This window comes from Roseateles sp. (assembly GCF_965262435.1).
In the GTDB taxonomy this organism is placed as follows: domain Bacteria; phylum Pseudomonadota; class Gammaproteobacteria; order Burkholderiales; family Burkholderiaceae_C; genus Paucibacter_A.
On the sequence record NZ_OZ253537.1, the window covers coordinates 3880944 to 4107985 of the forward strand.

Annotated in this window: 191 protein-coding genes, 5 tRNA genes and 1 pseudogene (1 of these 197 only partly in view); 84 read left to right on the forward strand and 113 right to left on the reverse strand. The window is 65.6% G+C overall.

The features are described 5' to 3' along the window. The 3 genes from ACQY39_RS16720 to ACQY39_RS16730 all read left to right on the forward strand — a co-directional run. Positions 1-2546 carry the final stretch of a heme utilization protein gene (locus tag ACQY39_RS16720; RefSeq protein WP_428508096.1) on the forward strand. The gene continues 5509 nt to the left of window position 1, outside the view, so only the last 2546 of its 8055 coding nucleotides appear in the window; the start codon falls outside the window, past its left edge; its stop codon occupies positions 2544-2546. Positions 2547-2970: 424 nt separating this feature from the next. Then, entirely contained in the window at positions 2971-12048 is a 9078-nt protein-coding gene (locus ACQY39_RS16725; RefSeq protein ID WP_428508098.1) for a hypothetical protein, read from the forward strand. A 132-nt stretch (positions 12049-12180) separates the two neighbouring features. Continuing rightward, on the forward strand, positions 12181-12678 hold the full coding sequence (locus ACQY39_RS16730) for an acyltransferase (protein WP_428508100.1): 498 nt from the start codon (positions 12181-12183) through the stop codon (positions 12676-12678). Positions 12679-12687: 9 nt separating this feature from the next. Here ACQY39_RS16730 and ACQY39_RS16735 read toward each other — a convergent pair whose 3' ends face one another. Genes ACQY39_RS16735 through ACQY39_RS16745 form a run of 3 tightly spaced genes read right to left on the reverse strand, consistent with a single transcriptional unit; the run spans position 12688 to position 15553 of the window. Next, the gene (locus ACQY39_RS16735; RefSeq protein ID WP_428508102.1) at positions 12688-13440 is read right to left on the reverse strand and encodes an acyltransferase; all 753 of its coding nucleotides are present in this window, start codon (positions 13438-13440) and stop codon (positions 12688-12690) included. After that, on the reverse strand, positions 13437-14549 hold the full coding sequence (locus ACQY39_RS16740) for a DegT/DnrJ/EryC1/StrS family aminotransferase (RefSeq protein WP_428508104.1): 1113 nt from the start codon (positions 14547-14549) through the stop codon (positions 13437-13439). Before ACQY39_RS16740 ends, ACQY39_RS16735 begins: the two co-directional genes overlap by 4 nt. After that, a complete protein-coding gene (locus tag ACQY39_RS16745; RefSeq protein ID WP_428508106.1) occupies positions 14546-15553 on the reverse strand; it encodes a WxcM-like domain-containing protein in 1008 nt (335 codons plus the stop codon). The genes ACQY39_RS16740 and ACQY39_RS16745 overlap by 4 nt, the downstream gene beginning before the upstream one ends. A gap of 245 nt (positions 15554-15798) precedes the next feature. On the opposite strand from ACQY39_RS16745, the gene gmd reads away from it, so the two are divergent. After that, on the forward strand, positions 15799-16932 hold the full coding sequence (gene gmd, locus ACQY39_RS16750) for a GDP-mannose 4,6-dehydratase (RefSeq protein ID WP_428508108.1): 1134 nt from the start codon (positions 15799-15801) through the stop codon (positions 16930-16932). A 65-nt stretch (positions 16933-16997) separates the two neighbouring features. Here the strand turns inward: gmd and ACQY39_RS16755 are convergent, their stop codons facing one another. The 9 genes from ACQY39_RS16755 to ACQY39_RS16795 form a co-directional block, all read right to left on the reverse strand. Then, positions 16998-17813 carry a class I SAM-dependent methyltransferase gene (locus ACQY39_RS16755; RefSeq protein ID WP_428508110.1) on the reverse strand — a complete coding sequence of 272 codons (816 nt, stop codon included), beginning with the start codon at positions 17811-17813 and terminating at the stop codon, positions 16998-17000. Beyond that, complete coding sequence (locus ACQY39_RS16760) at positions 17797-18951, reverse strand: DegT/DnrJ/EryC1/StrS family aminotransferase (RefSeq protein ID WP_428508112.1); 1155 nt, start codon at positions 18949-18951, stop codon at positions 17797-17799. Before ACQY39_RS16760 ends, ACQY39_RS16755 begins: the two co-directional genes overlap by 17 nt. Continuing rightward, on the reverse strand, positions 18948-19436 hold the full coding sequence (locus ACQY39_RS16765; protein ID WP_428508114.1) for a hypothetical protein: 489 nt from the start codon (positions 19434-19436) through the stop codon (positions 18948-18950). Before ACQY39_RS16765 ends, ACQY39_RS16760 begins: the two co-directional genes overlap by 4 nt. Positions 19437-19467: 31 nt before the next feature. Further along, positions 19468-20388 carry a hypothetical protein gene (locus ACQY39_RS16770; protein WP_428508116.1) on the reverse strand — a complete coding sequence of 307 codons (921 nt, stop codon included), beginning with the start codon at positions 20386-20388 and terminating at the stop codon, positions 19468-19470. 137 nt (positions 20389-20525) lie between these two features. Then, on the reverse strand, positions 20526-21974 hold the full coding sequence (locus ACQY39_RS16775) for a glycosyltransferase domain-containing protein (protein ID WP_428508118.1): 1449 nt from the start codon (positions 21972-21974) through the stop codon (positions 20526-20528). A 49-nt stretch (positions 21975-22023) separates the two neighbouring features. Then, the gene (locus ACQY39_RS16780) at positions 22024-23511 is read right to left on the reverse strand and encodes a TolC family protein (RefSeq protein WP_428508120.1); all 1488 of its coding nucleotides are present in this window, start codon (positions 23509-23511) and stop codon (positions 22024-22026) included. 78 nt (positions 23512-23589) lie between these two features. Continuing rightward, positions 23590-24786 carry an HlyD family efflux transporter periplasmic adaptor subunit gene (locus ACQY39_RS16785; protein WP_428508122.1) on the reverse strand — a complete coding sequence of 399 codons (1197 nt, stop codon included), beginning with the start codon at positions 24784-24786 and terminating at the stop codon, positions 23590-23592. A gap of 72 nt (positions 24787-24858) precedes the next feature. Further along, positions 24859-27210, reverse strand: a complete 2352-nt coding sequence (locus tag ACQY39_RS16790; RefSeq protein WP_428508124.1) for a type I secretion system permease/ATPase — start codon at positions 27208-27210, stop codon at positions 24859-24861. 33 nt (positions 27211-27243) lie between these two features. Next, positions 27244-29121, reverse strand: coding sequence for a tetratricopeptide repeat protein (locus tag ACQY39_RS16795; RefSeq protein ID WP_428508126.1), 1878 nt, complete (start codon positions 29119-29121; stop codon positions 27244-27246). Positions 29122-29521: 400 nt separating this feature from the next. Between ACQY39_RS16795 and ACQY39_RS16800 the strand changes: the two genes are divergently transcribed. The 5 genes from ACQY39_RS16800 to ACQY39_RS16820 are packed head-to-tail and all read left to right on the forward strand — an operon-like array spanning position 29522 to position 32486. Continuing rightward, on the forward strand, positions 29522-29989 hold the full coding sequence (locus ACQY39_RS16800; protein WP_428508128.1) for a hypothetical protein: 468 nt from the start codon (positions 29522-29524) through the stop codon (positions 29987-29989). A 13-nt stretch (positions 29990-30002) separates the two neighbouring features. Next, positions 30003-30287, forward strand: coding sequence for a hypothetical protein (locus ACQY39_RS16805; RefSeq protein WP_428508130.1), 285 nt, complete (start codon positions 30003-30005; stop codon positions 30285-30287). A 53-nt stretch (positions 30288-30340) separates the two neighbouring features. Next, complete coding sequence (locus ACQY39_RS16810; RefSeq protein ID WP_428508132.1) at positions 30341-31348, forward strand: D-2-hydroxyacid dehydrogenase family protein; 1008 nt, start codon at positions 30341-30343, stop codon at positions 31346-31348. After that, the gene (locus ACQY39_RS16815; RefSeq protein WP_428508134.1) at positions 31345-31938 is read left to right on the forward strand and encodes a chromate transporter; all 594 of its coding nucleotides are present in this window, start codon (positions 31345-31347) and stop codon (positions 31936-31938) included. Before ACQY39_RS16810 ends, ACQY39_RS16815 begins: the two co-directional genes overlap by 4 nt. Continuing rightward, a complete protein-coding gene (locus ACQY39_RS16820; protein WP_428508136.1) occupies positions 31935-32486 on the forward strand; it encodes a chromate transporter in 552 nt (183 codons plus the stop codon). The genes ACQY39_RS16815 and ACQY39_RS16820 overlap by 4 nt, the downstream gene beginning before the upstream one ends. 133 nt (positions 32487-32619) lie before the next feature. Here ACQY39_RS16820 and ACQY39_RS16825 read toward each other — a convergent pair whose 3' ends face one another. From ACQY39_RS16825 to ACQY39_RS16840, 4 genes are all read right to left on the reverse strand, one after another. After that, positions 32620-35217 (reverse strand): hypothetical protein, encoded by a 2598-nt coding sequence (locus tag ACQY39_RS16825; RefSeq protein WP_428508138.1) that lies wholly within the window; start codon positions 35215-35217, stop codon positions 32620-32622. Positions 35218-35913: 696 nt separating this feature from the next. Beyond that, positions 35914-36546 carry a uracil phosphoribosyltransferase gene (gene upp, locus ACQY39_RS16830; RefSeq protein ID WP_428508140.1) on the reverse strand — a complete coding sequence of 211 codons (633 nt, stop codon included), beginning with the start codon at positions 36544-36546 and terminating at the stop codon, positions 35914-35916. A gap of 42 nt (positions 36547-36588) precedes the next feature. Continuing rightward, positions 36589-37347, reverse strand: a complete 759-nt coding sequence (gene rlmB, locus ACQY39_RS16835; protein ID WP_428508142.1) for a 23S rRNA (guanosine(2251)-2'-O)-methyltransferase RlmB — start codon at positions 37345-37347, stop codon at positions 36589-36591. Then, positions 37344-38096, reverse strand: coding sequence for a DUF1624 domain-containing protein (locus ACQY39_RS16840; protein ID WP_428508144.1), 753 nt, complete (start codon positions 38094-38096; stop codon positions 37344-37346). The genes rlmB and ACQY39_RS16840 overlap by 4 nt, the downstream gene beginning before the upstream one ends. 188 nt (positions 38097-38284) lie before the next feature. Between ACQY39_RS16840 and ACQY39_RS16845 the strand changes: the two genes are divergently transcribed. The 3 genes from ACQY39_RS16845 to ACQY39_RS16855 all read left to right on the forward strand — a co-directional run bounded on the left by ACQY39_RS16845 (position 38285) and on the right by ACQY39_RS16855 (position 43245). Continuing rightward, positions 38285-39400: a S1C family serine protease gene (locus tag ACQY39_RS16845; protein ID WP_428508146.1), complete on the forward strand. Its 1116-nt coding sequence runs from the start codon at positions 38285-38287 to the stop codon at positions 39398-39400. 117 nt (positions 39401-39517) lie between these two features. After that, positions 39518-42211 (forward strand): PAS domain S-box protein, encoded by a 2694-nt coding sequence (locus tag ACQY39_RS16850; RefSeq protein WP_428508148.1) that lies wholly within the window; start codon positions 39518-39520, stop codon positions 42209-42211. A 29-nt stretch (positions 42212-42240) separates the two neighbouring features. Continuing rightward, a complete protein-coding gene (locus ACQY39_RS16855) occupies positions 42241-43245 on the forward strand; it encodes an LLM class flavin-dependent oxidoreductase (protein WP_428508150.1) in 1005 nt (334 codons plus the stop codon). 209 nt (positions 43246-43454) lie between these two features. Here ACQY39_RS16855 and purL read toward each other — a convergent pair whose 3' ends face one another. The 12 genes from purL to ACQY39_RS16915 all read right to left on the reverse strand — a co-directional run bounded on the left by purL (position 43455) and on the right by ACQY39_RS16915 (position 58383). After that, positions 43455-47450, reverse strand: a complete 3996-nt coding sequence (gene purL / locus ACQY39_RS16860) for a phosphoribosylformylglycinamidine synthase (protein WP_428508152.1) — start codon at positions 47448-47450, stop codon at positions 43455-43457. A 143-nt stretch (positions 47451-47593) separates the two neighbouring features. Further along, positions 47594-48910, reverse strand: a complete 1317-nt coding sequence (locus tag ACQY39_RS16865; RefSeq protein WP_428508154.1) for a TRZ/ATZ family hydrolase — start codon at positions 48908-48910, stop codon at positions 47594-47596. Between the two features lie 43 nt (positions 48911-48953). Further along, positions 48954-49970, reverse strand: a complete 1017-nt coding sequence (locus tag ACQY39_RS16870; RefSeq protein WP_428508156.1) for a nucleoside hydrolase — start codon at positions 49968-49970, stop codon at positions 48954-48956. Positions 49971-50030: 60 nt separating this feature from the next. Continuing rightward, positions 50031-50954 (reverse strand): ribokinase, encoded by a 924-nt coding sequence (locus tag ACQY39_RS16875; RefSeq protein ID WP_428508158.1) that lies wholly within the window; start codon positions 50952-50954, stop codon positions 50031-50033. Positions 50955-50977: 23 nt separating this feature from the next. Next, complete coding sequence (locus ACQY39_RS16880) at positions 50978-52021, reverse strand: LacI family DNA-binding transcriptional regulator (protein WP_428508160.1); 1044 nt, start codon at positions 52019-52021, stop codon at positions 50978-50980. A 371-nt stretch (positions 52022-52392) separates the two neighbouring features. After that, positions 52393-53703 (reverse strand): citrate synthase, encoded by a 1311-nt coding sequence (gene gltA / locus ACQY39_RS16885; RefSeq protein ID WP_428508162.1) that lies wholly within the window; start codon positions 53701-53703, stop codon positions 52393-52395. Between the two features lie 31 nt (positions 53704-53734). Then, a complete protein-coding gene (locus tag ACQY39_RS16890; protein ID WP_428508164.1) occupies positions 53735-54031 on the reverse strand; it encodes a succinate dehydrogenase assembly factor 2 in 297 nt (98 codons plus the stop codon). A 22-nt stretch (positions 54032-54053) separates the two neighbouring features. After that, positions 54054-54758: a succinate dehydrogenase iron-sulfur subunit gene (locus ACQY39_RS16895; RefSeq protein ID WP_263520031.1), complete on the reverse strand. Its 705-nt coding sequence runs from the start codon at positions 54756-54758 to the stop codon at positions 54054-54056. 46 nt (positions 54759-54804) lie between these two features. Continuing rightward, positions 54805-56607, reverse strand: coding sequence for a succinate dehydrogenase flavoprotein subunit (gene sdhA, locus ACQY39_RS16900; RefSeq protein ID WP_428508166.1), 1803 nt, complete (start codon positions 56605-56607; stop codon positions 54805-54807). Continuing rightward, entirely contained in the window at positions 56607-56966 is a 360-nt protein-coding gene (sdhD, locus tag ACQY39_RS16905; protein ID WP_428508168.1) for a succinate dehydrogenase, hydrophobic membrane anchor protein, read from the reverse strand. Before sdhD ends, sdhA begins: the two co-directional genes overlap by 1 nt. Positions 56967-56998: 32 nt before the next feature. Then, complete coding sequence (gene sdhC, locus ACQY39_RS16910; RefSeq protein WP_263520027.1) at positions 56999-57439, reverse strand: succinate dehydrogenase, cytochrome b556 subunit; 441 nt, start codon at positions 57437-57439, stop codon at positions 56999-57001. A gap of 116 nt (positions 57440-57555) precedes the next feature. Then, on the reverse strand, positions 57556-58383 hold the full coding sequence (locus tag ACQY39_RS16915; protein ID WP_411970006.1) for a GntR family transcriptional regulator: 828 nt from the start codon (positions 58381-58383) through the stop codon (positions 57556-57558). Between the two features lie 309 nt (positions 58384-58692). Here ACQY39_RS16915 and ACQY39_RS16920 point away from each other — a divergent pair, with 309 nt between their 5' ends. The 3 genes from ACQY39_RS16920 to ACQY39_RS16930 all read left to right on the forward strand — a co-directional run bounded on the left by ACQY39_RS16920 (position 58693) and on the right by ACQY39_RS16930 (position 61508). After that, positions 58693-59679: a malate dehydrogenase gene (locus tag ACQY39_RS16920; protein WP_263565106.1), complete on the forward strand. Its 987-nt coding sequence runs from the start codon at positions 58693-58695 to the stop codon at positions 59677-59679. Positions 59680-59794: 115 nt separating this feature from the next. Continuing rightward, entirely contained in the window at positions 59795-60808 is a 1014-nt protein-coding gene (locus ACQY39_RS16925; protein WP_428508171.1) for an HpcH/HpaI aldolase/citrate lyase family protein, read from the forward strand. Between the two features lie 121 nt (positions 60809-60929). After that, on the forward strand, positions 60930-61508 hold the full coding sequence (locus tag ACQY39_RS16930; protein ID WP_428508173.1) for a hypothetical protein: 579 nt from the start codon (positions 60930-60932) through the stop codon (positions 61506-61508). Between the two features lie 92 nt (positions 61509-61600). Here the strand turns inward: ACQY39_RS16930 and ACQY39_RS16935 are convergent, their stop codons facing one another. The 8 genes from ACQY39_RS16935 to ACQY39_RS16970 form a co-directional block, all read right to left on the reverse strand. Next, positions 61601-62320: an ABC transporter ATP-binding protein gene (locus ACQY39_RS16935; protein ID WP_428507915.1), complete on the reverse strand. Its 720-nt coding sequence runs from the start codon at positions 62318-62320 to the stop codon at positions 61601-61603. A gap of 96 nt (positions 62321-62416) precedes the next feature. Next, a complete protein-coding gene (locus tag ACQY39_RS16940) occupies positions 62417-63223 on the reverse strand; it encodes an ABC transporter ATP-binding protein (RefSeq protein ID WP_428508175.1) in 807 nt (268 codons plus the stop codon). Positions 63224-63251: 28 nt separating this feature from the next. Next, positions 63252-64334, reverse strand: a complete 1083-nt coding sequence (locus tag ACQY39_RS16945; protein WP_263521065.1) for an ABC transporter permease subunit — start codon at positions 64332-64334, stop codon at positions 63252-63254. A 31-nt stretch (positions 64335-64365) separates the two neighbouring features. After that, on the reverse strand, positions 64366-65289 hold the full coding sequence (locus ACQY39_RS16950; protein WP_428507919.1) for a branched-chain amino acid ABC transporter permease: 924 nt from the start codon (positions 65287-65289) through the stop codon (positions 64366-64368). A gap of 212 nt (positions 65290-65501) precedes the next feature. Beyond that, a complete protein-coding gene (locus ACQY39_RS16955; protein ID WP_428508177.1) occupies positions 65502-66863 on the reverse strand; it encodes a replication-associated recombination protein A in 1362 nt (453 codons plus the stop codon). 46 nt (positions 66864-66909) lie between these two features. Continuing rightward, positions 66910-67524 carry an outer membrane lipoprotein chaperone LolA gene (lolA, locus tag ACQY39_RS16960; RefSeq protein ID WP_428508179.1) on the reverse strand — a complete coding sequence of 205 codons (615 nt, stop codon included), beginning with the start codon at positions 67522-67524 and terminating at the stop codon, positions 66910-66912. A 15-nt stretch (positions 67525-67539) separates the two neighbouring features. Further along, complete coding sequence (locus ACQY39_RS16965; RefSeq protein ID WP_428508181.1) at positions 67540-69903, reverse strand: DNA translocase FtsK; 2364 nt, start codon at positions 69901-69903, stop codon at positions 67540-67542. Between the two features lie 73 nt (positions 69904-69976). Next, positions 69977-70642, reverse strand: a complete 666-nt coding sequence (locus ACQY39_RS16970) for a Crp/Fnr family transcriptional regulator (RefSeq protein WP_263520497.1) — start codon at positions 70640-70642, stop codon at positions 69977-69979. Between the two features lie 248 nt (positions 70643-70890). Here ACQY39_RS16970 and trxB point away from each other — a divergent pair, with 248 nt between their 5' ends. From trxB to rpmG, 3 genes are all read left to right on the forward strand, one after another. Next, the gene (gene trxB, locus ACQY39_RS16975; RefSeq protein WP_263520496.1) at positions 70891-71853 is read left to right on the forward strand and encodes a thioredoxin-disulfide reductase; all 963 of its coding nucleotides are present in this window, start codon (positions 70891-70893) and stop codon (positions 71851-71853) included. 249 nt (positions 71854-72102) lie between these two features. Beyond that, positions 72103-72336: a 50S ribosomal protein L28 gene (gene rpmB, locus ACQY39_RS16980; protein WP_102766965.1), complete on the forward strand. Its 234-nt coding sequence runs from the start codon at positions 72103-72105 to the stop codon at positions 72334-72336. Between the two features lie 29 nt (positions 72337-72365). After that, positions 72366-72533, forward strand: a complete 168-nt coding sequence (gene rpmG / locus ACQY39_RS16985) for a 50S ribosomal protein L33 (protein ID WP_263520495.1) — start codon at positions 72366-72368, stop codon at positions 72531-72533. A gap of 90 nt (positions 72534-72623) precedes the next feature. On the opposite strand, the gene ACQY39_RS16990 is transcribed toward rpmG, so the two are convergent. From ACQY39_RS16990 to ACQY39_RS17000, 3 genes are all read right to left on the reverse strand, one after another. Further along, a complete protein-coding gene (locus ACQY39_RS16990) occupies positions 72624-73136 on the reverse strand; it encodes a DUF3016 domain-containing protein (RefSeq protein WP_428508185.1) in 513 nt (170 codons plus the stop codon). A gap of 150 nt (positions 73137-73286) precedes the next feature. Continuing rightward, positions 73287-74507, reverse strand: a complete 1221-nt coding sequence (locus ACQY39_RS16995) for a DesA family fatty acid desaturase (protein ID WP_428508187.1) — start codon at positions 74505-74507, stop codon at positions 73287-73289. A gap of 154 nt (positions 74508-74661) precedes the next feature. Further along, a complete protein-coding gene (locus tag ACQY39_RS17000; protein WP_428508189.1) occupies positions 74662-75927 on the reverse strand; it encodes an RsmB/NOP family class I SAM-dependent RNA methyltransferase in 1266 nt (421 codons plus the stop codon). Between the two features lie 69 nt (positions 75928-75996). Between ACQY39_RS17000 and ACQY39_RS17005 the strand changes: the two genes are divergently transcribed. Then, a complete protein-coding gene (locus tag ACQY39_RS17005; RefSeq protein WP_428508191.1) occupies positions 75997-76248 on the forward strand; it encodes a DUF1653 domain-containing protein in 252 nt (83 codons plus the stop codon). Then, the gene (locus ACQY39_RS17010) at positions 76248-76907 is read left to right on the forward strand and encodes a DUF1345 domain-containing protein (RefSeq protein ID WP_428508193.1); all 660 of its coding nucleotides are present in this window, start codon (positions 76248-76250) and stop codon (positions 76905-76907) included. The genes ACQY39_RS17005 and ACQY39_RS17010 overlap by 1 nt, the downstream gene beginning before the upstream one ends. A 4-nt stretch (positions 76908-76911) precedes the next feature. On the opposite strand, the gene purN is transcribed toward ACQY39_RS17010, so the two are convergent. After that, positions 76912-77562: a phosphoribosylglycinamide formyltransferase gene (purN, locus tag ACQY39_RS17015; protein WP_428508195.1), complete on the reverse strand. Its 651-nt coding sequence runs from the start codon at positions 77560-77562 to the stop codon at positions 76912-76914. A gap of 119 nt (positions 77563-77681) precedes the next feature. Between purN and trpS the strand changes: the two genes are divergently transcribed. Genes trpS through ACQY39_RS17030 form a run of 3 tightly spaced genes read left to right on the forward strand, consistent with a single transcriptional unit; the run spans position 77682 to position 80536 of the window. Then, a complete protein-coding gene (gene trpS, locus ACQY39_RS17020; protein WP_428510868.1) occupies positions 77682-78674 on the forward strand; it encodes a tryptophan--tRNA ligase in 993 nt (330 codons plus the stop codon). 6 nt (positions 78675-78680) lie between these two features. Continuing rightward, positions 78681-79124, forward strand: coding sequence for a DUF3717 domain-containing protein (locus tag ACQY39_RS17025; protein ID WP_428508197.1), 444 nt, complete (start codon positions 78681-78683; stop codon positions 79122-79124). Further along, positions 79121-80536 carry an MATE family efflux transporter gene (locus ACQY39_RS17030; RefSeq protein ID WP_428508199.1) on the forward strand — a complete coding sequence of 472 codons (1416 nt, stop codon included), beginning with the start codon at positions 79121-79123 and terminating at the stop codon, positions 80534-80536. The genes ACQY39_RS17025 and ACQY39_RS17030 overlap by 4 nt, the downstream gene beginning before the upstream one ends. On the opposite strand, the gene ACQY39_RS17035 is transcribed toward ACQY39_RS17030, so the two are convergent. From ACQY39_RS17035 to ettA, 5 genes are all read right to left on the reverse strand, one after another. Next, complete coding sequence (locus tag ACQY39_RS17035; RefSeq protein ID WP_428508201.1) at positions 80511-81569, reverse strand: HAMP domain-containing sensor histidine kinase; 1059 nt, start codon at positions 81567-81569, stop codon at positions 80511-80513. The two genes, ACQY39_RS17030 and ACQY39_RS17035, sit on opposite strands and share 26 nt — an antisense overlap. After that, complete coding sequence (locus ACQY39_RS17040) at positions 81530-81895, reverse strand: hypothetical protein (RefSeq protein WP_428508203.1); 366 nt, start codon at positions 81893-81895, stop codon at positions 81530-81532. Before ACQY39_RS17040 ends, ACQY39_RS17035 begins: the two co-directional genes overlap by 40 nt. Before the next feature lie 26 nt (positions 81896-81921). Then, a complete protein-coding gene (locus ACQY39_RS17045) occupies positions 81922-82635 on the reverse strand; it encodes a response regulator (RefSeq protein WP_263520485.1) in 714 nt (237 codons plus the stop codon). Between the two features lie 100 nt (positions 82636-82735). Then, entirely contained in the window at positions 82736-83224 is a 489-nt protein-coding gene (locus ACQY39_RS17050; RefSeq protein ID WP_428508205.1) for a Spy/CpxP family protein refolding chaperone, read from the reverse strand. 174 nt (positions 83225-83398) lie between these two features. After that, on the reverse strand, positions 83399-85063 hold the full coding sequence (gene ettA / locus ACQY39_RS17055; protein WP_428508207.1) for an energy-dependent translational throttle protein EttA: 1665 nt from the start codon (positions 85061-85063) through the stop codon (positions 83399-83401). Positions 85064-85429: 366 nt separating this feature from the next. Here ettA and ACQY39_RS17060 point away from each other — a divergent pair, with 366 nt between their 5' ends. From ACQY39_RS17060 to ACQY39_RS17085, 6 genes are all read left to right on the forward strand, one after another. Further along, positions 85430-86926: a DEAD/DEAH box helicase gene (locus ACQY39_RS17060; protein ID WP_428508209.1), complete on the forward strand. Its 1497-nt coding sequence runs from the start codon at positions 85430-85432 to the stop codon at positions 86924-86926. A gap of 114 nt (positions 86927-87040) precedes the next feature. Continuing rightward, entirely contained in the window at positions 87041-87712 is a 672-nt protein-coding gene (locus ACQY39_RS17065) for an NAD(P)H-binding protein (RefSeq protein WP_428508211.1), read from the forward strand. Beyond that, positions 87709-89082 (forward strand): MBL fold metallo-hydrolase RNA specificity domain-containing protein, encoded by a 1374-nt coding sequence (locus tag ACQY39_RS17070; protein WP_428508213.1) that lies wholly within the window; start codon positions 87709-87711, stop codon positions 89080-89082. Before ACQY39_RS17065 ends, ACQY39_RS17070 begins: the two co-directional genes overlap by 4 nt. After that, the gene (locus ACQY39_RS17075) at positions 89079-90380 is read left to right on the forward strand and encodes an MgtC/SapB family protein (protein WP_428508215.1); all 1302 of its coding nucleotides are present in this window, start codon (positions 89079-89081) and stop codon (positions 90378-90380) included. Before ACQY39_RS17070 ends, ACQY39_RS17075 begins: the two co-directional genes overlap by 4 nt. A 2-nt stretch (positions 90381-90382) precedes the next feature. Beyond that, positions 90383-92314, forward strand: coding sequence for an FAD-dependent 5-carboxymethylaminomethyl-2-thiouridine(34) oxidoreductase MnmC (mnmC, locus tag ACQY39_RS17080; protein WP_428508217.1), 1932 nt, complete (start codon positions 90383-90385; stop codon positions 92312-92314). A gap of 168 nt (positions 92315-92482) precedes the next feature. Then, positions 92483-94069, forward strand: a complete 1587-nt coding sequence (locus ACQY39_RS17085) for a methyl-accepting chemotaxis protein (RefSeq protein WP_428508219.1) — start codon at positions 92483-92485, stop codon at positions 94067-94069. 130 nt (positions 94070-94199) lie between these two features. Here the strand turns inward: ACQY39_RS17085 and rpiA are convergent, their stop codons facing one another. Then, complete coding sequence (rpiA, locus tag ACQY39_RS17090; RefSeq protein ID WP_428508221.1) at positions 94200-94859, reverse strand: ribose-5-phosphate isomerase RpiA; 660 nt, start codon at positions 94857-94859, stop codon at positions 94200-94202. Positions 94860-95128: 269 nt separating this feature from the next. On the opposite strand from rpiA, the gene ACQY39_RS17095 reads away from it, so the two are divergent. Then, the gene (locus tag ACQY39_RS17095) at positions 95129-95512 is read left to right on the forward strand and encodes a hypothetical protein (RefSeq protein ID WP_428508223.1); all 384 of its coding nucleotides are present in this window, start codon (positions 95129-95131) and stop codon (positions 95510-95512) included. 113 nt (positions 95513-95625) lie between these two features. Here ACQY39_RS17095 and ACQY39_RS17100 read toward each other — a convergent pair whose 3' ends face one another. The 4 genes from ACQY39_RS17100 to ACQY39_RS17115 form a co-directional block, all read right to left on the reverse strand. Beyond that, positions 95626-97215, reverse strand: coding sequence for a carotenoid oxygenase family protein (locus tag ACQY39_RS17100; protein WP_428508225.1), 1590 nt, complete (start codon positions 97213-97215; stop codon positions 95626-95628). 32 nt (positions 97216-97247) lie between these two features. Beyond that, a complete protein-coding gene (locus ACQY39_RS17105) occupies positions 97248-97757 on the reverse strand; it encodes a DUF2141 domain-containing protein (protein WP_428508227.1) in 510 nt (169 codons plus the stop codon). A gap of 358 nt (positions 97758-98115) precedes the next feature. Further along, positions 98116-99252, reverse strand: a complete 1137-nt coding sequence (locus ACQY39_RS17110; RefSeq protein WP_428508229.1) for a 3-deoxy-7-phosphoheptulonate synthase — start codon at positions 99250-99252, stop codon at positions 98116-98118. A 44-nt stretch (positions 99253-99296) separates the two neighbouring features. After that, positions 99297-100166 carry a DMT family transporter gene (locus ACQY39_RS17115; protein ID WP_428508231.1) on the reverse strand — a complete coding sequence of 290 codons (870 nt, stop codon included), beginning with the start codon at positions 100164-100166 and terminating at the stop codon, positions 99297-99299. A gap of 232 nt (positions 100167-100398) precedes the next feature. On the opposite strand from ACQY39_RS17115, the gene ACQY39_RS17120 reads away from it, so the two are divergent. The 3 genes from ACQY39_RS17120 to ACQY39_RS17130 are packed head-to-tail and all read left to right on the forward strand — an operon-like array spanning position 100399 to position 102939. Then, positions 100399-101364, forward strand: a complete 966-nt coding sequence (locus ACQY39_RS17120) for a LysR family transcriptional regulator (protein WP_428508233.1) — start codon at positions 100399-100401, stop codon at positions 101362-101364. A gap of 59 nt (positions 101365-101423) precedes the next feature. Further along, entirely contained in the window at positions 101424-102464 is a 1041-nt protein-coding gene (locus ACQY39_RS17125) for a quinone-dependent dihydroorotate dehydrogenase (RefSeq protein WP_428508235.1), read from the forward strand. A gap of 13 nt (positions 102465-102477) precedes the next feature. Then, on the forward strand, positions 102478-102939 hold the full coding sequence (locus ACQY39_RS17130; RefSeq protein ID WP_428508237.1) for a CYTH domain-containing protein: 462 nt from the start codon (positions 102478-102480) through the stop codon (positions 102937-102939). Here ACQY39_RS17130 and bla read toward each other — a convergent pair. Genes bla through ACQY39_RS17160 form a run of 6 tightly spaced genes read right to left on the reverse strand, consistent with a single transcriptional unit; the run spans position 102926 to position 110525 of the window. Next, positions 102926-103855 carry a class A beta-lactamase gene (gene bla, locus ACQY39_RS17135; RefSeq protein ID WP_428508239.1) on the reverse strand — a complete coding sequence of 310 codons (930 nt, stop codon included), beginning with the start codon at positions 103853-103855 and terminating at the stop codon, positions 102926-102928. The genes ACQY39_RS17130 and bla overlap by 14 nt on opposite strands. 3 nt (positions 103856-103858) lie before the next feature. Continuing rightward, the gene (gene parC / locus ACQY39_RS17140; protein WP_428508241.1) at positions 103859-106216 is read right to left on the reverse strand and encodes a DNA topoisomerase IV subunit A; all 2358 of its coding nucleotides are present in this window, start codon (positions 106214-106216) and stop codon (positions 103859-103861) included. Positions 106217-106227: 11 nt separating this feature from the next. After that, positions 106228-106932 (reverse strand): lytic transglycosylase domain-containing protein, encoded by a 705-nt coding sequence (locus ACQY39_RS17145; protein ID WP_428508243.1) that lies wholly within the window; start codon positions 106930-106932, stop codon positions 106228-106230. Next, positions 106929-107468 (reverse strand): GNAT family N-acetyltransferase, encoded by a 540-nt coding sequence (locus ACQY39_RS17150; protein ID WP_428508245.1) that lies wholly within the window; start codon positions 107466-107468, stop codon positions 106929-106931. The genes ACQY39_RS17145 and ACQY39_RS17150 overlap by 4 nt, the downstream gene beginning before the upstream one ends. After that, the gene (locus ACQY39_RS17155; protein WP_428508247.1) at positions 107465-108499 is read right to left on the reverse strand and encodes a histone deacetylase family protein; all 1035 of its coding nucleotides are present in this window, start codon (positions 108497-108499) and stop codon (positions 107465-107467) included. Before ACQY39_RS17155 ends, ACQY39_RS17150 begins: the two co-directional genes overlap by 4 nt. A gap of 22 nt (positions 108500-108521) precedes the next feature. After that, positions 108522-110525 carry a DNA topoisomerase IV subunit B gene (locus tag ACQY39_RS17160; RefSeq protein WP_428508249.1) on the reverse strand — a complete coding sequence of 668 codons (2004 nt, stop codon included), beginning with the start codon at positions 110523-110525 and terminating at the stop codon, positions 108522-108524. 87 nt (positions 110526-110612) lie between these two features. Here ACQY39_RS17160 and ACQY39_RS17165 point away from each other — a divergent pair, with 87 nt between their 5' ends. The 7 genes from ACQY39_RS17165 to ACQY39_RS17195 all read left to right on the forward strand — a co-directional run bounded on the left by ACQY39_RS17165 (position 110613) and on the right by ACQY39_RS17195 (position 117049). Continuing rightward, positions 110613-111938 (forward strand): amidohydrolase family protein, encoded by a 1326-nt coding sequence (locus ACQY39_RS17165; protein ID WP_428508251.1) that lies wholly within the window; start codon positions 110613-110615, stop codon positions 111936-111938. Positions 111939-111960: 22 nt separating this feature from the next. Next, a complete protein-coding gene (locus tag ACQY39_RS17170) occupies positions 111961-113196 on the forward strand; it encodes an MFS transporter (protein ID WP_428508253.1) in 1236 nt (411 codons plus the stop codon). Then, a complete protein-coding gene (locus tag ACQY39_RS17175) occupies positions 113193-113336 on the forward strand; it encodes a hypothetical protein (protein ID WP_428508255.1) in 144 nt (47 codons plus the stop codon). Before ACQY39_RS17170 ends, ACQY39_RS17175 begins: the two co-directional genes overlap by 4 nt. Before the next feature lie 2 nt (positions 113337-113338). After that, complete coding sequence (locus ACQY39_RS17180; protein ID WP_428508257.1) at positions 113339-113899, forward strand: class I SAM-dependent methyltransferase; 561 nt, start codon at positions 113339-113341, stop codon at positions 113897-113899. Positions 113900-113966: 67 nt separating this feature from the next. Beyond that, complete coding sequence (gene dapA / locus ACQY39_RS17185; protein ID WP_428508259.1) at positions 113967-114848, forward strand: 4-hydroxy-tetrahydrodipicolinate synthase; 882 nt, start codon at positions 113967-113969, stop codon at positions 114846-114848. Between the two features lie 127 nt (positions 114849-114975). After that, positions 114976-116172 carry an outer membrane protein assembly factor BamC gene (gene bamC / locus ACQY39_RS17190; protein ID WP_428508261.1) on the forward strand — a complete coding sequence of 399 codons (1197 nt, stop codon included), beginning with the start codon at positions 114976-114978 and terminating at the stop codon, positions 116170-116172. Positions 116173-116251: 79 nt separating this feature from the next. Next, a complete protein-coding gene (locus ACQY39_RS17195; RefSeq protein WP_428508263.1) occupies positions 116252-117049 on the forward strand; it encodes an MBL fold metallo-hydrolase in 798 nt (265 codons plus the stop codon). A gap of 85 nt (positions 117050-117134) precedes the next feature. On the opposite strand, the gene ACQY39_RS17200 is transcribed toward ACQY39_RS17195, so the two are convergent. From ACQY39_RS17200 to ACQY39_RS17210, 3 genes are all read right to left on the reverse strand, one after another. Next, positions 117135-117338 carry a hypothetical protein gene (locus ACQY39_RS17200; protein ID WP_263520452.1) on the reverse strand — a complete coding sequence of 68 codons (204 nt, stop codon included), beginning with the start codon at positions 117336-117338 and terminating at the stop codon, positions 117135-117137. Between the two features lie 179 nt (positions 117339-117517). Then, positions 117518-118051 (reverse strand): hypothetical protein, encoded by a 534-nt coding sequence (locus tag ACQY39_RS17205; protein WP_428508265.1) that lies wholly within the window; start codon positions 118049-118051, stop codon positions 117518-117520. Beyond that, complete coding sequence (locus tag ACQY39_RS17210; protein ID WP_428508267.1) at positions 118052-119191, reverse strand: JmjC domain-containing protein; 1140 nt, start codon at positions 119189-119191, stop codon at positions 118052-118054. It abuts the gene before it with no gap. Positions 119192-119313: 122 nt separating this feature from the next. Between ACQY39_RS17210 and ACQY39_RS17215 the strand changes: the two genes are divergently transcribed. Continuing rightward, the gene (locus ACQY39_RS17215; protein WP_428508269.1) at positions 119314-119838 is read left to right on the forward strand and encodes an FKBP-type peptidyl-prolyl cis-trans isomerase; all 525 of its coding nucleotides are present in this window, start codon (positions 119314-119316) and stop codon (positions 119836-119838) included. 166 nt (positions 119839-120004) lie between these two features. Here ACQY39_RS17215 and ACQY39_RS17220 read toward each other — a convergent pair whose 3' ends face one another. Next, positions 120005-120226: a SlyX family protein gene (locus ACQY39_RS17220; RefSeq protein WP_428508271.1), complete on the reverse strand. Its 222-nt coding sequence runs from the start codon at positions 120224-120226 to the stop codon at positions 120005-120007. Between the two features lie 54 nt (positions 120227-120280). On the opposite strand from ACQY39_RS17220, the gene ACQY39_RS17225 reads away from it, so the two are divergent. The 7 genes from ACQY39_RS17225 to ACQY39_RS17255 all read left to right on the forward strand — a co-directional run bounded on the left by ACQY39_RS17225 (position 120281) and on the right by ACQY39_RS17255 (position 126321). Further along, the gene (locus ACQY39_RS17225; RefSeq protein ID WP_428508273.1) at positions 120281-121084 is read left to right on the forward strand and encodes a sulfurtransferase; all 804 of its coding nucleotides are present in this window, start codon (positions 120281-120283) and stop codon (positions 121082-121084) included. Beyond that, positions 121081-122085 carry an alpha/beta fold hydrolase gene (locus ACQY39_RS17230; protein ID WP_428508275.1) on the forward strand — a complete coding sequence of 335 codons (1005 nt, stop codon included), beginning with the start codon at positions 121081-121083 and terminating at the stop codon, positions 122083-122085. Before ACQY39_RS17225 ends, ACQY39_RS17230 begins: the two co-directional genes overlap by 4 nt. Positions 122086-122148: 63 nt before the next feature. Beyond that, the gene (locus ACQY39_RS17235; RefSeq protein WP_428508277.1) at positions 122149-122943 is read left to right on the forward strand and encodes an ABC transporter substrate-binding protein; all 795 of its coding nucleotides are present in this window, start codon (positions 122149-122151) and stop codon (positions 122941-122943) included. Positions 122944-122968: 25 nt separating this feature from the next. Beyond that, entirely contained in the window at positions 122969-123661 is a 693-nt protein-coding gene (locus ACQY39_RS17240; protein WP_263563090.1) for an ABC transporter permease, read from the forward strand. After that, positions 123658-124344, forward strand: coding sequence for an ABC transporter permease (locus ACQY39_RS17245; RefSeq protein ID WP_263520439.1), 687 nt, complete (start codon positions 123658-123660; stop codon positions 124342-124344). The genes ACQY39_RS17240 and ACQY39_RS17245 overlap by 4 nt, the downstream gene beginning before the upstream one ends. Before the next feature lie 25 nt (positions 124345-124369). Continuing rightward, positions 124370-125497 carry a succinylglutamate desuccinylase/aspartoacylase family protein gene (locus ACQY39_RS17250; protein ID WP_428508280.1) on the forward strand — a complete coding sequence of 376 codons (1128 nt, stop codon included), beginning with the start codon at positions 124370-124372 and terminating at the stop codon, positions 125495-125497. A gap of 35 nt (positions 125498-125532) precedes the next feature. Continuing rightward, complete coding sequence (locus ACQY39_RS17255) at positions 125533-126321, forward strand: ABC transporter ATP-binding protein (RefSeq protein ID WP_428508282.1); 789 nt, start codon at positions 125533-125535, stop codon at positions 126319-126321. Between the two features lie 30 nt (positions 126322-126351). Here the strand turns inward: ACQY39_RS17255 and ACQY39_RS17260 are convergent, their stop codons facing one another. Beyond that, positions 126352-127062, reverse strand: a complete 711-nt coding sequence (locus ACQY39_RS17260) for a DUF599 domain-containing protein (protein WP_428508284.1) — start codon at positions 127060-127062, stop codon at positions 126352-126354. Positions 127063-127108: 46 nt separating this feature from the next. Next, positions 127109-127834 (reverse strand): pirin family protein, encoded by a 726-nt coding sequence (locus ACQY39_RS17265; protein WP_428508286.1) that lies wholly within the window; start codon positions 127832-127834, stop codon positions 127109-127111. Positions 127835-127945: 111 nt separating this feature from the next. Between ACQY39_RS17265 and ACQY39_RS17270 the strand changes: the two genes are divergently transcribed. The 5 genes and pseudogenes from ACQY39_RS17270 (at position 127946) to ACQY39_RS17290 (ending at position 131502) form a co-directional block, all read left to right on the forward strand. Then, positions 127946-128914: a LysR family transcriptional regulator gene (locus tag ACQY39_RS17270; RefSeq protein WP_428508288.1), complete on the forward strand. Its 969-nt coding sequence runs from the start codon at positions 127946-127948 to the stop codon at positions 128912-128914. Further along, positions 128914-129828 (forward strand): tRNA glutamyl-Q(34) synthetase GluQRS, encoded by a 915-nt coding sequence (gluQRS, locus tag ACQY39_RS17275; RefSeq protein ID WP_428508290.1) that lies wholly within the window; start codon positions 128914-128916, stop codon positions 129826-129828. The genes ACQY39_RS17270 and gluQRS overlap by 1 nt, the downstream gene beginning before the upstream one ends. Before the next feature lie 53 nt (positions 129829-129881). Further along, positions 129882-130241, forward strand: a pseudogene (locus ACQY39_RS17280) (FKBP-type peptidyl-prolyl cis-trans isomerase); the annotation flags it as partial. Positions 130242-130271: 30 nt separating this feature from the next. Beyond that, a complete protein-coding gene (locus ACQY39_RS17285; protein ID WP_263563148.1) occupies positions 130272-130619 on the forward strand; it encodes an FKBP-type peptidyl-prolyl cis-trans isomerase in 348 nt (115 codons plus the stop codon). 124 nt (positions 130620-130743) lie between these two features. Continuing rightward, positions 130744-131502: an MgtC/SapB family protein gene (locus tag ACQY39_RS17290; protein WP_428508292.1), complete on the forward strand. Its 759-nt coding sequence runs from the start codon at positions 130744-130746 to the stop codon at positions 131500-131502. A 29-nt stretch (positions 131503-131531) separates the two neighbouring features. Here ACQY39_RS17290 and ACQY39_RS17295 read toward each other — a convergent pair whose 3' ends face one another. The 3 genes from ACQY39_RS17295 to cysM all read right to left on the reverse strand — a co-directional run bounded on the left by ACQY39_RS17295 (position 131532) and on the right by cysM (position 133314). Beyond that, positions 131532-131759 carry a sulfurtransferase TusA family protein gene (locus ACQY39_RS17295; RefSeq protein ID WP_102767028.1) on the reverse strand — a complete coding sequence of 76 codons (228 nt, stop codon included), beginning with the start codon at positions 131757-131759 and terminating at the stop codon, positions 131532-131534. 89 nt (positions 131760-131848) lie between these two features. Continuing rightward, positions 131849-132385: an NUDIX domain-containing protein gene (locus ACQY39_RS17300; protein WP_428508295.1), complete on the reverse strand. Its 537-nt coding sequence runs from the start codon at positions 132383-132385 to the stop codon at positions 131849-131851. Then, positions 132382-133314, reverse strand: coding sequence for a cysteine synthase CysM (cysM, locus tag ACQY39_RS17305; protein WP_428508297.1), 933 nt, complete (start codon positions 133312-133314; stop codon positions 132382-132384). The genes ACQY39_RS17300 and cysM overlap by 4 nt, the downstream gene beginning before the upstream one ends. Positions 133315-133411: 97 nt before the next feature. Here cysM and ACQY39_RS17310 point away from each other — a divergent pair. Both ACQY39_RS17310 and ACQY39_RS17315 read left to right on the forward strand, forming a co-directional pair. Beyond that, positions 133412-133496, forward strand: a tRNA-Leu gene (locus tag ACQY39_RS17310). 309 nt (positions 133497-133805) lie between these two features. Continuing rightward, positions 133806-134384: a rhomboid family intramembrane serine protease gene (locus ACQY39_RS17315; protein WP_428508299.1), complete on the forward strand. Its 579-nt coding sequence runs from the start codon at positions 133806-133808 to the stop codon at positions 134382-134384. Positions 134385-134395: 11 nt separating this feature from the next. Here the strand turns inward: ACQY39_RS17315 and ACQY39_RS17320 are convergent, their stop codons facing one another. After that, positions 134396-135325 (reverse strand): SDR family oxidoreductase, encoded by a 930-nt coding sequence (locus tag ACQY39_RS17320; protein WP_428508301.1) that lies wholly within the window; start codon positions 135323-135325, stop codon positions 134396-134398. Between the two features lie 119 nt (positions 135326-135444). On the opposite strand from ACQY39_RS17320, the gene ACQY39_RS17325 reads away from it, so the two are divergent. From ACQY39_RS17325 to acnB, 6 genes are all read left to right on the forward strand, one after another. After that, positions 135445-136479, forward strand: coding sequence for a CDP-6-deoxy-delta-3,4-glucoseen reductase (locus ACQY39_RS17325; protein WP_428508303.1), 1035 nt, complete (start codon positions 135445-135447; stop codon positions 136477-136479). A 29-nt stretch (positions 136480-136508) separates the two neighbouring features. Beyond that, entirely contained in the window at positions 136509-137237 is a 729-nt protein-coding gene (locus ACQY39_RS17330; protein ID WP_428508305.1) for a 2OG-Fe dioxygenase family protein, read from the forward strand. A 338-nt stretch (positions 137238-137575) separates the two neighbouring features. Continuing rightward, the gene (locus ACQY39_RS17335) at positions 137576-138673 is read left to right on the forward strand and encodes a Leu/Phe/Val dehydrogenase (RefSeq protein ID WP_428508307.1); all 1098 of its coding nucleotides are present in this window, start codon (positions 137576-137578) and stop codon (positions 138671-138673) included. Between the two features lie 196 nt (positions 138674-138869). After that, positions 138870-139115, forward strand: coding sequence for an AbrB/MazE/SpoVT family DNA-binding domain-containing protein (locus ACQY39_RS17340; RefSeq protein WP_428508309.1), 246 nt, complete (start codon positions 138870-138872; stop codon positions 139113-139115). Between the two features lie 26 nt (positions 139116-139141). Continuing rightward, the gene (locus ACQY39_RS17345; protein WP_428508311.1) at positions 139142-139546 is read left to right on the forward strand and encodes a type II toxin-antitoxin system VapC family toxin; all 405 of its coding nucleotides are present in this window, start codon (positions 139142-139144) and stop codon (positions 139544-139546) included. A gap of 45 nt (positions 139547-139591) precedes the next feature. Further along, on the forward strand, positions 139592-142195 hold the full coding sequence (gene acnB, locus ACQY39_RS17350; RefSeq protein ID WP_428508313.1) for a bifunctional aconitate hydratase 2/2-methylisocitrate dehydratase: 2604 nt from the start codon (positions 139592-139594) through the stop codon (positions 142193-142195). 73 nt (positions 142196-142268) lie between these two features. On the opposite strand, the gene ACQY39_RS17355 is transcribed toward acnB, so the two are convergent. Beyond that, positions 142269-143852 carry a PLP-dependent aminotransferase family protein gene (locus ACQY39_RS17355; RefSeq protein ID WP_428508315.1) on the reverse strand — a complete coding sequence of 528 codons (1584 nt, stop codon included), beginning with the start codon at positions 143850-143852 and terminating at the stop codon, positions 142269-142271. A 146-nt stretch (positions 143853-143998) separates the two neighbouring features. On the opposite strand from ACQY39_RS17355, the gene ACQY39_RS17360 reads away from it, so the two are divergent. Beyond that, complete coding sequence (locus tag ACQY39_RS17360; RefSeq protein WP_428508317.1) at positions 143999-144676, forward strand: pyridoxamine 5'-phosphate oxidase family protein; 678 nt, start codon at positions 143999-144001, stop codon at positions 144674-144676. 87 nt (positions 144677-144763) lie between these two features. On the opposite strand, the gene ACQY39_RS17365 is transcribed toward ACQY39_RS17360, so the two are convergent. Genes ACQY39_RS17365 through ACQY39_RS17375 form a run of 3 tightly spaced genes read right to left on the reverse strand, consistent with a single transcriptional unit; the run spans position 144764 to position 148544 of the window. Then, positions 144764-146134, reverse strand: a complete 1371-nt coding sequence (locus ACQY39_RS17365; RefSeq protein WP_428508319.1) for a dihydrolipoamide acetyltransferase family protein — start codon at positions 146132-146134, stop codon at positions 144764-144766. Between the two features lie 2 nt (positions 146135-146136). Beyond that, positions 146137-147201, reverse strand: a complete 1065-nt coding sequence (locus ACQY39_RS17370) for an alpha-ketoacid dehydrogenase subunit beta (protein WP_428510871.1) — start codon at positions 147199-147201, stop codon at positions 146137-146139. 20 nt (positions 147202-147221) lie between these two features. Further along, on the reverse strand, positions 147222-148544 hold the full coding sequence (locus tag ACQY39_RS17375; RefSeq protein WP_428508321.1) for a 3-methyl-2-oxobutanoate dehydrogenase (2-methylpropanoyl-transferring) subunit alpha: 1323 nt from the start codon (positions 148542-148544) through the stop codon (positions 147222-147224). 246 nt (positions 148545-148790) lie between these two features. Here ACQY39_RS17375 and ACQY39_RS17380 point away from each other — a divergent pair, with 246 nt between their 5' ends. Further along, on the forward strand, positions 148791-150776 hold the full coding sequence (locus ACQY39_RS17380; protein ID WP_428508323.1) for a bifunctional 2',3'-cyclic-nucleotide 2'-phosphodiesterase/3'-nucleotidase: 1986 nt from the start codon (positions 148791-148793) through the stop codon (positions 150774-150776). Positions 150777-150986: 210 nt separating this feature from the next. Beyond that, the gene (locus tag ACQY39_RS17385) at positions 150987-152996 is read left to right on the forward strand and encodes an ATP-binding protein (protein ID WP_428508325.1); all 2010 of its coding nucleotides are present in this window, start codon (positions 150987-150989) and stop codon (positions 152994-152996) included. A 9-nt stretch (positions 152997-153005) separates the two neighbouring features. Here ACQY39_RS17385 and ACQY39_RS17390 read toward each other — a convergent pair whose 3' ends face one another. The 4 genes from ACQY39_RS17390 to coaBC all read right to left on the reverse strand — a co-directional run bounded on the left by ACQY39_RS17390 (position 153006) and on the right by coaBC (position 156338). Beyond that, positions 153006-153299 (reverse strand): flagellar basal body rod protein, encoded by a 294-nt coding sequence (locus ACQY39_RS17390; protein ID WP_428508327.1) that lies wholly within the window; start codon positions 153297-153299, stop codon positions 153006-153008. 193 nt (positions 153300-153492) lie between these two features. Further along, positions 153493-154434: a diguanylate cyclase domain-containing protein gene (locus ACQY39_RS17395; RefSeq protein WP_428508329.1), complete on the reverse strand. Its 942-nt coding sequence runs from the start codon at positions 154432-154434 to the stop codon at positions 153493-153495. 203 nt (positions 154435-154637) lie between these two features. Then, positions 154638-155093 carry a dUTP diphosphatase gene (dut, locus tag ACQY39_RS17400; RefSeq protein ID WP_428508331.1) on the reverse strand — a complete coding sequence of 152 codons (456 nt, stop codon included), beginning with the start codon at positions 155091-155093 and terminating at the stop codon, positions 154638-154640. Between the two features lie 24 nt (positions 155094-155117). Then, complete coding sequence (coaBC, locus tag ACQY39_RS17405; RefSeq protein WP_428508333.1) at positions 155118-156338, reverse strand: bifunctional phosphopantothenoylcysteine decarboxylase/phosphopantothenate--cysteine ligase CoaBC; 1221 nt, start codon at positions 156336-156338, stop codon at positions 155118-155120. A 60-nt stretch (positions 156339-156398) separates the two neighbouring features. Between coaBC and ACQY39_RS17410 the strand changes: the two genes are divergently transcribed. After that, on the forward strand, positions 156399-157175 hold the full coding sequence (locus ACQY39_RS17410; RefSeq protein WP_428508335.1) for a YoaK family protein: 777 nt from the start codon (positions 156399-156401) through the stop codon (positions 157173-157175). On the opposite strand, the gene trmB is transcribed toward ACQY39_RS17410, so the two are convergent. The 9 genes from trmB to ACQY39_RS17455 are packed head-to-tail and all read right to left on the reverse strand — an operon-like array spanning position 157120 to position 166121. Further along, positions 157120-157860 carry a tRNA (guanosine(46)-N7)-methyltransferase TrmB gene (gene trmB, locus ACQY39_RS17415; RefSeq protein ID WP_428508337.1) on the reverse strand — a complete coding sequence of 247 codons (741 nt, stop codon included), beginning with the start codon at positions 157858-157860 and terminating at the stop codon, positions 157120-157122. The two genes, ACQY39_RS17410 and trmB, sit on opposite strands and share 56 nt — an antisense overlap. A 55-nt stretch (positions 157861-157915) precedes the next feature. Then, a complete protein-coding gene (gene deoA, locus ACQY39_RS17420) occupies positions 157916-159232 on the reverse strand; it encodes a thymidine phosphorylase (protein ID WP_428508339.1) in 1317 nt (438 codons plus the stop codon). Positions 159233-159243: 11 nt separating this feature from the next. Continuing rightward, positions 159244-160014 carry a deoxyribose-phosphate aldolase gene (gene deoC / locus ACQY39_RS17425; protein WP_428508341.1) on the reverse strand — a complete coding sequence of 257 codons (771 nt, stop codon included), beginning with the start codon at positions 160012-160014 and terminating at the stop codon, positions 159244-159246. A 10-nt stretch (positions 160015-160024) separates the two neighbouring features. Then, the gene (locus ACQY39_RS17430; protein ID WP_428508343.1) at positions 160025-160870 is read right to left on the reverse strand and encodes a purine-nucleoside phosphorylase; all 846 of its coding nucleotides are present in this window, start codon (positions 160868-160870) and stop codon (positions 160025-160027) included. Positions 160871-160903: 33 nt separating this feature from the next. Then, positions 160904-161332 (reverse strand): cytidine deaminase, encoded by a 429-nt coding sequence (gene cdd / locus ACQY39_RS17435; protein ID WP_428508345.1) that lies wholly within the window; start codon positions 161330-161332, stop codon positions 160904-160906. Positions 161333-161340: 8 nt separating this feature from the next. Then, on the reverse strand, positions 161341-162321 hold the full coding sequence (locus tag ACQY39_RS17440; protein ID WP_428508347.1) for an ABC transporter permease: 981 nt from the start codon (positions 162319-162321) through the stop codon (positions 161341-161343). Continuing rightward, entirely contained in the window at positions 162314-163462 is a 1149-nt protein-coding gene (locus tag ACQY39_RS17445; protein ID WP_428508349.1) for an ABC transporter permease, read from the reverse strand. The genes ACQY39_RS17440 and ACQY39_RS17445 overlap by 8 nt, the downstream gene beginning before the upstream one ends. Before the next feature lie 2 nt (positions 163463-163464). Continuing rightward, positions 163465-165072, reverse strand: a complete 1608-nt coding sequence (locus tag ACQY39_RS17450; protein WP_428508351.1) for an ABC transporter ATP-binding protein — start codon at positions 165070-165072, stop codon at positions 163465-163467. A gap of 56 nt (positions 165073-165128) precedes the next feature. Then, a complete protein-coding gene (locus ACQY39_RS17455; protein WP_428508353.1) occupies positions 165129-166121 on the reverse strand; it encodes a BMP family lipoprotein in 993 nt (330 codons plus the stop codon). 482 nt (positions 166122-166603) lie between these two features. Here ACQY39_RS17455 and ACQY39_RS17460 point away from each other — a divergent pair, with 482 nt between their 5' ends. From ACQY39_RS17460 to ACQY39_RS17485, 6 genes are all read left to right on the forward strand, one after another. Further along, positions 166604-166960, forward strand: coding sequence for a FeoA family protein (locus tag ACQY39_RS17460; RefSeq protein ID WP_428508355.1), 357 nt, complete (start codon positions 166604-166606; stop codon positions 166958-166960). Then, positions 166953-168821 carry a ferrous iron transporter B gene (feoB, locus tag ACQY39_RS17465; RefSeq protein ID WP_428508357.1) on the forward strand — a complete coding sequence of 623 codons (1869 nt, stop codon included), beginning with the start codon at positions 166953-166955 and terminating at the stop codon, positions 168819-168821. The genes ACQY39_RS17460 and feoB overlap by 8 nt, the downstream gene beginning before the upstream one ends. 159 nt (positions 168822-168980) lie before the next feature. Further along, complete coding sequence (locus ACQY39_RS17470) at positions 168981-169406, forward strand: hypothetical protein (RefSeq protein WP_428508359.1); 426 nt, start codon at positions 168981-168983, stop codon at positions 169404-169406. 130 nt (positions 169407-169536) lie between these two features. After that, a complete protein-coding gene (locus ACQY39_RS17475; RefSeq protein ID WP_428508361.1) occupies positions 169537-171432 on the forward strand; it encodes a patatin-like phospholipase family protein in 1896 nt (631 codons plus the stop codon). 44 nt (positions 171433-171476) lie between these two features. Beyond that, the gene (locus ACQY39_RS17480) at positions 171477-175490 is read left to right on the forward strand and encodes a non-ribosomal peptide synthetase (protein WP_428508363.1); all 4014 of its coding nucleotides are present in this window, start codon (positions 171477-171479) and stop codon (positions 175488-175490) included. Then, positions 175487-176194 (forward strand): TVP38/TMEM64 family protein, encoded by a 708-nt coding sequence (locus ACQY39_RS17485; RefSeq protein ID WP_428508365.1) that lies wholly within the window; start codon positions 175487-175489, stop codon positions 176192-176194. The genes ACQY39_RS17480 and ACQY39_RS17485 overlap by 4 nt, the downstream gene beginning before the upstream one ends. Before the next feature lie 20 nt (positions 176195-176214). On the opposite strand, the gene ACQY39_RS17490 is transcribed toward ACQY39_RS17485, so the two are convergent. From ACQY39_RS17490 to uvrC, 8 genes are all read right to left on the reverse strand, one after another. Beyond that, complete coding sequence (locus tag ACQY39_RS17490) at positions 176215-176625, reverse strand: low affinity iron permease family protein (RefSeq protein ID WP_428508367.1); 411 nt, start codon at positions 176623-176625, stop codon at positions 176215-176217. A gap of 174 nt (positions 176626-176799) precedes the next feature. Further along, a tRNA-His gene (locus ACQY39_RS17495) sits at positions 176800-176875 on the reverse strand. 135 nt (positions 176876-177010) lie between these two features. Further along, the gene (locus ACQY39_RS17500; protein WP_428508369.1) at positions 177011-178927 is read right to left on the reverse strand and encodes a SurA N-terminal domain-containing protein; all 1917 of its coding nucleotides are present in this window, start codon (positions 178925-178927) and stop codon (positions 177011-177013) included. 114 nt (positions 178928-179041) lie between these two features. Next, positions 179042-179117 (reverse strand) — tRNA-Val (locus ACQY39_RS17505). 44 nt (positions 179118-179161) lie between these two features. After that, positions 179162-179503 (reverse strand): HU family DNA-binding protein, encoded by a 342-nt coding sequence (locus ACQY39_RS17510; protein WP_428508371.1) that lies wholly within the window; start codon positions 179501-179503, stop codon positions 179162-179164. Between the two features lie 171 nt (positions 179504-179674). Further along, positions 179675-180241 (reverse strand): CDP-diacylglycerol--glycerol-3-phosphate 3-phosphatidyltransferase, encoded by a 567-nt coding sequence (gene pgsA / locus ACQY39_RS17515; RefSeq protein WP_428508373.1) that lies wholly within the window; start codon positions 180239-180241, stop codon positions 179675-179677. A 122-nt stretch (positions 180242-180363) separates the two neighbouring features. After that, on the reverse strand, positions 180364-180891 hold the full coding sequence (locus ACQY39_RS17520) for a hypothetical protein (RefSeq protein WP_428508375.1): 528 nt from the start codon (positions 180889-180891) through the stop codon (positions 180364-180366). A gap of 40 nt (positions 180892-180931) precedes the next feature. Continuing rightward, the gene (gene uvrC, locus ACQY39_RS17525) at positions 180932-182992 is read right to left on the reverse strand and encodes an excinuclease ABC subunit UvrC (RefSeq protein ID WP_428508377.1); all 2061 of its coding nucleotides are present in this window, start codon (positions 182990-182992) and stop codon (positions 180932-180934) included. 33 nt (positions 182993-183025) lie between these two features. Between uvrC and earP the strand changes: the two genes are divergently transcribed. Further along, positions 183026-184105: an elongation factor P maturation arginine rhamnosyltransferase EarP gene (gene earP / locus ACQY39_RS17530; protein ID WP_428508379.1), complete on the forward strand. Its 1080-nt coding sequence runs from the start codon at positions 183026-183028 to the stop codon at positions 184103-184105. 241 nt (positions 184106-184346) lie between these two features. Beyond that, positions 184347-184901 carry an elongation factor P gene (gene efp, locus ACQY39_RS17535; protein ID WP_263520386.1) on the forward strand — a complete coding sequence of 185 codons (555 nt, stop codon included), beginning with the start codon at positions 184347-184349 and terminating at the stop codon, positions 184899-184901. Between the two features lie 81 nt (positions 184902-184982). Here efp and ACQY39_RS17540 read toward each other — a convergent pair whose 3' ends face one another. Both ACQY39_RS17540 and ilvB read right to left on the reverse strand, forming a co-directional pair. Beyond that, positions 184983-186674, reverse strand: coding sequence for a diguanylate cyclase domain-containing protein (locus tag ACQY39_RS17540; RefSeq protein ID WP_428508381.1), 1692 nt, complete (start codon positions 186672-186674; stop codon positions 184983-184985). A gap of 167 nt (positions 186675-186841) precedes the next feature. Beyond that, positions 186842-188656 (reverse strand): biosynthetic-type acetolactate synthase large subunit, encoded by a 1815-nt coding sequence (gene ilvB, locus ACQY39_RS17545; protein ID WP_428508384.1) that lies wholly within the window; start codon positions 188654-188656, stop codon positions 186842-186844. Between the two features lie 100 nt (positions 188657-188756). Between ilvB and ACQY39_RS17550 the strand changes: the two genes are divergently transcribed. Beyond that, positions 188757-189218 carry an Lrp/AsnC family transcriptional regulator gene (locus ACQY39_RS17550; RefSeq protein WP_263520383.1) on the forward strand — a complete coding sequence of 154 codons (462 nt, stop codon included), beginning with the start codon at positions 188757-188759 and terminating at the stop codon, positions 189216-189218. 71 nt (positions 189219-189289) lie between these two features. Here ACQY39_RS17550 and ACQY39_RS17555 read toward each other — a convergent pair whose 3' ends face one another. The 8 genes from ACQY39_RS17555 to ACQY39_RS17590 form a co-directional block, all read right to left on the reverse strand. Continuing rightward, positions 189290-189718, reverse strand: a complete 429-nt coding sequence (locus ACQY39_RS17555) for a hypothetical protein (protein ID WP_428508386.1) — start codon at positions 189716-189718, stop codon at positions 189290-189292. Between the two features lie 34 nt (positions 189719-189752). Further along, the gene (locus tag ACQY39_RS17560) at positions 189753-190625 is read right to left on the reverse strand and encodes a 2OG-Fe(II) oxygenase (RefSeq protein ID WP_428508388.1); all 873 of its coding nucleotides are present in this window, start codon (positions 190623-190625) and stop codon (positions 189753-189755) included. 37 nt (positions 190626-190662) lie between these two features. Further along, complete coding sequence (yaaA, locus tag ACQY39_RS17565; RefSeq protein ID WP_428508390.1) at positions 190663-191448, reverse strand: peroxide stress protein YaaA; 786 nt, start codon at positions 191446-191448, stop codon at positions 190663-190665. A 106-nt stretch (positions 191449-191554) separates the two neighbouring features. Beyond that, positions 191555-192913: a TolC family outer membrane protein gene (locus ACQY39_RS17570; protein WP_428508392.1), complete on the reverse strand. Its 1359-nt coding sequence runs from the start codon at positions 192911-192913 to the stop codon at positions 191555-191557. 78 nt (positions 192914-192991) lie between these two features. Then, positions 192992-193345 (reverse strand): rhodanese-like domain-containing protein, encoded by a 354-nt coding sequence (locus tag ACQY39_RS17575; protein WP_428508394.1) that lies wholly within the window; start codon positions 193343-193345, stop codon positions 192992-192994. 1 nt (position 193346) lies between these two features. Further along, the gene (locus tag ACQY39_RS17580) at positions 193347-194000 is read right to left on the reverse strand and encodes a protein-L-isoaspartate O-methyltransferase family protein (protein WP_428508396.1); all 654 of its coding nucleotides are present in this window, start codon (positions 193998-194000) and stop codon (positions 193347-193349) included. Between the two features lie 31 nt (positions 194001-194031). Further along, positions 194032-197220, reverse strand: coding sequence for an efflux RND transporter permease subunit (locus ACQY39_RS17585; RefSeq protein WP_428508398.1), 3189 nt, complete (start codon positions 197218-197220; stop codon positions 194032-194034). Positions 197221-197233: 13 nt separating this feature from the next. After that, complete coding sequence (locus tag ACQY39_RS17590; protein ID WP_428508400.1) at positions 197234-198412, reverse strand: efflux RND transporter periplasmic adaptor subunit; 1179 nt, start codon at positions 198410-198412, stop codon at positions 197234-197236. A gap of 263 nt (positions 198413-198675) precedes the next feature. On the opposite strand from ACQY39_RS17590, the gene ACQY39_RS17595 reads away from it, so the two are divergent. The 6 genes from ACQY39_RS17595 (at position 198676) to ACQY39_RS17620 (ending at position 204762) form a co-directional block, all read left to right on the forward strand. Then, positions 198676-199500 carry an undecaprenyl-diphosphate phosphatase gene (locus tag ACQY39_RS17595; protein ID WP_428508402.1) on the forward strand — a complete coding sequence of 275 codons (825 nt, stop codon included), beginning with the start codon at positions 198676-198678 and terminating at the stop codon, positions 199498-199500. A gap of 70 nt (positions 199501-199570) precedes the next feature. Then, positions 199571-200383, forward strand: a complete 813-nt coding sequence (gene map, locus ACQY39_RS17600) for a type I methionyl aminopeptidase (protein WP_428508404.1) — start codon at positions 199571-199573, stop codon at positions 200381-200383. Positions 200384-200394: 11 nt separating this feature from the next. Then, positions 200395-202989, forward strand: a complete 2595-nt coding sequence (locus ACQY39_RS17605; RefSeq protein WP_428508406.1) for a [protein-PII] uridylyltransferase — start codon at positions 200395-200397, stop codon at positions 202987-202989. 108 nt (positions 202990-203097) lie between these two features. Next, positions 203098-203880, forward strand: coding sequence for a DUF2189 domain-containing protein (locus ACQY39_RS17610; protein ID WP_428508408.1), 783 nt, complete (start codon positions 203098-203100; stop codon positions 203878-203880). Positions 203881-203923: 43 nt separating this feature from the next. Next, the gene (locus ACQY39_RS17615) at positions 203924-204139 is read left to right on the forward strand and encodes a DUF2788 domain-containing protein (RefSeq protein WP_428508410.1); all 216 of its coding nucleotides are present in this window, start codon (positions 203924-203926) and stop codon (positions 204137-204139) included. Next, a complete protein-coding gene (locus tag ACQY39_RS17620) occupies positions 204139-204762 on the forward strand; it encodes a YitT family protein (RefSeq protein WP_428508412.1) in 624 nt (207 codons plus the stop codon). The genes ACQY39_RS17615 and ACQY39_RS17620 overlap by 1 nt, the downstream gene beginning before the upstream one ends. Here the strand turns inward: ACQY39_RS17620 and ACQY39_RS17625 are convergent. The 6 genes from ACQY39_RS17625 to lgt all read right to left on the reverse strand — a co-directional run bounded on the left by ACQY39_RS17625 (position 204744) and on the right by lgt (position 208560). Next, positions 204744-205346 (reverse strand): DUF3501 family protein, encoded by a 603-nt coding sequence (locus ACQY39_RS17625; RefSeq protein ID WP_428508414.1) that lies wholly within the window; start codon positions 205344-205346, stop codon positions 204744-204746. The two genes, ACQY39_RS17620 and ACQY39_RS17625, sit on opposite strands and share 19 nt — an antisense overlap. A 101-nt stretch (positions 205347-205447) precedes the next feature. After that, on the reverse strand, positions 205448-206317 hold the full coding sequence (locus ACQY39_RS17630) for an alpha/beta hydrolase (protein WP_428508416.1): 870 nt from the start codon (positions 206315-206317) through the stop codon (positions 205448-205450). A gap of 300 nt (positions 206318-206617) precedes the next feature. Next, positions 206618-206692, reverse strand: a tRNA-Val gene (locus ACQY39_RS17635). A 101-nt stretch (positions 206693-206793) separates the two neighbouring features. Continuing rightward, a tRNA-Val gene (locus tag ACQY39_RS17640) sits at positions 206794-206868 on the reverse strand. A 140-nt stretch (positions 206869-207008) separates the two neighbouring features. After that, positions 207009-207719: a DNA polymerase III subunit epsilon gene (gene dnaQ / locus ACQY39_RS17645; protein WP_428508418.1), complete on the reverse strand. Its 711-nt coding sequence runs from the start codon at positions 207717-207719 to the stop codon at positions 207009-207011. 40 nt (positions 207720-207759) lie between these two features. After that, entirely contained in the window at positions 207760-208560 is an 801-nt protein-coding gene (gene lgt / locus ACQY39_RS17650; protein WP_428508420.1) for a prolipoprotein diacylglyceryl transferase, read from the reverse strand. Between the two features lie 171 nt (positions 208561-208731). Here lgt and ACQY39_RS17655 point away from each other — a divergent pair, with 171 nt between their 5' ends. Then, complete coding sequence (locus tag ACQY39_RS17655; protein WP_428508422.1) at positions 208732-210393, forward strand: hypothetical protein; 1662 nt, start codon at positions 208732-208734, stop codon at positions 210391-210393. A 12-nt stretch (positions 210394-210405) separates the two neighbouring features. Here the strand turns inward: ACQY39_RS17655 and ACQY39_RS17660 are convergent, their stop codons facing one another. Both ACQY39_RS17660 and ACQY39_RS17665 read right to left on the reverse strand, forming a co-directional pair. Beyond that, positions 210406-211410, reverse strand: coding sequence for a tetratricopeptide repeat protein (locus tag ACQY39_RS17660; protein WP_428508424.1), 1005 nt, complete (start codon positions 211408-211410; stop codon positions 210406-210408). Between the two features lie 65 nt (positions 211411-211475). Next, positions 211476-212432, reverse strand: a complete 957-nt coding sequence (locus ACQY39_RS17665) for a LysR family transcriptional regulator (protein WP_428508426.1) — start codon at positions 212430-212432, stop codon at positions 211476-211478. Positions 212433-212530: 98 nt separating this feature from the next. On the opposite strand from ACQY39_RS17665, the gene ilvD reads away from it, so the two are divergent. Continuing rightward, positions 212531-214231 (forward strand): dihydroxy-acid dehydratase, encoded by a 1701-nt coding sequence (ilvD, locus tag ACQY39_RS17670; protein WP_428508428.1) that lies wholly within the window; start codon positions 212531-212533, stop codon positions 214229-214231. 40 nt (positions 214232-214271) lie between these two features. Here ilvD and ACQY39_RS17675 read toward each other — a convergent pair whose 3' ends face one another. The 3 genes from ACQY39_RS17675 to ACQY39_RS17685 all read right to left on the reverse strand — a co-directional run bounded on the left by ACQY39_RS17675 (position 214272) and on the right by ACQY39_RS17685 (position 218450). Beyond that, the gene (locus ACQY39_RS17675; RefSeq protein ID WP_428508430.1) at positions 214272-215258 is read right to left on the reverse strand and encodes a hypothetical protein; all 987 of its coding nucleotides are present in this window, start codon (positions 215256-215258) and stop codon (positions 214272-214274) included. 254 nt (positions 215259-215512) lie between these two features. Continuing rightward, complete coding sequence (locus ACQY39_RS17680; RefSeq protein WP_428508432.1) at positions 215513-216832, reverse strand: DUF1501 domain-containing protein; 1320 nt, start codon at positions 216830-216832, stop codon at positions 215513-215515. 43 nt (positions 216833-216875) lie between these two features. Then, positions 216876-218450: a DUF1800 domain-containing protein gene (locus tag ACQY39_RS17685; RefSeq protein WP_428508434.1), complete on the reverse strand. Its 1575-nt coding sequence runs from the start codon at positions 218448-218450 to the stop codon at positions 216876-216878. 152 nt (positions 218451-218602) lie between these two features. On the opposite strand from ACQY39_RS17685, the gene ACQY39_RS17690 reads away from it, so the two are divergent. Both ACQY39_RS17690 and ACQY39_RS17695 read left to right on the forward strand, forming a co-directional pair. Continuing rightward, positions 218603-220348 (forward strand): DUF885 domain-containing protein, encoded by a 1746-nt coding sequence (locus tag ACQY39_RS17690; RefSeq protein ID WP_428508436.1) that lies wholly within the window; start codon positions 218603-218605, stop codon positions 220346-220348. A gap of 119 nt (positions 220349-220467) precedes the next feature. Then, positions 220468-225297 (forward strand): NAD-glutamate dehydrogenase, encoded by a 4830-nt coding sequence (locus ACQY39_RS17695; RefSeq protein ID WP_428508438.1) that lies wholly within the window; start codon positions 220468-220470, stop codon positions 225295-225297. Positions 225298-226012: 715 nt separating this feature from the next. Here ACQY39_RS17695 and ACQY39_RS17700 read toward each other — a convergent pair. Next, a complete protein-coding gene (locus ACQY39_RS17700) occupies positions 226013-227026 on the reverse strand; it encodes a sulfate ABC transporter substrate-binding protein (RefSeq protein ID WP_428508440.1) in 1014 nt (337 codons plus the stop codon). Positions 227027-227042 lie beyond the last annotated feature (16 nt).

Here is a 227042-nt window from a genome sequence, read left to right on the forward strand (position 1 = left end):
AGCTGACCCAGCTCGGCACCGCCCAGATCAACGCCTTGACCAGCACCCAGTTCATGGGCCTGACCAGCGAAGACTTGCGCGCGCTGACGACCACGCAATACCAGGCCCTGGCATCCAGCCAGGTCGCCACGCTGAGCAGCGATCAGCTCAAGCTGCTGGCCACGGACGACTTCGCCGCCATCGGCACCGCCGGTCTGCGCGGTCTGAGCTCGCTGCAGATCAGCCAGCTGGGCAGCGAACAGATCAAGGCCCTGAGCACCACGCAGAGCGCATCCCTGAACAGCAGCCAGATTGCAGGCCTGAGCACCGAGCAACTGGCCTTCCTGCAAACCGAAGACCTGCGCGCTCTCAACAGCAGCGCCCTGCGCGCGCTGAGCAGCAGCCAGTTGGCGGCACTGGGCTCAGACCAGATTCAGGCGCTCAGCAGCAACCAGGTGAATTCGCTGACCACGACCCAGATCCAGGGCCTGGGCAGCGATGACCTCAATGCCTTGAGCAGCAGCCAGTTCAATGCCCTGGGCTCGGCCCAGATCGCAGCGCTGAGCACCGAACAGATCCGCACGCTGACGACGGAAGACTTTGCAGCCATCAGCACCGCTGCCTGGCGCGGCTTGAGTTCGACCCAGATCCGCTCCTTGGGTAGCGACCAGATCATTGCCATGAGCAGTGACCAATCGGCGGCCATGACCTCGGCCCAGGTCCAGGGCATCGGCACCGACCAGCTCGCCCGCCTGCAGACCGAAGACCTGCGCCAGCTCTCGACCGCTGCCGTCCAGGCGCTCAGCACCGAGCAGTTCCGGGCCCTGACCTCGGAGCAATTGAAGATCCTGACCAACAGCCAGTTCGCCGCCATGACCTCGGCCCAGGTGGCCACCATCAGCAGCGACGAGCTCAATGCCTTCAGCACCGAGCAGATTCGTGGCTTCACCTCCGTGCAGCTGCAAGGCTTCAGCACCGATATGGTGGCCCAGCTGAGCACCGAGAACGTCGCGGCCCTGAGCATCTTTGCCCTGCGCGGCTTCAACAGCCAGCAGCTCAATGCCTTCGACACCGAGCAGGTGGGCGCCTTGAGCCGCGTGCAGGTCAGCGCTCTGACAAGCAGCCAGATGCAGAGCTGGGCAACCGACGACGTCAGGGCCCTGGACAGCGAACAGATCAGTGGCCTGAGCTCCAGCCAGGTGGCGGCTTTCGGCACACAGCAGCTCGCGACCTTTGCCAGCGACGAGATTTCGGCGCTGGGCAGCAGTGCCGTGCGCGGCCTGGCCTCGGAGGACCTCGCAGCCTTCAGCTCCGAGCAGATCGGTGCTTTGAACAGCGCTCAGTTCGCAGTGCTGAACTCGGTGCAGATGCAGGGGATCGAGGCGGCCGACATTGCGGCCATCCAGACCGAGGACATCCGCGCGCTGGGCAGCCAAGCCTTGATGGGCTGGAGCACCGACCAGTTCGCAGCACTGAGCAGTGAGCAGATCTCAGTGCTCAGCACCGCCAACGTTCGGGCCATGAGCACCGACCAATTGGCGACCTTGGGCAGCGACGACATTGAGGCCCTGGGCACCCAGCAGATCGCGGCCCTGAGCTCCAGCCAGCTTGGCAGCTTGTCGACCGAGCAGCTCAATCATTTCCACAGCGACGACATCCAGGCCTTCACCACCGCACAGATGGCCGGGCTGAGCACCGAGCAGATCCACAGCTTGACCACCGACCAGGTGATCGGCTTTGACCCGGAAGACTTGGCGCAGCTGAACATGGGGCAGATCCTGTCCTTCTCCGATGCGGCGCTGGCCAGCTTCTCGGCCGAACAGCTCGACGCCCTGCAATCCGCCACCCCCATCGTGCTGGACCTGAACGGCGACGGCGTGCACACCCTGGCCGCGGCCGATGGGGTGCAGTTCGACCTGTTCGGCACCGGCAAGAGCGCGCAATGGGCCTGGGCCGCCCCACAGGATGGCTTGCTGGTCATGGACCGCAATGGCGACGGACAGATCAACAGCGGCCGCGAGCTGTTCGGCTCCGGCACCCTGCTGGCCGACGGCAGCCGTGCTGCCAACGGCTTCCTCGCCATGCGCGATCTGGACTTGAATTTTGACCAGCGCCTGGACCAGGGGGACGCCGCCTTCAAGGACCTGCGCATCTGGGTCGACGGCAACAGCGACGGACGCAGCGACGCCGGCGAACTCAAAACCCTGGATGAGCTGGGCATCACGGCCCTGAATCTGCAAGCACAGAGGGGCACGGTCATGGACCAGGGCAATTTGCTGGGCCTGGTGTCCAGCTATGAAAGCGCCGATGGCCGCAGCCACGACATGGCCGATGTCTGGTTTGCCAAGGCCAGCGACAGCGCCGGCGGCGCGAACTCAGTCCAAGCACTGCCCCAGCTGGTCGACTTGCTGAGCAGCCCGAGCGATCGCTTGTTGAGCGGGAGCGGCGCCGGCGAACCGCCGCCTCCCACTGCAGCTCTGGCGAAATCAGAAGGCCTGAGCCTTCATTTGCAAGCTTTGAGACGCGAGCTTGACGACGACGATAGGTCCTTGACGGGCCTGATCTGAGGTGAACCCCATGAGCGACGCTTTCAACCCTTTCACCGCCCATGCCCTGCCTCGGCGACACCGGCGCCAAAGCGAGGTACCCGCATGAAGCTGCTGCCCGTTTGTGAAAGTGACGGGCCGCCTCGCCCTGGGCGCGGCGGCCTTGCGTTCTCAAGTTTGTCCTCAGAGCGTCGAAATCCAACCGAAGCCGGAAGGGGTTCGGAGCGTTCCAAGCGTTTTGACAGCCACCCTTCCCACCGAGTCCGAAATGCCCTGTGTTCTCGCAACTTGGAAGCGCGACCACGACAGCCCGCCAGCGCTTCGCAGTCTCTGCGAGGCAGGCAACCCGCCAGCTAGAACGGTCGCCGTTCGAGAGATACGACATACAAAGCAGCAGTGAGCCCGCAAGGTTCTCTGCTTCTGGAACAAACCAAGTGAGCTCACCATGACGACACTCATCCCCGGCTACTCGACAGAACAGATCGCTGGCCTGTCTACACGTACCCTGTCGCGCTTCACGTCCGAGGACTGGGCGGCCTTCAGCAGCGACCAGATCATGGCGCTGACCACCAAGCAGTTTGCCTCGCTGGGTACTTTCGCCATCAGCTCACTGAGTAGCGACCAGGTCGTATTCATCCAGACCGAGGACCTGCGCGCCCTGAGCAGCGCGGCGATCCGCTCGCTGGATGACGCCAAGCTGGGCAACCTGAGCTCGGATCAGCTGGGCTCGCTGACCACGGCGCAGGTCAATTTCCTGACCAGCTCGCAGATCCGCAATCTGAGCACCGAGGACTTGAACGCCTTCACGACGGCGCAGTTCAAAGCCATCAGCTCGGCCCAGATGAATGCGCTGTCAACCGACCAGGTCGCGGCCCTCAATACCGATGACTTCGCGGCCATCGGCACAGCCGGCATACGGGGCCTGGCCTCGAGCCAACTCGGCGTGCTGACCACCGACCAAGTCGTGGCGCTGACCACGGCCCAAACGGCCTCGCTGACCAGCGCTCAGGTGGCCGGCCTGAGCAGCGACCAGCTCGCCACGCTCGCCACCGACGACCTCAAGGCCCTCAACACGGCCGCCCTGCGCGCGCTGAACTCCGAGCAACTCGGCTCCTTGACCTCGGACCAGATCGCCACGCTGACCACGGCCCAAGTCAACGCACTGACCAGCAGCCAGGTCCAGACTCTCAGCACCGAGGATCTGAATGCCTTGAGCTCCGACCAGTTCAAGGCCATCAGCTCAGGCCAGATCGCGGCCATAACCACCGACCAGGTGGCGGCCTTGACCACGGATGATTTCGCCTCCATCGGCACCGGTGGCTTGCGCGGTCTGACATCGGCACAGGTGGCCGTGCTGACCACGGACCAGATCGTGGCCCTGACGACGGCGCAAGCCGCCTCACTGAACAGTGCCCAAGTCGCCGGACTGACCAGCGACCAGATGGCCGTTCTGGCCACCGATGACCTCAAGGTCATCAATTCCGGTGCTTTGCGCGCCTTGAACTCCGAACAGCTGGGCTCGCTGAGCTCTGACCAGCTCGCCGCCTTGACCACCGCTCAGGTCAACGCGCTGACCAGCACGCAAATTCAGAACCTGAGCACCGAGGACTTGAATGCGCTGACCACGACACAGTTCAAGGCCATCAGCTCGGCCCAGGTGGGCGCCATGACGAGCGACCAAATCGCTGCGCTGAGCACCGAAGACCTGTCCTCGATCGGCACAGCCGGCCTGCGCGGCCTGACTTCGAGCCAAGTCGCCGTCTTGACCACCGACCAGATCGTCGCCCTGAGCACCGCCCAAGCGGCGTCCTTGAACAGCGCCCAGGTGGCTGGCCTGACCAGCGAGCAGATCGCGAATCTGGCCACCGATGACCTGAAGGCCATCAACACCGGTGCCCTGCGTGCGCTCAATTCCGAACAGCTGGGCTCGCTGACCTCGGATCAGATCCCCAACCTGACGACCGCCCAGGTCAATGCACTGACCAGCACGCAAATCCAGAACCTGAGCACCGAAGACATCGATGCGCTGAGCTCCGACCAGTTCAAAGCCATCGGCTCCGGCCAGATTGCTGCCCTGACGACCGACCAGGTTCAGGCACTCAGCACCGACGACTTCGCAGCCATCGGCACGGGCGGCTTGCGCGGCCTGACATCGACACAAGTTGCGGTGCTGGGCACGGACCAGATCGTGGCCTTGACAACGGCCCAGACCGCGGCGCTGAACAGCGCCCAGGTCGCCGGCCTGACCAGCGACCAGATGGCCGTCATCGCCACCGATGACCTCAAGGCCATCAACACCGGCGCCCTCCGGGCCCTGAACTCCGAGCAACTGGGCTCTTTGACCTCGGACCAGCTCGCTGCGCTGACGACGGCCCAAGTGAACGCCCTGACCAGCGTGCAGATCCAAAGCCTCAGCACCGAGGATCTGAATGCCCTGACCAGCAGCCAGTTCAAGGCCATGAGTTCGGCCCAGATCGCCGCCCTGACCACTGACCAAGTCGCGGCCCTGACCACAGAAGACTTCGCGGCCATCGGCACGGGCGGCTTGCGTGGCCTGAGCTCGACCCAGATTGGCGTTTTGACAAGCGACCAGATCGTCGCGCTGACCACGGCCCAGACCGCCTCCTTGAACAGCGCCCAAGTGGCCGGCCTCAGCAGTGACCAGATCGCGGTCCTGGCGACCGATGACCTCAAGGCCATCAACACCGGCGCCCTGCGCGCTTTGAATTCCGAACAGCTGGGCTCGCTGACTTCGGATCAGATTGCTGCGTTGACGACCACTCAGGTCAACGCCTTGACCAGCAGCCAGATCCAGACGCTCAGCACCGAAGACCTCAATGCCCTGAGCTCGGATCAGTTCAAGGCCATCAGTTCGGCCCAAGTGGCGGCCCTGACCACCGACCAGGTGGCGGCCCTCACGACCGACGACTTTGCCTCCATCGGCACCGGCGGTATCCGCGGCCTCAGCTCGGCACAGATTGCGGTCCTGACCACGGACCAGATCGTGGCCCTGACCACCGCCCAAACGGCTGCGCTGAACAGCGCCCAGGTGGCCGGCCTGAGCAGTGAACAGGCACCGACCCTGATGACCGACGACCTCAAGGCCCTGAGTACAGCGGCCTTGCGGGCACTGAACTCCGAGCAACTCGGCTCGCTGACCTCAGACCAGTTCGCCGAGCTGACCACGGCCCAGGTCAATGCCCTGACCAGCAGCCAGATCCAGACCCTCAGCACTGAGGATTTGAATTCACTGACCAGCACCCAGTTCAAGGCCATCAGCTCGGCCCAGGTCGCGGCCTTCACGACCGATCAGGTCGCCGCCCTGACCACGGAAGACTTCGCCGCGATCGGCACCTCCGGTCTGCGCGGCTTGAGCTCCACCCAGGTGGCCGTGCTCACCACCGATCAAGTGGTGGCCATGACGACGGCCCAGACCGCTTCCTTGAACAGCGCCCAAGTGGCCGGCTTGAGCAGCGACCAGATCGCCATCCTGGCGACCGATGACCTCAAGGCCATCAACACCGGCGCCCTGCGTGCACTGAACTCCGAACAACTCGCTTCCTTGACCTCGGACCAGATCGCCGCCCTGACAACGGCTCAGGTCAACGCCCTGACCAGCACCCAGATCCAGAGCTGGAGCACCGAAGACCTCAATGCACTGACTTCGGATCAGTTCAAGGCCATCAGCTCGGCCCAAGTGGCGGCCATGACCACGGACCAAGTCGCGGCCCTGACCACGGATGACTTCGCATCGATCGGCACCGGCGGCCTGCGTGGCCTGACGTCGTCCCAGGTCGGCGTGCTGACCACCGACCAGGTCGTGGCCCTGACGACCGCGCAAACGGCCTCGCTCAACAGCGCCCAGGTGGCTGGCTTGACCAGCGAACAGATGGCCATCATCGCCACCGATGACCTGAAGGCGATCAACACCGGCGCCCTGCGCGCACTCAACTCGGAGCAGCTGGGCGCCTTGACATCGGACCAGATCGCCGCACTGAGCACGGCGCAGGTCAATGCCCTGACCAGCACCCAGATCCAGACCCTGAGCACCGAAGACCTGAACGCACTGACCAGCACCCAGTTCAAGGCCATCAGCTCCGGCCAGGTGGCCGCCATCACCACCGACCAGATCGCCGCCTTGACCACGGATGACTTCGCGGCCATCGGCACCGGCGGCCTGCGCGGGCTCAGCTCCGTCCAAGTGGGCGTGCTGACCACCGACCAGATCGTGGCCCTGACCACGGCCCAGACCGCCTCCTTGAACAGCGCCCAGGTTCTTGGCCTGACCAGCGAGCAGGTGGCGGTGATCGCCACCGATGATCTGAAGGCGATCAACACCGGAGCCTTGCGCGCCCTGAACTCCGAGCAACTGGGTGCACTGACCTCGGACCAGCTCGCCGAGCTGACCACCGCCCAGGTCAATGCCCTGACCAGCACCCAGATCCAAGGTCTGAGCACCGAGGACCTGAATGCACTGACCAGCACCCAGTTCAAGGCCATCAGCTCGGCCCAGGTCGCCGCCTTCACCACCGACCAGGTCGCGGCCCTGACCACCGACGACTTCGCTGCCATCGGCACCGGCGGCCTGCGCGGCCTGAGTTCGGCTCAAGTCAGCGTGCTGACGACCGATCAGGTCGTGGCCCTGACGACCGCTCAAGCCGCTTCGTTGAACAGCGCACAAGTCGCCGGCCTGAGCAGCGATCAAATCGCCATCCTGGCCACCGATGATCTGAAAGCCATCAACACCGGTGCCCTGCGTGCCCTGAACTCCGAGCAGCTGGGTGCCTTGACCTCGGACCAGATCGCCGCCCTGACGACGGCTCAGGTCAACGCCCTGACCAGCACCCAGATCCAGAACCTCAGCACCGAGGACCTCAACGCCCTGAGCTCGGACCAGTTCAAGGCCATCAGCTCCGGCCAGATTGCCGCGCTCACGACCGACCAGGTCGCGGCTCTGACCACCGATGATTTCGCAGCCATCGGCACCAGCGGCCTGCGCGGCCTGAGCTCGAGCCAGGTTGGCGTCTTGACCACCGACCAGGTCGTGGCCCTGACGACCGCACAGGCGGCATCGCTCAACAGCGCCCAGGTCGCCGGTCTGACCAGCGACCAGATGGCAGTCATTGCCACGGATGACCTCAAGGCCATCAACACCGGTGCCCTGCGTGCCCTGAGCTCCGAACAGCTCGGTTCACTGAGCTCGGATCAACTGGCCGAACTGACCACGGCCCAGATCAACGCCTTGACCAGCAGCCAGATCCAGACGCTCAGCACCGAGGACTTGAATGCGCTGACCAGCACCCAGTTCAAGGCCATCAGCTCGGCCCAGATCGCCGCCATCACGACCGACCAGATCGCGGCCCTGACCACGGACGACTTTGCCGCCATCGGTACGGCCGGCCTGCGTGGCCTGAGCTCTAGCCAAGTCGCGGTGCTGACCACCGACCAGATCGTCGCTCTGACCACGGCCCAAACCGCTTCCCTGAACAGCGCACAGGTGGCGGGCCTGACGAGCGAGCAGATGGCCATCATCGCCACCGATGACCTGAAGGCGATCAACACCGGCGCGCTGCGTGCACTGAACTCGGAGCAACTCGGCTCCCTGACCTCCGACCAGCTCGCCACCCTGACAACCGCCCAGGTCAACGCACTGACCAGCGTGCAGATCCAGACCCTCAGCACCGAGGACCTGAACGCCCTGAGCTCCGATCAGTTCAAGGCCATCAGCTCCGGCCAGGTGGCGGCCTTCACCACCGACCAGGTGGCAGCCCTGACCACGGACGACTTTGCAGCCATCGGCACCGGTGGCCTGCGCGGACTGAGCTCGGCCCAGATTGCCGTGTTGACCACCGACCAGGTGGTGGCCTTGACGACGGCGCAAGCGGCGTCGCTGAACAGCGCCCAAGTGGCAGGCTTGACCAGCGACCAAATGGCCGTGATCGCCACCGATGACCTCAAGGCCATCAACACCGGTGCCCTGAGAGCGCTGAACTCCGAGCAACTCGGCTCGCTGACTTCGGACCAGCTGGCCGAACTGACCACGGCCCAGGTCAACGCCCTGACCAGCGGCCAGATTCAGACCCTCAGCACCGAGGATCTGAACGCCCTGACCAGCAGCCAGTTCAAGGCCATCAGCTCAGGCCAGGTGGCAGCCTTCACGACCGACCAGGTCGCGGCTTTGACGACCGAAGATTTCGCAGCCATCGGCACATCCGGTCTGCGCGGTCTGAGCTCGAGCCAGGTCGCAGTGCTGACCACGGATCAGATCGTGGCCCTGACCACGGCACAAGCCGCTTCGCTCAACAGTGCCCAAGTCGCCGGTCTGACCAGCGAGCAGATTGCAATTCTGGCCACCGACGACCTCAAGGCCATCAACACCGGTGCCTTGCGAGCCCTGAACTCCGAGCAGCTTGGCTCGCTGACCTCGGACCAGATCGCCACCCTCAGCACCGCCCAGGTCAATGCCCTGACCAGCGTGCAAATTCAGACCCTGAGTACCGAAGACCTCAACGCCTTGACCTCGGATCAGTTCAAGGCCATCAGCTCCGGCCAAGTGGCTGCGTTCACGACCGACCAGGTCGCGGCCCTGACCACGGATGACTTCGCTTCCATTGGCACCGGCGGTCTGCGCGGACTGAGCTCGGCCCAGATTGCTGTGCTGACGACCGATCAGGTGGTGGCCTTGACGACGGCGCAATCGGCGTCGCTGAACAGCGCCCAAGTCGCCGGCTTGACCAGCGAGCAGATGGCGGTGATCGCCACCGATGACCTGAAGGCGATCAACACCGGTGCCCTGCGAGCCTTGAGCTCCGAGCAACTGGGGTCCTTGACCTCGGAACAGCTCGCTGCGCTGACCACCGCGCAAGTCTCCGCACTGAGCAGTGTCCAGATCCAAACGCTCAGCACCGAAGACCTGAACGCCCTGACCAGCACTCAGTTCAAGGCCATGAGCTCGGGCCAAGTGGCGGCCATGACCAGCGACCAGGTCGCGGCCTTGACCACAGACGACTTCGCGGCCCTCAGCACGGCCGGCCTGCGAGGTCTGACCTCGACCCAGGTCAGCGTCCTGACGACCGACCAGGTGGTGGCCCTGACCACCACCCAGACGGCATCGCTGAACAGTGCCCAGGTGGCAGGGCTGACCACCGATCAGATCGCCCTGATCGCCACCGATGACCTGAAGGCCATCAACACGGGTGCCCTGCGAGCCCTGAACTCCGAGCAGCTGGGTTCTTTGACCTCGGATCAGTTCGCCGAACTGACCACGGCCCAGGTCAATGCCCTGAGCAGCAGCCAGATCCAGGCGCTCAGCACCGAAGACCTGAATGCCTTGACCAGCACGCAGTTCAAGGCCATCAGCTCCGGCCAGGTGGCGGCCTTCACCACCGACCAGGTGGCGGCCCTGACCACCGATGACTTCGCGGCCATCGGCACCAGTGGCCTGCGTGGTCTGAGCTCGGCCCAAGTGGCTGTGTTGACCACCGATCAGATCGTCGCCCTGACCACCTCGCAAGCAGCTTCGCTGAACAGCGCGCAAGTGGCCGGTCTGAGCACCGACCAGATCGCGGTCCTCGCAACCGATGATTTGAAGGCCCTCAACACCGGCGCGCTGCGCGCACTGAGCTCCGATCAGTTGGGGGCGCTGACCTCGGATCAGATCCCGAGCCTGAGCACCGCGCAGGTCAATGCCCTGACCAGCACGCAGATCCAGAACTGGAGCACCGAGGACCTCAATGCCTTGAGTTCCGACCAGTTCAAGGCCATCAGCTCCGGCCAAGTGGCGGCTCTCACGACCGATCAAGTGGCAGCCCTCACCACGGATGACTTTGCTGCGATCGGCACCAGTGGCATGCGCGGTCTGAGTTCGTCCCAAGTCGCGGTGTTGACCACCGACCAAGTGGTCGCCTTGACCACGGCTCAAGCGGCCGCCTTGAACAGCGCCCAGGTTGCAGGTTTGACGACCGAGCAGATCGCCATCCTGGCCACCGATGATCTCAAGACTTTGAACACCGGCGCCCTGCGAGCATTCAACTCCGAGCAACTGGGGGCCTTGACCTCGGACCAGATCGCCAGTCTGACCACATCCCAGGTCAATGCACTGACCAGCACGCAGATCCAGACCTGGAGCACCGAAGACCTGAACGCGCTGACCAGCAGCCAATTCAAGGCCATCAGCTCCAGCCAGGTTGCGGCGCTCACCACCGATCAGTTCGCGGCGCTGACCACCGATGACTTCGCGGCCATCGGTACCGCCGGCTTCCGCGGCATGAGCTCGGTGCAGTTGGCGGTGCTGACCACGGACCAGATCGTGGCGCTGACCACCGCTCAGGCCAACTCTCTGACCAGCGCTCAGATCGCAGGCTTCACCACCGAGCAGGTGCACAACCTGGCCACCGACGATCTCAAGGCGATGACGACGACGGCCTTGCGCAGCCTGTCCACCGATCAGTTCGATGCGCTGACGTCCGATCACATCATTGCGATGTCGACGACCCAGCTGCAGGCGATCACAACCGGCCACCTGGCCACCTTGGGCACCGAGGAAATCAACGCCCTGGGCACCACCCAGATCGCTGCCTTCACCTCGACCCAATTGGGCAGCCTGAGCACGGATCAGTTCCGGGCCCTCCAGACCGACGACATCAAGGCCTTCACGACCGGGCAGATGGCCGGCCTGACCACGGACCAGATCGCCAGCATCACCTCGGACCAGATCAAGGGCTTCGATGCCGAAGACCTGGCCAAGCTGAACATGACCCAGGTCTACGCCTTCCAGACCGAGGCCCTGGCATCCTTGTCGGCAGCCCAGCTCGACGGCCTCTACCTGGCCACACCGATCGTGCTGGACCTGGACGGCAACGGCATCAGCACCTTGTCTGCGGCCAACGGTGTCAACTTCGACACCTACGGCACCGGCACGGTCCAGAAGTGGGGCTGGGTCGGCGGCAACGACGGTCTGCTGGTCCGTGACGTCAACGGTGACGGCGTGATCAACAACGGCAAGGAACTGTTCGGCTCGGGCACCGTGCTGGCCGACGGCCACCGTGCGGCCGACGGCTACGCCGCGATGTCTGGCCTGGACGCCAACCACGACGGCAAGCTCAGCATCCTTGACAAGGAATGGGGCGAGCTCAAGGTCTGGGTCGATGCCAACCACGACGGCAAGACCGACGGCGGTGAGTTGAAGTCCCTGCAGGACTTGGGCATCACCGAGCTGAATCTGGCCTCGCAAGCCAACAGCACGATCGACAACGGCAATCTGGTGGGCCTGGTGTCCGACTACAAGACCAGCGACGGTCAGACCCACAACATGGCCGACGTCTGGTTCGCCAAGGACCTGCCGAAGGACGGCGCGGCGCCACCAAGCCTCGGCGATCTGCTGGCCGGACCGGCGGGCACCTTGCTCGGCGATGGCAGCGCGGTCCAGGGCAGCAAGCTGGAGCACGCAGCGCCGGAAGCCCACTTTGTCCACAAGACCAAGCTGGATGACGACGACCTTGATCGCATCACGCCCCTGATCTGAGCCTGAGCTCGGCAAGAACGGCCGGGCCTCTATGGCCCAGCCGAACGCGGCCCCGGCGGTGACTCTCCAGTCACCCCCGGGGCCGCGTTTCCTTTATGCTGCGCCACCTGGAAGTTCAGCCACGCCACAGCCATGACCGAGACATCGCCGCCCCCCCGCATCCATCCCCTGGCCGATGTACAGACGAGCCAGATCGGGGCCGGCACTCAGATCTGGCAATTCTGTGTGGTGCTTGCGGGCGCGCGCATCGGCCGCGATTGCAATATCAATGCCCAGGTCTTCATCGAGAACGATGTGCAGATCGGCGACCGGGTGACGGTCAAGTGCGGGGTGCAGCTCTGGGACGGCCTGAGCGTGGCCGACGGTGTCTTCATCGGCCCCAATGTCACCTTCACCAATGACCGGCTGCCGCGCTCCAAGCAGTACCCGGCGGCTTTTCAGCGCACGGTGATCGAGGCGGGCGCCTCGATTGGCGCCAACGCAACCATCCTGGGCGGCCTGCGCATCGGCGCGGGCGCCATGGTGGGTGCAGGCAGCGTGGTGACGCGTGATGTGCCCGCGGGCGAGCTCTGGGTCGGCAACCCGGCACGCTCACGCGGGCCGGTTCCGACGCCTGGCAACGCGGAATGAACTGAGGCGCTAGAGCGCGGCCAAGGGCGGCGCCATGGCCGCAGGATCATCACCAGTCAGCGGCTGCGGAAACAGCGCCGCCTGAGCGTGGTAGCTGGCGTGGTAGGCGCTGCCCGGCTGCAGCAGGCCTGGGTTGCGGATCCACTGCACATGCTCGCGCACAACCCGGGCCGGGTTGCCGGCCAAGGCCACATGAGTTTGACTGAAGCGCTTGGTCACCACGCTGCAGGCGCCGACCACGGTCTCGTCGGCGATGCTGACCGATTTGGTGATGTAGACGCCCTCACCCACCCAGACATGGTTGCCGACCTCGACGCCTTCGCTGATGTCCAGGTAGGCACCGCTCTCGCTGTCGAAGATCAGATGCGGTGATTCGCCGCAGCGCAAGGTGATGGAGCTGGAGAACATGCACTCGCGGCCTATCGTCAGGCGATTGCCGGAGTTGTAGAGAAAGAAGCGGCCGCCCGCCTCGATGGTGAACTCCGGGCCAATCTGGATCACGGTGTTGTGAGCCCGGATGTGGTTGCCGCAGCAAATGCCCAGTCCCTTGATCTCGGAATCGCGGTCGATGAAGACGCGGTTGTTGTCGCCATTGATGAAGAGATGCAGCTTGGAGGCACCGGCGGTGTCGCGAATCTCGATCTGATTGTTGTCACCGTTGACATAACCGAGCAGCTCGACATTGGCGCCGACGCTGACCCGGTTGCCGCTGCCGCGCTGCTGGAAGCCGGCGCTGTTGCCCACCCCAGTGCCGCCACTCATGCCGAGGCCCTCACGGCCGCAATCACCCGCTGCACCTGAGCCTCACTCATGCCCGGCCAGAGCGGCAGGCTGAGCACCTGGCTGTGGATGGCTTCGGCGACGGGGAAGTCACCGGGGCCATAGCCCAGCTCGGCATAGGCAGGCTGCAGATGCGGCGGCACCGGGTAGTGGATCAGGGTGCCGATGCCTTGGGCCTGCAAGTCGGCCTGAAGACGATCACGCGCCTCGTGGCGGACCACGAACAAATGCCAGGCCGATTCGAAGCCCTCGGGTTCGATCGGCAGCTGCAGTGGCAGGCCGGCCAGGCCATCGAGGAGCTGGGCGGCAATGCGGCGACGCGCCTCGGTGGCCGCCCGCAGATGAGGCAGCTTGGCGGCCAGCACGGCAGCCTGGATCTCGTCCAGGCGCGAGTTGATACCTTTGACCTCGTTGTGGTACTTGACTCGGGAGCCGTAGTTGCGCAACACCCGAACCTGGGCATCAAGCTCAGGGCTGCTGCAGGTGACGCCGCCGCCATCGCCCATGGCGCCGAGGTTCTTGCCTGGGTAATAGCTCCAGGCCGAGATGTCGGCCAAGCTGCCCACGGGCCGGCCGCGGTAGCGGGCTGCGTGGGCTTGCGCGCAGTCATCCAGCACCTTGAGCCCATGGCGCTGCGCCAGGGCTTGGATGGCGTCCATCTCGGCCGGAAGGCCGTAAAGATGGACGGGCAGGATGACCTTGCTGCGCGGCGTGATGGCTGCCTCGATGCGGGCCGGGTCCATGTTGTAGCTGCGCGGATCGGGCTCCACCGGCACCGGGCGGGCGCCGCACTGGCTGACGGCCAGCCAGGTCGCCACATAGGTGTTCGAGGGCACGATCACCTCATCGCCCTCGCCCACGCCAAGTGCGCGCAGGCTCAGGGTCAGCGCATCGAGGCCGTTGGCCACACCGGCGCAATGCGCGCTGCCGCAGAACTCCGCATAAGCACGCTCGAAGGTCTGCAACTCCTGGCCGAGCAGGAACCAGCCGCTGCCGGCCACGCGCAAGAGGGCCGCGTCGATATCGGCCTGGGCTTCACGGTAGGCCGGCTGCAGGTTCAAAAAGGGAACCGTGATTTCAGCGCCACTCATACCTGCCCTCCCGCGCCGGCCGCCACGGCAGCCAGGAATTCGTCGTAGTTGCGGATGTAGTCGTCCGCGGCATAGGTGTCCGAAGCCAGCACCAGCAGCACGGCATCGGCCGAAAACTGGTATTGGATGCCCCAGACCATGGGCGGGATGTGCAGGCCCAGGCGGGCGCTGTCGAGCAGGATTTCGTCGCGCTGCCCGGCGCCGTCGTCCACCACCAGCCCTACCGAGCCTTTGACGCAGACCAGGAACTGGTGGCAGGCCCGGTGCGCGTGCTCGCCCCGCACCTCGCGGCTGGGCACGTCGTAGACCATGAAGAAGCGCTGCGGCGTGAAGGGCAGATGGGCGCCGATCTCGCCAAAGGTCAAGGCGCCGCGCATGTCCACGATCTTGGGCAGGCGGTGCAAGGTGGCACGGGCCACGTTCAGGCGCGGCAGCTCGGCCGCCGCCGCGGCCGGCCCGGCCGCCACGGTCTGGCCCGGCAGGTCGAGATGCGGTGTGTTGGCGTAACCGGTGATGTGGGCGGGGTTGCCGGCGACGATGGCGTTCGGCGGCACATCGCGGGTGACCACCGCGCCGTCGCTGACCAAGGCATTGGCACCGATGGTCAGGCCGGGACGGATGGTGGCGTTGGAGCCAATGCTGGCGCCCTTGCGCACCAGGGTCTGCACGAAGCGCTCGGGCCGCTGCTTGCTGCGCGGGAAGGCGTCGTTGGAGAAGGTGACATTGGGGCCGATGAAGACATCGTCCTCGATGCGCACGCCGTCCCAGAGCTGCACACCGCATTTGACGGTGACCCGGTCGCCGACCACGACATCGTTCTCGATGAAGACATGGTCGCAGATATTGGCATCGCAACCGATGCGCGCACCGGGCAGGACATGGCTGAAGGCCCAGACCCGGCTGCCGGCGCCGATCTGTTGCGATTCGACCAGGGCCTGCGGATGCACATAGACATCGAGCAGTTTGCGGAAGTCCGCGGGCGGCGGGGCGCTGTGGCTGGGCATAGAGGGGGCTCGCTGCTGTTCCTGGAAAACCGGGTGCCGCACAAGCCGCACCCTCGACCGGAGCAAAGATAGCCGATCGCGGCCGGGCCAATGCACCGTTGAAGGCGAGAATTACGGCACAACTCGTGCGGCCGGCGGTATCGGCCAGCCTAGCGGGGAATTGAGGCCGCTGCCGGGGACTGTTCGCAGGATCTGGGCGACCGGACAGGCCCTATTCTTCAGCGCATGTACAGCAAGGGACATTCATGAGCAAAACCGCACTGATCACCGGCGTGACAGGCCAGGACGGCGCCTACCTGGCCGAGCTGCTGCTGGACAAGGGCTACAAGGTCCACGGCATCAAGCGCCGCTCCAGCATGTTCAACACCGACCGTGTCGACCATCTGTACCAGGATCCGCATGAACCCGACCCGCGTCTGCAACTGCACTACGGCGACCTGTCCGACAGCACCAATCTGATCCGCATCGTCCAACAGGTGCAGCCTGACGAGATCTACAACCTGGGCGCCATGAGCCATGTGGGCGTCAGCTTCGAGCAACCCGAGTACACGGCCGATGTCGATGGCATCGGCACCCTGCGTTTGCTGGAGGCCATCCGCATCCTAGGGCTGGAGAAAAAGACCCGTTTCTACCAGGCCAGCACCTCCGAGCTTTACGGCCTGGTGCAGGAGACCCCGCAGCGCGAAAGCACGCCCTTCTACCCGCGCAGCCCCTATGCCGTGGCCAAGCTCTACGCCTACTGGATCACGGTCAATTACCGCGAGGCCTACGGCATGTATGCCTGCAACGGCATCCTGTTCAACCACGAAAGCCCGGTGCGCGGCGAGACCTTCGTCACCCGCAAGATCAGCCGAGCCATCGCCCGCATCGCCATCGGCACGCAGAACTGTCTCTACCTGGGCAATTTGAGTGCCCTGCGCGACTGGGGCCATGCCAAGGACTATGTCCATATGCAATGGCTGATGCTGCAGCAAGAGGTGGCCGAGGACTTCGTCGTCGCCACCGGCGTGCAGCACAGCGTGCGCGATTTCGTCCAGCGCGCCGGCGCCGAACTGGGCCTGACGATTGAGTTCCAGGGCCAGGGCGTGGACGAGGTCGGCGTGGTGACGGCCGTGGCCAAGACCGAGCTGACCCGCAATCTGCCGCCGCGCTGCAAGCCCGGCGATGTGATCGTGCGTGTGGACCCCGGCTACTTCCGCCCCACCGAGGTGGAGACCCTGCTCGGCGACGCCAGCAAGGCGCGAGACAAGCTCGGCTGGCAGCCACAGATCACGTTTGCAGAGATGGTCAAGGAAATGGTGCAGAGCGACTACACGGCCGCCAAGCGGGACAGCCTGGTCAAGCTGGCCGGCTTCAACGCCTACGACCACCACGAATAGGCGGCCGCAGCGCCATCAAAGAAGCCGCCCTCGGGCGGCTTTCTTCATGGGGCGAGCCATGAACTTCAGGCCAGGCTCAGAACCCGCACCGCGGCCCAGTGGCGGGCGTCCGGCTGGCCTTGCTCCAGCCAAGCCAGGTGCTGCGCATCGCGCCAGCGCGCGCCTTCGATCATTTCCAACTCGGGCGCAAACAAATAGCGCATGGGGTGGGTTTCATGGAACTGCTGCATGGGGCTGCCGTCCGCGGGCTCGACCAGCATGGTGTAGTTGACGTCGCAGACATTGCGCGACCAGTGCATCACCGGCTCGGCCAGGCGGGTGACGCTCATCTGCGCATCGCCGAGACGGCGCACGCGCGTCTGCGGTTGCTGGCTGAGCACGGCCGGGCCGTACCAATGGTCGTGCACGAACACACCGCCGGGTGCCAGATGCCAGGCGGCGGTCTCATGCGCGGCTTGCAAGTCGGCATTGCTGGTCTGGTAGCTCATGACATGGAACAGGGTGATGACCGCGTCGAAATCGGCACCGCCGCCCTGCCCCACGCGCACCTCGCGGGCATCGCCGGGTCCGAAGCTCAGGCGTTCGGACAGCTCCTGGGGCAAAGCCGCTCGACGCGCCTCGGCGCGGGCCAGCATGCTGTCGCTGAGATCGGTGCCGTGCACCGTGAAACCCAGGCGAGCCAGATGCTCGGCATGGGCACCGGTGCCACAGCCCAACTCCAGAATCCGGCGGGCCTGTGGCCGGCGCTGGCGAATCAGACCGGCCACATAGGCGGCCTCGGCTGCATAGTCCTTGTCGGCGTAGAGCAGGTCGTAGTAGCGGGTGTAGAGCGCAAAACGCGCGTCGGCGGACACGGCCGCAGCCTCAGGCGTGCTGGACATGGGCATGCTCCTGGGTGGCACTCATGGCCTGTTCCATCACCTCACGCACCGCCTGCGCCGAGGCCACCATCTGCTCCTCGCTCAAGGCCAGGCCGCTGGGAATATAGAAGCCGCGCCGGGCGATGCGCTCGGACACCGGGTGCGACTCGCCGGCCATGAGCCCCATCTTGCGAAAGACCGGCTGTTCATGCATGGGCCAGAAGAAGGGCCGCGTGCCGATGCCCCGCTCACCCAAAGCCTTCATCATGGCCTTGGCATCGAGCGGCACCGCATCGTCGAGCACCAGGGGGTAGACCCAGTAGATGTTGTCGGCCTCGGCGGTCTGGGCCACGGGCAGCTGAAGGCCCGGCGTGCCGGCCAGCAGCTCGGTGTAGCGCTGACCCATGCGGCGTTTGCGCGCCACGAACTCGTCCAGGCGCTCAAGCTGGGCCAGGCCCAGGGCGGCTTGCAGATTGGTCATGCGCATATTCCAGCCCAGCTCCTCATGGACAAAGCGCTGTTCGGGTTTGAAGCAGAGGTTGCGCAGGCTGCGGCAATGGGCGGCCAGCTCAGGGCTGTTGCAGACGATCATGCCGCCCTCGCCCGTGGTGATGTGCTTGTTCGGGTAGAAGCTGAAGGTGGAGATGTCACCAAAGCTGCCACAGGGCCGGCCCTTGTAAGTCTGGCCATGCATTTCGGCAGCATCCTCGATCAGCTTGAGGCCGTGGCGCTGGACCAATTCCAGCAAGGGGTCCATATCGACGGGCAGGCCGTAGAGGTGGACCACCATCACCGCCTTGGTGCGAGGCGTGATGCAGGCGGCCACCGCCGCTGCGCTCATATTGAAGGTCAGCGGATCGCAGTCGACCACCACCGGCGTGGCACCGGCGCGCACGATGGCCGCAGCGCAGGAGATGATCGTGAAGCTGGGCAGAATCACCTCGTCGCCGGGGCCGATACCGAGCGCCACCACGGCCGCATCGAGTGCCACCGAACCATTGCTGACAGCGATCGCATGCTGGCGTTGTACACGCGCGGCAAACGCAGTTTCAAACTCGGTGATGAAGGGCCCTTCGGATGAGATCCAGCCGCTGTCGATGGCTTGCAGCAGGTATTTACGCTCGTTGCCGTCGAGCAGGGGTTCATTGACAGCGATCACAGATCGGCTCCTTGGGTCGTGGCCGCCGCAGCGGCGGCAGAGGGAATTTCGGCGATTCTTAGCTCAGAGGCGGAAACAGGAGAAAAGCGCAGCTTGTCGCGATCACCGGCATATGGGCCTTGCTTGACCTCGATGATCTCGGCCGCCTCCAGCATCTCAAAGCCATGCCCACCCTGGGCGAGCAAGACCACATCGCCGGCCTCCAGCACCGCCGATCGCAGGTACTGCTGCTCAGGGCTGTAGAAGTCCACACGCACCCGGCCGCTCTTGATGAACAGCACCTCTTGGGTGAACTGCACCTGGCGCGGCACCGGCAGGTGCACATGAGGCGCAATCACATAACCCTGAGGTCGATGCATATAGCCCAGCTGCTGGGTGCTGTCGTCGCCGGTGAAGAAGGTGATGCCGTCCTGGCGGTGGTGGTGTCGCAGGATCAAGGCCAGGTTCAGGCCTTGGTGCTCGATCGATTCCAGACTGGGAAGCATGGTGGGACTCGGCTTCATGGGAGGCCAGGGCTCAGGCGGCCGCAGGGACAGTCTGAACCGCAGCAGCCTGATCGACAGGGGCTGCCGGCGCAGCAAGCAAACCTTGCCACAGCTGCACATGGCGACGCGCGAAGCCGTCCCAATCGCTGAGGCGCTGACGGCGCGCGTGGATCTCGTCCAGCTCACGTTGCAGGCCGCGGGCAACCGTGAGCAACTGTTCGTGGGTGGCGTAGGTGATGATGTCGCCCTCTTGCTCCAAGTGGTAGCCCTGTGCGGTGACGATGGGCGTGACGCCGTAGAGCAAGGCATCCAGGGTGGAAAGCGCGCCCTCATCGTTGCCGGTGTAGAGGAGGTAGTCGCTGCTGCGCAGCCAGTCGATATAGCGGCCGCGCTCGAACTGCGGCTGGTGTTCGACCTGATAGCCCTCGGCGATCAGCTCGGCCAGCCGAGCCTCCCAGCCGGAGCCCATCACACGCAGCAGCAGATCGCCAGGTCGGAAGGCCCGGGCGAAATCAGACACCCAGGCCTCGTTCTTGCGGCCGTCTTCATACAGGCGGCCCGAGACCATCACGGTACGCCGGGTCCGCTCACCCGGCAGCATGGCCGGTGGTGCGAAGTTCGCAAATCGGGGCTCGCCGGTGAGGGTGCTGAGCCGTCGGCTGGTTTCCTCGGACATGCACAAACCCCAGATGCCAGCGCGCGCCTGAGCCTGCACCAGCCCAAACTTCTCCGGCGTGTCGATATGGGTCACCATGGTGCAGTGCAGGCCTGGCACCTGGACCTGGCGCAGACAGGCGTAATTGACATGCAGGGTGACATCAAAACCAGGCATCTGCGAAAAGCCGACCACCGCCTCCTGCACATGGGGCGCCAGCGCGGCGGCCAGGCGGGCGGCGTAGTCGTAAAGAATCCAGCCACCGGCCGGCTCATAACTGAGAACGTTGACGCGCATGCGGATCTAGCTGTGGTGGAAATCAGTGGAAGCGAGCAGCAAGGCACTCACTGGACGCAGGGCTCGAGGCGCCCTGCTGTCCGCACTGTAAGCCTTGGCGCCAAGGCTGGCGCCCGGAACAACAAAGGGAAAGACGCTCAGCTCTTCGCCAGGGCCGGGCCGGCCGCCGAGGGCGCCCAGGAAAAGGCCAGCAAGCCATTGGCCAGGGCCTCGGTGGCGCCGTCATGCTGCGTGCCATGGAGCTGGGCCCGGCAGCGGCCGGTGCCGCCCAGGCGCGCCGTCAGCGCCGCCTCCACGGCCGCCACCTCGGACAGTTCGCAGCTCTCGCTGCCCAGCAGGCACAGCAGGCCGATCGGCAAGAGCGCGCCGGCCACCAAGGTGTGGACGGCGTGCAGGGACGCACCCGGCGCGCCGATCACCAGAACCAGGTCAAAGCCACCGTCCTCGGGCCGGAAGGCCAGCTGGCCGCCGGCCAACTGGGCCTCGGTCAAGTCGATACGCGTGCCGCGATGGGCCGGCAGAAAAGCGCACAGCGCGGCTTCGGCACGGGCTCGCTCCTCGGCATCGAAGGCCAGCGGCCCGGCGGCCGCCACCTGGACCAGCAAGAGCCGACCGCCAGCCTGGCGGCGCGGCTGCAGCAGCTGCTGCAAAGCGCTGGCCATCTGCCGGCGCGGCGCGATTCGCGAACCGAGGCTGGAGCCATGGCGGTGGCACAGGAATTCCAGCAGCTCCAGAGGCGCGCTGAACTGCTTGCCCTCATGCCGACCATGATCGAGGTAATGCTGACGCGGATCCTTCTGCGCGGCCGCATCGCTGCGATGCTGCCAGGCATAGCGCACGGCATCGAAGTTGGCGTGAACTCGGTTGGGGCTGATATTGGCCGAGTTCTGAATCAAGTCGTTGTCATGCTTGAGGCCGGCAAAGTAGCGGATCTGCGCCCCGCTCCACTGGCGCGCGAAGTCGAAGGACATCTGGTCGCGCTTGCAGAAGTTGAGGATCTGCTCCCACCAGGTTTGGCCGAAGCGGATCAGGGTCGGGTGCATGTGCTGGCGCAGGATCACCGTGCAGGTGCTCAGCGGCGTGATCTCGGCCAGAGCTTTCTTGCCAGCGTAGAAATCAAGCTGACCACAGATGCGCTCAGCGCTCTCGTAGCCGAGCTGGATGATGGCCTCGGCCTCCTGCTGCGGGTTGCTGCGGGTGGTGTGCGGGAAGGTGCGAAAGACGGGGCTGCCGGCGGCGAACTCGGGCGCATCGAGGGCCAGATCGCGCTGCTGGGGCAGACGTTTGAAGACGACGATGTTGTCGACGTAGAGGCTGTAGTCCCAGTCCTGCAGATACTCATGCGGCAAGGCCTTGGGTCGACGCGAGAGCTTCTCGGCCGGCAAAGGGATGTCGTCGATGTAGCGGAACTGCCAGACCTCGGATCGCAAGGCACGGTTGTCGGTGAAGCAGACGAAGCCGATCTCCAGGTCGCTGTCCTGGCGCAGACCAGGCGGCATGCCGGCCAGCGGGTCACCCAGCGGCTCCTTGGAACCGGTCAGCACGGTGTAGATGACCAGGCGTGGGCGGGCAGCAGTCGTCGTCATGGTTCAGCAGTCAGCAAAGCCTAGGGGTAAGGAACGAGGGCAGCGCGGCTCAGCGGATCGGCGTGAGCACGCCACGCCCCATGGACCACATCATGGCAACCGCCTGCTGGCCGTCGAACAAGGCGTTGACATGGGCGACCCGCAAGGAGAAGTAGTCCGCCTCGCTGCCCATCACGTCGAACAGCGAGCGGCGGCCGAGCTGCTGCCACTGTTGCAAGGTGGAGGCGCGCAGGCGGTCGCTGTTGCGAAGGATGTCGACAATACGGCGCGCCCGGTCGAAGGACGAGACCGCGGATTCATGGATGTCGGCGATTCGGTAACGGCGCGCCTCGATGCCATCCTCGCGCTGCAGAACCGCCGCCTGCGCCCGCTTGCGCGCCGCACTGATGGCCGGCTCGGCCGTGGCGTTGTAGAGCGGCATCGACACGCTGAGCCCGGCCGACCAATCACCGCCCTTGCTCATCCCGACCATGGCCGTGCTGGTGCCGATGACGTTGATCTGCGGCTTGTAGCCCGCAGCGACCGACTCGGCATAGCTGGCCTGCGCCTTGGCCTGCGCGTCGAGCTGGCCCACTTCGGGAGACAAAGCCACATCGCGCTGCATCTCGGACAAATCGGGCACCTGAATCAGCAAGGCGGAATAGACCGCACTGCGCGGCAGCTGATCGCCGACGAAGCGACGCAGCTGCGTCTCCACCTGGGCCAGTGCCGAATCGGTCTGCTGCACGGCCAGCTCGGCCTGCTGCTTGTTCTTGGTCGCCTGCACCAATTCGCTGGCACGGCCTCGGTCCGCCTTGACGATGGTGTCCAGGGCCTCTACCAAGCAGCCCATCTTGCGCACGTATTGCGCATAGACCTGGGCTTGCAGCTGATAGCGGCTGCGGTCCATGGCCAAGGCAACGGTCTGCAAGGCCAGCTGCTGCTCGGCGCTGGCCAGCCCCAGCCGGGCCGATTCGGCCAGCTGGCTGCGCCAGTTGGCCAGCTGCGCCGTGCGGCCGAAGTCATAGAGGGGTGCACTGATGCTGAGGATAGCGCGGCCCTGCATGCCATGCTCCAAGGGCCGGTTGTCGGACTTCAGCCCGACGTGGTTGAGCGACCCTCCCAAGTTGATCTGGGGCAAGCGGGCCGCGCGCGCTTCCTGCCATTCGGCATGCGCGGCCTGAGCCAGCAAGGTGGCCGCGCCCAGTGATTGGCTGCGCTGCAAGGCCCGGTCCACCAGCTCCTGCAGCTGGCTGCGCGGATCGATGGCACTGGAATCGAGCATCTGGGTGTCGCGCCCCGAGCTGGACGGCAAGGCGTCTTCCTCGCCACATTGGCTCTGCGTGGGGCTGCGCTCGGCGGCGGGCGCCGGGGCGGCCTTGGCTGCGCCCTTGCTGGCGGCTGCAGCGGCGGTCGCCTTGGCGCGCGTCTGCGCCACGGCGCTAGCTGGAGGCATCAGGCAGAACAAGCCCAGCAGCAGGGGCAGGTGCTGCAGCATGGCGTGCAAAGGTGCTGCCTTGCGCGCCGTTTTTTCGCCCCGGAAGTTATCGGTCCACATGAACCGTACTTGACCAGTTTGAGCGCCGAGCGAAGCCCGGAACAACAGCCCTTAGCCTGGGCAAATCAAACGCCTAACTCAGCGTTCGCTCAGGGCTTCACGGGTCTTGAGCACCGGGCGCAGCAGGAAGCTGAGCACGGAGCGTTCGCCGGTCTTGATCTCGACCGTGGCGTTCATGCCGGGAATCACCGCCACGGTCTCGCCCTTGTAGCGAAGATTGTTGCGTTCGGAGCGGACCAGGGCCCGGTAGTAACGGCCGGCGCCGGTCTTGTCGGCCTCGCCCAGGGCGTCGGGGCTGATGTACTCGACCCTGCCTTCCAGGCCGCCATAGACGTTGTAGTCAAAGCCTTGCAGCTTGATCTTGGCTGGCATGCCCACGGCCAGATAGCCGACCTCGGCCGGCTTGATCTTGGTCTCGATCAGCACCGCATCGGTCAGGGGCACGATCTCCATGATGGGCGAACCGGTCGTGATGACGCCGCCGACGGTGTTGGCGCGGATGTTCTTGACCATGCCGCGCACCGGCGAGGTCAGCACGGTGCGCTTCAGGGCGTCGTCGCGCACCACCATCTGCTCGTCCTGCATGGCCAGCTCGTTCTGCAGGCGCACCAACTCGGAGCTGGCCTCCTGGCGGAAGCGGCTGATGCGCTCGCTGCGCTGCTGCTGCAGCTCATTGACCTGACGCGACAGGTGCATGACCTCGACATTGGACATCAGCCCCTTGGCCGCCATGTCTTGCGACACCTTGAGCTCGCGGCCCAACATGCCGATGCTGCGCTCGATGCTGGCCACGGCCTCATCGAGCAGACGCTGGCGGGCAGCATAGGCCGCGGCCTCAGCGGCGACGATGGCCGGCACAGCATTGAGCTCGGCGGCAAACTGCAGCGGCTTGCTGGTGGCCTCGGCCGTCAGGCGGGCCACGGTGGCGCGAGCGGCCAGGCGCTTGACCTGACCCTCGTTCTGCTGCGCCTCGACCCGGGTCGGGTCCAGCTTGGCCAAGACCTGGTCTTTCTCCACCCGGTCGCCTTCGCGCACCAGCAGTTCCCGCAGGATGCCGACTTCGGCGCTGGCGATCACCTGCTCGCGCCCATCGGGCACGATCACGCCGTCGCTGCGGCTGAGCTGATCGACCTCGGTGAAGGCCGCCCAGACCACGGCCGTGACCAGGGCCGCCAGCAACAGATAGAGCGCCCAAGTGACGCGCGGCAAGGGTTCATCGACCTGCGCGGCCGCCAAGCTGCTCAGAAATGCCTTGTCGCTTTGACCGACGCTCATGAATTCCGTCCCATCCCCATCATTTGCTTCTTGTTCATCGTGGCGCCGACTGCTGCCTGCACAGGCGCGGCCTCAAACTGAGGCGGAGCGCTGCACGGGCTGGGCCGCCGGATGCAGATGCAGATTCGACGCATCGCCCGCCGCCGGCTGGCTCGGGCGCACGCCGGACAGCGCCGCCAAGACCTGGTCGCGCGGGCCGTCCATGACCAGGCGGCCCGAGTCCATGACCATGATGCGGGTCACCAGCTCCAGCACGGCCGGACGGTGCGTGACCACCACCAAGGTGCAAGCACCGGCCGCATCACGGAGCTGGCGCAAAAAGGCCACCTCGGACTGGGCATCCATGGAGCTGGTCGGCTCGTCCATCAAGAGAATCTGCGGCTTGGTCACCAGGCTGCGCGCCAGGGCCACCAGCTGACGCTGGCCACCCGACAACAGATTGCCCATTTCGCCGACCGGCAAGTCCCAGCCCATGGGGTGGTTGGCGACGACACGGTCCAGGCCGGTCAGGCGTGCCACCTCGACCAAGCGGCTGGCGTCGATATGGGCGCGGCCCATCAGGACGTTGTCCCGAAGGCTGCCATGAAAGAGGCGCGGGTCCTGCGAAACAAAGCCGACGCGGGCGCGGAACTCGGCCGGGTCGACCTGGCGCAAGTCGATGCCGTCCACCTCGACCATGCCCTCGGTCGGCAGGTAGAGGCCGGCCAGCATGCGCAAGACCGTGGACTTGCCGCTGCCGATGCGGCCCAGCACCGCAACACGCTCGCCCGCGGCCAAACGCAGGCTGACCGCGCGCAAGACCTTGGGCGCACTGCCCTCGCCTTCCATGGGATAAGAAAAGCTGACATCGTGCAAGCCCATGCTGCCCGAGACGCGGGACAGCGGCACATAGTTGCGGCTGGCATCGCGCTCGGTCGGGCGGGCCATCAGTTGATTGAGGGCGATGAAGGCCGCTTGGGCGCTTTGATAGCGCGAGGCCAGGCTGACCACGCTGTTGAGCGGCGCCATAGCGCGGCTGGCAAACATGATGGCGCCCATCAAGGCACCGGCCGTGATGCTGCCGTCCTCGATCAGATAGACGCCCCAGACCAGCATCACCAGGGTGATGACCTGCTGCATGCTCATGGCGACATTGCTGCTCAAACTGTTCAGACCACGGCTGCGCATGGCGGCATCAGCGGCGATCGCTGTGCTGGTCTCGTAGCGCTGCACAAAGCGGCCTTCAGCGCCCGAGGTCTTGAGATCCTCCAGCCCCTCGATGGCCTCGACCAGAGTGCCTTGCAGATCGGCCGTTTCGTTCATGTGGCTGCGCACGGCATTGCGCATCTGGCTCTTGATCGCAAAGGTCAGGGCCAGGGTCAGGGGTATCGCGCCGACCAGAACCCAGCCCAGCGGCCCGCCGACCAGAAAAGCCATCAGCACGAACAAGGCGATGAAGGGCAGATCGGTCACCACGGTGACGCTGGCCGAAGCAAAGAACTCCCGCACCACCTCGATCTGCGAAATCGTGCTGGCATAGGAGCCGGCCGAGGCCGGCTTGTGCTCCATGCGCACGCCCAGGGTCTGGCGGAACAGCTTGGAACCGATGATGAGGTCGGCCTTGCGGCCGGCAATGTCGATGACATGGGTGCGCAGCTGGCGCGCGCAGAGGTCGAAGATCACGGCCAGGCCGGCACCCAGGGCCAGGGTCCACAAGGTGACGAAGGACTGGTTGGGAATGACCTTGTCGTAGATGACGGTGGTGACCAGGCCGGTCACCATCATCAGCACATTGCTGAGCAGAGCCGCCACCATGGCGGCGCGGTAGTAGGGAATGAAGCGCTTGAGCGTGCCCCAGAGCCAATGGCTGCCGTCGGTGCGCAGCAGCGGCTCGCCGCGGTTGCTCGCCTGCGAGGTTTCGGGCAGGGTCAGCAGCATCAGGAAGCCGCTGTACTCGGCCTCGAGTTCGCTGGCCGTGGCGGTGCAGACATTGGCGTCCGCGCCCGGGAACACGACCTCGTAGTGGACCTCGGCGCCTTCGCTGGCCGGCTCCAGACGTCGCACCAGCACGCAGGCGTCGCCGCCATTGAGCAGCATCACCGCGGGCAGCAGCAAGGGACTGACTTCCTCGATCTTCTTGCGCGCCAGGCCCGCGCTGTAGCCGGCCTCGCGCATCAGGCGCAGGGCCTGGTCGGGGCTCAGCGCGCCTTCAAAGTGGCTGCCGGCGCAGAGCGACTCGGCCGAGCGCGCGCGGCCAAAATGCTGGGTCATCCAGACCAAGGCATGGAGCAAGGGATTGCCGATGTCGGAGCCGGCCTCGGCCTGCCAGCCCTCATCCGCCACCTGGGCTTGCGCAGGCGCGGCCGTGCGATCGGCAGCCAGGTAGATGCCGGGCTGCGCCGCTGGCTTGCCGCCGTCAAAGAAGGGGTCGTGTCGCTGAGTCACGTGAGTCCTTCAGCGCGAACGGGGTCGCAGCGGTCAACGCACATCGCGTTCTCGCTGCGACAGGGCCATGGCTTCCAGCTTGCTTTCGAGATCCCGCACCAGGCCGGGAATGTCGAACAACTTGGACTGCCGCCCCTGCTCGCGCAAAAAGCGCTTGTAAGACTGCGCTCTCGCCGGATTTTGGCCGATTTGGACCGCCCGCTGCTCATATTCAGCCAGGGAATAGGTGACAAGGTCCGGTAGCCCGACATTGCTGAGCAGGCTGCCGGCCATGCGCGAGATGTAGGTGCGGCCGGAACGGGTCAGCATGGGCGTACCCATCCACAGGCAATCGCTGGCCGTGGTGCCGGCGTTGTAGGGGAAGGTATCCAGCACCAGATCGGCCAACACGAAGCGGGCCAGATACTCGGGCGGCGCCACCCGGGGCGCGAAGATCAGGCGCTCGGCCGCGACACCGTGGGCGGCGGCGACCTTGAGCATATTGTCATGGGCCCACTCGTTGTCGGCGAGCAGCCAGAACACGCTGTCCGGCACCTGCTGCAGGATGCGCATCCAGCAGCTGAACATTTCTTCGCTGAACTTGTGGTTGTTGTTGAAGCTGCAGAAGACGAACTTGTCCTCGGGCAACTGGTACTGGGCGCGGGTCGGCTCGGCGCCGACCTGACGTTGGCGGTCGCTGATCTGGTAGCAGTGGTCGAGGTAGATGGGCCGCTCGGTGCAGTAGGGCAGATAGTCCTCGGGCATGACGAAACGGTCGGCGATCATCCAGTCCACGCCCGGCAGGGCCGAGGTGGCGGGCAAGCCCATCCAGCAGGCCTGAATCGGCGCCGGACGGTAGGCCAGGATATTGGGCCGGGCGCCATTGGTGAGGCCTTGCAGGTCGATCAGCACATCGATGCCGGCTTCGGCAATCAGCCGGGCAGCCGTGTGGTCGTCGACGCCGGCCAGACGCACATGGTGATCAAAGCCCTGCAGGATGCGCGCGCGCAGCGCCGTCCCGTCGTCGCGGCTCCAGCAGAAGGCATGGGTCTCGAAGCGCTCACGGTCATGCAGGCCATAGAGCTCGGCCGTCATCAGGCCCACCGCATGCATGCAGAGGTCGCCCGAGAGATAGCCAATCTTGATGCGGCCGCTGCGCGGTTTGCGCTCGCTGGCCAGCTCATGCAGGGGCCGGCCCTTGTAGTTCAGCACCTTCTCGTGGACAAAGCGCTGCGCCACCATCAGCTGCAGCGCCGGGTCATCGCTGGCGCTGAGCATGGCCAGCAATGAGGTACCGACCAGCAACTGGTTCTGCGTCAGCTCGCCCACGGTCTGGTAGACCGGCCAGTCGCATTGCTTCTGGCGGATGTGCACATAGTGCTGAACCACCGAGCCCTGGCTGGGCTTGAGCTCCAGGCTGCGCCGCATCAGGGCCTGCGACTCGCCGTAGCGCTTGTGCGTTTCCAGCATGCGGGCGCTGTTGTTCAGGGCATGGAGCAGCAAGTCCAGCGATTCCGGGCCCTTGCTGAGCAAGCTGTCATCGGCGGCGACGCGCTGCCACTCGGCCAGCGCTTCGTCGATGCGGCCCAGGTGTTCGAGCTGATGACCCAGGTTCAAGCGGGCCTGCGTGAAGCCCTCGTTCTGACTCAGAGCCAGGCGGTAGGCGTTTTCGGCTGCCGCGTGCTGCTGCAGATTGCCCAGCAAGGTACCCCAGTTGTAGCAGGCGACATGGCGCATGGGCGAAGGCGTGCTGGCGATCCAGTTCTGGTAGACCAGAGCCGCCGCCTCCAGCTGGCCCGCCTGCTGCAAGGCGCCGGTGCGATCCATCAGTTCCGCCAGTTCCATCTGCCCGGAGCGGGCCCGGCTCAGCAATTGCTCGACATCATTCATGGCGGCCTTGGGGCGGGTGGCGGGCGGTGTGGAAAGGTCCATGGCAAGGGTGGCCGCGGTGACGGCGCAAAGGTGGTGCAAGCGGCGCTCGGTACCAAAGCCCTGGCGCTGAACCCCGAACGCAGACGCGGGCAGAAGCTCAGCCGGCCCCAGGGCCATCAGACCGGTCGCTGAGACTCGATGGTAGGAGCGCAAGGCCCTGAAAGGCGGGTCGATTAGGGCGGGAAAGCCTCGCCTATTCGAACCATGGCGGGGCCGCTGCGCCGGGGCGCAGCCCTTCTGGGCGCAGTGCGCCCGCCAAGAGCTCCGCGCAGGATTTGCTCGGTCTTGGCCGGCCATTTCCAGGCTTCATGCCGGTGGCCGACTGATCAGAATCACTTCACCCTGTAGGAGGGGGAGGCGGCCGAACCCGACCGTCGAATGAACAACAACACCACATCAAATGTTGAATGACATTCTGAGCCGTTGGGCCAGACGACGCGCCGCGTCCCTGCATCGCCTGCCAGCCAGCGGCGGTGACAGCAGCCAAATGGCCTCCGGGCGCAGCGGGCAAGCCGTGGACACGATCTGGCAAAGCATCCTGCGCTGGATGCCGGGCGAGGCCGACCCTTGGGGCGCGGCCGGCCCGCCACCGCACCAACGCAGCGACAACATGCCGGCAGCTCGGGCGGAATTCGAGGCCTGCTTGCGCGGGCTGGACAGCGAGCGCGTCGCCGAGCTGCAACGCAGCATCCGGCGCAGCCGCAGCCTGCGCGACCTCTGGCATCTGCGGACCTGGCTTTACACCGAAGTGGCGCGCAGCTTCTCGCAAGCCGAGGCCGAACTGCGCCTCCAAGCACTGCGGCCGGTCTTCCAAGGCCAGGCCGGCCTGCGCACCGATGCTGTCGCCACGGCACAGCCCCGCCACTAGAGCCCGCAACGCCATGAACGACACCCTCGCTTCGCCGGCCGTCAGCAGCCGCATCGCCGTGCGCCGCAACTTCGTCGAACTCAAGCTCTGCTTCATGCAAGCCGCGGCCACCGTGAGCGGGGTCACCGGCTTGCATCTGCAGACCCTGGTGCGACAGTCCAGCGAGCCGTCCGAACTCTGGCTGCTGCGCAGCAGCCTGCTCGCGGCGCTGTCCCGACAGGGTGACAACGGTCTGGCCCATTGCACACGCATACAACTGGCCTCCCAGCGGGTCTATCCCGAGCGCCGACGCCCCTGAACCGGCTGCCGGCACGGCAGCTCTTGCGGCAGAGTGCAAAATAGCCCTCACGCATGAACATCATCATCCTCGACGACTATCAGGACGCGGTGCGCAAGCTGCACTGCGCGGCCAAGCTGGAACACCTCAATGCCAAGGTCTTCACCAACACGGTGAAAGGCATCGGCCAGCTGTCGATACGGCTGCGTGACGCCGAGGTGCTGGTGCTGATCCGAGAACGCACCCAGTTCCCCCGCCAGCTGCTGGAAAAGCTGCCCAAGCTCAAGCTCATTGCCCAGACCGGTCGCGTCGGCAACCACATCGACATCGAGGCCTGCACCCGGCTGGGCATCGCCGTGGCAGAAGGCGTGGGCTCGCCGGTGGCGCCGGCCGAGTTGAGCTGGGCGCTCATCATGGCCGCCATGCGCCGCCTGCCGCAGTACATCGGCAACCTCAAGCATGGCGCCTGGCAGCAAGCCGGGCTCAAGGCCGCGTCCATGCCGCCCAATTTCGGCGTCGGCATGGTCTTGCGAGGCAAGACCTTAGGCATCTGGGGCTACGGCAAGATCGGCCAATTGTTGGCCGGCTACGGCCGCGCGTTTGGCATGCAGGTGCAGGTCTGGGGCAGCGAGGCATCGCGCCTGCGCGCCCAGAGCGACGGCCTGATCGCCGCCGAAAGCCGCGAGGCCTTTTTCGCCAGCAGCGATGTGCTGAGCCTGCATCTGCGCCTGTGCGAGGCCACGCGCGGCATGATCACGCCCGAAGACCTGGCCCGCATGAAGCCGACCGCCCTGCTGGTCAACACCTCACGAGCCGAGCTGTTGGCCGACGGCGCCCTGGTCTCGGCACTCAACCGCGGCCGCCCCGGCATGGCCGCCATCGATGTGTTCGAAAGCGAGCCCATCCTGCAAGGCCACCCGCTGTTGCGCCTGGAGAACGCCGTCTGCACGCCGCACATCGGCTATGTTGAGCAGGACAGCTACGAGCTGTATTTCAACGCGGCTTTCGACAACATCCTGAACTTCATCAAGAGCGAGCCGAGCAATATCGTCAACCCGGACGCGCTGAAAGTGCTGCGATGAGCGCACCCGAAGCGGCAAGCGCGCCGCAGCGCCCGGCCTCGCTCTGGGCCCTGTACCTGGCCTTCAACCGCCTGGCCCTGCAGGGTTTTGGCGGCGTGCTGGCGGTGGCGCAGCGCGAACTGGTGGAGCGCCTTGGCTGGCTGAGCCGGGAAGAGTTTGTCGAAACCCTGGCCATCGCCCAGGTGCTGCCCGGGCCCAATGTGGTCAATCTCTCGCTGATGATCGGCGACCGCTACTTCGGCCTGCGCGGTGCTTTTGCGGCACTGGCCGGCATGTTCGTTCTGCCCTCGCTGCTGGTGCTGAGCATGGCGGCGCTCTACGGCAGCGTGGCCCAGCATCCTGTGGTGGGCAATGCACTGCGTGGCATGGGCGCGGTCTCCGCCGGCCTGATCTTGGCCACCGGCTTCAAGCTGCTGCCGGCCGTGCGCCGCAACCCCATGGGCCGCGCGCTCGCGGCTGTGCTGGCCGTGGCCACGGTGGTGGCGGTGGTGTGGCTGCGCCTGCCCCTGCCCTGGCTGGTCCTGCTGCTCGGCGGCCTGGGCATGGCGGCCGCCTGGCGCGGCCTGAGACAGGCGCCCGCCAGCGCATGATGCAGGGCGCTGCGCATGCGGACCTGCTGGACCTGTTCCTGCACTTCCTGACCCTGTCCCTGCTCTCGATCGGCGGCGCCATCAGCACCGCCCCGGACATGCACCGTTACCTGGTCGGTGAGCGACACTGGCTCAGCGACACCGAGTTCACCTCCTCGATCGCCCTGGCACAGGCGGCACCCGGGCCCAACATCCTGTTTGTGGCCGTGCTGGGCTGGAATGTGGCCGGCCTGAGCGGCGCCTTTGCCGCCATGGCCGGCATCATGCTGCCCTCCACCACCCTGGTGCTGGCCGCCACGCGCTGGGCGCGTCGCAACAAGGACAGCCTGGGCGTGCGCGCCTTCTCGGCCGGCATGGCGCCGCTGACCCTGGGTCTGATGCTGGCCACTGGCTGGCTGCTGGCCGAGCCCTATCTGCGCCTGCCCGAACACCGGCTCGCCACCCTGGCCCTGATGGCCGGCACGGTGCTGCTGACGCTCAAGACCCGCATCAGCTTGGTTTGGCTGGTGTTGGCGGGCGGGGTGTTGGGGGCGCTGGACCTCGTCTGAACCCCAGCACGCCTCAGCGTCCGAAGCGCCGCGCTCCAGCCACACCGAGAACCACCGCCATGCCGAGCATGGCCGGGCTCACCGCCTCGCCCTGCAAGCCTGCAGCCATATTGGCGTTGCGATATCAGATCAATTACTTTGCGAAGCGAGGGCTCGCAATTCGTCTCACTACTCTGCCAATCTCTCCAAATGGATAGGCGCCCAGCGACTTAACTCTCGAAGTATTGGATTTTGAAGCGGCAAGATTGAATGAACGATATTCCGGGAGCTTAAAATTATTCCAATGAATGACGCCACGACAATTGATGTCAGGATACCCATCGAGATCAGCATCATCTACAAAACACGACTCTCTTGGACCGAAGTTATAGATGATGTCATCCCTAAAGACGTAGCCTTCATCATGACCGACTCTCTTCATGCCGACAATCATTCCATCTAAATTACAATCCAGCGCAAAGTCAATTGCCCCATCCTTATTAAAATCACCCCGCAGAAATCTATTCCTCCCAAACCGGAGGCCACATGAATTTGTTATTTGAACCGGCGTTGACCATGAAAAGTGCGAAGTGAATTTTATGTAATAGTAGTTTTCAGCCTCCAATGCCACAACCAATTCATCACGCCCATCGCCGTCAAAATCAAAGAAGCCGACCGGCTTGAATTTATCAAAATACCTATAATTACCCTCAGGCGTACTCAGATAGAGCGTACCATCAGCGTAGAAGTCAGGAATTCCGTCGCCATTAACATCCCTCACCTGGATGTTGGACCACGAGAAACTGATTGATTCAGGGACTGACGCAGCGGCAATACGAAGAATCTTGTGGTTTTCCAGAAAAATCGCCTTCGCATCCTTCTTGCCTTTATTGACAATAAAAGACCCTGCGTAGTAATTTCCAAGCTGATCAAATCCGGGCGCCGGATCAAATTCAATTAAATCCGGAATAGAGTCCCCGTCGTAATCAACTAAAAATCGCCCATTATAGCTGCGATAATTTGAAATCAATTCGGGGTGGTGAACGAGCGCATATTCATCGCGATCACTAAAAAGGGTAAAGCTCTTAGTGACAATGTCTGGCTTTCCATCTCCATTGAAGTCATAGGCACCAAGCAATGCCCCTGAATCGAAGAAGTCGGGAGAGTCCTTTATTTTGATTGCCTTGGCTTCTTGAAAAGTGCGATCGATATTGGCCAACTCGATATGCACCGCTCCAGGTGCAACGTTAACAAGGAGCCCATCAAGCAAACCGTCTTTATTGACATCAACCAATAAGTCAAATCGCTTATATTGCTCGGATGGTTTTTTGAACGGCCTGTCTACTGACTTTATATCCATAAAGAAGTCATAACTCGATGACTCCCCTGTTGGTGTCTTAAGGGCCCCCTTGATCGTCGCAAGATAAGTAGCATCATAGAAAACTGAATTTCCAAGAGAAAACTTCACCTTGGAACCCTCTATCTTGCCCTTTACCTGCTCCGTCGAAAGAATAGAACCACTCCTGAACCCCTTGAGTGTTAGATTGAGCTCACTGGCCGAGCTATCGATTGACTTATCAAACACCAATTCAAAATCAAATGGTGTGCTCACGAGCGGCGTATCGACGTCAAGATTTGTCTTGACTAGCAGCGGCGCGGTGCTTGCGCCCGCTTTGAACTCAATAACTGTCGGACTAACTCTGATCCCGAGCCTATCAACAATGCATGCCGGCATCTCTAGGCTATAGAGACCGGGGTAGTCTATGCGGACATCCAGGCGAACCGTATCCAGAATACCCGACTGCCCCAAATCGACCGAACGAGCTGGAAATGACGGCAGGAGCGTTTTAAATGACGGCGTACTGTACTTGACGGGGCTATTACCACTGCATACCTCGTCAATAAGGACTTGACGGTCAAAACTGATTCGCAAATCGTAAGTACCGTTGACTTCCGCTTTTACTTGCGTCACTTTTGGGGGTATGGCGGGCGAACTGGAAATACTTGTTTTATAAGCTTCCAGATCTTCACTAAAAATCGTGGGCTTGACACCTTCAACCGTGACTTCACTTCGGCGCTTGACCATTCCAATGCCCGGTGCATACCAGTCGATCATGGAGATATTCACCGGCAAGGTCTTGCCATTGCCAGAGAGATAGAACTTCATGGTGCCGAAAGTTTTCACCCGCCAAGCTTCAACAGCACCAAATGGCGTCTGCAGGGTTTCCTTGGCTTCGACGGCTACATCAATCTTGGCGTCGATCGTTTCGGGCTTGCCATCAAGGTCGAAGTCCACAGTAGAGGCGACACCGCTGCGATTGATGGAGTTGAAGGTTTCCCCTGTCTTGAGGGGCAGGCGGAGCATTTGGTAGGTGCCCATGGCCCGTGACAAGGCATCAGTGGATTTGTCGTTGACGGACCAAACTGCGTCGACCGTCTTTCTGTAGGTTTCGGTGACGCTTGGATTGGCTCCGCCGTCGTTACTGATGGTGATCAGTTCCGCACCATCTGCGGTCGTGGAGCTGCTGACTCTGCGAAGAAAGGTCGAGGCCTGAGGATAGTCGGTCCGAATCACCCAGCGGTTGTCATTTGCAGAGGGAAACAAATCGCCCGTCGAGACTACGGGGGGCACAGTGGGCGTAGGTGGGGTGGCACCACCACCGGCCGGAGCGTCGCTCCCGCCGCCGCCGCCGCAGGCGGCCAATAAGCAGCAGGCACTCCAAAGCGCCGCTCGCGAAAGCTCGTAGTTCATGCTCAGTCCTCCCTCGTGATTCAGCACATACACCCCTTGCGGTGAACACAAAGGGCGAATCGACAACAGTTTTGATCCCGGCCGAAGAAAGAGCTATGGATAGCTGTTGACCGGGACACCTTGCTTTGAGGTGCGGGCCGGATTGTCGCTTGTACGCATGATGAAAAGCACCTGCAGAGTGCTCCGAAAGCGAGGGACACGACAACTCACGAAGACGAGACTCTCAATGACTGCTTCAACAGCATGGCTTGCCCAGTGGCCAGCAAGCTCAACGACTTTCCGTGAAGCGCCAGCCCTGACGAGGGCGGCCATGTAAATCAGTTGCTGTGCAGCAGAAGGTGCGCCTCAGCGGATCACAGCGCGCCGAACAGTCAGGGAACTCGAGAATCTCTTCGCCAACAAGCCGGCCCAGCCACGTCCGAACCGTATCTGAGTTTTTCCAGGCACGAAGCAGATCCCTGTCACCGAGGTCTGCCAGGCGCAATCGACGCAAAAATCCGTGCGTCAACCTGATCTGTTAGTGCTGGAGCGAAAGGCTGGACGAAAAAATGGACCGCCCACTTTCAAAGATCAAAAGAAGGCTGCTAGCCTTCAAAGATCGAAAGAGGACTGCTAGCCTTCCAAGATCGAAAGAGGGCTACTAGCCGTCAAAGATCAAAAGAAGGCTACTAGCCTTCAAAGATCGAAAGAGGGCTACTAGCCCTCTTTCGTCCCGAAGATCTTGTCGCCGGCGTCGCCAAGGCCCGGAATGATGTAGCCCTGCTCGTTCAGATGGCTGTCGATCGCCGCCGTCCAGCAGCGCACCTCGGGATGGGCCTTGTTCAAGGCGGCCACGCCCTCGGGTGCAGCCACCAGCACCAGGGCGCGGATGTCCTTGCAACCACGGGCCTTGAGCAGGTCGACGGTGGCAATCATGGAGCCGGCCGTGGCCAGCATGGGGTCGATGATCAGCGCGGTGCGCTCGCCCAGATGGCCCACGAACTTGTCGAAGTAGTTGACCGGCTTCAGCGTCTCATGATCACGGGCCAGGCCCACGACCGAGATCTTGGCGTTGGGGATCATGTCCAGCACGCCGTCCATCATGCCCAGGCCAGCGCGCAGAATCGGCACCACCGTGACCTTGCGACCGGCGATCTGGTCGGTCTCCACCGGGCCGCACCAGCCCTCAATGGTGGTCTTTTCCAGCGGGAAGTCGGCCGTGGCCTCGTAGGCCAGCAGGCGCGCCACCTCGCCCGTCAACTCGCGGAACTTCTTGGTCGAGATGTCGGCCTCGCGCATCAGGCCGATCTTGTGTTTGACGAGGGGGTGCTGGACTTCAATGACGGCCATGGTTGTGCTCTTCTTGGAGGCGATGAATAGGGAAGGCCCCGATTATCCTTGGCTGGAGCGGCGCTGGCGCAGCGCCTCATAGAGGCACACACCGGCGGCGACCGAGACATTCAGGCTTTCCACCGCGCCCAGCATCGGAATGCTGACCAGCTCATCGCAGGTCTTGGCGGTGAGCTGGCGCAGGCCGTCACCCTCAGCACCCAGCACCAGAGCCACCGGGCGGTTCAGGTCGATGTCGTAGATCGATTTCGTCGCCTGGTCCGAGGTGCCGATGATCCAGATGTCGCGCTCTTTCAGTTCATTGAGCGAGCGAGCCAGATTGGTCACCATCAAATAAGGCACGGTCTCGGCCGCGCCGCTGGCGACCTTGGCCACAGTGGCGTTCAGGCCAACGGCATGGTCTTTGGGTGCGATCACGGCGTTGGCGCCGGCGCCATCGGCCACGCGCAGACAGGCGCCGAGGTTGTGCGGGTCGGTCACGCCGTCCAGCACCAGCAGCAAAGGCATCACCTCGGCCGCCTCCAGGTCTTCCATCACGGCATCGAGCGAGTGCTGCATGGCCAGGGGCTGTACCCGGGCGACCACGCCCTGGTGGCGGCTGCTGCCGGCCAGCTTGCCCAGACGATCGTCATCGCTGTCCACCAGCTTGGCGCCGGCTTCGGTGGCGCGCTCGACAAACTGGCGCATGCGCTGGTCGCGCCGGGTGGCGTCGACATAGATCTCGCTGATCGATTTGGGGTGCGTCTTCAGGCGCACGGTCACGGCATGGAAGCCGAAGAGAATTTTGTTGCTGCTGCTCATCCCCGCATCGTAGCGGCTGCGGTCAGCAAACCGATCAAAACCGGTTGATGCAGCATGTAGAAACTCAAGGACCAACGACCCAACGCCGCCAGTGGTTGCAGCGGCGCCGCCAACCCGCCTGCCAGCCAGGCCGGGCGCGCGGCCAGCAGCCAGCGGCCGCCGGCATAGCCCCAGAGCATCATGCCCAGCCAGGGCAAAACCGGCACGTAGTCCTCGGCAATCGGCAAGCGCGTGACCAGGCCGACCCAGTTGGTCCAGCGGCTGTCAAAGAAGGGATGAGTCCAAAACTGCGGCGCAATCCAAGCCAGCAGGCCCAAGCCCAGGCAAGCCCAGAGCGGCAAACGCGGCCCGAGCGCACGCAGGATCAAGAGCATCAAGGCCATGCCGTGCAAGACGCCAAAGCTGATGAAGCTGCGCGGGAACATCAGCGCCGAACCGGCACTGACCAGCAAGGCACAGCCTGCCACCTGGGCCCAGCGCCGCCAAAAGCGTGACCAGGGCTGGCCCTGGTGCAAAGCCAGGGCCTGGCCCAGACCGGCGCACAGCAGGAAGAGGCTGACGATGGCGGTGCGCTGGCCGGTCCAGAAAGGGTCGCGGTAGAAGTTCTGCTGGATCCAGCCGAAGTGGTTGAGGTCAAAGCAGAAATGGAACAGCGCCATCCAGACGATGGCCGCGCCGCGCAGGGCGTCCAGCCGCGGCACGCGTTGCAGCAGCGCTGGGGTGGAAATGAGGGGCGAATCGAGGGCCAAGACAGTGCCGCAAGAGGAGTCAGAATGGCGGCAGTCTACGGGCAAGGCAGGACCGCAGCCGCTCGCACATCCGCTGCGGGCTGCCCGGCATGCGCTGAGCATGACTTGCGACATGCCTTGAATCCCCGCAACTCAGACCGACCTGCAGCACTCGCCTGATCTTTCTCCCAACTGCCCTGCCACGCCCGATGAAACTGCCCACCGCCCCCGCCTCTCAAGCCGCCCTGCTCGCCCTGGCCTTGCTAGCCGGTGTGGGCTTGAGCGCCTGCTGGCCCAACACCGCGCAGAGCAAGCCTCAGGCCGAGCCGCGCGCCGTGCAGCCGCGCGGCCCGCTCGACGCCGCTGAACAGAACAACATCAACGTCTTCAAAAAGGTCTCGCCTTCGGTGGTCCACATCACCACCCTGGCCCTGAGCCGCGACCTGTTTTCCATGAACATCACCCAGCAGCCGCGTGGCACCGGCAGTGGTTTCATTTGGGACGATGCCGGTCATGTGGTGACCAATTTCCACGTGATCCAGGACGGCGACGCGGCCACCGTCACGCTGTCCGACCAGAGCAGCTACCCGGCCAAGCTGGTCGGCAGCTTCCCTGACCGCGACCTGGCCGTGCTGCGCATCGAAGCACCCAAGGAAAAGCTGGCGGCCATCGCCATCGGCAGCAGCCGCGAGCTGCAGGTGGGCCAGTCGGTCTATGCCATCGGCAACCCCTTCGGCCTGGACCAGTCGCTGACCCTGGGCATCGTCAGCGCCCTCAATCGCGAAATCGAATCCGTGACCCGCCGCACCATCCGCGGCGCCATCCAGACCGACGCGGCCATCAACCCCGGCAACTCGGGCGGCCCCCTGCTCGACTCGGCCGGCCGCTTGATCGGTGTCAACACCTCGATCTACAGCCCGAGCGGCGCCAGTGCCGGCATCGGTTTCGCCATTCCCGTAGACGAGGTCAACCGCATCGTGCCGCGCCTGATCCGCGATGGCCGCCTGATCCGACCGGCCTTGGGTATCACGGCCGCGCCGGAGAACGTCAACCAGGCGCTCAAGCTGCCCAAGGGCGTGGCCCTGCTGCGTGTCACCCCAGGCAGCCCGGCGGCACAAGCCGGCTTGCAGGTGTTCGTGCGTGGCCGCGACGGCAGCGTGATCCCAGGCGACGTCATCATCGCCGTCAATGAAGAGCCGGTGCGCGATCTGGACGAAATGCTGAGCCTGCTCGAGCGCCGCCAGGTCGGCGAGCGGGTGACCCTGAGCTTGTGGAACGCCGGCAAGACGCGCAAGCAGGCCGTGCAACTGGGCAGTGCCGACTGAGGGCTGACGCCTCCTCGCATCACAGCGGCCCTCCCTCGCTTCCCCCGGCTGGCAGGCCGCGGGGCCTGTGTTACCGTCAAAGTACCCATCTTTCTCTGTGACCGAGCCCCCCCGGCGATGAGCCCGCAACAACAGCCCCCGGCCACATCCACCCACGCCGCTGCGCCTGAAGCCCTCCCGCTGGCCCGCATCCTGCCGGCCTACTGGCCGGCCTTGTTGACGGCCTTGGTCAGCCTGACCCTGTGCATCGGCCTGGCCTGGGTGCGCCACGACCAGACCCTGGCGGCCGAAGAAGCCCAGGTGCAAAAGGAGCTCAGCGCCCTGCGCAGCCGCCTGGAAGCGGTGGCGCAAACCACCTTCGCGCCGACGCTGGGCCTGGAGGCGCTGATCCGCCTCGACGGCGGGATTTCGGAAGCCCGCTTTCAGGCCATGAGCAGCCAGGTGATCCGCCTGCTGCCCCATGTGCGCAGCATCGTCGCTGCGCCCAACGATGTCGCCGATTTCATCTACCCCCTGGCCGGCAACGAGGCGGTCTACCGCCTGGACTACCGCAGCATCCCGCGCCAGTACGAGCAGGTCCAGCTGGCGCGGCGACTCGCCCAGCCCTTGCTGGTGGGGCCAGTCCAGCTGGTCCAAGGTGGCCAGGGCCTGATCCAGCGTGTGCCAGTCTTCCTGCCCCGATCCGAAGGCGAGGCGCCGCGGTACTGGGGGGTGATTTCGGTGGTGGCCGACCTGCCCCGATTCGTGCAGAGCACCGGCCTGGAGGACCGTCAGGACCTGCGCCTGGGCCTCTACCAGCCGGGCCTGCAGGCCGACCGCCTGGGCGATCTGATTTGGGGTGACGGCAGCCTGGCGCAACGCCGACCGGTGTTGCAGACCGTCAACCTGCCGGGCGCCGTTTGGATGCTGGCTGCCGTGCCAGCCCAGGGCTGGAGCCAGGGGCCAAGCTGGCGTTCCATCGAAACCGCCCTGTCGGTCGGTGTGAGCTTGGTGCTGACCTGGCTGGCCGGGCTGCTGGTCTACCGGCGGCGCCTGCTGGTCAGCCACAACCGGGCCTTGTCGGAAGAGATTGCACATGGCCGCGAAGTGCAAACCGCCCTCGACGCGGAGCAGGCGCGCTTTCGCAGCTTGACCGAGCTGTCCACCGACTGGGTCTGGGAACAGGATCGCGAACTGCGCCTGAGCTATGTCTCGCGTCCTGCCGAAAAAGCCACGCAAGTGCCCTCGCAGTCTTTGCTGGGCTTGCGGCGCTGGGAGTCCCCAGCCCTGGTACCCGGCGTCGATTGGGCCGCCCACCAGGCCCGGCTGGAGCGCCGCGAGGCCTTCCGCGATTTCGAATACGCCCATTACGCCGGCGACGGCTCAATCCGCCACGTCAGCATCTCAGGCGCGCCCTATTTCGATGCCCAGGGCGAGTTCGCCGGCTACCGAGGCACCGGCCGCAACATCACATCGGACAAGCAGGCCAAGCAGGCCCTGCTCGAATCGCAGGCGGCGCTGACCGAAACGCTGAACCGCCTGCAGGCCATCCTCGACTCGGCCAGCGAGGTGGCCATCATCGCCACCGATCTGGAGGGCCACATCACCGTGTTCAACCGCGGCGCCGAGCGCATGCTGGGCTACAACGAGCGCGAAATGCTGGGCCGCTACCCCGACTTCCTGCACCGGCGTGAGGAAGTGCTTGAGCGCGCCGCCGAGCTCAGTGCCGAGCTCGGCGAGCCCATCCAGGGCTTCGACACCTTTGTGGCCTTGGCACGGGTGCATGGCAACGAGACCCGGGTCTGGACCTATCTGCGCAAGGACGGCAGCGCGCTCGATGTTTCGCTGACCGTGAGCCTGGTGCGCGACCGCGGTGGCCCGGCCATGGGCTATCTGGGCATTGCCCGCGACATCACCGAGCAACGTCAGGCCGAGCGGGCTCTGGTCAAGCTCAATGCCGAGCTGGAAGACCGGGTCAGCAGCCGCACGCTCGAGCTGACCGAGGCCATGCACACCCTGCGCCAGGCCCAGGACGAGCTGCTGCGCTCGGAAAAAATGGCGGCTCTGGGCTCCTTGGTGGCCGGTGTGGCCCATGAACTCAACACCCCGCTGGGCAACTGCCTGACCACGGCCTCCACCCTGGAAGAGCGTACGCGCGAAATCCAGGCCGAGTTCAACGGCCCGGGCATGCGCCGCCAGCACCTGGCCGACTACTTGCGCGACGCCGGCACGGCGGCCAGCATCCTGCTGCGCTCGCTGAGCACCTCGACCGAACTGGTGGCGCATTTCAAGCAGCTCTCGGTCGACCAAACCAGCTCGCAGCGCCGTGTCTTCGACCTGGCCAACGCCTTGGACGATGTGCTGAGCCTGCTGCGCCCGCGCCTGCGCACCACGCCGTTTGAGGTGGTCTGCGAGGTGCATACGCAGCGCCCGCTCGACAGCTACCCCGGCCCTCTCGGCCAGGTGATCAACAACCTGGTGCTGAACGCCCTGCTCCATGCCTTCGGCGGCCGCGACCATGGCCGCTTGTCCATCCAAGCGGACGAGCTCTCGCCCGACTGGCTGCTGCTGGTGGTCGAAGACGACGGTGTGGGCATGAGCGAAGCGGTGCGGCGGCGCGCCTTCGACCCCTTCTTCACCACCAAGATGGGCAGCGGCGGCACCGGCCTGGGCCTCAACATCGTCTACAACATCGTCACCGGCATCCTGGGCGGCCAGATCGAACTCAGCAGCGAGCTGGGCAAAGGCAGCCGCTTCACCTTCCGCCTGCCCTATGTCGCTCCGCAGCTCTCTGCCAAGGCCGAGGACCGGGCCATGACCCCAGGCCGGTAGCGGCGCAGCCAGACGCCTAGACTGGCGGCATGAGCCCACTCTCGATTCTCGACCTCGCCCCCATCGTCGAAGGCAGCGATGCCCGCAGCGCCTTGCTCAATAGCATCGCCCTGGCCCGCCATGCCGATGCCCTGGGCTACCAGCGCTTCTGGGTGGCCGAACATCACAATATGGACGGCGTAGCCAGCGCCGCCACTGCCGTGCTGATCGGCCAGCTGGCCGCCGCCACCACGCGCATCCGCGTCGGATCGGGTGGCATCATGCTGCCCAACCATGCGCCGCTGACCGTGGCCGAAGCCTTCGGAACCTTGGCCACGCTTTACCCCGGCCGCATCGATCTGGGCCTGGGCCGCGCACCGGGGACCGACGGCCCGACCATGCGGGCCCTGCGCCGCCACCTGAGCAGCGCTTCTGAGGACCGCTTCCCCGAAGATGTAATGGAGCTGCAGGCCTATCTGGCGCCGGCCCGCGAGGGGCAGCTCGTGCGCGCCATCCCCGGCCAGGGCACAGAGGTGCCGATATGGTTGCTAGGTTCCAGCCTCTACAGCGCGCAGCTGGCGGCCTATCTCGGCCTGCCCTTTGCGTTTGCCTCGCACTTCGCGCCCGAGCTACTGCAGCAGGCGCTCGATCTCTACCGCAGCCAGTACCGGCCCAGCGCTGCGCACCCGAAGCCGCACGCCATGGTGGCGCTCAATGTGATCGTGGCCGACAACGATGCCGAGGCGGGCCGCTTGTTCAGCTCCCTGCAGCAACGCTTTCTGGGCATGCAGCGCGGCCAGCGCGGACCGCTGCCGCGGCCGGTGGACAGCATGGCGCCGCTGTGGGCGGCCGCCTCGCCGGCCGAACGTCTGGGCGCGGAGCGCATGCTGGCCGAATCCATCGTCGGCTCGCCGGTGACGGTGCGCGCGGGCCTGCGCGCCACGCAGGAACGCACCGGCGCCGACGAGTTCATCGTCGCCGCGGCGGTGCATGATTTCCAGGCCCGGCTGCGCTCCTACGAGCTGCTGGCGCAGCTCGCGGAGCTCAAGAGCTGAGCTATTGCCCCTGAGCGTGAGGATTTTCGTAGCGAGCGGCTGTCAGGCTAGGCTGAGCCTGGACTGATCCAGTCCTGAGGACTGGATCAGCCTGGCGAAGGACTCGGCCTCTGGCCGAGGCGGACGGAGCACAGGAACCGGAGCGTACTTTGGTACGTGAGGATTCCGAGCACCGGACCAACGACGCCTGGCGGCCGCGCAGTAGAAAATCAGCCCAGGGCCTTGCGGGCGTTGCGGAACATGCGCATCCACGGGCTGAACGCGCTGACATCGCCCGAAGTCCAGCTCAGCTGCGCATTGCGGAACACGCGCTCCGGGTGCGGCATCAGCACGGTGAAGCGGCCATCGGCCGTGGTCACCGAGGTCAGGCCGTCCGGGCTGCCGTTGGGGTTGAGCGGATAGGTCTCGGTGGCCTGGCCCGAATGGTCGACATAGCGCATGGCGCGTGCGACCTGGGCCGCATCGCCGCGCTGCGAGAAGTCGGCAAAACCTTCACCATGCGCCACGGCGATGGGCAGGCGGCTGCCGGCCATGCCCTGGAAGAACAGACTGGAGGACTCCAGCACTTCCACCATGGCCAGGCGGGCTTCGAACTGCTCGCTCTTGTTGCGCGTGAACTTGGGCCAGTGCTGCGCACCCGGGATGATGGGCGACAGGGCGGCCATCATCTGGCAGCCATTGCACACGCCGAGGGCGAAGCTGTCGACGCGGGCGAAGAAGGCCTTGAACTGCTCGGCCAGCACCGGGTTGAACATCACCGAGCGGGCCCAGCCTTCGCCGGCACCCAGGGTGTCGCCGTAGCTGAAACCGCCGCAGGCCACAAAGCCCTTGAACTGCTCCAGCGTCACCGCGCCGGCCTGCAGATCGCTCATGTGCACGTCATAAGTGTCGAAGCCGGCCTGCGCCATGGCATAGCTCATCTCGACATGTGAGTTGACGCCCTGCTCGCGCAGGATGGCCAGCTTGGGGCGAGCGCCAGTGGCGATGAAGGGCGCGGCCACATCCTCGTTCGGATCGAAGCTCAGGTGCACATGGCGGCCGGGGTCGCTGGCCAGGCCCGCCTGGGCATGCTCGCTGTCGGCGCAGGCCGGGTTGTCGCGCAGTTGGTTGATGCGCCAGGACACCTCGTCCCAGCTCTTGTGCAGGTTCTCAAGCGATTCGCTGTAAACCTTTTTGGCATCGCGCCAGACCTCGACCTGGCCATTGCCATTGGGCTTGCCCACCACATGGCTGAGCTTGGACAGGCCGTGGCGGCGCAGCACCTGCAGCACCGCGTCGCGGTCGGCGGTGCGCACCTGCAGCAGCACGCCCAGCTCTTCGCTGAACAAGGCTTTGAGCGTCAGCTCTTCGCGGCGCGCGCCCACCTGGGTGGCCCAGTTCTTGGCGTCGCCGGTGTCGGCGCGGCTGTCGCTGACGCCGTCACCCTCGGTGACCAGCATGTCGACATTGAGGCTCACGCCCACATGGCCGGCAAAAGCCATTTCGCAGGCCGTGGCCCAGAGGCCGCCGTCGCCGCGGTCGTGGTAAGCCAGCAGCTGGCCGGCAGCGCGCAGCTCATTGACTGCGGCGACCAGGCTCTTGAGCAAGCCCGCGTCGTCCAGATCAGGCACGGCACCGCCAAACTGGTTCAGGGCCTGGGCCAGAATGGAGCCGCCCATGCGGTGCTGGCCGGCACCCAGGTCGACCAGGATCAGGCTGCTGTCGCCGGCATCGGTCTTGAGCTGGGGCGTCAGCGTGCCCCGCACATCGGCCACCGAGGCAAAGGCGGTGATGATCAGCGAGACGGGCGCCGTCACCTGCTGCTCGGCGCCTTGCGCATCGCTCCAGCGGGTGCGCATGGACAGTGAATCCTTGCCCACCGGGATGGACACGCCCAGGGCCGGGCACAGCTCCATGCCCACCGCCTTGACGGTGTCGAACAGGGCCGCATCTTCACCGGGCTCGCCGCAAGCGGCCATCCAGTTGGCGCTGAGCTTGACGCGGGGCAGCTCGATCGGTGCGGCCAGCAGGTTGGTGATGGACTCGGCCACCGCCATGCGGCCCGAGGCCGGGCCGTCCACGGCCGCCAGCGGCGTGCGCTCGCCCATGGCCATGGCTTCACCGGCGAAGCCCTTGTAATCGGCCAGGGTCACGGCGCAATCCGCCACCGGCACCTGCCAGGGGCCGACCATCTGGTCGCGGCTGTTCAGGCCGCCGACCGTGCGGTCACCGATGGTGATCAGGAAGCGCTTGGAGGCCACGGTCGGGTGGCGCAGCACGGTCTGGGCCACACTGGCTAAGCTGACGCCGTTCAGGTCCAGGGTGCCGGCATCGCGGGCGACGCGGCTGACCTCGCGGTGCATCTTGGGCGGCTTGCCCAGCAGCACATCCATGGGCATGTCCACAGCGCGCTGGCCGCCGGGGCCATCTTCCAAGATCAGCTCGCGCTGCTCGGTGGTCACGCCAACGACAGCGAAGGGGCAGCGCTCGCGCTCGCACATGCGCTGAAACAGGTCCAGGCTGTCGGCCGCAATCGCCAGCACATAGCGCTCCTGGCTCTCGTTGCACCAGATTTCCTTGGGCGCCATGCCGGACTCTTCCAGCGGCACCTTGCGCAGATCGAAGACCGCGCCGCGATGGGCATCGTTGACCAGCTCGGGGAAGGCATTGGAGATGCCACCGGCGCCCACATCGTGGATGGCCAGGATGGGGTTCTTCTCGCCCAGACCCCAGCAGTGGTTGATCACCTCCTGCACACGCCGCTCGATTTCGGGGTTACCACGCTGGACCGAGTCGAAGTCCAGATCGGCGGTGTTGGTGCCAGCTGCCATCGAGCTGGCAGCGCTGCCGCCCATGCCGATGCGCATGCCGGGGCCGCCCAGCTGCACCAGCAGTGAGCCGGCGGGAAACTCGATCTTCTGCGTCTGGTCGTCGCGGATGGCGCCCAGTCCACCGGCGATCATGATGGGCTTGTGATAGCCGCGCTGAATGCCGTCCACCTTCTGCTCGTAGACGCGGAAGTAGCCGTTCAGATTGGGGCGACCGAATTCGTTGTTGAAGGCCGCGCCACCGAGCGGGCCTTCGATCATGATCTGCAAGGCGCTGGCGATGTGGCTGGGCTTGCCGACCGGGTTCTGCTCCCAGGGCTCGCTCAGGCCCGGCAGGTGCAGGTTGGAGACCGAGAAGCCGGTCAGGCCGGCCTTGGGGCGGGAGCCGCGGCCGGTGGCGCCTTCGTCACGGATTTCACCGCCGGCGCCGGTCGAGGCACCGGGATAGGGCGAAATGGCGGTCGGGTGGTTGTGGGTCTCGACCTTCATCAGCACATGGGCCAGCTCTTCGCGGGCCTGGTACTGCGGCGCGCGCTGGTCGCCGGCCGGCATCCAGCGCTCGATGCGGTGGCCTTCCATGACCGAGGCATTGTCCGAATAGGCCTTGACCGTGTGCTGCGGGCTCAGCTTCTCGGTGTTGCGGATCATGCCGAACAGGCTCAGGTCCTGGTCGACGCCGTCCACCGTGAACTTGGCATTGAAGATCTTGTGGCGGCAATGCTCGGAATTGGCCTGCGCGAACATCATCAGCTCGACGTCGCTGGGGTTGCGCTTCAGGGTCTGGAAGGCGTTTTCGAGGTAGTCGATCTCGTCTTCGGACAGGGCCAGGCCGAAGGTCTTGTTGGCGGCCACCAAGGCCGCGCGGCCCTGACCCAGCACATCGACATGCTCCAGCGGCTGGGCGGTCTTCTCATCGAACAGGTGGGCGGCGTCCTCGCGGGCCAGCAGCACGCTCTCGGTCATGCGGTCGTGCAGCAGATCGGCACAGGCGATCAGCTCGGCCTGGCTCAGGGTCTTGGTGCCGCCCAGCAGGCCGCTCTTGAGGGTGATGCGGTACTCGGTGACGCGCTCGACGCGGTGGATGTTCAGGCCGCAGTTGTGGGCGATGTCGGTGGCCTTAGAAGCCCAGGGGCTGACCGTGCCCAGGCGCGGCGCCACCACCACCAGATGGCCGTCTTCGCCGCCCACATAGGCGTCGCCATAGTTCAGCAGCGCGGCCAGCTTGGCGCCAGCGTCTGCATCCAGGGCCGCATCGGCCCAGACCCAATGCACATGGCGCGCTTGCACACCGTTGATACGTTCGTTGATCGCCTGCAGCTGCGGCAGCATGGCCTGAGCCCGGAAGGCGGATAGAGCGTTGCCGCCCTCGAAAGAAAGCAAGTGCTTGGGTGTTGCCATGGTGTCCCGCGTGGATGGCACGGCCAAGATGCCGTGTGAAGGTGCGGGATTCTACCGAGAGCGCGGGACCTGGCCGGACAAAGCAGCGAAGGGGCCTGCCAAGAATTCCTGGCGGCCCCTCTTTGCTTCAGCTTTCCCGCGCTTCAGCGCTCGGTTTTCATGGCATGGACGATGGCGTCCACGCGGTCCAGCAGCGCGCCTTGATCCAGGGTGGTCAGCTCACGTCCCTTGAGCACGCGGCGGCCGCCAACCCAGACGTCGGAGACATGCTCGCGGCCGGCCACGTAGACCAGCTGCGCGTCGGCGTGGTAGACCGGGCGGCATTCCAGCGCATCGAGCGAGACGGCCACCACATCGGCCAGCTTGCCCACTTCCAGCGAGCCCAGATCGGCCTCGCGGCCCATGGCCTTGGCGGCGCGGATGGTGGCCATTTCCAACGCGGTGCGGGCCGAGACGGAGGTGCTGTTTTGCGTCGTGCCTTTGGCCAGCAAGGCTGCAGCGCGGATCTCGCCGAACATGTCCTGGCGGTTGTTGGAGGCCGCGCCATCGGTGCCGAGGATGGTGTTGACGCCGGCCGCCTCCAGCGCCGTGATCGGCGCCACGCCCGAGGCCAGCTTGAGGTTGGAGTTGGGGTTGTGCACCAGGTGCACGCCCTGGCGGGCCAGCATGGCGATCTCGTCCTCGTTCAGGTGCACCATGTGCACGGCCATCATTTTGCTGTTCAGTAGGCCAAGCTTGTTCAGGCGCTCCAGCGGGCGCATGCCGTACTGCTTCAGGCTGCCTTGCACCTCATCTTCGGTTTCGTGGATGTGGCAGTGCATCTGGATGTCCAGGCGCTCGGACAGCTCGCGCAACTTGACGAAGGTTTCGTCCGACACGGTGTAGGGTGCGTGCGGTGCGCTGGTCCAGTCCAGCAAGGCCTCGCCCTTGAACTGATCATAAGCAGCCACGCCCTTGGCGATGTAATCGTCCGGGCCGGAGGCATAGCCGGTGGGGAAGTCGATCACATTGATGGACACGCCGGCGCGGATGCCCGAATCCACCGCGGCGCGGGCCATGGCGGTCGGGAAGAAATACATGTCATTGAGGTAGGTGACGCCACCGCGCAAGGCCTCGGCGGCCGAGAGCAGGCTGCCCTGGTAGGTCCAGTCCTCGCTGACCCACTTCTTCTCCAGCGGCCAGATGTGGTTGTTGAGCCAGTCCATCAGCGGCACATCGTCGGCTACGCCGCGCAGCAAGGACATGGCCGAATGGGTGTGGCCGTTGATCAGGCCGGGGATCAGCACATGCTGGCCGAGTTCCACGCGCTCGGCATCGGGGAACTGTGCCTCGGCCTCGGCCCAGGGCAAGATGGCGGCGATGCGCTCGCCCTGCATGACCAGGGCGTGCTCGTTCAGCACCTCGCTGCCGGGGGTCATGGTCAGCAGCCAGCGGGCTTTCAGGATCGTCGTCGTGCTCATGGTCGGGAACTCCGGGGATGAAGGGGGTGGATGGGGCCAGACTTTAGGCGGCCGGGCGATCGAACGATGGGTCAAACACCTGCTCAAAAAGCGCCAGAAGTCGCGGGCCATCGACGGCCACGCAGACCTGCTGCGCAGGGCACTGGTCCCAGGGCGCCGTCAGGCTGGCCGCGGGCCGGGTGTTCTGGATGGTCTGGCCCACGGCCAGGCCCTCGGTCACCACCCGCACCGGGCCGGCGCGCAGGGTGAACAGGCTGGGGTCGATGGCATAGGCAATCGCGCTGGCGTCGTGGCCGTAGATGCCCTCGATGCCGGCCACGCTGTGATAAAAGTCCTGGTAGTGGCGGGTGGCCTGCCAGAGGAACTCGCCCACCGCAGCGCCCTGCCCGCCCCGGCCGCGCAGGCCATCGAGATAAGCCTCCTGCATCACCACCGCGTGGGTCACGTCCAGCCCGACCACCACCACCGGCCAGGGCGCGGCCAGCACCTGATCGGCCGCCTCGGGGTCGTTGATGATGTTGGCTTCAGCCACGGGCGTGACATTGCCGCTGTGGCCGTTCGTGCCAAAAGCGCCGCCCATGATGATGACCTGGGCCACCTTGGCGGCGATGCCGGGGTCATGCTGCAGGGCCAGTGCCAGATTGGTCATGGGGCCGACGGCGATCAAGGTGATCTCGCCCGGCTCGGCATTGACCATGTCGCAGATCAGCTCATGCGCGGGGCGCGGGTCCAGCGGGGCCAGGTCTTGCTCGGCCAAGGCCAGTTCGGCACGGCCGCCCAGGCCGTCTTCGCCATGGACATGGGTGGAATGCGGCCGCGCGGCATGCGCGAACAAAGGGCCAGCAGCGCCGGCGGCGACGGGCACCGGTTGGCCGTAAAAGGCGCAGAGCGCGCGCGCATTGCGCGTGGTCACCTCGATCGAGGCATTGCCGAACACCGAGGTCACGGCGCGCAGCTTCAAGGCCGGATGACGGGCCAGCAGGAACAGCGCCATGGCGTCGTCAATGCCGGGGTCAGTATCGAAAATCACCGAGCGAGGGCGGTGCGAGTGGTCAGTCATGGCGGTACTGCTTCCAAAAACTCGGGGGAACCGAAGACTCCCCGTCCATCGTTGATTCGTTCAGAGCGGCGCAAACGCGGCGCCCAATTCGGCTCGGCGCGGCATGGCATCTTGCACGCCGGGGCGGCTGACCGCCAGCGCGGCAGCGGCTTGCCCGAGGCGAACGGCCGCTTGCGCGCCCTGCCCTTCGGCCAAGGCTGCGGCCAAGCCGCCGACCAGGGTGTCACCGGCGCCGACGGTCTCCACCGCCTTGACCGCTTGGGCCGGCAGCAAGACCTGACCCTCAGCATTGCAAAGCAGAGCGCCCTTGGCGCCCAGGGACACCAGCACCTGAGCCGGGCCACGGCCACGCAGGCACTCAGCCGCGGCGGCGACATCGAGCGAGGCATCGCCTGCAGCCATCAGCAAAGCCTCCGTCTCATTGACCACCAGCCAGTCGCTGAGCGCCAGCAACTCGGCCGGCACGGTGAGGGCCGGCGCGGCATTGAGCACCGTGATGGCACCGGCCGCACGCGCAATCTCGAAGGCCGCCAGAATGGCCGGCACCGGCACCTCCAGTTGAGCCACCACCACGGCGCTGGCTTGCAACTGCGCCCGAGCTGCCTGCACATCGGTGGTGCTCAGCTGGGCATTGCTGCCCGGCACGTAAACGATGGCGTTCTCACCGTCGCGGCTGGCCACCATGATGACGGCGATGCCTGGCAAAGCTTCGGGGTCGCGGTGCACAGCGCGGCAATCGATGCCCTCACCTTCCAGCGCCTGCAGCAAATCGCCGCCGTATTGGCGCGTGCCCACGCGGGACAAGAAAGCCGTGCATGCGCCCAAGCGGGCGGCGGCCACGGCCTGGTTGGCGCCCTTGCCGCCCGGGGTCATCACAAAGCGCTCGCCCACCAAGGTTTCACCCGGCTCGGGCAGGCGCTCGGAATGCGCCAGCATGTCGATATTGAGGCTGCCGACCACGGTCACGCTGCGTGCTGCTGTCATCTTGTGTTCTACCGATTTCAAAATCAGGGGGCAACCAGCGCCGCGTCGGGGGCAGCCGTGCTCTCGCGCACGACCAGACGGGGGGTCAACAAAACATCTTTCAGGGCGGCGCCCGGATTTTCGATGCGCTCGATCAGCACGCGGCCGGCCTCATGACCCAGCTCTTTTATGGAGCAGCCCACCGTGGTCAGCGCCGGAAAGACATAGCGGCTGAGTTCGATGTCATCGAAACCGACCACCGAGAGCTGCTGCGGCACGCGCAGACCCAACTCGGCGGCGGCGCGCAAGGCACCGACGGCCATCATGTCGTTGCTGGCGAAGATGCCGGTGAAGGGCGCGTCTGCGCCAAGCGCTGGCTGGGCTTGAGCCATCAGCAGGCGCCGCGCAGCGTCGTAGCCGCCGGGGCTGCTGAAATCACTCTCGATCACCCAGCGCTCGTCCGGCGTGATGCCCGCTTCATGCAGGGCACGGCGCCAGCCCTCGATCCGCTCGCGCGCCACTTCAAACTCGGCCGGGCCGCTGATGCAGGCGATGCGGCGGTGGCCGAGCTCGATCAGATGACGCACGGCCTTGTAGGCGCCTTGTTGGTTGTGCACCGACACCCGGTCGGCACGGGCGCCTGGCACCAGACGGTCCACCGTCACCGAGGGCACGCTGGCCAGCTTGAAGATGCGCGCTAAGGCTTCGTCGTCACCGGCCGAGGACAGCAGCAGGCCGTCGACACGCTTCTCCAGCAGGGTGCGCATGTACTGCTGCTGGCGCTTGGGATCGTTGTCCGAGTTGCACAGAAACACCGAGTAGCCGGCCAGGCGGCAGCATTCCTCGACGCCGCAGACCAGCTCGGCGAAGAAGGGGTTCTGCACATTGGGCACCAGCACGCCGACGATCTTGGTTTCGCTCTTGCGCAAGGACCGCGCCACCGCGCTGGGCAGGTAGCCAATTTCCTCGACTGCGGCCAAGACACGCCGGCGCGCATCGGCACTGACCGGGCGGGTCTCGTTCAGCACATGGGACACGGTGGTGAAGGACACCCCGGCCAGGGCTGCGACATCTTTGATGGTGCTCACAGGATCAACACTCGCACGGTCTCGCTGACGGACGACTCTGACTTCAGCACCAAAATGCCAGAAACCGAGCCATCTCTCTTTTGATGTGACTTATTGGGGCTGGCAAACGTTTGCCAACCAGGCCGAAGCATAGCCGATGCAAGCGGCGTTCTGCGCACATGCAAATTGGGAATTTGCGCAAAGCAGGGTTTGAGCGCACAAACCGAGCCCGATCGACGATCGATCGGGGTCGACTTCCTTCCTCCGCCCGCACCTCAGGCGATACCGGCGCAAATGAATACAGCCCCTGCGACCGTCGGCCGGCAGGGGCTGCATTGTGGCCTGCATCAGCAGGCCAACGGACCGGGATCAACCCGGACCGCAGGCGGCAATCAACGCTCGCCGATTGGCTTGACGTTGCGCGAGTTGGCGCCGACGAAGAGCTGACGCGGACGGCCGATCTTGTACTCCGGATCGCCGATCATTTCGTTCAACTGGGCAATCCAGCCGACCGTACGAGCCAGGGCGAAGATGGCGGTGAACAGCGGCACGGGGATACCGATGGCACGCTGCACGATGCCGGAGTAGAAGTCGACGTTCGGGTAGAGCTTGCGAGCGACGAAGTACTCGTCTTCCAGCGCGATCTTTTCCAGCTTCATGGCCAGCTCGAACAGCGGGTCGTCTTGCAGACCCAGCTCGCCCAGAACTTCGTAGCAGGTTTCGCGCATCAGCTTGGCGCGCGGGTCGTAGTTCTTGTAGACACGGTGACCGAAGCCCATCAGCTTGACGCCGGAGTTCTTGTCCTTGACCTGCTTGATGAAGTCACCGATCTTGTCGACGCCACCTTGCTTTTGGATGTCACCCAGCATGTTCAGGCAGGCCTCGTTGGCGCCGCCGTGGGCTGGGCCCCACAAGCAGGCCACGCCGGCGGCGATGGCAGCAAACGGATTGGTACCCGACGAACCGCACAGACGCACGGTCGAGGTCGAGGCGTTTTGCTCGTGGTCGGCGTGCAGGGTGAAGATGCGGTCCATGGCACGCACCAGCACCTCATTGGGCTTGTACTCCTCGCAAGGCGTGGCGAACATCATGCGCATGAAGTTGCCGGCGTAGCTGAGGTCGTTCTTCGGGTAGATGTAGGGCTGACCGATGGTGTACTTGTAGGCCATGGCCACCAGGGTCGGCATCTTGGCGATCAGGCGAATGGCCGCGATCTCACGATGCTCGGGGTTGTTGATGTCGGTGCTGTCGTGATAGAAGGCCGACATCGCGCCCACCAAGCCAGTCATCACGGCCATCGGGTGCGCGTCGCGGCGGAAGCCGCGCAGGAAGAACTGCATCTGCTCATTCACCATGGTGTGGTGCATGACGCGGTTCTCGAAATCGCCCTTCTGCGTCTCGTTCGGCAGCTCTCCGTAGAGCAGCAGATAGCAGGTCTCGAGGTAATCGCAATTGACGGCCAGCTGCTCGATCGGGTAGCCGCGGTACAGCAGCTCGCCCTTGTCACCGTCGATATAGGTGATGGTGGAGTTGCACGAAGCCGTGGACAGGAAGCCCGGGTCGTAGGTGAACTTGCCCGTCTGCGCGTACAGCTTGCGGATGTCGATCACATCCGGGCCGACCGAACCCTTGTAAATGGGCAGGTCCATTTGCGGGCTGCCGTCGGAGAACGACAGAGTGGCTTTGACGTCAGACGGTGTCATGAGCAGGTCCTTTGACTTCTTGGGAAAACTTTTACGGGGCAGTCCTGATGAGACTCAGGACTTCTTCAACATCGGGGCGCAGCAAGTCGCCTTCGGGCTCCTTGCGGCGCAGCAGCAGATCCAACAGATCGTTATCGGACAAATCCATCAAATCCAGCAACCCTTGTGCTTGCGCTTCGGTCAGGCTGTCCGCGTAAGTGTTGAAGAAGCGTTCGATCAGGAGATCGTTCTCCAACAAACCGCGCCGGCAACGCCAGCGCAGCTTGGACAGAGCGCGTTCGTCGATCAGCGCGCTCGGCGCAGGGGTGATGGCAGCTGCTGTGCTCATGGCCAGGGCGGGTGCAGGCGCGTCAGACAGCGCGGCGCACCATCATTTCCTTGATCTTGCCAATGGCCTTGGTGGGGTTCAGACCCTTGGGGCAGACATCGACGCAGTTCATGATGGTGTGGCAACGGAAGAGGCGGTACGGATCTTCCAAGTTATCCAGACGCTCGGCCGTGGCCTGGTCGCGGCTGTCGGCGATGAAGCGGTAGGCCTGCAGCAGACCGGCAGGGCCGACGAACTTGTCGGGGTTCCACCAGAAGCTGGGGCAGCTGGTCGAGCAGCTGGCGCACAGGATGCACTCGTACAGGCCGTTCAGCTCGTCGCGCTCTTCCGGGAACTGCAGACGCTCTTTGTCGGGCAGCGGCGTGTCGTTGATCAGGAAGGGCTTGATCGAGTTGTACTGCTTGAAGAACTGCGTCATGTCGACGATCAGGTCTCGCACGACCGGCAGGCCCGGCAGCGGCTTGAGCACCACAACACCTGGCAAGGTGCGCATATTGGTCAGGCAAGCCAGACCATTCTTGCCGTTGATGTTCATGGCGTCAGAGCCGCACACGCCTTCGCGGCAGGAACGGCGGAAGCTCAGGGTCGGGTCGACCTGTTTGAGCTTCATCAGCGCGTCCAGCAGCATGCGCTCGGAGCCGTCCAGCTCGACCTCGAGGGTCTGCATATAGGGCTTGGCATCCTTGTCCGGGTCGTAGCGGTAGATCTGGAAGGTACGCTTGGTCATGGGGTGTCCTTGATATTCGGGTCGCAGGTGGTCGGTGCGGAGTCGATCAGAAGGTACGAACCTTCGGGGGGATCGACTCGACCGTCAGCGGCTTCAGATTGACCGGCTTGTAGTCCAGGCGGTTGCCGGCCGAATACCAGAGCGTGTGCTTCATCCACTGCGCGTCATTGCGGCCGTTCGGGTGCTCGGGCGTGTCGCCGTAGTCATTGACCGTGTGCGCGCCGCGGCTTTCGGTGCGGGCCGCTGCCGACACGATGGTGGCTTGCGCCGCCTCGATCAGGTTCTCGACTTCCAGCGCTTCGATACGGGCCGTGTTGAAGACCTTGGACTTGTCCTTCAGGGTGATGTTCTTCACCCGGGCGGCGATCTCGGCGATCTTGCCCACACCGGCGTTGAGCGACTCCTGGGTGCGGAACACACCGGCGTGCAGCTGCATGGCAGCGCGCAGGTCATTGGCCACATCCTGGGCATACTCGCCCGAGCTGCTGTTATCCAGGCGCTCCAGGCGAGCGACCGACTGCGCGCCAGCATCGGCCGGCAGCGCCTTGTGCAACTTCTGCTTCAGACCCGACTCGACGATGTGGTTGCCGGCCGCGCGACCGAAGACCAGCAGGTCCAGCAGCGAATTGGTGCCCAGGCGGTTGGCGCCGTGCACGCTGACGCAAGCGCACTCACCCACGGCGTACAGGCCGTTGACCACCGCATTCGGATTGCCGTCCTTGGGCGCCACGACCTGACCATAGATATTGGTCGGAATGCCACCCATCTGATAGTGGATGGTCGGCACCACCGGGATGGACTCCTTGGTGATGTCGACGTTGGCGAAGTTGTGGCCGATCTCGAACACCGAGGGCAGGCGCTTCATGATGGTCTCGGCGCCGAGATGGGTCATGTCCAGCTCGATGTAGTCCTTGTTCGGACCACAGCCACGGCCTTCCTTGATCTCCTGGTCCATGCAGCGAGACACGAAGTCACGCGGCGCCAGGTCCTTCAGCGTCGGCGCATAGCGCTCCATGAAGCGCTCGCCATTGCAGTTGCGCAGGATCGCGCCTTCGCCGCGGCAGCCTTCGGTCAGCAGCACGCCCGCGCCGGCCACGCCGGTCGGGTGGAACTGCCAGAACTCCATGTCTTCCAGCGGGATGCCGGCACGCGCCGCCATGCCCAAGCCGTCGCCGGTGTTGATGAAGGCATTGGTTGAGGCCGCGAAGATGCGGCCGGCACCACCGGTGGCCAGCAACACGGTTTTGGCCTCCATGATGTGCAGTTCGCCGGTTTCCATTTCCAGCGCGGTCACACCGACCACATCGCCGGCCTCGTCCTTGATCAGGTCCAGGGCCATCCACTCGACGAAGAACTGCGTCTTAGCCTTGACGTTCTGCTGGTACAGGGTATGCAGCATGGCGTGGCCGGTACGGTCGGCCGCAGCGCAGGCACGCTGCACCGGCTTTTCGCCGTAGTTGGCAGTGTGGCCGCCGAAGGGGCGCTGGTAGATGGTGCCGTCGGCGTTGCGGTCGAAGGGCATGCCGAAGTGCTCAAGCTCGTACACAACCTTGGGCGCTTCGCGACACATGAACTCGATCGCGTCCTGGTCACCCAGCCAATCCGAACCCTTGACGGTGTCGAAGAAGTGGTAATGCCAGTTGTCTTCGCTCATATTGCCCAGCGAAGCGCTGACGCCGCCTTGAGCGGCCACGGTGTGCGAGCGGGTCGGGAAGACCTTGGACAGCACAGCCACATTCAGGCCGGCCAGAGAGAGCTGCAAGGATGCGCGCATGCCCGAGCCACCGGCTCCGACGATCACCACATCAAACTTGCGCTTGGGAATTGTCTTGTTGTTCGCCACCGTCATCACAGTCTCCACAGCACTTGAATCGCCCAACCGGCGCAAGCCACCAACCACACCAGCGTGACCACTTGCAAAGTCAGGCGCACAGCGACCGACTTCACATAGTCCATCCAGATATCCCGAACACCGACCCACGCGTGGTAGGCCAGCGAAATGATGACCACAAAGGTCAGGGCCTTCATCCACTGCTGCGCGAAGATGCCCGCCCAGCGGTCATATCCGAGTTCGCCGGGCATCAGGAACTGCACCAGCAAGACCACCGTGAACAAAGCCATCAAAATGGCCGTGACACGTTGTGCCAGCCAGTCACGCAGACCGTAATGCGCACCGACGACGATGCGTTTGGAGCCAAAAGTACTCATTGCTTGTCTCTTCTTTCCTAGGTGGCCATCGATCAGTACAGGCCGAACAGCTTGGCGCCCAGCAACAGGGTCAGCAGCACGCTCAAAGCCAGTGTGATGACAGCCGAGTTGTGGCCCTGCTCCTTGCTGACGCTGTGGGTGGCATCCATCCACAGATGGCGCACGCCGGCGATGAAGTGGTGCAGATAGCCCCAGATCAGGCCCAGCACGGTCAGCTTGACGAACCAGGCAGGCACGAAGCCGATGCCGGCCACAAAAGCGTTGGTGAAGCTCTCGTAGGAGATTTCCGAAGTGACGCTGGCGTCAAACATCCAGATGATGAAGGGCAGAAGCAGGAACATCAGCAGGCCGCTGATGCGGTGCAGGATGGACACGATGCCGGCCGGCGGCAGACGGTACGAGATGATCTCGGTCACATGGATGTTGCGATAGACCGGTCGATTTTTTGCTTTTGAATTGCTGGCGTCTGTCATACCCAACCTTTGTAATCAACGTGAAACCACGGGAGTTTATTGCAATGCAGCACGAGGGCTGCCGAAACAAGTGCGCCAGACACAACGCAGAGAGTGGCAATTCACTGCTGCAAGACTCAGTTCAGCTCATTGCGGTAGAAGTGCGAGGCCGTGTTGTAGAGGCCGCGGCGCAACTCTACCGGTTTATCCCCATAGGTGAATGACAGGCGCTCCACGCTGAGCAAGGGCGTCCCAGGCGCGACCTGCAGCAAGGCCGCGCTTTCAGCGTCGGCGGGCACCGCCCGGATCTTCTCCTGAGCACGGATCATGTGGACACCGAACTCGGTCTCGAACAAGCCATAGAACGGACCGCGGTGCTGGTTCAAGAGTTCGCTGCTGAGGCCTTTGAACAGCTGCCCTGGCAACCAGATGTCATCCAGGACCACGGGCTCGCCCTTGCTATGCAGCAAGCGGCGCACTTCAAGCATGGGGTCGCCGGTGCGCAGCTGCAGCTGGCGCGCGATGGCCGCCGGCGCACGCAGGCGCTTGCAATCGAGCAATTGGCGCCCCAGTGATTCGCTTCCCTCATCGGGCATCAAACGCAAAAAACGGTACTGCTGCTTCTGTTCGGCATGGGTGCTGACAAACGTCCCCTTGCCCTGGCGCCGCACCAACAAATTCTCGGCTGCCATCTCGTCAATGGCCTTGCGCACGGTGCCTTGGCTGACGCCAAAACGCGCCGCCAACTCCAGCTCGCTCGGGATGGCCTCGCCGGCCTTCCACTCCCCGGCCTGCAAACGGCCGATCAGCAAGCCCTTGATCTGCCGGTAGAGCGGACTGAACGCAGCCGAACCGAGGCCGAGCGAGGCGCCGGCCGCGACATCCGAGCCGAGCTCTGCCACGCCGCCTTTGTCGGCGGGCGAACGCATTTTCGTGATGACGCTGGAAGGCGGGCTGACGGGCATGGCCGGCATTGCAGCACAGGCAAGGCGACCGAGTCCAGACGGATCATCATTTCCGAGCACTCAAGTCTTGTATAAGACACAAGACTGTCAGATTTTCACCATAAAGCCCGCTTTTGCAACGCCAATCTGCAACTCGACCGAGCCCCAGCATAGGGGAATGCCCGGAGTCTGTCCTACACTTGCCGCGCACTCGCTGCGCCCGGCTTGGTTCACCGCCGGCTCAGGCAAGCGGCTCGACCGCAGGGCAGCGTCCAGCGAATTTTTTGCAGTACCGATTCGTTTCTATATCCCAACCTTCGGAGTCACTCCATGAGCAAGAAACCCGTTCGCGTTGCCGTCACCGGCGCTGCCGGCCAAATTGGCTATGCCCTGCTGTTCCGCATCGCCTCCGGCGAAATGCTGGGCAAAGACCAGCCCGTGATCCTGCAATTGCTGGAAGTGCCGGTCGAAGGCCCGCAAAAAGCGCTCAAGGGCGTGATCATGGAGTTGGAAGACTGCGCGTTCCCGCTGCTGGTTGGCATTGAAGCCCACAGCGACCCGATGCAAGCCTTCAAGGACACCGACTACGCCCTGCTGGTCGGCTCGATGCCACGCAAGGCCGGCATGGAGCGTGCCGAGCTGCTGTCCATCAACGGCCAGATCTTCACGACCCAGGGCAAGGCGCTGAACGCCGTGGCTTCGCGCAATGTCAAGGTGCTGGTGGTCGGCAACCCCGCCAACACCAACGCTTACATCGCCATGAAGTCGGCCCCGGACCTGCCGGCCAAGAACTTCACCGCCATGCTGCGCCTGGACCACAACCGCGCCGCTTCGCAGATCGCCGCCAAGACCGGCAAGCCGGTGGCCGCGATCGAGAAGCTGGCCGTGTGGGGCAACCACTCGCCGACCATGTACGCCGACTACCGCTACGCCACCATCGACGGCGCCTCGGTCAAGGACATGATCAACGACCAGGTCTGGAACAAGGACACCTTCTTGCCCACCGTGGGCAAGCGCGGAGCCGCCATCATCGAAGCCCGCGGCCTGTCCTCGGCTGCCTCGGCCGCCAACGCCGCCATCGACCACATGCGCGACTGGGCCCTGGGCACCCAAGGCAAGTGGGTCACCATGGGCATCCCCTCGAACGGCGAATACGGCATCCCCAAGGAAGTCATGTTCGGCTATCCCGTCACCTGCGAAGGCGGCGAATACAAGATCGTCGAAGGTCTGGAGATCGATGCCTTCTCGCAAGAGTGCATCAAGAAGACTCTGGACGAACTGCTGGCCGAACAAGACGGCGTCAAGCACCTGCTGTGATGCCGCTGAAGCCCGCAGCGCGGGCTGTTTGAACTGAGAATCGGGCCGGCATGGCATTCATGCCGGCCCTTTTTTTCCACCAATTTGCCTGAACTGCACATCGAGTCCGACTGCCATGAGCGCCCTGCCCCTGCACCCCAAACTGGCCTTGTTCGAGGATGGAGATCGCGCCGTCAGCCTACCCGTGGTCGACCACTACTGCGGCGTCGAAGCACGCATGCGCAAAAGCCTGGAGCTGCAGGCTGAGATGGGCCCAGTGTTCGACATCACCCTGGACTGCGAGGACGGCGCGCCCATCGGCGGCGAGGCCGAGCATGTGCACTGCGTGAACGAACTGCTGAACAGCAGCCTGAACCGCCATGGCCGGGTCGGGGCACGCGTCCACCCTTTCGATCACCCGGCGTTTGAAGCCGATGTCGACGGCCTGCTGGCCGGCTCGGGCGAGTGCCTGGCCTATTTGATGATCCCCAAGCCTCGTAGCGCGGCCGATCTCCAACGCGCCTGTGACTTCATCGACGCGAGCTTGCTGCGCCACGGCATCGCCAAGCCCCTGCCCTTGCACACCCTGATCGAAACCCATGGGGCGCTGCGTGATGTCGCGCAGATCGCGGCCCACCCTCGGATCGAATCGCTGTCCTTCGGGCTCATGGACTTCGTTTCAGCCCACCGCGGTGCCATTCCCCGCCACGCACTGACGGCCGAAGGCCAATTCAGCCACCCGCTGGTGGCACGTGCCAAGTTGGAGATTGCCGCGGCAGCCCATGCCCATGCCAAGACCCCATCGCATTGCGTCGTGACCGAGTTCAAGGACAGCGCCGCCTTGCAGCAAGCCGCCAGCCGGGCGGCGCGTGAGTTCGGCTACACCCGCATGTGGAGCATCCACCCCGCCCAGATCCAACCCATCCTCGATGCTTTTGCGCCCAGCGCTGCCGAGCTCGACGAGGCACTGGAGATCATCCAGGCCGCTCAAGCCGCACAGTGGGCGCCCATCCAGCACCGCGACAGCTTGCATGACCGGGCCAGCTATCGCTATTTCTGGCACGTGCTCGAGCGCGCTCACAGCACCGGCCAGCCCTTGCCGATCGAGGCTCGCCAAGCCTACTTTGCCGGCGAGTACGGCGCCGCTTAGAGCTGGCGGCAGGCAGGCACCCCTGCTTGCATTTGCTGGCAAACGATTACCCCAGCCGCCTCGGTGCGGAGCGACAATAGAAGCATCCCGAATGCATCTGCCTCAAGAGGCCTCAACTGTCATGAACACCTCATTGAAATCGACTGTGATCGCCTGCGCACTGGTGGCCTTGAGCGCGAGCGCTTGGTCGGCAGCCGTGGAGAGCGCCAAGCCGCGCAACCGTCTGGCGGCCAAAATCAAGCCGACCGCCCCGGCGGCAGCGCCCGAGATCGCCCCCGAGGATCACAGCCCCTTGAGCGAAGAGCAACTGGCGGTAGCACCCCATGTGCACGCAGGCGAAGCCAACTGCGAATTCAAAAGCAAAGTGTCGGTGACACCTCACCCCGAGCAGCCGGGCCGTTTCCGCCTGCAGTTCGGCCGCACCATCTACAACATGGCACCGGAACCCACCACGACGGGCGCCGTCCGACTGGAGGACAAGCAGGCCGGCGTGGTCTGGCTGCAGATTCCGGCCAAGTCCATGCTGATGAACACCCGCATCGGGCAGCGATTGGTGGACGGCTGCCAGCACGCCGAACAGGTGGCCATGGCCCAGGTCAATGAGCCCCTCGTGGAAGGCGGCATCGGCATCACCCCGAGCGAACCGCAAACGCCACCACCGGCTCCTGTTGCGAAGGCCGCTGGCAAGAAGCGCAAGTAAATGTGAGAGGACCCAGGCCCTGCCAATAAAAAAAGAGACCCTAGGGTCTCTTTTGTTTTTGTACAGAACGCGGCGGCTGCGGCCGCCCCGCTTCACTCGCCCAGATAAGCCGCCCGCACCTTGGGGTCGTTGAGCAAGGCCAGCCCCTCGCCCGTCATGGTCACCAGACCCGACTCCATCACATAGCCCCGGTTGGCCAGCTGCAGCGCCCGGCTCGCGTTCTGCTCCACCAGCAGCACCGTCACGCCTTGCTTGTGGATGTCGTTCACCACTTCGAAGATCTTGTCCACCATGATGGGGGAGAGACCCATGCTGGGCTCGTCCAGCAGCAGCACCTTGGGCTTAGCCATCAGCGCCCGGCCCATGGCCAGCATCTGCTGCTCGCCGCCGCTCATGGTGCCGGCCAGCTGGGCGCGGCGCTCCTTCAGGCGCGGGAAGATGCCGAAGATGCGCTCGATGTCGGCCTCAATCCCGGCCTTGTCGCTGCGCAGGTAGGCGCCCATCTGCAGGTTCTCGGTGATGGTCATGCGGGTGAAGGTGCCCCGCCCTTCCGGCACCATCACCAGGCCTTGTTTGACCAGGTCCCAGGGACCTTGGCCCTTGATGCTCTGGCCCAGGTACTTCACGTCGCCGTCGGCCACCGGCTGCAGGCCGGTCACGGCCTTGAGCGTCGTGGTCTTGCCCGCTCCGTTAGCGCCGATCAGGCTGACCAGTTCGCCCTCGCGCACTTCAAAGTTCACGCCCTTGACGGCCTGGATGCCACCGTAGGCCACCTTGAGTCCGCTCACTTCGAGCAATATGTTTGTCGCCATGTCTTCAATTCCTTGATTGCACGCACCGAGTCACTGGAAGATTCACTGGCCTTTCGGCCTTGCGTTCTTTCTGTGACTCCGCGCTGGCCTCTGCCATTAGTGGTTGGTGTGGCCCGCGCCCAGATAGGCTTCGATCACCTTCTCGTTGCGCTGCACGTCATACGGCGTGCCTTCGGCGATTTGCCGGCCGTAGTCCAGCACCGTGACGCGGTCGCACAATCCCATCACCAGCTTCACATCGTGTTCGATCAAGAGGATGGTGCGGCCGTCCTTGCGGATGCGGTCGATCAGCTCGCGGAGCACCACCTTCTCGGTGGCGTTCATGCCGGCGGCCGGCTCGTCCAGCGCGATCAGCTTGGGGTCGGTGGCCAGGGCGCGCGCGATCTCCAAACGGCGTTGGTCGCCGTAGCTCAGCGTGCGGGCCTTGTACTCGGCGTACTTGCCGATGCCCACGTAATCAAGCAGTTCCTGGGCGCGCTTGGCGATCGCCGCTTCTTCGGCCTTGAAGCCGGGCGTGCGGAAGATGGCGCCGATCAGGCCGGAGCCGGAGCGCACATGCCGCCCCACCATCACGTTCTCCAGCGCCGTCATTTCAGCGAAGAGGCGGATGTTCTGGAAGGTGCGCGCGATGCCGGTCTTGGCCACCTCGTGCACCGCGGTCGGTGCGTACGGCGCGCCGCCCAGCTCGAACGTGCCGCCGTCCGGGGTGTAGAGCCCGGTGATGACGTTGAAGAAGGTGGTCTTGCCGGCGCCGTTGGGGCCGATCAGGCCGTAGACCTGGCCCTTGTTGATCTGGATGCCCACATCGGCCAGGGCTTGCAAGCCGCCGAAGCGCTTGGACACACCGGCGACCTTGAGCACCACGTCTGCGCTGTTGCTACTGCTGTTGTTGTTGCTTGTCATGGCTTGTTTTCCTTTGCAGACCCGGCGTTCACTTCTGCGGCACCGGCGCGGCGCGGCCGTGCTCGGGCGCCGGCCACAGGCCACGCGGACGCACCAGCATGATGCTGATCATGGCCAAGGCCACCAGCAGCTGGCGCAGGATGGAGGCGTCCAGGCGGCCGCCGGTCATCTCCTGCAGCGGGCCGGCCGCGTAGCGCAGCACCTCGGGCAGGGCCGACAGCAGCAGCGCGCCCAGGATGACACCGGGGATGTGGCCGATGCCGCCCAGCACCACCATGGCCACGATCATCACGCTCTCTTGCAGGCTGAAGGACTCGGGGCTCACAAAGCCCTGGAAGGCGCCGAACATGGAACCGGCCACGCCGCCGAAGGTGGCGCCCATGCCGAAGGCCAGCAGCTTGAGGTTGCGGGTGTTGATGCCCATGGCCTTGGCAGCGATTTCGTCTTCACGGATGGCCATCCAGGCGCGGCCGATGCGGCTGTTCTCCAGGCGATAGCAGATCAGCACGCTGAACACCACCAGCACCAGGAACAGGTAGTAGTACAGCGTCACCGAGGGGATGGCGAAGCCGAACAGCTCGGTGCCCTTGCCCAGGTCCAGGCCGAAGAAGTGCATGGAGTCGATCTGACCGATGCCGCGCGGGCCGTTGGTGATGTTGGCCGGGTGCTCCAGATTGTTCAGGAACACGCGGATGATTTCACCGAAGCCCAGGGTCACGATGGCCAGGTAGTCGCCCCGCAGCTTCAGCGTGGGCGCGCCCAGCATGACGCCGAAGAAGGCCGCCAAGCCCGCCGCCAGCGGGATCACGATCCACAGCGGCGAGTGCAGGCCATTGGGGAAGGCCATGCGGAAGGCCTCGAAGTTCTCGCTCAGGTGCGGGCTCGAGAGCAGCGCGAACATATAGGCGCCGACCGCGTAGAACGCGACATAGCCCAGGTCCAGCAGACCGGCGTAGCCCACCACGATGTTCAGGCCCAGGGCCAGCATCACGTAGAGCAGGGCCAGGTCGATGATGCGCACCGGCCCGTTGCCGAACTGCTGCGCGATCAGCGGCACCACCAGCAGGCCCAGGGCCGCCAGCAGGAAGACGAAGAGTTTGTTCTTTTGCATGATGTGGAGTCTCCTTGACGCTCAGGCCCGATCAGGCTCGGTCCGCGACACGCTCACCCAGCAAGCCCGAGGGCCGCAAGGTCAGCACCAGGATCAGCGCCACGAAGGCGAAGATGTCGGCGTAGTGGCTGCCCAGCACGCCACCGGTCAGGTCACCCAGATAACCCGCGCCGATGGCCTCGATCAGGCCCAGCAGCACGCCGCCCACCATGGCCCCGGCCAGGTTGCCGATGCCGCCCAGCACCGCGGCCGTGAAGGCCTTCAAGCCCGGCATGAAGCCCATGGTGTGCTGCACCGTGCCGTAGTTGGCCGCCCACATCAGGCCGGCCACCGCGGCCAGCGCGGCGCCGATCACAAAGGTGGTCGAGATGATGAAGTCGGGCTTCACGCCCATCAGGCCCGCCACCTTGGGGTTCTCGGCCGTGGCCCGCATCGCGCGGCCCAGTTTCGTGTGATTCACCAGCCACATCAGCGTGGCCAGAATCATCACCGTGGCCCCCAGGATCACGCATTGCGTGACCGTGATCACCGGCCCGCCCAGATCAATGGGCGTGGTCGGCAGCAGCAGCGGGAAGGGCTTGGGATTGGGCTTCCAGATGATCATGGCCAGCGTCTGCAGCAGCAGCGACATGCCCATGGCCGTGATCAGCGGCGCCAGGCGCGGCGCATTGCGCAGCGGCCGGTAGGCCACCTTCTCGACCACGAAATTCAGCGTCGTGCACACCAGCACCGCGCAGGCCAGGCCGATCAACATCAGCCCCCAGCCCGGCAGACCGGAATCACCCAGCGCGCTGATCACCGTCCAGCTCACCAGCGCCCCCACCATCAAAATCTCACCGTGCGCAAAATTGATCAGGTTGATGATGCCGTACACCATCGTGTACCCCAGCGCCACCAGCGCATACATGCTCCCGAGCACCAGCCCGTTGATGATTTGCTGGAAAAAAGTTTCCATGAAGCCTCTCCGGTTTGGGGATCCACGCCGCGCGCAGACCCACCCATTGGTTGTGCTGAAAGACGAGCAAAAAAAAGGCCCGCCACAAAGTCGGCGGGCCCACTTGGCCATCTAGTCCTGCAGCCTGCAAGTCATTGTAGGAGTCGCTTTCCGCCGGACTTCGCTGGTAAATACCCCTAGCGCGGGCCGCAAAAAACCTCGGCAAATGGGACTCATTCGTCGCCCCCGCGAGCTTCTTCATTGCGCCGCCGCAGCTCGGCCAGCCGTTCGCCGATGCGCAACTCCAAACCCCGGCCAACGGGCTCGTAAAAGCGTTGATCCTCCAACCCGTCCGGGAGGTAATGCACACCGGCCGCAAAGCCTTCGGGTTCGTCATGGGCATAACGGTATTCGCGCCCATAGCCTAGCTCGCTCATCAAGCGGGTCGGAGCGTTGCGCAGATGCAGCGGAACTGGTCGGCTGGCGTCGGTTTTCACGAACGCACGCACCGCCTTGTAAGCGCTGTAGACGGCATTGGACTTCGGTGCCACGGCCAGGAAGACCAAAGCTTGCGCCAGGGTGAGCTCGCCCTCGGGCGAACCCAGGCGCTCGTAGGTCTCTGCCGCATCGAGGCAGATGCGCAGCGCACGCGGGTCGGCCAGACCGATGTCTTCACTGGCCATGCGGATCAGGCGGCGAGCGATATAGCGCGCATCGACACCGCCATCGAGCATGCGGGCGAACCAGTACAGCGCGGCGTCGGGGTCTGAGCCGCGCACGGACTTGTGCAGGGCCGAAATGACGTCGTAGAACTGCTCGCCGCCCTTGTCATAACGGCGCAGTTGCTCGCCCAGGGCACGCTCAAGCACAACCTCATCGATCTCGGCAATGCCTGCGGGCGCGAGTGAAGCCACCGATTCCACGGCATTGAGCAGGCGCCGTGCGTCGCCGTCGGCATAGCCGGCCAAGCGCTTGGCGGCAGCCGGCGTGATCGGCGGACAGGCCAGCAGCTGCGTGCCGCGCTGCACCAGATCCAGCAGATCCTGCTCATCCAGCGCCTTGAGCACATGGACGGTGGCCCGCGACAGCAGCGCCGAGTTCACCTCGAAAGACGGGTTCTCGGTGGTCGCACCGATGAACGTGAACAGGCCCGACTCGACATGCGGTAAGAACGCGTCCTGCTGCGATTTATTGAAACGGTGGACTTCGTCAACAAACAAGACGGTGCGCCGCCCCTGTGCCGACACGCTGAGTGCCCGCTCGACCGCATCACGGATGTCCTTGACCCCACCCAAGACGGCCGAAATGCTGATGAACTGCGCCTCGAAGGACTGCGCCATCAGGCGCGCCAGCGTGGTCTTGCCGACCCCGGGCGGCCCCCAAAGAATCATGGAATGCAGGCGCCCCGATTCAAAGGCGGTTCGCAAGGGCATGCCGGGGCCGAGCAACTGGCGTTGGCCGATCACCTCGTCCAGATGCTGAGGTCGCAAACGTTCAGCAAGCGGAGGATGCAAAGAAGACTGCGCTTGCGAGGACCCAGCGGCAGGTGTCCGCGTCGGAACCGGCTCACTCTCAGGAAACAGGGAATCGTTCATCAACACTCAATCAAGCCAGCCTGCAGCGGCTGACGGGTCGCAGGCCTCATTGCTCGACCAGATCCGCGCCGGCTGGCAACACAAAACGAAAGCGCTCGGCCGGCAGGTTCGCATTTGTCGCCATGGCGCTGAAGTCCAGGCGCGACTGCTGCCCAAAGCCATCGACGATTTCCAGCGCGGCCAATTCGCGGCCCTTGAAGCCGATCTTGAGCGACTGGAAACCGCCATCGGCCTGCCGCGGCAAGGCCTGGACCCAGTCCAGTCCCCCCTCACTGGGCAAGGCCTTGAGGCTGAAATCGCGCTCAAGATTGCCGCCCGCCAGCAGGGCCGCCGGCGTGGCACCCAAGGCCTGCGACATACGGCGCGAGCTGGCCTGATTCAGGTCCGGATCGAAGATCCACACCTTCTGTCCATCACCGACGATCAGCTGTTCGAAAGGCTTGCTGTAGGCAAAGCGAAACTGGTTGGGGCGCTGGAACTCGAAGCTGCCCACGGACACTTTTTTGCGCTTGCCGTCGGGCGAATTGACGGTCTGCTTGAACTGGGCGCTGGCGCTCTTGACCTCACCGACAAAGGCTTTCAACGCCGCCACGGCGTCCGCCTGAGCCGTCAGGGATGTGCTCACCAGCAGGGCCGCGCACAGGCCGTTCTTCAGGGACATCAGTCGCTGTCTCATTCATTCATCTCGCTTGGGCACGATCAAATCGCGGTTGCCATTGGTGGCCATGCTGCTGACCAGGCCTGACTTCTCCATCTGCTCGAGCAGCCGGGCGGCACGGTTGTAGCCGATGCGCAGATGGCGCTGGACCAGTGAAATCGACGCCCTCCGGTGCTGCAGCACGATGGCCACGGCCTGGTCGTACATGGGGTCGGCCTCGCCTTCGCCGGCACCACCACCGGCCGCGCCCGCCTCACCGCCCTCACCTTCGAGCACGCCGCCTTCCAGAATGCCCTCGATGTAATTGGGTTCGCCCTGGCTCTTCAGGTACTCGACCACCCGGTGCACCTCTTCATCGCTGACAAAGGCGCCGTGGACACGAATTGGCAGTCCGGTGCCCGAGGGCATGTACAGCATGTCACCCATGCCGAGCAGGGCTTCGGCGCCCATCTGGTCGAGGATGGTGCGGCTGTCGATCTTGGAGCTGACCTGGAAGGACAGACGGGTCGGGATATTGGCCTTGATCAGGCCGGTGATCACATCAACCGAGGGCCGCTGCGTGGCCAGGATCAGGTGGATGCCGGCGGCCCGGGCCTTCTGAGCCAAGCGCGCAATCAGCTCTTCGATCTTCTTGCCGACCACCATCATCAGGTCGGCCAGTTCGTCAATCACGACGACGATGAAGGGCAAGCGCTCCAGCGGCTCCGGCTCCTCCGGCGTCAGACTGAAGGGGTTGCCGATCGACTCGCCGCGCTCCTTGGCCTCGTCGATCTTCTTGTTATAGCCGGCCAGATTGCGCACGCCCATCTTGCTCATCAGCTTGTAGCGGCGCTCCATTTCACCAACACACCAGTTCAGCGCATTGCTGGCCTGTTTCATGTCCGTCACCACGGGCGCCAGCAGATGCGGAATGCCCTCGTAGACGCTCATTTCCAGCATCTTGGGGTCGATCAGGATCAGGCGGACATCGCGCGCCTCGGCCTTGTAGAGCAAGGACAGGATCATGGCGTTGATGCCGACGGACTTGCCCGAGCCGGTGGTACCGGCCACCAGGCAGTGCGGCATCTTGGCCAGATCAGCCACCACCGGCAGGCCGACGATGTCCTTGCCCAGGCCCATGGTCAGTTGCGAGCTGGCATCGGCATAAACCTGGGAGCCCAGAATTTCCGAGAGGCGAATGGTCTGGCGGCGCGCATTGGGCAGCTCCAGGGCCATGAAGTTCTTGCCCGGAATGGTTTCCACCACACGGATGGACACCAAGCTCAGCGAACGCGCCAAGTCCTTGGCCAGGCCGACGATTTGCGAGCCCTTGACGCCGGTGGCCGGCTCGATCTCGTAGCGCGTGATCACTGGGCCTGGCGATGCCGCCACCACGCGCACTTCGACACCGAAGTCGCGCAGCTTCTTTTCGATCATGCGCGAGGTCATTTCCAGTGACTCGGGTGTGACCGACACCACCTGCACCGGCGCTGTGTCCAGCAGGTCGACTTGGGGCAGCTTGGTGTCGCTGGAGTCGACAAACAGCGTGGTCTGGCGCTCCTTGGCGACCCGCGTGGACTTTGGAACCTCCATCACCGGCGCTTCGATGACGATGGGAATGTGGTGTTCCTCCACCACCTGCCGCTCAACCTCCACCACCAGTTCGCGCTCTTGCGCGGCCTGCTCACCAAAGCGCTGGTCCTCGGCTTTCTCGCGTTTCTCGAGGCGCTGTTCGCGCCATTGATCCAGGCGCGCACCCAGTTGCTCGGCCAGATGTGCCCAGGAAAACTTCAGAGCCAGACCGGCGCCAAGCAGCAAAAGGCTGATCCAGACCACGCCAGAACCGGCAAAGCCGAGCACCCGCATGCTCCAGGGCCCGAGCGAGTAACCCAGCACACCGCCGGCATGGCCAGGCAGACGGGTTTCCCAGGAGTAGAGCCGGGTCCATTCGAGTGCCGAACTCGCGCACAGCAGCAGCAGCAAGCCCAGGAACCAGAAAATCAGCGGTCGCCGACTACCCGGCGCTGGCGAACTCTCAGCGCGCAGCAGGTCGGCGAGATGACTCAGCCAGACGCGCAGCCCGATCAGAAGCAGCCACCAGGCCGAAAAACCGAAGCTAAACAGCAGCAGATCCGCGATCCAGGCCCCGACGGCGCCCATGCGGTTGCCATACATGGCGTGTTGGCCGGAAATGGAGAAAGCCGCGTCGGCACGGTCATGACTGACAAGCGCCAGCACCACCAGGCACCAGACGGCGCCGCTCAGCAATAGCCAGACCGGCGTACGCAAGGGGTTGGTGCGCGGCGGCGGTGGCGCAGCCGCCTTCTTGGATTGGCGTTTGTAGATTTTGTCGGGCGCGCCGACCTCGTCGTCACGCAACAGGGAACCCAGCGGAAAACTCATGCCACCATTGTGGCGCAGGATTCACACGAACCAGTCCTGCCGGCTAAGCCGACGCCACCATCAGGCAACGGGATCAGCCTGGGAAACGTTCCTTGATGACCACCGAGCCGTTTTCCAGGGTCTCGATGACACCGCGCTCCTCCAGATCCTTCATCACCCGGCTGACCATCTCGCGCGAGGCGCCGACGACCTTGGCCATGTCCTGGCGGGACACCTTGCCGCGAATGATCTTGAGGCCCTTTTCTTCTTCGGACATGTCCAGCAAGGTGCGAGCGACCCGGCCATAGACATCCAACAAGGCCAGGGACTCGATCTGGCGGTCGGCATTGCGCAGGCGCGCCACCAGGCCGCGCAGGATGGCGTAAGACAGGCTGCTGCTCTCGGGCAGGCAACGGGCAAACTCATTGCGTCCCAGCACCAGCATGTCGGTCTGAACTTCAGCACGCACGGTGGCCGAATGCGGTTCGTGGTCGATCAGGCTCATTTCACCGACGTAGTCGCCGGGCTGCAGCACAGCCAGGATGACTTCGCGGCCACGCGTGTCGGCCGTCAGCACCCGGGCACGGCCGTTCAGCAAAATGAACAAGGCATTGGACTTGGTGCCCTGCTCGACGATCAACTCACCGCGCTTGAAGCGACGCTTGACCACGCTGTCGGCGATCGACTGCGCCTGGTCGGTGGTGAGCAGAGAAAACAAGGGCACCCTGCGGATCAGATCCAGATTGGACAACATCGCCATGAACAGCCTCCTTTGGTTTAAGCCTGAATTTGGCACGCCCTCAGAGCGTCCGTGACATGCCTAGAATGCACGGGATTGTGCCCACCCGTCTCGTATTTCAAACCATGTTTAGCCGGGAAAATCCGGCCATTACCGTCGACGCAACAGGACAGGCCGCAGGCACGAAAGATGCGCGATCCTGCTGCTGTCGACTTGGCCGTCAACTTCCCGTGCTTGCGAAACGATCCAACCGCCCCATCTGAGCCCCCATGAACGCAAACACCCAACACCATACGCTGCTGATCCTGGGTTCCGGCCCGGCCGGCTACACCGCCGCCATCTACGCCGCTCGCGCCAATCTGAAGCCGACATTGCTCACTGGCATGGCACAGGGCGGCCAACTGATGACGACCACCGAGGTGGACAACTGGCCGGCCGATGTGATGGGTGTGCAAGGCCCGGAACTGATGGAGCGATTCCAGAAGCACGCCGAGCGCTTCCAGACGCAGATGATCTTCGATCACATCAACGAGGTCGATTTTTCCCAGCGCCCCTTCAAGCTCAAAGGCGACAGCGCCAGCTACAGCTGTGACGCCCTGATCATCGCCACCGGCGCATCGGCCAAGTACCTGGGCCTGCCCTCGGAAGAGGCCTTCATGGGCCGCGGCGTCAGCGGCTGCGCCACCTGCGATGGATTTTTCTATCGCGGCCAGGAAGTCTGCGTGGTCGGCGGCGGCAACACTGCAGTCGAAGAAGCGCTCTACCTGAGCAATATCGCCAGCAAGGTGCACGTGATCCACCGTCGCGACAAGTTCCGTGCTGAGCCCATCTTGATCGACAAGCTGATGGCCAAGGCCGAGTCCGGCAATGTGGTTCTCCACCTCTGGAACACGCTGGACGAGGTGTTGGGTGACCAGAGCGGCGTGACCGGCGTTCGCATCAAGAGCACCCAAGGTGGCGGAACGCAAGACCTGACCCTGCAAGGCTGCTTCATTGCCATCGGCCACCAGCCGAACACCGACATCTTCAAGGGCCAGCTGGAAATGAAGGATGGCTACATCGTCACCAAGAGCGGCTTGAACGGCTTCGCCACCATGACCAGCGTGCCGGGCGTCTTTGCCGCCGGCGACGTCCAGGACCATGTCTATCGCCAGGCCATCACCAGCGCCGGCACCGGCTGCATGGCCGCCCTGGATGCTCAGCGCTTTCTGGAGCAGCAAGAGCAAGGCTGAGCGACAGCACAAGCCTGCCCCAAGGGCACGCCAGGGCAAGCGGCCTGGCGTGCCTTTTCATTTTCAGCTATACTCTTTGGCTTGCTTGCTGGATGGACCGCGCCCAGAAGACAGATACCAGGGCAACCTGCGTGATGTCAGATAGGTTTAGCTTGCATAAAGCGGTCATGAGGTCATCGCGGGTCTTGAGTGTGCGGAAAGCAGGCTCGACCGAGATGGCTGGTCATCAAATCAAACCGGAGAAGCGTCATGGCACGCGTCTGTCAAGTCACGGGCAAGAAGCCCATGGTGGGAAACAATGTTTCTCACGCCAATAACAAAACGAAGCGTCGCTTCCTGCCGAATCTGCAGTACCGCCGTTTCTTCCTGGAAACCGAGAACCGCTGGGTTCGTCTGCGTATCAGCAATGCTGCTCTGCGTTTGATTGACAAGGTCGGCATCGACCAAGTCGTCGCCGATCTGCGCGCCAAGGGCGAGCTCTGATCTAGTACTGAGAATCAAGGAGCATCATCATGGCAAAAGGCGCACGCGAAAAGATCAAGTTGGAGTCGACCGCTGGTACGGGTCACTTCTACACGACCGACAAGAACAAGAAGACCACGACCGGCAAGCTCGAATTCATGAAATTCGACCCCAAGGCTCGTAAGCATGTTCTGTACAAGGAAACCAAGCTGAAGTGATTCAGCTTGGCAGCTCACCGGCAACGGCGAGTTCCACAAAAAACCCCGCAAGGCGCAAGCCGGCGGGGTTTTTTCATGGGCAAGACTGACTCAAGGTTGCTGAATCTTCGCCTCGGCCAGAGCCGGCGATTTAAACTCTTCACGGAACCAGTTGTCGATCATGCGGCGCTCATAGCGAATCGGGTCGGAGTCGGGGTAGCGATTGAAACTGGACATGTAAGCCATGTCGTGCAGCCGGATCTTGCCGCTCTGCAGCGTCTTGCCCTTCTCGCTGAGTACATAACTCAATTCGATGGCGGGAGAACTGACGCCGCGCAGCACCCGAATCATCTCCATGCGAGGCCCGACAGGCTCCCAATCTCCAGCCAAATCGATATTGCTGATTTCAAACTTGAGATTCTTGCCGGGCAATTGGGCGCCGAGCTTCTGCAGATGCGCCTTGATCCCATCGAGGACCGGCTCACGCTCGCGGCGACTGAAATCAGCGCTGGCATCAATGAACTTATCTGGCTCGATGAAACGGACCTCGACATCGGCCAGAGCCAGCGAAGCCGAGGCAGTCAAAGCCAGAACCAGACCGGCGGTACGAAGCAGTTTGCTCATGGCGACTCTCCTTGTGTGTTCCGTTGCTGTGCCTTCAGTCTAATCCTCGGACGCAAAAAAGGCGCCCCTCAGGGCGCCCTTTTACCGCAGGATTACTTGCGGTCACAGACGGCAGACCAACCGTCACAAACTGTCAAATCAAGCGGCCACTCAAACCCTCGCCATGCGCAGATTCATGGAGAAGCTGCGCAACTCGGCAATGCCGCTCTCCTCGGCACGGCGGCACCAGGCCTGCAAATCAGCCACCAGCTGCTCGGCCGAAACATTGGTACGCGTCCAGAGCTGACGCAGCTCTTCGCGCATGGTCAGGAGCTTGTCCAGCGCCGGGCTGGCCGCACGTGCCTTGGCAATCTGCGGCAGAAGATTGTCAGGAATATTGACTTCGTCGCGATGCGACCAGCGCATGGCCAACTTGAACTCCGCCCATTGCGCGCTGTGCTCCTGGCCTTGCGCCTTGAGCTTGTCCAGTTCCAAAGCGCAGGTCGCCTTCAAGCCGCGCCCGTACTTGGCCATCACTTCATAGCGATTGGCGATGATGGCCTCCAGCGTGTCCTTGTCGGCAGGCTTGATGTCACCATGGCGCAGCTTGGGCGCGGTCTTGCGAACCTTGGCCCAGCCCAACATCTCGAAGGCACGGATGTAGCCCCAACCGATATCAAACTCGAAGGGCTTGACCGAGAATTTGGCCGAGGTCGGGTAGGTGTGGTGGTTGTTGTGCAGCTCTTCGCCGCCAATCAGGATGCCCCAGGGCGAGACATTGGTCGACGCATCGGGAGCCTCAAAATTGCGATAACCCCAGTAGTGGCCAATGCCATTGATCACGCCAGTCGCCCAGACCGGAATCCAGACCATCTGAATGGCCCAGACCGTGGCACCGATGGCGCCAAAAAGGGCCAGGTTGATGATCAGCATCAAGCCCACGCCTTGCCAGGAGAAGCGGGTGTAGAGATTGCGCTCGATCCAGTCATTCGGCGTGCCCAAGCCATATTTGGCGATGGTCTCGGGATTCTTGGCCTCGGCGCGATAGAGCTCCACGCCGGTCAGCAGCAAGGCCTTGAGGCCGCGGGTCTGCGGGCTGTGCGGGTCTTCCTCGGTCTCGCATTTGGCGTGGTGCTTGCGATGCACGGCCACGAATTCCTTGGTCACCATGCCCGTGGTCAACCACAGCACCGCACGGAAGAAATGCGAGGGAATGGGGCCCAGGTCCAGCGAACGGTGCGCTTGCGCACGGTGCAGGAAGATCGTCACGGCGAGGATGGTGAAGTGCGTGATGACCAGGGTGAAAGCCACCACCTGCCATGCACTGGCTTCGAGCAGGCCATGGGCCAGCATCTGGACCACCGCATCGTGTACCGACATCAAGAAGTTCATGGGTTCCTAATCCTGCCCAGGGCTGGGCATATCTGTGGATTCAAGTCGCTGAATTGTAGGTGCCGGACTCTAAGCACCTCAGTGCATAAGTCTGCTTCAAGTCAAGAACGGGCAACTTTCGACCGAGGCCTGGGCTGACAGGCCCCGCCGGCCATCAGCCGGGCTGTTTTTCCCACACCGCGGCAAAGAAGCCATCGGTCTGGTGCTGGTGCGGCCAGAGGCGCAAATAACCGTTCTCAACCAGACAGTCCGCCTGCTCGACATGGGCGCGGCTCAGCACCTCGGCGGCGTCGAGCTTCTTGAACTGGGGATGAGCGGCCGAGAAGGCTTCGGCGATCGCCTCGTTCTCGGCATCCAGCAGGCTGCAAGTGGCATAAACCAGGCGGCCGCCCGATTTCAGCAGGCGCGCGGCACTGGCCAGAATGGCCGTCTGCTTGGCCTGCAGCTCTTGTATCGCATGCAAAGACTGGCGCCATTTCAGATCCGGATTGCGGCGCAAGGTACCCAGGCCCGAGCACGGCGCATCGACCAGCACTCGGTCGATCTTGCCGGACAGGCGCTTGATGCGCTCATCACGCTCATGGGCGATCTGAGTCGGGTAGATATTCGACAGACCACTGCGCGCCAAACGAGGCTTCAAGGAAGCCAGGCGATGACCCGAGGTGTCGAAGGCATAGAGCCGGCCGGTGTTGCGCATGGACGCGCCCAAGGCCAAGGTCTTGCCGCCGGCGCCGGCGCAGAAGTCCACCACCATCTCACTGCGCTTGGCATCGAGCATCAGGGCCAGCAGCTGGCTGCCTTCGTCCTGGACCTCGACGCCGCCGCCGGTGAACAGCTCCAGCTTGTTCAAGGCCGGCTTGCCGTGAATGCGCAGGCCCACAGGCGAGAACGGCGTGAGTTCAGCCTCGATGCCCGCAGCCGCCAAAGTGGCCTGAGCCTCCTCGCGCTTGGCCTTCAAGGTGTTGACGCGCAGGTCCAGGGGAGCCTGCTCATTCATGCTGGCTGCCAAGGACCAGAACTGCTCCTCGCCGAGGCGAGCCATCAAAGGCTGGGCCAGCCACTCGGGCAGGTTGTGGCGCAGGCGCGGCGCGAGCTGGGTCTTGTCAATTTGACGGACCTGTTCCAGCCATTGCTGTTCTTGGGTGTTCAGGGCGCCGCGCAAGAAGGCATCGTTGCCCTGCCAGCCCAGAATGGCCAAGCGGCGCTCGATCGGGCCACTGCCCGACTGGGCCAGATGCTGCAGCAGCGGGCGCTGACGCAGCACGGTGTACGCGGTCTCGGCCAAAGCATGGCGTTCGCGCTGGCCCAAGGCCTTGTGTTTGCGGAAAAAGGCGGACACCACGCTGTCGGCGGGAGTGTCCAACTGGAGGACAGCGCGCAGGAGCTCGCTGCTCATTTCAAGAAGGGCATTAGGATGCATGGCGCGATTATCCCAGGCCTGCGGGCTTTCCCTGCCGTGCCGCCATTTTTATCCCTTGCCGCCCCTGACATGAGTGCCGACGATCTGCCCCCACTGCCCGCCACACCGCTGGGCCGCTACCGCCATTACAAGGGAGGCGAATACGAAGTGATTGGCACCGCCAGGCATAGCGAGACGCTGGAACCCTTGGTGGTCTACCGCCCGCTGTACAACGCCACCGGCCTGTGGGTGCGCCCACACGCCATGTTCTTCGGCAGCCTGGAAGTGGACGGGGTGGTGACGACGCGCTTCAGCGCCATCGACGACGCGCCGGCACCCTGATGATGCGCGCGCCCCGCTGGCTGCAACAGCTGCGCCTGCGCCCGCGCCTTTTGCTGGCCCTGGGTCTGGGCGTGCTGGTCGGCCTCGCCTGCCCTTCGCACTGGAGCTTGTCTGCGCGCCTGCTCTGCGGCTGGAATGCTGGTGTCTGGTTCTATTTGCTGGCGGTGCTGCACATGATGCTGGCCGCCGACCACGAGCATGTGCAGCGCAAAAGCGTGGCGCAGGCGGACGGCGTGGCCGCCGTGCTGCTGCTGGCGGCGGCCGGCGCGCTGGCCAGCCTGGCGGCTATCGCCCTGGAGCTGAGACAACCGGCCGGCCCGCCAGGCGCCACCTTGGCACTGGCCTTGTTGACGGTGGCGGGCAGCTGGCTGCTGCTGCCGGTCGAGTTCGCCCTGGCCTATGCCAGCCTCTACCACCGCAACACGGGGCAGGACAAAGGACCGCACGGCCTGGAGTTTCCTGGCCTGAAAGGTCTACCGGACTACACCGACTTCATGTACTTCGCGGTCACCCTAGCCGCAACCTCGCAGACCTCGGATGTGGCGGTCAGCGCCCGGCCCATGCGGCGCTTGGTCTTGCTGCACGCCCTGCTGTCCTTCATGTTCAACACCGGGGTGCTGGCGCTCTTGATCAATATCCTGGCCGGCATGATCCGCTGAAGGTTCAGCTGAACGACTGACTCGCCCCGCTGAGTTGCTCGACTCGGCCATCGACCCGGCGCAGCTGGCCTTCGACAAACCAGCGCACGGCCTGCGGGTACATGCGGTGCTCCAGCTTGAGCACGCGGGCCGACAGCGTGCCTTCATCATCACCCGGCAGCACCGGCGCCACAGCCTGGGCGACGATGGCGCCGTGGTCGAGCTCGGCGGTCACGAAATGCACGGTGGCGCCGACGAATTTGCAGCCCATCTCCAAGGCCCGTGCGTGCGTGTGCAGGCCGGTGAAGGCCGGCAGCAGCGAGGGGTGGATGTTGAGCATGCGTTCGGCAAAGTGGGCGGTGAAGGCCGGGGTCAAGATGCGCATGAAGCCCGCCAGCACCACCAGATCGGGCGCAAAACCATCGATCACGCGCTGCAGTTCGGCATCAAAAGCCTCGCGGGCCTGCTGTGCATCCATGCCGGGCTGGCGAAAAGCCTTGTGGTCAACCACGGCCGTGGCAATGCCGTGCTCGGCCGCAAAGTTCAGGCCGGCGGCATCAGGCTTGTTGCTGATCACGGCGGCGATCTGGGCTGGCCAGCCCTCGGCGGCACAGGCGCGCACGATGGCCTCCATATTGGAGCCACGGCCGGAGATCAGGATGACGATGCGTTTCATGGGGCGGCAGTGTAGCTGCCTACAATGCCCGACCTGATCTTTGCTGCGGCCCGCCGATGAGCTCCCTGCCTACTCCCGAACCGACTTCTGCCGCCGCACGCCCGCGCGTGCTCTCGGGCATGCGCCCGACCGGTGCCTTGCACCTGGGCCACTACCACGGCGCGCTGAAGAACTGGGTTCGCCTGCAGAGCACACACGATTGTTTCTTCTTCGTCGCCGACTGGCATGCCCTGACCACCCAGTACCAGGACCGTCAGAACCGCAACAGCATCGAACGCAACGTCTACGACATGGTGGTCGACTGGCTGGCCGCCGGCATCGACCCCGAGAAGGCCACGCTCTTCATCCAAAGCCGCATGCCCGAGCATGCGGAGCTCTTCACCCTGCTGGCCATGAGCACGCCCACCTCCTGGCTGGAGCGCATTCCCAGCTACAAGGACGCGGTCGAGAAGCAACGCGCAAGCAGCACCCCGGGTGAAGGCGCCACCTACGGCTTCCTCGGCTACCCGCTGCTGCAGGCCGCCGACATCCTGATCTACAAGGCTGGCTTTGTGCCGGTCGGCGAAGACCAGACAGCCCATGTGGAAGTCACTCGCGAGGTGGCCCGCCGCTTCAACCGCATCTACAGCCCGGATTCGCCCATCCTGCCCGAGCCGCAAGAGCTGCTGACCGAGACCGCACGCCTGCCCGGCCTGGACGGCCAGAAGATGAGCAAGAGCTACAACAACGCCGTGGCCATGCGCGATGCGCCCGAGGTGGTGGACGAGAAGATCCGCACCATGCCCACCGACCCGCAGCGCGTGCGCCGCAGCGACGCCGGCGAACCCAGCCGCTGCCCGGTCTGGCCCCTGCACCAGCTCTACTGCGACGAGTCCACTCGCGCTTGGGCGGCCGAGGGCTGCCGCTCGGCCAGCATCGGCTGCCTGGACTGCAAAAAGCCTTTGATCGAGGCCATCCAGAAAGAGCAAGCGCCTTGGCGCGAGCGGGCCAATGAATACCTGGCCAACCCCAAGCAGGTGCAATGGATTGTCGAGGTCGGCACCGAGCGTGCCCGCGCCGTCGCCCGCAAGACCTTGCGGGAAGTCCGCACCGCCATGGGCCTGGCCTACTGAACCTGCATGAGCGGCATCCACATCACCGACATCGAAGCCGCCATCAACTGGTGGCGCGAGCGTCACCCGTCGACCGACGGCCTGAGCGCCTGCCCCGAGGTGCAAGCCCTGGCCGAGGTCTACGGCCTGCTGGTCTACCACCGCGACCATGAATGTGACGAGGACAGCATGCCTGCAGTCGCCAAGGCCGCCTGGCTGCGCTGGTACGACAGCACACCCGACGCGCCCTGTATCGCCATCTGCTCCACCAGCCAGGGCGACGCCCTGTGCAAAGGCTGCGGCCGCACGTTTGACGAGGTGCAGCACTGGCCGGTGATGACGCCGGCCGAGAAGCGCATCACCTGGCGCCGCATCACCCAGGAAGGCACGGCTTGGCGCTTCAACCGCTATGCCGAGCGTGCGCGCGAGTTCAGCGGCACTGACCACCCGCAGAACAAACCAGCAGCATGAGCAGCAGCCATCTGGAAAGCCTGCGCCGCATCGCGCCGCTGGCCTGGCCGGTGCTGGTCGGGCAACTGGCTGTGCTGGCCTTCAGCACCATCGACACCGTGCTGGTGGCCCGTTACTCGGCCGTCGACCTGGCCGCGCTGGCCGTGGGCAGCGCGATCTTCATCACCGTCTTCGTGGGCTTGATGGGCGTGGTGCTGGCGATCTCACCCATCGTCGGCCGCCTGTTCGGCGCCGGCCAGATGCGGGAAGCTGGGGCGCAGTTGCATCAGACGCTGTGGCTCTGCCTCGGATTGATGGTCCTGGGCAGCCTGATCCTGCTGCTGCCCGAGCCCTTTCTGGCGGTGTCGCAGGCCAGCCCCGAGGTTGAGGCCAAGGTACGCCATTACTTGATAGCCCTGGCCGCCAGCCTGCCGGCCACGCTGTTCTTTACCGCCTTCCGCGGCTTCAATGTGGCGGTGTCTCGGCCCAAGGCGGTGATGGCCTTGCAGGTCGGCGGCCTGCTGCTCAAGCTGCCGCTGAGCCTCTTGCTCATTCAAGGCTTTGCGCTCGGACCCTGGCAGGTGCCGGCCTTGGGCGCCCTGGGTTGTGGCATTGCCACGGCGATCGCCATGTGGGCCCAGGCCGCCATCGCCTTCGCTTGGATGCGGCGCGACCCGTTTTACGAGCCCTTCGGCCTGCGCCGCGGCGGCCTGCAAGCGCCCCACTGGCCCGACATCCGCGCCCTGCTCAAGCTGGGCGTGCCCATGGGCGGTTCCATCCTGATCGAGGTGACCGGCTTCACCTTCATGGCCATCTTCATTGCCCGACTGGGCGCAACGCCCGTGGCCGGCCACCAGCTGGCCGTCAATCTGATCAGCCTGATGTTCATGCTGCCCCTGGCCCTGGCCAATGCGACCGGCACCCTGGTGGCGCAGTCGGTCGGCGCCCATGACCCGGCCGGCGCTCGGCGCTTGGGCTGGCATGGCCTGGAGATCGGCTTGGCCGCGTCCTTCCTGATCGGCGCCTTGGTGTTTTTTGCACGCGAGGCGGTGCTGGGTCTCTACACCAGCGACCCGGTGATCCTGGGCGCCGCCCTGCCCTTGCTGCTCTGGGTCTGGCTTTTTCACGTGGCTGATGCCGGGCAGACCCTGGCAGCATTCGTGCTTCGCGCCCACCACATCGCCACCGCGCCCATGATCATTTACGCGCTGGCGATCTGGGGTGTGGGCCTGGGTGGCGGCTATTGGCTGGCCTTCGGCCACAGCCCCTCAGTTCCGGCCGAGTTTCAAGGTGCGCGCGGCTTCTGGTCAGCCGCTACCGCGGGCCTGGTGCTGGCGGCCGTGGGATTGAGCACCTTCCTGGCCTGGGTGCACCGCCAGGAAGAACGCGAGCAGGCCGCCGCTGCCCTCAGTTCGCCGCGGTCGGCAGGCTGAAGACAAACACGCTGCCTCCGCCGGGCCGCGCTTCGCAACGCACCTGGCCTTGGTGGCGCAGCGCAATCTGCTTGACCAGGCTCAGGCCGAGCCCCACTCCTCCGGCCTGTTCGGCGTGGCCGGGGAGGCGGAAAAATGCTTCGAAGATCCTCTCCCGCATGGCCTCGGGCACGCCGGGGCCGCGGTCGCTGACGCGCAACTCGGCCTCGCCTTCGTTGCCTCGCGCGAGCTCCAGCAAAAGCTCCTGCCCGCCGTAGCGCTTGCCGTTTTCCAGCAGATTGCGCAGGGCACGACGCAACAGGCGCTCGTCTCCGGGCACGACCAGTTCGGTCAAGCCTGCAGCGGGCTGAAAGTCCGCCGCGCTGCGCGCCGCCTCTTCAGCCGCCAGCCCCATCAGGTCGACCTTGAACTCATGCTCCGCCGGCGTCGCCGCGCGGGCCGCCGCTTCCAGGCGGCTGGCCAGCAACACCTCTTCGACCAGGGCGTCCAGCTCTGAAATATTGGTATGGATCTCGGCTTGCAGGCGCACACGCTGCTCCGGGCCGGCGTTGTCCAGCATGGAAAAGGCCATCTTCAGCCGCGCCAGGGGCGAGCGCAGCTCATGGCTGGCATTGGCCAACAGCGACTGCTGAGAGCGCAGCAAGGTCTCGATCTGGGCCGCCGCGCGGTTGAAACTACCGGCCAACGCCGCGACCTCGTCGCTGCCGCTGTCGTCGACCCGCTGCGTCAGCTGGCCCGAACCGAACTGCTCGACACCGGCCTTCAGACTCTCCAGACGCCGGGTCAGTCGTCGCACCACCGGGTAGGCCCCGAGGGCGACGCCAAAGAACAGCAGCACCAACAAGACCAACAGGACCTGACCGTTGGGACGAGGCCCAAGGAAAGGCAGACCCCAGGGCAAGGGGGCGTTGTCTCCGCGTTTGAAGAAGGGCCGGTCTGGCCCCGGACCACCGCCCAAGCGTGCGCCTGGCCCCATGCGAAAGCCACCGCGCATCACCAGGAGACTGCGGCGATCTTCCAAAGGCACACGCACGCTGGGCGGCCCCCCATGGTTTCGCGCTCGATGAATTCTTCGGAGGCGGCAATACGTTCGCCTCGCTCATCAATCAGGGCGATGGCCATATGCAGGCGCTGCCCCCATTCCTGCAAAGCCTCGGCTTGCTCGGAGCGGGGTGCCGTAGCGGGCGGCAGGGAGCCATGAATCAGTTCGGCAATCGCCAACACGCGCTCGTTGGCGGAGGACTCAAAACTGCCACGCTCCTGCTCGAAATGGCGCTGGAACAACCAGGCCGAGCCGAAAGCAAAGGCCAGCAGCACGACCACCAAGGTCAGGTAGATGCGCAGGTACAGCGACTTCATCTCAGATGCCCCAGCGGCATCGCGCCTCAATGGCCATGGTCGGCGTCCTGCTTGCGGGCAAACACATAGCCGGCACCGCGCACGGTCAACACCCGGCGTGGGGTCTTGGGATCCTCTTCGATCAGCGCGCGGATGCGCGAGATGTGAACATCGATCGAGCGGTCAAAGGCATCGAGCGGATGGCCTTTGAGCGCGTCCATGATTTGGTCGCGCGAGAGCACGCGGCCTGGGCTTTGCGCCAGCACCACCAGCAAGTCGAACTGATGGCCGGTGAAATCAAGCGGCTTGCCGTCCAAGCGCGCCATGCGTGCGGCCAGATCAATCTCCAGGCGTCCAAAGCGCAGCACATCATCGGCCGGCGCCTCGGGTTCGGCGCGGCGCAGCAAAGCCTTGATGCGGGCTTGCAGCTCACGCGGTTCGAAAGGCTTGGCCAGGTAATCGTCGGCGCCCAGTTCCAGACCCAGGATGCGATCCATGGGTTCACCACGCGCCGAGAGCATGAGCACAGGCAGGCGGCGCGTGAGCGCATCGCTGCGCAATTCACGGCAGAAATCCAGGCCGTCACCGTCAGGCAGCATCAGGTCCAGCACCAGCAGGTCAAAGGCCTGCTCGGCCAAGGCGGCGCGGCCGGCGGCCAGGGAAGCCGCAAGGGTCACCTCGAAACCGGCCGCACTCAGGTAGTCGCACAACATGGCCGTGAGCCGGGTGTCGTCGTCAATCAGCAGCAGTCTGGAACTCATGGCGGATGCAAAAGGGAAAGTGGCCGAGACCGTTCGCCGGCCTCGTCGCGGCGCAGCTTCAATGTGCGCGACGCCACTGAGCATAAACGAGCGCGGCAACTCAGCTGCCATGCTTGCCGCCGCGCATCTCCTGGTGCTTGGCCATGCGGGCCTGCATCTTCTTCATGCGCTCGGCCATCTTGGCACGCTGCTCCGGGGTCAACACCCGGGCGGCGTCCACCATGGCCTGGCTCATGCGCTTGCTGATCACGTCATGGTGAGCGCTCATCTGCAGGCGCAGGGCCTCGATGGCAGCGGCATCGACATTTGGCGCGGCGAACAGGGTCTGCGCCTGATCGCGCAGCTTGCGGGCGGTCTCGTGCTCGGCCTTCATGTCCGCCCGGGCGGCATCCATGATCTGCTTGATCTGGCTGCGCTGCGCATCGCTCGCGTCCACCATGTCCAGCACATGACCGCCGCCCATGGCCATCATCTCGTGGCCACCACGGTGACCCATGGGACCCTGGGCCTGCGCCTGCAGGCCGGCGAGCGACAAGCTGGCTGCCACGGCGCCGAGGGCGAACAACTTCTTCAGATTCAGCTGGGACATGACAGATCTCCGTCGGGGTTGGGGTGAATGAATCTTCAGCCCCGCACGTAAGCCTGCTGTGCCCCGGCAGTAAAGATCTGTGAATGCCCGGCGCCAATGAAAAGAGCGCCCACAGGCGCTCTTTCGCTCATCCGAAAACACCCTCCTGCTTGCACAGAACGGTGGCTGGCGGCATCACTTGATCGGCTTGAAGCGCATGCGCTTGGGGCGCGCGCCTTCTTCGCCCAGGCGCTTCTTCTTATCGGCTTCGTACTCATGGAAGTTGCCGTCGAAGAAGAACCACTGCGAATTGCCTTCGCAGGCCAGGATGTGGGTGCAGATGCGGTCCAGGAACCAGCGATCATGGGAGATCACCATGGCCGAGCCGGCGAACTCCAGCAGCGCCTCTTCCAGTGCGCGCAGGGTTTCGACGTCCAGGTCGTTCGACGGTTCGTCAAGCATCAGCACGTTGCCGCCCTGGGCCAGGGTCTTGGCCAGGTGCAGGCGGCCGCGTTCACCGCCGGAGAGGCTGCCGACCAGCTTCTGCTGGTCATTGCCCTTGAAGTTGAAGCGGCCCAGATAGGCGCGGCTGGGCATCACGAACTTGCCGACCGTGATGTTGTCCAGGCCACCCGACACGTCTTGCCACACGGTCTTGTCGGCTTCCAGGCTGGCGCGGCTCTGGTCCACAAAAGCCATCTTGGCGGTCTTGCCGATCTTGACGGTGCCGCTGTCTGGGGTCTCGGTGCCTTGCAGCATGCGGAACAGCGTCGACTTACCGGCGCCGTTGGGGCCGATGATGCCGACGATGGCGCCGGCCGGCACCTTGAAGCTCAGGTTGTCGATCAGCACGCGGTCGCCAAAGCTCTTTGACACACCCTCGAACTCGATCACCTCATTGCCCAGGCGCTCGGCCACGGGGATGAAGATTTCGTTGGTGACATTGCGCTGCTGGTATTCGACGTCCGACAGCTCCTCGAAGCGGGCCAGACGCGCCTTGCTCTTGGCCTGACGGCCCTTGGCATTCGAGCGCACCCACTTCAACTCTTCCTTCATCGCCTTCATGCGGGCGTCTTCGGACTTCTGCTCACCTTCCAGGCGCTTTTCCTTCTGGTCCAGCCAGTCGGAGTAGTTGCCCTTCCAAGGAATGCCGTGGCCGCGGTCCAGTTCCAGAATCCACTCAGCGGCGTTGTCCAGGAAGTAGCGATCGTGGGTGATGGCCACCACGGTGCCGGGGAAACGCTGCAGGAACTGCTCCAGCCACTCGACCGATTCGGCGTCCAAGTGGTTGGTCGGCTCGTCGAGCAGCAGCATGTCGGGCTTGCTCAGCAGCAGGCGGCACAAGGCCACGCGGCGCTTCTCGCCACCGGACAGCACGCCGATCACGGCGTCCCATGGCGGCAGGTTCAGTGCGTCGGCGGCCAACTCCAGCTGCAGATCGGTGTTTTCGCTGCCGGCGGCGGCGATGATGGACTCCAACTCACCCTGCTCGGCAGCCAGCGCGTCGAAGTCAGCGTCTTCTTCGGCATAGGCGGCATAGACCTCGTCCAGGCGCTTCTTCGCGGCCAGCACGCCGCCGATGCCCTCTTCGACCGCTTCACGCACGGTCTGGGTTTCGTTCAGGCGCGGTTCCTGCTCCAGGTAACCGATCTTGATGCCGGGCATGGCGATGGCTTCGCCTTCGTACTCCTTGTCCACGCCAGCCATGATCTTCAAGATGGTGGACTTGCCCGAACCGTTCACACCCAGCACGCCGATCTTGGCGCCGGGGAAGAAGGACAGGGAAATGTCCTTGAGGATGTGGCGTTTCGGGGGAACCGTCTTGTTGACGCGGTTCATGGAAAAGACATATTGCGCCATGGCGTGATTCCTGGAGAGTGCGGGTTCGGTACGAAGTGCTGAGAGCGCGGGGCCAGCCCGTAAGTTGACCGGGCCGCAGGGACGCGGGCCGGGCGTGGCGCCAAACCGCACATTGTCGCAGCATCTGCGGCACGGTCGACGCGGGCCTGCGTCACAAGATCACGGCTCATGGCCCGCCCCACAGGGAGAAACCCGGCCGCGCCACCCTGGCCGGCTATACTGCGAGCTGTCGCCACGGCTACCAGTCTTGCCGTGGCGTTCATTTTTTTGAGCTCCAGCGCCCCTCCTTTTCGCAGGCTCGAAGACTGGCGATGCACCCCGTGCACGCGGCCCAGCACCCGATGAGTTGCGCTCAACAAGCAATCAATGACATTTGAATCTTTGGGCCTTGCCGCGCCCCTGCTGAAGGCCATCGCCGACGCCGGCTACACCACCCCCACCCCGATCCAAGCACAAGCGATCCCCGCCGTCATGCAAGGCGGCGACCTGATGGCCGGCGCCCAGACCGGCACCGGCAAGACCGCCGGCTTCACCCTGCCCCTGCTGCACCGCCTGAGCGAAGGCGCGCCAGTGCTGAACAAGCGCGGCAAGCCCGCCATCCGCGCCCTGGTGCTGACCCCCACCCGCGAACTTGCGGCCCAGGTCGAAGAAAGCGTCAAGACCTACGGCAAGTACCTGCCACTGAAGAGCATGGTCATGTTCGGCGGCGTGGGCATGCAGCCGCAGATCAACCGTCTGCGTGACGGCGTCGACATCCTGGTGGCCACCCCCGGCCGCCTGCTCGACCATGCGCAGCAAGGCACGCTGGACCTCTCGCAAGTGCAGATCCTGGTGCTGGACGAAGCCGACCGCATGCTGGACATGGGCTTTGTGCATGACATCAAGAAGGTGCTGGCACTGCTGCCCGCGAAGAAGCAGTCGCTGCTGTTCAGCGCCACCTTCAGCGATGACATCAAGAACCTGGCCGACCGCCTGCTGAACCAGCCCGCCCTGATCGAAGTGGCCCGTCGCAACCAGACCAATGAGTCGATTGCGCAAAAGGTCCACCCGGTCGGCCGCGAGCGCAAGAAGGAACTGCTGGTCCACCTGATCAAGGGCGGCCTGGACGGTGCGCCTTGGCACCAGGTGCTGGTCTTCACGCGCATGAAGCATGGCGCCAACCGCCTGACCGACTACCTGAATGACCAGGGCATCAGCGCCATGGCCATCCACGGCAACAAGAGCCAAGGTGCACGCACCAAGGCCCTGGCCGACTTCAAGAGTGGCGAGCTGACCTGCCTGGTGGCGACCGACATCGCCGCGCGCGGTATCGACATCGACCAGCTGCCCCACGTCGTCAACTACGAACTGCCCAATGTCCCCGAGGACTATGTGCACCGCATCGGCCGCACCGGCCGCGCCGGCGCCCAGGGCGAGGCGGTCAGCCTGGTCTGCGTGGACGAGAACGGCTTCCTGCGCGAGATCGAAAAGCTGATCAAGCGCGAGATCCCCAAGGAAATCGTGGCCGGCTTCGCACCCGACCCGAGCGAGCGCCCCGAGCCCATCGTGCTGGGCCGCATGATCCTGAACACCAACGGCAGCCGCTCCGGCGGCGGTGGCCGTGGCGGCAACTCGCGCGGCGGCGGTGGTGGCGGTGGCCGCCCCGGCGCACGCCCCGGTGGCGCACCGGGCCAGAGCCGTGACGGCGGCGCCCCGCGCTCGGCCGCGCCGCAAGGTCGCTCCGGCGGTGGCGGCGGCGGCGGTGGACGTCCTTCGGCAGGCCGCCCGGCCGGCGGTAGCGGCGGTGGCCGTCCCCAAGGCGGTGGCGGTGGTGGTGGCGCAGGCCGCGGCCAAGGCTCACGCCTGACCAGCCCCAAGCGCTGAACACGTTTCAGCCCCGACCCAAGCCCGGCCCACGCCGGGCTTTTTTCATGGCCGCGCGGACGTAGGATGCAGGCCACGCCTATCGCAGATTGGAGTCATCGTTTGAGCCCACACATGCCCAAGGTCTGGATCGCCGGCGCCACCGGCCTGGTCGGCCGCGCGCTGCTGGCCGAGCTTTTGGCCCGGCCGCTGGAAGTCCACGCCCTGCTGCGACGCGATGCGCCGGAACTGGGCCGCCACGCGAACCTGCATCCCCAGCGCGTCAACTTTGGCCGCCCCGATCTGGGCCCGGCCCATATTCCGGCACCGGACGAGCTCTACATCACCCTCGGCACCACCATTGCTGCGGCGGGCTCACAAGAAGCCTTCCGCGAGGTGGACTTCGACGCTGTGCTCCACGTCGCCCGGGTCGCCCGGGCCGGTGGTGCGCGCCGCTGCGCCGTCGTCTCGGCCATGGGGGCCGACCCGAGCTCGCGGGTGTTCTACAACCGGGTAAAAGGTGAGATGGAGCAGGCCTTGATGGGCTTGCACTTCAAGCGCCTGGTGATCGCCCGCCCCGCCCTGCTGCTCGGCGAACGTGGCGGCCTGGGCCAGCCACACCGTGCCGGCGAGGCTTGGGGCCAGCGCTTGCTGCGCCCTTTGAGCCCCCTGCTGCCAGCACGCTGGCGGCCGATTCAAGCGGACACCGTGGCGCGTGCACTCACCCTTGCCCTGCATCAAGACGGGCCGGCCGTGCAGGTGCTGGAATCCGAAGCCTTGCAACACCTGGGAGCCTTGCCCACATGAAGCTGACCTTTCTCGGCGCCGCCGACTGCGTCACCGGTTCGCGCCATCTGCTGGAACTCGGCAAGCAGCGCCTGTTGCTCGATTGCGGCCTGTTCCAGGGCTTCAAGACCCTGCGCGAACGCAACTGGGCACCGCTGGGCGTGGCGGCCGCGAGCATCGATGCGGTGCTGCTCAGCCATGCCCATCTCGACCACAGCGGCTACATCCCGGCGCTGCGCCGCCAGGGTTTCCGGGGTCAGGTCTTTTCCACCTCGGCCACCAGGGACCTCTGCGAAGTGCTGCTGCTGGACAGCGCCCATCTGCAGGAAGAAGACGCACGCCAGGCCAACCGCCACGGCACCTCCAAGCACGAGAAAGCCCTGCCGCTCTACACCGTCAGCGAAACCAAGAAGGTGATCGAGCATTTCGTCGGCGTCCACCGCGACGGTCGCCTCAAGCTCGGCCAGGCCGAGATCCGCTTCACGCCGGTCGGCCACCTGCTGGGTGCCTGCGCCATCACGGTGCGCCATGGCGGCAAGACCCTGGTCTACAGTGGCGATGTCGGCCGCAGCAATGATTTGCTGATGCCGGCGCCGCAGCGCCTGGAAGAGGCCGATGTGCTGCTGATCGAGTCGACCTACGGCAACCGCCAGCACCCGCCCGAGGACGTGCAGGCACGCCTGGCGCAAGTCCTGCGCCAGACCTTCCAGCGCGGTGGCAGCGTGCTGCTGCCCAGCTTCGCGGTCGGCCGGGCGCAAGCCTTGTTGCTGGTGCTGCAGCGTCTGCGCGAAGCGGGCGAGTTGAGCCAGGACGTGCCCATCTACCTGGACAGCCCCATGGCCATCGAGGCCACCGAGCTGACCCTCAAGCACAAGAAGCTGCTGCGCATCTCCCCTTCCGACGCCCAGGGCTTGTGCGACGGTGTGACCGTCATCAGCAAATCGGCCGAGTCCATGAAGCTGGCGCGCAGCATGAGCAGCCCGCGCACCCGGCCTTCCATCATCATCTCGGCCAGTGGCATGGCCACCGGCGGCCGCGTGCTGAACCACATCGAGACCATGGCGCCGCAGGCCCGCCACCACATCGCCTTCCCGGGCTTCCAGGTCGGCGGCAGCCGCGGCGCCAAGATGGTGGCCGGTGAACGCCAGATCAAGCTGCATGGCCAGTATGTGCCGGTCAATGCCGAGATCAGCCACCTCGAAGGCTTCTCCGGCCATGCCGACGCCGACGGCCTGATGGCCTGGTTGCGCGGCTTCAAGCGCGCACCCGAACAGGTCTTCGTGGTGCACGGCGAACCGGGCGCCAGCGACGCCTTGCGCAGCCGCATTCAAGACGAACTCGGTTGGCACGTGCGCGTGCCGCAACATGGGGAAACGGTCGAGCTCGGATGAATCTGCTGGAACAAGCATTTGGCGCCCAGGCCGGCCTGGCCATGGGCTTGATGGCCGCCCTGGGCAGCGGGCTCTTGATCGGACTGGAGCGCGAGCGCCACAAGGGCCGCGGCCATGCCGGCGGCCGCGAGGCCGAGCCGGCCGGCCTGCGCACCTTCACCATCGCCGCCCTGTCCGGCGCGCTTGCCCATGGCCTGGCCGTGCCGGGCCTGGTGGCGGTGGGCGCGCTGGCGGTCACCGTACTGGCGGCCATGGCCTATTTCCGCAGCAGCGAGCGCGACCCAGGCTTGACCACGGAGATGGCTCTGCTGGCCACTTATTTGATCGGCGTGCTGTGCGTGCAGGCGCCGCTTCTGGGCGCGCCGGCTGCCGTGACCCTGACCGCCTTGCTCAGCGCCCGCACCGCCCTGCACCGCTTCGCCACCCGCATGCTGCGCGAAGAGGAGTTGCACGACGGTTTGCTGCTGGCCGCCCTGGCTTTGGTCGTGCTGCCCCTGATGCCGACCGAGCCCCTGCCCTGGCTGGCCGGGATGAAGGCACACACCTTGATGGGCCTGATGCTCTTGCTGCTGGGCCTGCAGGCTTTCGGTTATGTGGCATTGCGCCTGCTGGGTGCGCAGACCGGCCTGGCGCTTTCGGGCCTGATGTCGGGTCTGGTGTCCAGCACCGCCACCATCGCCGCCATGGGCCAGCGCGCGCGCGCCGAGCCGCCTCTGTTCCTGGCCTGTGCGGCCGGGGCCGTCATGTCCAGCGCGGCCACCTGGCTGCAAGCCAGCTTGATGCTGCTGGCTCTGGCGCCGCAGGCTGCCATGAGCTTTTTGCCCCTGGGCCTGGCCGGCATGTCCGTGGCCGGCGGCGCCGGCCTGCTGCTGGCTCGCCAGGCTCGACAGCAGGGCTCAGCCCCTTCGAGCGGCCGGACCGAGCAGCGCGGTGGCCCGCTGCGCCTCAAGGAAGCGGCCCTGATCGCCCTGCTGCTCAGCGGCGTCACTGTGGCGGTCAGCTGGGCCGAGCAGCGATTTGGCAGTTCGGGACTGCTGGGCGCCGTCGGCCTGACCGGCCTGGCCGATGCCCACGCCCCGGTGGCCTCGCTGGCTGGCCTGGTGCATGCCGGCCAGATCGACGCGCGCCTGATGTGCCAGGGCGTGCTGGTCGCCATCACCAGCAACAGTCTGACGCGCAGCCTGACCGCCTGGCTGGCCGGGGGCCCGCGATTTGCGCTGATCGTCAGCAGCGTGCTGTTCTCTTCCCTGGCGGTGGCCGCGGCCCTGCTGTGGCTGCTGCTGCCCACGTTCTCCTGACGATGACGAAGCAAGCCCGCTCTGCCGCCCTGCGACCCGCCCACATCGATTTCTCTGACCCAGGCGCACCGCTGGCGCCGGACTTCGGCGATGTCTATCACAGCCGCGCCGGCGCCCTGGCCCAGGCCCGCCATGTCTTTCTCGGCGCCAATGGCCTGCCCGACCGCTGGGGCGGGCGCGAGGAGTTCGTGATCCTGGAGACCGGCTTCGGTCTGGGCAACAACTTCCTGGCCACCTGGGAGGCCTGGCGCCAGGACCCGCAGCGCTGCGAGCGCCTGGTCTTCATCAGCATCGAGAAGCACCCCGTGCTGCGCGCGGACCTGGCTCGCGCCCATGTACAGAGCGAGCTGCCCGAGCAGGCGGCGGCGCTGCTGGCCGCCTGGCCTCCGCTGACGCCCGATCTGCACCGCCTCAGCTTCGAGCAAGGCCAGGTGCAGCTGCTGCTGTGCTTCGGGGACGCCCAGCACTGGCTGCGCGAACTGGTGGCCGAGGTCGATGCCTTCTACCTGGACGGTTTCAACCCACAGCAGAACCCGGAGATGTGGGACCGCCACCTGCTCAAGGCCCTGGGCCGCCATGCAGCCCCTGGCGCCACAGCCGGCAGCTGGAGCGTGGCGCCGCAGGTGCGCGAGGGCCTGGCGGCAGCCGGCTTCGAGGTCGAACGCCAGCGCGGCTTTGCCAACAAAGGCGGCATGTGCGTGGCCCACTACCTGCCACGCCATCAGCTGCACAAGCCGGCCGCCAGAGCCGCCCTGGCGCCGGGCGCGCGCACGGCCCTGGTGCTGGGCGCCGGTCTGGCCGGCGCAGCCTGCGCCTGGGCCCTGGCGCAGCGCGGCATCGCGTGCACGGTGATTGATGAGCATGGCGGGCCGGCCCAGGCCAGCTCGGGCAACCCGGCCGGCTTGTTCCACGGCACACTCAACCCCGACGATGGCATCCACGCTCGCTTCAATCGCGCCGCTGCCTTGGAGACCGAGCGGGTGCTGCGCAGTCTGCCCGATTTGCCCTGGCTGCAGCATGGCCTGCTGCGTCTGGAGACCCAGCGCAGTGCGGAACAGATGCGCGGCTTGCTTGGCTCGCTGGGCCTGCCCGCTGACTATGTGCAAGTGCTGGAACCGAGCGAGGCACGAGCACTCAGTGGCCTGGATCTCGGGCATCCGGCCTGGCTCTATCCTGGAGGCGGCGCCCTAGCCCCGCCAGCCTACGTCAACGCACTTCTGACCCAAAGCCGGGCACGACTGCAACTCAACAGCCCCGTGCATCGAGTCAGCCCCAACGAGCAGGGCTGGCAAATCTGGGGCCAGGACGATGAGCTTCTGGGAGAGGCAGGGCTGCTGGTCCTGGCCGGCGGCCACCGAGCGCAGGCCTTGCTGCAAGCGTGGGCGCCCGACTTACCCTTGCTTCAACTGCGCGGCCAGCTCAGCCATCTGGGTGCGCTGAAGCCCAACTGTCCCAGGCCCAAGCTGCCCGTAGCGGGTATCGGCTATGCAATCGCAGACACGGCTCAGGGCCTGTGGTGCGGAGCGACCAGCCAGGACGCAGATCAGGACACCGTGCTCAGGGAGTCTGACCACCAGCGCAACCTCAGCCAGTTTGCGGAACTTGCCGGTTTAAGCCCGGAGGCCGCCGCCCAGCTGATGGCCAGTGGCGGCCGCGTGGGCTGGCGCTTGGCTGCTGCGGATCGAATGCCTTTGGTGGGTGGGCTGCCCATGCCGACTGACGGGCCGATGCCGGAACAGCTCCGCTTTATGCCGCGGCGCCCGGCTCTGGGCGTGTGCATGGCCCTGGGCTCCCGAGGCATCACTTGGGCAGCTCTGTGCGCGCAGGTCTTGGCCGCCCAGGTCTGCGGTGCGCCCGTACCGCTGGAAGCCAGCCTGATCGACGCCATCGATCCGGCCCGGTTTGGATTGCGCCGGCACCGAGCGAAGGGCTGAGCGCCCGCCTGCGCCTGCCCGTCGGCCTGCGCGAGCACGGCGCGCTTTGCGCACATCAGACCGGGTCAGGGCTCAGGTGATGAAGCAACTGGCCGATAAGAACCTTAGCCCTTCGTCCATTTCACGGACCGCAGCGGCCGTTTTTTCACACAACAAGCAGGTTCACCCATGAGTTCACACCCCACGGCCACATTGAAAGGTCGCTCCATCGGCCAACGTCTGGGCGCCGTTCTTGGCCTGGTCTTGCTGATCTCCTTTGGCGGCTCGGCACTGGGCTACTGGGCGCTTTACAAAGTGGCGGTCGAGTCGGAGGTGATCTACCAAGACTCCCTGGTGACCGAACGAGCGGCCTCGGATTGGTACCGAAACATCACCAACGGCGTGAACCGCACCAGTGCCATTGCCATCAGCGCGGACCCAAGCCTGGCAGACTTCTTCGCCGCCGGTGCGGCCGAGTCGACCAAGCAGTCCAGCGAGCTGCAAAAGCAGCTGGAACTCTTGATGACGTCCCCCGAAGAAAAGACCATGTTCGTGGCCCTGTCTGAGGCGCGGAAGGCCTACCTCGGTGCACGTGACGCCGTCACGGCGGCCAAGAAAAGTGGCGATGCCGACGGCGCTCGCCAGTTGTTTGACAGCAAGTTCCAGCCTGCTGCCCAGCAATTCCAAGAGCAGATCAAGGCCATCGTGTTGCTACAACGCAAGCAACTCGACGAGGCGGCCCAACGCATCGAATCCAACAACGGCACCGCGCGCGCGGGTCTGGTGATGTTCGCCCTGTGCGCTGCGGCGGTCGGTCTTGGCCTGGCCCTGTGGCTGACGCGCTCCATCACCCGCCCCTTGCAAGAGGCCGTGGGCGCGGCCGAAGCCATTGCCAACTTTGACCTCAGTCATCCGATCCCCACCGGCGGTGCCGATGAAACAGGCCAACTGCTCAATTCGCTGCGCATGATGCAGGCTGCCTTGCTCAAGTTGATCGGCGAGGTGCGCAGCTCCACCGACAGCATCAGCACCGCCAGCGCCGAAATTGCCACCGGCAACCACGACCTCTCGGCCCGTACCGAGCAGACCGCCTCCAACCTGCAACAGGCCGCTGCCTCCATGATGCAGCTGACCGGGACGGTCAAGCAGACAGCGGAGTCGGCCAGCACTGCCGACCAACTGGCGAGCAATGCGGCCGAGGTCGCGCAGCGCGGCGGCACCGTGGTCGGCCAGGTGGTCAGTACCATGGAAGAAATCAGCAGCAGCTCGCGCCGCATCGGCGACATCATCGGCACCATCGACGGCATCGCCTTCCAGACCAACATCCTGGCACTGAACGCTGCCGTGGAAGCTGCGCGAGCCGGCGAACAAGGCCGCGGATTCGCTGTCGTGGCGTCTGAAGTGCGCTCCTTGGCACAGCGCTCGGCCGAAGCTGCGCGCGAGATCAAGACCCTGATTGGTGCCAGCGTGGAGCGGGTGGAATCGGGCACACGCCTGGTGCAGGACGCCGGCAGCACCATGGGAGAAATCGTGGCAAGCGTGCAGCGCGTATCCCACATCATCGGCGAGATCAGCGCCTCATCGCGGGAGCAGAGTGACGGCATCCATCAGATCAATGCGGCCGTCACGCAGCTGGACCAGATGACCCAACAAAACGCGGCCTTGGTCGAGGAATCGGCAGCGGCAGCCGAAAGCCTGCGCGATCAATCCTCACGGCTGGCCGAGGCCATCGGTGTGTTCCGCCTGGAGCGCAGCGGCCAAACGCGGCGCCACTGAGGCTCAGCCTGGGCCCTGGATTCGGGGCCACAGCTCGGAAAGAGCTGGCCACAAAAAAGCCGGTCGCATTGCGCCGGCTTTTTTCTTTCCTGGGCCGACAGCTCGGTGGCTGACGGCAAGCCAGGCTGAATCAGAAGCTCAAGGTCTTCACACCTTCCGAGGTACCCAGCAAGCAGACGTTGGCACGGTTGCGGGCGAACACGCCCACGGTGACCACGCCCGGCCACTGGTTCACATCGGCCTCGAAGGCGACCGGGTCGGTGATCTGCAGGCCGGTGACATCGAGGATGTGGCAGCCGTTGTCGGTGACCACGCCAGCGCGCAGCGTGGCCACGCCGCCCAGCGCGGCAAAACGACGCGCCAGCTGCGCAGCAGCCATGGGAATCACCTCGACCGGCAGCGGGAACTTGCCCAGGGCCTGGACCAGCTTGGATTCGTCGGCAATGCAGACAAACTGCTGCGCCAGATCGGCCACGATCTTCTCGCGCGTCAGTGCTGCGCCGCCGCCCTTGATCATGTGGCCGCCATGGTCGATCTCATCGGCGCCGTCGATATAGACGCCCAGGCTTGGCACCTCGGCGGCATCGAGCACGGCAATGCCCAGGGCCTTCATGCGCTCGGTGGAGCGCACCGAGCTGGACACAGCACCCGCGACCTTGATGTCGCTGGCGGCCAGTGCATCGATGAACTTGTCCACCGTCGAGCCGGTACCGACGCCGACGATGCTGCCCGGCTTCACATAGTGCAGAGCGGCTTGGCCAACCAGGGTTTTGAGTTCGTCTTGGGTCATGGTGCGTCGAGGGCGAAAAAGTGATGAAAAGACAGCGCGCTTCGAGCACGCCGCAGCCAGGACATTATCGACGAGGCGTCAGGCCAACCCCGCTCGGACCGCGCCGCCCCCGTGAATGCGCTCCGCATACCCCCATGGCAAGACCCTCGAACAAATACTGTTTGCACATACAGCTGTTTATTTATACAGTTGCCTCAGCGCTGCGACGGGACACCCGGTCTTCCGCATCTGCAGCCCGCGCCCAAACCAAAGACTCTGGAGCACTGACGATGAACCTGGCACCCCACCCCACCCCCGCCGCACAAACCCACGAAGCGCAAGGCCAAGCGTCCCACCTGCCCGCCTGGGTGGCGCGCGTGGGTCAAGCGCCTCAACGCAGCTTCCAAGGTAGCTTTCAAGTAAGAAGCACGCCAGGCAGCCGCGCAAACGGCAAGGGCGGAGCAGGTATCGGCCGCAACCCCGTCACCCGTCTCTTGCGCCTGCTGCGCGACCCGCAATCCTGGATCACGGCCATCGCCGTGCTCACCGTGGTGGGCCTCAGCGGCGGTGCCTTTGAGGCGGAAGAGTCGCACAGCGAGCGCAGCGTCCTGCACCTGAACAGCGGCATGACCAACGATGCGGTGGTGGCCGAGCTGAGCAGCAGCCAGCGCTGAGGGTTCAAAGTGAACGAGTGAATGAGTGAACAGGTGACAGGCCCACCGGCTCGAATCACGAATCACGATTCACGATTCACGATTCACGATTCACGATTCACCTGTTCACCTGTTCACCTGTTCACACCCTCACCATAGAACTTCCCATGGAAGCCGTAAGTGACCCAGTACGGCAACCACACCCGTGCCAGCGGACCGGCGCTGAGCGCCTGGGCATCGAAGACGCTGGCAAAACTGCGCTGGCGGCGGGAGTCATAGCCCAGGCCCAACAACCAGCCTTGCCCCTCGCCGGCCGCCCCTTGCGGCGTGCCGGGCTTGGGCACCAGCACATGTTCTTCCAGCACCACGTCGGGGCCGAAGGCAAAACGCTCGCGGCGGCCGCTGTCCACGTCCAGATGCATCAGGCCGTTGAAGCCCCAGCGCGTGCCCAGGTCCACGGCGGTCGGGTAGTAGACATGGCGGTGGCGCTGGCCGACCACGCGCGGGTCCACCACCGGGAACTCGACTGATTCGCTGCGCGACTGCAGCGTGATGCGTCCGGGTGCGGAAGGGCTGAGGCCAGCTGAGCCGGCAGCCGCCGCCCCCATCTGCAAACGCATGAAGCGCGGCTGCGAACTCTGCGGCGCCGGCCGCTCGCCACGCATGACCTGCTGCAGCTCGGCATTGACCTGGGGCAGCGGGCGCGATTCCACATAGTCGAGGTGCAAAGTCTCGGCACCGGCCGGGCCTTCGTCCCAGGCATTGCCGAAGTGAAAGACCAGGCTGGCCGGCATTTCGAAAACCCGACGGCGGCTGAAATCGGCTTTGTCGACCACCAGCACCCGGGTCGCGTCTTGCGCCTGCCAACGCATCGAATCCAGCATGCTTTGGCCACCGCGCAAGGCAGCCATGTCCAGTTGAATCGGCGGCAGCAGAAACACCAGGAAGCGCTGCGAGACCGCGAAGTCGTGGACCATGGGCACGGGGACAGGTGAATCAAACACCTCGCTGCGCAAGACCTGACCCTGAGCCGAGATCTGGTAGACCGCCATGCGATCGCCGGCCGTGCCGAAGTTCCAGACCGTGCCGTCCGGCTCCACCTTGGGGTGGGCCGAGAACGGCATGCCGGCCAACTCGGGCGACCAGACCCGCGGGCCGCGGGTGGCCAAGGTCTGCGGGTCCAACTCGTAGGCACTGCCGCCTTCCCAGAGCGCATGGAGCCGGCCATTCAGCAGCAGCACGCTGGTGTTGGCCACATTGAGGCTGTCGGCATTCTGGATGGCCATGCGCGGCGGAATCGCCGTGCCAAAGGCAGGCAACAAGAAACGCCCGGCTTCCGCCTCGGCCTTGAACTTGCGCGTCTGCACAAAGCGCGCCTTGTGCGTCACCTGGGCCCGACCGGCGCTGCCGCCGAAGGTCCAGGCCTGGACCAGACCATCGCCATCGAACCAATGGCGGTAGCACTCCTCGCCGCGCGCCATCAGGCCGGGGCCGTTGCGGTAGTAGGTGCCGCGCAGGCCATCAGGCAGGCGGCCTTCGATCAGCAAGTCGCGTGCGTCCAGATCCTGGCCGCGCAAGCCCTGCAGCGGGGCCAATTCGGGCGCGGCGCTGGCGAAGGCCGGCGCCGCCAGGCCCTGAGCCAAGGCTTCTTGCACACCGCTCCACGCCAGGCCGCCGGCCACACCGAGCTTGAGCCAGTCGCGTCTTTGCATCTTCATGTCCATGGCATCCACTCCTTGTTGCGTCCGCTGCCCAGTCACTTCAGAGACACGCTCAAGCGCGCACCGGCCTTCACCTCGAACAGCGCAGCATCGAACTTCGGCGGACCGAACATCCCGGTGGCGTTGTTCGAAAAGGCAAAGGGTTCGGTGGGCATGCGCATGGCATTCATGTCCAAGCGGCCATTGCTATTGAGGTCATGGGCCACGTTCAAGGCCAAGCGGCCGGCCGGCAGAGCGCCGAGCTTGATCAGCAGGCGTCCGTCTTTTTGCGAGCTGGCCTCGGCGCGCACGACGGCCACCGGCTTCTTGAGCCAGTCCTCGGGCGAGGCAAACACGCTGATCAGGATCTGGCCTTCGCTGCTGGCGATGCCGGTCAGTTCCAACTCCATGTCGGCCGTCGCAGCGCCAGCGGCAGGCACAACATCGGCCGCCCAGGCCGGCGCAGCCGGCAGGCTCAAGGCCAGGGCCGCGCTCAGCGCGAGCCCGCAGGAAGCAAGAGACAAAAACATGCTCAGCGCATGCGGCTTGCGGTTCGACTTCTTCATGGCAGGACCTCTGGGGTTCAGTGACGATGGCTGAACTCTAGAAAGACCTGCGGCGCCGGCCCAGCGCGATGCGACCAAGCGAAGCGCTGCGGTGCCAGCGGCAGCCGGCGGGCGCGAAATGAAGGGCTGCGGTCCGATCCCTAGGGCCAAGCCCCGACCCGGAAAGAAAAAGGGCGACCGCACGCGGTCGCCCCAGATTCAATGCAGATCGGACTCAGAGGGTGAGAACTTTTGTAGCGAGCGGCAGTCAGACTAGGCGGGCGGAGCGCAGGAACCGGAACGTACTCTATGTACGAGAGGATTCCGAGCATTCGATCAACGACGTATGGCGGCCGCGCAGTAAAAAGTTCTCAGCCTCTCAGCCGCGCCGTGCGCGCACGGCTGCCGCCAGTTCGCGCAGCAGTGGCTCGGTCTGCGACCAGCCCAGGCAGGCGTCGGTGATGGACACACCGGGCAACAGGTCGTGCTTGGTCTGACCATCGGCCAGGTCTTGCCGGCCCGGCTGCAGATGCGACTCGATCATCACGCCGGTGATGCGTGCGTCGCCGCCGGCGATCTGCGCGGCCACATCGCGGCCGACATCGATCTGGCGCTCGAACTTCTTGCTCGAATTGGCATGCGAGAAGTCCACCATCACCTGCTCGCGCAGGCCGGCGCTGCGCATGGCCTCGCAGGCCGCGGCAACAGACGCCGCGTCGTAATTGGGCGCCTTGCCGCCGCGCAGGATGATGTGGCAATCGTCGTTGCCGCGGGTTTCAAAAATGGCGGCCGCGCCCATCTTGGTCATGCCCATGAAGGCATGGCTGGCCTGAGCCGCCTGAACCGCATCGCTGGCAACCTTGATGCCACCATCGGTGCCGTTCTTGAAGCCCACCGGGCAGGACAGGCCGGAAGCCAGCTGGCGGTGGCTCTGGCTCTCGGTCGTGCGCGCGCCGATGGCACCCCAAGACACCAGATCGCTGATGTACTGCGGCGACAGCAGGTCCAAGAACTCGGTGCCGGCCGGCAGGCCCAGGGCCGTCACATCCAGCAGCAGCTTGCGCGCCAGGCGCAGGCCTTCGTTCATGTGGAAGCTGCCGTCCAGGCGCGGGTCGTTGATGTAGCCCTTCCAGCCGACCGTGGTGCGCGGCTTCTCGAAGTACACGCGCATGACGATCAACAGGTCCTTCTGCAACTCGGCGCGCAGGTCCTTGAGCAGGCGGGCGTAGTCCATGGCCTGGTCGTGGTCATGGATGGAACACGGGCCCACCACCACCAGCAAGCGGTCATCGCGGCCATGCAGCACATCGCTGATGTCGCGGCGCGCCTGCTCGACCAGCTGCAGCGAGCTGTCCGGTGGCGGCAACTCATCCAGCAGCAGGGCCGGCGAGATCAGGGGGCGGACGGCGCCGATGCGGGTGTCGTCGGTGCGGGTGCTGTCCTGCGTGCTGGCATCACCAGCATCGCTGCGGCGGCCGATTTCGCGGTCCTTTGCGGGGTTGTCGAGAGACTGCATGACTCAAACTCCAAGAAACATTGCAGGCATTATCCGTGCAGGGCCTAAGCTGGTGTCCGCGCGGACAAGAAGACCGCAGCTGCCGACAACGCCAGGCCCAGCAAAGCCAAGACCGGCAAAGCCTCCCCAAGCAAGGCCCAGCCCATCAGCGTGGACATGGCCGGGATCAGGAAGAACAGCGCCGCCACCCGGCTGGCCGAGCCGCGACGCACCATGCTGAACATCAGGCTGAAAGCGCCAATCGAGTTGACCCCGGCCAGCCACAGCAGCACCCACCAAAGCTCCTCGCTGCGCCACTCGACCTGCACGCCGCCCTCGACCACCACAGCGAGCACAAGCATGGCCAGCGCCGCCACCGTCATCTGGATGGCGCTGCCGCTGCGCAAATCCATGCCGGCGCAGAAGCGCTTTTGGTACAGGGTGCCCAAGACCAGACCCGCCAGCCCAAGCAGACCTACGCCGTAGGCCAGGCCCGCCGTGCCTCCTCCTCCGCCAGCAGCCTGCTGCAAAGGCTTGGCCAGCACCACCAGGCCCACGCCAGCCAGACCCAGGGCGAGCCCCCAGGCCTGGCGCGGCTGGATCCGCTCAGCCAGCCAAAGGTACCCACCCATGGCCGTCAACAAGGGCATGAGCCCAATCAACAGAGCCGCCACGCCGCTGGGCAGGCCCCAGCGCATGGCCTGGTAGACCCCGGCGAAGTGCAGCACCTGAATCAAGAGCCCCACCACGCCCAGATGCAGCCAGCTCCGAGCCAAACGCGGCCAGGGCGCCCGGCTGATCATGGCCAGGGCCAAAAGCAGCACAGCCGCCAGACCAAAGCGCAGGCTGAGCAAGCTCAGCGGCGCCGCATGAGCCAAGCCCAGCTTGCCCACGGGATAGCCGCTGCTCCAGAACAGAACGAAGAGCCAAGGCAAGACGCGCGCTGGAACAACTGCGGCGGGATACGCGGAAGCAGGTGAGCCATGGGAGACCAAGACCGGTGCAGCAGGATTCATCAGGTGCCGGCGCAAGCGCCGCTCGCTTCAAACAAGAGGTGAAGCCACTGTAGAAACAAGCACTTCAAGCCACAATCCACCCACTTTTCATTTCAAAGTTTCCACAAAGGAAACAATAACGATGCCGAGAGCGGCCAAAGGACGGGTGACCATGGGGCGTTTGGAAGACTTACACAGCTTTGTCCGCATCGTCGAGACGCGCAGCTTCTCGGCCGGCGCGCGCCTGGTGGGAAGCAGCAAATCGGCGCTGAGCAAGCAGATCAGCCGCCTGGAGGCCGAGCTGGGCACGCGCCTACTCCATCGCAGCACCCGCAGCCTGAGCCCCACGCCCGAAGGCCGGGCCGTCTACGAGCGCGCCCTGCGCCTGCTGGAAGACGCGCAGGCCCTGGACGCCGAGCTCAGCGACCGCCGCGAACAGCCGCGCGGCACCTTGCGCCTGAGCACCTCCACCTCCTTCGGCAATCTGCAGCTGACCGCCTTGCTGGCCGGCTTTTGCCGCCAGCACCCGCAGCTGCAGGTGGTGCTGGGTTTGAATGACCGTTACGTTGACCTGGCCGAGGAAGGCTTTGATGTAGTGCTGCGCCTGACCGGCTCGCCCTCACCCGGCTTGGTGGCGCGGCGCCTGGCGACCATTCACTACCGGCTCTGCGCCTCGCCGGCCTATCTGGCCGAAGCGGGCCGGCCCGAGGCTGTGGCCGACTTGGCTTCGCACCGCTGCCTGCGATTCGGCTATCTGCAAGCGCCCGAACGCTGGCGCTTTCGACACGGCAGCAGCGGGCAGGAAGACGGCGTCGATGTGCAGGGCGCTCTGCGCTTCGAGAGTGGCTTGACCGTCAACAGCAGTGAATCGCTGCGGGTCGCCGCTCTGGCCGACTTGGGGATTGCCGTGCTGCCCAGCTATGCCGTGGGTGCCGATCTGCGCGAAGGCCGGCTGGTGCAACTCTTGCCCGAATGGCGCCCAATCAGCGGCATTGCCGAAGGCGACGCCCTGTACGCCGTTTACCTGCCCAACCGCCAACCCAGCACCAAGGTGCGGGCCTTGATCGACTTCCTGCTGGATCAACTGGGCGAGCTGCCGCCCTGGGACCGCGAGCCGGCCACCCAAGCTGCCCCCTAGGCTGCGCAGCTCAAAGCTGCGCACAGGGCGGAGTCGAGCCAATGCGACAATTCGCGGCTATGCCTCTGATCCCCTACGCCCTCACCCGCCCTTTTCTGTTCGGCCTGGACCCCGAACATGCCCACGAGCTGACGCTGGGCGCCATCGCCCGGCTGCAGAACACACCGGCGCAATGCCTGTGGTCGCAGCCCCGCATCGCCGATCCGATCGAGCTGGCTGGGCTGAAGTTCCCCAACCGCATCGGCCTGGCCGCCGGCCTGGACAAGAACGGCCGCTGCATCGACGGCCTGGGCGCCATGGGTTTCGGTTTCATTGAGGTGGGCACGGTCACACCCAAGGGCCAGCCCGGCAATGACAAGCCGCGCATGTTCCGCCTGCCCGAGGCCGGTGCCCTGATCAACCGCCTGGGCTTCAACAACGAAGGCCTGGCCAGCTTCCTGGCCAACGTCCAGCGCGCGCACAGCTTCCGCGCCGCAGGAGGTCTGCTGGGCCTGAACATCGGCAAGAACGCGGTCACGCCCATCGAAGAGGCGGCCAGCGACTACCTGCTGGGCCTGGACGGTGTGTTCCCGCACGCCGACTACATCACCGTCAACATCTCCAGCCCCAACACCAAGAACCTGCGCGCCCTGCAAAGCGACGAAGCCCTCGACGCCCTGCTCGGCCGCTTGCAAGAACGCAAGCTGCAGTTGGAAGCGAGCGCCAAGCGCCAGGTGCCCATGTTCGTCAAGATCGCGCCCGATCTGGACGAGGAGCAGGTGGCCGTGATCGCCCAAACCCTGCAAAAGAACGGCATTGACGGCGTGATCGCGACCAACACCACCATCTCGCGCGAGGCCGTCAAAGGCATGACGCACGCCGAGGAAATCGGTGGTCTCTCGGGCCGGCCGGTGTTCGAGGCCAGCAACCGCGTGATCCGCCTGCTGCGCTCGGCCCTGGGTGGCAACTACCCCATCATCGGCGTGGGCGGCGTGATGAGCGGCGAAGACGCCCGCGCCAAGCTGCAAGCCGGCGCCGACCTGGTGCAGATCTATACCGGCCTGATCTACCAAGGCCCAGGCCTCGTCCGCGACTGCGCTGCAGCCATGGCCCGCGTTTGATCGGCCGCTGTCCATGGCCATCGAAATCGAACGCAAGTTCCTGGTCCTCGGCGAGGCCTGGAAGGCCAGCAGCCCCGGTGAGTTCATCAGCCAGGGCTATCTGAACCGCGACCCGGCACGCACGGTGCGCGTGCGCATCAAAGGCGAACAGGCCTGGCTGACCATCAAGGGCCGCAGCGAAGGAGTGGCCCGGGCCGAATTTGAATACCCCGTGCCGGTGGCCGACGCGCGCGAGCTGCTGGCCCTGTGCGAAGGCCCGCGGGTCGAGAAGATCCGCCGCGAGATCCGCCACGCCGGCATGCTCTGGGAGGTGGACGAGTTCCTCGGCGACAACGCCGGCCTGGTGGTGGCCGAGATCGAACTCAGCGACGCCGACCAGGTCTTCGAGCGCCCCGACTGGCTGGGCGAGGAAGTCAGCCAGGACCCGCGCTACTTCAACTCGCAGCTGGCCCAGCGCCCCTTCAAGAGCTGGTGAGCGGGGCGGCGCTGCCGCTCTTGATCAACTCGGCCAAGGCCCGGGTCGCCAGCTCCGCATGTGCGGCTTCCAGTGCCGCCAGCGGCTGGGTCGAGCCGCTCATGAACACCGCCATCAAGACAGGCGCCTGATTGGGCGGAAAGAAGACCGCCACATCATTGACCGCCCCGCGCGCGCCGGTACCGGTCTTGTCCGCCGCCGGCCAGCCCTGCGGTGCTCCAGCGCGCAGGCGGCGCAGGCCGGTCTCCGAGGCGTTCATCCAGACCAGCAGCTGCTGGCGCAACTCCTCCGACAGCACCGTGCCAAGGATGCGGTCCATCAAGCCGACGAAGGCCGCTGGAGTGCTGCTGTCCCGCGGGTCCTCGGGCTCATTGCTGTTGAGCGCCGGCTCGATGCGGTCCAGCCGGGTGATCGGATCGCCCTGCTCACGCGCGAAGCGGGTCAGGCCCGGCGGGCCGCCGACCAAGGGCAGCAGCAAATTGGCGGCCGGGTTGTCGCTGTGAACCAGGATGGCCGCGCACAACTCGGCCACCGTCAGCGAGGCCGATTGCGAGCCACCCTGCAGCAGCGCACCGGTGACCGGCGCATGCGCCAGCAAATCGCGCGGCCCATAACGCAGGCGTTGATCGGGTCGCAACTGGCCGGCGTCGATGCGCGCCAGCACAGCGGCGGCCAGCAGCAGCTTGAAGGTCGAGCACATGGCAAAGCGCTGATCGGCACGGTAGTCGAGCTGCACCTGGTTCTCGGTGTTCAGCGCAAACACACCGATCTGGCCACCGAGCCTCGCTTCAAGCGCCTGGCAAGCAGCCTGGAAATCGAGGCTATCCAGGCTGACGGCCGTGGCCCAGGACGGCCTAGCCAGGCTCGCGCCCAGGCCTGCGGCTGCCAGGCCACGCCTCAGAAATTCGCGTCGCATCGATCAGGGCGCCAGCACGCGCAAGACCTTTTGGAAGGCCTCGACCGGCTTGCCCTTGCGGGCGCGCTTGCCTGCATAACTGGCCAGACCCACGCCCTTGAGGGTCTCCTCCTTGGGCTTGGCGCCGCGGCCGGTGCCGATCACCAGCAGGCCTTGCGTGAAGGCGGCCACGCTGAGCAGCGCATCCTTGTCCTCCAGGTCCACCAGGGTCAGGCCGCGGCCGCCCTTGGGTTGGTGCTTGAGCTCGTCCAGGCCATAGGTCAGCAGGCGGCCGTTCAGGCTCAGGCAGGCCAGCTGCACGCCCAGCACCTCGCCGGCGGGCACCACGGCCGGCGGCAGCGGCTGCTCCGTACCCTCCAGGCTCAGGAAGGTCTTGCCCGCTTTTTGCCGGCCAACCAGATCGCCCACCTGGGCGATCAGACCAAAGCCACCGGTGCCGGCCAGCACCAGTCGCTGCTGGGCATTGCCGGCGAAGTAATGCGCAATCTGGCTGCCACTTTCCAGCTCGATCAAGGTGGTGATGGGCTGGCCATCACCGCGCCCGCCCGGCAGCATGGCCACCGGCACCGAGTAGACCCGGCCGTTGTTGCCGAAGACGATCAGCGGGTCGACGCTGCGGCAGGGGAAGGTGCCGTAGAGCTGGTCGCCCGACTTGAAGGCCAGGGCCGCAGGCTCGACCTCGTGGCCCTTGAGTGCGCGCACCCAGCCCTTCAAGCTGACCACCACGGTGACGGGTTCATCCACCACCTTGACTTCGGCGGTGGCGCGCTTTTCTTCCTGGATCAGGGTGCGGCGATCGTCGCCGTACTGCTTGGCGTCGGCCTCGATTTCCTTGATGACGGTGCGCTTGAGCACGCTCGGGTTGGCCAAGATGTCGGCCAGCTTGGCCTCGTCCTCGCGCAGGCTCTTGAGCTCCTGCTCGATCTTGATCGCTTCCAGGCGCGCCAGCTGGCGCAGGCGGATTTCCAGGATGTCCTCGGCCTGACGGTCGGACAGGCGGAAACGCTCGATCAGGGCCGGCTTCGGCTCATCGGCGTTGCGGATGATGCGGATCACCTCATCGATATTCAGCAGCACCAGCTGCCGGCCTTCCAGCACATGGATGCGGTCACGCACCTTGTCCAGTCGATGCTGGGTGCGGCGCTGCACCGTGGTCTGGCGGAAGCCCAGCCATTCGCTCAGGATCTGGCGCAAGCCCTTTTGCGTCGGCCGGCCGTCGGCTCCGACCATGGTCAGGTTCAGCGAGGCCGAAGTCTCCAGGCTGGTGTGCGCCAGCAAGGTGCTGATCAAGTCCTGCTGCTCCACGGTGCGGCTCTTGGGCTCGAAGACCAGGCGCACGGCGGCGTCTTTGCTCGACTCATCGCGCACGCAGTCCAAGACGGCCAACACACTGGCTTTGAGCTGCACCTGCTCCTGGCTCAAGGCCTTCTTGCCGGCCTTGACTTTGGGGTTGGAGAGCTCCTCGATCTCCTCCAGCACCTTCTGCGAGCTGCAGCCATGTGGCAGCTCGGTGACGACCAGCTGCCACTGACCGCGCGCCAGATCTTCAATCTTCCAGCGCGCGCGCAGCTTCATGCTGCCGCGGCCGCTGAGGTAAGCCGCGCGGATGTCGTCGGCCGGGCTGATCAGCTGGCCGCCGCCGGGGTAGTCCGGGCCGGGCAGCAGGGTGAAGAGCTCGTCGTCGCTGAGGTTCTCGTTCTTGAGCAAGGCCACCGAAGCGGCCGCGACCTCGCGCAGATTGTGACTGGGCACCTCGGTGGCCATGCCCACGGCAATGCCGCTGGCGCCGTTGAGCAGCACAAAAGGCAGGCGCGCCGGCAGCTGGCGCGGCTCTTGGGTGGAGCCGTCGTAATTGGGCGTGAAGTCCACCGTGCCTTCGTCGATCTCGTCGAGCAGCAGGCGGGCGATCGGCGACAGCCGCGCCTCGGTGTAACGCATGGCGGCGGCGCCGTCGCCGTCGCGGCTGCCGAAATTACCCTGGCCATCGATCAGCGGGTAGCGCAGGGAAAAGTCCTGCGCCATGCGCACCAAGGCGTCGTAGACCGACTGGTCACCGTGCGGGTGCAGCTTGCCCATCACATCACCGACCACCCGCGCGCCCTTGACCGGCTTGGCGCCGGTGTTGCCGCTGTAGGACAGGCCCATGCGCTCCATGGTGTAGAGGATGCGGCGCTGCACCGGCTTCTGGCCGTCGCAGACATCGGGCAGAGCCCGGCCCTTGACCACGCTCAGCGCATATTCGAGGTAAGCACGCTCGGCGTAATGGCCCAGGGTCAGGTTGTCACCGTCGCCCGCGCCGCCGCTGCCACCGCCACCGGAGTTCGGCGGCGGGTTGTCAAAAATGGAAGTCTGCTGGGTCATGCGATTCGTCGTCAGGGTTCGTTCTTGTGAATCTTGAGTTGCTGGGCTTGGGCGGGCAGGCTGTGTTGCAGCAAGGCCCAGTACAGCTCCAGCACCAGGTGAACATGGGCTTGAGTTTCGGCAAAGGGCGGCATGCGCCCGCTGTGGCGGCGCACCGCGCCCTCGCCGGCATTCCAGGCGGCCAGGGCCGCATCGATACGGCCGAAGCGTTTGATCAAATCGGCCAGCATCTTGGCGCCGGTTAGGACATTGGTGCGCGGATCGAGTATTTGTTTCTTGCTGGGCTGGTCTCGGTTCACCGGGCCGTAACGCCGCGCCGCCTCGGGCATCAGCTGCATCAAGCCCAGCGCACCGCGCTTGGATTCAGCGTCATGCCTGTAGCCCGACTCGACCGCGATCACGGCCTTGAGCAGTTCCATATCGACACCATGCCGGGCCGCGGCCTCGCGCAAAAAAGGCTGGACCGCCTTGACCTCGGGCGCGAACTCCAGCCAGGTCAAGAGGCCCTGGCCGCCGTCGCTCTTGCCCGGCACCTGCGTTTGAGCCGCAGCCTCACGCCGTGCCTGTGCACCGCCCAGCACCAGGCTGTAGCGGCTGTCGACCTGGTGGCCGGCCAGGTGCGCCATGCCCTGGCCATCGACGTAACCCCAGAGTTCAGCGCGCGCGCCGCCAGCCAGGCTGAGCAGCAGCCCGAACAAAAGGAAAAGGCGACTCAAGCGCCCTCCTCGCCCAGGGCCAGGCGGGCCTGGTACTCGCGGTCCAACAGGGACATGACCACCAGGCTGTCGTAGCCATCGGCGCCTTCTGTGGTAACGCGCACGCTCTCACGCAAGCGGCCCTCTTCGACAAAACCCTCGCTGGCGTAGAGCTTGAGCGCGCGCGTGTTCAGAGCCTTGACGTCCAGCCAGAAGCGGTGCGCTTTGAGCTGGGAGAAGGCCAGGGCCTTGAGCAGGCGCACCGAGCGCCGGCCCAGGCCCGCGCCCTTGGGGCCCAGCACGATGCGCTTGAGCTCGACCGAGCCATGCGGGTTGCGGCAGCCCTGCAGGATGACAAAGCCGGCGCGCGTCGCCTCAGGCCCCGCCTCAATGATGAAGTGGCGCGAGTCAGGGAAGCGCAGCGCACCCTCGTGCTGCACCCGCTCCCACGGCGTGATGAAGGGGCGGTTGGCGCCGTCCTGCTCGATGGAGACGACATAGTCCAGGTCCGACAACATGGTCGGACGCAGATGCACGCGCGGCGCGGCGTTGCTCATGGCCGGGGTTCGAAACCTTGCAGAACGGCGACCACGTTGTGACCGATGGCCTCGGTGGCATAACCGCCTTCCTGCAGGAACAGGGTGCGGGCACCGAAGGCCGCCAGGCGCTGGCCCAAACGACTGAACTCGGGGCGGTCCAGCTTGAAATGCGAGATCGGGTCGCCGCCATAGGTGTCCACGCCCAGGGAGACGATCAGCAGCTCGGGCGCATAGGCCTGCAGCCGCTCCAGCGCCGCCTCCAGCGCCGCGAACCAGGCCTCGTTGCTGGCACCAGCCGGCAGCGGGAAGTTGGCATTGAAGCCCTGGCCGGCGCCGGCACCGGTCTCGTCGGCATGGCCGAGGAAGAAAGGAAACTCCGTCTGCGGATCGCCATGCAGGCTGGCATAGAACACGTCCGCACGGTCGTAAAAAATGGCCTGCGTGCCATTGCCGTGGTGGTAGTCCACATCGAGGATGGCCACGCGCTGCAGGCCGGCGTCCAGCGCCGCCTGGGCCGCCACCGCCGCGTTGTTGACGAAGCAGTAGCCGCCGAAGAAATCCGCCCCGGCATGGTGGCCCGGCGGGCGGGTCAGCACATAGGCGCTGCGCTCGCCAGCCAGCACCTGATCCAGGCCGGTCAGGCTGGCTTGCGCGCCCCAGTAGGCGGCCTCCCAGCTGCCGGACGTCAGCGGCGTTCCGCTGTCCATGGAATACAGGCCCATACGGGCGGCAAAGCTGCGCGGCGCGACATCGCTGCGCAGCGAGCGCACCGGCCAGACGGCAGGAAAGGCATCGCCCTCGCCGCCCAAGGACTGCCATTCGGCCCAGGCGCCTTGCACAAAGCTCAGATAGGCCGGCGCATGGACGCGCTCCAGCGGCGTCAGGCCATGGTCGACCGGTTCCAACAGCTCGCCCAGCTGAGCCGCTTGCACGGCAGCGAGCACATAGTCGGCTCGAGCCGGCACCTCGAAGGCCGGCACCAGGCGGCCGCGAAAGAACTCGTGCGTGGCCGCGTGCGCCGCATGCCGGGCGTTGTAGACGGTTTTCATGGGGGTAGCAGTCGCAGTGGTTTTAAACGTCTACTTCGACGGAATCGCCGTGGATTTCCATCAACTCGCGGCGCGAGGAGGCTTCGCCCTTGCCCATCAGCTTGTTGATGGCGACCTCGGTTTCGCCCAGGTCGAGCGCGCCGTAGGTGACCGGGCTCAAGCGGCGGGTTTCGGGGTTGAGCGTGGTGTCCCAGAGCTGTTCGGCACTCATCTCGCCCAGGCCTTTGAAGCGGCTGATGCTCCAGCTGCCTTCGCGGGCGCCTTCCTTGCGCAGCTTGTCCAGGGTGGCGGTGAGTTCGCCTTCATCCAGGGCGTAGATTTTGGCGGCGGGCTTCTTGCCGCGCGCCGGTGCGTCGACACGGTAGAGCGGCGGCCGCGAGACGAAGATGTGGCCGGTTTCGATCAGCTTGGGGAAATGGCGGAAGAACAGGGTCAGCAGCAGCACCTGGATGTGCGAACCGTCCACATCCGCATCGGACAAGATGCAGACCTTGCCGTAGCGCAGGCCGCTGAGGTCGGGCGAATCGTTCTTGCCATGCGGGTCCACGCCCAGGGCCACCGAGATGTCGTGGATCTCGTTGTTGGCGAACAGGCGGTCGCGCTCGACCTCCCAGGTGTTCAGCACCTTGCCGCGCAGGGGTAGCACGGCTTGGGTTTCCTTGTTGCGGCCCATCTTGGCGCTGCCGCCTGCCGAATCACCCTCGACCAGGAAGACCTCGTTGTGCAAGAGGTCGCGGCTTTCGCAATCGGTCAGCTTGCCCGGCAGCACAGCCACACCCGAGCCCTTGCGCTTCTCGACTTTTTGCGAGGCGCGCTGGCGGGTTTGCGCCTGCTTGATGACCAGCTCGGCCAGCTTTTTGCCGAATTCCACATGCTGGTTCAGCCACAGCTCCAGGCCCGGCTTCACATAGGTGGACACCAGACGCAGCGCGTCGCGGCTGTTCAGGCGCTCCTTGGTCTGGCCCTGGAACTGCGGGTCCAGCACCTTGGCCGAGAGCACGAAGGACGCGCGCGAGAACACATCATCCGGCATCAGCTTGACACCCTTGGGCAGCAGGCTGTGCAGCTCGATGAAGCCCTTGATGGCGCCGAACAGGCCGTCCTTCAAGCCCGACTCATGCGTGCCGCCGGCCACTGTGGGGATCAGGTTGACGTAGCTTTCGCGCATGGTCTGACCTTCTTCGGTGAAGGCCACACACCAGGCAGCGCCCTCGCCCTCGGCAAAGTTCTCGGTCTCGCTGCGGCCGGCGTATTGCTCACCTTCGAACAGCGGGATCAGCGCGTCGGCCGTCAGGGTCTGCTGCAGATAGTCGCGCAGGCCGCCTTTGTAGGACCAGGTCTGCACATCGCCGGTTTTCTCGTTCGTCAGCGTGACGATGACGCCCGGCATCAGCACCGCCTTGCTGCGCAGCAGATGGACCAGCTCGTTCTTGGGCAGTTCGGCGCTTTCGAAATACTTGGCATCAGGCCAGACGCGCACCGTCGTGCCCTGCTTGCGGTCGCCACGCTCGGCTTTTCGAGCCGTGACCGGCTCGACCACATCGCCGTTCTCAAACGCGAGGCTGGCCACTTCGCCGCCGCGCCAGACCGTCACCTCCAGGCGCTTGGCCAGGGCATTGGTGACGCTGACACCGACGCCGTGCAGGCCGCCCGAGAAGCTGTAGGCGCCGCCCGAGCCCTTGTCGAACTTGCCGCCGGCATGCAGGCGGGTGAAGACGATTTCGACCACGGGCACGCCCTCTTCGGGGTGCAGGCCGAAAGGGATGCCGCGGCCGTCGTCGGCGATGGAGATGGAGCCGTCGCTGTGCTGGATCAGGTCGATGCGCTTGCCGAAACCGGCCAGGGCCTCGTCGGCCGCGTTGTCGATGACCTCCTGGATGGTGTGCAGGGGGTTGTCGGTCCGGGTGTACATGCCCGGGCGCTGCTTGACGGGCTCCAGGCCCTTGAGCACGCGGATCGAGCCCTCGCCGTAGCTGCCGGGCGTGGCGGAGGAAGTGTTGGGAGAGGATGAAGCTTTGGTGGCCATGGGGGCGGATTCTAGGGTTTGCCTCGGGGGCGGCCGGCAAACCTGCGCTGGGGTGTGCACTCTCAAACTCGCTACCATCCCCGGCCTATGCCAGCACTCGTCACCTTTTTGTCGCGCCGGGCCCGCGCCTGCACCGCCGCCCTGGCCTTGTTTCTCCTGGCCGCACCCAGCCAGGCCCAGCCCGCAGCAGCCACGGCCGATGACCTGCACCCCGGTGCCTCGGTCACGATGGAGTTGCAGAACGCTCAGTGGTTCGACGGCCAGGGCTTCCGCTCCGGCACGCTCTACGTCAAGGACGGCAAATTCAGCAGCCAGAAGATCAAGAAAGCCCAGCGGCGCATGAATTTGAAGGGCCAGTTCCTGATTCCGCCCCTGGCCGACGCCCACAACCACAATCTGCAAAACGCCTGGGCCTGGGGCCGCTACGGCCAAGGCTATCTGCGCGACGGCGTGTTCTACGCCTTGATGCAATGCGCCGAGCCCAAGGGCGCCGGCGCCGTGCGCCCCCTGGCCGCCGCCGGCGCCCAGGCTGCCGGGCCAGAGTTGGTGTTCGTGACCGCCTGCATCACCTCTTCGGACGGCCAGCCATTGGCCCAGTTGCTGACCGAAGACCCGAATTCCGCCGCGCCGAAGCCCAAGCCCGAGGACCACATCGACAAGACCGTGTTGGTGATGGACAGCCTGGAGCAGGTCGAAAAGAAATGGCCGCTGGTGCAGGCACGCAAGAGCGAGGCGCTCAAGTTCATGCTCAGCCGCTCGGAAAGCCCCGAGCTCCACGCCGACCCCAAGCAGTTCGGCCGCCTGGGCCTCAAGCCCGAGCTGCCGGCCGCCATCGTCAAGAAAGCGCTGCAGGACCGCTTGCTGGTGATCGCCCAGGCCGACACGGCCGCGGACTTCAACATCGCCGTACTGGCCGGCGCCCACTGGATCGCCCGCCTGCCGGGCCTGTTCTTTTTTGAGGGGACGGGCGCCGAGAGCTACCGCATCAGCCCCGAGATGGCCGCCGAGGCCGCGCGCCGCAAAGTGGCCGTGATCACCGCCACGGCCGCCAGCGAACTGTTCCGCATGTCGCCCGAACAGCTGACCAAGGTGCGCGCCCAGCAGGCCGACAATTTGCGCACCCTGCAAGCGGCCGGCGTGCCCCTGCTGCTGGGCTCCGACCTGTTCAACGGCTCGGTGCTGGGCGAGCTGCGCAACCTCGACCGCCTGGGCGTGATCGGCCGCCCGCAGTTGCTCAAGATGGCCACCATCACCACGCCGCATGTGCTCTTCCCCAAGCGCCGCCTGGGCTGCTTCGAGCCCGGCTGCGAAGCCAGCTTCCTGCTGCTGCCCGCCAACCCGATCCAGGATCTGGACGCGCTGAGCAAGATCCAGATGCGGGTGCGCCAGGGACGGGTGCTGGGCGCCGGCTGAGCGCTTTGGTTACAGTCGCACGATGACCGCCAGCCCCACGCCCACCGCCGCCCCGCGCCTGTCCATGTTCCAGGTCCTGCTCTGCGGCGCCATGATCGTGACCATGTCCATGGGCATACGCCATGGCTTCGGCCTGTGGCTGCAGCCCATCACCATGGACCGTGGCTGGACACGCGAGACCTTTGCCTTTGCGCTGGCGGTGCAGAACATCTCCTGGGGCATCGCCGGGCCCTTTGCCGGCATGCTGGCCGACCGTTTCGGCCCCTTCCGGGTGTTGTTGATCGGCGGCCTTCTCTATGCCCTGGGCCTGGTGCTGATGGCGCTCTCGACCTCGGGCCTGGCCTTCACGGGCAGCGCCGGCCTTCTGATCGGCATCGCCCAATCGGGCACCACCTATGCCGTGATTTACGGCGTGATCGGGCGCAATGTGGCGGCCGACAAGCGCTCCTGGGCCATGGGGGTGGCGGCCGCGGCCGGCTCCTTCGGGCAGTTTCTGATGGTGCCGGTGGAGAACTGGCTGATCGCGTCGACCGGCTGGCAGAACGCACTCTTCATCCTGGCCTGCGCCGCCCTGGTCATCCTGCCCCTGGCCCTAGGTCTGCGCGAGCCTAAGGTCGCCAAACCGGTGCACAGCCATTCGCAGAGCATCGTCCAGGCCTTGCGCGAAGCCTTCGGCTACCGGAGCTTCCAGCTCTTGATGGCCGGCTATTTCGTCTGCGGCTTCCAGGTCGTATTCATCGGCGTGCACATGCCCAGCTACTTGAAGGATCAGGGCCTGTCGCCCCAGGTGGCCACCTACGCCTTGGCCCTGATCGGCCTCTTCAATGTCTTCGGCACCTACGGCGCCGGCGTACTGGGCCAGCGCTACCCCAAGCGCTACCTGCTCTCGGCCATCTACGGCCTGCGCTCGGTGGCCATTGTCACCTTCTTGCTCACGCCGCTGACACCGATGTCGGTCTATATTTTCTCGGCGGTGATGGGTGTGCTCTGGCTGTCCACCGTGCCGCCCACCAATGCCGTGCTGGCGCAGATCTTTGGCGTGCAGCACATGTCCATGCTCAGCGGTTTCGTGTTCCTGAGTCACCAGGTGGGCAGCTTCCTGGGCGTCTGGCTGGGCGGCAAGCTCTACGACAGCACGGGCAGCTACGACGTGGTCTGGTGGCTGGCCGTGGCCCTGGGCGTGGCCGCAGCCCTGGTGAACCTGCCCGTGCGTGAAAGCCCCATCTTGCGTGGTGAGCCGCGCCCCCAAGCCGCATGAGTCCGAGCCAGCTTTCTGCCAAGATCAAGCCGGCGCTGCGCTGGGCGCTGATCCTGCTGGTGCTGGGCCTGGTGTTTCTGGCCTATCTGCAGCCGGCGCTGATGGTGCAGCTGTCCGAGCAAATCTGGGCTTGTTTCTGAGCATGAGTGCTGAAGTCTCACCCTGGCTGCGCCGCTGGGCGCAGGCTCAAACTGCCGATGCCACAGCGCTGGATCTGGCCTGCGGCTCCGGCCGCCACCTGCGCCATTTGGCCGCGCAGGGCATGAAAGTCTGCGGTGTCGACCGCGACGCTGCGGCACTCGCCGCCTCAGAAGGCATTGCAAGCGAGCTGATCTGCGCCGACATCGAGAACGGCCCCTGGCCGCTGGAGGGCCGACAGTTCGACCTGGTGCTGGTCAGCAACTATCTCTGGCGCCCACTGTTCCCGCAGATCCGCGCGGCCGTGGCGCCCGGCGGTTGGTTGATCTACGAAACCTTTGCCCTTGGCCAGCACACCATTGGCCGACCGGCCCGGCCAGACTTTTTGCTCCAGCCCGGTGAACTGCTGGGCCTGTCTCAGGGCCTGCGCATCGTCGCCTTTGAAGACGGCTTTGAAAAAGGCCGGGAGGGCGTCAACCCGCGCTATGTCCAGCGCGTTGCCGCTGTTTGCGAAGCGCCGAGCGCCACCTCGGGCACTGTTTTTCAGGCCTATGCACTCGATTGAGCAGCCTGGCTCCGAGCGCATACGCGCCGCTGAGTAGAATCCACCGCATCAAATAGGACATTCCTCCATGAACCCGATTGTTGGCAGCATCGTTGCGCTCGTGACGCCGATGCAAGAAGACGGCAGCGTTGACTACCCGGCCCTGCGCGGCCTGATCGACTGGCACATCGCCGAAGGCACCGACTGCATCTGCGTCGTCGGCACGACGGGCGAGTCCCCCACGGTCAGCATGGAAGAAAACCGCCAGATCATCCAGGCGGCCGTCGAGCATGCCCGCGGCCGTGTGCCCATCATGGCCGGCACCGGCGCCAACAGCACTTCGGAAGCCATCGAGCTGAGCCGCTTCGCCAAGGAAGTCGGCGCCGACTGCACCCTGTCGGTCGTGCCCTACTACAACAAGCCCTCGCAAGAAGGCATCTATCAGCACTACAAGGCCATCGCCGAGGCCGTCGACATCCCCATGATGTTGTACAACGTGCCCGGCCGCACCGTGGCCGATATGGCGCCCGAGACCACCCTGCGCTGCGCCACGCTGCCGGGTGTCTTCGGCGTCAAGGAAGCGACCGGCAATATCGAACGCGCCGCGCAGTTGATCAAGTCGGCCCCCAAGGGTTTCCACATCTACTCGGGCGACGACGGCACTGCCATCGCCCTGATGCTGCTGGGCGGCAGCGGCAATGTCAGCGTGACCGCCAATGTGGCGCCGCGTGCCATGCACGAGCTGTGCAAGGCGGCCCTGGCCGGCAATATCGCTGAGGCCCGCCGCATCCACTTCCAGCTGCTGGGCCTGCACAAGCACCTGTTCTGCGAACCCAGCCCTGCGCCTGCCAAGTGGGCGCTGTCGCAGCTGGGCCGCATCAAAAACCAGCTGCGCCTGCCCATCGTGCCCCTGACCGAAGCCGGCCAGGCCCAGGTCGGTGCCGCCATGCGCGAGGCCGGCCTGCTCTGAGCAGGCGCTGCGCGCAATTTCCATTGCTCACCATTTCTAGTCTGCTCTAATCCGCAGCAGCTTTGCGTGCCACCCGCCCCTCGGGGCCGGCTCACAAAGCCCAACCGTCGCTCCCTTGCCCCCGGAGATGTCTAGCGTGACTCGTTCCTCCTCTTTTGTTTCCTCCTCGGCCACCCCGGTGCGCCTGGCTTGCCTGCTGATGCTGGGTTCGCTGGCTGCATGCAGCACGACGGACGGCATCTTTTCCTCGGACAAGGTCGATTACCGCGCCAACGCCCGCCAGACCGCCGGCCTGGACGTGCCACCGGATCTGACCCAATTGGCTCGCGACAGCCGCAGCGGCAATGCCGGCGGCTCGGTCAGCGCCAATGCCTTGCAGCAAGCCAATACCGCACCCAAGGTCAGCGCCAGCGGCCTGAGCCCGGCCAACACCGTAGCCCTGAACGCCGTCGGCGACTTGCGCCTGGAGCGCAATGCCAACACGCGCTGGTTGCGTAGCTCGCTCACGCCCGAGCAACTCTGGCCACAGCTGCGCGAGTTCTGGCAACAGCGCGGCTTTGAGCTGAGCAAGGACGCCGCCGAAGTCGGCGTCATGGAAACCAACTGGAACGAGAACCGCGCCAAGCTGCCGCAGGACATCATCCGCTCGACCATCGGCAAGGTCTTCGACGGCCTGTACTCGACCGGTGAGCGCGATATGTTCCGCACCCGCATCGAGCGCAGCGCTGATGGCAAGGGCACCGAGATCTTCATCAGCCACCGCGGCATGGTCGAGGTCTACACCGGCCCGCAGAAGGACAACACCGCCTGGCAGCCGCGCCCCAGTGACCCGCAGCTGGAAGCCGAGCTGCTGTCGCGCCTGATGCTCAAGCTGGGCGCCAAGGAAGAGCTGGCCAAGGCGGCCGTGGCCGATGTGCCGGCCGCCGCGTCGGGCAAGAGCGCCGCCCCGACCACCGTGATCACAGCCGGCCGTCCGCTGTCGGAAGTGCCGGACGCCATCAAGGTCAGCGAAGGCTTCGAGCGCGCTTGGCGCCGGGTTGGCCAGTCGCTGGACCGCCATGGTTTCACCGTGGAAGACCGCGACCGCAAGCTGGGCCTGTTCTTCCTGCGTTATGCCGACCCTAACCAGGCCGGCAAAGAAGAACCCAACTTCTTCGAACGCCTGTTCAGCGGCGACAAGGCCGCAACGTCCACGCGTTACCGCGTCTCGGTCAAGTCCGAGGGCGAACAGTCGACCATCACCGTGCTGGACGACAAGGGCCAGCAGCAAACCAATGAGATTGCCAAGCGCATCCTCAATCTGCTGATGGACGATCTGCGCTGATCGACAGGCAGACCGGCCCGCAACGCCGCCACCCCAAGGGTGAGCGGCGTTTTTCATTGACGTTCAGGATCGAGACACCATGGGCATGCGTTTTTGCAGCCTGGGCAGCGGCAGCGGCGGCAATGCCACCCTGATCGAAGCCAGCCAGGGCATCACCGACACGCAGATCCTGGTCGACTGCGGCTTCAGCTTCCGCGAACTGAGCCGGCGCCTGCTGCGCGCCGGCACCAAGCCGGAGGCGCTCAGCGCGGTCTTCATCACCCATGAGCATGGCGACCATGCCGGTTGCGTGCTCAAGCTGGCGCAAGCGCACCGGATTCCGATCTGGACGAGCCGCGGCACTTGGGGTGCCATCGAGAGGCGCGCCGCGGACCTAGCAGGCTTCGACCGCAAGCTGCTGCATTTCACCCGCAGCGGCGACACCCTGGAACTCGGTGACTTGCAGCTGCACCCCTTTGCCGTGCCGCACGATGCCGAAGAACCGCTGCAACTGCGCTGCAACGACGGCCGACAGCATCTGGGCGTGATCACCGACGTCGGCCATGTTTGCGCCAGCGTGGTCCAAGCCCTACAAGGCCTGGACGCCTTGCTGCTGGAATGCAATCACGATGAAGCACTGCTGCGCGCGTCCAACTACCCGGCCAGCCTCAAGCGCCGCATCCTCGGCAGCCACGGCCATCTGTCCAACGAGGCCAGCGCAAGCTTGCTGACTTCACTGCTTCATTCGGATTTGGGCGCGGTGGCCGCGGCCCACCTGAGCGAGCGCAACAACCGGCCGGAGTTGGCGGCGGCGGCCGTGGCGGCAGTGCGCGGCTGCCGGCCTGAGGAGGTGCCCGTGGCCTCGCAAGCCGAAGGGCTCGACTGGATCACGCTCTGAAGCGCGGGACCAGCAGCAAACAGCAGACGTGAAAAAACCGCCGAGCCTTACGGCCGGGCGGTTTTATCAAGTGATCGGAGACCGATTACTTGCTGGCAGCAGCCGAAGCAGCGTCAGCAGCGGCAGGAGCCGATGCGTCAGCAGCAGGAGCCGAAGCGTCCATGGCGGGAGCAGCAGGAGCCGAAGCTTCCACAGCGGGGGCGGCCACGGGAGCGGCTTCTTCCTTCTTGCCGCAAGCGGTCAGAGCAACAGCAGCCAGCACAGCAGCCAACAGGATCGACTTGTTCATACTTGTCCTCAAAATTCGTTAAACGAAGATGCAATTACCGGTAATTTTTTGAAGCAACGCCACGACGCAAACACTTTTCAGCAGCGCGCCGTCGCAGAACTTCGGCATGACAAGGCGAGGAAAACCTCGAGCGCTTTCTTCACCTAGCCGCCAATTATAGCCATTGCTTTTGGCATCTTTTACAGGCCCAAGGTAGTCGCTGCAAAGCTTTCGTAAGAATGTTGTGCGATCGCGTCAAACCATTCCGCCCATCGCACAAGTTCGGCCGCATCGAAAGACACGCTGCCGCGCCAGTTGCGCGTACTCAACAAACGCACGGTGACACAGGCCGACTCGGAGCGGGCCCAAAACAAGGCCACCGGCCCGCCAGGCCCAACGGCGGCCATGGCCTCGGGCTCGAAGGCCCGCGCTTGCACACAATGCCCATAGCGCCCCCGCCAGGCGACAAAACGCGGATGGGCTCGCCGCATGCCGTCGAACTGCGGCGCCAGCAAACGCAGGCGTCGGCCGGCAGGCTGCGCCCGCGCCCAGCCGCTCAGCTGGTCCAGCAGCCCAGCCTCTGACCAGGGCCAAAGGCTGAAATCCGGATCGAACGCACCGAGCTCAACACTGTCCTGCGCGCATGCCTGGGCGACAGCCAGACGCAGGGCCTGCTGAAACTCGGCACGGCCGCTGAATTCACCGGCTTGCAGCGGAGCTGGGCCCGCTGCCAATCAAGCCTCCGCGCTGGCATCGGACACCCGCACCCAGCCGTCTTCGGCCCAGAGGTTCAACAAGTCGCGCGCATCCTCGGACAGCTGCATCACCTGCTTGGCCGTCAGCTCGCGCTGGTCAGCCAGGACCCGCATCAGGCGCGCATCTCGGCCACCGGCTCGGAAGGACTCGCCGTTGATGAAAACATGGGACGCGTCGTACATCATGCGGCTGCGGCGATCCAGGCAGGCACCCGCCTCGGCCGACAAGGTCTGCCCCGGATCGAACCACACGCGCGGCTTGGGCTCGGTCAGTGCCTCGCCCAGCGCCCGCTCCAGGGCCAGGGGCTCGCGCAGCGCACGCTCGACCGCGTCGCGGGAGAAATCCAGCAACTGCTGCGGCACCAAGCCCGGCGCCTCGGTGGCCGGCTGCTTGGGGTCGGCATACATGCGGTTGGCATAACTCTTGGAATCATCGTCCATCAAGCGCTGGAGCAGCTCGCGCGCCAGCTCGGCACGCCAAGGCGTGCGAAAACCCACTGAGCAGGTCATGCATTCGCCGATGGCGATGCCGTCGTGAGCCCTGCCGGGTGGCAAATAGAGCATGTCGCCGGCCTCGAGCACGAACTCTTCTTCCGGCTCGAAATCGGCCAACAGCTTGACCGGCACGCCTTTACGCAGCGCACCCGTGGTCGCCACACCCTGGCGGCCGATGCGCCAGCGGCGCTGGCCATGAACCTGGATCAGGAAGACATCGTAGGAATCGAAGTGCGGGCCGACACCGCCGCCGTCGCTGGCATAGGAGATCATCAAGTCGTCCAACCGCGCCTCAGGCACGAAACGGAACTGCGCCAGCAGCTCATGCGCGGCCTGCACATGCAGATCCAGGCCCTGAACCAAGAGGGTCCAGCCAGGCTTGCTGAAAGGCGGAAGCTTGGCCACCGGCCCCTGCTTGAGGGCCCACTTGTCGTTGAATTGCGAGACCAGGCGCGATTCCACATCCTCGCTGGCCGCCAGCACAGCCAGCTCGCTGCGGCTGACCGGCGGGCGGATGCCGGGAAAGGCCTGTCGCACCAGCAGCGGCTTCTTCTGCCAATGGCGACGCATGAATTGTTCGGGGCTGAGGCCGCCCAGCAGCGGAAGTTTGGCTTGGATGTTCATGGCCGCATTGTCGCCTGACGATTGCGCCGACCTCGCGCCGCGAGGCGGGCATGAGACCTTAGCTTGTCGCAAACCTGGCCGGCGCACCCGGCTGCCAAAAAGCCTTGTGGAACAATACGGGCATGCAAATTTCCGCCCCCTGTGTGGTCTCCCTGAGCTGGAGACTCGAAGATGCCCAAGGCCAGTTGATCGACGAGCTGGCCGAACCGCTGGAGTTTTTCTACGGTGGCAACGATCTGTTCGCCAAGGTTGAAGAGGCTCTGCTTGGCCAGGAAGCCGGCTTCGAAGCGGCCGTGGCCCTGGAGCCCGAGCATGCCTTCGGCGACTACGACTCCCGTCTGGTCTGTTTTGAGGCGCGCAGCCTCTTCCCCGACGGTGTCGAGCCCGGCATGCAGATCGAAGGCCTGCCCGAAGGCGCCGTGACCGAGGACATGCCGGACGGTCTGATCTTCACCGTCACCGAAGCCTACCCCGAGCATGTGGTGCTGGACGGCAACCACCCGCTGGCCGGTGTGGGCCTGCGCATGTACATCAAGGTGCGCGATGTGCGCGAAGCCTCGGCCGAAGAAATCGAGGTCGGCAGCCTCGGCGAAGCCGTGTTCAGCGTCGGTATGGCCGGCGCACCGGACGGCGAAGCCCTGCACTGAGAGGGTGAAAACTTTTTACTGCGCAGCCGCCATACGTCGTTGGCCGAATGCTCGGAATCCTCTCGTACATAGAGTACGTTCCGGTTCCTGCGCTCCGCCCGCCTAGTCTGACTGCCGCTCGCTACAAAAGTTCTCACCCTCTGAGGCCGCGCCGCTGCCGCCAACTTCAGTAATGCGGCGGCAGGTCGTCGCGCAAGCTGCGAAAGCCCGGACCGGCGCCCTCCAACGTCGGGCGCTCGCGCAAGGCCAGCAATTCGCGGGTCAGCGCCTCGAGCTGCTGCTGCTGGCGCACGATGATTTGGTTCAGCTGTTCCACCAGGTCTTCGGTGAACGAAGCCTTGATTTCCAGATCGACCAGGCGGGTCTCGATGTTCTGCAGGGTGTCCATCTGCGCATTGGAACACCGCCCACGCCGACCTGACTGCCTACAATTCGCCCGACCATGCCGAACGCCAACGCCCTGCCCGTTCTCAATATTTCCGCCTACAAGTTCGTGCCGCTGCCGGACTGCGCAGCGCTGCGCGATCTGCTGCACGAGCGCGCCCTGGGCCTAGAGCTCAAGGGCACGGTGCTGCTGGCGGAAGAAGGCATCAATCTGTTTCTGGCCGGCCCCGGCGAGGCGGTGATGGCCTGGGTGGGCGCCTTGCGCCAGGATGCACGCTTTGCCGACCTGGCGCCCAAGGAAAGCTGGAGCGAGGCTGTACCCTTCAAGAAGCTGCTGGTCAAGGTGAAGCCGGAAATCATCCGCATGAACCACCCGACCATCCGCCCCGACCAGCAGGCGCGCGCCCCGGCCCTGCCCGCCGCGACCCTGGCCCGCTGGCTGGACCAAGGCCATGACGACGAGGGCCGGCCGGTGGTGACCCTGGACACGCGCAATGCCTTCGAGGTCGACTACGGCACGTTTGAAGGGGCCATCGACTGGCGCATCCACAAGTTCAGCGAGTTTCCCGAGGCCGTACAGGCCCATCGCGAAGAGCTGCTGGGCAAGACCGTGGTGAGCTTCTGCACCGGCGGCATCCGCTGTGAGAAGGCGGCCATCTATCTGCAGCAGCAGAATCTGGACGGCCCGGTCTATCAGCTCGAAGGTGGCATCCTCAAGTATTTCGAGGAGACCGGCGGCCCGCATTACCAGGGCAGTTGCTTTGTCTTCGACCAGCGCGAGGCCTTGGGCGCCGCACTGGAGCCGGCCACCGAAATCCAGCGCCCGGCCAGCGAGGCCCACCGCGCCGCTGCGCCACGATGAGTCGCCGGCCTCTCGAGGAGGACGCCAACGGCGGGCGAACCATGGGGCACAAGCTGGCCGCTTGGTCGCTGCGTGTCTTCGGCGCGCTGCTGTTCATCGCGGCGCTGCTGTTCGGCGCCAGCAAAGCCCCGGACCGCAGCCTGGAAAGCCTGGTGCCGCAATGGGCACCGCCACCTTCAGACTTCATCGAACTGCGCGGTCAGCCCATCCACATCCGCGACCAGGGCCCGGCCGGAGACTCCGTGCCCGTGCTCCTGCTGCACGGCACCAGCAGCAGCTTGCACACCTGGGAGGGCTGGGTGAAGACCTTGGCGACCCAGCGCCGAGTCATCAGCGTCGATCTGCCCGGCTTCGGCCTCAGCGGCCCCAGTCCCTCGGCCGACTACCGCGACGAGGCCTACCTCGATTTCGTGGCCGCCCTGCTCGATCATCTGAAGTTGGAGCGCGTCATCCTCGGCGGCAACTCACTGGGCGGGCAGATCGCTTGGCAATACGCAGCGCGCGCGCCCGAGCGGGTGCAGGCCCTGATCCTGGTCGATGCCGCAGGCTACCCCTTCGCGCCGCAAGAGGTGCCGCTGGCCTGGCAGGCGAGCCGCCTGCCCTTGATCGGACCGCTGAGCGAGCATGTGCTGCCGCGCAAGCTGGTCGAGTACAGCATCCGCCAGGTGTACGGCGACCCGGAACGGGTCAACACTGCGCTGGTGGACCGTTACTTCGAGCTGACGCTGCGGGCCGGCAATCGCACAGCGCTGCGCCAGCGTCTGGACCAGTGGCGCGGCGGCGAGCAGGCCGCCAGGATCCGATCCCTGCGCCAACCCACCCTGATTCTCTGGGGCGAACGTGACCGCCTGCTGCCACCAAGCGACGCGCAGGCCTTTGCGCGCGACATCGCCGGCAGCCGCCTGGTGATGCTGCCCGGCCTGGGCCATGTGCCGCAGGAAGAAGACCCCGCCGCCTCGCTAAAGCCAGTGCTCGAGTTCTTGCATACGCTCAAACCCTAGGTAGCAAGCGATGCGAAGCAATGCAAGATCAACCCTTCCCTTTTTGACCCCTCTGGAGAGGCCATGCAAAAACGTCATCTGATTGTCCTGAGCACCTTTGTCGCCCTGGCTTGCGGTTCTTTCGCCGCCCAGGCTCAAGCCCCGGAATGGAAAAAGATCCGCATCGGTGTGGAAGGCGCCTACCCGCCTTTCTCTGAAGTCGGTGCCGATGGCAAGCTCAAGGGCTTCGAGATCGACCTGGCCATGGCCTATTGCGCCGAAATCAAGGCCGAGTGCACCTTGGTGCAGCAGGACTTTGACGGCCTGATCCCGGCCCTGCAAGCGCGCAAGGTCGACGCCATCATCGCCTCCGTCTCCATCACCGACGAGCGCAAGAAGGCCATCGCCTTCTCTAATGCCTACTACAACACCCCGGCCCGCTTTGCCGCCAAGGCCGATGCCAAGCTGGACGTCTCGCCGGCTGGCCTCAAGGGCAAGAAGATCGGCGTGCAGCGCGCCACCATCCACGAAAAATTCGCGGATGCCATGTTCAAGCAAAGCCAGATCGTGCGCTACGCCACCCAGGACCAAGCCTTCCTGGACCTGAAGTCGGGCCGTATCGACCTGACCCTGGCCGACCTGGTCGCCATCGACCAAGGCTTCCTGGCCAAGCCCGAAGGCAAGGGTTTCGCCTTCGTCGGCCCGAGCTATGACGACGTCAAGTACTTCGGCGTGGGCTCCGGCGTGGGCATGCGCAAGGCCGATGCCGCCTCCCTGGGCAAGAAGTTCAATGAGGCGATTGCTGCGGTCGCCGCCAACGGCACCTTCAAGAAGCTGAACGACAAGTACTTCGCGTACGACATCGCCCCCAAGAAGTAAGTCAGAAGTAAAAGCGACGTTTTCGATGTTCCTGCATGGCTTTCTGAACAGCCTGCTGGAGGGAGCCGGGGTCACGCTGAGCGTGGCCCTGGCCTCTTTGGCGATGGCCATGGCCCTGGGTTTGCTGGGCGCCATCGCCAAGCTCTCCAAGTTCCGCTTTGCACGCGGTCTGGCCTATCTCTACACCACGCTGATCCGCGGCGTGCCCGATCTGGTACTGATGCTGCTGATCTTCTATGGCGGCCAGGTGGCCGTGAACGAGATCGCCCTCAGGCTGGGCCATGAGGAATACATCGACATCAACCCCTATGTCGCCGGGGTGCTGACCATCGGCTTCATCTTCGGTGCCTACCTGACCGAGGCCTTCCGCGGCGCCTTTCTGGCCGTGCCACCGGGGCAGCGCGAGGCCGGCCTGGCCTTTGGCCTGAGCGGCTGGCAGATTGCCTGGCGCATCACCTTGCCGCAGATGTTCCGCCATGCCCTGCCGGGCCTGTCCAACAACTGGCTGGTGCTGATCAAGAGCACCGCCATCGTCTCGGTGATCGGCCTGTCCGACCTGATGACGCGCGGCCAGCAAGCGGCCGGCTCGACCCGCGAGCCCTTCGTCTTCTACCTGGCCGTGGCCCTGATCTACCTGAGTTTCACCAGCGTATCGGAGCTGATCTTCAACTGGCTGGAAAAGCGCTTCTCCATCGGTGTGCGCAAGGGGACGCTGTGAACCTGGAAGCGATTCAAGAAAACCTGCCGCTGTATTTGAGCGGTGCCCTGGCCACTTTTGAGCTGCTGGTGATTTCACTGCTGCTGGGCCTGCTGATCGCCGTGCCCCTGGGCGTGCTGCGCAGCCTGCGCGGCAGTTGGATCTCGCGCGTGATCTGGGTCTACACCTATGTGTTCCGCGGCACCCCCATGTTGGTGCAGCTGTTCCTGATCTATTACGGCCTGGCCCAGTTCGAGGCGGTGCGCGAGAGCTTTGCCTGGCCCTGGCTGAGCTCGGCCTGGTTCTGCGCCTGCCTGAGCTTTGTGCTCAACACCGGCGCTTACACCACCGAAATCATCGCCGGCAGCATCCGTGCCCTGCCCGCCGGTGAAATCGAAGCCGCCAAGTCTCTGGGCATGAGCCGCTGGGTGATGTTCCGCCGCATCGTCCTGCCCTCGGCCCTGCGCCGCTCCCTGCCGGCCTACAGCAATGAGGCGATCTTCATGCTGCACGGCACCTCGCTGGCCAGCATCGTCACCATCATGGACCTGACCGGCGCGGCACGCCAGGTCAACTCGACCTACTACATCCCCTTCGAGGCCTTCATCACCGCCGCGGTCTTCTACTTCCTGATGACCCTGAGCCTGGTGGCCCTGTTCCACAAGGCCGAGGCACGCTGGCTCAAGCCCTTGATGCCGCGCTGAAACCCGAACCCGATACCGTCCTCCCATGCAGATCCAGACCCACCCCCTGATTTCCCCGGCCCCGGGCACCCAACGCGAGCTGATCTCGCTGCACTACGGCCAGCCGGCCGGCGAGCGCATCGGCCAGAAGGCCTACATCCAGGCCTCGCTCCATGCCGATGAGCTGCCCGGCATGCTGGTGGCCCACCACCTGCGCAAGAAGCTCGATATGCTGCAGGCCGCCGGCCGCATCACCGGCGAAGTGATCCTGGTGCCCATGGCCAACCCCATCGGCCTGTCGCAGCAAATGCTGTACATGCACATGGGCCGCTTCGAGACCACGACCGGCGAGAACTTCAACCGCCACTACCCCGACCAAATTGAGGCCACGGCCCTGGCCGCAGAAGGCGAGCTGAACCAGGACGCCGACCACAACACCCGCGTGCTGCGTCGCGAGCTGAAAAAGGCCGTGGCCGCCGCCCCGGTGGACACGGAGCTGCAAGCCCTGCGTCGCACCCTGATGAGCCTGAGCTGCGATGCCGACATCGTGCTCGACCTGCACTGCGATGCCCAGGCCGTGATGCACCTCTACACCGAGACGCCCTGCTGGCCCGAGTGCGAGGCGCTGGCCCGTTTCATCGGCTCACGCGTCACCTTGCTGGCTCAGGAAAGCGGCGACTCGCCGTTTGACGAGGCCTGCTCGCAGACCTGGTGGAAATGGGCCAAGCGCTTCGAAGGCAAGTTCCCGATCCAGCAAGCGTGCATGTCCGTGACGGTCGAGTTGCGCGGCGCTGCCGATGTCGAACATGCGCTGGCCGAGGCCGATGCCCAGAACATCATCGACTTCCTGAGCTACCGCGGCCTGATCAGCGGTGAGGCGCCGGCCTTGCCCGAGGCCGTCGGCGACGCCCGCCCACTGGCCGGCTGCATGCCGATCAAGGCACCGGTGGCCGGCGTGCTGACCTTTCTGCGCCAGCCCGGTGAGACCGTGGCGGCTGGTGATGTGCTGGCCCATGTGATCGACCCGATCAGCAATGCCGTGACCGAGCTCAAAAGCCCCGTCGACGGTCTGTTCTTCGCGCGCGACTTTGTGCGCTTCGCACCGGCCGGCATGAAGGTCGGCAAAGTGGCCGGCCTGCAAGCCTTGCGCACCGGCAAGCTGCTGGGCGCCTGAGTTCAAAGAAGAAGAAAACCAAGAAGCTGTCCGAGATGTCCACCGTGCCTGAAACCCAGCCCGCCAGCCTGATCGTCGAGAACCTGCACAAGCGCTACGGCGAACGTGAGGTTCTGAAGGGCGTGTCCCTTTCCGCCAAAAAGGGCGATGTGATCACCCTGATTGGGTCCTCCGGCTCCGGTAAGAGCACCTTTCTGCGTTGCCTGAACCTGCTGGAACAACCCTATGAGGGCCGCCTGTCCCTGCGCGGCGAAGAGCTCAAGCTGGTGCGCGACCGCGACGGCAGCCTCAAGGCGGCGGACGCCAAGCAGCTGCAGCTCTGGCGCGCCCGCCTGGCCATGGTGTTCCAGAACTTCAACCTCTGGGCCCATCGCACGGTGCTGGAGAACGTGATCGAAGCGCCTGTCCATGTGCTGGGCGTGCCCAAGGCCGAGGCGATTGCCAAGGCCGAGGCCTTGCTGGCCCGAGTCGGTGTCTCGCACCGCAAGGATGTCTACCCGGCCCAGCTATCGGGCGGTGAGCAGCAACGCGTGGCCATCGCCCGCGCCCTGGCGGTCGAGCCCGAGGTGATGCTGTTCGACGAGCCCACCTCGGCCCTGGACCCCGAGTTGGTCGGCGAGGTGCTCAAGGTCATGCGCGACCTGGCGGCCGAAGGGCGCACCATGATCGTCGTCACTCATGAGATGGGTTTTGCCCGCGAGGTGTCCAACTACACCTTGTTCCTGCACCAGGGCAAGGTCGAGGAAGAGGGCAATCCGCGCGAGGTGTTGAGCAAGCCCAACAGCCCGCGCCTTCAGCAGTTCCTCAGCGGCGGCTTGAAGTAAGTCAGCCCGGGGCGCTCAGGCGCCCGGCACTTACTCGTCGCGCAGGACTTCCAGCACGTCTGAGTGGAACTCGCGCTGGTAGAGCACGTAGATCACGCCCAAGGTCGCGCCCATCAAGGCCAGCGGTGAGAAGAACCAGGCGATGGCGGCGAAGCTCAGGTAGTAGGCGCGCAGACCGTCGTTGAAAGTTTCGGCCGCCAGGCCCATGACGCGGCCGGCGCGCTTGGCAAAGGCTTCACGCGAGAGCTCGCCGCTCTCGAACTGCTCGGCGTCCGGCGCCGAGCCCACCAGCAAGGCGCCAAAGGTGTACTGGCGCATGCTCCAGGTGAAGCGGAAGAAGGCGTAGACAAAAATCGCCGTCAGCAGCACCAGCTTCATCTCGAACACCAGGTCCGAAGTACGGGCGGCAAAGGGCAGCTCGCGCACCAGCTCGGTGGCCTTGTCGCCCGCACCCAGCACGGCCAGCAGGCCGCCGATGATCAGGATGGTGGTCGATGCAAAGAAGGACGGGCTGGTGGACAGGTTCTGCACCACCACCCCGTCGATCACCCGCACCTCGCGGTAGGTGACCTGCATCATCCAGCGCGTGCGCTCGCGGTTGGTGGCGGCCAGCAAGGAGCCGCTGAACTGAGACTGTCGCCGGGCAAACATGGCATAGCCAATCCAGGCAGCAAAGAACAGCAGCAGCGCCAGCCAGTCGACCAACGGCAGCAAAGAGAGGGCGGAAAACAAGCTTGTCATGACCTCGACTGTAGAGGCATTGGCATCGCCCGATCGCAGGAAAAACTCAGGCGATCAGATCAAAAACCAGCACCTCGGCGTCTTGCCCGGCCTCCAGCCGCACGGCGCTTTCGCCGCTCAGCTGCAAGGCATCGCCGCCTTGCAAGGCTTGGCCGTTGACCACCAAGCTGCCGCGCACCAGGTGCACATAAGCGATGCGTCCAGCGGCCAGCGGCAGCTCCGCCTGTTCGGCACCGTCAAACAAGCCCGCATAGAGTTTGGCATCAGCATGGATGTAAACGGCATCCGCGCCGGCTTCGCCCGAGGCCACCAGACGCAGGCGGCCTCGCTTTTCTTCAGACGCAAAATGCCGCTGCTCGTAGCTCGGCTTCACCCCGCGCTGGTTGGGCTGGATCCAGATCTGCAGGAAATGCGTGGTCTGACCCTCGGCATGGTTGAACTCGCTGTGACGCACACCGCTGCCGGCGCTCATGCGCTGCACATCGCCGGGGCGGATCACGCCGTCATGGCCGCCGCCGCCGGGCGCGCCATTGCCCATGCTGTCCTGGTGGGCCAACTCGCCCTCCAGCACATAGCTGATGATTTCCATGTCGCGGTGACCGTGGGTACCGAAGCCGGTACCGGCCGCAATGCGGTCTTCGTTGATCACGCGCAGATCGCCAAAGCCCATGCGGCGCGGGTCGTGGTAATCGGCGAAAGAGAAGCTGTGGAAAGACTTCAGCCAGCCGTGATCGGCAAAGCCACGTTCAGACGATTTGATCAGTTCCAGCATGTCTTTCTCCTGTTGGGGCGCGCCATCGGCGCGGCATGAATGAACTGTAGAAGCCTTGCCCTCAGGCTTGGCGCTGGCCGCTTGAAGCCATCATTCAAATAAGATGAAGCCATGCTCCACCCACTCGACAAACGCCGCGCCCTGACCCCTGAGGCGCTGGCCATGATGGACACCATCGCCCGCACCGGCAGCTTCGCCGCCGCGGCCCGGGAAATGGGCCGCGTGCCCTCGGCCCTGACCTACAGCGTGCGCCAGCTCGAAGAGGCGCTCGATGTGCTGCTCTTCGACCGCCGCAGCCGCCAGGCCGAGCTGACCGCCGCCGGCCAAGAGCTGCTGCTCGAAGGCCGGCGCCTGCTGCAAGAAATGGACGCCGTGGCCAACCGAGTGCGCCGCGTTGCCACTGGCTGGGAAAGCGAGCTGACGATTGCCGTCGACGATGCCATCGCCCGGCGTGCCATCTTCGACCTGATGGAGGCCTTCTACCAGCTGCGCGATGAAGCCGGCCAGGCGCCGCCGACCCGGCTCAAGCTGCGCGTGGAGGTGATGGTGGGCACCTGGGAGGCGCTGATGTCGGGCCAGGCCGATCTGGCCATCGGCACCTCGACACAGCCGCCCAGCGCCGGTTTCAAGTGCGAGTTGCTGGGGCAGATGGAGATGATTCTCTGCGTCGCTCCCCACCATGCCCTCGCTTCGGCCACCACGCCGCTGACGGCAGCACAGATCGCCCAGCACCGCATCATCGCCGTGGCTGACACTGCGCGCAGCCTGGCGCCGCGCACCGTGGGCGTGCTGCCAGGCCAGGAGGTGCTGACCATGCCTTCGATGGCAGCCAAGCTGGAAGCTTTGATGCGCGGCCTGGGTTGCGGCTCCCTGCCCACGCCCATGGTGCGACGTCATATCGAGGCCGGTCGCCTGGTGCACAAGCCGACCGACCAAGAGCCACGCATCGTGCCCATGCACTACGCCTGGCGCGACAACGGCCAGCCGCCGGCGCGCGCCCTGGCCTGGTGGTTAAGCCAGTTGCAGAGCCCGGCCACCCGCCGCGCGCTGCTGGAACAACACGAGGGGCTGCTGCTCTGATGCGGGCAAGCCTCGCTCGGCCCGGCTACACCGGCCGCTTCGCGCCCTCACCCACCGGCCCTCTGCATGCGGGGTCTCTGGTCGCCGCCCTGGCCAGCTGGCTGGACGCACGCGCCCACAGCGGCCGCTGGCTGGTACGCATCGAAGATGTGGATAGCCCGCGCTGCCCGCCGGGCGCCGATCGTTTCATCCTCGATCAATTGAGTCGCTGCGGCCTGATTGCCGATGAGCCCCCCGTTTGGCAATCGCAACGCTCGGAGCTGTACCAAGTCACGCTGGAGCGCTTGCAAGCCCTGGGCTGGGCCTATGGCTGCGCCTGCTCACGCAGAGAAATTGCGGAGGCCCTGCAGGCCCAGGGCAGCAGGCAGGAACGCCATGGCGAGCTGGTCTACCCCGGCACCTGCCGTGCGGGCACCCAGGGCCGGGCGCCGCGCGCATGGCGCCTGCGCAGCAGCGCCGGACCGCGGGACGAAAGCCATGTTCAGATCACCTGGCAAGACCGCCGCCTGGGCACCCAGACGCAAGACCTGACCCTGGCCGTGGGCGACTATGTGCTACGCCGCGCCGACGGGCTCTGGGCCTACCAACTGGCGGTGGTGGTCGATGATGCCGAGCAAGGCATCAGCGATGTGGTGCGCGGCGAAGACCTGGCCGACAACACGCCACGCCAGATCCGCCTGCAGCAACTACTGGGCCTGCCCACGCCGCGCTATCTGCACACGCCCCTGGTGCTGGGTGCCAATGGCGAGAAGCTGTCCAAGCAGAACGGTGCCGCGGCTCTGCAGCTGGACGATCCCGTCCTGGCCCTGCGCAGCGCCGCCACGAGCCTGAGCCTGCCGCCGGACTTGCCCGGCACGAGCACAGGCGAGTGGCTGGCGAGCGCCGCACAAGCTTGGCGGCTTTTGATGGCATGATGCCGGCCTCTTCGTCCCCCTCTGGCGACTTGCGCTTTTTGAAGGAACCATCCATGAACACCACCCCCAGCGGCCTGCAGTTTGAAGACACCGTGGTCGGCGAAGGCGCCGTCGCCAAGTCCGGCCATGACGTGACCGTCCATTACACCGGCTGGCTCTACAACAAGGACGCCGACGGCAACTGGAGCAAGGGCGCCAAGTTCGACTCCAGCAAGGACCGCCGCGACCCCTTCAAGTTCGAGCTGGACGGCGGCATGGTGATCCGCGGCTGGGACGAAGGCGTGCAAGGCATGAAGATCGGCGGCACGCGCGTGCTGGTGATCCCGGCCGAGCTGGGCTATGGCGCACGCGGCGCCGGCGGCGTGATTCCGCCCAATGCCACGTTGATGTTTGAAGTCGAACTGCTGGCCCTGGCCGGCGGCGATGAAGCCATCGAGTTGAAGCTGAGCAGCCTGCCCAGCGGACTACAGTTCGAGGACACCGTGGTCGGCGAAGGCGCCGAGGCCAAGGCGGGCCAGCGCGTCACCGTGCACTACACCGGCTGGCTGTACAAGAACGGCAACAAGGGCAAGAAATTCGATTCCAGCAAGGACCGCGGCGACCCGTTCCGCTTCCACCTGGCCGGCGGCGAAGTGATTCGCGGCTGGGACGAAGGTGTGCAAGGCATGAAGGTCGGCGGCACCCGCATGCTGGTGATCCCGGCCGAGCTGGGCTACGGTGCGCGCGGCGCCGGCGGCGTGATCCCGCCCAATGCCACCCTGCTATTCCAGGTGGAACTGCTGGCTGTCTGAGCCGCACCACGCTGCTAGCAAAAAGGTCCTGCGGGACCTTTTTTCTTGGCCGAAGCCCGTAGACACAGGACTAGTATCGCGCCAGGGAGTCCGGCTTTTCAGAGACCGATTGCGGAGAACGCCGATGAGCTTGCTCGACCTCGACCACCTGCTGCGCTACTGGACCGCCGCCCAATGGCAAGCCAATGTGCTGATGCTGCTGCACCTGCTGGGCGCCATGATTCTGGGCCTGGTTCTTGGCTATGAGCGGGCCTACCATGGCCGCGCAGCGGGCATGCGCACCTATGCCCTGGTATGCATGGCCTCGGCCGCGGTCATCATCCTACTGGCCTACCCACAGCAATGGTTCGGCGGCCTGCAGGCCGGCGCCGTGCTGCCGCCTTCATCTGACCCGACGCGGGTGATCCAGGGCGTGGTCACCGGCATCGGTTTCCTGTGCGCCGGCGTGATCATGCGGGAAGGCATGAACATCAGCGGCCTGACCACCGCCGCCTCGCTCTGGGCCGCCTCGTCCATCGGCATCCTGGTGGCCATGGGTTTCTATTTCGCTGCCATCATGCTGACCCTGCTCTGCGCCAGCCTGATGATGTGGGGCGCCAAGCTGGAGAGCCAACTGCCATCACACCCGGCCATTGCCGTGATGCTGCGCGGCGAGCCCGGGCGCCTGTTTCAGCAGGCCGAGCTGGCCGAGTTTGCCGACCGCCTGGGCTTTCGCTTCGCGCCCGGCTCGCTGAGCATCGAATCCAGTGCCCAGTGCGAAGAATGGCGCTTTGTCTGCACCGCCCGGCGCAATTTCCGTGGCGAGACCCTGACCCGCTTTGCCAACCATGTGATGGAGATTCCCGGCGTCAGCGAATACCGGGTGACCCACGCACGCAACTGAGGCCGGGCGCGCTTGCCTCGGCGGCGCGTTCAGCGACGCTTGAGCACGTGGATGTATTCCTCGCCCTGGCTGCTTTGCTGCACCAACTCATTGCCGGTCTGGCGGGCAAAGGCCTGAAAGTCACGCATGGAACCGGGGTCAGTGGCCACCACTTTGAGCAGCTGGCCGCTCTCCATCTCGGCCAGGGCTTTCTTGGCCTTGAGGATGGGCAGGGGGCAGTTCAGGCCGCGGGTGTCGATTTCTTTGTGGGCGTCCATGGAGATCCTCGTTTGCACTGCATTTTAGGTGGCGAGCGCCTCGCCCAGGCGCAGATCTGCACCCGGGCTTGCCCCCTGTTGCAGGCCACTCAGTCCATCCACTGCGGCTCCAGGCCCTTGCTGCGCAGCCAAGTCGCCAAGGCCTGGCCCGTGCCGCCGCGCCAGCAGCGCAGGCGCTCGGGCGCGATCAGCTTGTACTCGGCCAATTCGGGCGAGAGCCGGATCTCGCCACTGACGCGCACATGGTAGGCAATGATGAGCTGGTTCTTGCGCTGGAAGTCCCAGACGCCCAGGAGGCTCAAGCCCTCGACGCGTAGACCGGTTTCTTCCAGCACTTCACGGCTGACACCGGCCTCGGGCGACTCGCCGGCCTCCATGAAGCCGGTGATCAGGCCGAAGAAGCGCTCGGTCCAGGCGGCATTGCGGGCCAGCAAGACCTGACCCTCGCGGTCCACGCACTCCACCACCGCGGCCAACACCGGCGTTGGATTGTTCCAGTGGGTGAAGCTGCAGGCGCTGCAGCGCAGCCGTGTGGTCGGGCCGCTGTCTTCCAACTCGCTGCGCATCTTCAGCCCTGCCGCGCACAGCGGGCAGAAACGAAACGGCGCTGCGGTTTCCTGACTCATGCCGGGAAGACGCCCGTCGACAGATAGCGGTCGCCACGGTCGCAGACGATGAAGACGATGGTCGCGTTCTCCAACGTGCGGGCCAGTTGCAGCGCCACCCAGCAGGCGCCGGCCGCGGAGATACCGGCAAACAGCCCTTCCTGGCTGGCCAGGCGGCGCGCCATGTCCTCGGCATCGGCCTGGCTGACCAGCATCAGCTCGTCCACCGCTTCGGGCCGGTAAATCTTGGGCAGATAAGCCTCGGGCCACTTGCGGATGCCAGGAATGCGCGAACCTTCAGAGGGCTGGGCGCCGATGATGCGCACCGCAGGGCTCTGCTCTTTCAGGTAGCGCGAAGTGCCGGTGATGGTGCCGGTCGTGCCCATGGCACTGACGAAATGGGTGATCTGGCCTTCGGTGTCGCGCCAGATCTCCGGGCCCGTGGTCTCGTAGTGCACGCGCGGGTTGTCACCGTTGGCGAACTGGTCCAGCACCCGGCCCTTGCCATCGCGCTGCATCTGCTCGGCCAGGTCGCGGGCGTATTCCATGCCGCCGGAACGCGGCGTCAGGATCAGCTCGGCGCCGAAGGCCTTCATGGTCTGGGCCCGCTCGATGGACAGGTCCTCCGGCATGATCAGCACCATGCGGTAGCCGCGAATCGCCGCGGCCATGGCCAGGGCGATGCCGGTGTTGCCCGAGGTGGCCTCGATCAAGGTGTCACCGGGCTTGACCTCGCCGCGCTCCTCGGCGCGCCGGATCATGCTGATGGCAGGTCGGTCCTTGACCGAGCCGGCCGGGTTGTTGCCCTCCAGCTTGCCCAGGATGACGTTGCCGCGCGCGGCCAGTTCAGGCGTCAGCAAACGCTGCAGGCGGACCAGGGGCGTGTTGCCGATCAGGTCTTCCAGGCTGGGGTAATGCTTGCGCTGCGAATGGGGGTTGGGGCTGCTCATGAGCAATATTCTCGCAGCCAATCGTTGAGGATGTTTTGCACGACGCTAAAAACGTGGCATAATCGTGGGCTTAAGCAGCGACACTACTGCGATCCCGGCCCGGGTGGCGGAATCGGTAGACGCAGGGGACTCAAAATCCCCCGCCGCAAGGTGTGCCGGTTCGAGTCCGGCCTCGGGCACCATAGGTAAAACTAGGGTCGCAGATAGATCAAAGCTGAAAGCGTTGCGCAGTTTCACTACAGCACGCTACGCATCAAGCCACCCCTGAGGTGGCTTTTTTGCGTCCGGCCGAAGCAAGCGGGCATGCACGCGGCGCAGTCTCCGCGCCCATGAATGCCAACTACGTCGCGCATCACACCACTTGTGGCGACACGTAACGTCGAGATCACCGCCGCCGGGCCCGGCCGCTGCGCTTACACTTCGCCCGACGCAGGGGCCGAAAAAGAAGTAAGAAGCGCCCTGCCCGGCCCACCCCAAACCTCCCCGAGCCCATGCCCCCGATCCCTTCGGTTACCAAAGCCTTCATGCTGGCCTGCGTGGGCCTGTACTGTTTGTTCTATCTGGTGCCGGGCCTGCAGGTCCCGTTCGAACTCTGGCCTCTGGAGTCGGGGCGCTTCATGCCCTGGCAGCCCCTGAGCTACGCCTTCTTGCATGGCGGAGAGTTCCACCTCTTCTTCAATATGCTGGGCCTGTGGATGTTCGGCTCCGAGCTTGAACGCGTCTGGGGCGCCAAGCGCTACACCCAGATCCTGGTCGCCAGCACCATCAGCGCCGCCGTGGTGCAGCTGATCGTCACCTACCTGCTGGGCTCGATGGCGCCGACCGTGGGCGCCTCGGGCGCGCTGTTCGGCCTGCTGCTGTCCTTCGGCATGCTGTTCCCGGACCGCATCATCGTGCCGCTGTTCCCGCCCATCCCGATGAAGGCCAAGTACTTCGTCGCCATCTTCGGCACGCTGGAGTTGCTGCTGGGCCTGAACAACAACAGCGGCGTGGCCCACTTCGCCCATCTGGGTGGCATGCTGGGCGCCTACCTCTTGATCCGCTACTGGCGCACGGCGCGCCGGCGCTGACTGAATCCCGCTCAGGCCAGCAGGCCGTCCTCGGGCCGCGGGTAGCGCAGCTTCAGGCCGAGTTCGGTTTTCTGCCGGCGGTTGCTCAGCCTCCGTGATTCGCTCATGAAGCTCAGTTGCATGGCCGACATCTGGCTCTGCGCCTCTTCGCGGCTGATACGCGGCGGGCGACTCAGGCCACAGAGATCGGCCGCCAGGTCGAAGTAGTCCCCCATCAAGAGCTCGCTGTCGTCGCAGACATGAAGCACCCGCTGCGGCGCCCCGCGCCAAAGCGCGCGCAGGCAGGCCCGCGCGAGATCGTCGGCGTGGATGTGGTTGGTGTAGACATCCTCTTCGCGTCGAAGCACCGGCGCACCACGCTGCAGTCGTTCACGCGGATGGCCGCCGACCCGGTTACCGGCGTAGATGCCCGGCACCCGCAGAATCGTCACCCGGCAGCCAAAGGTCGGGCCGAAGCCGCGCAGCAAGCGCTCGGCATCGACCCGGCGACGCGCCCGATCGCTGCGCGGCGCCACCGGGCGCGACTCGTCAAAGCGCGCACCAGCACAGTCGCCGTAGACGCCCGTGGTGCTGGCATAGACCAGATGCGCGGGCTTGGAGCGCCGGGCCAGCGCGCGCAAGAGATTCAAGGTGCGCAGGTCGCGCTCACCTTGGCCCGGAGGCGGCGCGAGATGCAGCACAGCATCGGCCCAGCCGGCCAGACTCGCCAAAGACGCCGGTTCATCCAGATTGCCCAGCACCGGCTGGGCGCCCGCCGCGCGCAGCTCGGCAAATCGCTCAGGGCTGGAGCTCAGCGCCCGCACCTGCCAACGACCGGCCAGCAAGCCCAGCACCCGCATGCCGACATCGCCACAACCCACGATCAAAAGCCGCGGTCGACCCAAACGGCGCGCAGGGTGGCCGAGCTTGGTCGACGGCAATGAAGGCAGGCTGAAGGACATCGGATCCGGCTCAGGCAAAATGGCGGCACAGTGTACGGCCCGGCATTCCCGGGCCGAATTTGCTTTTTGGCCCGACGGCCGCTTTGCATCCCTCAGCTCTTGTTCCTCCTGCATCCAACATGAACTTCCAGGTCACCGTCCAGCCCAGCGGCCGCGTCTTCTCCGTGGAACGCGATGAAACCATGCTCAGCGCCGCCATCCGCGCCGGCGTCGGCCTGCCTTATGGCTGCAAGGACGGCGCTTGCGGCTCGTGCAAGAGCAAATTGCTGGAAGGCCGCGTGATCCACGGCGCCCACCAGCCCAAGACCCTCACACCCGAGGAAGAAGCCGCCGGCATGGTGCTGACCTGCTGCGCCACCCCGCAAACCGACTGCACGCTGGAAGCGCGCGCCGTGCCAGGCGCCGGCGAGTTCCAGGTCCTCAAGCTGCCCAGCCGCGTGCTGAGCATGAGCCAGCCCAGCGGCGATGTGGCCGTGATCCGCCTGCAGCTGCCGGCCACGCAGAACTTCCAGTTCCACGCCGGCCAGTATGTGGAATTCATCCTGCGCGACGGCGCCCGCCGCAGCTATTCCATGGCCAACGCGCCCCACAATCTGGGCACGCCGGCCGCGGTGGAACTGCACATCCGCCACATGCCCGGCGGCAAGTTCACCGACCATGTCTTCAGCGGCATGAAGGAAAAAGACATACTGCGCATGGAAGGCCCCTTCGGCAGCTTCTTCCTGCGCGAGGACAGCGACAAGCCCATCGTGCTGCTGGCCAGCGGCACCGGTTTTGCGCCGATCAAGGCCATCATCGAGCGCATGCAGCACCTGGGCACCAGCCGCCCGGCCGTCCTCTACTGGGGCTGCCGCAGCAAGGCCGATCTCTATATGCACGATTGGGCGCTGCAGGCCGCGGCCCAGATGCCGAACCTGACTTATGTACCGGTGCTGTCCGAGCCCAAGGCCGAGGACGGCTGGACCGGCCGCTGCGGCTTCGTCCACCAGGCGGTGCTGGCCGACCTGCCTGATCTGTCCGGCCACCAGGTGTATGCCTGCGGGGCGCCCATCATGGTCGACTCTGCACGCGCCGATTTCACAGCCAAGGCAGGCCTGCCGGCGGAGGAGTTCTACGCCGACTCCTTCACCTCCGAAGCCGACAAACAATCTTGAACCCCTGCATCGATTGAGACCCCGCCGCGATGTTCACGCCCCCCTACGTTCCCGCCGCTGACTTCGAAGCGCAGCTGCGCAGCCAGGGGGCCGCGGTGCTGGCCCCCGCCAGCCTGCCGGACTGCCTGCAGCTCTCGGCCCAGGACCTGTCCGCGCTGAGCCCCTTCTGGAACGACCTGCCGACCGACGCCTATCTGCGTGACGGCGGCCGTTACCGTTACCGCCGCCATGGCTGCTTTGTCGCCGAGGCGGGCCAGTTGGCCCAAGCACCACACCGCGCACACTGGCAGCCGCTGGACTACAACGCCTTGCACGGCGGCATCGAGCGCTGGTTCGAGCCCATGGCCGAGGCCGCCGTGGCCCTGCCTGCTTGGCGCCAGCTGCTGCTGGGCCTGGCCGGAATCGCCTCGCGGCTGAAGGGAGAGCAGGCTTGGTTCATCGAAGCCCACCAGTTCCGCATCGACACCACCGACGGCATCGGCCGCCCCACACCGGAAGGCGCGCACCGTGACGGCGTCGATTTCGTGGCCGTGTTTCTGATCGACCGCCAGGGCATCAAGGGCGGCGAGTCGCGCGTGTTCGAGGCCCATGGCCCGCAGGGCCAGCGCTTCACCATGAACGAGCCCTGGACCCTGCTGCTGCTGGACGACGAACGTGTGATCCACGAGACCACGCCCATCCAGCCCACGGCCGCACATGGCCACCGCGACACCTTGGTGCTGACCCTGCGCCGCGGCGGTTTCCAGGCCTCGGCCTGAGAGGGAGAGAACTTTTTACTGCGCGGCCACCATACGTCGTTGGCCGAATGCTCGGAATCCTCACGTACATCGAGTACGTTCCGGTTCCTGCGCTCCGCCCGCCTAGTCTGACTGCCGCTCGCTACAAAAGTTCTCACCCTCTGAGTTCAGGTCAGGACGACAAAGCTCACTCGACAAAGCGCGAAGTCTGACCGCCGCCTCGCGGGGCCGGCCAGGGGCAGAATCGCGCCAGCACGTACACTGTGCGGCTGCGTTCGCCACAAGCGAGCGCTTCTTTTTGGGGCCTGCTTGTCCGGTGGGCCCTGCGAACTTTGTCTGCATCACGAGTGCCTACCACCATGAACGATCTCGCCCGCGCGATTGCCGCTGCTCCGGCCGCCTCCATCCCTTCTTCGCTGTTCGGTCTGCCCGATCAAAAGCCGCATGAACGCGTGCTGCTGGCCGCCGACGCCGAAACCGGCCTCAAGGCCATCCTGGCCGTGCACAGCACCGCCCGCGGCCCGGCCTTCGGTGGCTGCCGTTTCTGGACCTATGACAACGAGCTGGCCGCGCTGAACGACGCCCTGCGCCTCTCGCAAGGCATGAGCCTGAAGAACGCCCTGGCCGACCTGCCCTTCGGCGGCGGCAAGGCCGTGATCATCAAGCCGGCTGGCGATTTCGACCGCCCCGCCCTGTTCGCCGCCTTCGGCCGCGCCGTGCAATCGCTGCAAGGCGCTTACATCACAGCCGAAGACGTGGGCACCACCACGGCCGACATGCTGGGCATGCAGGCCCACACGCAGTTCGTCAGCGGCATCCCGCGCGCCGGCGCCTTCGGTGGCGACCCGAGCCCCAAGACCGCCTGGGGCGTGTTCGTCTCGATCGAAGCCGGCGTGCGCCTGCACCTGAAGCGCAGCTCGCTGGACGGCGTGCGCGTGGCCCTGCAAGGCCTGGGCGCCGTAGGTTGGCACCTGGCCGAGTTCCTGCACAAGGCCGGCGCCAAGCTGGTGGTGGCCGATGTGGACGCCGCCAAGGTGGCCCGCGCGCAAGAGCAATTGGGCGCCACCGTCGTGGGCATCCATGAGATCCTCTCGGCCGATGTGGACGTGCTGGCGCCTTGCGCCCTGGGCGCATCGCTGAATGCCAGCAGCATCCCCACCATCCGCGCCCAGCTGATCGCCGGCGCCGCCAACAACCAGCTGGCCACCGTGGAAGACGGCGACACCCTGCAACAACGCGGCATCTGCTACCTGCCCGACTACCTGGTCAATGCCGGCGGCATCATCAGCGTGGCGCGCGAGTACCGCAATGAAGGCGAAGAATCCGCCGTGATGGCCGAAGTCAGCCGCATTGGCGACCGTGTCGCCGAGCTGCTGGAACGCGTCAAGGCCGAGGACACGACCCCGGGCCGCGCAGCCGACGCCTGGGCCCGCTCCAAGCTGGTCAAGCCGGTCTGATTCAAAGACCAGTGCACAAGAGAAAAGGCAGCTTCGGCTGCCTTTTTTTCGCCCCTGCTGGACGAGCCGGTAAGCGGCCAGGGACTTGATTTCTTGCCATACTCCATGCCGCCGCGGCCGGCGCCTTGCTTGCCGGCAGGCGGAGCAAGTACGTATAATCAATACATACTTTCAAACGCATACTGCGGAGCAGCCCATGGAAGCCACCGTCGCTGAGCGCGGGCAGATCACCCTGCCCAAGGCCGTGCGTGATGCACTGGGCCTGACCAAGGGCACCATCCTCAAGGTCGAGCTCGAAGGCGGCCGCATCATCCTGCGCAAGAACGTCGACGACGCCATCTCGCGCGCCCGCGGCAAGTTCAAGCTGGATGGCTTTGCCTCCGTCGACGACGCCATGCGCGCCGTGCGCGGCCGCGCCCCCGGCGACCCGCTCGATCAGTAAGACCAACGAGCCACACGCCAACGCCCATGATCGCCATCGACTCCTCCGTCCTCGTCGACCTGCTCAGCGACAGCGAGCGCGCCGACCTGGCCGAGGCTGCGCTGCGCGACGCCCTGTCCCTGGGCCCGGTGGTGGTCTGCGATGTGGTGGTGTCGGAGATCTGCTCCTCGCTGCAAGACGGCGACCAGGCCATGCAGGCCCTGGAAGACATGGGCATCCGCTTCCATGCCGTCGAGCAAAAAGCCGCCATCCGCGCCGGCGAAATGCAGCGCCGCTACCGCAGCCGCGGCGGCCTGCGCCAACGCACCGTTCCCGATTTCATCGTGGGCGCTCATGCCTTGCTGCAATGCAATGCCTTGATCACCCACGACGAGACCTTCTTCCGTGACTACTTCAAGGGCCTCAAGGTCATCACGCCCAAGGCCACCTGAAACCGTCTCACCCTCACACCCCTCGCAACACCTGGAGAGCTCATCATGCTGCAAGCCTATCGCCAACACACCGCCGAGCGCGCCGCGCTGGGCATCCCGCCCCTGCCCCTGGATGCCAAGCAGACGGCCGAGCTGATCGAGCTGATCAAGAACCCTCCCGCCGGTGAAGGCGAGTTCCTGCTGGACCTGCTGACCCACCGCGTGCCCCCGGGCGTGGACGATGCAGCCAAGGTCAAGGCCAGCTTCCTGGCCGCCGTGGCCCATGGTGACCTGGCGGTCGCCCTGATCTCCACGACCAAGGCCACCGAGCTGCTCGGCACCATGGTCGGCGGCTACAACGTCAAGCCCCTGATCGACCTGCTGGACGACGCCAGCGTGGCCGCCACCGCCGCCGCTGCGCTGAAGAAGACGCTCTTGATGTTCGACTTCTTCCACGACGTGGCCGAAAAAGCCAAGGCCGGCAATGCACAGGCCAAGGACGTGATCCAGAGCTGGGCCGAGGGCGAGTGGTTCACCAGCCGCCCTGAAGTGGAGAAGAAGATCACCGTCACCGTCTTCAAGGTGCCCGGTGAAACCAACACCGACGACCTGTCGCCCGCCCCCGACGCCTGGAGCCGCCCGGACATCCCGCTGCACTACCTGGCCATGCTGAAGAACACCCGTCCGGACGCAGCGTTCAAACCTGAGGAAGACGGCAAGCGCGGCCCGATGCAATTCATCGAGGACCTGAAGAAGAAGGGCCATCTGGTCGCCTACGTCGGCGATGTGGTCGGCACCGGCTCCAGCCGCAAGTCCGCCACCAACAGCGTGATCTGGGCCACCGGCCAGGACATCCCCTTTGTGCCGAACAAGCGTTTCGGCGGCGTGACCCTGGGCGGCAAGATCGCCCCCATCTTCTTCAACACGCAAGAAGATTCGGGCTCCCTGCCGATCGAAGTGGATGTGTCCAAGCTGGAAATGGGCGATGTCATCGACATCCTTCCCTACGAAGGCAAGATCGTGAAGGACGGCGCCACCTTGGTGGAGTTCAAGCTCAAGAGCGATGTGCTGTTCGACGAAGTGCGCGCCGGCGGCCGCATCAACCTGATCATCGGCCGCTCGCTGACTGCCAAGGCGCGTGAGTTCCTGGGCCTGCCCGCCGCCACCCTGTTCCGCCTGCCGGCCGCACCGGCCGCCACGAACGCCGGTTTCACCCTGGCGCAGAAGATGGTCGGCCGCGCTGTTGGCCTACCTGAAGGCCAGGGCGTGCGCCCCGGCACCTACTGCGAGCCCAAGATGACCACGGTCGGCTCGCAAGACACCACCGGCCCGATGACCCGCGACGAGCTGAAGGACCTGGCCTGCCTGGGCTTCAGCGCCGACCTGGTGATGCAATCGTTCTGCCACACCGCGGCCTACCCGAAGCCGGTGGACGTGAAGACCCACCGCGAACTGCCCGCCTTCATCTCCAACCGCGGCGGCGTGGCCCTGCGTCCTGGCGACGGCGTGATCCACAGCTGGCTGAACCGTCTGCTGCTGCCCGACACCGTCGGCACCGGCGGCGACTCGCACACCCGCTTCCCCATCGGCATCTCCTTCCCGGCCGGCTCTGGCCTGGTGGCCTTCGGCGCCGCCACCGGCGTGATGCCGCTGGACATGCCTGAGTCAGTGCTGGTGCGCTTCAAGGGCGAAATGCAGCCCGGCATCACCCTGCGCGATCTGGTGCACGCGATTCCGCTGTACGCCATCAAGGCCGGTCTGCTGACCGTCGCCAAGGCCGGCAAGATCAATGCCTTCTCGGGTCGCATCCTGGAAATCGAAGGCTTGCCTAACCTGAAGGTCGAGCAGGCTTTCGAGCTCAGCGACGCTTCGGCCGAGCGCAGCGCCGCTGGTTGCACCGTCAAGCTGAACCCCGAGCCGATCAAGGAATACCTCAGCAGCAATATCGTGCTGATGAAGAACATGATCGCCGACGGCTATGCCGACGCCCGCACCCTGCAGCGCCGCATCGAAAAGGTCGAAGCCTGGTTGGCCAACCCCAATCTGCTGGAAGCCGACAAGGACGCCGAGTACGCCCATGTCATCGAAATCGACCTGGCCGACATCAAGGAACCCATCCTGTGCTGCCCGAACGATCCGGACGATGCCAAGACCCTGTCCGATGTGGCCGGCACCAAGATCGATGAAGCCTTCATTGGTTCCTGCATGACCAACATTGGCCACTTCCGCGCCGCAGCCAAGCTGTTGGGCGGCCAGCGCGACATCCCGGTCAAGCTGTGGGTCGCCCCGCCGACCAAGATGGACCAGAGCGAGCTGATCAAGGAAGGCCATTACGCGGCATTCGGCACCGCCGGTGCGCGCACCGAAATGCCAGGCTGCTCGCTGTGCATGGGCAACCAGGCGCAAGTGCGCGAAGGCGCCACCGTGGTGTCCACCTCGACCCGCAACTTCCCCAACCGTCTGGGCAAGAACACCAATGTGTTCCTGGCCTCGGCCGAGCTGGCCGCCATCGCGTCCAAACTGGGCCACATCCCCAGCGTGGCCCAATACCACGAGGCGATGGGCGTGGTGAACAAGGACGGCGCAGCGATCTACAAGTACATGAACTTCGACCAGATCGAAGAGTACGCAGAGAACGCCAAAGGTGTGAACGCCGCCAGCTGCTCCTGAGACGCACCGCATTGAGACGCGGGCTGGATCACTCCAGCCCGCTGCATCAAGCCCAGGCCTGCCGCCCCTAGCGTCAGGCCTTTTTTTTCATGCCTTGACTTTCACCTTCGGTACCGCCAAGGCGTGCACGGATCAGCGCTGCCAAACGCTCCACTCGTTCGCTCATCTGTTCGGCCGGCACCTGGGCATAACCGAGCATCAAGCCGGACCAGGCGCTGGCGCGGCGGCCGACGCGGTGCTGACTCAAGGCCGGCGCGACGATGCCAGCCTGCAGGGCGGCGGCGCTGATGGCCTGGTCGTCCAGGCCCAGCTCGGGCTCGAAGCACAGCGCCAGGTGCATGCCGGCCGAGGCGCCCCGCACCTGGGCGATTTCGCCGAGCTGCCGCTCCAGCGCCGCGACCAAGGCATCGCGCCGCTGCTGGTAGAGCCGGCGCATGCGCCGCAGATGCAGGCCGAAATGTCCCTCGCGCATGAACTCAGCCAAGGCCAGCTGTTCGGCCGCGCGCCCGCGCGGCGCCGAACGGGCCAGCAGGTGATGGAGCAGCTGCACCCGCTCGGGCGGCACCACCATGAAACCGATGCGCAGGCCCGGGAACAAGGTCTTGCTGAAGGTTCCCAGGTAGAGCACGGGCGCGTCGCTGGCCGGCTGTGCCGCATCCAGGGTGTCGATGTCGGTGCCCAAGCCCTGCAGTGCTGCCAGCGGCGGGCCGTCGTAACGAAACTCGCTGTCATAGTCGTCCTCGATGATCAGAGCTCCGGCCTGTCGAGCTTGAGCAATCAAGGCCAGGCGACGCTCCAGGCTCATGACCGCGCCGCTGGGGTACTGGTGAGAAGGCGTCACATAGATCAGACGCGGCCGGTGCTGCAGCCAATCCTGTGGCCGCGGTGCCAGGCCGTGCGCGTCCACCGTGATGCCGATCGGTCGCAGCTGAGCGGCGCGGAAGGCGGTCAAGGCGCCGCCATAACCCGGGCTTTCGATCCAGACCTTGTCGCCCGCATCGGCAAAGGCGCGCGCGCACAGGTCCAGGCTGGCCTGCGTGCCGTCGGTGATGAAGACCTGTTCGGCGCTGCAACGCACCGCCCGCGAGGCCCGCAGATGCGCGGCAATCGCATCGCGCAAGGCCGGCTCGCCCGCGGGCGGCCCGTAGTTGAGCTGGCTGCTGACCAGCGAACGCCAGGCCCGCATCATCAGGCGGCGCCACAGATCAAGCGGAAACGCATCCAGCGCCGGCACGCCGGGTGCAAAGGCCGCGGCCAGATCCGCAGCCACGGGCAGACAAGCCAGGCTCGCACTGCGACGTGACAGACCGAGGTTCTCAGGCGCTGGCGCTGGCAGGTCTCGCGCTGCCAGCGCCCCAGGACCCACCGACCTACCCGCGCCCGCCAGCACCGAAGCCGGGCGCGCATGAACCACCGTGCCACGGCGACCCGCACTGATCCAGCCTTCGCTGGCCAGCTGTTCATAGGCATAGATCACGGTGTTGCGCGCCCAACCAAGCTCGGCCGCCAAGGCGCGGCTGGCCAAGAGACGGCTGCCGGGTGGCAGGCTGCCGCTGCGGATCGCATGGCGCAAGGCCTCATGCAGCAGACGCTGGCGCGACCAGCCAGGCTGACCTTGCTGGGCGGCGTAGCGGGAGATCAGGAGCGCGTGATCCATGGCTCTATCCGTGGTTCGGTGTGGTTCTATGAAATTAGCGGAACCTGGATCTTCTCCTGGAACCAGGCGACCACTACATTGCGCTCTGAATTTCTTGCGCGCGCCGGCTTTCACTTGCTCATCAGCTCCACTTTTTCTACGACACCATGAACCCAGTCCCTCCCCGCCCAGCCAACGCGCCCAGTGACCGCACCCGTGTGCGCCGCGTGGCCGAGAACGCGCGCTACGAGCGCGAGACCGTGCACGCCATCGTTGACGCCGCTTACCTCTGCCACATCGCCTTCGCCGACGAACGCGGCAGCCATTGCATCCCCATGGCCTGTTGGCGCGAGGACGATCACCTCTACATCCATGGCTCCAACGGCGGCCGCATGGTCAAGACCTTGCTGCGCCCCGAGACCCAAGCCTGCGTCACCCTCACCCTGCTTGACGGCCTGGTGCTGGCCCGCTCGGCCTTCAACCATTCGATGAACTACCGCGCCTGCATGATCTACGGTCAGTTCGAAGCGGTTCGTGATGAAGCCAAGAAGCGGGCGAGCATGGACATCTTCATGCACAAGATCGCCCCCGGCCGCGAGCACGAGGCCCGGCGCGGCAATGACAAAGAGTTCGCCGCCACCACCGTACTGCGCATCCCACTGGATGAAGCCGCTTGCAAGGTCCGCAGCGGCCCGCCGCAGGACGACGAGGAAGACTTGCATCTGCCCGTGTGGACCGGCGTGCTGCCCCTTCGCCTGGCCCAAGCAGCACCACAGGCAGCGGCCGACAACAGAGAGCCGGCGCCAGCCTATGTGCGGCAATGGGGCGCGGCCGAGAAGGCTTGATGCTGCACCACACGCGCTCAGGCCAGCATCCTGAAAAGAAAAAGGGCAGGCCCCTGCGGACCCGCCCTCGGCTGCGATTGCCCCAACTCAGTCGATGAAGAGCAAAGCCGGCGACTCCATCAGACCGCGCAGAGCCTGGATGAACTCGGCCGCGTCCTGACCGTCGACCACGCGGTGATCGAAGGAGGAGGACAGGTTCATCATCTGCCGCGCCACCACCTGACCGTTGCGGATCATGGGCCGCTCGACGATGCGGTTGACGCCGACGATGGCGACCTCGGGGCTGTTGATCACCGGGGTGGTGACGATGCCGCCGAGTGCGCCCAGGCTGGAGATGGTGATGGTGGAGCCGCTGAGCTCGTCGCGGGTGGCGCGGCCGCTGCGGGCGGCCTCGGCCAAACGCCGAATCTCGGCGGCACAGCTCCACAAATCATGGCTCTCGGCATGGCGCAGCACCGGCACCATCAGCCCAGCCGGCGTTTGCGCGGCCACGCCCAGATGCACCGCGTCGAAGCGGTTGATCACGCCCGCCTCGTCGTCCAGGCGCGCATTGATCTGCGGGAAATCCGGCAGCGTGCGCACAATCGCCCGGGCCAGCAGGGGCAACAAGGTCAGCTTGCCGCGGCTGGCGCCGTACTGGGTATTGAGCTTGAGGCGCAGCGCTTCCAGCTCGGTGACATCGACCTCTTCGACATAGCTGAAATGCGGGATGCGGCGTTTCGCGTCCTGCATCTTCTCGGCGATCTTGCGGCGCAGGCCGACGATGCGTATGGCTTCGACGCCATCGCCGCGCGAGCCCGAGCGGGGCAGGCGCGGAGCACTGGCCGGTGCAGCTGCAGTTGCAGCCGCAACCGAAGCAGGCGCGGCAGCAGGCGCAGGCGGACGCAGCTGGCTGCCATGGCTGGCGACAAACGCATCCAGGTCGGCCTGCATGATGCGGCCACCGAGACCCGTGCCGCGCACCTGGGCCAGGTCCACGCCCAGCTCCCAGGCGCGGCGGCGCAGCGAGGGCGAGGCGATGGGCTTGTCAGCCAGGCTCAGGCCCAGGTCTTGCGGGGCATGGGCGGCCACGGCAGGCGGCGCGACGGGAGTTGGCGAGGGTGCCAGGGCTGGCACGGGAGCCGGCGCCGCGGCGGCAGAAACAGGTGCCGGCGCCGGCGCCGGTGCGGGTGCAGTTGCAGCAGAAGCCGCAGTTGCCGAAACACCGGCCTCGCCCTCCACCTCGATGCGGATCAGGGCCGAGCCCACGCGCATCAACTCGCCCACCTCACCACCCAGCGCCAGCACACGGCCTTTCACGGGCGAGGGAATCTCCACCGTGGCCTTGTCGGTCATCACATCGGCCAGGATCTGGTCTTCGCTGACCTGGTCTCCGGCCTGCACGCGCCAGGCCACCACTTCCACTTCGACGATGCCTTCGCCGATATCGGGCATCTTGATCACATGTTCGCTGCTCATCTTCATTTCTCCATGGCGCGCTGCAGGGCCGCAGCGACGCGGGCCGGGCCCGGAAAGTAATCCCATTCCTGGGCATGCGGATACGGCGTGTCCCAGCCGCTGACGCGCTCCACCGGCACCTCGAGGTGGTAGAAGCAATGCTCTTGCACCAGGGCCACCAGCTCGGCGCCAAAGCCGCTGGTGCGTGTGGCCTCATGCAGCACCACGCAGCGGCCGGTCTTTTTGACCGAGGCAATGATGGTGTCCAGGTCCAGCGGCCAGATGCAGCGCAGGTCGATGATCTCGGCATTGATGCCGGTCTCGCGCGCTGCCGCTTCGGCCACCCAGACCATGGTGCCGTAGGTCAGCACCGTGATGTCTGCCCCGGGACGGAACACCGCGGCCTGGTCCAGCGGCAGGCTGTAGTGGCCTTGCGGCACCAAGCCCAGCGGGTGGGCCGACCAGGGCGTCGAGGGCCGATCGTGGTGGCCATCGAAGGGGCCGTTGTAAAGGCGCTTGGGCTCCAGAAAAATAACGGGGTCGTCGCACTCGATGGCCGCGATCAGCAAGCCCTTGGCGTCATACGGGTTGGACGGCATGACGGTGCGCAGGCCGCAAACATGAGTGAAGAGCGCCTCGGGGCTTTGACTGTGCGTCTGGCCGCCATAGATGCCGCCGCCGCAGGGCATGCGGATGGTCAAGGGCGCGGTGAAGTCACCGGCCGAGCGGTAGCGCAGGCGCGCCGCTTCCGAGACGATCTGGTCCGAGGCCGGGTAGAAGTAGTCGGCAAACTGGATCTCGGCCACGGGGCGCAGGCCATAAGCCCCCATGCCCACGGCCACGCCAACGATGCCGCCTTCGGAAATCGGCGCATCAAAGACGCGCTGCTTGCCGTACTTGGCCTGCAGGCCGTCGGTGCAACGGAACACGCCGCCAAAGTAGCCCACGTCCTGGCCGAAGATGACCACATCGGGGTCGCGCTCCAGCATCACGTCCATGGCCGAGCGCAGGGCCTGGATCATGGTCATGGGCAAGCGGGCCGGGTTGGCCTCGGCGGATTCAGCCGCCAGCGCCAGCTGAGCTTCCATCTGTGCAACCGGTTTGCCGCTCATGGCCGACCTCCATAGTGGCGCGCCTGCGCCAGTTGATCTTTCAAATGCGCGGGCATGTCTTTGTAGACATCGGTGAACATGGACTCGATGCTGGGGATGTGGCCATCGGCCAGGGTGCCGAAGCGCTCGGCTTCCTTCTGCGCGGCAATGATTTCGGCCTCAAGCTCCTTCTGCAAGGCCTCATGCTGGGCCTCGCTCCAGAGGCCGCGGTCGATCAGATGACGCTTCAGGCGCGCGATCGGGTCGCCCAAGGGGAAGCGCTGCCATTCATCGGCGGGGCGGTATTTGCTCGGGTCGTCCGAGGTCGAGTGCGGGCCGGCGCGGTAGGTGACCCATTCGATCAGGGTCGGGCCCAGATTGCGCCGCGCGCGTTCGGCCGCCCACTGCGAAACTGCGTAGACCGCCAGGAAATCATTGCCGTCCACCCGAAGCGAGGCGATACCGCAGCCACTGCCACGCGCCGCAAAGGTCGTACCTTCGCCGCCGGCAATCGCCTGGAAGGTCGAGATCGCCCACTGGTTGTTGACCACATTCAGGATCACCGGCGCGCGGTAGACATGGGCAAAAGTCAGCGCGGTGTGGAAATCAGACTCGGCGGTCGCGCCATCGCCGATCCAGCCCGAGGCGATCTTGGTGTCACCCTTGATGGCCGAGGCCATGCCCCAACCCACAGCCTGGATGAACTGCGTGGCCAGATTGCCGCTGATGGTGAAGAAGCCGGCCTTCTTGATCGAGTACATCACCGGCAGCTGCCGGCCCTTGAGCGGGTCGCGCTCGTTGGACAAGAGCTGGCAGATCAGCTCCACCAGGGGCACATCCTCGCGCCCCAGGAGCAGGCTTTGCTGGCGGTAGGTAGGGAAGCACATATCGCCATCGCGCAGCGCCATGGCGTGGGCGCTGCCTATGGCCTCTTCGCCCAAGCTTTGCATGTAGAAGCTGAGCTTTTTCTGGCGCTGGGCGATCAGCATGCGGCTGTCAAACACCCGGGTCTTGAGCATGGTGCGCAGGCCGCGCAGCAGCTGCTCGGGACTCAGCTCGGGCGCCCAGGGGCCACGGGCCACGCCGTCTTCATCGAGCACGCGGATCAGGCTGTAGGCCAGGTCCGCCGTATCCACCGCCGCCACATCGAGCTCGGGCTTGCGCACGGCGCCGGCAGGCGAAAGGTGGAGGTAGGAAAAATCGGTGTGGCAACCGGGGCGGCCGGTCGGCTCGGGCACATGCAGGCGCAGGCCCTCGTAGGCGGGGGTTGGCGCAGCAGCAGCTGCGTCAGACGCGGGCGGCAGCGGATCCAGCTGGCCCGGCGGGGGGATAGGACTCATACGGCACTCCTGCGCGGATCACGCGCTAAGGCTTTGTTGTCGAAAGAAGCCAGCGCACCGGTCCGCGCCATAGGTGGCGGCGCAATCCGGGCTCCAGACAAGGGCGACGCCGTTCAGGCAGCCGCCCCAGGCTCCAGCGTAGCGGATTGGCGGCACAGCCCCGGGCATGAAACCCTAGAGCTAACCCTGGAGCGGATAGCATGCGCCCTTCTCCGCCTTTCTTCAGCAGCCGCTCTGCTCAGCCCCATGCGCCGCATCTCTGTCCTGTGTTCATTCATCGCCCTGAGCCTCAGCTTGAGTGGCCCGCTGCCGGCCGAAGCGGCCCCGCCGCCCGTCCTCAAGCTGCGCCTGCTGCAGACCAGCGATCTGCACATGAATCTGCTGAACTACGACTACTACCAGGACCGTGAGACCGAGGACTACGGCCTGGCCAAGACCATTCCGCTGATTCAGCGCGCCCGCGAAGAGGCGCCGAACCACCTGCTGTTCGACAACGGCGATCTGCTGCAGGGCAGCCCGCTCGGTGACCAGGTCGCGCGCATCCAGCCTTTGCGGGCGGGCGAGACCCACCCCGCTTACAAGGTGTTGAACCTGCTGCGCGTGGACGCCGCCAATGTGGGCAACCACGAGTTCAACTACGGCCTGCCCTTTTTGCGCCAGGCCCTGGCCGGCGCCAGCTTTCCTTACGTCAGTGCCAATGTCATGGAGCGCGGCGCACAAGGCCAAGCACGCCATGCGTTCACCCCCTATGTGCTGCTGCAACGCCAGTTCAAGGACGAGGCCGGCCGGATGCAGACGCTGAAGATCGGCGTGATCGGTTTTGTGCCGCCGCAGATCATGCAATGGGACCGCAGCCATCTGCAGGGTCAGGTCGAGGCGCGCGACATCGTCGAGACCGCCCGGGCTCTGGTGCCCCGAATGCGGGCGCAAGGCGCCGATCTGGTCGTGGCCTTGGCCCACTCGGGCTTCGAGAAGACCGAGCAAGGCCGCCTGGCCGAGAACACCGTGGCCGAGCTGGCCCGTGTGCCCGGCATCGACGCCCTGCTCTTCGGCCACGCCCATGCCGAGTTCCCCAGTGCGCAGTTCGCCGGCTACCCCGGCGTCGACCTGGTGCAGGGCCGCATCCACGGCGTGCCGGCCGCCATGCCCGGCCGCTGGGGCGATCACCTGGCCGTGGTGGACCTGACTCTGCAACGTCAGGGCCGACGCTGGGTGCTCAGCCAGAGCCGCGCCGAGCTGCGACCCATCTTTGATCGCGCCAGCCGCCGCGCCCTGGTGGCGGCTGACCCCATGGTCGCCCATGTGATCGCGCGTGAGCATGGCGACACCCTGAAGGCGATGCGGGCCCCGGTGGCGCACAGCGAGCTTGCCATCCACAGCTACTTCTCGCAGGTGCAGCCCAGCCTCGCCGTGGAACTGGTGGCCCGCGCCCAGCTGGCCTATCTTGAGCGTGCGGTCCAGGGCACGGCGTTTGAAGGCCTGCCGCTTGTGTCCGCAGCCGCGCCCTTCAAAGCCGGCGGCCGCCAGGGCTGGAACTTTTACACCGACATTCCGCCCGGCCCCCTGGCCGCCAAGCATGTGGCCGACCTTTATCTCTATCCCAACCAGATCAAGGTGCTCAAGCTCAGCGGCGCCGAGCTGCGCGAGTGGCTGGAAATGTCGGCCGGCCAGTTCCGCCGGATCGACCCGGCAGGCCCGGCCGAACAAGAACTGCTGGACGATGACTTCCGCGCCTACAACTTCGACAGTCTGTACGCCGCGCCCCTGGCCGACGGTCAAGCCGGTCTGAGCTATGCGATCAACGTCAGCCAGCCGGCCCGCTACAGCGCCGAAGGGCAGCTGCTGCAAGCCCAGGCCCGGCGCATCGAGGACCTGCGCTACCAAGGCCGGCCGCTCGATGCCCAAACGCAGTTCCTGGTCATCACCAACCATTACCGCGCCCACGGTGGCGGCGGCTTTCCCGGCTTGAACGCCAGCAAAGTCGTGATCGACGCCCCCGATGAAAACCGCGAGGCCGTGGCCGCTTATCTGGCCAAGCTGGGGCGGGTCGCGGCCCTGCCAGCAGGCGCCCCGGCTGCGCCGTCCTGGCGCGTGCTCGCGGTGCCCGGCGTCACGCTGAAGTTCCGCAGTGGCCAGGGTGGTGTGGCCCAGCTGCCCACCGGTCCGGGCGCAGCGATCGAGTTGCTCAGCCGCGAAACCGACGGCTCGGCCTGGTACCGCCTGAAGCCATGATGCGCTGAAGCTGACAGGCATGCGTTCGCACGGATGCGGTGCTGACAAACGCGGAGCCCCGGCATCACAATCCGGCCATCGCGGAGCCGCTTCGGGCTGAAGCTGCCGGAACCCACATCGGAGCTTGCGCACGTGCACCCTCAGTCAAGACCTGTAACCCAGCGTTCACCGAGCGCCCCGTCGGGCGAAGCCGACTTCAGCGACCACAGCGTGCGAGCCCAGCTGCTGCAAGCCCAGCAGTGGATGAGCCAGATGGAGCTGGCGCGCGCCGCCCCCTTGCTGGAGCAGGTGCAAGACCGCTTGAACACGCCCGCCGACCATCTGCTGGCCCAGGTCCTGCAGCTGGGCCTGCGCCTGAAAGCGGATGCCGGCCAAGCCGATGTGGCCCAGCTGCAGCAAGCCTACGAATGGAGCCAGCAGGCCGCCGCTCTGGTGGACGACCCCATCGTCGAAGCGCTGGCCCTGGGCACGCTGGCTGAGCTGCAGACGCGGCTGCGCCTGCACCACGCGTCCTTGTCCAGCCTCGAGCGTGCCCAGCAGCTCTGCCAGGGGGCACAGAAACAGGCTTTGGCCGAGCAGTTGCTGGCCATGCGTGGTCGCGTGTTGGCGCGGGCCGGCTTGTACGAGGATTTGCTCCAGGCCAGCGACGCCTTGTTGGCAAGACGCGAGGAGCTGCAGCCAGGCACCGTGCACCCCATCCTGACCTATTGCGCCACGGCCTGCTTTTACCTTGCCGATGAGCAGCTGGCCCCACCCGGCCACCCGCTCTGGCTGCGCTGCCACAGCCTGCACACCGACGCTTTGCAGCTGGCCGAGCGCGCGGGGCTGCAGGAGGACGCCCTGCTCTCGCAGCTCAATCTGGCCTATATCGAGGTGCTCGCTGGCAGCACGACAGCCTGCGGGCAGCATCTGGCGCGCCTGCAAGGTTCGAGCGAGAACAGCGTCTGGCGCCAGATCGCCGGCGCCAGCCACGTCATGCGCCTGACCCAGTTGTTGCTGGCGTGGCGCGAGCACCCCGATGCCGCGCGCTGGCGGCCCGTCCTCGCCATGGAGCAAGAACTCAGCACCGCCAGCGAACCGCTGCGCTTTGTGCACGAATACCTGCTGCGCGTCATCGCGCGCTTCGGCGAGGCGGCCGGCGACAGCGCTGCGGCCCTGCGCAGCAGCCAGCGCCTGCTGAGCTTTCAACGGCTGCGCCTGCAGGCCGTGACGGCCACCCTGTCGCGAGCCGTGGACGATGTCTTCCAGCTGCAACGCGTGCGCCTGGAGAACGAACAGCTGGCCCGCCACGGTGGGCAACTGGAACAGTCTCTGGCGGCCCGCAATGCCGAGCTGCAGCAGACCCTGAGGCAGCTGCAAGCCGAAGCCAGCGTCCGGCGCGCGGCGGAAACGGAGCTGCAGCAGGCCAATGAGGAGCTGGAAGCGCGGGTATTGGCCCGCACGGCCTCACTGGAGCAAGCCCTGCGCACGGTCATGCAGCAGGAAAAACAGCTGGCCCTCGGCCGCTTGGTGGTCGGCATGGCGCATGAGCTGAACACACCGCTGGGCAATGCGCGCATGGGCGCATCGGTGATCCGCGACCGGGCCGTGGAGCTGGGGCAGTGGCTGGAACACGGCACGCTGCGCCGCCAGGCTCTGAGCGACACCGTGAGCTCGCTGCAGCAATGCTCTGACCTGGTGGACCGTTCGCTGGAGAGTGCCGGCCACCTGATCCAGCGCCTGAAAGGCTTGTCGCGCGACAGCGAGCAGGAAATGGCCCAGGACTTTGATGTCAGCGCCATGCTGCGTCGCTTGATCAATCACTACCAGCCGCGTTGCAGCGCGGCGGGCATCGTCATCAAGGCCCAGATGCCTGCCCAGCTGGCCATGTTCGGCCCGATGCAATCGCTGCACAACGTGGTGCAGGAGTTGCTGGACAACGCCATCCACCATGGGCTCAAAGGATGCACGGATGGCCAGCTCGACATCGAACTGCAGGCAGGGGACGCAGAGGACGGCAGCCTGCGCCTGTCGCTTCAGGACAATGGCTGCGGCATCCCACCCGAAGCGCTGCCGCGGGTTTTTGACCCCTTCTTCAGCGGCCGGCTGGGCAGCGAAGGCGCCGGCTTGGGCCTGAGCGTGGTGCGGACGGTGGTGGAGGAGCTGATGCTGGGTCAGATCCAGATCGAAAGCACAGCCGGGCGCGGCACCCGGGTCACGCTGCGCCTGCCCTTGCGCTGAGGGCCGGCCTCAGGCGTGAATGTCCAGCATGGTGCCGCTGGCACGCAGCTGGGTCTGCAGGACACGCAGATTGGCCACGAAGGCGTAAGTTGCGGACTTCTGGGTGGCGAGGTCCGCTTCGGCGGACTGGCCGGTGGCAGGCACCTGACGCAGCTGAGCGCTGCTTTGATCCGACTGCTGAGCTTGCAGCTGCTGGCGCCGGAAATCGGCCGCGCCATTGCTGACCGTGTTCTGCGCCGAGGCGCGCAGGCGCTCGTTGGCGGCAGAAATGCCGGACAAGGCGGTGGACAGACCGATGGACATGGCGGCGACACTCCGAAACTGCTGGTGTTGGCCAGGATTGTCCCGAGTGAATCGGCCGCTGCGCGCCGAACTTTAGAAAAGAATGCGTTTTTCCGGCTATTTCCTCACGCCAGGCTCGGCGGCTTGAAACGCTGGACACAAAAAAGCCCGCCGGCATGAGCGGCGGGCTGTGTTTCGGAGCGGCGGTCTGAGCTCAGCCGGCCAATTCCTCGAAAGCGCCGGCCGAAATGAAGACACGCACGCTGTCGCCCCCGGAAGCCTTGGCCTCGGTGCAGGCCAGAGCGGCAGCGCCCAGCACGGCATCGACCGACTCCAGCGAAGTCTGCAGCTGCACCACGCCCAAGCAGGCCTTGACGCGGGTGCGGTGCAGGCCCCAGCGCAGGCGGTAAGCAGCGATGCCGGAGCGCATTTTCTCGGCCACGATCTCGGCGTAATGCTGGTCGCAATTCGGCAGCAACACAGCGAAATGGTCGTCTTCCAGGCGGGCCACCAGGTCGGAGGCACGCACCTTGGTGATCAGCAACTGACCCAGGCCGTAGAGGAAATGGTCGCCCACCTCGGCGCCCATGCCGGCCACGATTTCACCGAATTTGTCGACATCGATCCACAAGACCGAGACCGGCTCGTGGCGACGGCTGCCCACATGCTCGGCCAGGCGGCGTTCGAACTCGCGGCGGTTGGCCAGCTCGGTCAAGACATCGTGCTTGGCCGTCCAGGTTGGCTGCATGCGCTGCTGACGCGCGACGGTGACGTCGTCGACGATCCAGAGCGACTCACCGCCCGGTTGGTCCCAATGGACCGGCGTGGCCTGCAAACGGCCCCAGAAGCGGCTGCCATCGCGGCGCACGAACTCGACCTCGTCATCGAGCGGCTTGCCGCTGACAAAAGCCGCGTGGCTGCGCTCGAGCAGGGATTGATGCGAGGGGTCGGACACCTGCACGCTGCGGGTGCTTTGGCCACCCAGATCGGTGTCGTCGCCGTGACCAAAGAGGTGATTGAACTGTTCGCTGACCACCTCGAACTGAGCGTTCTTGACGAAGCCCACCGCCATCGGTGCGCGCACCATCAGCGCGCGCATGCGTGCTGCGATCACATCACCGGCGCCTTCAGCTGCGGCTTGCGGCTGTGTTGCCATCTGCATCTCCTTTGTGTCGGCTGTCCCACCGATGTTTCAACTATCGCAGGTGTAAGGCTTTTCAGCCATCCGCAATGCGCCGAACAAGGCAGAGAAGCCGCTTCATTTGATGCAGGCCCAAGAATCAGCAGGAAAGGCATCCAGCAAGACCGGGCCGCCTGCTGTGGCTTGGTGCCGACAGTGCGGGCGCCGACGGCCGCGTTTCAGTGCTTGCCGGTCGAGCCGAAACCGCCCTCGCCCCGGCTGCTGGCGTCGCCAAACTCCTCGACGCGTCGGAAGGCCGCCTGCACCACCGGCACCAAGACCAACTGAGCAATGCGCTCGAAAGGCTGGACGACAAACTCACTCTGACCCCGATTCCAGCAACTGACCATGAGCTGGCCTTGGTAGTCGGAGTCGATCAGGCCGACCAGATTGCCGAGCACGATGCCATGTTTGTGGCCCAGGCCCGAGCGCGGCAGGATGATGGCGGCCAGGCCGGGGTCGCCGATGTGGATGGCCAGGCCGGTGGGGATCAGGGTGGTCTGGCCCGGCGCCAGAGTGATGGGCGCATCGAGGCAGGCGCGCAGGTCCAGGCCGGCACTACCGGGCGTGGCATAGCTGGGCACCTGCTCGGCCATGCGGGGGTCCAGGACTTTTAGATCGACGGTGGTGGTCATTGAAATCGGCAATGAAATTGAAGTTCAGGAACGGCGGGCGATCTCGGCCACCAGCTGACGGGCCAGGCTGAGCTTGTCGGCGCGGGGCAGCTCGCGCTCGCCCTCAGCATCGATCAAGAGCAAGGCGTTGTCATCACGGCCGAAGGTGGCCGGGCCGATATTGCCGACGACGAGCTCCACCTTTTTGCGCAGCAGCTTGTCGCGGCCGTGGCGGGCCAGATCCTGGCTCTCAGCCGCAAAGCCCACGCACAGGAGCGGGCGCTGCCCGGCCGGCAGGGCCGCCACGGACGCCAGGATGTCGGGGTTTTCGGTCATCTCAAAAGCCGGCGGGCGATTGCCCTGGCTCGGGTCTTTCTTGATCTTGTGCGCGCTGGCCGCCAGCGGCCGCCAATCGGCCACGGCCGCGGTGGCGACAAAAAGCTCATGCTGCGCCGCCAAGGGCAGCACGGCATCGAACATCTGCTGCGCGCTTTGCACATCGATGCGGCGCACATGGCGCGGCGTGGGCAGGTGCACCGGGCCAGCCACCAGGGTGACCTCGGCGCCCGCCTCGGCGGCAGCGCGTGCGATCGCAAAACCCATCTTGCCGCTGGAGAGATTGGTGATGCCGCGCACCGGGTCCAGGGCTTCGAAGGTCGGGCCGGCGGTGATCAAGAGCTTGCGGCCGGCCAAGAGTTTGGGCTGGAAGAACGCGATCAGCTCGTCCAGCAACTCGGCCGCTTCCAGCATGCGGCCATCGCCGGTCTCGCCGCAGGCCTGTTCGCCATTTCCAGGGCCGAGCACGATGCCGCCATCGGCGCGCAGCTGAGCGATATTGCGCTGCGTGGCCGGATGGGCCCACATCTCGCGGTTCATCGCCGGCGCCACCAGCAGCGGGCAGCGCCCAGTGGGCCGCGCCAGGGCGGTGAGGCTCAGCAAATCATCGGCCCGGCCTTGCACCAGCTTGGCGATGCAGTCGGCGCTGGCCGGGGCGATCAGCATCAGATCGGCCTCGCGGCTCAGATTGATGTGCGCCATATTGTTGGGCTCGCGCGCGTCCCATTGGCTGGTGGCCACCGTGCGGCCCGACAGGGCCTGCATGGTGACGGCGGTGATGAAGTGCTCGGCCGCCTCGCTCATCAGCACCTGCACCGTGGCGCCGGCTTTACTCAGGAGCCGGGTCAGCTCGGCGCTCTTGTAGCAGGCAATGCCGCCGGACAAGGCCAGCAAGATGTGGCGGCCGGCCAGAGATGTGGATTCAGACATGGGCGGCACTCTAGCAGCTGTGCCGCAGGCTTCGGCCTGCCAGCCCTTATGCTCAGGCCTATGCCCGTGGACTATCTCGCTCAGCTGACCGCGCCGGAACGCAGCGCGCGCAGCAATCTGCACCTGGGCGCGGCGCTGGCCTTTGTGGCCGGTGCGCTCAATGCCGGCGGCTTTCTGGCCGTGGGCCAGTACACCTCGCACATGACCGGCCTGGTCTCGGCCAGCACCGACCACATCGCTCTCGGCCAGTTCGGCCTGGCCTTCAGCGCCTTGCTGGCGGTGGCGGCGTTTGTGGCGGGCGCGGCCTGCACGGCGCTGCTGGTGAACTATGGCCTGCGCCATCGGCCGCGTTGGGCCTACGTGCCCACGCTCTTGCTGGAGGCGGCGCTGCTGCTGGTCTTCGGCCTGATCGGCAGCCAGCTGCTGCCGCACCAGATCCTGCGCGTCTCGCTGACCGCCGTGCTGCTGTGCTTTGTGATGGGCTTGCAGAACGCCCTGATCACCAAGATCTCACACGCGGAGATCCGAACCACCCATGTCACCGGCCTGCTGACCGATCTGGGCCTGGAACTGGGGCGCCTGCTCTACTGGAACCGCTTGCCAGCGAGCGCGCAACAACCCCTCGTGATGGCCAACCGGCAACGCCTGCGCATCCACCTGAGCTTGGTGCTGGCCTTTTTTGTAGGTGGCTTGATCGGCGCCTTGGGCTTCAAGCATGCCGGCTTCATCGCCACCCTGCCCTTGGCCCTGGGCCTGGTGCTGCTGGCCGGGGCCAGCCTGCTCAGACCAGCGGGCGGCGGCGGAACACCAGATCCCACACCCCGTGGCCCAGCTTGAGGCCGCGGTTTTCGAACTTGGTCAGCGGTCGATAGCTGGGCTTTTCCGCGTAGCCGGCGGCCGTGTTTTCCAGCAGCGCTTCGGCGCCCAGGACTTCCAGCATCTGCTGGGCATAGGGCTCCCAGTCGGTGGCGCAGTGCAGATAGCCGCCGGGGCGGATGTGCTGGACCAGCTTGGCCACGAACTCGGGCTGGATCAGTCGGCGCTTGTTGTGGCGCTTCTTGTGCCAGGGGTCGGGGAAGTAGATGTGCACGCCGGCCAGCGAAGCCGGGGCGATCATCTGCTCCAGCACCTCAACGGCGTCGTGCTGGAAGATGCGGACATTGCCGAGCTGCTTTTCCTCGATGTGCTTGAGCAGCGCGCCGACGCCGGGCTCATGCACCTCGCAGCCGATGAAGTCATGGTCGGCCAAGGTCTGGGCGATCTTGGCCGTGGCGTCGCCCATGCCGAAACCGATCTCGAACACCACCGGTGCTTCTCGGCCGAACACAGCCGCGGTGTCCAGGCGCTGGCCCGCTTGGAAGGGCAGCACGAACTTGGGGCCCAGCTCGGCCAGGGCTTTGACCTGGCCCGAGCCCATGCGGCCAGCGCGCACCACAAAGCTCTTGATGCCGCGGCGGGGCGAGCCGCCATCCGGGCTGTCGGGCGTGGCGGGAGCGGGCGTGGCGTCGTCGATATCAGGCATGTCAGGGGTACAGCAGTGGTCAGGTGGATGCAGGTGGATCCACGGGGCGTGAAGTCTAGCCGACACGGGCCTGGATCAGGTCTGTGGGGCCCCAAGGCGCCTCAGGGTCGCTGAAACGGCAGGCCACCAGCACGGCCGCCGCGGCGCGCTCGGCTGAAGAAGCGTCGGCCGCATGGACCATGGCGAAAGGCTGGCCGGCCTCGAGCACGGTGCCCAGTGGCAAGACCGCCGAGAGGCCGACACGCACATCGATGCGGTCGCCCGCCTGGCGTCGTCCGCCCCCCAGCTCGACCACAGCCAGGCCGATCTCGCGCGTCAGCATCGCGCTCAAACGGCCCGCACGTGGCGCACAGACCGGGCGCTGCACCGGCGCGGCAGCCAGGTATTGCTCGGGCCGCTCCAGCAGATCGGCCGGCCCACCCTGGGCCGCCACCATCTGCGCGAATTTTTCGGCCGCGGCGCCGCTGTCCAGTGCCGCTTGCAGCTTGGCCTCCGCATCCACAGCATTGGCCGCCAAGCCACCCAGCTGCAGCATCTCGCCGGCCAGGGCCAGGGTCAGGGCATGCAGGCGCGATTCAGGCAGCTCGCCACGCAGATAGCTCATAGCCTCCAGCAACTCGAGGCTGTTGCCCACGCTCTGGCCCAGCACCTCGTTCATGTCGGTGATCAGGGCCCGGGTCGGCAGGCCGGCACCGGCGGCCACGCCGACGATGCTGTGGGCCAGCTCCTGGGCCATCCAGGGCGAGTCGGCAAAGGCGCCGTTGCCGCATTTCACGTCCATGACCAGGCCCTGCAGGCCGGCGGCCAGCTTCTTGGACAGGATGCTGGCGGTGATCAGGGGCACGCTCTCCACCGTGGCGCTGATGTCGCGCACGGCATAGAAGCGACCATCGGCCGGGGCCAAGTCGACCGTCTGGCCGATGATGGCGCAGCCGACATCGCGCACGATGCGCTCGAAGCGCGCGGCCTCGGGCGTGGCGCAAAAGCCGGGGATGGCCTCCAGCTTGTCCAGGGTGCCGCCCGTGTGGCCGAGGCCACGGCCCGAGATCATGGGCACGAAGCCGCCACAGGCCGCCACCAGAGGCGCCAACATCAGGCTGATCTTGTCGCCCACGCCGCCGCTGGAATGTTTGTCCAGCACCGGGCCGGGCAAATCCCGCCAGTGCATTTGGCGGCCCGAGTCCCGCATGGCCCGGGTCAAGGCCACGCACTCGGCCCGGCTCATGCCGCGCCAGAGGATGGCCATGGCCAGGGCCGCGATCTGGCCCTCGCTCCAGCCGCCATCGACCAGGCCGCGCACCAGGCTCTGGATCTGCGCTTCGGACAGCGCCGCACCATCGCGCTTGGCGCGAATGATCTCCTGGGCCCGCACGGCCGCCGCGCTCAGTAGCTGGCGGTGTTGAAGGGCGCGGCCGTGCCGGACAGCACGGCTTCGATATCGCCCAGCAGGCCGCTGGCGCCGAAGCGCAAGCGGCGTGGGTTCAACGCTGCGGTGCCGAGCTTGTCGGCCGCCAGCTCCAGGTAAACCTGGGCATCGGCCACCGTACGGATGCCACCCGAGGCCTTGAAGCCGGCCGAGACCAGGCCGCTGCCGGCGATCTCGCTGAGCATGTGGCGGGCAGCCAGCGGCGTGGCCGAGACCGCAGTCTTGCCGGTGCTGGTCTTGACGAAATCGGCGCCGGCCATCAAGGCCAGGCGGGCCGCATCCGCGATCAGTTCAGGGGTCTTGAGCTCACCGCTCTCGATGATGACCTTGAGCGTCAGCGGCCGGCTGGCATGGCGCACCTCGGCCAGGAACTCGGCGCACTCGCTGCGCTGGCCGGCCATCAGGGCGCGATACGGCAGGACCACATCGACTTCATCACCGCCGGCCGTGGCAATCGTCTGCACATCGGCCAGGGCTCGGGCCAGATCGAGGGCGCCGTCCGGGAAGTTGGCCACGGCCGCCACCTTGATCTCGGCCGGCAAGGCCGCGCGCGCTTGCGCCACGAAACGCGGCCACACGCAGACGGCCGCCACCGGGCCGAAAGGCGTCTGAGCCCGCCGGCACAAAGCGACGATGTCCTCGGCCGTGTCGGCGTCGTTGAGGCTGGTCAAGTCCAGGCATTGCAGCGCCAGGCGCGCTGCGTTTTCTTTCAGTTCCAAAGAAGCCATGGAAGAACGCTCAGTCTTTCAGCGAGGCCAGATCGGCCATGCCGGCCACCACGGCACCCAGGAACTGCGCCGCGCGCTCACCGGACTGCTGGGCCTGCTGCAGGGTCAGGGCATGAGTCAGGGCTTCATCGGACAAGCCGGAGGCCATATTGGTCATCAGGGCCAGGCCCATGACGCGCAGGCCGGCGTGGCGGGCCAGGATGGTTTCCGGCACGGTGCTCATGCCCACGGCATCAGCGCCCCAGGCGGCAAACATGCGGATCTCGGCCGGAGTCTCGAACTGCGGGCCCAGGGCCCAGCAGTACACGCCCTCGCCCAGCGCCAGGTTCTGGGCCGCGGCCACGCCCTTGGCATGCTGGCGGAGCTCCAGGTCGTAGGCGGTGCTCATGTCGACAAAGCGCTCGCTGCCGGGCTCGCCGACCAGGGGCGAGCGCTGCGGTGCGTTGATGTGATCGCTGATCAGCATCAGGCTGCCGGCGGGCATGTGGCTGCGGATGGAACCCGAGGCATTGGTCTGCAGCAGCACCTTGACACCCCAGGCCTTGAGGCTGCGCAGGGCACCGGCCATGCCGGTGCAATCGCCGCTCTCGTAGGTGTGGGCGCGGCCGCGCAGCATCACCACGGTCTGCGCGCCGATGGTGCCGACCACGATCTCGTTGACATGGCCTTCCACCTTGGGCTGCGGGAAGGCCGGCAGCTCGGTGTAAGGCAGATGCTTGGCGTTCTGCACCAAGCTGACCGCGCCGGCCCAGCCCGAACCCAGCACCACGGCCACGGCAGGGGCCGCGCCGAACAGGGTCTTGAGCTTTTCGGCGGTCTGGGCGATGGCGGGATTGAGGGTCTTGTGGTCGATCATGATGAGGTTCCTCCTGGAAATTGTTGCGATGGCTCAGAGCTTCAGATGCTCGGGGCCGAAACTGAAAGGCAGCAGCTGTTCCAGCGTCCACTGCTGGCGGATGCCGCCCGGATCGGCGGCGATGATGATCAGCTCCGGGTCGGCGAACTCGCGCAGCTTCTGGCGGCAGCCGCCGCAGGGCGTGATGATGTCTGGGCCGGGGCCGGTGACCAGCACCGCGCCGACGCGGCGACCGCCGGCCATGATCATGGCAGTCAGGGCCGAGGCCTCGGCGCACCAGCCTTGCGGGTAGGCGGCGTTTTCGATATTGCAGCCGGCATGGATGCGACCTTGCTCGTCGAGCACGGCGGCGCCCACCGCATAGCCGGAGTACGGCGAGTGCGAATGCTGGCGCGCGCCCAGCGAGGCGGCCAGCAGGCGCTGCAAGAGATCCGGTGGGAGAGCGTTCTTCAGAGCGTTCACGCGTGTGCTCAGCGTTCTTTGAGGTAGGGCCGACCCAGCGCCTTGGGCGCCAGGGCCTGGCCGATGAAGCCGGCCAGCAAAATCACGGTCAGCAAATAGGGCAAGGCCTGGATCAGCTGCACCGGCACTTCGCCGACACCGGGGATCACCGCGCCCTGCATGCGGATGGCCAGGGCGTCGAGGAAGCCAAAGAGCAGGCAGGCGGCCAGCGTGGGCACGGGCTTCCACTTGCCGAAGATCATGGCGGCCAGAGCGATGTAGCCGCGGCCGGCCGTCATATTCGGCGAGAAGGAGGCGTTCTGCGCCAGGGTCAGGTAGGCGCCGGCCAGGCCGCAAAGCAGGCCGTTGAGCATCAGCGCGGCATAACGCAGCCGCGGCACGGACACACCGGCTGCGTCCACCATGGCCGGGTTCTCGCCGACCGCGCGCAGGCGCAGGCCCGGCTTGGTGCGCTCGAGGAAGAACCAGACCCCGGCCACCAGGAAGAAGGCCAGGTAGACCAGCAGGTTGTGGCTGAGCAGGCCGTGGCCGACGATGGCGCCGAACCAGGGGCCCAAGGCTGCCACAGCCGCCTCGGGCTCGCTCCAGCCGGCGATCAGGCCGGTCAGGCGCACATCGGCCGTGATCGGCGGGGTCTGGCCGCCCTGGGCGAACCAGGCAATGCCTAGCACCACGGTCAGGCCGGCCGCCACCATATTGAGCGCCACACCCGACACCACCTGGTCGCCGCGGTGGGTGACGCAGGCAAAGCCGTGGATCAGCGACATGGCACAGGCCACGGCGATGGCCGCTGCCAGGCCCATACCGGTCGAGTGGCTGGCACTGGCAGCCGCCGCAGCGGCAAAAGCCGCAAACAACATCTTGCCTTCCAGGCCGATGTCGATCACGCCTGAGCGCTCACTGATCAAGCCCGCCAGGGCGCAGAGCAGCAGCGGCGTGGTGACCCGCAGGGTCGAGGCCAGCATCGAGCCGATCAGGATCTCATCCATGAGCCAGCTCCTTCGCAACGGCCTTGTTTTTTCCAGACAGCCAGCCGTGCAGCTTGACGAACAGCGGCAGGCTCACCGTCGCCATGGCGCCGGCGAACAGCACGATCAGGCCCTGGGCCGTGACCACCATCTCGCGGCTGAAGCCAGGCAGCTCGAAAGACACCTCGACGCCGCCCTGATACAGCACGCCAAACAGCAGCGAGGCCAGGACGATGCCGACAGGGTGGTTGCGGCCCATCAGCGACACGGCGATGCCGGTGAAGCCGGCACCGGCGACGAAGTCCAGGGTCAGCTTGCCCTGCACGCCGGAAATCTCATTGACGGCCACCAGGCCGGCCAGCGCGCCGGCCAGGCCCATGGCCACCAGCACCTGGTACTTGGGGCGGATGCCGGCGTAGTGCGCGGCGCGCGGCGCGCTGCCGACGGCGCGCAAGGCATAGCCGGCCGCGCTCTTCCACAGAAACCACCAGACGAAGACGCAGGCCAACAAGGCCAGCAACAGGCTCAGGTTCAGCGGCGAGGACGGCATCTCGACACCGAACAGCGCGGCCAGCTGATGCAGGGCCGGCATGCGTGCCGACTCGGCAAAGTCCGCGCTCTCCACCGCCATGCTGCCGGCCGGACGCAGCCAGTTGACCAGCAGATACACGTTCAGGCTGGCGGCCAGGAAGTTGAACATGATGGTGGTGATGACGATGTGGCTGCCGCGCCAGGCCTGCAACCAACCCGGGATCAAGGCCCAGACCATGCCGAACACCGCCGCGGCGATCACCAGCAGCGGCAGCAGCACCACGGCCGGCAGGTGCGCGCCCAGCGCCAGGGCCAGCAGGCCCACACCCAGGCCGCCAAACGTGGCCTGCCCTTCCCCGCCGATATTGAACAGGCCGCCGTGGATGGCCACGGCCACAGCCAGGCCGGTGAAGATGAAGGTGGTCGTGTAGTACAGGGTGTAGCCCAGGCCGCGCAGGCTGCCGAGCGAGCCCTGCAGCAGCACGCTCAGCGCATGCATGGGGCTCTGGCCGATGGCGAGCACCACCAGGCCGGCCACGCCCAGGGCCACGGCCAGGTTCCACAAGGGCAAGAGGCCCAGGTCGATCCAGCGCGGCAAGGCGCTGCTCGATGAAGATGAAGATGCACTCATGCTTATTGCAACGCCGCAGCGTTCGTTTCTTCTTTCGCGGTGGCGGCCATCAGCAGGCCCAGGCGGGTTTCGGTGCACTCGGCGATGTCCAGCTCGCCGGTGATGCGGCCGCCGTTCATGACGATGACGCGGTCGGACAGGGCCAGGATCTCGTCCAGCTCGCTGCTGACGACCAGCACGGCACAGCCGGCATCGCGCAGCGCGCGCAGCTGCTGGTGGATGAATTCGATGGCGCCGATGTCGACGCCGCGCGTCGGCTGGCCGACCAGCAGCACCGTGGGCGCCTGGCCGATTTCGCGCGCCAGCACCAGCTTTTGCTGGTTGCCGCCCGAGAACTTGCTGGAGCCGATGTTCATGTCGCGCGGGCGCACATCAAAGCGCTCGGCCATGGCCGCGGCCTCGGACTTCATGCGCTCGTGGTTCATGGCGGCATTCAGCGGGCCGCTGCGGTACAGGGGCAGGTCTTGATAGCCCAGCACCGCGGTCTCCCAGGCCGGGAAGCTCATGACCATGCCGCAGGCATGGCGGTCTTCGGGCACATGGGCCAGGCGGCACTCGCGCGCACTGCGCGGCTCCAGCCATTGGCCGGCAGCCGCGTCGAAGCGACGCCCACCGAGTTCCATCTGGCCAGCCTCCGGCGCACGCATGCCGCTGAGCACTTCCAGCAACTCGGTCTGGCCATTGCCCGACACGCCGGCCACGCCGACGATCTCGCCGGCGCGCAGTTGCAGGCCGATGTCTTGCAGCAAGGGCACGGCCTGGCCTGCAGTCAGGCTCAGGCCCTGCACCCGCAGGCGCAGAGGCGCAGCGGCATCGTGGGCGGCTGCCTGCTCGGGCCGGCCCAGATGCACCTTGCGGCCCACCATGGCCTGGGCCAGGTCTTCTGGGCTGGTATCAGTGATCGACTTGGTCTGCACGACCTGACCCGCACGCATCACGGTGACGGCATCGCACAGCGCCATCACTTCCTTGAGCTTGTGGGTGATCAGCAGGATGGTGGTGCCACGCTCGCGCAGGCGGCGCAGGGTCTCGAAGAGCTGCAGGGTTTCCTGCGGGGTCAGCACCGCGGTGGGCTCATCCAGGATCAGGATCTTGGCGCCGCGGTACAGGGCCTTGAGGATCTCCAGGCGCTGCAGTTCGCCCACCGGCAGCTCGCCGACCAGAGCGTCCAGATGCACATGCAGGCCGGTTTCGCTCATCAAGGCCTGCAACTGGCTGCGCACCTTGCGCTTGGCGGCATTCAGGAAGAAAGCCGGCTCGGCGCCCAGCATCACATTATCCAGGCAGCTCAGGGTGTCGACCAGCATGAAGTGCTGGTGGACCATGCCGATGCCCAGCTCAATGGCCTGCTGCGAGTCCTTGATCTGCACCGGGCGGCCGGCGATGGCGATGCTGCCGCTGTCGGCCTGGTAATAGCCGTAGAGGATGGCCATCAGCGTGCTCTTGCCCGCGCCGTTCTCGCCGACCAGGCCGTGCACGGTGCCGGCGCGCACGCTCAGGCTGACCTCACGGTTGGCCTGCACGGCGCCGAAGCGCTTGGAGATGTCACGCAGCTCGACGGCCGGCGGGGCACCGTCCGCGGGCACGGTGCCCTTGCTCTGGGTCGTCATGGATGGATGTCGCTGAATTTCGCGGAAAGTCGCGCAAGATCGCGCCGGGCAGGCGCTCAGTACTTGCAGGCGTTATCGGCCATGTAGTCGGCCACTTTGATCTTGCCGGCGACGATGTCGGCCTTGATGGCTTCCACTTTGGTCTTGAGCGCCGGGCTGATCAGCTTGCTGTTGTTCTGGTCGAGCGCATACTCGACGCCGCCTTCCTTCAGGCCCAGCACCGAGACGCCGGCCTTCCAACCCTTGAGCACGTTGTACACGGCCACGTCCACGTTCTTGACCATGGAAGTCAGCATGGTGCCGGGCTGCAGATGGTTCTGGTTGCTGTCCACACCGATGGCCAGCTTGCCGGCGTCCTTTGCCGCCTGGTAGACGCCCGAGCCGGTACCACCCGCCGCGGCGAAGACGATGTCCGAGCCCTTGGCGAATTGAGACTTGGCCAGTTCACCGCCGCGCGTGGGGTCGTTCCAGGCGCTGGAGGTGGTGCCGGTCATGTTGGAGAAGACTTCGGCCTTGGGGTTGGTGGCCTTCACACCCTGCTCGAAGCCGCACTGGAATTTGCGGATCAGGGGGATGTCCATGCCGCCAACGAAGCTGACCTTGCCGGTCTTGCTGGTGAGCGCGGCCATGGCGCCGACCAGGTAGCTGCCCTCATGTTCCTTGAACACCACCGACTGCACATTGGGCGCATTGACCACCGAGTCGATGATGGCGAACTGCGTCTTGGGGAAGTCCTTGGCCACTTGCTGCAGGGCCGAGGCCTGGGCAAAGCCGATGCTGATGATGGGGCTGGCGCCACGCTCGGCCATGCGGCGGATGGCCTGCACACGCTGGGTGTCGTTGCTGATCTCGAATTCGAGATAAGTCTTGCCGGTTTCCTTCTTCCAGCGCTCGACGCCGCGGTAGGCCGATTCATTGAAGCTCTTGTCGAACTTGCCACCCATGTCAAAGATGACGGCGGGTTGCCCGGCCTGGGCCAGCGCCGACAGGGACAGGGCAGACAGCGCAAGAGTCACGGCGGCACGAACAAACGACGGTGTGGCGATCATGGCAGCAGGAATGGGCAGGCAAGTCGGTGAAAGAACGCTGCCAGGGCCTGAAAGGCCGGCCGGCAGCGCGGTTGGGCTTCGGGCAGATTGCCCCAGTCTTTTTACGAACGCCAGACGGTAGTCGACATCGGGCGCTGATTGTAAGAAAACTCAGTGTATCGGCTGATAAAGGAAAACGCTAAACGTTTGCGCGCCCCATTTTATGCATTTGCGCAACTGCGGCGCTAGGCAGGGCCACCCACTCGGGTGCCCTGTTTTCCAGCATCGAAGGCAGGTCCTCAAGCGGGCCACCGGCCAATCCGCCGCGGCGAAAACGCACAAAGCATGAGCCTCATCAAAAAGCAGCGACACCCGACCCGCGGCGCCAAGCCTAGAATGAGAATAATTCTCGATTGCACTCGCTGACTTTTCAAGCCACCGAAGCCTAAGCCCAAGCCGCATGCGGCCTTCCGATCCCCTCTTCACGACGCAGCACGCCTCGCATGACCGACTTCAGCGTCTCCAGCGCTCTGCCCGCCGCGGCGAGCGCTCCCCTGACCCCTTGCAGCCACGCCGCCGCAGCCAGCCCCTGGATCGCCACCTCTCTCGCGGAACTGGCCCTGGGCGAGGCCATGAAGGTGCACTCGGTGCAAGCGCCGGCCCACGCGCCCGAGTGGGCCGACTGGCTGGCCGAAATCGGTTTCTTACCGGGCGAGGCGGTCAAGATCCTCAGTCGCGGACTGCCCGGCGGCGACCCGCTGGTCGTGCGCATCGGCCAGTCCACCTTTGCCCTGCGCCGCGCCGAGGCGGCCTGCATCCAGGTGCAGGCCCCGCAAGGCCCGGAGGCGACGCATGGCTGAGGCAGTCATCCATGTGCACCGGGGCGGGCCGCTGCTGGCCTTGGTAGGCAACCCGAACTGCGGCAAGACCGCCCTCTTCAACCGCCTGACCGGCAGCCAGCAAAAAGTGGCCAACTACGCCGGCGTCACCGTCGAGCGTAAAGAGGGCCGCCTGCTCAGCGCCGCCGGCCGAGCGCTGCGCCTGCTCGACCTGCCCGGCACCTACAGCCTGAACCCGCGCTCGCCCGATGAGCGCGTCACCTGCGATGTGCTGGCCGGCCGTGCGCGCGGCGAGAAGCGCCCCGACCTGGTGGTCTGCGTGCTCGACGCCACCAATCTGCGCCGCACCCTGCGCCTGGTGCTGGCGGTGCAACGCTTGGGCCTGCCCTGCGTGGTGCTGCTCAATATGGCCGACCTGGCCGCCCGGCGCGGCCTGGCCATCGACACCGAGGCGCTGTCGCGCGAGCTGGGCGTGCCGGTGCTGCGCACTGTGGCCACGGCGGGCGAAGGCGTGGCCGAGCTGAAAGCCCTGCTGGACGACAAAGCGGTCTGGGCGCCGGGTGCCCTGCCGGACAGCGCGGCAGACGGCGACCACGAACGCATCAAGCAGATCCTGCAGCGACTGCAACTGGATCAAGACCTGCCCGAGCTGCCCAGCGACCGCCTTGACCGTGTGTTGCTCCATCCGGTGGCCGGCCCGCTGATCCTGGCGGCCGTGCTCTTCCTGCTCTTCCAGGCGGTGTTTGCCTGGGCCACCGGGCCCATGGATCTGATCAAGGACGGCATGGCCGCACTGGGCGAGCTGGTCGGCGGCGCCCTGCCCGAAGGCTGGCTGCGCAGCCTCTTGGTGGACGGCCTGATCGCCGGCGTCGGCGGCGTGCTGGTCTTCCTGCCGCAGATCCTGATCCTGTTCTTCTTCATCCTGATCCTGGAAGAAAGCGGCTACCTGCCGCGCGCCGCCTTTTTGCTGGACCGCTTGATGGGCGGCGTCGGCCTCTCGGGGCGCAGCTTCATCCCCTTGCTGTCCAGCTTTGCCTGCGCCATCCCCGGCATCATGGCCACGCGCAGCATTGCCAACCCGCGCGACCGCTGGGTCACCATCCTGATTGCGCCGCTGATGACCTGTTCGGCCCGGCTGCCGGTCTATGCGCTCTTGATCGGCGCCTTCATCCCGGCGCGGCAGCTGGCCTGGGGTTTGCAGCTGCAGGGCCTGGTGCTGTTCGGGCTCTACCTGGCCGGCATCGTCGGCGCCCTGTGCGTGGCCTGGCTGCTCAAGCGCTTCACGCGCAGCGGTGCCCAGGTGCGGCCGCTGATGATGGAGCTGCCGGCCTACCACTGGCCGCACCCGCGCAATATCGCCCTGGGCCTGTGGCAGCGCGCCGTGATCTTTGTGCGCCGGGTCGGCGGCATCATCCTGGTGCTGACCGTGCTGCTCTGGCTGCTGGCCAGCTTCCCCGGTGCGCCGGAAGGCGCGACCGAGCCGGCCATCGTCTACAGCTTCGCTGGCATGCTGGGCCGCGGCCTGGCGCCGCTGTTCGAGCCCCTGGGCTTCAACTGGCAGATCTGCCTGGCCCTGGTGCCGGGCATGGCGGCGCGCGAGGTGGTGATCAGCGCCCTGGGCACGGTCTACGCCCTGTCCAACGGCGGCGCCGATGCGGCCGAGGCCTTGAGTCCGCTGATCGCACAGAGCTGGAGCCTGCCCACGGCGCTGGCCCTGCTGGCCTGGTTTGTCTTTGCGCCGCAGTGCATCGCCACCTTGGCCGCAGCCCGGCGCGAGACCGGTGGCTACAAAACACCCGCATTGATGCTGGCTTACCTCTTCGGCCTGGCCTATTTGGCCGCCTGGCTGACCTTCAGGATCAGCAGCACCCTGCTCGCCTGAAACCGAAGGCCCGCTTCACCAACTCCGACCGATGCATCGCGTAAACCCTGAGGCTCAAAGCCAGACTCTGCCCCCACACTGCCGAGCCTGCGCACGCACGGCGTGAGGTCGCTGCTGCGCGCCGCCAAAGCAACAACAAGCATGTCTCGAAGGAAACCCATGAAACTGAACCAGCTGATCGCCGCCCTGATCCTGCCTTGCGCCGCTGCCGCCGCATTTGCCGCCCCGGCCAAGTACGTGATCGTCGACCATTCGACTGCCAATCTGATGGATCAAGCTGCGGCCGAAGCCATCTGGTTGAAGAGCATCACGCCGGCCACGGTCAAGCTGTTCCCGGCCAAGGCTTGGGGCTTCCTGAGCCAGGTCGAAGGCGGCATCGATGTGGCGCAAAAGACCTGCGTGATCACCGCCCGCGCCGTGGTCCTGCCGCGCAAGGGCAAAGAGCTGCTGTTCAAGCCGGCCAAGAGCGCCACCACCTTCGGCGCGGCCCCCAATGCCACGCCCGAGCAGTGCAAGGCTCTGGGCAAGGCCAAGCTGGAAGAAGCCGTGCAAGCCCTGGCTGGTGCCATGGGCACGAGCAACTGATCGGTCAGAAACTCGCACTCCTACAGCGTCACAGGCGCTGTTGCCAAAAGCCCGGCGTCACCCGACGCGCGGGCTTTTTCTTTGTTCTTTCTGCCCGCACGGGCCTGCGAGCGGCAGCTAGACTGCCCCGATGGAGTTCCTGCCCGAACACATCCACCGCGAGGCCAGCTTGGCCAAGGTCTTGGCCATGTTGCAGGCCAGCCCGGTGTTCGGTGGCTTGCCTGCCGGGATCTTGAATGAGCTGGCCGAGGCCATGGAGGTGCAGCAGGTCCAGGGCGGTGCCACCGTGCTGCGCGAGGGCGAAGCCTCCGACACCATCATCTTCGTCATCAGCGGCGGTCTGCGCGTGACACGGCGCGACGCCACCGGCCAGCGCTTGCTCTACAACCAAGTTCAGCCCGGCCAGAGCATCGGTGAGTTGGGCCTGATCCTGCAGCAAGCGCGAGCCCAGGACCTGAGCGCCGTGCGCGACTCGCGTCTGGCGGTGCTGAGCCGCCAGGCCTATCAGCGCCTGCTGCAGCGCCACCCGACCGAGCTCTGCCAGGTCTTCGTCCAAGCGGTGTACGAACGCCTGCGGCCCCAGCACGAAGTACCGGTGCCGCAGCGCATGGCCCAGACCTTTGCACTGCTGCCGCTGCAACGGGAGCTGGATCAAGACGGCTGCAGTACCGCCTTGGCTGAGGACCTGTGCCGCTGCCTGAGCCTGCAGGGCCGCAGCGGCCACCTGCGCGAAGTGCGGGCCCCTGCCAGCGGAGCGCCGCAGCTGCTGCTCAATGGCCAGGCCTTGCCGCGCGAGGCCCTGGCGCATCTGGAAGACCGCTTTGACTTCATCGTCTACCAGGCCTGCCATGCCGATGATTTGGGTGCTGAACCCGAGGCATGGACGCGCTTCGCATTGCGCCAGGCCGATCAACTGATCTTGCTCAGTGGCGCCCACGCCCCGAACACACCCAGCCGGGTTGAACAGGCCCTGTTGGCCGGCGATGGCAACGCGGCACTGAAGCGCCAGCATTTGGTCTTGCTGCACGACGCCCATGAAGCTCAGCCGGTGCTGCCAACGCCGTGGCTGATGGGGCGCACCCTGGAGCGCATTTACCCGCTGCGCCGGGCCCGCCTGGGCGACACCCAGCGCCTGGCCCGCTTCCTGACCGGCAGCGCTCTGGGCCTGGTGTTGGGCGGCGGGGGCGCGCGTGGCTTTGCCCATCTGGGCGTGTTGCGCGCGCTGCAAGAAAGCCAGCTGCCTGTGGATCTGATCGGCGGCAACAGCATGGGGGCACTGATCGCCGCGCAATACGCCTGCGGCCACAGCCTGGAGCAGATCCTGAGCCAGACGCGCCGCTTTGCCGCCGGCGGCGAGCGCCTGACCTTGCCCCTGGTGTCCCTGGTGGCCGGCCGGCGGGTCGAGCGCGACCTGCGCCGCATGTTCGGCGAGCGCCTGATCGAACAGCTCTGGTTGCCCTTCTTCGCCGCCGCCTGCAATCTCAGCGAAGGCAACACCAGCACCCTGGACCAAGGCCCGCTTTGGCGCGCTGTGCTGGCCAGCAACTCGCCGGCCGGCCTGTTCCCGCCCGTGCTGCAGGGCGGCGCGCTGTTGGTGGACGGCGCCATCCTCGACAACGTGCCGGTGCAGGCCATGCGCGTGCGCCTGGGCACGCCCCTGGAGCGACGCCGCGGCAATGGCAGCATCATCGCCGTCGATGTCGATGTGCGCGCCAGCCTGCGCGCCGACAGTGGCCTGGCGCGCCTGGGCAATTGGCAGGTGCTCAAGCGCTGGCTGCGCCCGGGCGCTCCAGCCGCGCCGGGAATTGCCGACATCCTCTACAGCGCCGGCCACATCGGCAGCCTGGGGCAGCGGCAGCGCGCGCGCGCGCAGGCCGACCATTACCTCGAACCGCCCGTGGCAAGATTCGCCCTGATGGCCTACGCCCAAGGGGCCGAGATCGCCGAATTGGGCTACCGCCACGCGATGGAACACATCGAACAATGGGATCGCAAGCAGCTGTTGAATCTCAAGGCCAAGACCTGAGCGTCGATCCGGTCGCGTCGGGCCTTGCGGCTGAGAGCGCAGCCATGGACCTGCCGCTGTCGCTGAGCCAGCGCGAGGTCTGGCTCGATCAACGCGCCTGGCCCGGCAGCGCGCATCTCAATATCGGTGGCGGAGCCCTGCTGCGCGGCCCGCTGGATGTCGCCCGGCTGCAGGCGGCTTTGCGCCTGCTGGTGGCCGCCCACGATGCCCTGCGCCTGGCCCCTGATTTGCACGGACACCAGCGCTTGCTGCCGGCCTGGGACGCGCAGTTGGAACGGGTCGACTTGCACTGCGCCTCAGACCTCGAAGCCGAGCAGGCCATGGAACGCTGCTGGAACGCTCGCATGGGCGAGCCCTTCGCCCTCGACGGCAGGCCGCCCTGGCGCTTCCTGCTGCTGCGCGCGCACGATGCCCTGCACGGCTTGAGCATCCAGTTTCACCACCTCGTGATGGACGGCTGGGGCACAACCCAGCTGATGCAGGCCTGGTGCACGATCTACCAAAGCCTGGAGCCCGGGGCCACGTCTACGCCGAGAGAAGCCTGTGCTGGCGCACGCTACCGTGACTTCATCGAGGACTCACAGCGCTACCGTCAATCGGCCTTGTTCGAACGTGACGCGGCTTTCTGGCGGCAACAACTCACCGGTCTGGCACGGGGCGATCGCCAGCCTTTGGTGGCGCGGCGCGCCCAGCCGCAAAGCATCGATGCACGCGAGTTGCCAAGAGCCCAGCTCTTCCATCTGCCCCTGGATGCCAGCGCCTATGCCCGCATGGAGCAAGCCGCCAAAGCCCAGGGGCTGAGCAGCTTCAATGTCCTGCTGGCCGCCATGGCCCTGTACTTCGGGCGCCTCAGCGGTCAGCGCAAAGTGCTGATCGGCGTGCCCAGCCTGAACCGCAGCGGCCAACGCTTTCGCCAGACACCGGGCATGTTCACCGGCCTGCAATGCCTGCTACTCGACCTGGACCAGGCCGGCACCGCCAGTGGCCTGATGCAGCAGGCGGGTACGCAGATGCAAGCGGCCCTGCGGCATGCGCGCTACCCCTTGAGCGAGCTGGCCCATGAACTGCCGGGCCTGCATCTGAACGGCCAGGGCGAGGTGCTGGAGCTGCTGCTGTCCTTTGAACGCCAGGACTACCGCCTGCAGTTTGGCGCGGCTCAACTGACGGAATCGCGCCAGCTGTTCAGCGGCCGCGCCCGCTTCCCCCTGGCGATGACGCTGTGCGAATTCGACGGCGGCGCCGCACCCGCCCTGGTGCTCGAGGCCAGCAGCGCCTGCTTCGAGGCGGAAGAAACGGCCTTGCTGGCGCGACGGCTGTGGCAGCTCAGCCTGAGCCTGGCGGCGCAGCCCGAGCTGGCGCTGGACCTGATCGAACTGCTGCCGGCCGAAGAGCGCTGGGCCCTGCTGCACGGCCTGCACAAGGACCTGGCCCAGCTTGAGGCGCCGCAAACCTGGCTGAGCCAGTTCCGCCATCAGGCCGGCCTGCAGCCCGAAACCTGCGCCTTGGTCTGGGATGAGCACGACACCGTCGCAACCCTGAGTTATGCGGAGCTCCTTGCGCGCGCCGAAGCGCTGGCCCGGCAGCTGCGCCGCCTCGGTGCCGGGCGCGACCGGGTCGTGGCCTTGGCCATGGAACGCTCGGCCGAGATGGTGGTGGCCCTGGTCGCCATCGGACTGGCGGGCGCGGCCTTCCTGCCCTTGGACCCGCAAGCGCCGCCGGCCCGGTTGGCCGGGGTGTTGCTGGACAGCGGCGCGGTGGCCCTTTTGCTCGATGCCGGCGGCCCGTCGGTATTGAGCGAACTGCCGGGCCTGCAGCAGCGCAGCCTGCGCTTGCCTCAGACCTGGCCCGAATTCCCGGACTCGAACGACCGAACTGCCTCGGACGAGGCACGCGCCGAAGACCTGGCCTATGTGCTCTTCACCTCGGGCTCCAGCGGCCGCCCCAAGGGCGTGATGATGGAACACGGCGCCCTGACACGACGCCTGGCCTGGCTGGCCAAGAGTTGGGGCATCGGCCCGCAGGACCGGGCCATCCAGGGCACCCAACTTGGCTTTGACCCGGCCCTGGTGGAGCTGCTGCTGCCGCTGAGCCAGGGCGCCAGCATCGCCCTGCCGCCGCCGGGCCGCGTGCATCCGCGCCGCCTGGCCGAGCTGATCCAGAAGCACGGTGCCAGCTTCGGCGCCTTCGTGCCCAGCACCCTGGCCGGCTTGGTGGACGCCTGGGCGCTGGCGCGCCGACAAGGCCTGCCGGCACCTAGTCTGCGGGTCGCCTGCTGCGGCGGGGAGCTGCTGCCTCCGGCCCTGGTGCGGCGCTTTCAGGCCTTGAGCAGCGCCCAGCTCTACAACTTCTACGGCCCGACCGAAGCCTGCATCTTTGCCAGCGCCTGGCCCTGCCCGCCGGCCCCTGCCGAAGTCGGGCCAGACGCGGGGCAGGCCGACATCACGGAAATCCCCTTGGGCCGCCCCATCGACGACGTCCGCATCTATGTGCTGGACGAGACCATGCAGCCCCTGCCCTTCGGCTGCAGCGGCGAGATCTATATCGGCGGCGGCGGTCTGGCGCGCGGCTACCTCGGGCGGCCCGAGCTGGACGCGCGCGCCTTTGTGCCCGACCCCTGGGCTCCCAGCACGTCGGGGCAGCCCCCCGCTCGGCTGTACCGCAGCGGCGATCGCGGCTGGCTGGACGCCGCCGGGCTGCTGCATTTCAACGGCCGCCTGGACCGCCAGGTCAAGCTGCGCGGCCAGCGCATCGAACTCGGCGATGTCGAAGCCGCCTGCCTGCGCCTGCCCCTGGTGCAACAAGCGGCCGTACAACTGCTCACCGAGGCACAGCCGCCGCGCCTGCATGCCTGGCTCGCCGGCACTGGGCTGACAGAAGGCGATCTGCCACGCTTACAGGCGGGTTTGCGCCAGAGTCTGCCCGAGGTCATGCGCCCGAGCTCCTTCAGCCTGCTGGCCGAGTTGCCGCTCGGGCCCCAAGGCAAGGTGCAGTTGGCCGGTTTACCGCTGCCCGCGCTGCTGGGGTCGTCTGCAGACTCTCTGGCCCCTGCGACCAGCGGCACGCCACGAGCGCCCAGCAATGCCTTGGAGCACAGGCTGCTCGAACTCTGGACTGAAGCCCTGCCGGCGGCCGCCCGATCCGCTCAGATCGCACATGGCCAGGCTGGCCGGACCGGCTACATCGACCTGGACGCCGACTTCTTTGCGCTCGGTGGTGACTCTCTGGCCGCACTCGGCGTACTGGCCACGCTGGAGGACGAACTCGGTCAACGCCTGCCCTTGCAACTGATGCAAGACCACCCGAGCATCGCGGCATTGGCACGGGCCTTGAGTCGGCCCCTGGTGCCGCCGGGCGTGTTGCACAAGCTGAGCCATGTGCAGTCGGGCGCGCAGCGACTCTTCGTCGCCGCATCCGGTCATGGCGATGTGCTGCGGCTGCAGCAGCTGGCGCAGGCCCTGGCCGGCGAGGTGGACGTCTTCATATTGCAGCCGCCGCTTCAGGAAGAGCCGCTGAGCATTGGCGCCTTGGCAGCGATGTATGCCGATGCCATGGCCGCCGAGGGCGACTCGACGGCCTGGCTGGCCGGCTTCTCGGTCGGAGGTGTCACGGCCCTGGCGGCAGCTGTGGAGCTGCAGCAACGCGGCCAGGCGCCGGCCGGCTTGCTGCTGCTGGACACCATCCACCCCGAAGCCGTGTTCGGCGGCACCACGCCCTGGCGAACGCTGGGCTGGCTGGTGCGCAAGCTCCACGTCCAGGACCTGAGCCTCAATGGCCGACGCCTCGGCGCCATGTTCAGCGACCCGGGCCTGGTGCTTCAGGTCCAGGCCCTGCGCGGCCATCGCTGCCAGGCATTTTCGGGACGAGTCTTGCTGCTGCAGTCGGCCGGTCTGGCCAAATGGCACAAGCTGCTGTTCCAGGCTTGGGGGCGGCTGCTGCCCGAACTGCACAGCCGCCAGGTGGCTGGTACGCATGGTTCCATCTTCGATTCGAGCCACGTCGACACCCTGGCTGACGAGCTGCTCAGCTTCATGCGAGCGAAGACAGGGACTCAGGCATGAAGCAAAAGGAAGAACCGACGCAAGCCGCTGCCACGCGGCGCCTGCGCCTGCGTGCGGCCGGCCTGGCCCTGCTTCTGTTGCTGCTGCTGGGCCTGAGCCTAGGCTGGGCCTATTCGCCCTGGCGCAGCGAAATCGATCCGGCGCAGCTGCTGCCAAAGCTGCAGCGCCTGGGCCAGTGGATGGGGCCTTGGGCAATGGCTGCCTTGATGACCCTCGCCCTGGTGTTGGCCGTGCCGCTGATGCTGCTCACCGTACTCGCCCTGGCCGCCCTGGGGCCGACAAACGGACTCTTGTGCACCTTGGCTGCAGGGGTTGCGGCAGCCGGCTTGAGCCATGGCATCGGCCATTGCCTGGGTCATGCGGCCCTGCAAGCCCTGGCCGGCCCGCGCCTTCAACAACTGAGCCAGGCCTTGGCCCGGCGGGGCCTGGTCGCCGTGATCTTGATCCGCTGGCTGCCGATTGCGCCCTTCGCCATCGTCAATATGGTGGCGGGTGCGAGCCACATACGCCTGAGAGACATGATGCTCGGCACCTTGCTGGGCATGTTGCCGGCGACCTTGGCTCTGGCCTTTTTCATGGACCGCTTGATGCATGCCCTGGAAAGCGCCCAGGCCAGCGATGCCTGGCGCTTGCTGGCCGGCCTGATCCTGCTGGGCGTCGCCGCCTGGCTGCTGCGCCGCTGGGCCGCGCGCCGGCAAACCTGACTCGCGCAGCCGGGCCCCGCTCAGGGCTCAGGCGTGCCGGTGTCCTGCTCGCCGCGGGTGAGCTCACTGCGGGCACCGGCGGCCAGCGCTTGGTAGCGCCCCCGGAACGCGTCGAGCTGGTCCTGCTCCAGCTCTTCCAGATCCAGCAGTGCATTGTGAGCGCCACGGGTGGCCCGGATCAGCTCGTCGAGCTTGACCTGGATCGCCTCGGTATCCCGGTTCTGCGTGTTCTGGATCAGGAACACCATCAGGAAGGTGATGATGGTGGTGCCGGTGTTGATGACCAGCTGCCAGGTGTCGCTGAAGCCAAACAGCGGCCCGGTGAGCAGCCAGACCAGGATGACCGCCACGGCCAGCGTGAACACCCGCGGGCGACCACAGAAATGGGCGGTGGCCTTGGCAAAGCGCGAATACCAATTGCTGGTCGGCATGTAGAGGACTCCTGACGCGCCCGCAATGCGGGCCGGAGTCGCAGTGTGAGTCATGGCGAACCCGGGTCGGCAAAAAACGAGTAGCTCGCCTTCCGACATTTCGCGCTCAGCAGCTTTTTCGTTTCCAAAACGGAAAAAGCCCTCAAGCATTCGCTTGAGGGCTTTTCACGATTTTGGGGTGGCTGATGGGGCTCGAACCCACGACAACAGGAATCACAATCCTGGACTCTACCAACTGAGCTACAACCACCGTCGAGACATAGATTATAGAACGATTTTTTAAGGCAGCGCAAGCACTTTTTAAAAGATGGCAGCGCTTCACCCAAAAGCTTCGTTCATCACCTCCATTCGGCCGCTCGCTTGAGCAACCGAAGAGAGCGAGTTATTACGGAGCGCTGGCCGAGGCGGCAGCCATCGGCGCCTTGATCACGGCCTTGTAGCGCGTCTTCAAAGCATTGAGATAGGCCTGAGCCTCGACACCGGACCAGGCTTGAGCATATTGAGCGGCGGCGCGCTTGGCATCCACCACGGCCGGGTCACGCGGCAGGACCTTGTTGATACGAGCCAGCACATAGCTGCCATCGCCTGCATCGATGCCGACCACGGCGGGCAGCTTGCTGGCATCGGCCGAAAGGATGCCCTCCAGCACCTTGCGCGGCAGGTCGCGCGGCAAGGCACGCGAGACCACCACAGCGGCTTCCAAGCCACCAACTTCAGAGGCGCCGGCCTTCTGCAGCTCAGCCACGCGAGCCGCACCAGCCTTGGCGGCCTGGGCGCCAGCCAGTTGACGAACCAGCTGGCTGCGCACCGTGTCCTTGACCTGAGCCAAGGGCAACAGATGGGCCGGGTTGTGCTGAACCACGCGAGCCGCAACCATCTGGTTCGGTGCTGATTCGACGGCTTCGGTGTTGCGCTTGTTGCGCAGGGAATCATCCGAGAACACAGCCTCCAGCAATTTCGCCGAGGCCAAGGGGCCGCTGGCACCAGGTGCCGGCTTGCGTTGCACGGTGGCGTTCAAGACAGAGAGCTTGAGCTTGTCGGCCACCGGCTGCAGGCTGTCGGATTGCTCGTAGACGCCGTTGCTGAATTGCTCAGCCACTTCGACATAGCGCTTCTGAGCCAGTTGCTTGCGCACCTCGGCTTCGATCTCGGCGCGCACAGACTCAAAGCTCTTCTTGTCGCCGCCACGCACACCGGTCAGCTGAATGATGTGGTAACCAAATTCGGACTCGACGACATTGCTGATCTCGCCCTGCTTGAGCGCATAGGCAGCGTCATCAAAAGGCTTGACCATGGCGCCGCGGGCGAAGAAGTCCAGATCACCGCCATTGGTGGCCGAGCCTTCATCCTGGGAGTTCGTGCGCGCCAGCTCGGCGAACTGGGCCGGATTCTTGCGCAGCTGAGCCAGCAACTCTTCCGCCTTGGCCTTAGCCTTGGCGCGTTCGTCGGCCTTGGCGTCTTGAGCGGCCTTGATCAGGATGTGGCTGGCACGGCGCTCCTCCGAGACCGTGTAACGGGACTGGTTCTCGCTGTAGTACTTGCGCAGGTCTTCGTCGCTGAAGCTGACGCCGGCCTTCAAGGCCTCCAGGTCGAGCACCATGTACTGGATCTGAGCGTTCTCAGCCACCTGGAACTGGGCAGCGTTCTTGCTGTCCTTGTAGAAGGCTTCGAGCTCGGCATCGCTGGGGGCGATGGCTGCGGCGAAATCCTTGGCCTGGAAGCGCTGCAACTGCACCTCGCGCTGCTGCAACAAGGCATCAAAGGCCACGGCCGCATTGGCCTCCGAGGCCAGACCGGAGCTCGTCAGACCTGACGCCACCTGGCGCAAGGTCAAGTCCTGACGCAAGCGTTCGACAAACATCTGCGAGCTCATGCCCTGAGCGGCCAGCAAGCTCTTGTTCAAGCTGCCGTCAGGGTTGCGCAGGAAGGCGAACTGAGGGTCGTTCATGAACAGCGACTGCAAACGCTCATCGCTGACGAACAGATGCTCATCCTTGGCGGCTGCTTGCAAGACACGCTCACGCACCAGACCGTCCAGGGCTTCGCGCTTGACTTCAGGCGAGTCGAGCAGCTTGGCGTCCAGATTGGGCATCTGGCGGCGCATACGGTCAGCCTGGTCACGCTGCGCGGCATCCCACTCGGCTTGGGTGATTTTCTGACCCGCCACCGTGGCCACGCCCGAATTGGCGCCATCCATGAGGCTGGTGTAGCCCTCGATACCAACCAAGGCGAACGAGGGCAGGATGAGAATCAGCAAGACCAGCTGAAACAGGCGATTGTGTTTACGGACGAAATCAAACATCGAAACCTCAGACATGCAGACACGACAAAGGCGAACCGGAGTTCGCCTTTGCGTGGGACGGCCTTCTAGGAGCCAAAGCCCACGTCCAGACAGGCTGTCGGACTCGGGCAATACTGGTGGGTGCTGACGGGCTCGAACCGCCGACCTGCGCCGTGTAAAGGCGACGCTCTACCAACTGAGCTAAGCACCCGGGTAAACCGGTAAAAAACGAAAAAACGAGGCTGACGCCGAACTTCAGTTGACCGCGTCCTTGAGGGCCTTGCCGGGCCGGAACTTAGGCACTTTGGCAGACTTGATCTTGATCGCATCGCCGGTGCGGGGGTTGCGCCCCGCACGCGCAGCGCGCTTGGTCACACTGAAGGTGCCGAAGCCTACCAGAGAAACGGAACCGTTCTTCTTCAGCGTGGTCTTGACGCCGCCGATCACGGCCTCAAGAGCACGGCCCGCAGCGGCCTTGGAGATGTCTGCCTGCTGGGCAATGTGCTCGATCAGTTCCGACTTGTTCAATTGTTTCCCCTCAAAAGGAAGTGCGTCCGCGCGGCACTTGCAGGCCTCGGCTTCGCTGACCTGAAGCAAGCCGGAGCTGGCCTGAAACTCGCGGGGAAACGGATTCTATGCGCATTCAGCCGACCCGCCTGACCGGGAAAAGCCCCGATACAAAAGACACCGTTCACCAACAGTGGTTGCGCCGCTGAAAGGTTCTACAGAGCGGAGCTAGCGCGCGAGATCCGCACACGCGAGACCTACTCAACGCGCCTTGGCGCGGATTTCCGGCAGGGCTTTCTGGAGGTAATAGACCATGGACCAGATGGTCAAGACCACGGCAGCAAGCAACAACCAGGTGCCCCACAAGCGAGTCGGCAGGAAGCCGAACAGCACGCCATCGAAGAGCAGAAAGGGAATCGCCACCATCTGCGCCATGGTCTTGAGCTTGCCCACCATGTGCACGGCCACGCTGCCCGAGGCCCCAATCTGGGCCATCCATTCGCGCAGGGCCGAGATGGCCATCTCGCGGCCGATGATGACCAGGGCCACCATGGCATTGACGCGACCGAGTTCCAGCAAGATGAGCAATGCGGCACAGACCAGCATCTTGTCCGCCACCGGGTCCAGGAAGGCACCGAAGGCCGAGGTCTGGTTGAGTTTGCGGGCCAGATAGCCATCCAACCAGTCGGTCAACGCGACCAGGATGAACAGCGAGGTGGCAAACAGGTTTTGGCTGTCTTTGCTCAGGTCCAGATAGAACACACCGACGACCAGCGGAATGGCGACGATGCGGGCCCAAGTGAACAGGGTTGGCAGGGTGAAGAACATCCGCCCATTGTGCCCAAACAAAACCAGCGACCTCCCACCTTTTCAGGCCTTTTGAGCCGAGACACCGAGTGACTGGCCTGGCACAGGCCCGACTGTCTCTTTATTGCCGAGGCACCAGGCCCTCAGTCGAGGGTTCGCGGCTTGAAATGGCGGTTGTCGTTGAACAAGAAGGTCTCGCTGAACTTCCAGGGTTCAGGCATGCGCGAGACATTACCGAAGGGCGCGGCGCGGTGCACGGCGTCAATCGCCAGCTGCAAGGTGTCCGGCGCCTGCCCCGGTCGGCGCAAGATGTTGATGCGCTTGATATGGCCGTCATGGCGCAACTCCACTTCCAGCACCGGAATCGCCAGGAGCACCGCCGGCACCTGGCCCATATAGGTCATGTGCGGGTTGGCCGCGACCAGCCTCAGCGCGGCCTGCTTGCGCAACTCGTCATGGCTGCGCACGGGGCCGGGTGGCGGCAGCCCCGTCTTGGCCGTATCCACGGGCTTGGGCGCCTCGCTCTTGCTCGGCAAAGAGGCAGGAGCTGTACTGGGAGCAGCGGCCGGTGCCGGCGCCGGGGCGGGCGAACGCGGCCCGCTGGAGCAGCCGGCCAGCGCAAGTGCCAGCCCGAGCGCCGCCCAGGCGCAGACGCGGGCGGACCGCGCCATGGCGAGCGCCCGTTCGCCAGAGCCACCACACAACTCATCATCAGCGCAATACACGATAGATCTCCTCTGCCAGTTCCTTGGAAACGCCCTTGACGCTGGCGATCTCTTCCACACTCGCGGCGGCCACGCCACGCACACCCCCGAAGCGCTGCAAGAGTTGCGCGCGCTTTTTCGGGCCAATACCGGCCACATCCTCAAGCTTGGAGCCGCCGGTGCGCACCGCGGCCCGCTTGGCACGCATGCCGGTGATGGCAAAGCGGTGGGCCTCGTCTCGGATCTGCGCCACCAACATCAGCGCGGCCGAGTCGCGACCCAGATAGACCTTGGGCCGGCCGTCGGCGAACAGCAATTCTTCCAGACCGACCTTGCGCCCCTCGCCCTTTTCCACGCCGACGATCAAGGACAGATCCAGCCCCAGCTCCTCGAAGACCTCGCGCGCCATAGCCACCTGGCCGCGGCCGCCATCGACCAGCACCAGATCGGGCAGACGCCCGGTGCCTAGCTGAGCGGCCTCGGCCAGCTTGCTGTAGCGCCGGGTCAGCACTTGGCGCATGGCCGCGTAATCGTCGCCGCCGGTGATGCCCTCGATGTTGTAGCGCCGGTACTGGCTGCTCTGCATCTGGTGCGCATCAAACACCACACAAGAGGCCATGGTCGCCTCGCCCGCAGTGTGGCTGATATCAAAGCATTCGATGCGGAAGGCATCCAACTCCTGCACAGACAACTCCAACGCATCCACCAGAGCGCGGGTGCGCGCCTGTTGCGAGCCTTCTTCGGCGAGCAGGCGCGCCAGCGCCAGTTCGGCGCCCTTGACGCACATTTCCTGCCAGATACGGCGTTGGCCACGCGGCTGCGATTGCGTGGTGACCTTGTAGCCAGATTGCTCACTCAAGGCCTCAGAAAGGGTTTCGTCCACCAACTCACTAAGCACGATCAACGAGGGCACATGGGCATCGAGGTAATGCTGAGCCATGAAGGCCTCCAGCACCAGGCGCTCGGGGGAAAAGACACTGAGTTGCTCGTCATCACCCAGGGAGACGGCGGTCGCTTCCTCGACATGCTTGGGAAAGAAGGCGCGATCACCCAAATGGCGGCCACCGCGCACCATGGCGAGGTTGACGCAGGCGCGGCCGCCTTGCACCTTGGCTGCCAGGATGTCGACATCGCGGTCACGGCCGGTGGCGCTGTTCTCATCCACCGACTGCTGCTGCAACACCCGCGCCAGGGCCTGGATCTGGTTGCGCACCTCGGCTGCCAGCTCGAACTGCAAGGCATCCGAATAGGCCATCATCTGCGCCTGCAGACCATCCATCACCTCTTGCGTCTCGCCCAGCAAAAAGCGTTCGGCGTTGCTGACGTTGCGGCCGTAATCGGCACCCTGCCCTTCCGGCACGCAAGGGCCTGAGCAGCGGCGGATCTGGTACAGCAGGCAGGGTCGTGAACGGTTGTTGAAAACCGTGTCCTCGCAGGTACGCAGCTTGAAGACCTTCTGGATCAGCTGGATCGATTCCTTGACCGCCCAGCCGCTCGGGAAGGGGCCGAAGTAGCGATGGCGCCGGTCCACCGCGCCGCGGTAGTAGCTGATGCGCGGGAACGCATGGCCGCTGAGCTTGAGGTAGGGATAGCTCTTGTCGTCGCGGAACAAGATGTTGAACTTGGGGTTCAGCGCCTTGATCAGGTTGTTTTCCAGCAGCAGCGCCTCGGACTCGGTGCGCACCACCGTCGTCTCCAGGCGGGCGATGCGCGCCACCATCATGCCGATGCGCGTGCCACCGTGGTCCTTCTGGAAATAGCTGGAGACGCGCTTTTTGAGATGCTTGGCCTTGCCAACGTAGAGCACCTGATCCTGGGCATCGAAATAGCGATAGACCCCAGGCAACCCAGGCAAGGCCGCCACCTCCTGCAAGATTCGTTCACGCTGCTCACGCGCCACCTGCTCGACCTGCTGCACCCGCTGGGCCTCGGCCTCCTCGACGATGCGACGCTCGGCCGCCCACTGAGTCTGGGCCTGCTCACCGAGGGCGCGGGCATCGGGCTGCGCTGAGGCGGCAGCCATCTCTTGCTGGATATCGGGCAGGTTCTTGGAATCAGGCACTGGCATGGCCCGCATTGTGCCCGCCTCGATAATCCCGGCATGAGTCTGAGTCCGTGCCTGGTGTGGGATCTGTTCTGCCGTGTGATCGACAATTTCGGCGATGTCGGTGTCAGCTGGCGCCTGGCCCGCGACCTGGCGGCGCGCGGGCAGCGCGTGCGCCTGTGGATCGACGACGCGGCGCCGCTGCGCTGGATGGCGCCCTGGGGCTGGCCGCCCGGCATCACGGTCCACGACTGGCCATCCAGTGAAACCGCAGACGAAGCTGGCGATGTGGTGATCGAAACCTTCGGCTGCGAGCTGCCGCCGGGGTTCGTGGCCCGCATGGCCGCGCGCGCCACGGCGCCGCTTTGGCTGAATCTGGAGTACTTGAGCGCCGAAGCCTATGTCGAGCGCAGCCACGGCCTGAGTTCACCGCAGTTCAGCGGCCCCGGACGCGGCCTGGACAAGCGCTTCTTCTACCCGGGCTTCAGCCCGCGCACCGGCGGCCTGCTGCGCGAGCCCGGCTTGCTGCAAGCACAAAGCCGCTTCGACGCCAGCGCTTGGTTGGCAGCCCTGGGTCTGCAGCGCCGGCCGGGCGAGCGCATCGTCAGCCTGTTTGCCTACCCCAACCCGCGCCTCGCCGATTTGCTCGCCACCCTGGCCGAACAGCCGACCCTCTTGCTGGTCTGCCCCGGCGCGGTTCAAGCGGAGTTGCTGCAGCGCGAGCTGCCTGCCCCGCTGCGTCTGCATGCCCTGCCCTTCGTCAGCCAAGACGAGTTCGACGCCCTGCTCTGGGCAGCCGACCTTAACTTCGTGCGCGGGGAAGACTCGTTTGTGCGCGCCCAATGGGCGGGCAAGCCTTTTGTCTGGCAGATCTACCGCCAGGACGACGGCGCCCACGGCCCCAAGCTGGACGCCTTCCTGGACCTGTATCTGCAAGACGCAACTGCCGAGCTGGCCGCGGCGACGCGCAGTTGTTGGCGCCGCTGGAACGAACTGGAGACCGGCCACTTGCGGCTGCCAGCCGAAGAAACCGCCGCAAGAACCGCCGCTACTCAGGCCCTGCACTGGCGTGCTCAATTGGCGCCCCAGCAGGACTTGTGCAGCCAACTGCTCGGCCTGGCCCACAAATCAAGCTAAAATATAGGGCTTTGTTGCGCCGCAAGACCGGGCACGACACCTCGATGAAGCCGTCAAAGGCTGGCATCTCAAGACAGCAGACCCTGCTTGTTTGACCAAAGTTCAGCGGACCCGCGGGTCGTCTGACCCACATCAATCAAGCAATGGCCTGGGCCCCGAAGCAATAGCGCGTGATCAAGAAAAAGCGCGTGATCAAGACGCCGGGCCATCCCGAAGAACTTCTCTCCAAATCGGAACACTCATGAAGATTGCTCAAGAAATCCGCGCCGGCAACGTGATCATGCACGGTAAAGACCCGATGGTCGTGCTGAAGACCGAATACAGCCGCGGCGGCCGCAATGCAGCCACCGTGCGCATGAAGCTGAAGAGCCTGCTGAACAACTCGGGCACCGAAGTCGTGTTCAAGGCCGACGACAAGATGGACCAGGTCATCCTGGAAAAGCGCGACTGCACCTACACCTACTTCGCTGACCCGATGTATGTGTTCATGGACACCGAGTACAACCAGTTCGAAGTCGAAGCCGAGAACATGGGCGACGCCCTGTCCTACCTGGAAGACTCCATGCCCGTGGAAGTGGTGTTCTACGACGGCAAGGCCATCTCGGTTGAACTGCCCACCTCGCTGGTGCGTGAAGTGACCTGGACCGAGCCGGCCGTCAAGGGCGACACCTCGGGCAAGGTCCTGAAGCCCGCCAAGATCTCCACCGGTTTCGAAATCCCCGTGCCCATCTTCGTGGCCCAGGGCGACAAGATCGAAATCGACACCCGCACGCACGAGTACCGCAAGCGCGTCTGAGGACGCAGAGCCTGGGCCCTCGCGGCCCGGTCGCTCGGAACAAAGCCAGGCCTGCTCACGCGGCCTGGCTTTTTTTGTGCTTCACGCCGCCGCGCCGTAAAAGCAAACCCGGTTGTGGCCTGAGTGCTTGGCCTGGTACATGGCCTGGTCGGCCTGCTTCAAGATCTCGGCCGGATCGACTTCGCCGGCACGGAACACCACCACACCAATACTGGCCGTGCAGGGGTAGCTGAAGGACTCGGCAAGTCCCTCCGCCCCGGGTTCGAGTTCAAGGTTGACTTCACAGTCATCCGACTGGCGGCGCAAGACATAGGGTTCGGCCAGCGCCTGTCTGACTTTTTCTGCGATGACCGCGGCTTGAGAGCGAGCGACATCCGCCTCGCCGCTCAGCTCGACCGTCAGCACGACGAACTCATCGCCACCGAAGCGCGCCACGGTGTCCTGCTCGCGCACATTGCGCCGCAAGCGGCCGGCCGCCTCCACCAGCAGTTGGTCGCCGGCCACATGACCATGCTGGTCATTGAGCGGCTTGAACTGATCCAGGTCGACGAACATCAGGGCGCTGTGACAGGTGCTGCGCTTGCTCATCGAGATGGCTTGGCCCAAACGGTCGATCAGCAGGCGACGATTGGGCAATTGAGTCAGCGGGTCCAGCACCGCCAGCAGGCGAATCTGGTCTTCCATGTCCTTGCGTTCCCTGATCTCGGCCTCCAGTTGGCGAGTGGACAACTCCATGCGCGCCGTCATGGCATTGAAGGCCTCCGCCACCTCCCGCAATTCACGCGGCCCCTCAAGCACCAGGCGTGCGCCGAACTCGCCGCTGTGGATCTGCCGGGTGACGCCCTCCAAACGCGCAAGCGGCCGAGTGATGCGCCGGGCGATCAGAACGGCCATCAAAGTCAGCGTCAACAAGGCAGCCGAAGCCACGACCAAGGCCAGCACGGCACGGCGTCGGGATTCCGCATAGACCACCGAGGCCGGCACCCCGACAAAGGCGACCCAACCGGTCTCCGGCATGACTTGCACCGAAAAATAGCGCCGGACGCCATCAACGGCCAGGCTCTCGAACTCACCGCTGCCGATCTCGGCAATGCGACGCGCGGCTTCTGCTTTGGGCTTGCTGCCGATCACACCCTCGGGATCGAGATTGCGCCAGATCAGCGTGCCATCACGCGCGATGAATCCGTAACGGCTCTCGGCCGGCAGCCACTGATCAGGAACATTGGGGTTGAAGCTACTCAAGTCCAGCGGCAGGTAGACCGCACCAACCAGCTCCTGGCGCGCATTGCGCACCGGGGCCGCAATGACCGAGACCCACTTTCCGGTGATCAAACCCTTGTGGGGCAGGCCGACCATGGGGCGTGGCTCGCGCAGAAACTCCTGAAACCAAGGAATGTCCTGCACGCTGACCGCCTTGCCCCCGGGTAAAGGATGGGCCGAGCACAGCACCCGCCCCTCGAGATTGGCATAAACCACATTGGCATAGGCCGGGTTCATGGACAGCAAGCCTGCCAACGCCGGGTCGCATTGCTGCTCATCCATCAACTGCACCAGTGGCCGCGCAGCCAAGCGTTCCAGGCTTTGCTGCGCCTTGCTCAGGCTGCCACCGGTGTTGCGAATCATGGTTGCCGCCAAGGTCCGCAAGGAGGTCTTGGTCTGTTCCACCGTGTGCTGCATGTCAAGATAGATGCCCAGACCCAGCAAGCCGAACACCGGCACAGCGGTGGCCATGAAGAGCAGCAGCAAATAAGTCCGTACCGACAGGGTCTGCATGAGCAACTGGCTGAAAAGCGCCGCCTTGGTTCCGTGTGATCAGCCAGGCGCCTTCAGGGCCGCACTGCTGTCAGTGGCGCTTCAATTTAGCAGTTGCAGCGAGCCTTGGCGCAGGAACAAATCGCTTCATCACGATCACAACAGCCGACGGCCAGCCGGATAGCGTGTCAAGGCACCGGCTGATCCACGCCGGGCTCCACATAGGCCTTGTTTTTGCCCAGCCAGACTTCCTGATGGCCGGCGCCCGCCGGAATCATGGGGAAGCAGTTTTCTTCGGCCAGGACCTGAACATCGAGAAAAAGCGGCCCCGTGCTGGCCAGGCATTGCTGCAGCGCGGCGTCCAGGTCCTCGCGCCGCTCGACCCGCAAGGCCTGCCAGCCAAAGGCACGCGCCAGGGCCACGAAGTCCGGCAGCGCCTCGGTGTAGCTGTGGCTGTAGCGGCCGCCGTGGATCAACTCCTGCCATTGCCGCACCATGCCCATGCGGCCGTTGTTGGACAGCACCAACTTGACCGGCAGGCGGTGCTGCACGGCGGTCGACATTTCCTGGATGTTCATCAGCACCGAGGCGTCGCCACTGACGCAGACCACCAGCTCATCCGGGTATGCGATCTGCGCCCCCAAAGCGGCGGGCAAACCGTAGCCCATGGTGCCTGCGCCCCCCGAGGTCAGCCAGCGCCCGGGGGCCTCGAAGCGCAAATGCTGGGCCGCCCACATCTGGTGCTGGCCCACATCGGTGGAGACGATGGCGCCCTGCCCCGGCCTCTGCTGCTCGGTGGCCTGCTGCAGTTGGCGCATCAAGGCCTGCGGCAGGATGGCGCCCACGCCAGGGTCATCAAAACCGAAACTATCGGCGGCACGCCAGGTGGCGATGCGCGCCCACCAAGCGCGCAGATCCAGGGTTTGCGCCCGCCTGACCCAGCCTTGTTCCAGGGCAGCCAGCGTGGCCGCACAATCACCGGGCAAAGCCACATCAGCGGGCACCACCTTGCCAATGGACCCCGGGTCGATGTCCAGATGAATGACCTTGGCACCGGGGCAGAAACTGTCCAGGCGGCCGGTGACGCGGTCGTCAAAGCGCGCACCAACACAAACGATCAGGTCGGCGTGATGCATGGCCAGATTGGCCTCCAGACTGCCATGCATGCCCAGCATGCCCAGCCACTGCGGGCTGGAGGCCGGGAAGGCGCCCAAGCCGAGCAGGGTCAGGGTGCAAGGCGCACCGGTGGCCAAAACCAAGCGCTGGAAGCTCGTGCAAGCAGCGGCGCCCGAGTTGATCAGGCCGCCACCGCCGTAGAACACCGGACGCCGCGCTGCGGCCAGCAGGTCGAGCGCAGCCGCAACAGCGGCAGCATCCACCTGCGACGGCGGCAGCGGGGCCTGGACCGGCGGCTGCCATTGCGAGGTCGGCAGCGCCTGCAGCTGGATGTCCTTGGGAAAGTCGATCAGCACCGGGCCGGGTCGCTCGCCGCAAGCGCGCCGGCAAGCCTCTTGCACCGTGGCCGCCACCTGCTCGACCGCGCGGATCTGCACATTCCATTTCGTCACCGGCTTGGAAATGCCCAGGGCGTCGCATTCCTGGAAGGCGTCGGTGCCGATGGCCGTGGTCGCCACCTGGCCGCTGACGCAGAGGACCGGAATGCTGTCGCAAAGCGCATCCAGCAAGCCGGTGGTGGTGTTGCTCATGCCGGGCCCTGAGGTCACAAACACCACACCGAGCCGGCCGGTGCTGCGCGCATAGCCCTCGGCCGCATGCACGGCCGCCTGCTCGTGGCGGACCAGCACATGGCGCAGACGCGGCTCGGCATGCAGGGCGTCGTAGAGCGGCAGCACGGCGCCGCCGGGATAGCCGAACACGGTATCCACGCCGAGAGCCAACAGGCTGGCAATCAAGGCCTGCGCACCGTTGCTCGGGACGGCGGGCTGAAGAACCGGGGCGAGATCGAGATCCCCGGCGAACAAGGTTTCGGGCAATGCACTCATGCCAGCACTGTGCCCAAGAAGCGCCAGCAAAGGCTGCCGAATTTTTCCTTGAATCAGCAAGCCATAAGCAAAATTTGCTGCGAAGCTAAACTCCCACAGCATGAAGCTCGACAAATTCGATTTCGCCATCCTGGCCTGCCTGCAGCAGGACGCCCGCATCAGCCTGCAGGAACTGAGCGGCCGAGTTGGTCTGACCAGTTCACCCTGCTGGGCGCGCATCAAGCGCATGGAGGAAGCCGGCGTGATCGAGGGCTATGCCGTGCGGCTCAATGCCGCCAAGATCGGCTTGGCCGACACCGTGATCGTGCAGGTGACTCTGGACAACCATTCCGACGAGGCCTTGTTCGAATTCGGCCGCGCGCTAGAGCAGATCCCTGAAGTGCTGGAGGCTTTCCTGGTCTCGGGCGACTACGACTACTACGTGCGCATCGCCGTCTCGGACACGCGCGACTACGAGCGCCTGCTGCGCGAGCGCCTGTACAAGATCCCGGGCATCCGCCACAGCAAGTCGAGCTTTGTGCTGCGGCAACTGAAGCAAAGCCAGCTGCCTTTGCGGAGCTGAGCGCCTGGCCTTACCGCTGCTGCACAGGAGCCCGAAGTCTCCCGACTCCAGGCAAATGCAGCCGCCGGCCTTCAGTGCGCCTTGCGCTTGGCCGCGGCCTGATGGGCCTTCTTCTTGCTATTCTTGCCGCCTTCGGCCGAGGGCTTCTTGCCCTTGGCGCCGGCCATGCCGCGGGACGTTTTGGCCTTCGCGTTGGCACCGGACGCCTTGGCAGACGCTTTACCGGCCCCTTGGCCTGCAGCCTTGCCCGCCTTCTTGGCCGCCTTATTGCCCGCCTTATTGCTTACCTTCTTGCTGGCCTTGGCCACCACTTCTGGCGACGTTTGCTTGGCCGCAGCCGCCGCATCTTCAATCTGATGCAGGCCCACCACCGCAGGCGCCACCGGCTGCGGAGTCTGGATGACGGTGCCTTGACTGCTGATCTGGCTGTGCGCTGCACCGGCGCTCAGCACGCCCAGCAGACCGGCGCACAGGGCGATGACGATGTTCTTGTGGTTCATGACTTGCAACTCCTGAATCACTCTCAAATTCCCCTCAAACAAACACACCCTGACGCAGCCACTTGGTCGCCACCCACTTCTCGCCCTCGCGCACCGGCGCACCGCCGTGCAGGGTCAGGGTCTGGGGCTGCGGCCTGTCGTAGCTGAAGAACACGGCATTGCCTTTGACCGGCAAGACATCGAGGCCGATGTCAGGAAAAATGGTGGCGCCGCCCGCCGTCGGCGTGTTGAGGTACATCACCAGCGTGCCGACCCGCTGACCTCCGCGCTTGAGGATGGCCGGCGTGCTGCTCATGCCAGGGTCGAAGTAATCGTAATGCGGCAAATACTCGGCACCGGGCCGGTAACGCAAAACTTGCAGGCCCTCGCCATGGTCCACCGGCCAATTCAGCAAAGCGGCCAGGCGCGCTTCGATGCGGCGGATCAGATCGTTCTCGCCACGCTCGAAAAACATGCCCTCGCTGGTACGCGCGGCATTGACCTCGCTGCCGCTGTCCTTGGCCGCCACGGTTTCCGAGCGGGCCAGGCGCGCCTCGGATTGGGCCACCATGGCGTCGCATTCTTCATCCGATAGCAATCCGCCGAACACCACCACGCGGGGGTGGCGCAGGCTCAGCAGCACGCGCACGGCGCGGTCGCCGATCTGCAGCACCGGCGCCCCACGGCTCAAATCAGGCTCGGGCACCGGGCTGCCGGCTGCGGCCTCACGCACCGCCGGGCTGATGCCCGCGGCCATGGGCTGGACCAAGGAAGGATCCAGGGTCTGCGCCAAGGCACTCGCGGCCACCGAAGCGTCCCAGCCGCTGCTTTGCATGGCGGCCAGCAATTGCTCCTGGCTGCAACCCTGGGCGAGCTGCGAGGCGATCCACTGGCGCAGATCGGCGGTGATCAGTTGTTGTGCACTCATGGTGAACTGAGGGACAAAGAAAAGGGGTGAATAACCTTCAATCGGCCTGACGACGACGGAACACCAGGCGCTCGGGTGTCGACACTTCGGTATGGTAGCGGTAGCCGTCGAGATTGAAGTCCAGCAGGCCCGCCGGCGTGTCTACACCCTCGGTGATGGCGAAGCGGGCCATCAGGCCACGCGCACGCTTGGCAAAGAAACTGATGATCTTGTATTGGCCGTTCTTCCAATCCTCGAACACACACTCCAGCACCCGCGGCTGCAAGGCCTTGCGATCGGCAGCCTTGAAATACTCCTGCGAGGCCAGGTTGACGATCACCGGCACCTGGCTGGAGGCCGCGCGGGCGTTGAGGTGCTCGGCCAGTCGGTCGCCCCAGAACTGGTACAGATTGCTGCCGCGCGGATTCGCCAAGCGGGTGCCCATCTCCAGGCGGTAGGGCTGCATCAAATCCATGGGGCGCAGCACGCCGTACAGGCCCGAAAGAATCGCCACATGGTTCTGCGCCCATTGCAGCTGCTCGGGACTCAGGCTGACGGCCTGCAGGCCGTCATAGACATCACCATTGAAGGCCAGCACGGCGGGCTTGCTGTTCTTCTCGGTGAAACGCGGGCGCCAGGCTTGGTAGCGGGCCACATTGAGCTCGGACAAGGCATCGGACAGGTCCATCAGGCGGGCGATGTCCGCCGGCGTCTGGGTCTTGAGTACCTGGATCAATTCACTCGACTGGGCGGTGAACTGGGGCTGGGTGATCAGCGGCTTGAGGGCCTCGGGAACCGGGGTTTCATAGTCCAGTGACTTGGCGGGAGAGAGCAAGTAAAGCATGGCCGGTATTCTCGCCCAGCCACCATGACAGACCCGGGCGCAGCCAAGAAAAAGCCCGCCGGAGCAGCAAGCTCGGGCGGGCTGAGCAGGCCGGAGCCCGCAGCGTTTACTTGGCCAGTAGCTGATTCACGGCCGACACATCCTCGGGCTTGAGCTGGCCCGAGGCCTGGCGCAGCCTGAGGCTGGTCATGACCACGTCGTAGCGCGCCTTGGCCAGGTTCTGCTGGGTGTTGAAGAGCTGAGTCTGGGCATTGAGCACGTCCAGATTGACCCGCACGCCGACCTTGTAGCCCAGCTGCGTGGCTTCCAGCGCCAGCTTGGACGAGGACTCGGCCGCTTCCAGCGCCTTGACCTGTGCGGTCAGCGACTGCACGCCGAAGAAGGCACGCTTGGTGCCCTCGGACACGGCGCGGCGGGCGTAGTCGAGGTCGTTGCGCGACTTCTCTTCCAAGGCCAGGGTTTCCTTGATGCGGTTCTGCGTGGCGCCGCCGGTGTAGAGCGGCAGGCTCAGGGTCACGCCGAGGCTGGCCGTGCCAGTCGTGCCCTTGAGCTGGGCACCGGAACCACGAGCATCCTGGGCGCCCAGGGTACCGTTCAAATCGACGGTCACGCCGTCAGCCGCGCGGGCCTTGCCGATCTCGAGCTTGGCCACATCGAGGCCAATGCGGGCCTTGCGAATCAGCGGGTGCATCTCTTCCGCTTGAGCGACCCAAGGGTCCACGGTCAGCGGCGTCACAGCCGGCAAGGCGACCGGCACCGCCAAAGGCTTGGGCGTCACGCCGCTGCGGCCGACCAGCTGGTCCAGGGTCACGCTCTTGATGCGCAGATCGTTCTCGGCTGCGATCTCGGTGGCCAGGGCCAGGTCGTAGCGGGCTTGCGCTTCGCGGGTGTCGGTGATGGTTTGGGTGCCGACTTCGAAATTGCGCTTGGCCGAGGCCAGCTGCTCAGAAATCATGGCCTTGCTGGCGCGCGCTGTGCCGAGCACGTCCTGTGCACCCAGCACATCGAAATAAGCTTGCGCGACACGCACAATCAGGTCCTGTTCGGCGCTCTCCAGGTCGGCCTGGGCAACGGTCAAACCCAGCTGAGCCTGGGCCATGGTCAGCTTGTTGCCCGGGTTGTACAAGGCGTACTTGCCTTGCAGACCGGCCGACAGCGTGCTGGCACCGACGCGGCCAATTTTCGGCGGGTCAGTTTCGTCGCGCTTGGCCGTCACCCCGAGGCCGAGGCTGGGGCGCGCCAAGGCATCGGCCTGAGCCGCCTTGTACTGGGCTGAATCCGCCAGCGCACGGGCCGACAAAAATTGCGCATCGAAAGCGCGGGCGGCGTCGTACAGCTCTTGAAGACTTTGCGCCTGGGCGCTGCCAGCGCCGGCCATCAACAGCGCCAGCGCCATGCCGATACGGCTCAGGGCACGGCCCGGGTTGGAGGAATGGCGCGAATTCATAGCACGTGGGTCACGCATGAGCTTCCTTGTCAGCGATTAGCTTTTTGAGTCCTGAGCCGTGATCCTAGCGGGATGCACGCTTGTTGGGTTTGGTCATCAATAGCGCGGCACGCCAGGGTCCACCTGCAGCGACCACGCGTCAATGCCACCGGCGAGGTTATAGACGGAATCGAAGCCCTGGCGCTGCAGAAATGCGACGACTTGCTGACTTCGCATGCCGTGATGGCAATAACAGACGATGGATTGCAGGCGGTCGAGCTCGTCCAGACGCTCGGGCAGCTGCCCCATGGGAATCAATTGCGCCGGCACACCCTCGATGCGAATGCTGGCCAGCGCCGCTTCCCAGGGTTCACGCACGTCCAGCAGAAGCGGCAAGCTCGCCGCGTCCGCCCCAGGTGCGCTGCGCGCACACAGCGCATGAAAGTCAGTGACGCTCAGCGACGGCTGCATCTCAGAACTGGAAGCTGCTGCGCTCGGTGAAACCGTGCAGGCGCGGCGCCACGGTGTCGAACAGCTCGACGGTGCGGTAGTTCTTCTCGTCCACGCGGGTGATCAGCTGGGCGCGCATGACCGGCTCTTCGCCCACGATGGCGGCCAAGCGGCCTCCGACCTTGAGCTGAGCCAACAGCGCGGCCGGCACCTCGGCCACCGAACCCGAGAGCAGGATCACGTCAAACGGAGCTTCCTTGGCCAGGCCTTGGGAGCCATCTTGCTCCAGCACGGAGACGTTGAGCACGCCGGCGCGCTTGAGATTGAGGGCGGCCTGGGCCGCCAACTCGGGATCGATCTCCAGGCTCAGCACGCGCTGGGCGCGGTGGCCCAGCAGCGCCGCCATGAAGCCACTGCCGGTGCCGACTTCCAGCACCTTCTCGTGCCGTGCCACTTTCAGTTCCTGCAGCAGGCGGGCCTCAACGCGCGGCGCCAACATGCGCTGGCCGCCGGACAGAGGAATCTCGGTGTCCATGAAGGCCAGGCCCTTGCAGGCCGCCGGCACGAAATCTTCGCGCTTGACCACCGCCAAGAGCTGGAGCACATCAGCGTCCAGCACGTCCCAGGGGCGGATCTGCTGTTCGATCATGTTGAAGCGGGCTTGTTCGATGTTCATCTCGGTCCAGTCTTTTGCGTGTTGTTCAATCTCAATCCGCCGAGGCTGCCTCAGGCGCACCCGGTACGGCGGGAATTCTATTTCCAGTCCAGCGCCGTTTCGCCCAGGCGGCCAGATCGTCCAGATAGCAATAGATCACCGGCACCACCACCAGGGTCAACAGCGAGGAGGTGATCACCCCGCCAATCACCGCCTGCCCCATGGGCGCGCGCTGTTCCGAACCCTCGCTCAAAGCAAAAGCCAAGGGCACCATGCCGAAGACCATGGCCAGGGTGGTCATCAGGATGGGCCGGAGCCGCACATGGGCCGCATGCAGCAAGGCCGCCTCGCGCTCCATGGGCTCCTGATCCACGCCGTTGCCATGCCGGCCGGCCCTCGAGCGGATGGCGAAGTCGATCAAGAGAATGGCGTTCTTGGTCACCAAGCCCATCAACATGACGATGCCGATGACGCTGAACATATTGAGCGTGGAGCGGAACAAGAGCAGCGCCAGGAACACGCCGACCAGGGTCAGCGGCAGCGAACTCATCAGCGCCAACGGCTGCAAGAAGCTCTTGAACTGGCTGGCCAGAATCATGTAGATGAAGACCACGGCCAGGCCCAGTGCGCCCACGGCGTACTGGAAGGACTCGTTCATATTCTTGGTCGAGCCGCCGAAGCTGTAGCGGTAACCGGGCGGGAAGGCAGTCTCGTCCAGCACCTTCTTGATGTCGGCCGACACCTCGCCCGAGCTGCGCCCCAGGGCATTGGCGTCGATGGTGATCTCGCGCGCCATATCGCGGCGGTTGATCTGATTCGGCCCGGTCGAGGCCTTCACATCGGCCAGCTGAGATAGGGCCATCACCCGAGGCATGCCGTCGGCGGCAGCCGGCAGATTGATGGGCATGCGCTGCAAGTCGGCCAGGGAGTCGCGGCTTTGCGGCCCCAAGCGGACCAGCACGTCGTAGTTCTCACCGTCCGAGGCGCGCCAGTTGCCCACCGTGGTGCCAGCCAGCAAGGTGCGCAACGTGCCCGCCAGGGCATTGACGTTGAGGCCGGCATCGGCCGCCACATCGCGCTTGACCTCGACCGACACCGTCGGCTTGTTGGGCTTGAGCGTGGTGTCCAGGTCCACCAAGCCGGGGATCTTCTGCAGCCGTGCCACCACCTGCTTGGAGATGCGCTCCAGCTCGCCCAGATCGCTGCCCTGAATGGAAAACTGCAGGCTCTTGCCACCGCCCAGATCGGTCTGGCCGATGTTGGTGACGGTGATGCCGGGCACGGTGGCCAGGCGCTGGCGCATCGGTTCGGCCAGGTCGGCCACGCTGCGCTGGCGGTCCTTGCGGTCGACCAGGCGCACATAGATGGCGCCGTAGATCTTGCCGGCGGCGAAGCCGCTGTTGATGGTGGCCACGGTGTAGCGCACCTCGGGCAGCTCGCGCAGCAAGGCGTCGATCTGCTTGGCGCGCGCCTCGGTCACCTCCAGGGCCGAGCCCACGGGCGTGTAGAAATTGATCTGCGTCTCCGACAGGTCGGCCTTGGGCACAAACTCCTTGCCCACCCCGGCCAACAACACAAAGCTGGACAAGAACGTTGCCAGCGCGATCAGCAGGGTCGCGCCCTTGTGGCGCAGCGACCATGCCAGGATGCGCTGGTAACCCGCCGACAGCCAGTTGGTGAAGCGATCGACCGCGCCGGTCAGGCGGCCCAAGGTCTTGTCGTACAGCGTCACCGGCGGGCCGCGGTGCACGCTGTGCGCCTGCGGGTCATGCCAGACGCTGGACAGCATCGGGTCCAGGGTGAAGCTGACGAACATGGAGATCAGCACCGCGGCGACGATGGTGATGCCGAACTCGTGGAAGAACTTGCCGACGATGCCGCCCATGAAGCCGATGGGCAGGAACACCGCGACGATGGACAAGGTGGTGGCCAGCACCGCCAGGCCGATCTCGGCCGTGCCATCGAGCGCCGCCTGGCGCGGCGTGGCGCCCATCTGCACATGGCGCACGATGTTCTCGCGCACGACGATGGCGTCGTCGATCAACAAGCCCACGCACAGGCTGAGCGCCATCATGGTGATGTTGTTGATGGTGAAACCGAAGGCATACATGAACAAGAACGTGCCGATCAGGGCGATCGGCAGGGTCAGGCCGGTGATGACGGTCGAGCGCCAGCTGTTCAGGAACAGGAACACGATCAGGATGGTCAGCGCCGCGCCTTCGAACAGGGTGCGTTTGACATTGGCCACGGAGACGCGAATCGCTCGCGAGTTGTCGCGGTTGACCTCGACCTTGACGCCCGGCGGGGTCAAGTCTTGCGCGTCTTTCAGGGCGCGCTGCAGGCCGTCCACCACCTCGATGGTGTTCTCGCCCTGGCTCTTCTGCACGCTCAGCAGCACCGTGCGCTGGCCGTTGTAGAGCGCCAGACTTTCCACCTCCTGCGGGCCGTCCACCACATCGGCCACCTGCCAGAGCTTGACCGAAGCGCCGCCCTTGCGCGCCACCACGATGTCGCGGAAGTCCTCGGGCCGCTTGAGCCGGGCATTGATCTGCACCACCCGCTCCTGCTCCAGCGAGCGCAGATTGCCCATGGGCAGTTCCTGGTTCTCGCTCTTCACGGCGGCCAGCACCTGATCCACCGTGATGCCCAGCGCCTCCATGGCCTGCGGGCGCAGCTGCAGCTGGATCTGGCGCTGCAAGCCGCCCACCACGCTGACCGAGCCCACGCCGCGCACGTTCTCCAGCCGCTTTTGCAGCACCTGGGTGGCCCAGGTGGTCAGCTCCTGCGTGTTCTTCTTGCCGTCTTCCGAGAGGATGGCCACATTGAAGATGGGCGTGCTCTGCGGGTCGAAGCGCGAGATGCGCGGGTCCTTGACCTCATCGCGCAGCAGCGGCCGCATCAGGGCCACTTTCTCGCGCACGTCCTCGGCGGCCTTACGGCCGTCGACATCGAGGTTGAACTCGATGATGACCACCGAGCTACCCTCATACGAGCGCGAAGTCAGGGCATTGATGCCGGCCACCGTGTTGACGGCCTCCTCCACCTTCTTGGTGACTTCGCTCTCGACAATCTCGGGCGAAGCGCCCGGATAGTCCATCTGCACCACCACGGTGGGGAAGTCGATATTGGGGAATTGATCGACCGACAGGCGCTGGTAGCTGAACAAGCCCAGCACGACAAAGGCCAGCATGACCATGACGGCCATGACGGGGTTCTGGATGGAAACGCGGGTGAACCACATGGCGGCGGCCCGATCAGCGTGAGGCGGCGGCGGACGCTGAGACTGCCGCGCTGGCTGGCGCCCGACTCACCACGGTGCCTTCCGGCACCTGGCCGGCCGAAAGCGCCAGCAGCAGCGCCCCAGAGGCCACACCGCTGCGCAACTCTTGCACGGCCACGCTGCGGCCACCGACCAGGCTTTCGCCGGCCGGCCCCAACTCCACGGTCTGGGCCTTGACCCGGCCGTCGACCACTTGCAAGACATAGGGCTTGGCCTTGTCCAGGCGCAGGCTGGAGGCGGGCGCGACCAGGGCTTCGCGCTCCTCGAGCAAGATGCGGCCGCGGGCGAACATGCCCTGGCGCAGGCCCGGTCGGCCATCCAGGCGCAGATAGACCATCACCGAGCGCGAGCCGCTCTGCGTGGCCGGGTTGATGCGCGCCACCGTGGCCGGCACCGGTTCGGCCAGGCCTTCGATCTGCAACTGAGCCAGGGCACCAGGCTTGAGCCCGACGCTGAGCTCCGGCGCCACGGCCGCTTCCAGCTCCAGCTGGCTCAGATTGACGATTTCCAGCACCCGGCCGTCCAAGGCCAGGCGCTCACCAGGCTGGGCCAGACGCTGCGCCACTTGGCCGGCAATCGGCGAGATCAGCTGAGCATCAGCCTTGGCCTTGCGCGCCAGGCCGACCGCGGCCTCGGCCGCCTGCAAGCTGGCCCGGGCACCGGCGGCGCTGGCGGTGGCGGTCTCCATGGCCGTGGAGGAGATGAAGCCCTGGGCGACCAAGGCACGGTTGTTGTCCAGATTGCGTTGGGCGATGTCGAGCTGCGACTTGGCCGCGGCGGCATTTTCCTGGGCCTGGCGCAGGCGCAGATCCACCTCGACCGGGTCGATCTGACCCAAGGCCTGGCCAGCTCGAACCGTGTCGCCTTCGCGCACATCAAGCCGCAGCAACTCGCCAGCCACCTTGGCCTTGATCAGCACCGACTCGCGGGCCTTCAGGCTGCCGCTGAGCTCCAGGGTTTGGGCGAATCGCTGCTTTTGCACCTGCAGCAGGTCCATCTCGGTCAGCATGAGCGCCGGCGGTGTCTTGGCGGCTGCTGCGCCCGCTGCGGAGGCCGCGGCGCCGGCTTGTCGGCTCTGCATCCATTTGCTGCCCACAGCGAGCAGAACAACCAAGCCCAGCACGGGCACAGCAATCTTCAACCAAGGCTTCATGCGCGGAACACTCTCAGGCAAGACGCGGCAGCAGCCGCGCGAACAGCATTGCAATCTCTGCCAAGCATCAAGTTGGCGGCGACCCGACCGCGGCGCACCGAGCAGGTGCCAGGTGAGCTCGCAGTGACGGACCCGATTGTGGGGCCGTCCTGTGCGGCCAGCAGGTAAAGAATCTTGTGCCGGCTCAGCCCGCCCAACCCAGGGCTGAAACGCCAGCGGGCTATCATCGCGCCCATTTCAAAAACCCAGAGGGAGTGCCCTGCGTGGACATCGTCTTGCTGATCAAAGCCGCCATCATGGGCATCGTCGAAGGGCTGACCGAGTTCCTGCCCATCTCGTCCACGGGACACCTGATCCTGACCGGCGCCCTGCTCGGCTTTGACGATGCCAAGAGCAAGGTCTTCGACATTGCCATCCAGACTGGCGCCATCTTCGCCGTCATCCTGGTCTACTGGCAGCGCCTGCGCGAAGTGGCCACCGGCCTGGGCTCGGACGCCCGTGCCCGCCGTTTCACCCTCAATGTGGCGATCGGCTTCCTGCCGGCGGTGATCCTGGGCCTGCTCTTCGGCAAGGCCATCAAAGCCCATCTGTTCACGCCCATCGTGGTGGCGAGCACCTTCATCATCGGCGGCTTCATCATCCTTTGGGCCGAACGCCGCCAGCAGGCCGCGGTGCGCATCGAGAGCGTCGATGACATGAGCCCGCTGGACGCGCTCAAGGTCGGCCTGATCCAATGCCTGGCCATGGTGCCCGGCACCAGCCGTTCGGGCGCCACCATCATCGGCGGCATGCTGATGGGTCTGTCGCGCAAGGCCGCGACCGATTTTTCCTTCTTCCTGGCCATACCGACCCTGATCGGTGCCGGCGCCTACAGCCTGTTCAAGGAGCGGGCGCTGCTGAGCATGGACGACATCCCGATGTTCGGCGTCGGCCTGCTGTTCTCCTTCCTCAGCGCCTGGGTCTGCGTGCGCTGGCTGCTGCGCTACATCTCCAGCCACAGCTTCGTGCCCTTTGCCTACTACCGCATCGTCTTCGGCGTGGTGGTCCTGGTCACTTCTTACTTCGGCATCATCGTCTGGAAGGATTGAGGCCTGTCTTGACTGGGGGGCTTGCGGCGCCGGAGGCAAAGCACGCGGCCGCAGCCCCTAAAATCCCCCCATGACGATCACGATCAAATCCGGCGCCGACATCCCGGCCTTGCGCATTGCCGGGCGCCTGGCCTCCGAGGTGCTGGACATGCTGACCCCGCATGTCAAACCGGGCATCACCACCGAACAACTCGACAAGCTGGCGCATGACTACATCGTCAATGTCCAGCAAGCGATTCCCGCGCCGCTGAACTACACGCCGGCCGGCTACATCCCCTACCCCAAGTCCATCTGCACCTCGATCAACCACCAGGTGTGCCACGGCATTCCCAATGACCGGGCGTTGAAGAACGGGGACATCGTCAACATCGATGTCACCGTGATCAAGGACGGCTGGCACGGCGACACCAGCCGCATGTTTGTGGTCGGCGAGGGCTCGATCGCTGCCAAGCGCCTGTGCGCCTTCACCTACGAGGCCATGTGGAAGGGCATTGCCAAGGTCAAGCCGGGCGCACGCCTGGGCGACATCGGCCATGCCATCCAGAGCTTTGCCGAGAGCAATGGCTTTTCCATCGTGCGGGAGTTCTGCGGCCACGGCATCGGCCAGGTCTTCCATGAAGAGCCGCAGGTGCTGCACTACGGCCGCCCCGGCACGCTGGAGGAGCTGGTGCCCGGCATGGTCTTCACGATTGAGCCCATGATCAACGCCGGCCGCCGCGAGATCAAGGAAACCGGCGATGGCTGGACCATCGTCACCAAGGACCGCTCGCTGTCGGCCCAGTGGGAACACACGCTGATGGTCACCGAGACCGGCTACGAGGTCTTCACCCTGTCCGAGGGCAGCCCCGCCCTGCCCGCCTTCATCACCAGCACCTGCACCTGAGAGGCGCCGCCATGGCCAGCAGCATCACGGAGCTGCGCCAGCAGCTCAAGGGCGGCAAGCAGGCGCTGATCGAAGCGTTCCGCGCCGCGCCGCCGACCCAGCGCGCAGCCGAGCGCCTGCTGCGCCAACTGGCCCGCCATGTCGACGGTGTGCTGCAGCAGCTCTGGGCCCAGGCCGAGATGCCGCCCGGTTTCTGTCTGGTGGCCGTGGGCGGCTATGGCCGCGGCGAGCTGTTCCCCTACTCCGATGTCGATGTGCTGCTCTTGCTGCCGGACGGTGTTGAATCGCACCAGCCCGGCGCCGTCAAGCAAAGCATCGAAGCCTTCATCACCGCCTGCTGGGACATCGGTCTGGAGCTGGGCTCCTCGGTTCGCACCCTTGGCGAGTGCCTGCAGGAAGCGTCCGCCGATGTGACGGTGCAGACCGCCCTGCTGGAGGCACGGCCGCTGGCCGGCGCACGCGCGCTGTTCAAGCAGATGGTGCAGGGCCAGCATGCGCATCTCGACGTCAGCGCTTTCTTGCGCGCCAAGACGCTGGAGGCCAGGCAGCGGCACACGAAATTCGAGGACACGCCCTACTCGCTGGAACCGAATTGCAAGGAAAGCCCGGGCGGCCTGCGCGATCTGCAGGTGCTGATCTGGATTGCACGCGCCGCCGGCCTGGGTTATACCTGGAAAGCCCTGGCAGCACGCGGCCTGATCACGGCCTTCGAGAGCCGCCAGCTGCAGCGCAACGAAGGCCTGCTCAAGCTGATCCGGGCCCGCCTGCATGCAGTGGCCGGCCGGCGCGAAGACCGCCTGGTCTTCGACCTGCAGACTGCCGTGGCCGAGAGCTTCGGCTACCAGTCCAGCAAGGCCCAGCGCGCCTCGGAAGTGCTGATGCGGCGCTTCTACTGGGCGGCCAAGGCTGTGACCCAGCTGAACCAGATTCTCTTGCTGAACCTGGAGGAGCAGATCAACGGCTCCCAGCAAGGTCTGATGCGCCCGATTCCGGGCCATGAGCAGCAATTCCTGGACCGCGCTGGCATGCTGGAAGTGGCCTGCGACGAGCTCTACGAGCGCGAGCCCCATGCCATCCTGCGCACCTTTCTGGTCTACCAGCAGACGCCCGGTATCAAGGGCTTGTCGGCCCGCACCCTGCGCGCGCTCTACAACGCCCGCGCGCAAATGGACGCAGCCTTCCGCCGCGATCCGGTGAACCGCGCCACCTTCATGCAGATCCTGCGCCAACCCGAGGGCCAGACCCACGCCTTCCGGCTGATGAACCAGACCTCGGTGCTGGGCCGCTACCTCTGGGTGTTCCGCGGCATCGTCGGCCAGATGCAGCACGATCTCTTCCACGTCTACACGGTGGACCAGCACATCCTGATGGTGCTGCGCAATGTACGGCGCTTCTTCATCCCCGAACATGCGCACGAGTACGCCTTCTGCTCGCAGCTGGCGGCGCAGTGGGACAAGCCCGAGCTGCTCTATATCGCCGCCCTCTTCCACGATGTGGCCAAGGGCCGCGGCGGTGACCATTCCGAGCTCGGCGGCGATGACGCGCGCCGCTTCTGCCGCGACCACGGCCTGAGCAAAGAGGACAGTGAACTGGTCGTCTTCCTGGTTCAACACCATCTGACCCACTCGCGTGTGGCGCAGAAGGAAGACCTGTCCGAGCCCGAAGTGATCCAGCGTTATGTCGCCACCGTCGGCGATGCCCGCCACTTGACAGCGCTCTACCTGCTGACCGTAGCCGACATCCGCGGCACCAGCCCCAAGGTCTGGAATGCCTGGAAGGGCAAGCTGCTGGAAGACCTCTACCGCCTGGCCCTGCGCGCCCTGGGCGGCGCTCAACCCAATCTGGCCGCCGACATCGAGGCCCGCAAGAACGAAGCGCGCCACACCTTGGCCCTGCACTCCATGCTGCCCGGCACCGAGACCGCGCTCTGGGACACCCTGGCCATCAGCTACTTCGCCCGCCATGAAGCGGGTGAGTTGGCCTGGCATGCGCGCTCGCTCTGGCGCCATGTACAGACCGCCACGCCGGTGGTCCAGGCCCGGCCCTCGCCAATTGGCGAAGGCCTGCAGGTGCTGGTCTATTCGCCGGACCGCCAGGACCTGTTCGCCCGCATCTGCGGCTACTTCGACGGTGCGGGCTTCAACATCCTCGATGCCAAGGTGCACACCACCCGGCGCGGCTTTGCGCTCGACACCTTTCAGGTCATCAGCCCCGATCTGGACTTGCACCACCGAGACCTGGTCTCTCTGGTCGAAACCAAGCTGAGCCAGGCCTTGCTGGCCCAAGGCCCGTTGCCCGAGCCGCGCCGCGGCCGACTCTCGCGCCGGGTCAAGAGCTTCCCCTACACACCTCGCATCGCCCTGCGCCCGGACGAGCGCGGCCAGGCCTGGCTGCTGTCCATCAGCACCAGCGACCGCGCCGGCCTGCTCTACGCGATTGCGCGCGTGCTGGCCCACCACGGCATCAATTTGCAGCTGGCCAAGATTTCCACCTTGGGCGAGCGCGTGGAAGACACCTTCTTGGTCGATGGGCCAGCACTGCAGCAAAACCGCGCCCAGCTGCAGATCGAAAGCGAACTGCTCGACGCGGTCAGTCTGCCGGCCTAAGCCCACACCAGGCTGCCATCAAGCGCCCCACCCGTGTTTGTCTTGATGGGCATCAAGGACAGCGCCGTGCGAGCATGTCACCATTGCTGCTGAGACCTGACCGAGCCCATGCCCTTCCTGGACACCGAAAAAGCCCTGGCCCAATCACGCAAGTTCGGCGTGAAGCCCATCCCCGTGCTGCGCCCCTTGGGCTGGCTGGCACGCGGCTGGCACGATATGTGGCGCTGCCCTGGTGCCTCCCTGGCCCACGGCTTGGCCATGGCTCTGGCCGGCTGCCTGATCGTGCTGCTGGCGCGCCACCATTTCTGGCTGCTGGCCGGGGCCTTCAGCGGCTTCCTGTTGGTCGCACCCATCCTCGCCACCGGCCTCTATGTCATCAGCCGTGACCTGGAGCTGGGTCGAACCCCGAGCCTGCGCACCGTGTTGCACACCTGGTGGCCACGCGATGGGCGCCTGGTGGTGTTTGGCTTGCTGCTGGCCTTTGCCGGCACGGGCTGGGTGATGACGTCCGCCTCGCTGATTACCGGCTTCAGCGGCCACACCATCCGCGAACCGATCGATTTCGTGCGCCATGTGGTGCTCAACGAAGACTCGCACCTCTTCGAGGCCTGGCTGGCCCTGGGCGCCCTGCTGGCCGCGCCGGTGTTTGCATCCACCCTGGTGGCGGTGCCCCTGCTGCTGGACCGCGACATTGGCGTGCTCGGCGCCGTCTTCACCAGCTGGCGGGTGGTCATGGAGTACCCCGCACCGGTGGCCCTGTGGGCCGCAATCATCATGCTGCTGACCCTGCTGGGCATGGCCACTTTCATGGTCGGCCTGGTGCTGGTCGTGCCCTTGCTGGGCCACGCCAGCTGGCATGCCTACCGCGATCTGCTCAGCGTTCACGACTGAACGCCGCGCTACAGACGCCGAGATCGGACCGAAAGACACCAGGATGTTTGGATACAGCGAACAGGAACTCGCCCAGTTTTGCCTCACCTGGGGCGTGGGCGGCTTCATGGCCTATATGGTGTTCATCATCCTGCAGCTGGCCCGCGAATCCAAGGCTGGCCGCTTCGGCACCTTCATCCTGCTGCTGGGCCTGGGCTTCGGCCTGGTGGGCTTCCTGGCCAAAGGCGTGATCAAGTACTTCATGGCCGGCATCGCCTGATGAGCTTGCGCGAAACCCTGAGCCGGACCTTCAAGCATTCGCTGCTGGAGGACGTGCAGGCCCTCGTCACCGGCACCTTGTTCGTGGCCCTGGGCGTGGCCTTGTTCAAGCAGGCCGGCATGCTGACCGGCGGCACGGTGGGCATCGCCTTCTTGCTGCACTACAGCCTGGGTCTGCCTTTCGGTGCCCTGTTCTTCTGCATCAACCTGCCGTTTTACTGGCTGGCCTACCGGCGCATGGGGCTACCCTTCACGCTCAAGACCATCGCGGCCGTCAGCCTGATGGCTGTGCTGGCCGAGGTGCTGCCACGCTGGGTGCAGTTCGCCGAGCTCAATAGTTGGTTCGCTGCCATCACCGGCGGCCTGTTGATTGGCGCCGGCATGCTGATCCTGTTCCGCCACCGCGCTTCGCTGGGCGGGCTCAATGTGCTGGTGCTGTATCTGCAGGAAAAACGCGGCTGGCGCGCCGGCTATGTGCAGGCGGGGCTGGACGGTTTGATCCTGCTTTGCGCCCTGGGCTTTGTCGCGCCTGAGCGTGTCGGCATGTCCTTGCTGGGCATGGTGGCCATCAATGCCGCCCTGGCCATCAACCACCGACCCGGCCGCTATATGGCGGTGTCCTGAAAGTCACCGACCAGGCTGCTCAGCGTGGATGCGGGAATCGGTTCGTCAACCGGATAGGCGGGATGCTCGCAGCCGATATTGGCCGGTGTGCCGATGCGCAAGGCATCGCGCTGTGCGGGGCTGAATTCGAAGCGCAGGAAATGCACGGCAGAGGGCTTGTCCGGGGCAGCTCCGGGCGCCACGGGCGGTAGATCCTCATTGGCCAGGGCATAGACACGCTCCATGCCCTGCACCTCGACAAAGAAGCGTTGCTCGGCCCCCTGCAGCGCTGGCAATTCGACTTCGCGCTGCTTGGGGTCGGCGAACTCAATCAAGAGGCTGGCCCGCCAATTGCTGCCACTGGGCAGCAGGCGCGCATAGAGACTGAGTTCGCGCTCGATGTCCTCGGGCTCGACCAGACGCTCGGCCAGCAGGACTTCCTGCAGCTGGTAACGCAAGGTCTGCTCGCTCTCGAACTGCAAGCTCATGTGTTCGCCCAGCAGCAGCGAGCGACGGCGCCGGTACTCCTGGATCTCGGCTTGGTGGGCCCGCCGGTACTCGCCGTACGCCTCCAGACTGAGGAGACTTTCCGCGCTGATGCTCATGGCCTGGTCCTCATCCCTGATCCGTCCCCGTCGATGCTGCTCGTTCAGCCCCAGTTACGGCCAAGCTGCAGCGCGCCCATGGTAGCGCGGCCTCGGCCGCGTCAAAGCAAAGCGCTGTACCAGCGCAGATCAAGCAGCTTGCGCGCCAGTTGGTGGCTGCGGCCCTGAGGATCCGCCAAATCATGAAGGATGTCGAAGTGATTGCAGTCGGCAATCTCTTCACAGATCGGCACCGCTCGCCGCCCCCAGGCCTGACGAATCAAGCGATTCTGACGACGAAACTCCTCACTCTCTTCGCTGCCGCAGATGGCATAGAGAGGCGTGTCAGGCGCCGGAAAATGAACCGGGCTCAAACGCCGCACCGACTCAGCATCGAGCTTGAGGTCGCCCTGAAGGAAGGGGGTCTGGCGCAAAGGCGCCAGGTCATGCACGCCCGAGATCGACAGCACGCCCTTGACCAGATGGCGGGGCAGATCGGGCGCCACGGCTTTCCAGTCGCAGCAGCTCAGCATGCTGGCCAGGTGCCCGCCCGCCGAATGGCCGACAAGGACGATGCGGTTAGGGTCGCCGCCGTGATCGGCTGCATGGCGCCACACCCAGGCCAGGGCCTGCACCAGTTGCAAAGGAATGCGCTCCATGCCCACCGAGGGACACAAAGCGTAGTTGGGAACCACGACCATGGCCCCTTCATCCGTGAAGGCACTGGCCACGAAGGAATGGTCAGCCTTGTCGAGGGCGCGCCAGTAACCGCCATGCAGAAACACCAGCACCGGCGCCTGAGCGGTGGCGGTCGGAAACACATCCAGGCGCTCCGAGGGCGCATCGCCATAGGCAATGTCGAGTTCGCAGAGCGCCTGCTCCCGGATCAGCTGCGATGCCCGAGTCCAGCGGTCCAGCAGCACCGCGCTGTCGGCGACCCGGGCTCGATTGTTGTACTGCGCGTCAAACCACTCGGCACTGCGACGAAGCATGGAAGGTCCTCAGAGTCAGAATTGCATCGGATACCGCTCGAGCGGGTGGGCACTCAATCGCGTGCCCGAGTCAGCATGCCAAGCCTGCCTGCGCCTGTCCAGACCAACACACAGAGATGTCGCTTCAAACGCGACGAGCGCATGCATAGAACGGGCTTGAAGCGCCCTGCCCCAGCGCATCACGCCAGCAGCAAGACCTGACCCCTTTCGTGTGCTCGACATCTATTCAGCCACCCTCGCGCTGCACTGAGGACAAAGAAAAAAGCCCCGCAAGTGCATGACTTGAGGGGCTTTCAATCTTGGTGGGCGGTGCAGGGTTCGAACCTGCGACCCCTGCCGTGTGAAGGCAGTGCTCTACCGCTGAGCTAACCGCCCGGTAACTGGTACCGGGTATTTCTACGATCTCGACGCAACTGCCAAGTTCCAGAGTGCTCCGATTCGATTGCCGGAACTTCTTGCACTCAAGGTGCATGATCTGGTGGGCGGTGCAGGGTTCGAACCTGCGACCCCTGCCGTGTGAAGGCAGTGCTCTACCACTGAGCTAACCGCCCGGTTGTCTTGGTCGCGTCATTTGACTCGCTCGGCTCACTTGTCTTTCGACTTGCAAACTTCGCTAACCGGGAAGCCCACGATTATGCCATGAGTTTTTGAGTGCCGCAATAATTTACTCGAAAACTTCGCAGCAACTCGGTCAAGCGCCGTCCTGCCAGACCCGCTTGCCGCCGCTGCTCTTGTCCAGCTCGCCCAGCACCTTGCTGTGTGCGGCCAGCTCGGCCTCGTCGGCCCGCAGCACCGGCAGCTGGAAGCTGCGCAGGTCCACCGCCGCGAGCTTGAACTCGGCCGAATTGCTGTCGCTGCCGCCGTCGTCGATCAGCAGCGCATCCTGGCCGCGGGTCATGTTGATGTAGACGTCGGCCAGCAGCTCCGCGTCCAGCAAAGCGCCGTGCAGCGTCCGGCCCGAGTTGTCCACTTCCAGGCGTCGGCACAGCGCGTCCAGCGAATTGGCCTTGCCCGGGAACATCTCGCGCGCCATCAAGAGCGTGTCGCGTACGCCGCCGACGATGTCGGTGATGGGCGGCTTGCGCAGCCGCTTGAGTTCGGCGTTGACGAAACCGATGTCGAACGGCGCGTTGTGAATGACCAGCTCGGCGCCGGCCAGGAACTCAAGCAGTTCCTCGGCGACTTCGGCGAACTTGGGCTTGTCGGCCAGGAAGGCCTCGGTCAGGCCGTGGACGCGAAGCGCGTCCTCATGGCTGGCCCGCTCGGGGTTGATGTAGAGGTGGAGGTTGTTGCCGGTCAGCTGGCGGTTGATCATCTCAACGCAGCCGACTTCAATCACGCGGTCACCGCCCTCGGCCTGCAGGCCGGTGGTTTCGGTGTCGAAGAAAATTTGACGCATCAATCAGTCAGTCAATCAAACAGCTCAGAAAATTCAGTGAGGGTCAGCCTGCCCGGCGGCGGCTGGCCCACAGCCAGATGGCCGCACCCACAGCGATCATGGGCAGGCTCAGCCATTGTCCCTGACTCAGTTGCAGGGCTCGCAGGCCCAGGAAATCATCGGGCTGGCGGAAAAACTCGGTGACAAAGCGCTGTGCGCCGTAGCCAATCAAGAACAGGCCCGAGACCTGGCCCGTCAAGCGCGGCCGCCGGGTGTAGAACCACAGCAAGACAAAGAGGAACACGCCCTCCCCGAGCAACTGGTAGAGCTGGGACGGGTGGCGCGGCTCAGGCGAGCCCGATTGCGGAAACACCATGGCCCAAGGCAAGCTGGGGTCGGCAAAACGGCCCCAGAGCTCACCATTGATGAAATTGCCAAGTCGGCCAGCGGCCAGGCCGGTGGGCACGCAGGGCGCGATCAGGTCGGTCACCTCGAAGAAGCTGCGGCCGCGCAGCTTGGCAAACAGCGCCATGGCGGCGATCACGCCGAGCAGGCCGCCGTGAAAAGCCATGCCGCCCTTCCAGACCGCGAAGACCTCGAGCAAGTGGTCGATGTAGTAGTCGGGCTTGTAGAAGAGCACATAGCCCAGGCGCCCGCCCAGCACCACGCCCAGCACCCCGAAGAACAGCAAGTCATCGACATCGCGCCGACTCCAGCCCGCCTGTGCATAGGGCGCCTGCTGCACCCGTCGCCCGGCCAGGAACAGGAACATGCCGAAAGCGGCCAGGTACATCAGCCCGTACCAGTGGATGGCCACGGGGCCGAGACGGAGGGCAATCGGGTCGAACTGGGGATGAACCCACATGGCGGCAATCCTGAACGGTGAGGCAAAAGCAAGCGCAAGCCGCCCCGGAGAGCAGCTGCACATCAGGCCGGCATCATAGCCAGCGGCGCCTGCCGGACTTTCGGCCCGGTGCTCGCGCCCGGTGCTTGTACCCCTCCGCCATACCGTCGAGTTCACGCGATACTGCCGGCCATGTCCGCCCTGCCCGCACCTCGCTTGGCCTCCGCGACCAGCCCCAGGGCTTGGCGGCGGAGGTCGCTGCTGCGATACAGCCTACAGCTCGGCCTGGTTCTGGGATTGAGCCTGCAACTGGCGGCCAGCACCGCACCGCCCTCGGAATCGCTGGCGAGCGCCAGCGCGCCGCGCCTGCTCGGCTTTGGGGAGGCCACACAGCGCCGCATCGTCAGCACATCGCCTCTGGCACAGGCCTGGTTCAACCAAGGCTTGCAGCAGGCCTTCGCCTTCGATGAGATCGAGGCTCGCCGGGCCTTCACGGCGGCCTTGGCCGCAGACCCGCGCTGCAGCATGTGCGCCTGGGGCCTGGCCTGGCAGCATGGCCCGAACTACAACAGCCGCGTCCGCGGCGATCTCGGCGAGGCACGCCGCTACGCGCGCCTGGCACAGCAGCTCTCGCTGGCCCATCGCGAAGCGCCGCTTGAGCGAGCCCTGGCCGAGGCCATGTTGGAGCGCCTGCAGGAAGGCGATGTCGCCAAGATGCCGGCCGCCACCCTGGCCGTGCTCGAGGCTTGCGGGCCGGACACGACGGAGTCCCGCAAGGTCCACCCGCTGGACCGGGTGTTCGAGCGACGCATGCGCATCCTCAGCGAGATGTTCCCCAAAGACCCGGAGCTGCTCGCCTGGTGGGCAGAGGCCTTGTTCGTCATCCACCCCGAACCGTCCGGCCTGGACGCACTCTGGGCAGGCCTGAGCAGCCGCTTGCTCGAAGGCGTGGCTCTTCATCCTCAGCACACGGGACTGATCCACTACCTGAGCCATGCCGCCGACTCGAGCGCCGACGCGCCACGCGCCATCAACGCGGTGCAGAACCTGCAGCATCTAGCCCCGGCATCGCCTCATCTGCAACACATGAGCTCACATCTGCTCAACAAGCTGGGGCGTTATGAGGAAGCCGTGCAGGCCAACCAGCGGGGGCTGGCGGCGCAGGCCCAGCTGGACCGGCAGCTGCAGACGCAAGGCTTCAGCCCTGGCGTCAACTGGAACCCGCACAACCAACGCTTTCTGTGGATCGCCGCCCAGCTCGGCGGCGACTTCCCCATCGCCCTGGCCATGGCCGAGCAGCTGGCGGCCGAAGCGCCAGACGGCGAATGGGGTGACTTTCTGCGCGGCCTGCCCTGGTTGACCCTGGTGCATTTCGAGCGTTGGCGTGACATCCTCGCCCGCCCGAAGAGCGACGGTGTCAGCCCGCCCCTGTTGGCCCATGCCCGCGGCCTAGCTCGCCTGCGTCTGGGCCTGCTGGCTGACGCGCGCGCCGATGTGGCACTGCTGGAGCGCCATCTCGAAGAAGAGGCGCGCAGCGGCCAGGAGCGCAAACCGGCCCGGGTCGCCTTTGCCACCCTGCTGCTGGCGCCTTTGCAAGCCGAGCAGGCCTGGGGACGAGGCGACGCCTCGGCAGCATTGGCCACGCTGCGCGAAGCGCTGCGCCGGGAAGCCGATATGAGCCCCAGCGAGCCGCCGCTCTGGGCTGCCAGCGCCCAGCGCTGGTTGGGTCAGATGCTCTTGCGCACCCGGGAGCGGGCAGCCGCCATCGCCGCCTTTGAAGCCGACTTGCAGGCCTTCCCGGCCAACCAAGCAGCCAGAGCCGGCCTGGCCGCGGCGCAAGCCTTGCCGCGCTGAGCGCGGCTCTGATCAGCCGAGTTCGGCCAGGCGCTTGCGCACCTCGTCCTGGTTGCGCGGATTGGCTTTCTTGTTGCCAAGAAAACGCTCCAGCACCGTCTTGCCCTGGGCCTTGTCGCCCTTGGCCAGCAGGGCAAAGCCGAGGCGATGGTCGACGGGATAGCGGTCGGCACCTTCGGCCGTGCGGGCTCGTTCCAAGGACTTGATGGCTTCGTCGATCTGGCCCGTTTCGCCGAGCAGACGGCCCATGCCGTAATGGCCGGCCGCATGGGCCGGGAAGTCGCGCTGCAGGCGCTCAAAAAGAGGCTTGGCTTTGGCGTATTGCTTCTCAGAGAACAGCTGGATAGCCAGTTGGTAGAGACCGGCGCGCTGGCCGCTGAGCAAGTCCTTGTCCTCGCCGGCTTTGATGGCGCTGAGCTCGCGCTCGGCCTCGGCCCAGCGTTCTTCCTTGATCTCCACGCGGGCACGCAGCAGCTTGGCATGCTCGGGCTGGCGGGCCTGAGCGGCGGCCGCCAAGTCGCGGGCTTTGCTGACGCTGCCGCCAGCAATGCCGGGCGCCATCAGATAGAACTGCTGCAGAGCGTCGCGCGCATCAAAAAGCAGCGGGTCCAGCTCGACCGCACGGCTGAGGTTGTCCTTGATCTTGCCGCTGAGGCTGATGGCTTTCATCATGCCGCCGCTCATGGCCTGCACGCCCTGCAGCGAGCCCAGCACATACAAGCATGCGGCCTGGGCCGGCTGACGATCGGCGCAGGCTTGCACCGGCTTGATGGCCGACTCCACGCGCTTGGGGTCGCCCGCCTCCAGGGCCAGCAGGCCCAGAGCCAGCACGGCCTGGCTGTCTTCGGGCTCAGCCTTGAGCCGGGCCTGAGCGGCCTGCTCCAACTCGCTGCTCTTGCCGGCCTCCAGCCAGTCGCGCCACTGCGGGTCTTTCAGTACTTCGGCCTGGGCAAGCCCGAGGCTGAGTCCCAGGCTCAGGGCCAGCACGCCATATCGAACAGTCTTCACACGCTTCACGGGGGTCTCTCCTGTTGGGGCCTGCGCATTAGAACGAGCGGGAGAGGCCGTGGTTGGCGGGGTATTCACCGAGGCCTGGAGGTGGCTTTCGACACTTGCTGCGGCGGCAGGCCAACAGGCAGCTGAGCCGCCACATGCTCGACGAATCGCCAGACGGCCGGAGCCGCGTCACGCCGCCAGATCAGCCGGGTCTCGCCGCGCGGCAGCGGCGGCTGCAGGCCGGCCGGCTCCTGCACGGCACGGTAGACCACGCCCGGGCGCTGAAAGCCCTGCATGCTGGCTGGTACCCAGGCCGCGCCAATGCCGGCCGAGACCAGGTTGACGATGGTCTGCATCTGTATGGCCTCCTGCTCGATGCGCGGCTCGCAAGCCTGCGCCCGGTAGACCGCGACGATGGCATCGAAGAGCGAGGGCGCGATGGCGCGCGGAAACATCACCAAGGGCTGGTCCAGCACCTCGGCCAGCGGCAGCTGCTCGCGGCGGGCCAGCGGCGAATCGGCACTCAAGGCCAGCAGCAGGGGCTCGTCTGCGACCTGCAGCGACTCGAAACCTGGCGGCACCGCGCCTAGGGCATGGAGCACAAAACCGGCATCGATCTCGCCGGCATCGAAGGCCTGCAGCTGAACATCAAGCGTGGCCTCGCGCAGGCTCAGCGCCACGTCGGGCACCTGCTCGCGAAAGCCCTTGAGCCAGCGAGGCAGCTCGCCATAGCCCACGGTGGAGACGAAAGCCAGGCGCAAACGCCCTGCGCTGCCGCGAGCCGCCGCCTGGGCCAGGGCTGGCAAATCAGCGGCCTGAGCCAGCAAAGCTTGCGCCACCGGCAGCAGGGCCGAACCGGCCGGACTCAAGACCACCGAACGACTGCTGCGAGCAAACAGGCTCGCCCCCAGCTCGGCCTCCAGCTTCTGGATGGCCTGGGTCAGCGGCGGCTGGGTCATGTGCAGGCGCTCGGCGGCGCGGCCGAAATGCAGCTCTTCGGCCACGGCAACAAACTGGCGCAGGCTGCGCAGATCCAGGCTCATTGATTCATCCAACGTATCAATTCAATCTGAATAATATATTTGAAAACAAGTCGACCGTCCGAGATACTGAAGCCACCCCAGCAGGAGACCCACGCACCATGAGCCAAGACAGCCAGCCCATCCGCTTTGACCGCCGCTCCAAAAACATCACGGAAGGCGTGGCCCGCGCACCCAATCGTTCCATGTACTACGGCATGGGCTATCAGGAGACGGATTTCGGCAAGCCCATGATCGGCGTGGCCAACGGCCACTCGACCATCACGCCCTGCAATTCGGGCCTGCAGAAGCTGGCCGACGCGGCCGTGATCGGCCTGAAAGAAGCCGGCGCCAACCCGCAGATCTTCGGCACACCCACCATCAGTGACGGCATGGCCATGGGCACCGAGGGCATGAAGTACAGCCTGGTCTCGCGCGAGGTGATCGCCGACTGCGTGGAAACCTGCGTCGGCGGCCAGTGGCTCGACGGCGTGATGGTGATCGGCGGCTGCGACAAGAACATGCCCGGCGGCATGATGGGCATGCTGCGCGCCAATGTGCCGGCCATCTACATTTACGGCGGCACCATCAAGCCCGGCCACTACAAGGGCCAGGACCTGAACATCGTCTCGGTCTTCGAAGCCGTGGGCCAATTCAGCGCCGGCAAGATGAGCGAGGAAGACTTCTGCCAGATCGAGAAGCGCGCCATCCCCGGCAGCGGCTCCTGCGGCGGCATGTACACCGCCAACACCATGAGTTCGGCCTTCGAGGCCCTGGGCATGTCCCTACCCTACTCCTCGTCGATGTCCAACGTCGAAGACGAGGTGGTCGAGAACACCAAGAAGGCCGCCGCCGTGCTGGTCGAGGCGGTCAAGGCCGACCTCAAGCCGCGCGACATCGTCACCAAGAAGGCCATCGAGAACGCCGTGGCCGTGATCATGGCCACCGGCGGCTCCACCAACGCCGTCTTGCACTTCCTGGCGATTGCGCACGCGGCCGAGGTGGACTGGACCATCGACGACTTCGAACGCATGCGCAAGAAGATCCCGGTGCTCTGCGACCTCAAGCCCAGCGGCCGCTTCCTGGCCGTGGACCTGCACAAGGCCGGCGGCATTCCCGCCGTGATGAAGGTGCTGCTGCAAGCTGGCCTGCTGCACGGCGACTGCATCACCATCACCGGCAAGACCGTGGCCGAGAACCTGGCCGAAGTGCCCGAGCTCTCGACCACCCAAGAGGTCATCCGCCGGGTGGACCAGCCCATGTACGCACAAGGCCACCTGGCCATCCTGCGCGGCAACCTCTCACCCGAAGGCTGCGTGGCCAAGATCACTGGCCTGAAGAGCCCGGTGATGACCGGCCCAGCCCGCGTGTTCGAGGACGAGCAGTCGGCCCTGGCCGCCATCATGGCCGGCAAGATCGCGGCCGGCGACATCATGGTCTTGCGCTACCTCGGGCCCAAGGGCGGCCCCGGCATGCCCGAAATGCTCGCCCCCACCGGCGCCCTGATCGGCCAGGGCCTGGGCGAAAGCGTGGGTCTGATCACCGACGGCCGCTTCTCCGGCGGCACCTGGGGCATGGTGGTCGGCCATGTGGCACCCGAGGCCTACGAGGGCGGCGTGATCGCCCTGGTGCACGAGGGTGACCGCATCACCATCGACGCGCACGAGCTGAAGCTGGAGCTGCATGTCGACGAGGCCGAGCTGGCCCGCCGCAAGGCCGCCTGGGTCAAGCCCGCGCCGCGCTACACCCGTGGTGTGCTGGCCAAGTTCGCCAAGAACGCCTCCAGCGCCAGCTCAGGCGCAGTGCTGGATCGTTTCGAGTGAGCAGCGCCGGCGGCAGCCGGCTCAGCAAGCCGCTGCGCGCTCAGCGCAGCAGCGGCGCAATCACCCGCTGCCTCACCAGCGGATGCCAGAGCCGGCCGTCTTGACGCAAGGCTGCCAGGGGCAACTCCGGATTGGACAGATGGAACCAGTGCCGCGACGCCAGTCGGGCCTGGGCCAATTCCGCACCATTGAATTTCTCATGCAGGGCCTCGAAGCTGCCATCGGCTTGCACGATGCGCCAACCCTGGCGCAGGCGCTCGGCCAGTTCGGGCCGGGCGTGGTTGACGATGAAGCTGTAGGTCGAGGGATAGGCGATCAACCAGTCGCTCAGCACCACCAGACCCGGTAGCGCATTGACGATGCCGTAAGCCTCATCGGCTGCCAACGCGAACAGATCAAAGCGCTCGCGCTGCAACATGCCTTCGAACACGCGCAGGCGCGGAATCGGCAGCATGTTCCAGCCATTGGACTTGAGCACCGCGGCGTCGGGCCAGTGCGCGACCTGGCCGATGCGCAGGCGCCGGGCCACTTCCACGTCTCGCACCGCCTCCAGCTCGCGGCGACGGCTGGCCAGCGCAATCGGCAGGCGCAAACCATTGAGACCGCGCCGCATGCAGGTGTGAACCGGAATGCCGTCGGCCTCGCGCGCCTTGGAAGTCATGGTGGCCATGACATCGAGCGTGCCGATGCGCAGATCCAGCATCTGCCGACTTTGCGTGAGGTTGTCGCGCGGTGGCATGGTCTCCAACTGGTAGGGGCCATGGCTGGCTTCGGTCTTGCCGAGCAGCAGGTTGAGCACGGCCAGGCTGTAGGACATCGAACCGTCGTCCTCCAGCGGCAACTCATGGCGCACCCGCAGCAGACCCGCGGCAGCGGCCGGCCTGCTCAAACCCAGACCTTGGCTCAGGCCCAGGCCCGCCACCGAACCGAGCTTCAGCAGCCGCCGCCGCGCCCGGTGTACGCCTTCATTCCGCTCACTCGGCTCTGCCACATCGCCCCCCGCACCCAGTGCACCGCCTGCGTTCATCGTTCGCCTTGTCCTTCATGCAAGCGGCCCCGCCGCACCGCCTTTCCAACAATTGTCACAGACGCACCCCAGCCAGCGCCGCAGAGAAGCTGTTGAATACAGAGGCTTGCGTGCCCGCAGCCATCTTGATCGTCGCTGACACGCCGAGCCCTGCAGGAACATGACGCGGAATTCAAGCGCAATCCGATGCACCCGCTGCCGGCCTGCTGGCCCGCCAGATGCGGTCCGGGGAGTGAACAGCCGACTCGTTCCCCTCAAGCCCTCAGCAGGGCCAAGGGCTTGCCAGCCCAGGCCTCAGACCCGTTCGGAAACACCTGCGCCAGGCCGGCGTCCGACACACCCAGATGGCGCTGCAGCACGGGCGCCAGCACGGCGCGGAAATCGGTGGTCACTGCCAGATCGCGGCCCTCGGCCAGGGCTGACGTCTCCAAGCCCGGCCATTCGCCCAGCACCTGGCCACCCGCCACAGCACCGCCCAGCAGCCACATGACGTTGCCGCGGCCGTGGTCGGTGCCGCCGGTGCCGTTCTCGCGCACGGTGCGGCCGAACTCGCTGAGCACCACAACCACGGTGTCGCGCCAGCTCTCGCCCAGGCCTTGGGCCAGCGCCTCCAGGCCCTCGGCCAGGCTGGCCAGCTTGTTGGCCAATTGGCCCTGGGCGGCGCCCTGGTTGACATGGGTGTCCCAGCCGCCGACCGAGGTGAAGGCCAGCTGGGTCTGTGGGTCGCGGCCGACCAGCTGACCCAGGCGCCGGGCGTCGGCGGCAAAGCTGCGGGCCGAAGCGGCACCGCGGTCGGCGCTCTCGGCACTGGGCGCGGGCGATGTCATGGCCGAAGCCGAGGCCGCCATGGCAGGCTCGCTATCGCTCGCCAGGCTGCGCTGCATCTGGCTGCGCCCCTCGGTGGTGTTCTGAAAGGTGCGCGCCAGGCTCGGGTCACCGGCATAGAGCTTGGCCAGACCGGCTTGCAAAGCCGGCTGGTCAATGGCTTTGCGCTCAAGCGCGCGCGGACCCAGACCCAGTGTGGCCACGGCCGCCGGCCCGGCCAGGATGCGCGGCGGCGTGGTGCCCATATTCAGCGCCCGGGTCGGGCCGGCGCTGCCGGGCAGTTGGGCGACCAGGCGGTTCATCCAGCCGTCCGGCGTGCTCTTGCGGCCGGGCGTGCCGGCCTCGAGATAGTCCTGCGCATCGAAATGCGAGCGTGTCGGGTCGGGTGAGCCGCTGGCGTGCACAAAGCTCATGCTGCCCTGTGTCCAGAGCGGCATCAGGCGCGCCAGGGCCGGATGCAGACCAAACAGCGAATCCAGACGCAGCGCACCGCCTTCCGCGCCGGGCTTGGCCAAGGCCAGACTGGGCCGCGCCGCGGCATACGCGGGGTCGCCCCAGGGCGCCAGCACGCTCAGCCCGTCCACCGCGCCGCGCAGCAGGATCACCACCAGTTTGCGTCGCGGCGCGGCCCTGCCCTGCCACGGCCCCTGCCCCGGCCCGGCTTGGGCCCAGGTGGGCAAGCCCAGGGCCAGACCGGCCAGACCGTGATTCAAGACCCAGCGACGACGTGAAAGCATGGACATGGTCATGGACAGCAACTCCTGAAGATGGCGAGTGAATCGAGAGGCGCGTTCAGCGGCGCATGAAGTCCGGGCTGCCCAGCAACAAGGCCAGCTGCATCTCGGCCGGCTCGGCCGCGACCACGGTGCGTGTGGCTTCACCAAGCCAGGGGCCCAGGCTGCGCAGCAAAGCCGGGCCGCGCCGCGCCGAACGGTCCACGCCGGCCGTGCGTTCGTTCAAGCGGCTCAGCCACTGGATGCGCTGGGACAGGGCCTCCGGATTCAACCAGGCCGAGGCGACATTCTTGTAGCCGTCCGGCGTGGCCGCACCGTACAGCGGCATGCCGGCCTGGGCCAGCGCGCCAAGCAGGGGCTGCACATCCTGCGGCTGCGCGTCGAGCACGCGCAGGGTCGAGAGCAGGAACTGATAGGGAGTCTTGAACTTGCTGTGCAGATGTTCGCGCTGCCAGAAATGCTCGCTGCTCAGCAAGGTCTGCACCCAGGCCCGCAGATCGCCGCCGCTGCTCAGGAACTTGGCGCTGAGCTCGGCGACCAAGGCTTCGGGCGGCTCGTCGGCCACAAAGGCCTGGGCCAGCTTGCGGCTCAGATGGCGGGCGGTGGCCGGATGGCTGGCCAGCACATCGAGCGCCCATTTGCCCTCGGCCTGGCCGTGCGCCGTGACCGGCCGGCCCAACCACTGCTTGGGGCCGGTGTCATGGCGGCGTGCGGCGAACTCGAACAGCTCGCCCGAGCCTCGCCCTTGCGGCCCACGCACATCGACCGTCCAGCCGGTCAGCATGCGCGCCAGCTCGGTGACGTCCGCCTGGCTGTAGCCACCGTCCACGCCCAGGGTGTGCAGCTCCATCAGCTCGCGGGCATAGTTTTCATTGAGCCCGCGCGGCCGAGCCGCCTGTTCATCGCCCAGACGAGCGGGCGGGCGGAAGCCCGGTGCGACGCTCTGGGCGTTGTCCAGGTAGAACAGCATGGCCGGGTGCTTGGCCGTGGCCCCCAGCATCTGGCGGAAGCGGCCCCAGAGATGCGGGCGTATCGCCTCGCGCTCATAGCTGCCCACCAGGGCCGCCACCGGGCCCTTGCCGGCGAAGACATTGAAGTGGTTGAACCAGAACTCCAGCAACTGCTCTTCCAGCTGGGCCGAGCTGTGCAGGGCGCGCAGCAGGCGTTGCTCGGCCGCCTGCGCCAGGATGGGGCGGACCAACTCGCGGCGGGACGTCTGCTCGGCTGCGGGCGCGCTGCCGGCCGAAGCCGCAGCTTGCAAGCGAGCAAGTCGCCTTGCTTCTTGGTAACGATCCAAGAGCTGCGCCTGACTCAGCCCCAGGGTCTCCAACCCCTGGAGCCGGGTCAAGACGGCCTCGGGCAAGACCTGACCCCCGGCGCTTCCACGCAGCTGGCTGGCCAGGAATTGCTCGAGCCAGGCCTGGGGGCCCAGACGCTGTAGGTCCTGCAGCTCGGCCGAACGCGGCCCATAGCTCAGGCGCGACAAGGCATGCCAGGCGCGCTCTTCTGCGCTCATGGGGCCGGCAGCAGGCCTCTGGGGCTGGGCCAGGGCTGGCCCCTGCCCGCCCAAAAGTCCGCCCAGGCCACTCAGCGCCATCATGCCGCCGCTCAATCCAGTTCGTCTCGTGATCATCTGCAAAGCACTCCTGCGACCAGCCGGGTTCAGGCGCCCATCATCGGGCCGGGACGGCCCCGACTCTTTGTCTGCTTTGCAAAGTTCTGCAAGCCAGGCGCAGCGCGGGCCTGGCATACGATGCCGCATCGCAACGCCATGCCCGCCCCGTCATGCCCAACACGCCCAGCAACACCGCCCTCTTGCAAGAACGCCTGCACGCCCTGTTCGAGCGCTGCTGGGAACGCGAGTTGGCCGAGAATCCGCTGCAGGCCAGCTATATCGGCGACCCGCGCTACAACGCGCTCTGGCCCGATCTGTCCGAGGAGGCGCAGGCGCGCAGCGAGGCCGACAACCGCGCGGCCCTGGCCGAGCTCGATGCCATTGAGACGGCCGGTCTGCCCGACAGCGAACGGCTCAACGCCCAGCTGTTCCGCCATGAACTGCGCGCCCGGCTCGATGTCCTGCCCTTCCAGCCACTCGCCTGGGCGATCTCCGCCCGCGAAGGGCCGCAGGCCCTCAACGAAGTGGCCGAGCTGATGCCGCTGGACACGGCGGCCGACTTCGAGGTCTGGCTGCAGCGCCTGCGCGGCCTGCCCGACTATCTGCAGCAGTACGGCGAGCTGCTGGAGCGCGCCGCCGCCAGCGGCCGCACTCAGCCGCGCCTCTTGATGGAGCGGGTGCTGCCCCAGCTGGACGGCCAATGCGTCAGCGAACCCGAGCTGAGCCCCTTCTTCAGCGCATTCCGCCAGCTGCCCGCACGCATCGCACCCGAGGAGGCCGAGGCCCTGCAGGCCGAAGCGCGCCAGGTGATCGCCGAGGCCGTGCTGCCGGCTTACCAGCGCTTTCGCCGCCTGTTTGCCGAGCGCTATCTGCCCGCCTGCCGCGAGAGCGTGGGCATCTGGGACAGCCCGGACGGCGAGGCCTACTACGCCAACCGCATCGCCTTCCACACCAGCACCACGCTGAGTGCCGAGGACATCCACGCCATCGGCCTGGCCGAGGTGGCGCGCATCCAGGCCGAGATGCAGGCGGTGATGGACGAGCTGGGTTTCGAGGGCAGCCAGCCTGAGTTCTTCGAGCAGCTGCGCAGCGACCCGCGCCACTACTGCCAGAGCGAAGACGAGCTCTTCTGCGCCTATGTGATGGCGGCCAAAAAGATCGAGCCCGAACTGCCCAAGCTCTTCGGCAAGCTGCCGCGCATGCCGTACGGTGTGCGGCCGATTCCCATGAGCAGCGCGCCCAACACCACGGCCGCTTACTACAGCGCCCCGTCCGATGACGGCCGCCGCGCCGGCTACTACTACGTGAACCTTTACCGGCCCGAGATGCGGCCCAAGTTCGAGATCGAGGTGCTGACCAGCCACGAGGCCATGCCAGGCCATCACCTGCAACTGGCCCTGGCCCAGGAGCTGGGTGAGCTGCCCAAGTTCCGCCGCTTCGCCGGCTACAACGCCTACCTGGAAGGCTGGGCGCTTTACAGCGAGCGCCTGGGCTATGAGCTGGGGCTCTACCAAGACCCCTACTCGCGCTTCGGACAGCTCAGCTACGACATGTGGCGCGCCGTGCGCCTGGTGCTGGACACCGGCCTGCATGCCATGGGCTGGAGCCGCGAGCAGGCGATCGACTACTTCCGCCACCATGCGCCCAAGAGCGAGCTGGACATCGTCAACGAGGTGGACCGCTACATCGGCTGGCCCGGCCAGGCCCTGTCCTACAAGATCGGCCAGCTGCACATGCTGGCCCTGCGCGCCCGGGCCGAGCGGGCACTGGGCGAAGGCTTCGATCTGCGTGCCTTCCACGACATGCTGCTGGACAGCGGCGCCCTGCCCCTGGAGCTGCTGGAGCGCAAGGTCAGCGACTGGCTGGCTGGCCTGCAGTTTTCCAGCGAGACGCCGAAAACCCTGAAGTCCGTCTGAGCCGGCAAGGCCTGACCCTGCGTCTTCTCAAACCGAGAAGCCTCGCTTGCTGGTTAAATGGCTGTCGCAATGCCCAGGCACACTGGACACACAAGCATCCTTCCAAGGAGACAAGAGCAATGACCGACCCCCAAGAAGCGCTGCAAAGCGAACGCATCGACACCGTGCTGGCCCTGGCCGCCAGCCGCCCGCTGGCCGCCGAGCAAAAGGGCTTGATCGAGAGTTTCGGCCGCGAGTATTTCGCCCGCCTCGACCCCGAAGACCTGCTGGCCCGCACGCCCGAGGACCTGCTCGGCGCCCTGCTTTCGCACTTGCAGTTCGGCGCCAAGCGCCTGCCCGGCCAGACCCTGGTGAGGGTGCAGAGCCCCTCGGTCGCCGAACATGGCTGGGCCTCGCGCCATTCGGTCATCGACATCGTCAACGACGACATGCCGTTTCTGGTCGACACCACGACCATGGAGATCAACCGGCAAGGCCTGACCCTGCACCTGATCATCCACCCCATCTTTGCCGTCGAGCGCGACAGCCAGGGCCAGCTCAAGGCCATCGGTCCGCGCCGCGAGGGCGAGACCGGCGGAGCCCGTGAGTCCTGGATGCACATCGAGGTGGACCGCATCATCGACGTGCAGCAGCGCCAGGAACTGGTGGCAGGCCTCGAGCGTGTGCTGGCCGATGTGCGCACCGCCGTGGAAGACTGGAAGCCCATGGTGGCGCGCCTGCGCCAGGTCATCGACGAAGTGCGGGTGGCACCGGCCAGCCTGCGCGCCGCCCATATTCAGGAAAGCGTGGCCTTCCTGGACTGGCTGGCCGACGACCACATGACCCTGCTCGGCTACCGCTGCCACGACCTGGTCTTCGATGAAGGCAAGGAAGCGCTGAGCCTGCAGCCCGGCAGCGGCCTGGGCCTGCTGCGCGAGACTGCCGAGGAAAAGCTCTCCAGCAGTTTCTCGCTGCTGCCGGCCAATGCCCGCGCCATGGCACGCGCGCCCGAACCGACCGTCATGGTCACCAAGGCCAACACCCGCTCCACCGTGCACCGCGCCGGCTACACCGATTACGTCGGCGTCAAGCGCTACAACGCCGCCGGCGAGGTGATCGGCGAGCACCGCTTCATCGGCCTCTTCACCTCCACCGCCTACAGTGCACGGGTGTCGGAAACGCCCATCCTGCGCAGCCGTGTCGGCGCCATCACCACGCGCGCGGGCCTGCCGCCGGGCGGCCATTTGGCCAAGGCCTTGCAGCACATCCTGGAGACCTACCCGCGCGACGACCTCTACCAGATCTCCGACGACGAGCTCTACGAAACCGCCCTGGGCATCCTGGCCCTGGGCGAACGCCAGCGCCTGCGCCTGTTCGTTTGCCGCGACCCCTTCGAGCGCTTCTTCAGCTGCCTGGTCTATGTGCCGCGCGAGGCCTATTCCACGGACATGCGCATCAAGTTCCAGCGCATCCTGATGCAGGTCTTCAGCGGCACCAGTGCCGAGTTCGATGTGCAGCTCAGCGACGCCGTGCTGGCCCGCATCCACTTCACCGTGCGTACCACACCGGGCCAGGTGCCGCTGTACGAGCGCCGTGACATCGAGGCCAAGCTGACCGCCGCGGCCCGCCGCTGGGACGACGATCTGCGCGACGCCCTGATCGACGCCGAAGGCGAAGCCCGTGGCCTGGAGCTCTTCAAACGCTGGGGCGCAGGTTTCCCGGCCGGCTACCGCGAGCGCGTCAGCGCCCGCGCCGCCGTGCCCGATGTGCTGAAGATCGCCGGCCTCAATGGCGACAACCCCCTGGCCCTGGCCCTGTATCGCCCCCTGGGTGGCGAGGCCGGCAGCCTGGGCTTCAAGGTCTACCGCCGCGGCGGCGCCGTGGTGCTGTCCGACAGCCTGCCCATGCTGGAACACATGGGCGTGCGCGTGCTGGGCGAGCACAACCACCGCATCGCTGACGCCGCGTCCGCCGACGCCGGCGACGGCGCCGACAGCGTGTCCCTGCACGACTTCCAGCTGCAGGCTGCGGTGTCCGACGAGATCGACCCCGAGGCCCTGTCCAAGCTGTTTGAGGACACCTTCGCCCGGGTCTTCCGTGGCGAAGTCGAGAACGACGACTTCAACCGCCTGGTGCTTCGCGCAGGGCTGGCCAGCGACGAGATCGTGGTGCTGCGCGCCTATGCCAAATACCTGCGTCAGATTGGCTTTGCGCTCTCGCAAGCCAGCATCGAGGCCACCCTGGCCTCGCACCCGCGCATCGCCCGCATGCTGGTGGGCCTGTTCAAGCTGCGCTTCGACCCGGCCGCACATGACGCCGCAGGCGCCAGCGCCCAGGTCAACGGCATCGAGAAGGCACTCGAGAAGGTCTCCAATCTGCAGGAAGACCGCGTGCTGCGCCAGCTGCTGGCCCTGATCCTGGCCACGCTGCGCACCAATTTCTGGCGCACCGGCATCGGCCACTCGGGCGCGCCGGGCGCACGCCGCAGCTTCGTCAGCTTCAAGCTGGACTCGGCCAAGGTGCCGGGCCTGCCCGAGCCACGGCCGCTGTACGAAATCTTTGCCTACTCGCCGCGCTTTGAAGGCATCCACCTGCGCGGCGGCAAAGTCGCCCGGGGCGGCCTGCGCTGGTCTGACCGGCCGGAAGACTTCCGCACCGAGGTGCTGGGCCTGGTGAAGGCGCAGATGGTCAAGAACACCGTCATCGTGCCGGTGGGCAGCAAGGGCGGCTTTGTGCTGAAGAAGGCACCGCCGTCCAGCGACCGCGAGGCCTTCATGAAGGAAGGCGTGGCCTGCTACCAGGACTATCTGCGCGCCCTGCTGGACCTGACCGACAACTACGCCGGGGGTCAGGTCGTGCCACCACCGCAAGTGCTGCGCATGGATGAGGACGACCCTTACCTCGTGGTTGCCGCCGACAAGGGCACGGCCACCTTCTCCGACTACGCCAACGCCGTCAGCGCCGAGTACGGCCACTGGCTGGGCGACGCCTTTGCCTCGGGCGGCTCGATCGGCTATGACCACAAGGCCATGGGCATCACCGCCCGCGGCGCCTGGGAATCGGTCAAGCGCCATTTCCGCGAGATGGGCCTGGACACACAGAGCCAGGAGTTCACCGTGGTCGGCGTGGGCGATATGTCGGGCGATGTGTTTGGCAACGGCATGCTGCTGTCGCCGCACATCCGCCTGGTGGCCGCCTTTGACCACCGCCATGTCTTCATCGACCCCAATCCCGATGCGGCCAAGAGCTTTGCCGAACGCGACCGCCTGTTCAAGCTGCCGCGCTCCAGCTGGGCCGACTACGACGCCAGCCTGATCTCGGACGGCGGCGGTGTCTGGGCTCGCTCGGAAAAGTCGATCCCGATCTCGCCGCAGGCGCGCGCCGTGCTGGGCATCGAGGCCGAGCGCCTGGCGCCCACCGAGCTGCTCAGCGCCATCCTCAAGGCGCCCGTGGACCTGCTTTACAACGGCGGCATCGGCACCTACATCAAGAGCAGCGGCGAGAGCCATGCCGATGTCGGCGACCGCGCCAACGATGCCTTGCGCATCAACGGCGCCGACTTGCGCTGCAAGGTGGTGGCCGAAGGTGGCAATCTGGGCTGCACCCAACGCGGCCGGGTCGAAGCGGCGCTGCACGGTGTGCGCATCAACACCGACGCGATCGACAACTCGGCCGGCGTGGACACCTCGGACCATGAGGTCAACATCAAGATCTTGCTGGGCCTGGCCACCGGCGACGGCGAGATGACGGCCAAGCAGCGCAATGCCCTGCTGCCGCAGATGACGGACGATGTCGCCGCATTGGTGCTGCGCGACAACTACTTCCAGACGCAAGCGCTGTCCATCGCCGGCCGTCAGGGCGTCAGCCTGATCGACTCTCAGGCGCGCTTCATCCGCTATCTGGAGCGCAATGGTCAGCTCAACCGCGCCATCGAGTTCCTGCCCACCGACGACGAGATCAAGGAACGCAAGGCCCGCGGCATCGGCCTGACCAGCCCGGAAATGGCCGTCCTGCTGGCCTACAGCAAGATGTGGCTGTCCGATCAGCTGATGAGTTCGGACCTGCCCGAGGACGCCTGGATCGGCAGCGCCCTGGCGCGCTACTTCCCGCCCCTGCTGCGCGAGAAGTTCGCGGCCCTGATTCCGCGCCACCCGCTCAAGCGCGAAATCATCGTCACCCATGTGCTGAACAGCATGCTCAACCGCGTGGGCGCGACCTTTGTGCACCGCCTGAGCGAGTCGACCGGTGCCAAGCCCGCGCAGATCGTGCGCGCCTACCTGGCCACCCGCGAGGTCTTCGGCTTCGTGCCCCTGTGGCTGCAGATCGAGGCCCTGGACAACAAGGTGCCCGATGCGGTGCAGGCCGAGCTGATCAATGAGCTGGGCCGCCTGGGCAGCCATGCCACCACTTGGTTCCTGCGCTCACGCCGCCTGGCCGAGCCCATGGAGCAGGTGTTCCAGCGCTTCACGCCGGCCGTAGATGCCTTGCGTGCCCGGGTGCAAGCCCAGGCCCTGCAGTCGCCGCGCGCTGAAGCCTGGGTGGCCGCCGGTGTGCCGAGCGAGTTGGCGCAAGCCGTGATCACGGCCGAGGCCTTATTCGCAGCCCTGGACATTGCCGAGATCGCCGACGCGACGCAACAGCCCTTGGGCGAAGTGGCCGATGTGCATGCGAGCCTGGGCGAACGCCTGGGCCTGGCCCGCCTGCGCCAGCAGATCGACGCCCTGCCCACCGACAGCTACTGGCAGACGCAAGCCAAGGCCGCGCTCGGCGACGACCTGGCCGGCCTGCAACGCCAGATCGCCCACGATGTGCTGAGCCATGCCGGTGAGCAAAAGCTGAGCGCCTGGGAGCAAAGCAACCAAGCCGCGCTGGAACGCGCCCAACGCCTGCTGGCCGAGCTCAGCGAAGCCAAGGGCGTGGACTTGGCCATGCTGTCGGTCGCCCTGCGAGAGCTGCGCAACCTGGCCTGAGCGTTCTTGCGACCATGACGAAACCCCGCCTGGGCATGCAGCCCAGGCGGGGTCTTTTCTTTCCGATAGATCCACCTGAAGAGATGGACTGCTTGCGGCACACAGCGGAAATTCGCTGGCCTGGTTTGCCGCGCTGCGGTCGCTCGGCCCGCCGCCGTGCTCATGGTGCCCGGGTCGCCTCTGCGAGCCGACTCCCCTCGCTGCTCACTGCGCGGCTCAGCGGCGCCAAACTCCCTCCGTTCGCTGCGCTCACTGTGGTCAGACAGTGGCGCCGAGTCAGTGCTTGAAGCGCGTGGGTACACGCGCTTGAGCCGCTCCGCTGCGCACTCGGCCGCGCACAAATCGCCCGTCGTCGGGCCGAGCCACCTCCGAGTTTGGCGTGTTCCACCGTCGAAGGGCACATCGATCGCGATGCAAGCGCCCTGCAGTTCGGGCCGCCGCTGGGCGACTTGTGAAGGGCTGAGCAGCGCAGCGGCTCGGGGCGCGCGCGTACCCGCGCGATTCAAGCTCTGACTTGGCGCGTCTGTCTGAACGAAACGAACGCAGTGAGTGAAGAGAGTTATGCGCCAGCCCCGAGGCGCGAGCAGCGCAAGGCAGTCGGCCCGGCAGGGCCGGCCCCGGAACCATGAGCCCGGCGGCGGCCCGGACTGCAGGGCCTCACGAAAGAGAACAAGAAGGCTGCTTCGTGCCGACAACAGCCTACGGCCTCAGCCGATCAACGCCCCGGCGTGAAAATCTGGTCGAACACGCCGCCGTCGTCGAAGTGGGTCTTCTGGGCTGTGCGCCAGCCGCCGAAGAGCTCGTCGATAGTGAAAAGATTGACCTTGGCGAACTGCTTGGCGTACTTGGCGGCCACCTTGGCATCACGCGGGCGGTAGTAGTTCTTGGCAGCGATCTCCTGACCTTCTGGGCTGTACAAATACTCCAGATAAGCCTGGGCTTGCTTGCGGGTGCCCTTCTTGTCGACGTTCTTGTCGACCACTGAAATCGGCGGCTCGGCCAGCACCGAGAGGCTGGGGGTGACGATCTCGAACTTGTCCGGGCCCAGTTCCTTGACGGCCAGATAGGCCTCGTTCTCCCAGGCGATCAGCACATCACCAATGCCGCGCTCGACAAAGGTGGTGGTGGAGCCGCGCGCGCCAGAGTCCAGCACCTTGGTGTTGGCATAGACGCGCTTGACGAAGGTCTTGGCCGATTCGGCGTTGCCGCCCGGCTGCTTGAGCGCAAAGCCCCAGGCGGCCAGATAGTTCCAGCGGGCACCGCCCGAGGTCTTGGGGTTGGGAGTGATCACATCCACACCGCTGCGAGCCAGATCCGGCCAGTTGTTGATGCGCTTGGGGTTGCCCTTGCGCACCAGGAACACGATGGTCGAGGTGTAAGGGCTGGCGTTGTTGGGCAGTCGCTTCTGCCAGTCCACCGGGACCAGCTTGGCTGCGTCGTGCATGGCGTCGATGTCGTAGGCCAGGGCCAAGGTGACGACATCGGCCTCTAGGCCGTCGATCACCGAGCGCGCCTGCTTGCCCGAGCCGCCGTGGGACTGCTTGACCGCGACCGTCTCGCCGGTCTTGGCCTTCCACTGCTTGGCAAAGGCCGCGTTGAACTCCTGGTAGAGCTCGCGGGTCGGGTCGTAAGAGACATTGAGCAAGGTCGTCTGCGCCTGCGCAGGAATCGACAGCAGGCCCAGAGCCGCCAGGCTCAGGGCGTTGAAGGAACGGCGAAACAAGGTCATGACAGGGGCAGCGGGA

Excerpts from the sequence above, each read along its gene's own strand:
- ACQY39_RS16920 (WP_263565106.1), top strand. The coding sequence starts at position 58,693 with ATGAGCAAGAAACCCGTTCGCGTTGCCGTCACCGGCGCTGCCGGCCAA.
- ACQY39_RS17065 (WP_428508211.1), top strand. The coding sequence starts at position 87,041 with ATGCCCAAGGTCTGGATCGCCGGCGCCACCGGCCTGGTCGGCCGCGCG.
- ACQY39_RS17325 (WP_428508303.1), top strand. The coding sequence starts at position 135,445 with ATGAACTTCCAGGTCACCGTCCAGCCCAGCGGCCGCGTCTTCTCCGTG.
- ACQY39_RS17550 (WP_263520383.1), top strand. The coding sequence starts at position 188,757 with ATGAAGCTCGACAAATTCGATTTCGCCATCCTGGCCTGCCTGCAGCAG.
- ACQY39_RS17225 (WP_428508273.1), top strand. The coding sequence starts at position 120,281 with ATGCCGAACGCCAACGCCCTGCCCGTTCTCAATATTTCCGCCTACAAG.
- ACQY39_RS17500 (WP_428508369.1), bottom strand. The coding sequence starts at position 178,927 with ATGTTTGATTTCGTCCGTAAACACAATCGCCTGTTTCAGCTGGTCTTG.
- ACQY39_RS17315 (WP_428508299.1), top strand. The coding sequence starts at position 133,806 with ATGCCCCCGATCCCTTCGGTTACCAAAGCCTTCATGCTGGCCTGCGTG.
- ACQY39_RS17220 (WP_428508271.1), bottom strand. The coding sequence starts at position 120,226 with ATGGACACCCTGCAGAACATCGAGACCCGCCTGGTCGATCTGGAAATC.
- ACQY39_RS16890 (WP_428508164.1), bottom strand. The coding sequence starts at position 54,031 with ATGAGCACAGCAGCTGCCATCACCCCTGCGCCGAGCGCGCTGATCGAC.
- rpiA (WP_428508221.1), bottom strand. The coding sequence starts at position 94,859 with ATGACCCAAGACGAACTCAAAACCCTGGTTGGCCAAGCCGCTCTGCAC.
- ACQY39_RS16865 (WP_428508154.1), bottom strand. The coding sequence starts at position 48,910 with ATGAGCACGACGACGATCCTGAAAGCCCGCTGGCTGCTGACCATGACC.
- upp (WP_428508140.1), bottom strand. The coding sequence starts at position 36,546 with ATGGCCGTCATTGAAGTCCAGCACCCCCTCGTCAAACACAAGATCGGC.
- gltA (WP_428508162.1), bottom strand. The coding sequence starts at position 53,703 with ATGACACCGTCTGACGTCAAAGCCACTCTGTCGTTCTCCGACGGCAGC.
- lolA (WP_428508179.1), bottom strand. The coding sequence starts at position 67,524 with ATGTCCCTGAAGAACGGCCTGTGCGCGGCCCTGCTGGTGAGCACATCC.
- ACQY39_RS17050 (WP_428508205.1), bottom strand. The coding sequence starts at position 83,224 with ATGTCCCAGCTGAATCTGAAGAAGTTGTTCGCCCTCGGCGCCGTGGCA.
- ACQY39_RS17655 (WP_428508422.1), top strand. The coding sequence starts at position 208,732 with ATGTCCGCCCTGCCCGCACCTCGCTTGGCCTCCGCGACCAGCCCCAGG.
- coaBC (WP_428508333.1), bottom strand. The coding sequence starts at position 156,338 with ATGTCTGAATCCACATCTCTGGCCGGCCGCCACATCTTGCTGGCCTTG.
- ACQY39_RS17665 (WP_428508426.1), bottom strand. The coding sequence starts at position 212,432 with ATGAGCCTGGATCTGCGCAGCCTGCGCCAGTTTGTTGCCGTGGCCGAA.
- ACQY39_RS16805 (WP_428508130.1), top strand. The coding sequence starts at position 30,003 with ATGAACGACACCCTCGCTTCGCCGGCCGTCAGCAGCCGCATCGCCGTG.
- ACQY39_RS17230 (WP_428508275.1), top strand. The coding sequence starts at position 121,081 with ATGAGTCGCCGGCCTCTCGAGGAGGACGCCAACGGCGGGCGAACCATG.
- ACQY39_RS17110 (WP_428508229.1), bottom strand. The coding sequence starts at position 99,252 with ATGCAGTCTCTCGACAACCCCGCAAAGGACCGCGAAATCGGCCGCCGC.
- ACQY39_RS17130 (WP_428508237.1), top strand. The coding sequence starts at position 102,478 with ATGGCCATCGAAATCGAACGCAAGTTCCTGGTCCTCGGCGAGGCCTGG.
- ACQY39_RS16950 (WP_428507919.1), bottom strand. The coding sequence starts at position 65,289 with ATGGAAACTTTTTTCCAGCAAATCATCAACGGGCTGGTGCTCGGGAGC.
- ACQY39_RS17300 (WP_428508295.1), bottom strand. The coding sequence starts at position 132,385 with ATGAGTCAGGAAACCGCAGCGCCGTTTCGTTTCTGCCCGCTGTGCGCG.
- efp (WP_263520386.1), top strand. The coding sequence starts at position 184,347 with ATGAAGATTGCTCAAGAAATCCGCGCCGGCAACGTGATCATGCACGGT.
- ACQY39_RS17430 (WP_428508343.1), bottom strand. The coding sequence starts at position 160,870 with ATGATCGACCACAAGACCCTCAATCCCGCCATCGCCCAGACCGCCGAA.
- dapA (WP_428508259.1), top strand. The coding sequence starts at position 113,967 with ATGAACCCGATTGTTGGCAGCATCGTTGCGCTCGTGACGCCGATGCAA.
- ACQY39_RS17585 (WP_428508398.1), bottom strand. The coding sequence starts at position 197,220 with ATGTGGTTCACCCGCGTTTCCATCCAGAACCCCGTCATGGCCGTCATG.
- ACQY39_RS17045 (WP_263520485.1), bottom strand. The coding sequence starts at position 82,635 with ATGAGTTCCAGACTGCTGCTGATTGACGACGACACCCGGCTCACGGCC.
- mnmC (WP_428508217.1), top strand. The coding sequence starts at position 90,383 with ATGACGAAGCAAGCCCGCTCTGCCGCCCTGCGACCCGCCCACATCGAT.
- ACQY39_RS16800 (WP_428508128.1), top strand. The coding sequence starts at position 29,522 with ATGTTGAATGACATTCTGAGCCGTTGGGCCAGACGACGCGCCGCGTCC.
- ACQY39_RS17475 (WP_428508361.1), top strand. The coding sequence starts at position 169,537 with ATGGAGTTCCTGCCCGAACACATCCACCGCGAGGCCAGCTTGGCCAAG.
- bla (WP_428508239.1), bottom strand. The coding sequence starts at position 103,855 with ATGCGACGCGAATTTCTGAGGCGTGGCCTGGCAGCCGCAGGCCTGGGC.
- ACQY39_RS17390 (WP_428508327.1), bottom strand. The coding sequence starts at position 153,299 with ATGTCCATCGGTCTGTCCACCGCCTTGTCCGGCATTTCTGCCGCCAAC.
- ACQY39_RS17070 (WP_428508213.1), top strand. The coding sequence starts at position 87,709 with ATGAAGCTGACCTTTCTCGGCGCCGCCGACTGCGTCACCGGTTCGCGC.
- ACQY39_RS16955 (WP_428508177.1), bottom strand. The coding sequence starts at position 66,863 with ATGAACGATTCCCTGTTTCCTGAGAGTGAGCCGGTTCCGACGCGGACA.
- ACQY39_RS17085 (WP_428508219.1), top strand. The coding sequence starts at position 92,483 with ATGAGTTCACACCCCACGGCCACATTGAAAGGTCGCTCCATCGGCCAA.
- ACQY39_RS17680 (WP_428508432.1), bottom strand. The coding sequence starts at position 216,832 with ATGACCATGTCCATGCTTTCACGTCGTCGCTGGGTCTTGAATCACGGT.
- ACQY39_RS17685 (WP_428508434.1), bottom strand. The coding sequence starts at position 218,450 with ATGATCACGAGACGAACTGGATTGAGCGGCGGCATGATGGCGCTGAGT.
- ACQY39_RS17700 (WP_428508440.1), bottom strand. The coding sequence starts at position 227,026 with ATGACCTTGTTTCGCCGTTCCTTCAACGCCCTGAGCCTGGCGGCTCTG.
- ACQY39_RS16820 (WP_428508136.1), top strand. The coding sequence starts at position 31,935 with ATGATGCAGGGCGCTGCGCATGCGGACCTGCTGGACCTGTTCCTGCAC.
- deoC (WP_428508341.1), bottom strand. The coding sequence starts at position 160,014 with ATGGCTTCTTTGGAACTGAAAGAAAACGCAGCGCGCCTGGCGCTGCAA.
- ACQY39_RS17030 (WP_428508199.1), top strand. The coding sequence starts at position 79,121 with ATGAGCAGCAGCCATCTGGAAAGCCTGCGCCGCATCGCGCCGCTGGCC.
- ACQY39_RS17615 (WP_428508410.1), top strand. The coding sequence starts at position 203,924 with ATGTTTGGATACAGCGAACAGGAACTCGCCCAGTTTTGCCTCACCTGG.
- trxB (WP_263520496.1), top strand. The coding sequence starts at position 70,891 with ATGAACGCAAACACCCAACACCATACGCTGCTGATCCTGGGTTCCGGC.
- ACQY39_RS16970 (WP_263520497.1), bottom strand. The coding sequence starts at position 70,642 with ATGGCGATGTTGTCCAATCTGGATCTGATCCGCAGGGTGCCCTTGTTT.
- ACQY39_RS17330 (WP_428508305.1), top strand. The coding sequence starts at position 136,509 with ATGTTCACGCCCCCCTACGTTCCCGCCGCTGACTTCGAAGCGCAGCTG.
- ACQY39_RS16895 (WP_263520031.1), bottom strand. The coding sequence starts at position 54,758 with ATGACCAAGCGTACCTTCCAGATCTACCGCTACGACCCGGACAAGGAT.
- ACQY39_RS16780 (WP_428508120.1), bottom strand. The coding sequence starts at position 23,511 with ATGTGGACCGATAACTTCCGGGGCGAAAAAACGGCGCGCAAGGCAGCA.
- map (WP_428508404.1), top strand. The coding sequence starts at position 199,571 with ATGACGATCACGATCAAATCCGGCGCCGACATCCCGGCCTTGCGCATT.
- ACQY39_RS17580 (WP_428508396.1), bottom strand. The coding sequence starts at position 194,000 with ATGAACATCGAACAAGCCCGCTTCAACATGATCGAACAGCAGATCCGC.
- ACQY39_RS17160 (WP_428508249.1), bottom strand. The coding sequence starts at position 110,525 with ATGGCCACCAAAGCTTCATCCTCTCCCAACACTTCCTCCGCCACGCCC.
- ACQY39_RS16815 (WP_428508134.1), top strand. The coding sequence starts at position 31,345 with ATGAGCGCACCCGAAGCGGCAAGCGCGCCGCAGCGCCCGGCCTCGCTC.
- ACQY39_RS17060 (WP_428508209.1), top strand. The coding sequence starts at position 85,430 with ATGACATTTGAATCTTTGGGCCTTGCCGCGCCCCTGCTGAAGGCCATC.
- ACQY39_RS17195 (WP_428508263.1), top strand. The coding sequence starts at position 116,252 with ATGGGCATGCGTTTTTGCAGCCTGGGCAGCGGCAGCGGCGGCAATGCC.
- ACQY39_RS16775 (WP_428508118.1), bottom strand. The coding sequence starts at position 21,974 with ATGACGACGACTGCTGCCCGCCCACGCCTGGTCATCTACACCGTGCTG.
- ACQY39_RS16930 (WP_428508173.1), top strand. The coding sequence starts at position 60,930 with ATGAACACCTCATTGAAATCGACTGTGATCGCCTGCGCACTGGTGGCC.
- acnB (WP_428508313.1), top strand. The coding sequence starts at position 139,592 with ATGCTGCAAGCCTATCGCCAACACACCGCCGAGCGCGCCGCGCTGGGC.
- ACQY39_RS17480 (WP_428508363.1), top strand. The coding sequence starts at position 171,477 with ATGGACCTGCCGCTGTCGCTGAGCCAGCGCGAGGTCTGGCTCGATCAA.
- ACQY39_RS16795 (WP_428508126.1), bottom strand. The coding sequence starts at position 29,121 with ATGGACCTTTCCACACCGCCCGCCACCCGCCCCAAGGCCGCCATGAAT.
- ACQY39_RS16730 (WP_428508100.1), top strand. The coding sequence starts at position 12,181 with ATGACCGAGACATCGCCGCCCCCCCGCATCCATCCCCTGGCCGATGTA.
- sdhD (WP_428508168.1), bottom strand. The coding sequence starts at position 56,966 with ATGAGTACTTTTGGCTCCAAACGCATCGTCGTCGGTGCGCATTACGGT.
- ACQY39_RS17155 (WP_428508247.1), bottom strand. The coding sequence starts at position 108,499 with ATGAAAACCGTCTACAACGCCCGGCATGCGGCGCACGCGGCCACGCAC.
- purL (WP_428508152.1), bottom strand. The coding sequence starts at position 47,450 with ATGGCAACACCCAAGCACTTGCTTTCTTTCGAGGGCGGCAACGCTCTA.
- ACQY39_RS17540 (WP_428508381.1), bottom strand. The coding sequence starts at position 186,674 with ATGCAGACCCTGTCGGTACGGACTTATTTGCTGCTGCTCTTCATGGCC.
- ACQY39_RS17625 (WP_428508414.1), bottom strand. The coding sequence starts at position 205,346 with ATGAGCATCAGCGCGGAAAGTCTCCTCAGTCTGGAGGCGTACGGCGAG.
- ACQY39_RS17335 (WP_428508307.1), top strand. The coding sequence starts at position 137,576 with ATGAACGATCTCGCCCGCGCGATTGCCGCTGCTCCGGCCGCCTCCATC.
- ACQY39_RS17175 (WP_428508255.1), top strand. The coding sequence starts at position 113,193 with ATGAGTCCGAGCCAGCTTTCTGCCAAGATCAAGCCGGCGCTGCGCTGG.
- ACQY39_RS16855 (WP_428508150.1), top strand. The coding sequence starts at position 42,241 with ATGAGCCCACTCTCGATTCTCGACCTCGCCCCCATCGTCGAAGGCAGC.
- earP (WP_428508379.1), top strand. The coding sequence starts at position 183,026 with ATGAGTCTGAGTCCGTGCCTGGTGTGGGATCTGTTCTGCCGTGTGATC.
- trpS (WP_428510868.1), top strand. The coding sequence starts at position 77,682 with ATGCGCCCGACCGGTGCCTTGCACCTGGGCCACTACCACGGCGCGCTG.
- ACQY39_RS16850 (WP_428508148.1), top strand. The coding sequence starts at position 39,518 with ATGAGCCCGCAACAACAGCCCCCGGCCACATCCACCCACGCCGCTGCG.
- purN (WP_428508195.1), bottom strand. The coding sequence starts at position 77,562 with ATGAAACGCATCGTCATCCTGATCTCCGGCCGTGGCTCCAATATGGAG.
- ACQY39_RS17340 (WP_428508309.1), top strand. The coding sequence starts at position 138,870 with ATGGAAGCCACCGTCGCTGAGCGCGGGCAGATCACCCTGCCCAAGGCC.
- sdhC (WP_263520027.1), bottom strand. The coding sequence starts at position 57,439 with ATGACAGACGCCAGCAATTCAAAAGCAAAAAATCGACCGGTCTATCGC.
- ACQY39_RS17120 (WP_428508233.1), top strand. The coding sequence starts at position 100,399 with ATGGGGCGTTTGGAAGACTTACACAGCTTTGTCCGCATCGTCGAGACG.
- dut (WP_428508331.1), bottom strand. The coding sequence starts at position 155,093 with ATGACCACCACCGTCGATCTAAAAGTCCTGGACCCCCGCATGGCCGAG.
- ACQY39_RS16725 (WP_428508098.1), top strand. The coding sequence starts at position 2,971 with ATGACGACACTCATCCCCGGCTACTCGACAGAACAGATCGCTGGCCTG.
- ACQY39_RS17210 (WP_428508267.1), bottom strand. The coding sequence starts at position 119,191 with ATGAACATCCAAGCCAAACTTCCGCTGCTGGGCGGCCTCAGCCCCGAA.
- ACQY39_RS17260 (WP_428508284.1), bottom strand. The coding sequence starts at position 127,062 with ATGACAAGCTTGTTTTCCGCCCTCTCTTTGCTGCCGTTGGTCGACTGG.
- ACQY39_RS17290 (WP_428508292.1), top strand. The coding sequence starts at position 130,744 with ATGAGCTTGCTCGACCTCGACCACCTGCTGCGCTACTGGACCGCCGCC.
- ACQY39_RS17380 (WP_428508323.1), top strand. The coding sequence starts at position 148,791 with ATGCGCCGCATCTCTGTCCTGTGTTCATTCATCGCCCTGAGCCTCAGC.
- ACQY39_RS16740 (WP_428508104.1), bottom strand. The coding sequence starts at position 14,549 with ATGAGTGGCGCTGAAATCACGGTTCCCTTTTTGAACCTGCAGCCGGCC.
- ACQY39_RS17170 (WP_428508253.1), top strand. The coding sequence starts at position 111,961 with ATGACCGCCAGCCCCACGCCCACCGCCGCCCCGCGCCTGTCCATGTTC.
- ACQY39_RS17460 (WP_428508355.1), top strand. The coding sequence starts at position 166,604 with ATGACCGACTTCAGCGTCTCCAGCGCTCTGCCCGCCGCGGCGAGCGCT.
- ACQY39_RS17695 (WP_428508438.1), top strand. The coding sequence starts at position 220,468 with ATGACCGACCCCCAAGAAGCGCTGCAAAGCGAACGCATCGACACCGTG.
- ACQY39_RS17375 (WP_428508321.1), bottom strand. The coding sequence starts at position 148,544 with ATGAGTCCTATCCCCCCGCCGGGCCAGCTGGATCCGCTGCCGCCCGCG.
- ACQY39_RS16755 (WP_428508110.1), bottom strand. The coding sequence starts at position 17,813 with ATGTCCAGCACGCCTGAGGCTGCGGCCGTGTCCGCCGACGCGCGTTTT.
- ACQY39_RS16735 (WP_428508102.1), bottom strand. The coding sequence starts at position 13,440 with ATGAGTGGCGGCACTGGGGTGGGCAACAGCGCCGGCTTCCAGCAGCGC.
- ACQY39_RS17270 (WP_428508288.1), top strand. The coding sequence starts at position 127,946 with ATGCTCCACCCACTCGACAAACGCCGCGCCCTGACCCCTGAGGCGCTG.
- ACQY39_RS17570 (WP_428508392.1), bottom strand. The coding sequence starts at position 192,913 with ATGCGTGACCCACGTGCTATGAATTCGCGCCATTCCTCCAACCCGGGC.
- ACQY39_RS17490 (WP_428508367.1), bottom strand. The coding sequence starts at position 176,625 with ATGCCGACCAGCAATTGGTATTCGCGCTTTGCCAAGGCCACCGCCCAT.
- lgt (WP_428508420.1), bottom strand. The coding sequence starts at position 208,560 with ATGTGGGTTCATCCCCAGTTCGACCCGATTGCCCTCCGTCTCGGCCCC.
- bamC (WP_428508261.1), top strand. The coding sequence starts at position 114,976 with ATGTCTAGCGTGACTCGTTCCTCCTCTTTTGTTTCCTCCTCGGCCACC.
- ACQY39_RS17005 (WP_428508191.1), top strand. The coding sequence starts at position 75,997 with ATGAGTGCCGACGATCTGCCCCCACTGCCCGCCACACCGCTGGGCCGC.
- ACQY39_RS17590 (WP_428508400.1), bottom strand. The coding sequence starts at position 198,412 with ATGAAGCCTTGGTTGAAGATTGCTGTGCCCGTGCTGGGCTTGGTTGTT.
- ettA (WP_428508207.1), bottom strand. The coding sequence starts at position 85,063 with ATGGCGCAATATGTCTTTTCCATGAACCGCGTCAACAAGACGGTTCCC.
- cysM (WP_428508297.1), bottom strand. The coding sequence starts at position 133,314 with ATGAGCAGCCCCAACCCCCATTCGCAGCGCAAGCATTACCCCAGCCTG.
- ACQY39_RS16945 (WP_263521065.1), bottom strand. The coding sequence starts at position 64,334 with ATGCAAAAGAACAAACTCTTCGTCTTCCTGCTGGCGGCCCTGGGCCTG.
- ACQY39_RS17200 (WP_263520452.1), bottom strand. The coding sequence starts at position 117,338 with ATGAACAAGTCGATCCTGTTGGCTGCTGTGCTGGCTGCTGTTGCTCTG.
- ACQY39_RS17320 (WP_428508301.1), bottom strand. The coding sequence starts at position 135,325 with ATGTCCTTCAGCCTGCCTTCATTGCCGTCGACCAAGCTCGGCCACCCT.
- gluQRS (WP_428508290.1), top strand. The coding sequence starts at position 128,914 with ATGCGGGCAAGCCTCGCTCGGCCCGGCTACACCGGCCGCTTCGCGCCC.
- ACQY39_RS17555 (WP_428508386.1), bottom strand. The coding sequence starts at position 189,718 with ATGAACCACAAGAACATCGTCATCGCCCTGTGCGCCGGTCTGCTGGGC.
- ACQY39_RS17255 (WP_428508282.1), top strand. The coding sequence starts at position 125,533 with ATGTCCACCGTGCCTGAAACCCAGCCCGCCAGCCTGATCGTCGAGAAC.
- ACQY39_RS16810 (WP_428508132.1), top strand. The coding sequence starts at position 30,341 with ATGAACATCATCATCCTCGACGACTATCAGGACGCGGTGCGCAAGCTG.
- ACQY39_RS17150 (WP_428508245.1), bottom strand. The coding sequence starts at position 107,468 with ATGAGCAACGCCGCGCCGCGCGTGCATCTGCGTCCGACCATGTTGTCG.
- trmB (WP_428508337.1), bottom strand. The coding sequence starts at position 157,860 with ATGCCTGATATCGACGACGCCACGCCCGCTCCCGCCACGCCCGACAGC.
- ACQY39_RS17235 (WP_428508277.1), top strand. The coding sequence starts at position 122,149 with ATGCAAAAACGTCATCTGATTGTCCTGAGCACCTTTGTCGCCCTGGCT.
- ACQY39_RS17620 (WP_428508412.1), top strand. The coding sequence starts at position 204,139 with ATGAGCTTGCGCGAAACCCTGAGCCGGACCTTCAAGCATTCGCTGCTG.
- ACQY39_RS17690 (WP_428508436.1), top strand. The coding sequence starts at position 218,603 with ATGCCCAACACGCCCAGCAACACCGCCCTCTTGCAAGAACGCCTGCAC.
- sdhA (WP_428508166.1), bottom strand. The coding sequence starts at position 56,607 with ATGACGGTGGCGAACAACAAGACAATTCCCAAGCGCAAGTTTGATGTG.
- ACQY39_RS16875 (WP_428508158.1), bottom strand. The coding sequence starts at position 50,954 with ATGACAGCAGCACGCAGCGTGACCGTGGTCGGCAGCCTCAATATCGAC.
- ACQY39_RS17025 (WP_428508197.1), top strand. The coding sequence starts at position 78,681 with ATGAGCGGCATCCACATCACCGACATCGAAGCCGCCATCAACTGGTGG.
- pgsA (WP_428508373.1), bottom strand. The coding sequence starts at position 180,241 with ATGTTCTTCACCCTGCCAACCCTGTTCACTTGGGCCCGCATCGTCGCC.
- uvrC (WP_428508377.1), bottom strand. The coding sequence starts at position 182,992 with ATGCCAGTGCCTGATTCCAAGAACCTGCCCGATATCCAGCAAGAGATG.
- ACQY39_RS16940 (WP_428508175.1), bottom strand. The coding sequence starts at position 63,223 with ATGACAAGCAACAACAACAGCAGTAGCAACAGCGCAGACGTGGTGCTC.
- ACQY39_RS17675 (WP_428508430.1), bottom strand. The coding sequence starts at position 215,258 with ATGAACGCAGGCGGTGCACTGGGTGCGGGGGGCGATGTGGCAGAGCCG.
- ACQY39_RS17180 (WP_428508257.1), top strand. The coding sequence starts at position 113,339 with ATGAGTGCTGAAGTCTCACCCTGGCTGCGCCGCTGGGCGCAGGCTCAA.
- ACQY39_RS17445 (WP_428508349.1), bottom strand. The coding sequence starts at position 163,462 with ATGAGTGCATCTTCATCTTCATCGAGCAGCGCCTTGCCGCGCTGGATC.
- ACQY39_RS17370 (WP_428510871.1), bottom strand. The coding sequence starts at position 147,201 with ATGGAAGCTCAGCTGGCGCTGGCGGCTGAATCCGCCGAGGCCAACCCG.
- ACQY39_RS16935 (WP_428507915.1), bottom strand. The coding sequence starts at position 62,320 with ATGGCGACAAACATATTGCTCGAAGTGAGCGGACTCAAGGTGGCCTAC.
- ACQY39_RS17265 (WP_428508286.1), bottom strand. The coding sequence starts at position 127,834 with ATGCTGGAACTGATCAAATCGTCTGAACGTGGCTTTGCCGATCACGGC.
- ACQY39_RS17125 (WP_428508235.1), top strand. The coding sequence starts at position 101,424 with ATGCCTCTGATCCCCTACGCCCTCACCCGCCCTTTTCTGTTCGGCCTG.
- ACQY39_RS17345 (WP_428508311.1), top strand. The coding sequence starts at position 139,142 with ATGATCGCCATCGACTCCTCCGTCCTCGTCGACCTGCTCAGCGACAGC.
- ACQY39_RS17355 (WP_428508315.1), bottom strand. The coding sequence starts at position 143,852 with ATGGATCACGCGCTCCTGATCTCCCGCTACGCCGCCCAGCAAGGTCAG.
- ACQY39_RS16765 (WP_428508114.1), bottom strand. The coding sequence starts at position 19,436 with ATGCTTCCCAGTCTGGAATCGATCGAGCACCAAGGCCTGAACCTGGCC.
- ACQY39_RS16785 (WP_428508122.1), bottom strand. The coding sequence starts at position 24,786 with ATGAGCGTCGGTCAAAGCGACAAGGCATTTCTGAGCAGCTTGGCGGCC.
- parC (WP_428508241.1), bottom strand. The coding sequence starts at position 106,216 with ATGACCCAGCAGACTTCCATTTTTGACAACCCGCCGCCGAACTCCGGT.
- ACQY39_RS16925 (WP_428508171.1), top strand. The coding sequence starts at position 59,795 with ATGAGCGCCCTGCCCCTGCACCCCAAACTGGCCTTGTTCGAGGATGGA.
- ACQY39_RS17485 (WP_428508365.1), top strand. The coding sequence starts at position 175,487 with ATGAAGCAAAAGGAAGAACCGACGCAAGCCGCTGCCACGCGGCGCCTG.
- ACQY39_RS17360 (WP_428508317.1), top strand. The coding sequence starts at position 143,999 with ATGAACCCAGTCCCTCCCCGCCCAGCCAACGCGCCCAGTGACCGCACC.
- ACQY39_RS17215 (WP_428508269.1), top strand. The coding sequence starts at position 119,314 with ATGCAAATTTCCGCCCCCTGTGTGGTCTCCCTGAGCTGGAGACTCGAA.
- ilvB (WP_428508384.1), bottom strand. The coding sequence starts at position 188,656 with ATGAGTGCATTGCCCGAAACCTTGTTCGCCGGGGATCTCGATCTCGCC.
- ACQY39_RS16745 (WP_428508106.1), bottom strand. The coding sequence starts at position 15,553 with ATGCCCAGCCACAGCGCCCCGCCGCCCGCGGACTTCCGCAAACTGCTC.
- ilvD (WP_428508428.1), top strand. The coding sequence starts at position 212,531 with ATGAGCCAAGACAGCCAGCCCATCCGCTTTGACCGCCGCTCCAAAAAC.
- ACQY39_RS16870 (WP_428508156.1), bottom strand. The coding sequence starts at position 49,970 with ATGACTGACCACTCGCACCGCCCTCGCTCGGTGATTTTCGATACTGAC.
- yaaA (WP_428508390.1), bottom strand. The coding sequence starts at position 191,448 with ATGCTTTACTTGCTCTCTCCCGCCAAGTCACTGGACTATGAAACCCCG.
- ACQY39_RS17075 (WP_428508215.1), top strand. The coding sequence starts at position 89,079 with ATGAATCTGCTGGAACAAGCATTTGGCGCCCAGGCCGGCCTGGCCATG.
- ACQY39_RS17040 (WP_428508203.1), bottom strand. The coding sequence starts at position 81,895 with ATGAAGTCGCTGTACCTGCGCATCTACCTGACCTTGGTGGTCGTGCTG.
- ACQY39_RS17095 (WP_428508223.1), top strand. The coding sequence starts at position 95,129 with ATGAACCTGGCACCCCACCCCACCCCCGCCGCACAAACCCACGAAGCG.
- ACQY39_RS16965 (WP_428508181.1), bottom strand. The coding sequence starts at position 69,903 with ATGAGTTTTCCGCTGGGTTCCCTGTTGCGTGACGACGAGGTCGGCGCG.
- ACQY39_RS17100 (WP_428508225.1), bottom strand. The coding sequence starts at position 97,215 with ATGGACATGAAGATGCAAAGACGCGACTGGCTCAAGCTCGGTGTGGCC.
- ACQY39_RS16845 (WP_428508146.1), top strand. The coding sequence starts at position 38,285 with ATGAAACTGCCCACCGCCCCCGCCTCTCAAGCCGCCCTGCTCGCCCTG.
- ACQY39_RS17440 (WP_428508347.1), bottom strand. The coding sequence starts at position 162,321 with ATGGATGAGATCCTGATCGGCTCGATGCTGGCCTCGACCCTGCGGGTC.
- ACQY39_RS17410 (WP_428508335.1), top strand. The coding sequence starts at position 156,399 with ATGCCCGTGGACTATCTCGCTCAGCTGACCGCGCCGGAACGCAGCGCG.
- ACQY39_RS17165 (WP_428508251.1), top strand. The coding sequence starts at position 110,613 with ATGCCAGCACTCGTCACCTTTTTGTCGCGCCGGGCCCGCGCCTGCACC.
- ACQY39_RS17450 (WP_428508351.1), bottom strand. The coding sequence starts at position 165,072 with ATGACGACCCAGAGCAAGGGCACCGTGCCCGCGGACGGTGCCCCGCCG.
- ACQY39_RS16915 (WP_411970006.1), bottom strand. The coding sequence starts at position 58,383 with ATGCCCGTCAGCCCGCCTTCCAGCGTCATCACGAAAATGCGTTCGCCC.
- ACQY39_RS17560 (WP_428508388.1), bottom strand. The coding sequence starts at position 190,625 with ATGAGTGCACAACAACTGATCACCGCCGATCTGCGCCAGTGGATCGCC.
- ACQY39_RS17105 (WP_428508227.1), bottom strand. The coding sequence starts at position 97,757 with ATGAAGAAGTCGAACCGCAAGCCGCATGCGCTGAGCATGTTTTTGTCT.
- ACQY39_RS17455 (WP_428508353.1), bottom strand. The coding sequence starts at position 166,121 with ATGATCGCCACACCGTCGTTTGTTCGTGCCGCCGTGACTCTTGCGCTG.
- ACQY39_RS17630 (WP_428508416.1), bottom strand. The coding sequence starts at position 206,317 with ATGCTTCGTCGCAGTGCCGAGTGGTTTGACGCGCAGTACAACAATCGA.
- ACQY39_RS16770 (WP_428508116.1), bottom strand. The coding sequence starts at position 20,388 with ATGCGCGTCAACGTTCTCAGTTATGAGCCGGCCGGTGGCTGGATTCTT.
- ACQY39_RS17295 (WP_102767028.1), bottom strand. The coding sequence starts at position 131,759 with ATGGACGCCCACAAAGAAATCGACACCCGCGGCCTGAACTGCCCCCTG.
- ACQY39_RS17520 (WP_428508375.1), bottom strand. The coding sequence starts at position 180,891 with ATGGCGCGGTCCGCCCGCGTCTGCGCCTGGGCGGCGCTCGGGCTGGCA.
- ACQY39_RS17365 (WP_428508319.1), bottom strand. The coding sequence starts at position 146,134 with ATGAGCAGCGAACATGTGATCAAGATGCCCGATATCGGCGAAGGCATC.
- ACQY39_RS17470 (WP_428508359.1), top strand. The coding sequence starts at position 168,981 with ATGAAACTGAACCAGCTGATCGCCGCCCTGATCCTGCCTTGCGCCGCT.
- ACQY39_RS17010 (WP_428508193.1), top strand. The coding sequence starts at position 76,248 with ATGATGCGCGCGCCCCGCTGGCTGCAACAGCTGCGCCTGCGCCCGCGC.
- feoB (WP_428508357.1), top strand. The coding sequence starts at position 166,953 with ATGGCTGAGGCAGTCATCCATGTGCACCGGGGCGGGCCGCTGCTGGCC.
- ACQY39_RS17000 (WP_428508189.1), bottom strand. The coding sequence starts at position 75,927 with ATGCATCCTAATGCCCTTCTTGAAATGAGCAGCGAGCTCCTGCGCGCT.
- rlmB (WP_428508142.1), bottom strand. The coding sequence starts at position 37,347 with ATGAGCAGCAGCAACAAAATTCTCTTCGGCTTCCATGCCGTGACCGTG.
- ACQY39_RS17605 (WP_428508406.1), top strand. The coding sequence starts at position 200,395 with ATGGCCAGCAGCATCACGGAGCTGCGCCAGCAGCTCAAGGGCGGCAAG.
- ACQY39_RS17610 (WP_428508408.1), top strand. The coding sequence starts at position 203,098 with ATGCCCTTCCTGGACACCGAAAAAGCCCTGGCCCAATCACGCAAGTTC.
- ACQY39_RS17395 (WP_428508329.1), bottom strand. The coding sequence starts at position 154,434 with ATGGCAACACAGCCGCAAGCCGCAGCTGAAGGCGCCGGTGATGTGATC.
- gmd (WP_428508108.1), top strand. The coding sequence starts at position 15,799 with ATGAGCAAAACCGCACTGATCACCGGCGTGACAGGCCAGGACGGCGCC.
- ACQY39_RS16990 (WP_428508185.1), bottom strand. The coding sequence starts at position 73,136 with ATGAGCAAACTGCTTCGTACCGCCGGTCTGGTTCTGGCTTTGACTGCC.
- ACQY39_RS16825 (WP_428508138.1), bottom strand. The coding sequence starts at position 35,217 with ATGAACTACGAGCTTTCGCGAGCGGCGCTTTGGAGTGCCTGCTGCTTA.
- rpmG (WP_263520495.1), top strand. The coding sequence starts at position 72,366 with ATGGCAAAAGGCGCACGCGAAAAGATCAAGTTGGAGTCGACCGCTGGT.
- ACQY39_RS17575 (WP_428508394.1), bottom strand. The coding sequence starts at position 193,345 with ATGCAGCCGTCGCTGAGCGTCACTGACTTTCATGCGCTGTGTGCGCGC.
- ACQY39_RS17250 (WP_428508280.1), top strand. The coding sequence starts at position 124,370 with ATGCAGATCCAGACCCACCCCCTGATTTCCCCGGCCCCGGGCACCCAA.
- rpmB (WP_102766965.1), top strand. The coding sequence starts at position 72,103 with ATGGCACGCGTCTGTCAAGTCACGGGCAAGAAGCCCATGGTGGGAAAC.
- ACQY39_RS16995 (WP_428508187.1), bottom strand. The coding sequence starts at position 74,507 with ATGAACTTCTTGATGTCGGTACACGATGCGGTGGTCCAGATGCTGGCC.
- ACQY39_RS17240 (WP_263563090.1), top strand. The coding sequence starts at position 122,969 with ATGTTCCTGCATGGCTTTCTGAACAGCCTGCTGGAGGGAGCCGGGGTC.